Origin of the sequence: Selenomonas sp. AE3005, assembly GCF_000686945.1 — a bacterium.
GTDB lineage: Bacteria > Bacillota > Negativicutes > Selenomonadales > Selenomonadaceae > Selenomonas_A.
In genome coordinates this window covers 1-230,686 of sequence record NZ_JMME01000002.1, presented here as the reverse complement: position 1 = coordinate 230,686, position 230,686 = coordinate 1, and the positions used below count along the sequence as shown (strand labels likewise).

224 protein-coding genes, 3 pseudogenes and 1 other annotated feature (1 of these 228 cut by a window edge) are annotated in these 230,686 nt (G+C 48.8%); of the genes and pseudogenes, 33 read left to right on the top strand and 194 right to left on the bottom strand.

Going from position 1 to position 230,686, the window contains the following annotated elements; all coding sequences use genetic code 11:
* The 6 genes in view from DL94_RS14110 to DL94_RS0103480 are tightly spaced (at most 17 nt apart) and all read right to left on the bottom strand, a layout consistent with a single transcriptional unit that may run on beyond the window.
* Window positions 1–245, bottom strand: partial view of an Hsp70 family protein gene (locus DL94_RS14110; protein WP_051586281.1) — the beginning only. 1,849 nt of this gene lie to the left of the window's left edge; the window shows 245 of its 2,094 coding nt (coding positions 1–245); it begins with the start codon at window positions 243–245; the stop codon falls past the left edge of the window.
* A 13-nt stretch (window positions 246–258) separates the two neighbouring features.
* Window positions 259–2,040: an Hsp70 family protein gene (locus DL94_RS0103500; RefSeq protein WP_028128956.1), complete on the bottom strand. Its 1,782-nt coding sequence runs from the start codon at window positions 2,038–2,040 to the stop codon at window positions 259–261.
* On the bottom strand, window positions 2,033–2,755 hold the full coding sequence (gene grpE / locus DL94_RS0103495) for a nucleotide exchange factor GrpE (RefSeq protein WP_197020703.1): 723 nt from the start codon (window positions 2,753–2,755) through the stop codon (window positions 2,033–2,035). The genes DL94_RS0103500 and grpE overlap by 8 nt, the downstream gene beginning before the upstream one ends.
* Window positions 2,752–4,278 (bottom strand): TRAFAC clade GTPase domain-containing protein, encoded by a 1,527-nt coding sequence (locus DL94_RS0103490; protein ID WP_028128954.1) that lies wholly within the window; start codon window positions 4,276–4,278, stop codon window positions 2,752–2,754. Before DL94_RS0103490 ends, grpE begins: the two co-directional genes overlap by 4 nt.
* Window positions 4,256–4,507, bottom strand: coding sequence for a hypothetical protein (locus DL94_RS0103485; RefSeq protein ID WP_028128953.1), 252 nt, complete (start codon window positions 4,505–4,507; stop codon window positions 4,256–4,258). Before DL94_RS0103485 ends, DL94_RS0103490 begins: the two co-directional genes overlap by 23 nt.
* A 17-nt stretch (window positions 4,508–4,524) precedes the next feature.
* The gene (locus DL94_RS0103480) at window positions 4,525–5,856 is read right to left on the bottom strand and encodes a helix-turn-helix transcriptional regulator (protein ID WP_028128952.1); all 1,332 of its coding nucleotides are present in this window, start codon (window positions 5,854–5,856) and stop codon (window positions 4,525–4,527) included.
* A gap of 376 nt (window positions 5,857–6,232) precedes the next feature.
* Between DL94_RS0103480 and DL94_RS0103475 the strand changes: the two genes are divergently transcribed.
* On the top strand, window positions 6,233–6,892 hold the full coding sequence (locus DL94_RS0103475; RefSeq protein ID WP_028128951.1) for a metallophosphoesterase family protein: 660 nt from the start codon (window positions 6,233–6,235) through the stop codon (window positions 6,890–6,892).
* Between the two features lie 837 nt (window positions 6,893–7,729).
* On the opposite strand, the gene DL94_RS15160 is transcribed toward DL94_RS0103475, so the two are convergent.
* Window positions 7,730–9,832: an AAA family ATPase gene (locus DL94_RS15160; RefSeq protein WP_051586280.1), complete on the bottom strand. Its 2,103-nt coding sequence runs from the start codon at window positions 9,830–9,832 to the stop codon at window positions 7,730–7,732.
* Between the two features lie 270 nt (window positions 9,833–10,102).
* Complete coding sequence (locus DL94_RS0103460) at window positions 10,103–12,208, bottom strand: tetratricopeptide repeat protein (protein ID WP_028128950.1); 2,106 nt, start codon at window positions 12,206–12,208, stop codon at window positions 10,103–10,105.
* A gap of 469 nt (window positions 12,209–12,677) precedes the next feature.
* Here DL94_RS0103460 and DL94_RS14100 point away from each other — a divergent pair, with 469 nt between their 5' ends.
* Window positions 12,678–12,983 carry a hypothetical protein gene (locus DL94_RS14100; protein ID WP_051586279.1) on the top strand — a complete coding sequence of 102 codons (306 nt, stop codon included), beginning with the start codon at window positions 12,678–12,680 and terminating at the stop codon, window positions 12,981–12,983.
* 126 nt (window positions 12,984–13,109) lie between these two features.
* Here the strand turns inward: DL94_RS14100 and DL94_RS0103450 are convergent, their stop codons facing one another.
* The 4 genes from DL94_RS0103450 to DL94_RS0103435 all read right to left on the bottom strand — a co-directional run bounded on the left by DL94_RS0103450 (window position 13,110) and on the right by DL94_RS0103435 (window position 14,743).
* Window positions 13,110–13,328, bottom strand: a complete 219-nt coding sequence (locus tag DL94_RS0103450; protein ID WP_028128949.1) for a hypothetical protein — start codon at window positions 13,326–13,328, stop codon at window positions 13,110–13,112.
* 59 nt (window positions 13,329–13,387) lie between these two features.
* Complete coding sequence (locus tag DL94_RS15155; protein WP_051586278.1) at window positions 13,388–13,711, bottom strand: helix-turn-helix domain-containing protein; 324 nt, start codon at window positions 13,709–13,711, stop codon at window positions 13,388–13,390.
* Window positions 13,701–14,138, bottom strand: coding sequence for a hypothetical protein (locus DL94_RS0103440; protein ID WP_028128948.1), 438 nt, complete (start codon window positions 14,136–14,138; stop codon window positions 13,701–13,703). The genes DL94_RS15155 and DL94_RS0103440 overlap by 11 nt, the downstream gene beginning before the upstream one ends.
* A gap of 92 nt (window positions 14,139–14,230) precedes the next feature.
* Entirely contained in the window at window positions 14,231–14,743 is a 513-nt protein-coding gene (locus DL94_RS0103435; protein WP_028128947.1) for an AAA family ATPase, read from the bottom strand.
* A 148-nt stretch (window positions 14,744–14,891) separates the two neighbouring features.
* Between DL94_RS0103435 and DL94_RS0103430 the strand changes: the two genes are divergently transcribed.
* Entirely contained in the window at window positions 14,892–15,806 is a 915-nt protein-coding gene (locus tag DL94_RS0103430) for an Rpn family recombination-promoting nuclease/putative transposase (RefSeq protein WP_028128946.1), read from the top strand.
* A 116-nt stretch (window positions 15,807–15,922) separates the two neighbouring features.
* Here the strand turns inward: DL94_RS0103430 and DL94_RS0103425 are convergent, their stop codons facing one another.
* Window positions 15,923–17,242: a DUF6602 domain-containing protein gene (locus DL94_RS0103425; RefSeq protein ID WP_028128945.1), complete on the bottom strand. Its 1,320-nt coding sequence runs from the start codon at window positions 17,240–17,242 to the stop codon at window positions 15,923–15,925.
* A 519-nt stretch (window positions 17,243–17,761) separates the two neighbouring features.
* A pseudogene (locus DL94_RS16570) lies at window positions 17,762–17,920 on the bottom strand (1-deoxy-D-xylulose-5-phosphate synthase N-terminal domain-containing protein); the annotation flags it as partial.
* Window positions 17,921–18,170: 250 nt separating this feature from the next.
* Between DL94_RS16570 and DL94_RS0103415 the strand changes: the two are divergent.
* On the top strand, window positions 18,171–19,058 hold the full coding sequence (locus DL94_RS0103415; protein ID WP_028128943.1) for a LysR family transcriptional regulator: 888 nt from the start codon (window positions 18,171–18,173) through the stop codon (window positions 19,056–19,058).
* A gap of 30 nt (window positions 19,059–19,088) precedes the next feature.
* On the opposite strand, the gene DL94_RS0103410 is transcribed toward DL94_RS0103415, so the two are convergent.
* Genes DL94_RS0103410 through DL94_RS0103400 form a run of 3 tightly spaced genes read right to left on the bottom strand, consistent with a single transcriptional unit; the run spans window position 19,089 to window position 20,784 of the window.
* On the bottom strand, window positions 19,089–20,249 hold the full coding sequence (locus DL94_RS0103410) for a UxaA family hydrolase (RefSeq protein ID WP_028128942.1): 1,161 nt from the start codon (window positions 20,247–20,249) through the stop codon (window positions 19,089–19,091).
* Window position 20,250: 1 nt separating this feature from the next.
* Entirely contained in the window at window positions 20,251–20,562 is a 312-nt protein-coding gene (locus DL94_RS0103405; RefSeq protein ID WP_028128941.1) for a UxaA family hydrolase, read from the bottom strand.
* 15 nt (window positions 20,563–20,577) lie between these two features.
* On the bottom strand, window positions 20,578–20,784 hold the full coding sequence (locus DL94_RS0103400) for a hypothetical protein (RefSeq protein ID WP_028128940.1): 207 nt from the start codon (window positions 20,782–20,784) through the stop codon (window positions 20,578–20,580).
* Window positions 20,785–20,886: 102 nt separating this feature from the next.
* On the opposite strand from DL94_RS0103400, the gene DL94_RS0103395 reads away from it, so the two are divergent.
* Window positions 20,887–21,783, top strand: coding sequence for a LysR family transcriptional regulator (locus DL94_RS0103395; protein WP_051586277.1), 897 nt, complete (start codon window positions 20,887–20,889; stop codon window positions 21,781–21,783).
* A 14-nt stretch (window positions 21,784–21,797) separates the two neighbouring features.
* Here DL94_RS0103395 and DL94_RS0103390 read toward each other — a convergent pair whose 3' ends face one another.
* Window positions 21,798–22,715, bottom strand: a complete 918-nt coding sequence (locus tag DL94_RS0103390) for a LysR family transcriptional regulator (RefSeq protein ID WP_028128938.1) — start codon at window positions 22,713–22,715, stop codon at window positions 21,798–21,800.
* 146 nt (window positions 22,716–22,861) lie between these two features.
* On the opposite strand from DL94_RS0103390, the gene DL94_RS14090 reads away from it, so the two are divergent.
* Both DL94_RS14090 and DL94_RS16425 read left to right on the top strand, forming a co-directional pair.
* Window positions 22,862–23,377 carry an MBL fold metallo-hydrolase gene (locus DL94_RS14090; RefSeq protein ID WP_231464502.1) on the top strand — a complete coding sequence of 172 codons (516 nt, stop codon included), beginning with the start codon at window positions 22,862–22,864 and terminating at the stop codon, window positions 23,375–23,377.
* A gap of 21 nt (window positions 23,378–23,398) precedes the next feature.
* Window positions 23,399–23,653, top strand: a complete 255-nt coding sequence (locus tag DL94_RS16425) for a hypothetical protein (protein WP_231464499.1) — start codon at window positions 23,399–23,401, stop codon at window positions 23,651–23,653.
* A 76-nt stretch (window positions 23,654–23,729) separates the two neighbouring features.
* On the opposite strand, the gene DL94_RS0103380 is transcribed toward DL94_RS16425, so the two are convergent.
* From DL94_RS0103380 to DL94_RS14085, 9 genes are all read right to left on the bottom strand, one after another.
* Window positions 23,730–26,243 (bottom strand): excinuclease ABC subunit UvrA, encoded by a 2,514-nt coding sequence (locus DL94_RS0103380; protein WP_028128937.1) that lies wholly within the window; start codon window positions 26,241–26,243, stop codon window positions 23,730–23,732.
* Window positions 26,244–26,276: 33 nt separating this feature from the next.
* Window positions 26,277–27,149, bottom strand: a complete 873-nt coding sequence (locus DL94_RS0103375; RefSeq protein ID WP_028128936.1) for a DUF5131 family protein — start codon at window positions 27,147–27,149, stop codon at window positions 26,277–26,279.
* Window positions 27,150–27,163: 14 nt separating this feature from the next.
* A complete protein-coding gene (locus DL94_RS0103370) occupies window positions 27,164–27,640 on the bottom strand; it encodes a pyridoxamine 5'-phosphate oxidase family protein (RefSeq protein WP_028128935.1) in 477 nt (158 codons plus the stop codon).
* A gap of 161 nt (window positions 27,641–27,801) precedes the next feature.
* Entirely contained in the window at window positions 27,802–28,653 is an 852-nt protein-coding gene (locus DL94_RS0103365; protein ID WP_028128934.1) for a DUF3737 family protein, read from the bottom strand.
* A gap of 35 nt (window positions 28,654–28,688) precedes the next feature.
* Window positions 28,689–29,186, bottom strand: a complete 498-nt coding sequence (locus tag DL94_RS0103360; RefSeq protein ID WP_051586276.1) for a cyclophilin-like fold protein — start codon at window positions 29,184–29,186, stop codon at window positions 28,689–28,691.
* Between the two features lie 50 nt (window positions 29,187–29,236).
* Entirely contained in the window at window positions 29,237–29,791 is a 555-nt protein-coding gene (locus DL94_RS0103355) for a flavodoxin family protein (RefSeq protein WP_231464497.1), read from the bottom strand.
* Between the two features lie 103 nt (window positions 29,792–29,894).
* The gene (locus DL94_RS0103350; RefSeq protein WP_197020702.1) at window positions 29,895–31,061 is read right to left on the bottom strand and encodes an alpha/beta hydrolase; all 1,167 of its coding nucleotides are present in this window, start codon (window positions 31,059–31,061) and stop codon (window positions 29,895–29,897) included.
* A gap of 88 nt (window positions 31,062–31,149) precedes the next feature.
* Window positions 31,150–32,289: an alpha/beta hydrolase gene (locus tag DL94_RS0103345; protein WP_037371230.1), complete on the bottom strand. Its 1,140-nt coding sequence runs from the start codon at window positions 32,287–32,289 to the stop codon at window positions 31,150–31,152.
* A gap of 130 nt (window positions 32,290–32,419) precedes the next feature.
* Window positions 32,420–33,607 carry an MFS transporter gene (locus DL94_RS14085; protein ID WP_037371268.1) on the bottom strand — a complete coding sequence of 396 codons (1,188 nt, stop codon included), beginning with the start codon at window positions 33,605–33,607 and terminating at the stop codon, window positions 32,420–32,422.
* A 133-nt stretch (window positions 33,608–33,740) separates the two neighbouring features.
* Between DL94_RS14085 and DL94_RS16515 the strand changes: the two genes are divergently transcribed.
* Window positions 33,741–34,634, top strand: a complete 894-nt coding sequence (locus tag DL94_RS16515; protein WP_028128929.1) for a LysR family transcriptional regulator — start codon at window positions 33,741–33,743, stop codon at window positions 34,632–34,634.
* A gap of 228 nt (window positions 34,635–34,862) precedes the next feature.
* On the opposite strand, the gene DL94_RS0103330 is transcribed toward DL94_RS16515, so the two are convergent.
* The 10 genes and pseudogenes from DL94_RS0103330 to DL94_RS0103285 form a co-directional block, all read right to left on the bottom strand.
* Window positions 34,863–35,990: a DUF362 domain-containing protein gene (locus DL94_RS0103330; protein ID WP_028128928.1), complete on the bottom strand. Its 1,128-nt coding sequence runs from the start codon at window positions 35,988–35,990 to the stop codon at window positions 34,863–34,865.
* 104 nt (window positions 35,991–36,094) lie between these two features.
* Window positions 36,095–37,255, bottom strand: coding sequence for an MFS transporter (locus tag DL94_RS0103325; RefSeq protein WP_028128927.1), 1,161 nt, complete (start codon window positions 37,253–37,255; stop codon window positions 36,095–36,097).
* A complete protein-coding gene (locus DL94_RS14080) occupies window positions 37,252–37,680 on the bottom strand; it encodes a MarR family winged helix-turn-helix transcriptional regulator (RefSeq protein WP_081798750.1) in 429 nt (142 codons plus the stop codon). The genes DL94_RS0103325 and DL94_RS14080 overlap by 4 nt, the downstream gene beginning before the upstream one ends.
* A 77-nt stretch (window positions 37,681–37,757) precedes the next feature.
* A complete protein-coding gene (locus tag DL94_RS0103315; protein WP_028128926.1) occupies window positions 37,758–38,429 on the bottom strand; it encodes a hypothetical protein in 672 nt (223 codons plus the stop codon).
* Window positions 38,426–39,052 carry a flavodoxin gene (locus DL94_RS14075; protein ID WP_051586298.1) on the bottom strand — a complete coding sequence of 209 codons (627 nt, stop codon included), beginning with the start codon at window positions 39,050–39,052 and terminating at the stop codon, window positions 38,426–38,428. The genes DL94_RS0103315 and DL94_RS14075 overlap by 4 nt, the downstream gene beginning before the upstream one ends.
* A gap of 79 nt (window positions 39,053–39,131) precedes the next feature.
* Window positions 39,132–39,341 (bottom strand): hypothetical protein, encoded by a 210-nt coding sequence (locus DL94_RS16410; RefSeq protein WP_231464492.1) that lies wholly within the window; start codon window positions 39,339–39,341, stop codon window positions 39,132–39,134.
* Window positions 39,342–39,514: 173 nt separating this feature from the next.
* Entirely contained in the window at window positions 39,515–39,817 is a 303-nt protein-coding gene (locus tag DL94_RS0103300) for a YciI family protein (protein ID WP_028128925.1), read from the bottom strand.
* Between the two features lie 22 nt (window positions 39,818–39,839).
* The gene (locus DL94_RS0103295) at window positions 39,840–40,388 is read right to left on the bottom strand and encodes a flavodoxin family protein (protein WP_028128924.1); all 549 of its coding nucleotides are present in this window, start codon (window positions 40,386–40,388) and stop codon (window positions 39,840–39,842) included.
* Window positions 40,389–40,416: 28 nt separating this feature from the next.
* Window positions 40,417–41,154, bottom strand: a pseudogene (locus DL94_RS14065) (amidohydrolase family protein); the annotation flags it as partial.
* 79 nt (window positions 41,155–41,233) lie between these two features.
* A complete protein-coding gene (locus DL94_RS0103285) occupies window positions 41,234–41,860 on the bottom strand; it encodes a TetR/AcrR family transcriptional regulator (protein ID WP_028128923.1) in 627 nt (208 codons plus the stop codon).
* Window positions 41,861–42,080: 220 nt separating this feature from the next.
* Here DL94_RS0103285 and DL94_RS15970 point away from each other — a divergent pair, with 220 nt between their 5' ends.
* Window positions 42,081–42,245: a hypothetical protein gene (locus DL94_RS15970; RefSeq protein ID WP_156031656.1), complete on the top strand. Its 165-nt coding sequence runs from the start codon at window positions 42,081–42,083 to the stop codon at window positions 42,243–42,245.
* Window positions 42,246–42,417: 172 nt separating this feature from the next.
* Here DL94_RS15970 and DL94_RS16405 read toward each other — a convergent pair whose 3' ends face one another.
* On the bottom strand, window positions 42,418–42,576 hold the full coding sequence (locus tag DL94_RS16405) for an acetolactate decarboxylase (RefSeq protein ID WP_231464489.1): 159 nt from the start codon (window positions 42,574–42,576) through the stop codon (window positions 42,418–42,420).
* On the bottom strand, window positions 42,573–43,055 hold the full coding sequence (locus DL94_RS14055; protein ID WP_037371227.1) for a CYTH domain-containing protein: 483 nt from the start codon (window positions 43,053–43,055) through the stop codon (window positions 42,573–42,575). The genes DL94_RS16405 and DL94_RS14055 overlap by 4 nt, the downstream gene beginning before the upstream one ends.
* A 187-nt stretch (window positions 43,056–43,242) precedes the next feature.
* Here DL94_RS14055 and DL94_RS0103260 point away from each other — a divergent pair, with 187 nt between their 5' ends.
* Window positions 43,243–43,617, top strand: a complete 375-nt coding sequence (locus DL94_RS0103260; protein WP_028128922.1) for a MerR family transcriptional regulator — start codon at window positions 43,243–43,245, stop codon at window positions 43,615–43,617.
* A 60-nt stretch (window positions 43,618–43,677) separates the two neighbouring features.
* Here DL94_RS0103260 and DL94_RS0103255 read toward each other — a convergent pair whose 3' ends face one another.
* The 4 genes from DL94_RS0103255 to DL94_RS0103240 form a co-directional block, all read right to left on the bottom strand.
* Complete coding sequence (locus DL94_RS0103255; protein WP_028128921.1) at window positions 43,678–44,061, bottom strand: VOC family protein; 384 nt, start codon at window positions 44,059–44,061, stop codon at window positions 43,678–43,680.
* 98 nt (window positions 44,062–44,159) lie between these two features.
* Window positions 44,160–44,804, bottom strand: coding sequence for a dihydroxyacetone kinase subunit DhaL (gene dhaL, locus DL94_RS0103250; RefSeq protein WP_028128920.1), 645 nt, complete (start codon window positions 44,802–44,804; stop codon window positions 44,160–44,162).
* A 17-nt stretch (window positions 44,805–44,821) separates the two neighbouring features.
* Complete coding sequence (locus DL94_RS0103245) at window positions 44,822–45,808, bottom strand: dihydroxyacetone kinase subunit DhaK (RefSeq protein WP_028128919.1); 987 nt, start codon at window positions 45,806–45,808, stop codon at window positions 44,822–44,824.
* A gap of 119 nt (window positions 45,809–45,927) precedes the next feature.
* Window positions 45,928–46,938 carry a Gfo/Idh/MocA family protein gene (locus DL94_RS0103240; RefSeq protein ID WP_028128918.1) on the bottom strand — a complete coding sequence of 337 codons (1,011 nt, stop codon included), beginning with the start codon at window positions 46,936–46,938 and terminating at the stop codon, window positions 45,928–45,930.
* Window positions 46,939–47,093: 155 nt separating this feature from the next.
* Between DL94_RS0103240 and DL94_RS14050 the strand changes: the two genes are divergently transcribed.
* Complete coding sequence (locus DL94_RS14050; protein ID WP_051586272.1) at window positions 47,094–47,579, top strand: lecithin retinol acyltransferase family protein; 486 nt, start codon at window positions 47,094–47,096, stop codon at window positions 47,577–47,579.
* A 50-nt stretch (window positions 47,580–47,629) separates the two neighbouring features.
* Here the strand turns inward: DL94_RS14050 and DL94_RS0103230 are convergent, their stop codons facing one another.
* The 14 genes from DL94_RS0103230 to efp form a co-directional block, all read right to left on the bottom strand.
* Window positions 47,630–48,082, bottom strand: a complete 453-nt coding sequence (locus tag DL94_RS0103230) for a hypothetical protein (RefSeq protein WP_156031654.1) — start codon at window positions 48,080–48,082, stop codon at window positions 47,630–47,632.
* 320 nt (window positions 48,083–48,402) lie between these two features.
* Window positions 48,403–50,115, bottom strand: a complete 1,713-nt coding sequence (recN, locus tag DL94_RS0103225) for a DNA repair protein RecN (RefSeq protein WP_028128916.1) — start codon at window positions 50,113–50,115, stop codon at window positions 48,403–48,405.
* 16 nt (window positions 50,116–50,131) lie between these two features.
* Window positions 50,132–50,584: an arginine repressor gene (argR, locus tag DL94_RS0103220; protein WP_028128915.1), complete on the bottom strand. Its 453-nt coding sequence runs from the start codon at window positions 50,582–50,584 to the stop codon at window positions 50,132–50,134.
* A gap of 24 nt (window positions 50,585–50,608) precedes the next feature.
* A complete protein-coding gene (locus tag DL94_RS0103215; RefSeq protein WP_028128914.1) occupies window positions 50,609–51,466 on the bottom strand; it encodes an NAD(+)/NADH kinase in 858 nt (285 codons plus the stop codon).
* A 12-nt stretch (window positions 51,467–51,478) separates the two neighbouring features.
* Window positions 51,479–52,300, bottom strand: a complete 822-nt coding sequence (locus tag DL94_RS0103210) for a TlyA family RNA methyltransferase (protein WP_028128913.1) — start codon at window positions 52,298–52,300, stop codon at window positions 51,479–51,481.
* A complete protein-coding gene (gene dxs / locus DL94_RS0103205; protein ID WP_028128912.1) occupies window positions 52,300–54,162 on the bottom strand; it encodes a 1-deoxy-D-xylulose-5-phosphate synthase in 1,863 nt (620 codons plus the stop codon). The genes DL94_RS0103210 and dxs overlap by 1 nt, the downstream gene beginning before the upstream one ends.
* A 14-nt stretch (window positions 54,163–54,176) precedes the next feature.
* Window positions 54,177–55,058, bottom strand: coding sequence for a polyprenyl synthetase family protein (locus DL94_RS0103200; protein WP_028128911.1), 882 nt, complete (start codon window positions 55,056–55,058; stop codon window positions 54,177–54,179).
* 2 nt (window positions 55,059–55,060) lie between these two features.
* Window positions 55,061–55,300: an exodeoxyribonuclease VII small subunit gene (xseB, locus tag DL94_RS0103195; protein ID WP_028128910.1), complete on the bottom strand. Its 240-nt coding sequence runs from the start codon at window positions 55,298–55,300 to the stop codon at window positions 55,061–55,063.
* A 17-nt stretch (window positions 55,301–55,317) separates the two neighbouring features.
* Window positions 55,318–56,508, bottom strand: coding sequence for an exodeoxyribonuclease VII large subunit (gene xseA / locus DL94_RS0103190; protein WP_028128909.1), 1,191 nt, complete (start codon window positions 56,506–56,508; stop codon window positions 55,318–55,320).
* Between the two features lie 65 nt (window positions 56,509–56,573).
* Window positions 56,574–57,002: a transcription antitermination factor NusB gene (nusB, locus tag DL94_RS0103185; protein WP_028128908.1), complete on the bottom strand. Its 429-nt coding sequence runs from the start codon at window positions 57,000–57,002 to the stop codon at window positions 56,574–56,576.
* Window positions 57,003–57,040: 38 nt separating this feature from the next.
* Entirely contained in the window at window positions 57,041–57,286 is a 246-nt protein-coding gene (locus DL94_RS0103180) for a DUF2273 domain-containing protein (protein WP_028128907.1), read from the bottom strand.
* A 15-nt stretch (window positions 57,287–57,301) separates the two neighbouring features.
* Complete coding sequence (amaP, locus tag DL94_RS0103175) at window positions 57,302–57,877, bottom strand: alkaline shock response membrane anchor protein AmaP (RefSeq protein WP_028128906.1); 576 nt, start codon at window positions 57,875–57,877, stop codon at window positions 57,302–57,304.
* A gap of 18 nt (window positions 57,878–57,895) precedes the next feature.
* Window positions 57,896–58,312, bottom strand: coding sequence for an Asp23/Gls24 family envelope stress response protein (locus DL94_RS0103170; protein ID WP_028128905.1), 417 nt, complete (start codon window positions 58,310–58,312; stop codon window positions 57,896–57,898).
* A 152-nt stretch (window positions 58,313–58,464) separates the two neighbouring features.
* Complete coding sequence (gene efp, locus DL94_RS0103165; RefSeq protein WP_028128904.1) at window positions 58,465–59,022, bottom strand: elongation factor P; 558 nt, start codon at window positions 59,020–59,022, stop codon at window positions 58,465–58,467.
* Between the two features lie 644 nt (window positions 59,023–59,666).
* On the opposite strand from efp, the gene hypF reads away from it, so the two are divergent.
* The 4 genes from hypF (at window position 59,667) to DL94_RS0103145 (ending at window position 63,515) form a co-directional block, all read left to right on the top strand.
* Window positions 59,667–61,958 carry a carbamoyltransferase HypF gene (hypF, locus tag DL94_RS0103160; protein WP_028128903.1) on the top strand — a complete coding sequence of 764 codons (2,292 nt, stop codon included), beginning with the start codon at window positions 59,667–59,669 and terminating at the stop codon, window positions 61,956–61,958.
* Window positions 61,952–62,227: a hypothetical protein gene (locus DL94_RS0103155; protein WP_028128902.1), complete on the top strand. Its 276-nt coding sequence runs from the start codon at window positions 61,952–61,954 to the stop codon at window positions 62,225–62,227. Before hypF ends, DL94_RS0103155 begins: the two co-directional genes overlap by 7 nt.
* Window positions 62,228–62,310: 83 nt before the next feature.
* On the top strand, window positions 62,311–62,589 hold the full coding sequence (locus DL94_RS0103150) for a hypothetical protein (protein ID WP_028128901.1): 279 nt from the start codon (window positions 62,311–62,313) through the stop codon (window positions 62,587–62,589).
* A 128-nt stretch (window positions 62,590–62,717) separates the two neighbouring features.
* On the top strand, window positions 62,718–63,515 hold the full coding sequence (locus tag DL94_RS0103145; RefSeq protein ID WP_028128900.1) for a PP-loop family protein: 798 nt from the start codon (window positions 62,718–62,720) through the stop codon (window positions 63,513–63,515).
* A gap of 18 nt (window positions 63,516–63,533) precedes the next feature.
* On the opposite strand, the gene DL94_RS0103140 is transcribed toward DL94_RS0103145, so the two are convergent.
* The 13 genes from DL94_RS0103140 to DL94_RS0103080 all read right to left on the bottom strand — a co-directional run bounded on the left by DL94_RS0103140 (window position 63,534) and on the right by DL94_RS0103080 (window position 76,981).
* The gene (locus tag DL94_RS0103140; protein WP_028128899.1) at window positions 63,534–64,388 is read right to left on the bottom strand and encodes a tetratricopeptide repeat protein; all 855 of its coding nucleotides are present in this window, start codon (window positions 64,386–64,388) and stop codon (window positions 63,534–63,536) included.
* Window positions 64,389–64,462: 74 nt separating this feature from the next.
* Window positions 64,463–65,674 (bottom strand): tyrosine--tRNA ligase, encoded by a 1,212-nt coding sequence (tyrS, locus tag DL94_RS0103135; RefSeq protein WP_028128898.1) that lies wholly within the window; start codon window positions 65,672–65,674, stop codon window positions 64,463–64,465.
* Window positions 65,675–65,695: 21 nt separating this feature from the next.
* On the bottom strand, window positions 65,696–67,807 hold the full coding sequence (locus DL94_RS0103130) for a transglycosylase domain-containing protein (protein ID WP_028128897.1): 2,112 nt from the start codon (window positions 67,805–67,807) through the stop codon (window positions 65,696–65,698).
* Window positions 67,808–67,934: 127 nt separating this feature from the next.
* A complete protein-coding gene (locus tag DL94_RS0103125; RefSeq protein ID WP_028128896.1) occupies window positions 67,935–69,152 on the bottom strand; it encodes a dicarboxylate/amino acid:cation symporter in 1,218 nt (405 codons plus the stop codon).
* Window positions 69,153–69,282: 130 nt separating this feature from the next.
* The gene (locus DL94_RS0103120) at window positions 69,283–69,732 is read right to left on the bottom strand and encodes an RrF2 family transcriptional regulator (protein ID WP_028128895.1); all 450 of its coding nucleotides are present in this window, start codon (window positions 69,730–69,732) and stop codon (window positions 69,283–69,285) included.
* A gap of 116 nt (window positions 69,733–69,848) precedes the next feature.
* Window positions 69,849–70,919, bottom strand: coding sequence for a DUF871 domain-containing protein (locus DL94_RS0103115; RefSeq protein ID WP_028128894.1), 1,071 nt, complete (start codon window positions 70,917–70,919; stop codon window positions 69,849–69,851).
* Complete coding sequence (gene murQ / locus DL94_RS0103110) at window positions 70,919–71,827, bottom strand: N-acetylmuramic acid 6-phosphate etherase (protein ID WP_028128893.1); 909 nt, start codon at window positions 71,825–71,827, stop codon at window positions 70,919–70,921. The genes DL94_RS0103115 and murQ overlap by 1 nt, the downstream gene beginning before the upstream one ends.
* A gap of 7 nt (window positions 71,828–71,834) precedes the next feature.
* Window positions 71,835–73,187 (bottom strand): PTS transporter subunit EIIC, encoded by a 1,353-nt coding sequence (locus tag DL94_RS0103105; protein WP_028128892.1) that lies wholly within the window; start codon window positions 73,185–73,187, stop codon window positions 71,835–71,837.
* Window positions 73,188–73,207: 20 nt separating this feature from the next.
* On the bottom strand, window positions 73,208–74,554 hold the full coding sequence (locus DL94_RS0103100; protein WP_028128891.1) for a replication-associated recombination protein A: 1,347 nt from the start codon (window positions 74,552–74,554) through the stop codon (window positions 73,208–73,210).
* 1 nt (window position 74,555) lies between these two features.
* A complete protein-coding gene (dut, locus tag DL94_RS0103095) occupies window positions 74,556–75,014 on the bottom strand; it encodes a dUTP diphosphatase (protein WP_028128890.1) in 459 nt (152 codons plus the stop codon).
* 67 nt (window positions 75,015–75,081) lie between these two features.
* Window positions 75,082–75,321, bottom strand: a complete 240-nt coding sequence (gene hfq, locus DL94_RS0103090; RefSeq protein ID WP_028128889.1) for an RNA chaperone Hfq — start codon at window positions 75,319–75,321, stop codon at window positions 75,082–75,084.
* Between the two features lie 44 nt (window positions 75,322–75,365).
* Window positions 75,366–76,304 carry a tRNA (adenosine(37)-N6)-dimethylallyltransferase MiaA gene (gene miaA / locus DL94_RS0103085; protein WP_028128888.1) on the bottom strand — a complete coding sequence of 313 codons (939 nt, stop codon included), beginning with the start codon at window positions 76,302–76,304 and terminating at the stop codon, window positions 75,366–75,368.
* Window positions 76,305–76,306: 2 nt separating this feature from the next.
* Window positions 76,307–76,981 carry a metal-dependent hydrolase gene (locus tag DL94_RS0103080; protein ID WP_028128887.1) on the bottom strand — a complete coding sequence of 225 codons (675 nt, stop codon included), beginning with the start codon at window positions 76,979–76,981 and terminating at the stop codon, window positions 76,307–76,309.
* Window positions 76,982–77,077: 96 nt separating this feature from the next.
* On the opposite strand from DL94_RS0103080, the gene DL94_RS14045 reads away from it, so the two are divergent.
* Window positions 77,078–77,779, top strand: coding sequence for a thiamine diphosphokinase (locus tag DL94_RS14045; protein ID WP_051586271.1), 702 nt, complete (start codon window positions 77,078–77,080; stop codon window positions 77,777–77,779).
* Here DL94_RS14045 and DL94_RS0103070 read toward each other — a convergent pair.
* The 10 genes from DL94_RS0103070 to DL94_RS0103025 all read right to left on the bottom strand — a co-directional run bounded on the left by DL94_RS0103070 (window position 77,776) and on the right by DL94_RS0103025 (window position 83,881).
* Window positions 77,776–78,585 carry a TrmH family RNA methyltransferase gene (locus DL94_RS0103070; RefSeq protein ID WP_051586270.1) on the bottom strand — a complete coding sequence of 270 codons (810 nt, stop codon included), beginning with the start codon at window positions 78,583–78,585 and terminating at the stop codon, window positions 77,776–77,778. The genes DL94_RS14045 and DL94_RS0103070 overlap by 4 nt on opposite strands.
* 82 nt (window positions 78,586–78,667) lie before the next feature.
* The gene (gene rplT, locus DL94_RS0103065) at window positions 78,668–79,021 is read right to left on the bottom strand and encodes a 50S ribosomal protein L20 (RefSeq protein WP_014424100.1); all 354 of its coding nucleotides are present in this window, start codon (window positions 79,019–79,021) and stop codon (window positions 78,668–78,670) included.
* A 49-nt stretch (window positions 79,022–79,070) separates the two neighbouring features.
* Complete coding sequence (rpmI, locus tag DL94_RS0103060; RefSeq protein ID WP_014424099.1) at window positions 79,071–79,271, bottom strand: 50S ribosomal protein L35; 201 nt, start codon at window positions 79,269–79,271, stop codon at window positions 79,071–79,073.
* Window positions 79,272–79,302: 31 nt separating this feature from the next.
* Window positions 79,303–79,854, bottom strand: a complete 552-nt coding sequence (gene infC / locus DL94_RS0103055; protein WP_037371222.1) for a translation initiation factor IF-3 — start codon at window positions 79,852–79,854, stop codon at window positions 79,303–79,305.
* Window positions 79,855–79,892: 38 nt separating this feature from the next.
* Window positions 79,893–79,994, bottom strand: a sequence feature (ribosomal protein L20 leader region).
* A 75-nt stretch (window positions 79,995–80,069) separates the two neighbouring features.
* The gene (locus DL94_RS0103050) at window positions 80,070–80,690 is read right to left on the bottom strand and encodes a LysE family translocator (protein ID WP_028128884.1); all 621 of its coding nucleotides are present in this window, start codon (window positions 80,688–80,690) and stop codon (window positions 80,070–80,072) included.
* A gap of 16 nt (window positions 80,691–80,706) precedes the next feature.
* Window positions 80,707–81,258 carry a hypothetical protein gene (locus tag DL94_RS0103045; protein WP_028128883.1) on the bottom strand — a complete coding sequence of 184 codons (552 nt, stop codon included), beginning with the start codon at window positions 81,256–81,258 and terminating at the stop codon, window positions 80,707–80,709.
* Between the two features lie 129 nt (window positions 81,259–81,387).
* Window positions 81,388–81,702 carry a TIGR04076 family protein gene (locus DL94_RS0103040; RefSeq protein WP_028128882.1) on the bottom strand — a complete coding sequence of 105 codons (315 nt, stop codon included), beginning with the start codon at window positions 81,700–81,702 and terminating at the stop codon, window positions 81,388–81,390.
* A gap of 158 nt (window positions 81,703–81,860) precedes the next feature.
* Window positions 81,861–82,136, bottom strand: a complete 276-nt coding sequence (locus tag DL94_RS0103035; RefSeq protein ID WP_081798748.1) for a DUF1294 domain-containing protein — start codon at window positions 82,134–82,136, stop codon at window positions 81,861–81,863.
* Window positions 82,137–82,461: 325 nt separating this feature from the next.
* Window positions 82,462–83,124, bottom strand: coding sequence for an alpha/beta hydrolase (locus DL94_RS14040; RefSeq protein WP_051586269.1), 663 nt, complete (start codon window positions 83,122–83,124; stop codon window positions 82,462–82,464).
* A gap of 13 nt (window positions 83,125–83,137) precedes the next feature.
* Entirely contained in the window at window positions 83,138–83,881 is a 744-nt protein-coding gene (locus DL94_RS0103025) for a class I SAM-dependent methyltransferase (RefSeq protein ID WP_028128880.1), read from the bottom strand.
* Between the two features lie 353 nt (window positions 83,882–84,234).
* On the opposite strand from DL94_RS0103025, the gene DL94_RS0103020 reads away from it, so the two are divergent.
* Window positions 84,235–84,531, top strand: a complete 297-nt coding sequence (locus DL94_RS0103020; RefSeq protein ID WP_037371220.1) for a hypothetical protein — start codon at window positions 84,235–84,237, stop codon at window positions 84,529–84,531.
* Between the two features lie 203 nt (window positions 84,532–84,734).
* Here DL94_RS0103020 and DL94_RS0103015 read toward each other — a convergent pair whose 3' ends face one another.
* From DL94_RS0103015 to priA, 18 genes and pseudogenes are all read right to left on the bottom strand, one after another.
* The gene (locus tag DL94_RS0103015; RefSeq protein WP_037371218.1) at window positions 84,735–85,613 is read right to left on the bottom strand and encodes an aldose 1-epimerase family protein; all 879 of its coding nucleotides are present in this window, start codon (window positions 85,611–85,613) and stop codon (window positions 84,735–84,737) included.
* Window positions 85,614–85,842: 229 nt separating this feature from the next.
* Entirely contained in the window at window positions 85,843–86,238 is a 396-nt protein-coding gene (locus DL94_RS15150) for an FAD-dependent oxidoreductase (RefSeq protein ID WP_197020700.1), read from the bottom strand.
* 351 nt (window positions 86,239–86,589) lie between these two features.
* Window positions 86,590–88,254: pseudogene (locus DL94_RS16400) on the bottom strand (DUF3987 domain-containing protein).
* A 774-nt stretch (window positions 88,255–89,028) separates the two neighbouring features.
* A complete protein-coding gene (locus DL94_RS0103000; protein WP_028128876.1) occupies window positions 89,029–89,475 on the bottom strand; it encodes a sigma-70 family RNA polymerase sigma factor in 447 nt (148 codons plus the stop codon).
* 273 nt (window positions 89,476–89,748) lie between these two features.
* Window positions 89,749–90,672: a DUF6339 family protein gene (locus tag DL94_RS0102995; RefSeq protein ID WP_028128875.1), complete on the bottom strand. Its 924-nt coding sequence runs from the start codon at window positions 90,670–90,672 to the stop codon at window positions 89,749–89,751.
* 12 nt (window positions 90,673–90,684) lie between these two features.
* Complete coding sequence (locus tag DL94_RS0102990; RefSeq protein WP_028128874.1) at window positions 90,685–91,533, bottom strand: hypothetical protein; 849 nt, start codon at window positions 91,531–91,533, stop codon at window positions 90,685–90,687.
* On the bottom strand, window positions 91,520–93,436 hold the full coding sequence (locus DL94_RS15135; protein WP_051586266.1) for a hypothetical protein: 1,917 nt from the start codon (window positions 93,434–93,436) through the stop codon (window positions 91,520–91,522). The genes DL94_RS0102990 and DL94_RS15135 overlap by 14 nt, the downstream gene beginning before the upstream one ends.
* A 10-nt stretch (window positions 93,437–93,446) precedes the next feature.
* A complete protein-coding gene (locus DL94_RS0102980) occupies window positions 93,447–93,677 on the bottom strand; it encodes a hypothetical protein (RefSeq protein ID WP_028128873.1) in 231 nt (76 codons plus the stop codon).
* A 188-nt stretch (window positions 93,678–93,865) separates the two neighbouring features.
* Window positions 93,866–94,315: a very short patch repair endonuclease gene (locus DL94_RS0102975; RefSeq protein ID WP_028128872.1), complete on the bottom strand. Its 450-nt coding sequence runs from the start codon at window positions 94,313–94,315 to the stop codon at window positions 93,866–93,868.
* 2 nt (window positions 94,316–94,317) lie between these two features.
* Window positions 94,318–95,565: a type II restriction endonuclease gene (locus tag DL94_RS14015; RefSeq protein ID WP_197020699.1), complete on the bottom strand. Its 1,248-nt coding sequence runs from the start codon at window positions 95,563–95,565 to the stop codon at window positions 94,318–94,320.
* A complete protein-coding gene (gene dcm / locus DL94_RS0102965; protein ID WP_028128871.1) occupies window positions 95,555–96,685 on the bottom strand; it encodes a DNA (cytosine-5-)-methyltransferase in 1,131 nt (376 codons plus the stop codon). The genes DL94_RS14015 and dcm overlap by 11 nt, the downstream gene beginning before the upstream one ends.
* A gap of 218 nt (window positions 96,686–96,903) precedes the next feature.
* Window positions 96,904–97,179: a hypothetical protein gene (locus tag DL94_RS14010; RefSeq protein ID WP_037371211.1), complete on the bottom strand. Its 276-nt coding sequence runs from the start codon at window positions 97,177–97,179 to the stop codon at window positions 96,904–96,906.
* A 15-nt stretch (window positions 97,180–97,194) separates the two neighbouring features.
* Window positions 97,195–98,562 (bottom strand): 23S rRNA (uracil(1939)-C(5))-methyltransferase RlmD, encoded by a 1,368-nt coding sequence (gene rlmD, locus DL94_RS0102955; RefSeq protein WP_028128870.1) that lies wholly within the window; start codon window positions 98,560–98,562, stop codon window positions 97,195–97,197.
* Between the two features lie 13 nt (window positions 98,563–98,575).
* Window positions 98,576–99,235: an HAD family hydrolase gene (locus DL94_RS0102950; protein WP_028128869.1), complete on the bottom strand. Its 660-nt coding sequence runs from the start codon at window positions 99,233–99,235 to the stop codon at window positions 98,576–98,578.
* 65 nt (window positions 99,236–99,300) lie between these two features.
* Window positions 99,301–100,740, bottom strand: a complete 1,440-nt coding sequence (gatB, locus tag DL94_RS0102945) for an Asp-tRNA(Asn)/Glu-tRNA(Gln) amidotransferase subunit GatB (RefSeq protein ID WP_028128868.1) — start codon at window positions 100,738–100,740, stop codon at window positions 99,301–99,303.
* Complete coding sequence (gene gatA, locus DL94_RS0102940) at window positions 100,740–102,209, bottom strand: Asp-tRNA(Asn)/Glu-tRNA(Gln) amidotransferase subunit GatA (protein WP_028128867.1); 1,470 nt, start codon at window positions 102,207–102,209, stop codon at window positions 100,740–100,742. The genes gatB and gatA overlap by 1 nt, the downstream gene beginning before the upstream one ends.
* Window positions 102,210–102,225: 16 nt before the next feature.
* Entirely contained in the window at window positions 102,226–102,516 is a 291-nt protein-coding gene (gene gatC / locus DL94_RS0102935; RefSeq protein WP_028128866.1) for an Asp-tRNA(Asn)/Glu-tRNA(Gln) amidotransferase subunit GatC, read from the bottom strand.
* 70 nt (window positions 102,517–102,586) lie between these two features.
* Window positions 102,587–105,013 carry a primosomal protein N' gene (priA, locus tag DL94_RS0102930; RefSeq protein WP_028128865.1) on the bottom strand — a complete coding sequence of 809 codons (2,427 nt, stop codon included), beginning with the start codon at window positions 105,011–105,013 and terminating at the stop codon, window positions 102,587–102,589.
* Between the two features lie 122 nt (window positions 105,014–105,135).
* On the opposite strand from priA, the gene DL94_RS14005 reads away from it, so the two are divergent.
* Window positions 105,136–106,287, top strand: a complete 1,152-nt coding sequence (locus tag DL94_RS14005; RefSeq protein ID WP_051586265.1) for an SLC13 family permease — start codon at window positions 105,136–105,138, stop codon at window positions 106,285–106,287.
* A gap of 60 nt (window positions 106,288–106,347) precedes the next feature.
* Here the strand turns inward: DL94_RS14005 and DL94_RS0102920 are convergent, their stop codons facing one another.
* Window positions 106,348–106,902 (bottom strand): zeta toxin family protein, encoded by a 555-nt coding sequence (locus DL94_RS0102920; RefSeq protein ID WP_028128864.1) that lies wholly within the window; start codon window positions 106,900–106,902, stop codon window positions 106,348–106,350.
* A complete protein-coding gene (locus DL94_RS0102915; protein ID WP_028128863.1) occupies window positions 106,892–107,134 on the bottom strand; it encodes a hypothetical protein in 243 nt (80 codons plus the stop codon). The genes DL94_RS0102920 and DL94_RS0102915 overlap by 11 nt, the downstream gene beginning before the upstream one ends.
* Window positions 107,135–107,394: 260 nt before the next feature.
* On the opposite strand from DL94_RS0102915, the gene DL94_RS0102910 reads away from it, so the two are divergent.
* Complete coding sequence (locus tag DL94_RS0102910; protein ID WP_028128862.1) at window positions 107,395–107,631, top strand: hypothetical protein; 237 nt, start codon at window positions 107,395–107,397, stop codon at window positions 107,629–107,631.
* A gap of 54 nt (window positions 107,632–107,685) precedes the next feature.
* On the opposite strand, the gene DL94_RS15965 is transcribed toward DL94_RS0102910, so the two are convergent.
* From DL94_RS15965 to DL94_RS0102880, 6 genes are all read right to left on the bottom strand, one after another.
* On the bottom strand, window positions 107,686–107,835 hold the full coding sequence (locus tag DL94_RS15965; RefSeq protein WP_156031652.1) for a YvrJ family protein: 150 nt from the start codon (window positions 107,833–107,835) through the stop codon (window positions 107,686–107,688).
* Window positions 107,836–107,896: 61 nt separating this feature from the next.
* Window positions 107,897–108,109 (bottom strand): DUF2922 domain-containing protein, encoded by a 213-nt coding sequence (locus tag DL94_RS0102900; RefSeq protein ID WP_028128861.1) that lies wholly within the window; start codon window positions 108,107–108,109, stop codon window positions 107,897–107,899.
* A 14-nt stretch (window positions 108,110–108,123) separates the two neighbouring features.
* A complete protein-coding gene (locus DL94_RS14000; RefSeq protein ID WP_037371209.1) occupies window positions 108,124–108,336 on the bottom strand; it encodes a DUF1659 domain-containing protein in 213 nt (70 codons plus the stop codon).
* 438 nt (window positions 108,337–108,774) lie between these two features.
* Window positions 108,775–109,305, bottom strand: a complete 531-nt coding sequence (locus DL94_RS0102890) for a hypothetical protein (protein ID WP_028128860.1) — start codon at window positions 109,303–109,305, stop codon at window positions 108,775–108,777.
* 123 nt (window positions 109,306–109,428) lie between these two features.
* Entirely contained in the window at window positions 109,429–109,947 is a 519-nt protein-coding gene (locus DL94_RS0102885) for a hypothetical protein (RefSeq protein ID WP_028128859.1), read from the bottom strand.
* 535 nt (window positions 109,948–110,482) lie between these two features.
* Window positions 110,483–111,196, bottom strand: a complete 714-nt coding sequence (locus DL94_RS0102880; protein ID WP_028128858.1) for an HI0074 family nucleotidyltransferase substrate-binding subunit — start codon at window positions 111,194–111,196, stop codon at window positions 110,483–110,485.
* A 140-nt stretch (window positions 111,197–111,336) separates the two neighbouring features.
* Between DL94_RS0102880 and DL94_RS0102875 the strand changes: the two genes are divergently transcribed.
* Together DL94_RS0102875 and DL94_RS0102870 are read left to right on the top strand one after the other, a co-directional pair.
* Window positions 111,337–113,097 (top strand): Rqc2 family fibronectin-binding protein, encoded by a 1,761-nt coding sequence (locus DL94_RS0102875; RefSeq protein WP_028128857.1) that lies wholly within the window; start codon window positions 111,337–111,339, stop codon window positions 113,095–113,097.
* Window positions 113,098–113,115: 18 nt separating this feature from the next.
* On the top strand, window positions 113,116–114,282 hold the full coding sequence (locus tag DL94_RS0102870) for an MFS transporter (protein WP_028128856.1): 1,167 nt from the start codon (window positions 113,116–113,118) through the stop codon (window positions 114,280–114,282).
* Between the two features lie 76 nt (window positions 114,283–114,358).
* On the opposite strand, the gene DL94_RS13995 is transcribed toward DL94_RS0102870, so the two are convergent.
* Window positions 114,359–115,882, bottom strand: coding sequence for a sensor histidine kinase (locus tag DL94_RS13995; RefSeq protein WP_028128855.1), 1,524 nt, complete (start codon window positions 115,880–115,882; stop codon window positions 114,359–114,361).
* Complete coding sequence (locus tag DL94_RS0102860; protein ID WP_028128854.1) at window positions 115,879–116,568, bottom strand: response regulator transcription factor; 690 nt, start codon at window positions 116,566–116,568, stop codon at window positions 115,879–115,881. The genes DL94_RS13995 and DL94_RS0102860 overlap by 4 nt, the downstream gene beginning before the upstream one ends.
* A gap of 133 nt (window positions 116,569–116,701) precedes the next feature.
* Here DL94_RS0102860 and DL94_RS0102855 point away from each other — a divergent pair, with 133 nt between their 5' ends.
* Window positions 116,702–116,902 (top strand): hypothetical protein, encoded by a 201-nt coding sequence (locus tag DL94_RS0102855; protein WP_028128853.1) that lies wholly within the window; start codon window positions 116,702–116,704, stop codon window positions 116,900–116,902.
* 103 nt (window positions 116,903–117,005) lie between these two features.
* Here the strand turns inward: DL94_RS0102855 and DL94_RS0102850 are convergent, their stop codons facing one another.
* The 7 genes from DL94_RS0102850 to surE form a co-directional block, all read right to left on the bottom strand.
* Window positions 117,006–118,619 (bottom strand): MBL fold metallo-hydrolase RNA specificity domain-containing protein, encoded by a 1,614-nt coding sequence (locus tag DL94_RS0102850; protein ID WP_028128852.1) that lies wholly within the window; start codon window positions 118,617–118,619, stop codon window positions 117,006–117,008.
* 63 nt (window positions 118,620–118,682) lie between these two features.
* Window positions 118,683–119,594: a UDP-N-acetylmuramate dehydrogenase gene (murB, locus tag DL94_RS0102845; protein ID WP_028128851.1), complete on the bottom strand. Its 912-nt coding sequence runs from the start codon at window positions 119,592–119,594 to the stop codon at window positions 118,683–118,685.
* Between the two features lie 22 nt (window positions 119,595–119,616).
* Window positions 119,617–120,108 carry a tRNA (uridine(34)/cytosine(34)/5-carboxymethylaminomethyluridine(34)-2'-O)-methyltransferase TrmL gene (gene trmL, locus DL94_RS0102840; protein WP_028128850.1) on the bottom strand — a complete coding sequence of 164 codons (492 nt, stop codon included), beginning with the start codon at window positions 120,106–120,108 and terminating at the stop codon, window positions 119,617–119,619.
* A gap of 11 nt (window positions 120,109–120,119) precedes the next feature.
* Window positions 120,120–122,693, bottom strand: a complete 2,574-nt coding sequence (locus DL94_RS0102835; RefSeq protein ID WP_028128849.1) for a DNA translocase FtsK — start codon at window positions 122,691–122,693, stop codon at window positions 120,120–120,122.
* Between the two features lie 15 nt (window positions 122,694–122,708).
* Window positions 122,709–123,992 (bottom strand): amidohydrolase, encoded by a 1,284-nt coding sequence (locus tag DL94_RS0102830; RefSeq protein ID WP_028128848.1) that lies wholly within the window; start codon window positions 123,990–123,992, stop codon window positions 122,709–122,711.
* 24 nt (window positions 123,993–124,016) lie between these two features.
* The gene (locus tag DL94_RS0102825; RefSeq protein WP_028128847.1) at window positions 124,017–125,258 is read right to left on the bottom strand and encodes an adenosylhomocysteinase; all 1,242 of its coding nucleotides are present in this window, start codon (window positions 125,256–125,258) and stop codon (window positions 124,017–124,019) included.
* Between the two features lie 71 nt (window positions 125,259–125,329).
* Window positions 125,330–126,079: a 5'/3'-nucleotidase SurE gene (surE, locus tag DL94_RS0102820; RefSeq protein WP_028128846.1), complete on the bottom strand. Its 750-nt coding sequence runs from the start codon at window positions 126,077–126,079 to the stop codon at window positions 125,330–125,332.
* A 133-nt stretch (window positions 126,080–126,212) separates the two neighbouring features.
* Here surE and DL94_RS0102815 point away from each other — a divergent pair, with 133 nt between their 5' ends.
* Window positions 126,213–126,764, top strand: coding sequence for a phosphoribosyltransferase family protein (locus DL94_RS0102815; protein WP_028128845.1), 552 nt, complete (start codon window positions 126,213–126,215; stop codon window positions 126,762–126,764).
* Between the two features lie 50 nt (window positions 126,765–126,814).
* Here DL94_RS0102815 and pyrR read toward each other — a convergent pair whose 3' ends face one another.
* From pyrR to DL94_RS0102745, 13 genes are all read right to left on the bottom strand, one after another.
* On the bottom strand, window positions 126,815–127,366 hold the full coding sequence (gene pyrR / locus DL94_RS0102810; protein ID WP_028128844.1) for a bifunctional pyr operon transcriptional regulator/uracil phosphoribosyltransferase PyrR: 552 nt from the start codon (window positions 127,364–127,366) through the stop codon (window positions 126,815–126,817).
* Between the two features lie 24 nt (window positions 127,367–127,390).
* Entirely contained in the window at window positions 127,391–128,320 is a 930-nt protein-coding gene (locus tag DL94_RS0102805) for an RluA family pseudouridine synthase (RefSeq protein ID WP_028128843.1), read from the bottom strand.
* A complete protein-coding gene (lspA, locus tag DL94_RS0102800; RefSeq protein WP_369793695.1) occupies window positions 128,320–128,694 on the bottom strand; it encodes a signal peptidase II in 375 nt (124 codons plus the stop codon). The genes DL94_RS0102805 and lspA overlap by 1 nt, the downstream gene beginning before the upstream one ends.
* Before the next feature lie 79 nt (window positions 128,695–128,773).
* Window positions 128,774–129,385 (bottom strand): DivIVA domain-containing protein, encoded by a 612-nt coding sequence (locus tag DL94_RS13990; protein ID WP_037371207.1) that lies wholly within the window; start codon window positions 129,383–129,385, stop codon window positions 128,774–128,776.
* Window positions 129,386–129,514: 129 nt separating this feature from the next.
* On the bottom strand, window positions 129,515–131,326 hold the full coding sequence (locus DL94_RS13985) for a bifunctional metallophosphatase/5'-nucleotidase (RefSeq protein WP_051586264.1): 1,812 nt from the start codon (window positions 131,324–131,326) through the stop codon (window positions 129,515–129,517).
* A 165-nt stretch (window positions 131,327–131,491) separates the two neighbouring features.
* The gene (locus tag DL94_RS0102780; protein WP_028128841.1) at window positions 131,492–132,286 is read right to left on the bottom strand and encodes a YlmH family RNA-binding protein; all 795 of its coding nucleotides are present in this window, start codon (window positions 132,284–132,286) and stop codon (window positions 131,492–131,494) included.
* Window positions 132,287–132,304: 18 nt separating this feature from the next.
* The gene (locus DL94_RS0102775; RefSeq protein WP_028128840.1) at window positions 132,305–132,826 is read right to left on the bottom strand and encodes a cell division protein SepF; all 522 of its coding nucleotides are present in this window, start codon (window positions 132,824–132,826) and stop codon (window positions 132,305–132,307) included.
* 14 nt (window positions 132,827–132,840) lie between these two features.
* Window positions 132,841–133,542, bottom strand: a complete 702-nt coding sequence (locus DL94_RS0102770) for a YggS family pyridoxal phosphate-dependent enzyme (protein WP_028128839.1) — start codon at window positions 133,540–133,542, stop codon at window positions 132,841–132,843.
* Between the two features lie 2 nt (window positions 133,543–133,544).
* Window positions 133,545–134,366 (bottom strand): peptidoglycan editing factor PgeF, encoded by an 822-nt coding sequence (gene pgeF, locus DL94_RS0102765; protein WP_028128838.1) that lies wholly within the window; start codon window positions 134,364–134,366, stop codon window positions 133,545–133,547.
* Between the two features lie 93 nt (window positions 134,367–134,459).
* A complete protein-coding gene (locus DL94_RS0102760) occupies window positions 134,460–136,181 on the bottom strand; it encodes a TIGR03960 family B12-binding radical SAM protein (RefSeq protein WP_028128837.1) in 1,722 nt (573 codons plus the stop codon).
* Window positions 136,182–136,207: 26 nt separating this feature from the next.
* Window positions 136,208–136,684: a transcriptional regulator NrdR gene (gene nrdR, locus DL94_RS0102755; protein WP_028128836.1), complete on the bottom strand. Its 477-nt coding sequence runs from the start codon at window positions 136,682–136,684 to the stop codon at window positions 136,208–136,210.
* Complete coding sequence (locus DL94_RS0102750; RefSeq protein ID WP_028128835.1) at window positions 136,681–138,546, bottom strand: YgiQ family radical SAM protein; 1,866 nt, start codon at window positions 138,544–138,546, stop codon at window positions 136,681–136,683. The genes nrdR and DL94_RS0102750 overlap by 4 nt, the downstream gene beginning before the upstream one ends.
* Window positions 138,546–139,379, bottom strand: a complete 834-nt coding sequence (locus DL94_RS0102745) for a helix-turn-helix domain-containing protein (RefSeq protein WP_028128834.1) — start codon at window positions 139,377–139,379, stop codon at window positions 138,546–138,548. The genes DL94_RS0102750 and DL94_RS0102745 overlap by 1 nt, the downstream gene beginning before the upstream one ends.
* Before the next feature lie 152 nt (window positions 139,380–139,531).
* On the opposite strand from DL94_RS0102745, the gene DL94_RS0102740 reads away from it, so the two are divergent.
* Complete coding sequence (locus DL94_RS0102740) at window positions 139,532–140,749, top strand: HAD family hydrolase (RefSeq protein ID WP_028128833.1); 1,218 nt, start codon at window positions 139,532–139,534, stop codon at window positions 140,747–140,749.
* 39 nt (window positions 140,750–140,788) lie between these two features.
* Here DL94_RS0102740 and DL94_RS0102735 read toward each other — a convergent pair whose 3' ends face one another.
* The 6 genes from DL94_RS0102735 to rny form a co-directional block, all read right to left on the bottom strand.
* Complete coding sequence (locus tag DL94_RS0102735; protein WP_028128832.1) at window positions 140,789–141,622, bottom strand: Asp23/Gls24 family envelope stress response protein; 834 nt, start codon at window positions 141,620–141,622, stop codon at window positions 140,789–140,791.
* A 37-nt stretch (window positions 141,623–141,659) separates the two neighbouring features.
* Window positions 141,660–142,493, bottom strand: coding sequence for a PHP domain-containing protein (locus DL94_RS0102730; RefSeq protein ID WP_028128831.1), 834 nt, complete (start codon window positions 142,491–142,493; stop codon window positions 141,660–141,662).
* Window positions 142,494–142,515: 22 nt separating this feature from the next.
* On the bottom strand, window positions 142,516–142,776 hold the full coding sequence (locus DL94_RS0102725) for a stage V sporulation protein S (protein ID WP_014423788.1): 261 nt from the start codon (window positions 142,774–142,776) through the stop codon (window positions 142,516–142,518).
* A 142-nt stretch (window positions 142,777–142,918) separates the two neighbouring features.
* Window positions 142,919–143,698 carry a TIGR00282 family metallophosphoesterase gene (locus DL94_RS0102720; protein WP_028128830.1) on the bottom strand — a complete coding sequence of 260 codons (780 nt, stop codon included), beginning with the start codon at window positions 143,696–143,698 and terminating at the stop codon, window positions 142,919–142,921.
* Between the two features lie 12 nt (window positions 143,699–143,710).
* Window positions 143,711–144,256, bottom strand: coding sequence for a hypothetical protein (locus tag DL94_RS0102715; RefSeq protein WP_028128829.1), 546 nt, complete (start codon window positions 144,254–144,256; stop codon window positions 143,711–143,713).
* Between the two features lie 76 nt (window positions 144,257–144,332).
* Window positions 144,333–145,880: a ribonuclease Y gene (gene rny / locus DL94_RS0102710; RefSeq protein WP_028128828.1), complete on the bottom strand. Its 1,548-nt coding sequence runs from the start codon at window positions 145,878–145,880 to the stop codon at window positions 144,333–144,335.
* Between the two features lie 173 nt (window positions 145,881–146,053).
* Here rny and DL94_RS0102705 point away from each other — a divergent pair, with 173 nt between their 5' ends.
* A complete protein-coding gene (locus DL94_RS0102705) occupies window positions 146,054–146,344 on the top strand; it encodes a hypothetical protein (RefSeq protein WP_028128827.1) in 291 nt (96 codons plus the stop codon).
* Window positions 146,345–146,390: 46 nt separating this feature from the next.
* Here DL94_RS0102705 and DL94_RS13980 read toward each other — a convergent pair whose 3' ends face one another.
* Complete coding sequence (locus tag DL94_RS13980; protein ID WP_051586263.1) at window positions 146,391–147,413, bottom strand: nucleoside/nucleotide kinase family protein; 1,023 nt, start codon at window positions 147,411–147,413, stop codon at window positions 146,391–146,393.
* Window positions 147,414–147,554: 141 nt separating this feature from the next.
* Here DL94_RS13980 and DL94_RS0102695 point away from each other — a divergent pair, with 141 nt between their 5' ends.
* Window positions 147,555–148,628, top strand: a complete 1,074-nt coding sequence (locus DL94_RS0102695; RefSeq protein ID WP_028128826.1) for a M48 family metallopeptidase — start codon at window positions 147,555–147,557, stop codon at window positions 148,626–148,628.
* 9 nt (window positions 148,629–148,637) lie between these two features.
* Window positions 148,638–149,690: an AI-2E family transporter gene (locus DL94_RS0102690; protein ID WP_028128825.1), complete on the top strand. Its 1,053-nt coding sequence runs from the start codon at window positions 148,638–148,640 to the stop codon at window positions 149,688–149,690.
* A 292-nt stretch (window positions 149,691–149,982) separates the two neighbouring features.
* On the opposite strand, the gene DL94_RS0102680 is transcribed toward DL94_RS0102690, so the two are convergent.
* From DL94_RS0102680 to DL94_RS16510, 10 genes are all read right to left on the bottom strand, one after another.
* Entirely contained in the window at window positions 149,983–150,717 is a 735-nt protein-coding gene (locus DL94_RS0102680; protein ID WP_028128824.1) for a DUF6994 family protein, read from the bottom strand.
* A gap of 46 nt (window positions 150,718–150,763) precedes the next feature.
* The gene (locus tag DL94_RS0102675) at window positions 150,764–150,958 is read right to left on the bottom strand and encodes a hypothetical protein (RefSeq protein WP_028128823.1); all 195 of its coding nucleotides are present in this window, start codon (window positions 150,956–150,958) and stop codon (window positions 150,764–150,766) included.
* An 18-nt stretch (window positions 150,959–150,976) separates the two neighbouring features.
* Entirely contained in the window at window positions 150,977–151,582 is a 606-nt protein-coding gene (locus DL94_RS0102670) for a radical SAM protein (protein ID WP_028128822.1), read from the bottom strand.
* On the bottom strand, window positions 151,579–152,757 hold the full coding sequence (locus DL94_RS0102665) for an FtsZ/tubulin family protein (protein ID WP_197020698.1): 1,179 nt from the start codon (window positions 152,755–152,757) through the stop codon (window positions 151,579–151,581). Before DL94_RS0102665 ends, DL94_RS0102670 begins: the two co-directional genes overlap by 4 nt.
* A gap of 367 nt (window positions 152,758–153,124) precedes the next feature.
* A complete protein-coding gene (gene htpG / locus DL94_RS0102660; RefSeq protein ID WP_028128820.1) occupies window positions 153,125–155,089 on the bottom strand; it encodes a molecular chaperone HtpG in 1,965 nt (654 codons plus the stop codon).
* Between the two features lie 151 nt (window positions 155,090–155,240).
* Window positions 155,241–156,845, bottom strand: coding sequence for a dicarboxylate/amino acid:cation symporter (locus tag DL94_RS0102655; protein WP_028128819.1), 1,605 nt, complete (start codon window positions 156,843–156,845; stop codon window positions 155,241–155,243).
* 41 nt (window positions 156,846–156,886) lie between these two features.
* A complete protein-coding gene (locus DL94_RS15130; protein ID WP_051586262.1) occupies window positions 156,887–157,219 on the bottom strand; it encodes an STAS domain-containing protein in 333 nt (110 codons plus the stop codon).
* Window positions 157,220–157,668: 449 nt separating this feature from the next.
* Window positions 157,669–159,240, bottom strand: coding sequence for a DUF4127 family protein (locus DL94_RS0102645; RefSeq protein ID WP_037371248.1), 1,572 nt, complete (start codon window positions 159,238–159,240; stop codon window positions 157,669–157,671).
* 108 nt (window positions 159,241–159,348) lie between these two features.
* Window positions 159,349–160,314 (bottom strand): alpha/beta fold hydrolase, encoded by a 966-nt coding sequence (locus DL94_RS0102640; protein WP_028128817.1) that lies wholly within the window; start codon window positions 160,312–160,314, stop codon window positions 159,349–159,351.
* Window positions 160,311–160,436: a hypothetical protein gene (locus DL94_RS16510; RefSeq protein WP_255326873.1), complete on the bottom strand. Its 126-nt coding sequence runs from the start codon at window positions 160,434–160,436 to the stop codon at window positions 160,311–160,313. The genes DL94_RS0102640 and DL94_RS16510 overlap by 4 nt, the downstream gene beginning before the upstream one ends.
* A gap of 244 nt (window positions 160,437–160,680) precedes the next feature.
* Here DL94_RS16510 and DL94_RS0102630 point away from each other — a divergent pair, with 244 nt between their 5' ends.
* On the top strand, window positions 160,681–162,060 hold the full coding sequence (locus DL94_RS0102630; protein ID WP_028128816.1) for a serine hydrolase domain-containing protein: 1,380 nt from the start codon (window positions 160,681–160,683) through the stop codon (window positions 162,058–162,060).
* A gap of 226 nt (window positions 162,061–162,286) precedes the next feature.
* On the opposite strand, the gene DL94_RS13970 is transcribed toward DL94_RS0102630, so the two are convergent.
* From DL94_RS13970 to DL94_RS16565, 9 genes are all read right to left on the bottom strand, one after another.
* The gene (locus DL94_RS13970; RefSeq protein ID WP_051586260.1) at window positions 162,287–163,813 is read right to left on the bottom strand and encodes an FAD-dependent oxidoreductase; all 1,527 of its coding nucleotides are present in this window, start codon (window positions 163,811–163,813) and stop codon (window positions 162,287–162,289) included.
* Between the two features lie 64 nt (window positions 163,814–163,877).
* Window positions 163,878–167,216, bottom strand: a complete 3,339-nt coding sequence (locus DL94_RS0102620) for a S8 family serine peptidase (RefSeq protein ID WP_028128815.1) — start codon at window positions 167,214–167,216, stop codon at window positions 163,878–163,880.
* Window positions 167,217–167,393: 177 nt separating this feature from the next.
* The gene (locus DL94_RS0102615) at window positions 167,394–168,059 is read right to left on the bottom strand and encodes a hypothetical protein (protein WP_028128814.1); all 666 of its coding nucleotides are present in this window, start codon (window positions 168,057–168,059) and stop codon (window positions 167,394–167,396) included.
* A 253-nt stretch (window positions 168,060–168,312) separates the two neighbouring features.
* On the bottom strand, window positions 168,313–169,545 hold the full coding sequence (locus DL94_RS0102610; protein ID WP_028128813.1) for an exo-beta-N-acetylmuramidase NamZ family protein: 1,233 nt from the start codon (window positions 169,543–169,545) through the stop codon (window positions 168,313–168,315).
* A 391-nt stretch (window positions 169,546–169,936) separates the two neighbouring features.
* Window positions 169,937–171,205, bottom strand: a complete 1,269-nt coding sequence (locus DL94_RS13965) for a copper amine oxidase (RefSeq protein ID WP_156031650.1) — start codon at window positions 171,203–171,205, stop codon at window positions 169,937–169,939.
* Window positions 171,206–171,293: 88 nt separating this feature from the next.
* Window positions 171,294–172,991 (bottom strand): dicarboxylate/amino acid:cation symporter, encoded by a 1,698-nt coding sequence (locus DL94_RS0102595; RefSeq protein WP_081798745.1) that lies wholly within the window; start codon window positions 172,989–172,991, stop codon window positions 171,294–171,296.
* Between the two features lie 26 nt (window positions 172,992–173,017).
* Window positions 173,018–175,237, bottom strand: a complete 2,220-nt coding sequence (locus DL94_RS0102590; RefSeq protein WP_028128811.1) for a SpoIIE family protein phosphatase — start codon at window positions 175,235–175,237, stop codon at window positions 173,018–173,020.
* 534 nt (window positions 175,238–175,771) lie between these two features.
* A complete protein-coding gene (locus DL94_RS0102580; protein WP_028128809.1) occupies window positions 175,772–176,566 on the bottom strand; it encodes a transporter substrate-binding domain-containing protein in 795 nt (264 codons plus the stop codon).
* A 56-nt stretch (window positions 176,567–176,622) separates the two neighbouring features.
* A complete protein-coding gene (locus DL94_RS16565; protein ID WP_072023086.1) occupies window positions 176,623–176,802 on the bottom strand; it encodes a M15 family metallopeptidase in 180 nt (59 codons plus the stop codon).
* A gap of 126 nt (window positions 176,803–176,928) precedes the next feature.
* On the opposite strand from DL94_RS16565, the gene DL94_RS0102575 reads away from it, so the two are divergent.
* A complete protein-coding gene (locus DL94_RS0102575; protein WP_028128808.1) occupies window positions 176,929–178,248 on the top strand; it encodes a hemolysin family protein in 1,320 nt (439 codons plus the stop codon).
* Window positions 178,249–178,295: 47 nt separating this feature from the next.
* Here the strand turns inward: DL94_RS0102575 and DL94_RS0102570 are convergent, their stop codons facing one another.
* The 25 genes from DL94_RS0102570 to putP form a co-directional block, all read right to left on the bottom strand.
* Window positions 178,296–179,450, bottom strand: a complete 1,155-nt coding sequence (locus DL94_RS0102570; RefSeq protein WP_028128807.1) for a D-alanyl-D-alanine carboxypeptidase family protein — start codon at window positions 179,448–179,450, stop codon at window positions 178,296–178,298.
* Window positions 179,451–179,624: 174 nt separating this feature from the next.
* Entirely contained in the window at window positions 179,625–180,446 is an 822-nt protein-coding gene (amrS, locus tag DL94_RS0102565) for an AmmeMemoRadiSam system radical SAM enzyme (RefSeq protein ID WP_037371202.1), read from the bottom strand.
* A 16-nt stretch (window positions 180,447–180,462) separates the two neighbouring features.
* Window positions 180,463–181,989 (bottom strand): bifunctional metallophosphatase/5'-nucleotidase, encoded by a 1,527-nt coding sequence (locus DL94_RS13960; protein ID WP_051586258.1) that lies wholly within the window; start codon window positions 181,987–181,989, stop codon window positions 180,463–180,465.
* 194 nt (window positions 181,990–182,183) lie between these two features.
* Window positions 182,184–183,305: a M20/M25/M40 family metallo-hydrolase gene (locus DL94_RS0102555; protein WP_028128805.1), complete on the bottom strand. Its 1,122-nt coding sequence runs from the start codon at window positions 183,303–183,305 to the stop codon at window positions 182,184–182,186.
* A gap of 30 nt (window positions 183,306–183,335) precedes the next feature.
* Complete coding sequence (gene dcuC, locus DL94_RS0102550) at window positions 183,336–184,610, bottom strand: C4-dicarboxylate transporter DcuC (RefSeq protein ID WP_028128804.1); 1,275 nt, start codon at window positions 184,608–184,610, stop codon at window positions 183,336–183,338.
* Window positions 184,611–184,803: 193 nt separating this feature from the next.
* Window positions 184,804–186,822, bottom strand: a complete 2,019-nt coding sequence (gene ftsH / locus DL94_RS0102545) for an ATP-dependent zinc metalloprotease FtsH (protein WP_028128803.1) — start codon at window positions 186,820–186,822, stop codon at window positions 184,804–184,806.
* A 49-nt stretch (window positions 186,823–186,871) separates the two neighbouring features.
* Window positions 186,872–187,417: a hypoxanthine phosphoribosyltransferase gene (hpt, locus tag DL94_RS0102540; protein ID WP_028128802.1), complete on the bottom strand. Its 546-nt coding sequence runs from the start codon at window positions 187,415–187,417 to the stop codon at window positions 186,872–186,874.
* Window positions 187,407–188,807, bottom strand: a complete 1,401-nt coding sequence (tilS, locus tag DL94_RS0102535) for a tRNA lysidine(34) synthetase TilS (RefSeq protein ID WP_028128801.1) — start codon at window positions 188,805–188,807, stop codon at window positions 187,407–187,409. Before tilS ends, hpt begins: the two co-directional genes overlap by 11 nt.
* Before the next feature lie 53 nt (window positions 188,808–188,860).
* Window positions 188,861–189,328, bottom strand: a complete 468-nt coding sequence (locus DL94_RS0102530; protein ID WP_028128800.1) for a S1 domain-containing RNA-binding protein — start codon at window positions 189,326–189,328, stop codon at window positions 188,861–188,863.
* An 82-nt stretch (window positions 189,329–189,410) separates the two neighbouring features.
* Window positions 189,411–189,698: an FtsB family cell division protein gene (locus DL94_RS0102525; protein WP_028128799.1), complete on the bottom strand. Its 288-nt coding sequence runs from the start codon at window positions 189,696–189,698 to the stop codon at window positions 189,411–189,413.
* 80 nt (window positions 189,699–189,778) lie between these two features.
* Window positions 189,779–190,255, bottom strand: a complete 477-nt coding sequence (locus tag DL94_RS0102520) for a hypothetical protein (protein WP_028128798.1) — start codon at window positions 190,253–190,255, stop codon at window positions 189,779–189,781.
* A 105-nt stretch (window positions 190,256–190,360) separates the two neighbouring features.
* On the bottom strand, window positions 190,361–191,473 hold the full coding sequence (locus tag DL94_RS0102515; RefSeq protein ID WP_028128797.1) for an MGDG synthase family glycosyltransferase: 1,113 nt from the start codon (window positions 191,471–191,473) through the stop codon (window positions 190,361–190,363).
* A 66-nt stretch (window positions 191,474–191,539) separates the two neighbouring features.
* A complete protein-coding gene (locus DL94_RS0102510) occupies window positions 191,540–192,286 on the bottom strand; it encodes an SDR family NAD(P)-dependent oxidoreductase (protein ID WP_028128796.1) in 747 nt (248 codons plus the stop codon).
* A gap of 65 nt (window positions 192,287–192,351) precedes the next feature.
* Entirely contained in the window at window positions 192,352–192,627 is a 276-nt protein-coding gene (locus DL94_RS0102505; protein WP_028128795.1) for an HU family DNA-binding protein, read from the bottom strand.
* A gap of 174 nt (window positions 192,628–192,801) precedes the next feature.
* Window positions 192,802–193,479: an SAM-dependent methyltransferase gene (locus DL94_RS0102500; RefSeq protein WP_028128794.1), complete on the bottom strand. Its 678-nt coding sequence runs from the start codon at window positions 193,477–193,479 to the stop codon at window positions 192,802–192,804.
* Between the two features lie 7 nt (window positions 193,480–193,486).
* Window positions 193,487–196,834, bottom strand: a complete 3,348-nt coding sequence (gene mfd / locus DL94_RS0102495; protein ID WP_028128793.1) for a transcription-repair coupling factor — start codon at window positions 196,832–196,834, stop codon at window positions 193,487–193,489.
* A gap of 119 nt (window positions 196,835–196,953) precedes the next feature.
* Window positions 196,954–197,589: a hypothetical protein gene (locus DL94_RS0102490; RefSeq protein WP_028128792.1), complete on the bottom strand. Its 636-nt coding sequence runs from the start codon at window positions 197,587–197,589 to the stop codon at window positions 196,954–196,956.
* A 697-nt stretch (window positions 197,590–198,286) separates the two neighbouring features.
* Window positions 198,287–199,891: a CTP synthase gene (locus DL94_RS0102485; RefSeq protein ID WP_028128791.1), complete on the bottom strand. Its 1,605-nt coding sequence runs from the start codon at window positions 199,889–199,891 to the stop codon at window positions 198,287–198,289.
* A gap of 15 nt (window positions 199,892–199,906) precedes the next feature.
* Complete coding sequence (rpoE, locus tag DL94_RS0102480) at window positions 199,907–200,236, bottom strand: DNA-directed RNA polymerase subunit delta (RefSeq protein ID WP_028128790.1); 330 nt, start codon at window positions 200,234–200,236, stop codon at window positions 199,907–199,909.
* Between the two features lie 30 nt (window positions 200,237–200,266).
* On the bottom strand, window positions 200,267–201,922 hold the full coding sequence (gene argS / locus DL94_RS0102475; RefSeq protein WP_028128789.1) for an arginine--tRNA ligase: 1,656 nt from the start codon (window positions 201,920–201,922) through the stop codon (window positions 200,267–200,269).
* 51 nt (window positions 201,923–201,973) lie between these two features.
* The gene (locus DL94_RS0102470) at window positions 201,974–202,405 is read right to left on the bottom strand and encodes a YwiB family protein (RefSeq protein ID WP_028128788.1); all 432 of its coding nucleotides are present in this window, start codon (window positions 202,403–202,405) and stop codon (window positions 201,974–201,976) included.
* A 293-nt stretch (window positions 202,406–202,698) separates the two neighbouring features.
* The gene (locus tag DL94_RS0102465) at window positions 202,699–204,705 is read right to left on the bottom strand and encodes a methyl-accepting chemotaxis protein (protein WP_028128787.1); all 2,007 of its coding nucleotides are present in this window, start codon (window positions 204,703–204,705) and stop codon (window positions 202,699–202,701) included.
* 102 nt (window positions 204,706–204,807) lie between these two features.
* The gene (locus DL94_RS0102460) at window positions 204,808–205,272 is read right to left on the bottom strand and encodes a chemotaxis protein CheX (protein WP_028128786.1); all 465 of its coding nucleotides are present in this window, start codon (window positions 205,270–205,272) and stop codon (window positions 204,808–204,810) included.
* 4 nt (window positions 205,273–205,276) lie between these two features.
* On the bottom strand, window positions 205,277–206,140 hold the full coding sequence (locus DL94_RS0102455) for a response regulator (RefSeq protein WP_028128785.1): 864 nt from the start codon (window positions 206,138–206,140) through the stop codon (window positions 205,277–205,279).
* Window positions 206,141–206,263: 123 nt separating this feature from the next.
* Complete coding sequence (putP, locus tag DL94_RS0102450; RefSeq protein WP_028128784.1) at window positions 206,264–207,742, bottom strand: sodium/proline symporter PutP; 1,479 nt, start codon at window positions 207,740–207,742, stop codon at window positions 206,264–206,266.
* A 327-nt stretch (window positions 207,743–208,069) separates the two neighbouring features.
* On the opposite strand from putP, the gene DL94_RS0102445 reads away from it, so the two are divergent.
* Window positions 208,070–209,452, top strand: coding sequence for an NAD(P)/FAD-dependent oxidoreductase (locus tag DL94_RS0102445; protein ID WP_028128783.1), 1,383 nt, complete (start codon window positions 208,070–208,072; stop codon window positions 209,450–209,452).
* 141 nt (window positions 209,453–209,593) lie between these two features.
* Here DL94_RS0102445 and DL94_RS0102440 read toward each other — a convergent pair whose 3' ends face one another.
* The 5 genes from DL94_RS0102440 to DL94_RS0102420 form a co-directional block, all read right to left on the bottom strand.
* Window positions 209,594–209,914, bottom strand: coding sequence for a hypothetical protein (locus tag DL94_RS0102440; RefSeq protein WP_028128782.1), 321 nt, complete (start codon window positions 209,912–209,914; stop codon window positions 209,594–209,596).
* Between the two features lie 152 nt (window positions 209,915–210,066).
* On the bottom strand, window positions 210,067–210,543 hold the full coding sequence (locus DL94_RS13955; RefSeq protein ID WP_231464481.1) for a regulatory protein RecX: 477 nt from the start codon (window positions 210,541–210,543) through the stop codon (window positions 210,067–210,069).
* Entirely contained in the window at window positions 210,533–211,621 is a 1,089-nt protein-coding gene (gene recA, locus DL94_RS13950; RefSeq protein WP_037371242.1) for a recombinase RecA, read from the bottom strand. The genes DL94_RS13955 and recA overlap by 11 nt, the downstream gene beginning before the upstream one ends.
* Window positions 211,622–211,749: 128 nt before the next feature.
* Window positions 211,750–214,011 carry an anaerobic ribonucleoside triphosphate reductase gene (locus DL94_RS0102425; protein WP_028128781.1) on the bottom strand — a complete coding sequence of 754 codons (2,262 nt, stop codon included), beginning with the start codon at window positions 214,009–214,011 and terminating at the stop codon, window positions 211,750–211,752.
* A 197-nt stretch (window positions 214,012–214,208) separates the two neighbouring features.
* Window positions 214,209–214,679, bottom strand: a complete 471-nt coding sequence (locus DL94_RS0102420; RefSeq protein WP_028128780.1) for a MarR family winged helix-turn-helix transcriptional regulator — start codon at window positions 214,677–214,679, stop codon at window positions 214,209–214,211.
* Window positions 214,680–214,900: 221 nt separating this feature from the next.
* Here DL94_RS0102420 and DL94_RS0102415 point away from each other — a divergent pair, with 221 nt between their 5' ends.
* On the top strand, window positions 214,901–216,736 hold the full coding sequence (locus tag DL94_RS0102415) for a phosphoethanolamine transferase (RefSeq protein ID WP_028128779.1): 1,836 nt from the start codon (window positions 214,901–214,903) through the stop codon (window positions 216,734–216,736).
* A 43-nt stretch (window positions 216,737–216,779) separates the two neighbouring features.
* Here DL94_RS0102415 and DL94_RS0102410 read toward each other — a convergent pair whose 3' ends face one another.
* On the bottom strand, window positions 216,780–217,436 hold the full coding sequence (locus DL94_RS0102410) for a trimeric intracellular cation channel family protein (RefSeq protein ID WP_037371194.1): 657 nt from the start codon (window positions 217,434–217,436) through the stop codon (window positions 216,780–216,782).
* 12 nt (window positions 217,437–217,448) lie between these two features.
* Window positions 217,449–217,799, bottom strand: coding sequence for a hypothetical protein (locus tag DL94_RS0102405; RefSeq protein ID WP_028128777.1), 351 nt, complete (start codon window positions 217,797–217,799; stop codon window positions 217,449–217,451).
* 190 nt (window positions 217,800–217,989) lie between these two features.
* On the opposite strand from DL94_RS0102405, the gene DL94_RS0102400 reads away from it, so the two are divergent.
* The gene (locus DL94_RS0102400; RefSeq protein ID WP_028128776.1) at window positions 217,990–219,216 is read left to right on the top strand and encodes a nucleotidyltransferase; all 1,227 of its coding nucleotides are present in this window, start codon (window positions 217,990–217,992) and stop codon (window positions 219,214–219,216) included.
* A gap of 79 nt (window positions 219,217–219,295) precedes the next feature.
* Here DL94_RS0102400 and ald read toward each other — a convergent pair whose 3' ends face one another.
* The 7 genes from ald to DL94_RS0102365 form a co-directional block, all read right to left on the bottom strand.
* Window positions 219,296–220,414, bottom strand: a complete 1,119-nt coding sequence (gene ald / locus DL94_RS0102395; RefSeq protein ID WP_028128775.1) for an alanine dehydrogenase — start codon at window positions 220,412–220,414, stop codon at window positions 219,296–219,298.
* A gap of 788 nt (window positions 220,415–221,202) precedes the next feature.
* On the bottom strand, window positions 221,203–225,459 hold the full coding sequence (locus DL94_RS13945) for a 2-hydroxyacyl-CoA dehydratase (protein WP_037371191.1): 4,257 nt from the start codon (window positions 225,457–225,459) through the stop codon (window positions 221,203–221,205).
* Window positions 225,460–225,578: 119 nt separating this feature from the next.
* The gene (gene truA, locus DL94_RS0102385; RefSeq protein ID WP_028128774.1) at window positions 225,579–226,355 is read right to left on the bottom strand and encodes a tRNA pseudouridine(38-40) synthase TruA; all 777 of its coding nucleotides are present in this window, start codon (window positions 226,353–226,355) and stop codon (window positions 225,579–225,581) included.
* Complete coding sequence (locus tag DL94_RS0102380) at window positions 226,352–227,149, bottom strand: energy-coupling factor transporter transmembrane component T family protein (RefSeq protein ID WP_028128773.1); 798 nt, start codon at window positions 227,147–227,149, stop codon at window positions 226,352–226,354. The genes truA and DL94_RS0102380 overlap by 4 nt, the downstream gene beginning before the upstream one ends.
* Window positions 227,139–228,005: an energy-coupling factor transporter ATPase gene (locus DL94_RS0102375; protein WP_028128772.1), complete on the bottom strand. Its 867-nt coding sequence runs from the start codon at window positions 228,003–228,005 to the stop codon at window positions 227,139–227,141. The genes DL94_RS0102380 and DL94_RS0102375 overlap by 11 nt, the downstream gene beginning before the upstream one ends.
* The gene (locus tag DL94_RS0102370) at window positions 227,995–228,837 is read right to left on the bottom strand and encodes an energy-coupling factor transporter ATPase (RefSeq protein ID WP_028128771.1); all 843 of its coding nucleotides are present in this window, start codon (window positions 228,835–228,837) and stop codon (window positions 227,995–227,997) included. Before DL94_RS0102370 ends, DL94_RS0102375 begins: the two co-directional genes overlap by 11 nt.
* Window positions 228,838–229,063: 226 nt before the next feature.
* Window positions 229,064–229,453 carry a desulfoferrodoxin family protein gene (locus DL94_RS0102365; RefSeq protein ID WP_028128770.1) on the bottom strand — a complete coding sequence of 130 codons (390 nt, stop codon included), beginning with the start codon at window positions 229,451–229,453 and terminating at the stop codon, window positions 229,064–229,066.
* Window positions 229,454–229,613: 160 nt separating this feature from the next.
* Here DL94_RS0102365 and DL94_RS0102360 point away from each other — a divergent pair, with 160 nt between their 5' ends.
* Window positions 229,614–230,150 (top strand): DNA-deoxyinosine glycosylase, encoded by a 537-nt coding sequence (locus tag DL94_RS0102360; RefSeq protein WP_028128769.1) that lies wholly within the window; start codon window positions 229,614–229,616, stop codon window positions 230,148–230,150.
* Here the strand turns inward: DL94_RS0102360 and DL94_RS0102355 are convergent.
* Entirely contained in the window at window positions 230,113–230,475 is a 363-nt protein-coding gene (locus DL94_RS0102355; protein WP_037371189.1) for an arsenate reductase family protein, read from the bottom strand. The genes DL94_RS0102360 and DL94_RS0102355 overlap by 38 nt on opposite strands.
* Between the last annotated feature and the right edge of the window lie 211 nt (window positions 230,476–230,686).

Sequence of the window (230,686 nt, the reverse complement as noted above, 5' to 3'; positions counted from 1 at the left end):
AAGCCAAAAAGTTCCACCCCCATGCTGCGTTTAAAGAAAGATGCCGTATTCTCATCACCAGCCTCTTGTTCATTCTTCGCATCCTGGCCAAATAATATCTGACCATCTGGCTTAAAGCACAAAACTGAGGGCGTAAGAACCTCACCATAACTATTGGGAATCAGGCAGGACTTACCCGATTGTTCATTTACATAGGCTACTGCACTATATGTGGTTCCCAAATCAATACCTACCCGAATCCCCATTCTGTACCACTCCTTAAACTACTGCTATGCGCTGGGATTTTTCCTTCAATTTTTTAACTTCTTCTGCTGAAAGCATGGAACCAGCAGTTGCCTGCATGGTGACAAAAAGTTCCCCACCATTGGTAACATCCTTAGCCGTTACTTCCAAGATTCCTTCCTTGGTTAGCTTGAATGTCACATCCAACGGAGAATCTGCCGGCAGATTCCCCGGCAATTCCAAAGTTACTGTTCCAAGCTCATCCGCGTTGCCATTCTCTATCTCATTCACATCATAATACTCGACAGACATATCGCTTTCATATACCATTATCTGCGCATTCATCTGATTGGCTTCATCCGTACCAAATCTTTGCGTTACGACTATCTCACCATTCTTCATCTTAGCATTCTTGATGATGAGATTCTGACACTTTTCTTCCTCATGATTCACTACCACCTTCAAGGCATAACTCTTGGTGGACGCCATGGTAACAGCCTGACGGATGCTTACCTTATTATTTTTGAACCCTGGAATAGAAGTTGTCTTTACCGTAGCAGCTGTCTGGTACTTGGCTGCTTCTTCTTTTATTTCTTCATCCTGCATATCGAACGTGCCATTTTTCTGCTGTTCCTGCCAATGTTCCACCCGGCCTTCATACTCAGCCAAAGCCGAAATTGCGGCTCCCTTGGCTACTGCTTCATCCGGATCAAGAATCTGCTGAGGAATATCATACCGTTCAGTCAGAGCAGTTGCCACCTGTGGCATACGGGTAGAACCGCCTACCAGCAGAATTTCATCAATAACAGTCTTGGCGGCAGTTTTACTGTCATTTCGTACCTGTTCCAAAGTCCGATTGAATACAGCATCTTCTACGCCCTCATTTGCACCAGTCCCCTGCTTTTTGGCCATAGCCATAGCAATGGCTCTATCTGTACAATCAATGGATCTGTTCAGCAAACTTTGCGTAAGACTGTCAAAGATTTCTCTGGTAAGTTCAATCTGAGCCCTTCTGCCAGCCACATTCAACGTCACCTTGGTCTGCCCACGACCAGACAATTCTTTTTTTGCCTTTTCCGCCTTGTTACGCAGTTCCTGCAAATCTTCCGGCAGCCAATCATCTTCCTGCATATCGCTATGCTGCTCTTGGAACTCATCTTTCAGATAATCTACCACGGCCTTATCCCAATGCTGGCCGCCCAGCGCCTGATCCCCTTCATAGCAGACAATTTCTGCCCGTCCATCGCTAGCAATTTTCATTACCGTTACATCAAAGGTGCCACCGCCCAAGTCATAGACCAGAACAGTCTTATCACTTCCCTGCTGACGAGTCAAATAAGACAGTGCCGCGGCCGCTGGCTCACGAATGATGGCCAGGACATTAAGTCCGGCAATCTCTCCAGCATGCTTGGTTGCCAGGCATTCTGCAGTGCCAAAATATGCCGGGCAGGTAATCACCACATCTTTTACTTCCGTTCCCAGCTGCTCAGCAGCATCTTTGGTGACCTTGCGCAATATATGAGAAGATACTTCTTCTGGCGATATTTTCTGTCCATATGGAGCAAAATCAAAGTCATCTTTCCCCATATGTTCCTTCACAAAAGAAACCGTTTTTTGAGGTTCGATAACAGCATTTTCCTTGGCGACTTGCCCTACAGTCACATTGTTTTCATCCTCAAAGAACACCACGGAAGGAGTCGTATTGTCTCCTTCCATATTCTTTACCACAGTAGGCATTCCATTTTCATCCACATAAGCAATGCAGGAATAAGTAGTACCCAAATCAATACCAAAGACAAATTTATTCTGTTCACTCATTGTTATTCTCCTCCGTTTCAGCAGCATTGGGTTCTTCGTATACATAGCGGACCACCCGCTCCGTATATATCACACGATCATTATATTTATATCCATTGGACAGGGAAAAAGCTATTTTACCATGTTCGTCTTTCTTGTCCGTGGCCAAGGTTTTTACAGCTTTATGTCTATGTGCTGAAAATTCACTACCAGCCTCACTTTGATAGCTGTTTACATCATATTTTTCCAACAGCCACGAAAGCTCTCCCTTGGGATACTCCGCAAAATCTTCCAAGGAGACAATTCTCTCCTCAGGGGATTTTTTTTCAAGCCAGCTTACAGTCTTCAGCATATCCTCCCGCAGTGCTATAATGTCCATAAGCAAAGGTTGCATAATCCTGCCATACATACCTTCCTTGTATTGCTGCAATTCCTTATGCATATTTACGCGAGATTGCTCTTCAAAGGTTGTATGGGCAATCCTCTCCTCGAATAATTTTTCTAGCTCCATCAATTTCTGCGCGACTTCCTGCCATCCGGACTCTATCGTCTCCTCAGTATTGGATTCTATTGTTTTAGCATCCTCGTCTACTTGTTCAACCGACTCAGCAGGTGACTCTGTCTCCATTTCTGGGAGTTGCTCATCAGGTTCACTCACCACAGCCTTTTCTTCTGCTTTTGTTTCATGATTTTCAGCCTTCGTTTCTTCTTCAGTCAACACCTGTTCCATCATCATTCCTCCCCACATATTGCAGCATCATATTCTGTCCATGGCTTCACGGGATCATGAAAAGTATGTTCCTTCCATATATTTCCAATCCCTCGCCTATCTGCCTGACCAATAATCCATTCCATAGGAGCCATAACGCCCTCAGGCGTAAACGATGTAGTTCCTGCGGTATGCCCCATGGCACTACAAGCAAAAAATCTTATATTCTTAAAATTGTATTCAATGCTATTCAGAAACGCCCGCCCCCCATTAACGTGAAGAAATTTTCGACATAAATAATCTTCTGCCTCCATAGGTGTCAAGAATGTTTGCGGATATCGCTGGTACAACTTTTCTACTGCCAATCCTCCTAACTGTTGAGAGAAATCCGCCAAATCAATTTTACTTATCACCACTGCCAAAGGAGCCTTGGCTAAATCACGCTCACTGAGTCCACTAACAGCTCTTATCTTCTGTATAAAATTTTCAAATACTTGCTGAATTTCCCCTTGACTAGCGCTATTTCGATCTATATCCGATAAACTATTCACGTACTTGTCCCTAATTTTCGGCAGGGATAGAGGATCCAAAACAAATACAAATCCATTACAGTATTCATATTGCTTTTGCCTCTGTACGTTTTCATCAGCTGTCGTGAAAACTTCCCCGGCAATATCATAAATATGAATGATTCTCGGGAGCTCAAAACTTTCATGTTTGATATAAAAACTAAACGATATAGCCCCTGATGAAACCGATGTTTTCTCTGTACTACCATGCTGGTAATTTTGTTTCAGATCATCAGACAATCTTTGACTTTCACTATCAAATGGCCTATATTCCACTTTGTTATCCTTCATAAAGTTATCTTTAAATTTTACGAAAAAAGCTGTCAAAAATGCTGTTTTTCCTGCAGATGTTCCGCCTATTATAGGAATACATATCGTCTGATATTCACGATCATGTCCCATAAGTCTATCTGTGCAATATGGATTAGAACAAACAGCCTGCAATGTATTACGACCATTAAAAAAATTCGTTGGCAGCTTTTCTCCGCACTCACAAGTTCGTTTCCATAAACCAAATTTTCCTGGTTTTAATTGTGTATGCCATTTATGGCAGTTGGGACATTCATACCATGGGAGTTCTTGCCGTGTATGACAACTAGTACAAGGTACACCATAGATTTTATTGTATTTTCTATAAGCACAGTCTATCCCCCATAAAACTACAGCAGCAATATAAACAACTGAAGCTATGCCTGCCATTAGAATAACATGAATTATAGAAATTACAGCTGTAAATAAAGAGCCAAATATTATAAGCATAGCCATTGCTACCGTAAAACCTATCTTTGATACCAGTGCAATCCACCAAGGTCTATTTTCATACTTTTTCATCTCCAGATAAAAGACCTTCAAATACCCATAATTCGCAGCCCAGGCACCATTTACAATATTTAGGCAATCTTCATATCCAGGTCCAAAGAAATAGCTTGTTCGTGGTTTGGCAATTTTGGTATCTTGTTCATTCGTCAGCATTTGTCCCATCAATAGCTCCTCCATGATTTCGTTTGTGCATAACATCCTTAAATGAAGCAACATAATTCGCTATAGCAAAATAAGCTCCTATTATGGCTCCAATAAAAACTGTTCCAGCTATAATAATGGCAACCATATTCAATACAGTAGGCCCTATCGCAGCAACAACTCCGATGATAAACATCACTATTTTGCATATAAGCCATATAACAATTAATGCGCCAATAAGTTGTGGCATTTCCGAATCACCTCCCCCTATTTCTTTCGTTTATCATTCGATTCCGCGGGAATTATAAGCATATCACGCCACATTTCAGTTAAATAATCCCCTTTCTTTTTCATTTGTAGTGCATCGTAATCGATAGGGTCTTTTTCCTCCGCCTTTTCATATTGCTCTATAGCTGTCAATGCTCTATTCAATCTCTGTTTCAAACGGCTTCTAATAATCTCCGGCTCTACCACCATAACATAATTACTATTTCCCATCAGCCACTTATAAAACCCTTCATTAGGTTGCACAGTTATAACAGCCGAATAGATACGTTGATTGCCTACTATTCTAGTAGTTGGCTTAGCTGCTAGTGTTCTATCATCTAAGTTAAATCTAGCCAAAATATCACCAATAAACTCTGCCCTGAAATGCAATTTCACATCCACAACAGGCTTATTATCATGAACCATAAATAAATTTTCCCGCATGTATCTATCTAAAGAAAATTTCACTATATCCTTCACACTTGCTAGGCTATTACTCCCTTCTTTCTCCTTTCTATATATTGCCATTGATTCCGGCAATGTCCTTTTCATACTATAGCGAGGATATTCTTGCATTTCACACAAAGGTGTGCAATCTTTAGTGATACTATGAACTGAACTTGTAATACATGAAATCTTAAAATGTGTGAGATGGTGTTTTTTAACTGGCTTATCTTCTTCAACATATCCAATTAAATAACATTCATCTGTTTCCCATACCAAATAGTAAGGTGATACAAAGAAGGTTTTCGTTCCACCATCATCTTCACTTTTTAACGGACCTTTCATCTTTTGATGCTTGGCATCCCAACTAAAATATTTAAAAGCAATCTGCCTGCCTTCCAAAATTGCTTTCATAATAACATGAATAATTGGCAAATTATCACGTGCACTTTTTCGTCGTGGGGCAGTACGTCGTATTTGCTTATCCATAATATCCAAATAACCTTCACCCAGATCATCTGTATTACTTAGAAACTTTCTAAGAATTTTCTCCGTTTCCGAAACGGATAATGTTGTTGAACGATACAAAGACTGAGCAATAATGGAAAACTCTGCCGCATCAAACAAAAAATTATCATTATAGTAACCTTTTCGCATATCCTTGCAGGTAACTATTTTATACAAGCCTGATTCATTCATCGCCTTAATGTGGCGATTGATAGTTGAGGCTGATATAGGTACAATCTTCTTATCTGGAAATATTTCTCTCAAGGCATTTTCTATATCCTGCCTTAGGTCATTCACATTTTTAGGATCTGTTTTCGTTGCCCGCCGCAGGGCATCCACCAACAAGAGCAACTGCAATGATTTTTGCTGATCTTCTGCCATAAATAAACTCCTTTTTATATCATATTTCGTTATAAAACATTTCCAATCTTTTTAAGATACAGAGCAATCTCTCAATTATTAACAGTCTTTTATAATTCAGTCAATAATTTAAACAAGAACCTTCTATTATTGGGGGACAGAAATTTCCTGCCTTTACCTACTGATCCCAATCATATATCTTTTCCAACACTATAATGTTCTACCATCTTGCGTACTTATAACATTATAGCCTATTTGTAATATCGTTACAGAAGTCAATTTCAGTTACTAATTCATATTTGACATAGCTATATAAAAAAACTGCCTATCAACCATTTTTTAATCCTATACTAGCAGTAGTATATAGTAAATATAAACAACACTGGAGGTAAATGCTATGTATACGAGAATTTTAGCTATTGGAGATATCCATGGAGAATGGGATAAATTTCTCTCACTTTACAGACAATTGGATTTTAATCCAAAACATGATTTATTAATTTTTCTCGGTGATTATATTGATCGAGGTGACAAATCACTAGAAACTCTAATCTGGATGTATGAACACCGTCACGAGAAAAATATCATCATGCTTAGAGGAAATCATGAACAGATGATGCTTGATTACTATGATTCAGCCTGCAAAGATACCATATGGCTGCAGAACGGTGGTGATATCACAGCCAAGGCCTTAACTTCAAAAAGTGCGAAAATACAGGCTAAATACATTGATTTTCTCAGAAATCTCCCTCTGACATTTCGTCTAAGTGTCAACGGAAACGATTATTTCTTTTGCCATGCTGGTGTCGACCCAGCCATTCCTCTTGATGAGCAACCCTCTGAAACACTATTATGGATTCGGGAAGAATTCTTTGACTATTACGAAGGGAAAACAATCATTGTCACAGGGCACACAAACACCGCCTACATAGAGCCTACAACATCATTGCCCATTATCAGAAAAAATATGCTTCTGCTAGATACTGGATCCTATTGGAGCAATGGTCACATATCCTGCATAGATATATTAAGCAACAAAATATGGCAAAGTCGTTGACCTTCCACACTATCTAGTAATAATCCCCCATTCTTTTTAGATAGTATTTCTCTACCAATGGCATAAATCCTTCCTATTTACCTCAAAAATGTCGCTATATTATGAGAATTCATTAAAAATATGCATGAAACTCCAAGCCCGCTAGGCAGGCTCGTACTTTCATGGAACCCCAACATCAATATCTGCGCAACGAAACAATACTATATAAAATCGCATTGTATATGATACAAAAACCATACATCGTTGCAAATAGCATCGTAATGGTGACGTATAATCCTCTAAAGCCATTCCCGCATATCATTGCTGTTCCGTAGCTACCTTTTGCGGGCAGTCCTCACTATGAAGTTTTCTGCCTTTAGAATTCTGCTTTGTTACATTCATTTACAGACATCTCCTAAGGTTCGGTCCTTCCGAGATGGTCTATAGCCCACCTCATAGTATGATCTCGGCTGACTTCTCACGATAAATCTTATTTCAACCATGACCGCCAATATTCTATGGCCTTGGTCATGTCCGTGAGACCTCCCCGGGTACCACACGTTTCTTTCCCTCCATCTACCTGCCGCATTTACTACCATTGATTCCGTGTAGCTGTCGGACTTCAACCTGTTGGACAGTCTTATCCCCAATAGTAGCCTCTATGCGATTCCTATTCGTCAGGCCAGAGTTTTGCCACCGGCTTCCTTCAGATTCCGCCTCACGACGGCCCCCCTTGCCATTGGCTATATCTTTCCCGCTACCGGGCAGATTCCGGACTTTCGCTGGTTAGAAACGTGCGCCGTCGGGTGCACCCATAAAATTCAGCCGCCTCAAAATGAAGCGGCTGAATTTTGTTATTTAGTTATAAACAAAACCAATTACTTTATCTCTGTTCAAATCATAATCGACAAATGTTTCGTCAATGTCCTCAAAGTCAGCTGCGGTGAGTGTCATCATCATCTCTTTATTGATGACACCATTCGCACTTTCCGCATAAATACGATCTGCTTGATTGAGAATGGCCTTCTGTAACAGATTTCTTGCATAACGACCATTACCAAAATCCTTCATGCGCACAGCCTGTCTAAATATCTGGTGACAAACAGCCCTTGCATCATCATTCAGTACGTAGCAGCGTTCTTCCGCCATCCTTAACAGGATTTCATCAAGCTGATTTGGTGTGTAGTCGTTAAAGGTTAATTGGAACCCGATGCGACTACGCAAGCCTTCATTTTTCTTGAGGAATTTCATCATCTTATCTGGGTAGCCAGCGAAGATAACAATGGTATCGTCACGATGATTCTCCATTTGCTGTACGATTGTATTGATGGCTTCGTCACCAAAGCTGCCACCGCGATCATCTACCAGCGAATATGCTTCATCGATGAAAAGTATACCGCCTTTTGCTTCGCGGAACTTTTTCTCAACGATTTTTGCTGTCCAGCCAACATACTGACCAACCAAATCATTTCGCCCACATTCGACAAATATATCTCCTTGAAGGATCTGTTCATCGCTGAGAATACGTGCGAGCAATCGCGCTACGGTGGTCTTGGCAGAACCAGGATTGCCGAAAAATACCAAGTGTGGAATATTCCCCCCGGATGGCAAACCTGCCTTTTTGCGCTGCTTTTGCATTTTTGATGAGGCAAGAATGCTGTTTATCAGTGATTTAACATTATCCAGCCCAACCAATCGATTCAATTCTTCATAAGCAGAACTGCGGCTTTTTAGCTGACTATTGATTTTGATAACATCAGCCGTTTTATAAGCGCAATAAATCTTCTCCGACAAGGTCTTTTTACAATATTCGTTATAGGCAGTCTGTACTTCAGACATTCGATACATATCTTTTTTTAAGGTCTTGCGGAAGGCTTTTCTATCCCAGGCGGGGAATTTTCGCTCTTTCTGCAGTTCCTGAGCAAAGTTCATGGCATCCTCGACCGTCCCCACACCTTCACGAATGGGTACGAAGGATACATCGGGAACCAGCTGCTCAATAACCTTCTTGGAAAGAGTAGCCTGTTGACCAATATCCACTAACATAAATAGTATGTTCTGCTGATTTTTTCGTATAAGCTGTTCAAAAAAGTCCACCAAGACATGATTAGCATTTGCATATTGACCACTGTCTTCTGCCTGGCCGTTAAGAAAAAATAGTATTACACCACCATTAGAATCTTTACAAATCTTATGTATAGTTTTATCATCATTACAGCGCTTGCCAATATGGTCAATTATATTCTTGCGAAAACTTGATATACGGCCATTCTTGTAAAGTGCTTGCATCAACAGGTTTATCATACGATGGGCAGAAGTAAGGCTTTCGGCATGAATATGGTAATGGACAGGATGCCCCCAAAAACCTTTCTTATTATTTTTGTAGTAAATCCTATATATCTCATCCGTTAATGATTCGTCAGGAATCAATTTCTTCATTTTTTCTTGACAGCTTCGATAAGTTGGTTGCTCTGCCGGACATAGTTCTTCGCTATAACAGTAAAAACCACGGTTATTGTTATGGCTATATTCTTCGATATTCAAAACCTGCAACACATTCCGATGATACCGGGTATTGATGAAATTTTCAAAGGAACCACGCTCTGTACAATTGGCAAATTCATCCTGAGAGATTTCTTCCAATTCATGAAGTGTAACGTTTTCCATACCAAGGTTTTGTTTCATTGTAGAAAGCTTCTTATTGATATATGCAAGTAAATCTGCTGATTTCTTGATTCCATTATTATTCGACACTATTGCGATGGACATTTTTCCCGAATCAGCATCATAGACAAAAACATTATATGCTTCATCACGCACCTGCAGTCCAGCTACTGAACTAATCTTACTCACATACTCAGCCCATTCATTTGCTACATCTGGGTCTGTACCATCATCTTTTCTCTGTAGTACAGAATTTTCCTTTAGTGTATAACGAAGAATCGCCTTGTAGTAAATCATATGCGATCTCATCTCCTTTTCCAATAACCTAAAATGTTTTTGTTTATCCTTATTATAACAGTAAAAATAAGTACTTCTGTACAAAGATATTCTTCTCTATCAAATTTGACATAGATGATATTTCTGTCAATAATGAGGAATACCATTACTGAATCATGGTATTCCTCATTCGCATATTCTAGTTATCCACTCTCTTTACTTTTCATCATTATGATTGATGTAGAAAATTATTATTATCCCTTCGACTTTGCCCTCTCTATCATTTCTAGTTCAATATGCCCATGCCCCTTGCCATCCATCGCCCAAATTATTCAAAGCATACAATATTGCAAGAGCTCTCTCAGTTTCCAGTTGCTTGATTAGACATTTCAATCTCTCCAATTCTAGCTTTGCTTCCTTACTGCCTAAATCAGCTGCCTTCAGGAACCACTGCATTGCTTTGTCACAATCACGTTTCAATCCTTTTCCCCTGTAATACATAAATCCCAACGCCCGCATAGCTTCTGTATTCCCGGCAAAAGCTGCTTCATATATACGCTGTCCATCAGGTATAACATAAGATAATTTACTCTTTTCATTCGTAAATTCCATCCAATATGTTGCCGACAAATTCTGCTTATTGGATTTACTTATCATTTCCTCCAATCTCAGATAATATCCATCTACTATTCTGCTATCATCCAAGGCTAGTAACTCATTTAAATTCATCTCATCCACTTCTTTAATATAAGGAATTTTCTCTACCTCAATATTAGCCAGATCAATCAGCTCCTCATCAGATAAAGGCTTTAGCTTTCCTGGTTCTATCACTAACTTGTGATGATTAGCCCAAAAGCAGCATATTCGATTTATATCATTTGGCAATCTACGATTATACTTGCCCAAGGCTTGTACTATATGACATTCACGCTGTATTTCTATACATGCCTGATATCCAGATTTATTCAACAGATAAACAATGACAGATTTTTTATTTATCACTCTGTCTCGATATGTTGCCACACAATTATTGAAAATAGCCCCAAGTTTCGGTAGCATTCTCGTGTTATGCACCAGTCTAAACTCATATTCCCCCACTCTGCATTCATATGCCAGAATTTTCTCATCATACCTCACCCTAGTATGTTTCCAATCTTCAGACAAAGAAGTTACTTCCATGCTGATTGCATCATGCACATATCCTGTTAATCCGTCTTTCAGCAACCGAGATTTTACTTCTTCTGATAGATTGTTATGATACCGATAAAAAGACAGTATAATATCCCACTGCATTTCCGATATCTGTTTTTCAGCAGATACACAATATAGCCATTTCAGCATATTTTTTTCGCCTTTTCGCTTCATCAACCAGCGGCAATAAAAAACCAATGCTTTCCAACGATTCAGTGTCTCTTGTTCGGTGCTAGTTACAATTTTCTCAGACGGATTATAATATAACTTATCTAGATATATATTAGCAATGCACTCGTCAAGACAAAAGAATTTTTGCATATAATTTATATCCTTAATTTCCCATTGCTTAAATAGCATATACCACACAATCGAATAAGGATTATATGTATATACTTTTCTTAAACACTTCGGCGGCTTTATATCTAATAATTTACAAATTATTTTATAATTATCTTTCTCTTCATAGGAAAAAACTTTATCAAAACCATCCCCACCATTATCACGAGTAAATCTTTTGAAGAAATTCTTCAAAAAAACAATATTTATATCAAAGGGCCGTTCTATGTATGCTTTTATCTTATTTTTACCCTTAATCTGACTTAATACACTAGGTTTAATTCCATAAACCATTTTTACACTTTCCCCCATGGCATTTAACGCATTATCTACCACAACATCAGGGATATCAACCTCCTTCAATTCTGTCCATTCTTTTCTATTGCCATGGAAATATCCATATTGAGAAATAACACATTTTCTCTTTATTACATCTATAGAAAATGCAAAATTATACCAACGATATTTTCTTCTTCTATTTAAGCATTGAGCATCCAAAACATCTGCCGCGATATTAATACTCGAGTATATATCTCGTTGAAAAAGTCTCCATCGATACGGAATCAGACTACTGTAATGATGTTCTCTACGCGATTTTTCTATACACTTTTTTACTCCCAGTAATCCTTCGAAGATACATCCATCAGCAGAAATCACTCTGTTGTCATTCATTATTTTTATCTCTTCCTCTTGATCGTGTTTATAGCAATAAACTTTCAATCCATTTACGTTATTATCCTCATAACCCTCCCATTCCACCAACGGCACAATTGGCAATCTTTCTATATCTTTCTTTATATAATCAGTGTTAGTACATTTTATCCATCCCTTTTTCTCATAACTATATTGAAAAGCCATATCCAACATACTAACGCCCCCCTCTTACCACTATGTATCATCTAAGTTTGCAAATATAAAACCAAAACCATTTTATAATGAGTGTATATAACCGCGCTCTTTATGGCAAGCAATTAAATGTCATACTCTATCAAATTTGACCGAGTTGCAATTATTTATCATCCATTTACGCCACAACTCTGATATGATAGAACAAACTAAAGTTATGAATAAATCAGAAGGACTTAATATTAGAACGAATAATACAAATTATAATTAGTCCTCTTATAATCTATGGACTGATTTACGATCATATCAATATAAACATTCAATAATTTATTATATTCTTACGTTTATAAAGGATGGTGTATATCATGGAGGCAATTGTAATTAATGATTTACTCAAATTATCAGATTCTGAAAAAACACAAGAGTAAAGTTTAATACGTGGAATGGAACTGTCCATCCGATTGATGAATATCTAAAAGAGCATAACATCGTGAATACACAATGGCTGTTTTGGAGAAACAAAATCAACTATTTATCTGTTGGTCAAATAGTTATATGCCTTGTTCAACTTTCTTTGGATAAATGGTTATTGACAACCATCAAAAAAGTTATCAAATATTTTGCTATTTATGAAGGTATTAATTATGAAGGGGACGAATTAACTAAGTATAAGAAATATTTTGGTAGAGTGATTATTAGTTATCATAAAGAACATCAACCTACATGTATGTATTATGAAACAATAGCTGATAAGTTAGTAATCGAACAATTATTACCATCAATTTATGATGGATAAACTCAAACATATTAGACAAATGACGGACGGCCTGACTTGTCAAATTGACATATCAAGCCGCCCGCCTTTCATCTAAGGGATTTTCTCTACAATGCAGATAACTGCTCCAAACCCTTCTGAAGATTGTTATTTAATATTTGCTTTTCCCGTCAACAAATCAATCAGTAACTCATTATTGAACTGTTCGCTCTGTATATCCAGCAATCCATTTTCTTCAAAGGACAGCTTATAGGTTACCGTCTCAGAAGTTGGAAAAGGTTTTGATACATTTACCTCAAACACATTTCCCAGTTCTTTTCCAAATATCTCGGCTACCTGATTCATTTTGCTGTTCGTTTCCATCATTACAATATCTTCCCCTTCTACACGTTAGCCCCTTTATAAAGCACCTACTCCAGCAGAATTCACTTCTGCCCGTCCGTCATGGCATCTACCACAATTTTCCGAGCCTCGGGGGAAAGCTTTTCGGCATCTTCTATGAGCTTCTGCTTAATAGCTTCACTTTCTTCTTTCGTGAGCCCCAAAAACTCATCTACGCTCATTCCATAAAAACCGGCCAGTCGGGCAATATCTTCTGACTTTGGCAGAACTTTCCCAGCCTCCCACTTGTCATATTTCCCCAAAGTGATACCTACGCCCTTGGCTATCTCTTTTCTCGTGATGCCCTTACTCCTTCGGATTTCCAGCAAGCGACGTACAAAAAAGTTTGTTAATATTTTATTGACCACTTTGTCCTCCCGTTTCCTTGTCCTGTTCAAATGGAGTGCCTTCCAGATTAATTATGCTCACGCTTTCCTCCACGACAGCTGAGCATATCTCCCTTAAACGCTTTTGAATGCAAAACAGTTCTTCATTGCTGGCAACATTTTCAATAGCGCCAATGTCACGCTGCGCACTCTGTGCCAGATGGAGAACTTTTCCCAGCCGCTCTTTTCCGGTGGCCATAGCTACCAGCGGCCTTTCCGAATGTTCCCCCAACATATCGGCCAAAGGCCGGAACATATCCTCAGTCAACACGGCAGCAAATTCCTGTACCTTTTTCTTATTGACCTTCACTGAGGTCTTGCAAAAAACCTCCAACTCCGTAAAGCGTGGCTTATTCCAGTCATTAACAGCCTTAACCACCCGTTTTGCGTTCTTCTTGCTCCTAGCCAAAGGTATCCCTCCATTTTGCCTTTGATTTCCTGCCCAGACTGATTTTCTTGAAGTTTTCAGGCTTAGTATCCGTTTTCATCTACCTAATATCCTTATTTCATCTTCAAATCCAGCAATACCTTATCAGTTTCCCAAGGGGAGATAACCGTGTAGCTAATACCAGACCCATCCAAAACTGCCTTGATTTCCTCATCCTTAACCTTGGCACGTTCCAGATTGGTTTCCTTACGACCATCAATACTAATGAACTCGTCATTCCGACGGAGTAAGTACTCCACGTTATCAAACTTGGCATGCTCGTGCATCACCAGCTGATCAAAGATCTCATCCGGGGCGTTGTTGTAGATAATGTTCAACGGCAGTGGCGAATCGCAGACCGCATACTCCACGCCATAACGCTCCAGTGTCTTTAGCCGATGCACCTGCTCGGCAAACAAGTACAGCTGATCCTGCACAATATCCGTGGCATTCTGATACCAGAGCCACTTGGCATATTCCCCCACTAGTTCTGTCTTGTTCCCTTTACGCTTCAGCTTCGAAAAAATATCTGCAGCGATAGTGCTCTTGCCAATGCCAGCACCGCCATAAAAATTAATTACCTTCAAAGACTCACCTCGTAATATTCTCTTTCCATTATATCATTTATTAATAACTGGCAAAACGACCATTCTTCAGTTGCCAATCATAAATTTGCTGAAAATTATCCTGTTTCATGGTATAATCCAATTAGAAACCCAAAGGAGCGCGTTTACCATGACATACCCAAAAGACCTAATAAAACAGGCTATCGAGAACGATATTGCCAACAAGAAATACAATCCCATGAACGATGTCCTGTTCAAGTTCATCTTTGGCAAGGATGAGCGGAAACAGGTCACCATCGACTTTCTCAACGCTGTCCTTGACCGTCACGGGGCCAAGGCCATAAAGGACATTCAGTTCCAAAACAGCGAAATTGTCCCGCTCTATGATGACGATAAGCTCACCCGTCTGGACATTTTCTGCGTCACTGAGGACGGCACGCAGATTGATGTGGAAGTCCAGATTGTGGACAAGAAAAACATGGAACGCCGCACCCTTTACTACTGGTCGCAGATGTACCTGATGAACCTTGCCAAGGGCGGAAAATATCAGAACCTGAAACCGTCCATCACCATCAACATCCTGCGTTATACGATTTTCCCCGGCGAGCCGGCGCACTCCATGTACAGCATTTACAACAAGGAGACCGGCCGCCGCTTGAACGAAGACATGGAACTGCATTTCCTCGAAGTCCCCAAGTTCCAGAAAAAGCCCGTCAGCGAAATGTCCAGTGTGGAGCGCTGGCTGGCTTACTTCTCCAACAAACTGGATGCCAAAGAAATGGAGGAACTGGCTATGAATGAAGTTGCAATTCAGACTGCGCTGGACGCAGCCGCTATATTTATGCAGAACAGGCAGGAACGCCTCGACTACCTGAACCGCGAAATGGCCATCATGGACTATGAGTCCGATAAAGATGCCTGGATTGAAGAAGGTAAGGTAGAAGGCAAGGCGGAGGGACGTATTGACAGTCTTTTAGATAGCGTACGTTCTCTTATGACTAAAAAAGGATGGTCCAGCGATGAAGCTATGGATGCCCTCAGTATTTCACCTGAAGAACGTACCATAATTTCAGCTAGATTGTAACACGATAATAGGCATCGCATTGAGTTTATGGACTCTTTTGCAATGCCTCATTTTTGTCTCCCAATGCCCCGCTCAAAAGTCTCTCTAAATTTCGCAAAGTGCTTGACAATCCATTATCATCTATATTGTGTCATAATTTTCTTTATCCATGTCGTCAACCGTCCATCAGAATCATCAGCAGCATAAAAATTTCCATCTGGCATAATGACAGTTTTACACTCAAGAGTAAGGTATCTGATTTGACCATTATCTACATATATAATACCCTCATTGATTAGATGCTTCAATATTTCATTTGGATTATCGTTTGTACCAACCAGATTATTTTTAAAATAATCAACCTCAACAAACTCCTTACTTCCTAGCACATTTAATAATATCCACTCTGCTCGAGAAATTTTTATTGGCATCCATTCATCATCACTTTTTAAATATATTGGATCTATACTTTCCATTGGAATAGCATCGTACATCCAACCATTTTCTGTCACTTTGGCTACGATAAGCGGGGCAAGAGCTTCCATTTGCAAATCTTCAGCAAAGTTATAAGGCGATATATTATATAATAATTCAAGCTTCGTCCACAACAACTCTACTAACAAAATCAAAGGATTTCTTCGATAGGAAGCCACCCAACAAAACTTATCCGTTCCTTCTATTCTTATGGCATAAGGAAAAGCATTAGTCTTTACTAGAGATGCATTTTCAGCTATAACGAGATTAGGAAATGATGAACCGCCGTATCCCTTTGTTCCTTTATCTTTTCGTGATATTTTCTTCTGTAAATACTCAATAAATTTTTTCCGTAAGCTATTTTCATCTTTAAAGCCGTAGTAGCCAAAAATTACTCGCAATGGTGCCCATGCCTCTGTTACCATTGTGTGGTACAGTAGCTGTTCCTCTGCGGACATTGTGTTAATATCCGTAGCTAATGGTTTATTTGCCAAATCCCTAAATGCAACATCGATAACACTTAATTGTAATTTTTTCTTTAAAACAGTTCCATTAGTATCGTCCTTCAAATCACCATCGGTATTCTTGAAGGAGTCCCCCATCACATTCATAACACTTATAAGATTATCATAACCACTAGATAATTCACTGCTAAACAAGTCTTTTTTTACCTCAACCACCATAACAACCTGCTCGATATCATATAAATACTCTTTTGAGTATGGTAGTTTCTTTCCCTCGCCTACAACGAGCATACAATCTATCTGATTGCTCATCATGCCGTTCTGATTAGTTATCTTTCCCGATACCACATGGAGATCTATATTTTTAAATATACTCTTTTCAATGATTTCCTTCGTTAACCCCTCATACATACCACCTATCATTGGTCCATGATTTACCAAAAGGAATTTATCTATATCCTTTAATCCTTTTTTCTTAAATTCTTCAAGAAGATTAGCAATTGATAATATAGTGCTCATAACATTCATCGCCTCTACTTACAATCTTGATTAACTAAGCAATACGAATATTCTTTATAAAATATTTAAAATAGCCGTTTTCACTTATTTCTATTGAACGGCTATCATTTAGTTATATTTGCATATTTTTCCTGATCGCTAGTTGGAAATTTTAAAGCCTCCATAGTCTGTCGCTCATCCCAACCTAATGTTTCTATTATATTTCTTAGATTATTGACCATATCTTGCTATGCTTTTCTTGCTAATAGCATAATCCAAATTTATAAGAATGTAAATACACTACTACGACCAGCCTAACCTTTTTCTGTTTGCATACCCTACAAACGAATACCCTATAACATACAAACGATTGATTTTTCCCTTATGCACCCCCTTGATTCAAAAAATGCTCCCCTATTCCCTTTCAAGGACTAATCTACAGTTTTTATATATCCCCCAAAATGCACCAAAGACCTCGAAGCCCCTTATTTCATAGGGTTTCAAGGTCTTTATATTTTCGTATGATTGTATCAAATAGACGATAATTTTGTCCACAATACCAAAGTCAGGACCGAAATGACCTCCGTGAATGCTGGCCCGTTTCAGCATGGCCGTCCGCATTTCCTGCGCCAGTACCTTGCGCTGCTCCGCAGAAAAACCTTTGATATCCTGAGGACTATTGACTTTCTCTAAATACATGAAATTACTCCTTACTTTATCTTACAAAAATTTTTTCAGCTGATGTTTGTAAGTCTATACCCTTGAGTGAACTTCAAGTCAATGGTTTTTAGAGGATTTACGAAAAAAATTTTTCCTTTGCAGCAATAAGCGTTATATCAAACTATCCAATTATAAATCTATATTATCAATCTGATTATTTTATTAAAATCATTGCCTTTTGGAAAACCAGCCGCTATACTGCAAGTAAAGAACAAAGGAGGATGCATGCATGAACACCAAGCAGATGGAATATATACTGGAATTAGCGCAGGTGCTGAATTTCAACCGCGCTGCCGAAAATCTTTTTATCTCTCAGCCCACACTGACCTATCAGATAAAGATAGTGGAGAACGAAATTGGTTTTGCTCTCTTTGAACGTTCCGGCAAAGGAGCTATGCTTACACCGGCAGGGGCTCAGTTTGTCGGCACCTTGCGCACGCTTTACGGACAGCTGAAGGAGGCCATTGAACAGGGGCAGAATTTCAGTGCCAAATATGCCGAAAGCATCCGCATAACGCTGCCAATCCGTTCCGCCATCTACTTTCTGCCACAGGTCATTGCACAATTCAGCCGCAGTTTTCCCTCGATCAATGTCATTCCCAGTTTTGACTGGCAGCATGGGCAGGAATCCTTCCTGCAAGGTGAACAGGACGTTACCTTTGCCATGGAATACACTATGAAACGCGTACCGGACGTAACCTGTCACCATCTTTTTGACAGCCGCATCTACCTGATTACCGAAAAAAATGACGCCCTGACAAAAAAGCCGCTGGTTACTCCCAGCGACTTAAAAGGCCGTACACTTATGGTAGGCGGCGGCTCTCCGCCCATGCTGCGTGCCCTGCAGCAGCGCATAATCAGCGAAATTCATGTGGATTATTTCAACAGCCCCGACCATGACAACACCCTGACAAACGTGGCTGCCCACAAAGGAGTATGTCTGGCACCGGGTTTCTTAAACGACCATAACGGCGAATTTGCCTGGCTTGACTTTGACAGCAATGTCGTCATCCCCTGCGGCGTTTACACGCATAAAAACGATAAGCGCCAATCCCTGCACGCCTTTATTGAGCTTTTGCAGCATTTCTACCGTGACCAGCCGGATTTCAAGGTCTGATATTTTCTATCTTCTTCGCCCCTACACTAATTATACATATCTGCACACATGGTCAACCGCAATATCCGAAAACCCATAGGCCTCTGCTTTGGTGAGTTTGCCATTTGCAATATCATGGAGTTTTTCCAGCAGCATTCCGCCGCTTGCCTCAATGGTCTGCTCCCCACGGATAATGCCTGATAAATCCACGTCCATATTATCTTCCATCCAGCTATAAGTATGTTCATTGGCAGTCACTTTCAGCACTGGCACAATGGCATTGCCCGTAGGCGTCCCTCTGCCCGTGGTGAAGATAATGACCTGACAGCCGGCAGCCGCCATGGACGTTACAGAAGAAATATCGTATCCTGCCGTATCCATGACAATCGCCCCGTGCTTCGTGGGCGGCTGCGCCTGTTCCAGCACCTCCACGATGGGACGGGTGCCGCCTTTACGGATACAGCCCAGGCTCTTTTCGTCAATCGTGGACAAACCGCCCGCTTTGTTGCCCGGTGTCGGCTGCCCGGCCCGGCAATCCTGCCCTGCGGCCAGCAAATGTTTTTCATAATCCTCGCACACCCGGATAATCTGGTCATGGAGTTCCGGCGTAGCGCCCCGGCGGGCCAGCACATGTTCGCCGCCAATCCACTCAATGGACTCACTCATCATGGCGGACGCGCCCAAATCTACGAGCCTGTCACTAAGATTGCCTACCGCAGGATTCGAGGCAATCCCGGAGGTAGCATCACTGCCGCCACATTCTATCCCCAGCAGCAATTCGCTGATGGGGAATTTTTCTTTTTGCTGCAGCCCGGCTGCAGCTGCCATTTCCCGGGCAGCCCGCACAGCTTTTTCAATGGTCTTTAAGGTGCCGCCTTCTTCCTGTATACCAAAGGAAACTACCGGCTTGGAACATCTTGCCTGTATCTTTTCCCGCAGTTTGGCATGCGGTACAGTTTCACAGCCCAGGCCAATTATGACTACGCCATAGACATTAGGATTCAGTGCAAAGCCTGTGAGCACCTTCTGGCTCATTTCCGTATTGGCCGCCACATCACTGCAGCCGGTGTTAAAGACAATATTCACCGCGCCCCGTACCTGACTGGCCACAATTCGGCAGGACTCACTGCCACAGGCACAAGTGGGCAGAATCAGAATATGATTGCGGATGCCGGGGCGGCCTTCTTTGCGTCTGTAACCGTAAAATTCCATGTCATTTGCCCTCCTTGCCCATTACATACTCACTGGCGTAATCACGGGGAATGCTGCGGATATTCTCATGTGATACCCAGCCGCCCTGCGGAATATCCTGCAAGGTTTCCCCGATGATCTCCCCGTACTTATAGACCATTTCGCCCTTGGCGATAGGCCTTAAGGCAATCTTGTGCCAAATGGGAATCGTTTCGACAGCCTTTACCTGGGCACTGCCGCCACCATGACAAATAACCATGTCCTCAGGTTGTGCCTCGCTGGTGCAGGTGGCCACATTGTCCTTTTCGTCCAGCAGAATCGCTTTCTTTTCCATAACGCTCTCCTTTCGTCAAATGGCCTCGTCCATATCCAATAAGTATTTCCCATAGAGCATATTCCACCGCGCCGGAGTCATGTCCTGCTTTTTTCGCGATTCCAGTTGATAAATTTTTACCGCTCTATGCGTTCTTGCCATCATCTTTTCAGCAAAAATCTTCATTGCCTTTTTCATCGTCATTACCTCCCGCTGCACACTGTTTTTTTCTGTCTTCATCATAGCGTATTCAACCCCAAATAAAAAACACTTATAATCGATTTATCTATTGAAAAAAACGATTGATTTCACTATGATGGAACTATCAGAAAGGAAGGTGCTGCCATGAATATCCAGCAAATGCAATATTTCGCCGAAGTTTGCCGTCAGGAAAATGTTACCAAAGCGGCCGCCAGTCTGCATATGTCCCAATCCACCTTGAGCCTGTCCATGAAGAATCTTGAGGTGGAAACCGGCCTGAACTTGTTCCGCCATGTAGGGCGCAATATTCAGCTTACCGCTGACGGGCAGGCTTTGTTTCAGGAAGTAGAAAAGATGCTGAAGCACGTCAAACGCTTTGAGGCCAGTGTCAAAGATATTGCCAAACGGCATAACCGCCTGCAGCTGGCCGTGCCTTCGCAGATTGCCACCATTATCCTGCCGCTGCTTCTGGGCGAATTTTTCCAGCTGTACCCGGAAATTCAGCTGGAAATCACAGAACCTGCCGGCGGCGCAGCGCTGGATATGGTAGAGCGGGAAGAAGTTGACCTGGCCTTTGTCCACGATGCCGAAGGACGGCCCAATCTCACCCTGCGCAAATTATCGTCCTGGCCCATCTGCCTCTGTGTCCCACATAGCCATCCGCTGGCCGATAAACCAAGCGTCACCTTGGCCGAGGCGGCAGCCTATCCCCTGGTGCTGCTCAGTCGTAAATTTATCCTGACCAAACGTATAATGGCTGAATTTGACCGGCAAAAGCTCCAGCCACAGATTATCCATTATTCCCCCAACCTTTCGAGCGTCTGGAATATCGTCCAGCAAGGCATTGCCCTGTCGATTCTGACCGGCAATGGCATTTTGCAGGACAGCAATCTTATCGCCATTCCCATTGAAGGTCTTGCCCAAAAAGGGTTTATCGTCACCAAAAAAGGCCGGCAAATCTACGCGGACGAACGCTGTCTTATCGACTTCGTCCGGAGTAAATTTGCCGACGCTCCTGAACATATGAACCGTACACCTTAATTTATCGCATAATATTATAGTGGCCAGACAACTTTATCCTTCCCATTTTTGGGCAACCAGTCGAGCAGAAAGGCACGAAATTTTTGGCTTGCCTTGGTTAGGACTGTTGTTTTGTCCCAGATAAGATATACATTCTGCCCCAGGTCATCGCCCGTACCTAATGGTTTTACCACGATATCCGGATGTGGATTCAGCACGGCAGCGTAGTCATAGCCTAAGTTTATCGCCTGATGCCGGAGAATCAGGTCAGTGATAAGCATTTCATCGGCCGTTTCAGCTAGCAGTTCTACATGTAGTCCCGGCAACAGGATATACTTATCGATATTATGCCGAAAACATTGATAACCCCGCCCCTTGCTGACAATGCGCGCACCTTCCAAATCTGCATAGGCAATGTTTTCTTTACCGGCCAGCGGATGCTGGCGATGCAGCCGCGCACAGTATCGGGAAAAGAACAATGATTCAGCTGCGAAACGATTTTGGTCAACTTCTCCTGTTACGATGGCAAAGTTGCATTGCTTTTCCAAAACGCCCTTCAAAGCTGCATCATCTGTCGTATCCACGGTGCTAAGAATAATATCCGGACATGCCTGGTGAAAATCCCAAAGGAACTCTGCCCCCAAGTAAGCCATGATATGGTCAAGTGCGTAGATAGTCACCACGCTTTTGGATTGGGACGCCAATGTACTCATGTTCGCAATGCTCCGATATTCTGCCAGCAGCCGCTGCACATGCGGTAAAAGTGCATTGGCATAGTCAGTCGGCACAAGGCCATGCGGATTGCGGATAAAGAGCAGCTGCCCCAGTTCCTCCTCCAACGTCTTGAGCATCTTGCTGACGCCCTGCCGCGACACATAGAGCTTATCGGCGGCACTTTGCATATTGCCCTGCCGATATACTTCGAGGAAATATTCCATTTGCTTCTGATTCATCCAATCCCCCCTCCTATTTATTTTATAGCAACCTTTTAGTTGCGTCAAAAGAGAATCTCTTTGCTTGTTGTGCCTCGGTATGGTCATTATACTAGAAGCATAACATAGATGACGCAATTTAGAAGCTACGAAAAGGAGACATGACCATGAAACTGACGCAAATCCGCAATGCCACTAACCGCCTTGAATATGCCGACAAAACGTTCCTGATTGACCCGTGGCTGATGCCCAAGCACCAGTTTTCCTTTGTCGATGTTCCCGGCAGACCTTATCATGTGCCGGATGAAATGAAGGAGCATTTGCCCATGCCCTTCTATGACCTGCCCATGCCGATGGAAAAAATCCTCGCTGGCGTCGATTATTATCTGGTAACGCATATCCATCCCGACCACATCGATATGTCCATGGATAGTACTGTGGGCGCACCTTTGGACAAGAATGTGCCAGTAATCTGCCAAAATGAAGCAGATGCCGCCCTCTTCCAAAAATCCGGTTTCCACAATGTGACCGTACTGTCCGAAACCGGCATGCTGTTTGGTCCGGCAAAGCTGACCAAAGTACCGGCCCTCCATGGCACGGTAAATCCCTGTGGTGATGCCATGGGTGTGATGTTTGAAAGCGCCGCTGAAAAAATCTTTTATTTGGCTGGTGATACGGTCTAGTATCCCGCGGTAGCCGACACATTGAAACGCTGGCAGCCGGAAATCGTGGCACTTAACTGCTGTGCCGCCGAGACGGTGGAAAATGGGCGCCTCATCATGGATGCTGAAGATGTCCACTGCGTTGCCAAGACTATGCCTAACGCCAGACTGTATCTGACACATCTGGATAATGTGGCCCATGCCGCACTTACCCGCCATACGCTCAAAGGCAGACTGGCCGAACGTAATGTAACCAATTATGATATGCCAAAGGACGGACAGTCTGTAATGTATTAATGACTCTAACTCCAACAAAGCAAAATAATCCCCCATCCTGCATTTTTCATGCGGATGGGGGATTATTTATTTCATGCTAATTTTTCATTTCTCGTGCGATATATTTTCCCGTAATGCTATCCTTGCTTACAGCTGCCATTTCCGGCGTGCCGCAGACTACGATACGTCCGCCCTTGGCACCACCTTCCGGCCCCATATCGATAATGTAATCCGCATTGACGATTACATCCAAATCATGCTCGATGACAATCACCGTTGCACCGGCTGCCACCAAGCGGTCAAAGACCTGCAGGAGCACCTGCACATCCAAGGGATGCAGGCCAATGGTCGGTTCGTCAAAGATAAATACTGAATCGGCCTGTGTCTTTCCCATCTCACTGGCTAGTTTCAAGCGTTGGGCCTCGCCGCCGGAGAGGGCGGGCGTATCTTCCCCCAGTGTCAGATACCCCAGGCCTAAGTCGTTCAAAGTCGAAAGTTTCCCATAAATCTTTTTCTGCTTGGCAAAGAGCGGCAGCGCCTCCTTTACAGTCAGGGAGAGTATTTCCGGCAAAGTATAACCATGCTCTGCACCTTCTGCCTGCCAAAGGATTTCTTTGACCGCCTCACTATAACGTTGCCCGTTACAATCCGGGCAGGTGATTGTCACATCGGGCAGGAACTGCACATCAAGCGAAATCTGCCCCGTGCCATCACAGGTTGGGCAGCGCAGCTTGCCCGTATTATAGGAAAAAGCGCCGGCCTTCCATTTTTTCTCTTTTGCCAAAGCTGTGCCCGCGTAGAGCTTGCGCAATTCATCGAGTACTCCGCTATATGTCGCTACCGTGGAACGGATGTTAATGCCGATGGGCGAGGCGTCAATCAGATTGGCACGGCGTATGCCGTCAGCGCTTATAGCCTTGACCTGCGGCGGCAGTTTGCGTTCTTCAGCGTTGGCCGAAAGCGCCGGCAGCAGACATTCGAGCACCATGGTTGTCTTGCCCGAACCGGATACGCCAGTAACCACCGTCAGCCGCCCCTTGGGAATATCTGCCTGCAAGGGCTTTACGGTGTGCAGCGGATTCGTTTCCAAATGAATTGTCCCCAAGGCAAACATCTCTTCCCAGGGCGCACGTTTCCGCAAGCTGCCATTTGCCCCGCCGCGCATAAAGGGGGCAATCTTGGAGACTTTGCTTTTCGCAGCCGCCTGCATATCCCCGGCAAACAGCAGATTACCGCCCTCGCTGCCAGCCAAAGGCCCCAGTTCAATCATATAATCGGCATGCTGGAGCACATGCACATCATGGTCCACCAAAACTACGGAGTTGCCATCGCGCAGCAAGCTGTCAATCACGTCCAAGAGCCCTTCAATATTGGCCGGGTGCAGGCCGATACTCGGCTCATCGAGTACGTAAAGTACCCCTGTGGTTTCATTGCGCACAGCTCTGGCCAGCTGCACGCGCTGACGCTCACCGGTTGACAAGGTGCTGCTGGCACGGTCAAGGGATAAATACCCCAGACCGAGTTCCTTCAGCCTGCGGGCGTTATCCAAAAACGATTCAATGATACTTTCAGCCATGGGGCGCATTTCCTGCGGCAGTGTATTCGGCACAGCCCTAACCCAGGGAATCAGTTCATCCAAAGTCATGGCCGTGGCCTCAGCCAAATTTTTCCCGGCCAGTCTGGTCGAGCGCACCTTCGCCGAGAGCCGCGTTCCCTGACATTCCGGGCAGGCGGCCTCATGCAGGAATTTTTCCACCCGTTTCATGCCTTTTTCATCCTTGACCTTCGCCAACGCATTTTCTACCGTATAAACCGCATTGTAATAAGTAAAGTCCATTTCCGCAGCTACATTGGTCTTTTCATTGACATAGAGGATATGCTTTTTCTCTGCAGGACCATGAAAGACGATTTCTTTTTCTTCCGGTGTTAACTCACAAAAGGGCACGTCAATTCGCACGCCCATTTCCTTGGCGATATCCTTCATCAACGACCACATAAGCGTCTGCCACGGTGCCACCGCGCCCTCCGCAATGGACAGGCTTTCGTCCGGCACGAGGCTGGCCTCATCAACCGTCCGCACAACTCCTGTCCCGGAGCAATGCGGACAGGCGCCTTCTGAGTTAAACGCCATGGCCTCCGCTCCGGGCCCGTAAAACTCCTCGCCACAGACCGGGCATTTCGTAGGCAGCATCAGTGCCACATCCATATTGGGCGGGCATAGATGTCCATTGGGACAGGTATGGCTGCCCAGACGGGAAAACAGCAGACGCAAGCTGTTCAAAAGTTCCGAGGCCGTACCAAAGGTACTGCGCACCCCGGGAATGCCCGGACGCTGATGGAGCGCGAGCGCCGCCGGCACATGACGGATTTCCTCCACATCGGCTTTGCCGGCCTGCGTGATACGGCGGCGTGTATAGGTAGACAGCGCCTCCAGATAACGGCGTGAACCTTCCGCGTACAAGGTTCCCAAGGCCAACGACGATTTTCCCGAACCGGACACACCGGCAATGGCCACGAGTTTGCCCAAGGGGATATCCACATCGATATTTTTCAGATTATGCACGCGGGCGCCCCTGACGATAATATTTTTAGGGCGTTCCTTATTGTCCATTTCTCAATCCTCCACTATTTCTTTTTGGAGATATTACAAACATTTACCGCAATGACTGCAACCATTGCAAATCAACCTGCTGCCGCAGGCCTGGCAATGCGGCCCATCATATGCGGGCCTATAGCGGTCCTTCGCTGGAACAGACAGGCCAATATTGTAACGCAGGTCAAATTCCATTGGCTTGCCCACAAAATTCAGACCTGCCTTAAAGGCTTGCTCCGCCTGCTTCTGCTTGCTTCGCAAACGATAGTGCCTGCCATCTTTGATGAAATGCGAACCAATTTCTATAAAGGAAAAGGATACATTAGCAGACTGGCACTCCTGATGCAAAGCCAGCACCCAATCATAATTACAGGGACGTGCCCCCTCATAATTTTCGCCGCCACAGACAACCTGTTCGATAAAGCCTTCCTCCAGATACGGTTTCAGGCTTACGGCGCCGACCAACGGCGCACACATCACGCCTTTATGCCGGAAGGGCAGCGCCTTAAGCAACGGCAGCCGGATATCAGCCATTGCCTGATTTTCACAGGTGACATTGAACCAAATATTCTCCCAACCGCTGCAAAAATCCTGCGGCAGGCAATCAGCCACCCGTTCCGGACGCTTGGTCAGCAGATAAAAAATAACATCCGGCCGCTGACGCATGATTTCCCACGCCTCGGCCCGCCATTTATCTGCTTCTGCCAGAAAGAAATCCGAGGTCATACATACCCGGATGAGTTCGCCGCTTTTTATTTTATAGCTGCCATGACGGTCTTTTTGCAAGGGATAGGTAAAATTTTCTGTCCGGTAAATGTCCGCACCATTTTTTCCCCGTTGCTTATCCAGCGTATACATATAGCAATTTGCGCAGCCGGGACTGATTTTTTTGCAGCCATGCCACGGATTCCATATATCATGCATCTTTAACGTTCCATTTACGATTCATTGACCAATTTTCCCGTCATATGCTCCGGCATCAGCACCAGACATTGTACTCTGGGCAGGGCGTGTTTTAATTCCTGTTCCAGATACGCCTCATCATCGGTAAATTTGCGCACCAGCGAGCTGCAAACTTTACGAATCTTTTCCTCATCCGTCACCAGCTGCATACGTCCAAAGACGACCACACTCCGGATATTGAGCGCCCATTCACCGGGCTTTTGCCAGCCTTCATCATAAGCACAATAGCTTACCTTGTCATAGGCCCGGATAGCGTCCATCCGGTGTCCCTCCTTGGCACTATGGAAATAAAGGATACCGTCCTCCTCTGAGTACCAATGATTCATGGGAATACCATAGGGATAACCGTCGTCACCCAGCATGGAGAGCACGCCCCGTTTCGTATTTTTTAACACTTCCCTACATTCTGCCTCCGGCAGCTGCTGCTTAAATCTTCGCATCTTCCGAAACATAATTTTCCTCCTACAAAAACAGCGCCACCTTCTTATCTGCCAAGACCTAACGATAAGAAAATGACGCTTTTCCCATTACCCGGCGGCAACAGGTGTCAACCTATATTCTGCTTAATAGCATAGAACAAAAAAACAACCTTGTCAATCTTCGTCAGCAATTATCAAGCACAGTTACTTTCTTCGAACACAATAATGCGCCCCTGGGCAGATGAATCATCCATAATGATTTCCTTAACGCCTGCCACCTTGATTGTGCCGGATTTCGGATTTTTAATGCTGTCCACTACGGTCGTAACCTCTGCTTCGACCTCGGATTTTTCAAAGGCCAAATCCGTATCCACCATGCGGCAATTGATGAGTTTCAGCCCCTTGCAATAGCAGAAGGGCTGTGTGCCAATGATGGTGCAGTTCTCCAACGTCAGATTTTCCGAATACCAGGCCAGATACTCGCCGCGAATCACACTGTTGCGGACTATCACATTTTTGGCATGCCAAAAGGCGTCTTTGGTGTTCAGCTCACAATCGGTAAATTCTGCGTTCTCAATATACTGGAACGAATATTTCCCCTGCAGTGTTACATGGTCAAAATACAGCTCCTCACTGCGCAGCATAAAGTATTCGCTTTGCACACTGGTATTCTTCATGCGGATATTTTTGACCGACCAGCCAAATTCCGGCGAAATCACATCCGAGTTTTCTATGGTCACATCGGCACATTCCCGCAGGGCCTTAATGCCATGCAGTTTCGTATCGGCAATATGAATATCCGTTGCATACCACAAGGCCGCGCGGCAAAGCTCCGTGAGTTCGGATTTTTTTATCTGCACAGATTCATCATGCCAGAAGGGATAACGCAGATTGAAAAAACAATCCTCCGCCTCAATATCGCGGCTTTCTTTCAGCGCACTTTCCCCGTCTGCAGGGCCATCAAAGCGGCAATTAAGGAGTTTCACCCCGTTCTTACCATACAGTGCCCGTTCTTCATCAAATGCTTGTTCTCTATATTCTTCCATTTTCCGTACCTTTCTGCTAAAAATCCTATTCTTTTTCACTGGGCCACGAGCTGCACCGTTACGCCTTCGCGGTTTAATAAAGCCGTCAATTCCTGTTTTGACATGTCAATATGTCCCAGCCGCGTATAAGCCCAGGAATTGGAACCATAAAAGATAACCAGCTTATTTCCCGCATAGAGGACAATATCACCGTATTGAGTCGTTATCTGCTTATCCGCGCTGGTAATATTTTGACCGATATCGCCCACCTGTTCAAAACCACCATAAGGTGACATTTTTATGGTCAACGGCAAAAGATTCTGCAACGCCGCCGTGGAAGCATTCTGTTCCCAGGTAACGGGAACAACTTTATCATCAATGATGAGTTTCATCGCCTGCTCCTTCTTTGGTTCTGCCACAGATTTATTTTCCTGTGGGACAGCCTCCTGCACCTTACTGCCAGTATCCGCTACAGTCTCCTGCGCACCCGTACATCCGGATAGCAGCAGCATCACCGACAGCATGACCACACTTATGATTTTTCGGTTTGGCATTGTCATCTCTCCTTATGCCCATACAGCTGCAAGGCATTATTTTGCAAACTTCAAATATTCTTGCCAGCCTGCCGGGCTTTTTCCAGTGCGGCATTGCCGGCAATATCGCCTGTGTCCGTCACACCGCCACAGAAAAGCGTCTCTTTTAGTTCTGCCTTGTCAAAGCAGTCTACCCAGCCCTGCACGCCGACGCGGGTTCCGGCTACGGTATCTGCTTCATCCTCTGACGCCGTAGCCAGCAGATAAACTTCACGGAAACGATAATCCGAGGGGAACAACGGATTTGCCCGGTCCAGCAAGGTCTTTAACTGGCCACACATACCATAATAATAGACCGGCGTTGCCAGAACGACCACATCCGCCTGACCGATTTTATCCGTGATTGCATTGGCATCGTCGTTTATCACACACTGCATGGTCTTTTGGCAGGCCAGACAGCCTTTGCAGAAATTTATAGTCTTATCCCGCAGGGTAATCTGCTCCACCACATGTCCGGCCTCCCTGGCCCCTGCGGCAAAAGCCGTGGCCAAAGCCTCGGAATTGCTGTTTTTTCTAAGACTTGTAGATATGATTATTACGTTTTTGCTCATCATTCTCTCCTCCATACACATGTTCCTCCTTTACTCTAACACTTGAAGTGTACTCCAAGTCAAGTACTAAGATGCAGCCCTGCAAAGGTCTTACCATTCGCAGGGCTGCATCTTAGTATTACTTCAGATTTTTATCAAAGAAGGCAAACAGTTTATCAAAGGGAATCTTGTCCATCTGGTCATAGAGGTCTACATGGGTAGCACCAGGAACAACGATTTCTTCTTTCGCGCCTTTGAGGGCCGCATAGACATTATCGGAGAAATATTTGGAATGTGCCTTATCGCCGGTAATCAGCATAACCGGCGTCTTGCCCAGTTCATCGATATTGCTCATGAGTTTAAAATCGAAGAAACCGTACGGCGTCACCGAATCCCAGGCCAGCTTGTTGGAGTTGATGGCCCGCGGATGGAACGCGCGGCCTACATAGTAGCCGAAGAAATCCTTGATGACGGGATTGGCATCAGCAGGCAGTTTATCCGGGAACATGGTATCGAATGTTTCCACATTACCCTTGGAATCTACGCCCAGTTCATGGGCACCACGAATATCCTTGCCCGTCCTGGCTTCTTCATTGCGCATCTTGGCCAGATGCTGTTTCACGATTTCCCGCTGTTCCGGCGTGTAGTAAGCGCCATTATAATGGTCGCTGATGCTTTCACTCATATCATACATAGCTGAGGTTGCTACGGCCTTGATGCGGCTGTCGCTGCCAGCGGCAGTGATGGCCATGCCGGACAATCCACAGATGCCCATGGCACCGACCTGATCCGGGTTCACGAATTTCAGATTGGAAACGAAATCCACAGCGGCATGGTAGTCTTCCGTGAAGATTTCCGGGGAGCCCATATTGCGGCGGCTGCCACTGCTCTCACCGGTGGTGGAGGGATCAAAGGCTACGGCCACATAACCATGCTTAGCAAACTCCTGCGCATACAGGCCGGAGGACTGCTCCTTCACCGCACCAAAAGGCCCGGTAATCACTACAGCCTTGTACTGCTTGCTGGCATCAAAATTCTTCGGCAGATACAGATGACCAGCCACTTCAAAACCAAAGCGGTTTTCAAATTTCACGTTCTTGGCTTCAATTGACTTGTCAATCTTGAATACACGGGTGTCATTGTTAAGCTCGCTGATGGATGAACGCTGCATCTGCGAAGCTGTTGCTAAAGTTTTAGCCGGCGTTGCTGCTAGCGTCACATCACTCCCCATAATGCCAAAGGACATCACGCCTGCCACCAGAGCAGCCAAAACCATCTTCTTGTTTTTGCCAATTTTCTTCAACATTTCTATTCTCCTTTACTTCACTTACATCTCTATGTCATGTTATCGTGACTTTACCTTATCACTTGAAGCAGGCTCCAACTCAAGCATTTTATTTTAAGTTCTGCTGAAAGAATGCCTCCATTCTCGCAAAAGGAATCTTGGCTTTGTTATCGTAGAGGTCAACATGAGACGCACCGGGAACAATCACCAGTTCCTTGTTATCGCCCTTGAGCTTTTTGAAGGCATCTTCGCCAAAGTAACGGGAATGGGCTTTCTCACCATGCAAAACCATAACGGCATTCTTGATTTCATCGGCATAGGACAGAATCGGCATATTCATAAATGAAAGGGCCGAAGTCTGATTCCAGCCGCCGTTAGAATTCAGTGAACGGGAATGATAGCCGCGTTCCGTCTTATAGTAGGCATAATAATCCTTCACAAACTGCGGCGCATCAGCTGGCAGCGGGTCAACTACACCACCGGAATTTTTATAATAACCGGCCTTATAATCCGCCGTACGCTGGGCATTCAGGGCCTCACGGTTAGCATAGCGTTCTTTTTGCAGCGTTTCCTTGTCTTTTTCATAGTCAAAGTAACCATTGGCGGTAACTCTCGTCATATCATACATGGTCGAAGCCACCGTGGCTTTGATACGCGTATCGCTGGCCGCTGCATTGAGTGCCATACCGCCCCAACCGCAAATGCCAATAATGCCAATCCGATTCGCGTCTACATTATCCTGCGTGGACAGGAAATCCACGGCTGCTGAAAAATCTTCCGTGTTGATATCCGGCGAAGCGACATAACGAGGCTGACCGCCGCTTTCCCCAGTGAATGACGGGTCAAAGGCAATAGTCAAAAAGCCGCGCTCAGCCATTTCCTGCGCATAGAGGCCGGAGGACTGCTCCTTTACGGCACCAAACGGGCCGCTTACCGCAATTGCAGGGAGTTTTCCCTTAGCATTTTTCGGCACATACATATCTGCAGCCAAGGTGATGCCATAGCGGTTGACAAAAGTAACCTTACGATGGTCTACCTTATCGCTTTTAGCAAATACTTTGTCCCATTTCTGGGTAAGCTGCAATTTTTCGGCTTTAATCATTCTATCGCTTTTAACTTCTGCAGTCTTCATGCCTGCCACTCCCTTATCTGCTGCCTGTGCACCATTTCCCATAAGACCAAAAGACATCACGCCTGCCACCAGAGCAGCCAAAACCATCTTCTTGTTTTTGCCAATTTTCTTCAACATTCCTATTCTCCTCACTTCACTTACACCGTTTATCCTCTTGCTTGATTTTATTATAGCGATTCTGTTTTGTAATTACCAATACTTATAAAAAATATATTGCTATGCTTACCAAGCATAAAAATCAACATCTTCAATGTTCAGATTGAATCATCAAGGGCGTATGAACCTGCATGCGATAACATTGTACCCAAAACATCAGCGCCGCCAACAGACAGAACAACAGACCACCCAGCACGACATATTGCGTGCCCCAAACATCAATAAACTGACCGCTGACCGTAGTTCCGAGTACACAGCCCATATTGGCCGCCGTCAAGAACAGGCCATTGGCAAAGTCCGGTGCTTCCGGAGCGGCACTTGCCATCCAATACTGATTGATATTGGCATTGATACCGCCCAAGATGCCCCAAATGACCACAATAAGCCCCATCAACGGCCAAACGCTGCCGCCGCCCAACAGGGCAATATAGATTACGGCGACCGCCAGCGGAAAGATTTTGACCACAGTCAACGGACGCACGGTCAGCAGATTTCCCGCCAGCATACTGCCCAAGATATTGCAGAGGCCATACACAAACAGCAAGATACTGACTAAGGCTGGTGCTACGCCGGAAACAACACCCAGATACTCTGCCAAATAATTAAATACGCCGAAAATCGAACCATTGAGGAAAATCACCGCCACGATAGATGCCCAGACCATCGGCTTTTTGAGTACAGCGAGCTGACTGCCGTAGCTCAGCCGTGCCTTTACCGGCATTGAGGGAATAAACCATAATGTCGCCAGCATAACCAGCAAAGTAGCTAAGGCAAAGAACGCCATAGATGCAGAAAGGCTGAACTGCTCGGCCAAAAAGTTGCTGATGGGCACGCCTGCAACCATACCGGCGGCCACGCCCATATTGATTTTCGCCACCATCTTCGGTTCCTCGCCTGTCCGCGCTAATCCTGCCGCCACGGTAAAGGCCATCGCGCAATAGACCGGATGGAAAAACGCCGGCAGCACCCGCACCGCCAAAAGCACATAGAAATTTTCGGCAAAGACGGCAATCGTGCTGCAAACGGTAAACAGCCCCAAAATAAAGACCATCACCCACTTGCGATTAAATCGGGACATAAAGAGCGGCATGGTCGGCCCTGCCACCGCTACCCCCAAGGCAAACAAGCTGATAAGCCAACCGGCCTGCACCACACTGACCTGATAGTATTCCGCGATATAGGGCAAAATTCCGATAAAGCCCATTTCGGTATTGAGAATGCCAAATACACCCGTGGTTAGGATAAGCAGCATTACGCTTTTATTTCCATTCTGTTCCATTTCCACACCTTCCTTTTCTTCCATTATAAATTTATCTTCATGTAAATACCAATACTTATAGAAAATGCCTATCTATGCTTTACAGTAATAGATTTACAATCTATAATAAAGGAAAAACAAGGAGCTGATTGTGATGGAATTGCGTGTTCTCAACTACTTTCTAACCGTTGCCCGTGAGGAAAGTTTTTCACGGGCGGCAGAAAAACTGCACCTCTCCCAGCCGACTCTTTCCCGACAGTTAAAAGATTTGGAAGAAGAATTCGGCAAACAGCTGCTTATCCGTGAACCACGCCGTATTCTGCTTACAGAAGATGGCCAACTATTACGCCGCCGGGCAGAGGAAATTCTGTCACTCGTGGATAAAACTGCCGGTGAACTTTTAAGCAGCAACGAAGATATCAGCGGCGATATCCGCATTGGTGCCGGAGAATCGGTACATTTCGGTCTGATTATGGCCGCCGCCCGGCAGCTGCAGAAACAGCATCCCCGCATCCGCTTTCATATCGCTACCGGCGATGGCAGCACCACCCTCACCCGTCTGGACCGGGGCCTTATCGACTTCGCCTTTGTCTATGGCCGGCTTGACCCGGCCAAATATCAGGAACTCCCCCTGCCGGTCCGTGACCAATGGGTACTGTTCCTGCGCAAAGATGACGAACTGGCTAAGCAGGAAACTATTCAGGCCGCCGACCTTTGGCAGCGCCCCCTGCTTTTTTCCCGGCAATCACTATCCCCCAGTACTCACGGTGATGAACTGCTCAACTGGCTGCAAAAGCCTGTTAACGAACTGCATATTGCCGGTTCCTACACCCTGCTTTATAATGCCACCCTGATGGTCAAAGAGGGCTTAGGCTATGCCATCTCCTTTGATAAGCTCATAAATACCACCGGCACCGACCTTTGCACCCGCCCATTGGAACCGCCTGTCTACACGGAACCATCTCTGGCCTGGAAAAAAAATCAGGTATTCTCCAAAGCCTCCCAGCTTTTCCTGCAAACTCTGCAGGAAAAATTTGCCATAAAATAAGGAGGGCTTGACAGCCCTCCCAGTAAAACAGCAGTGATATAAAACTTTACTCGCTTAACGAAAATCATATTATAACGCCGTTGTTCCAGTTTTGCCGTAGGCAAAACTTCCTCTTGGCGTTTCAACGAGGCGGGAGATATGTGCTCACCGCCTGTTATGATATTCGCCCCCCACCTGCAGAGGTGGGGGACATCTTCTTCCGAGTTATAGTGCTTTGACGCTGCAGCCTTAATTGCCGTCAGGCACCCAGGTTCCCTTAATGCCCTTAACCGCCTCTTGGGCATTGATGACCTTATCACCATTATCAATATCAATCAACTGATAGCGGTCACAGCCCATTCCCATTTCCTTCATATAGGAAAGCTGGCGCAGGCTGTGGCGTGATTCCATGCGCTCAACCAAATCTTTTTTGCTTTCTGCCGGCAAGGCATAAACACAGTCCACACAAGCCTGGTCTGCCGCCAGAATATCAACTGACGCTACAATACCGATATTCGGAGTAACCACAGGCTTGGCCGAAGTGCCGGCACAGTCACAGTCCACGCTCATATTGCGCATGACATTGATAAAGGCAATTTTGTCTTTGAAATGGCTGACCACAGCCTGCGTGGATTCGGTCATGCGCTCCATAAATTCTTCCTGATTTACGCCCCACTGGCTGCCAGAATCCCCGGCGTGAATCATTTTTTTACCAATTTGCCCATCAGCACAGCCAATGCCGATGTTTTTGTTGGAGCCGCCGAAACCGCCCATGGCATGACCTTTGAAATGTGTCAAAGCGAGGAAGGAATCATAATTCAGCGTATCCTTGCCCACACTCATTTCCGTGAACCACTTGCCATGGGGCACCGGCAGCATGGCCGTGCCATGTTCATCGGTAATATCCACCGTGGTAAAATCTGCCCAGCCATTGGTCTTTAGCGTTTCGCGATGTTTTTCCGTGGTATCCCGGCCACCGCCGTAATAAGTATTTGTCTCGATAATCTTCGCCCCGGGCAGTTTATCGGCCATGAGTTTCTTAACCCACGGACGCGGAATAATATTAGGGCCATGCGGCTCACCGGTATGCAGTTTAATGGCCACTTTACCGCCTAAGTTTGCCTTCACCCGGTCATATATTTTGAGCAGGCCTGCCGCTGACAGGTCACGGGTAAAATACACCACCGCCTCAGCACCACTGCGCTCATTATACGGTACGTAATGCTCACCGCCCGTGCCGGCAATTTTTTCTTTTGTTTTTGCCGGCTGTTTAGCATTTTCATCAGCAGCCAAAGCGCCGCAGCCCGGCAAAGCCGCTAAAGCAATAGCTGTACCTGCCAATTTTACGAACCGGCGTCGTGAAATCCCCTTATTCATGCAAAAACCTCCTTATATAGCACCTTTTTAAGTATTTTAGCACCTGGAGTAAACTCTAAGTCAACAAAGAATTTTCTACCTGACCAGGGGATATCTTTTGACTGTCACCCCTGCCTAAACCTATGGGCAAAGTAACAGACAGCAGCCACTGCAATGACGCCGGTACAAATCACGCTGTACATAAACGTATAGCCATAAGCAGCCGCAGCCAGCCCCAACAGGCCAGCTGCCAGCCCGACACTAATATCCAGCGACCAAAAATACGTTGCGGTAGCCACACCACTGCGCGACAGCGGTGCGCTCTGAATAGCGAGCGTCTGGAACGCCGGACTCAATGCGCCAAAACCGGTACCGAGAACTGCCGCCGACACCAGCAGCCCCGTCATAGTCGAAATCTGACCGAAAAGTATCATTCCCAAAGCAAAACACAGGAACCCCGGATATATCGTATAATCCGGCCCTTTAGTATCAAATATCCGCCCCACAATAGGCCGCGACAGTACAATCACAGCGGCAAATACGGCAAAGAACAGACTCGTTTCCTGTTGCAAACCCAAAGATTTAGCATAAAGGGGAATAAAGGTAAGAACACCGCCGTACGCGAAGAATACAAGACCACCAATAGACGACATAATCACGGACTTGCGTTCAATAAAATCATGGATACTGATACCCTGCCGCTGCTTTTTAGCAGGCATAATAACTCTATCCGGCAAGCGCCGATGATTTGCTGCCCAAAACGTAAATACAGCCAGCAGCACCATAAAGGGGAAAAATAATGCAGCGCCCCAGCTGCCGATAATCACCAGTCCCAGCAAGGGACCAACCACCATAGCCAGATTGGTGGTCAAGGCAAAATAGCCAATTCCTTCACCTTTACGTTCCGCCGGCAGAACCATAGCCGCCATCGCTGCAGCCGCCGTAGTCGCCAACGCAAAAATCATGCCGTGCAGCAACCGCAAACTATAAATCCCTGTAAGTGACTGGAAAAAATTAAATCCCAGCATTATAAGACCTAAACAAAGCGTAGCCACAAACATCAGCGAGCGTTTGTTCACACTGTCGATAAGTCTGCCAGCCAACGGGCGGCAGACCACAGTGCCAATCTGGAAAAACGTCATCGCCATACCGGCTTCCAGTTCGCCGCCCTGTAAATCATCCATAATAAAAATCGGTAAAGCTGCAATCATAATATACTGGCTCATAAATACCAGAAAATTGCAGCCTCCCATACTTATAAATTCCGGTGTCCAAAGTCTGTTCATTCGCGAATCATTTCCTCTATCTGTAATAACATCTTCTTCATACTAACCGTATCAGCCTCTCCTAGTTTCTCCTCCAGCTGCCGGTTTTCCTGTTCATCAGCTGCTGCCAGTTTATCCACCAGCAGCTGTCCAGCTTTCGTCAGCTGCAGTAAAAAAGCCCTCCGGTCAGATGGATTTAGTTCCCTTCTTACATAATCTTTCTTTATCAGCCGGTCCACAATAGCCTTGACTGTATTGGCGTCTCTTTTCATCTGCGCGGACAATTCTTTTTGGCTGATATCCGGAGTCTCGGCTAATATCTTCATCGCCACCCACTGCTCCAGTGTCAGCCCATAGGGGCTGAATATTTTTTCGATATGGCGGTGAACCTTTCTGGCCGTTCGGCATATTAGATAACCCAGTGTATCATCTATCTGCATTGTCATTTACCTGCTCCTTTGGCAATAAAATAATACGTTAACGTACTTAATATTAGTACGCTAACGTATTATTGTCAATAACGCTATTTTTTCTCCGGCCGTAATTGTAACATTTTAAGCAGCAATGCCCCCAGTATCACATACATGCCCCATATCGCCAACAACAGGCCAACGTATACTATGGCCGGCTCGCCTGTGGCTGGTGTGGCAAAGATATGTTTCATCAGCAGCCGGTCCCCCACGCGGTCAAGGAAGGAACCATATATTCCGCCTGCGGTTGCCAGCAGGGCCAGCAACACTTTTAATGACCGTGATACCGGCCAGGGCAAATGCCATTTTTCCCACCAGCCCTTAAAGTGCAGCCCCCAATGCAGGCCCATTAAAATTAGCAGGGCATACGGCAGGGACACATGCAGCTGATGAATCAGAATACTGCGTTGAATAGTGAGCGGCATGATTTCCTTAAACAAATGATTGGAAATCCCGGAACCAGCCCCGACCATTACCAACAGCACTATAAACAGCAAAATATCCACCGCTGTCCCGATAGTACGCAGTATTGTCCAGCGCCCCCGTTTAAGGGTCGTAAACCATTGACGGTTCTGGCCGACATGAATCAGCACCAATACCAGCCACATAATCCCCAGCACTTCATGCAGCACCTTGGGAACATAGTGAAAACACATAATGGGCAAAAACAGCAACGGCAAAAATGCCGTTACTGTCATGCGTGATGTTATCTTAAACTTGCTCATAAGCCCAGACCATCAAACCAGCTTTTGATATCGGCCGGCTTTGTCTGCGGTGAAAACAACTTGCCCGGTTTCCATTCAGCCTTGCCCTTGGTAAGTTTTTGCAGGTAGTCAGCACTCGTGCCAATATCACTGCCGCCGGAAGTGCAGACAGCCGTCATTTTCTTGCCCGTGAAATCATAGCTCTCCACAAAGGTATCCATGATACGCGGTGCCTGTCCCCACCAGATAGGATATGCCAATACGATGGTATCATAATCAGCTACCGGTGCATTCTTGTCCGCCAGTTTCGGCCGGGCACTGTCATTTTTCTGCTCCACCGTGGCCCGGGTGCTTTCGTCATTGTAGTTTAGGTCCTCTTTGCTATAAGGAACTTCCGGGCGGATTTCATAAAGGTCAGCATTTAACGCCTTGGCCGTATTCTCTGCCAAAGTACGGGTATTACCCGTTGCCGAAAAATACGCCACCAAAATTTTTCCTTTAGCCGCCGGGGCCTTACTTTCTGCCTGTGCCGTCTGCGCTGGTGCCGGCGCTGCCTTCTCTGCCGTTTTGCCGGATTCTGTGCCGCAGCCCATCAGACCTAAAATCATCAACACACCCAAGCAGGCAATCCATAGTTTTCGCATAATGTTATCCCCTTTCATCGCCAATGTCATCTGCTATCACTCTAGCACTTGTAGTAAACTCCAAGTCAAGTATTTTATCTTACAAATTAGCCCCTATTTTATAGGCCATATCAGCAAAGGACGACTTTTCCACCAGACTGCGCGCCCCGCAGCCTGTCGCCCAAACCTGCCCCACATCCTGCCATTCCATATAGCGCACCAAAGTTTCGTAATGATTGGCCAGAGCCTCCATCGTCCAGTCTGCACTGTTATAGGCCGTAGCCATCGTAATGGATTTCTTGCCGTGCAATTTCCCCGTACGGGAATAGAATCTGAATTCTTTTGTTTCCTTACGGCCCTTTTCGCCGGTCAGAGCCCCCCAGACCACAGCCGGAAAGGAACAAGGTCATGGCCCCCGTGCTGGCAAGCTGAATAAATTCCCGTCTGTTCATAAGGAATGCCTCCGTCAATTTACCAGCGTTGTCATTTGCCTGCGAAAGATGGCAGGCTGGCCGAAATCATCGGCGCTTTAAACGAACGCACTTCATATTCCGCAATACCGTCAGCATAGTATACATCTTCCTTAAGGATTTCTTCCACGGCCTCACGGCTGTCCGTGCCAGCAATCATAATCCCGGCCATCTCTTTGTCTGTATAGGGCCCCACCAACAGGAAATCACCCTGCTCAAAATGTTTTGTAAACCAGGCAATATGCCGCTTAAAGAGCTCCTCACCCTTGCCTGCCGGAATCTTGTCGGCCTTTAACGTCTGATTGATGATAAACATATTTATGCCCCCTTATAAACTCTTATAAATTCCTGCCCGTTTCATAGGCCTCCTGCATGGCTGCTGACTCGCGAATGGCACCGGGTGCCAAAGCCGAAGTGCCGATGACCGCCCCCGCATTGCGCACGCCCACTTGATTGAATTCCTTGAAACAGCCTACATACATATTGAAATCTGACAGTATATTATCCATGAACTTCTTATCCGGCACGCCGCCCAGCGTAAGCAGGTAAAAATCCTTGTCCTGCAAAATGGGCAGCAAGGGATAGGTACGGTCGAGGAATCTCTTCATCAGGCCCGTCCAGGTAAAGTAATACAACGGCGAGGCCAGTACAATAACATCCGCAGCCTTCACTTTTTCCAGAACTTCTGCCATATCGTCCTTCTGCACGCAGCTGCCGCCATTATTATGGCAGGCCCGGCAGCCAAAGCAATCACCAAATTTTTTGTCGCGCAGTTCCACTTTCTCTGTTTCATGCCCGGCCGCCTGCGCGCCGCGGATAAATTCATCAGCCAGTATTCCCGTATTGCCATTCTTTCTCATGCTGCCATGAATAACCAAAACTTTCATTTTCACATCTCCTTACACATTTCCGCCGTTATGAAAATATTAACTCTTGCGAATTTTGGCAATATATTTTCGCCAGCCAATGACGTTTAGCCAGTTCATCGTCCAGGCCGTTCTTCTTCGCCAGCAAGGCTTTGGCCGGAACATAGGGGAAATCGCTGCCATACAGCAAATGGCTTTCATCTGTAATCTTAAGCAGCATATCCATTGCCTCCGGCATGGGGTCACCAGCCAGGTCATAATAAAGCTGTTTCATGCCTGCCTCCATATCAACCGGTTTCATCATCTGCATACCGGCCAGCATGGCAAACATCGCTTTAGCCCGCTGCTTCATATATGGCAGGAACGAACCACAATGCGGCACTACCAGACGAACCTGGGGATAACGTTCCAGCATACCGCTGGCCAGCAGATTGACCACAGCTCTCGTGGTATCGGCAGGATATTCAAACAAGGCCATAACCTGCCCCGTCACCGTCCCTTGGCGCGGCAGTTCCCGTGCAGGGCTGGGGTGCATGATTATCAGCGCCCTGCGGCGGTTTAATTCCGCAAAAATCCGTTCCCAGCGTGCGTCACCTAAGTAAATACCACTGGCATTGCTCGGAACCTTTACCCCTAATGCCCCCAGCTTATCCATCGCATAGGTTATTTCCGCGATACTGCCGTCAATACTCGGGAACGGCAGGGCTGCCACAAAACCGAACTTATCCGGATACTTACGGCAAAGCGCGGCCGTTTCTTCGTTAATTTCCCGCGCCACCTCACAGGAAAGTTTTTCATCACCATTATAATAAAGGCTCCCCCAATCCCAGCTTTCAAAAAGTCTCGCCGTTTCACGCTATCCCCCCTTAGTCAACACCTAACAGTTTCCGCAGGCAATTATTGGAGATTTCATAAATAGACAGGTACTTGTAATCCACTCCGGCCTCCGCCATTGCCTTTTTCTGCATATCCGTTACCACTGCATAAGGATAAATCCCATAGATAAAGGGAAAATACGCATAAATAAAACTCTGTTTGGCCGCCTCATTCATTTCCGGACAAAACTTGTCCAAACACTTGCGCACCGTCTGCATAGACCGGCCATACGAGCGCTTGAACTCCACCAGATTTTCATAACGGCTGTTCCCCTCCATATCAAAATGATTCATGGACAGGAGTTTCAACAACCTTGAACGTTTCTCCAAAGTATGCGACAGCGCCGACGCCAGTTCATCTCGTTTCAGGCTGTCATGGTCATTGAGCAATTCTTCCAGATCGGCTACCCACAAATCATACTCACGCTGCATAAGCGCCAGAAAGATTTCTTCCTTAGTATTGAAATAATTATAAATGGCCGTACGGTTAAAGGTCGTCACCTTGCCAATCTCTTTGAGCGTAATATCTTTAAAATTCATTGTCTCATACAACTGGGCACAAGCGTCAATTATCTCCTCACGCCGCGCCAGCAGCACTTCTTCTGAAACCTTTGGCATAATGAGCCTCCTGTAAAGTCTTTTAAAAATGACATCGTGTAACTTATGTTAATTGCATTATACGGTTAAAATGACACTATGTCAATATAAACAGTAAAAATTTTCCATAGTTTTTTCTTATGGCTGTGAGTTTTATTATAAAAAGTGTTGACAGTGAATCAAATATAAGCTATAGTATCAATCTGTTAATGGGATATTGAAAGAAAAGATGGAGGAACAAATGTTAGAAAGAGAATTGATTATTAAGGCTATGGTTTGGAAGTATATGATTAGCGAAAACGCTGCCAGACGTATGTACGATGAAACCGACGACAGCAACAGGGACAACCTGCGTAAATTAGCTGAGAACTACAAAGCCTCTGCCAGAATGTCTTTCTTCTGCTAAAACAGCATAAACATCTACATATCATAAAAACAGGGAGCACCGCCCTTTTCGAGCGGTGCTCCTTTTTGCTGTAGTTTCGCCTTATTCTTGACATTACTGAGTTTCACCGAAATGTCATTGTCAAAATATGTTACCGTAGCATACGGAACAACTGTCTTATCCTGCGCCACTACTACCCGGCCATCGCCAGGGCCTGATAAACCGTGCCATCAAGCACAATCATTTCACCATTAACACCCTCAAACGTGCCTATGCCCGTATCCCCCAGACTGCGCACATCCCTGACCGTGACCGTGCCGCCCAAATATCCCTGTGCAAAAACGACTGTCACATTTTCACCATTTCCTTAACCAGTTCCATGCCATTAACTTGTGCCAGCGTCCCATAGGAAAATCTTTCGTCCTCTGTTACTTCCCTGCCGAACCAGTCCGGCGGTACAAACGCCCGGGCTGCCTCTATGCTCGGGAATTCAATCTCAACATAGTTAAAACCTGTCAAATGCCCGTCATGCATGTGCAGTTCTGCCTGATTACCGTCAGCTAAGGCTATAATATAACGGCGTTTTTCAATCATAAGCGTAGCCGGCCATAAGTGTTGCGACAGATTAGCAAATTCCTGCGGCGTTATTTCTGTTTCCCATTCTTCCCGTACCAAGCCAGCCCCCCGTTTTACCGTCAGCACAAAGTGTTTTTCGCCGATTTGGCGAATACGGATTTCCGGCTCTAATGACACATACCCCTGCCGCAATACCTCATATTCTGCCGGTAACCCCGGTACTGTATCTACCAAAAATTGACGTTCTATCTCCATTATTACACCTTCTATTCGCCTGCCATTACCTGCCGCATCTTCCAGCCCCGCAGCATCGTATCTGTCACCCGTGCCACTCCACCACCTGCCGGCCGCAGCACAGCTTGCAAGTTTTTCTTGACTTGAAGTACACTCCAAGTGCTAAACTAAAGCATAAAGATAAAGTCTGAATTAACGAGGTGATTTTATGACAATCAAGGAAGTCAGCGAAAAATACGATTTATCCGCCGATACTATCCGCTACTATGAACGTATCGGCCTTATCCCTCACGTACCGCGCAAGGAAAACGGCATTCGTGATTTTGATGAGGCCGCCTGTGGCTGGGTAGAGTTTTCCAAATGCATGCGCAGTGCCGGTGTGCAGGTTGAGGCACTCATCGAGTACGTGGATTTATTCTTCAAAGAAGGCACTGAGGCTGCCCGCAAGGAAATCCTCATCGAACAGCGCGCCCGTCTGCAGGAACAGTATGAGCAGCTAAAAGCTACCATGGACAGACTTGACTACAAAATTGCCCACTATGAAGAAATCATGGCCAAAAACTGTCCCCATTTAAAAGACTGATACGTATCCCCCTGAAATTGCAACAGCCATGCAGGAATATGAACCTTGCATGGCTGTTTTTTATTTAACTTCCACGGCCAATACCTTCGCAATGGCTCCCGGCTTTTCCTGAAAGAGTTCCAGTACCAGACCATCAGGCAGCTGCACCCATTTTTCCGGCTTGCCTTCCATGGCATGTACACCATCATACGCCAGCATTTCCTGCAGGGTAGCAGCAAAATCCTGTACCACAATTCCCAAGTGATGTCCCCTGCCGGCAGCCGGATTATCCGGCGCAGCGACCAGCTGCAGGCCGCCTTTCAGCCACAAATGCTGCAATTTGCCGTCTTTTTCCTTGCGCCGTGTTTCCGTCATGCCCAGAACCTCGGCAAAGAACTTTTGGCTCCATTCAATATCTGCTACCGTCACTGCAGCGTGTTCCAAATAAGATTGTTTTTCCGCCATTTTCAGCTACCTCCATGCGTTAAATACGCGCCGGCAAATGATAAGCCTGTTTTACTTACTGATAAAAACGCACAGCCGCCTGGCTGTGCGTAAATAATTTACTCTGCCTGCATTTCTACGGCCAGCCTATGCATAGCCTGCAGCATCAGCATAATCGTGGTGGCGCCGGGGTCCTGATGACCTATGCTGCGCATTCCCAGATACGCAGCCCGCCCCTTGCTGGCTTGAATTGTTTTTGTGTACTCCACACCTTTTTGGGCAGCCTCGGCACCTGCCAGAAGAATATCCTGAAAGCTCCGGCCTTCCTCCAACGCCTCCTGCATAGCTCTATCCGCCGGAAACAGCGCGTCGAGCATGGTTTTTTCGCCCTCCACACTTCTACCGATTTGCGAAACCCCCATAGTGCCTTCTTCGAAGGACACCACCCAGTTTGCCACTTCCATACAGCTATTGCCCATATTGGCCATTGCGGCCTGCAGATAAAATTTACCAAACAACGGCCCCGCAGAACCACCAATTTCTGTAATACAACGCATGCCCACATGCTGAAGAATCTTGCCCATATCTTCCTGCTCAGCCAGTTCAGGCAAATCCTGCAATATTATTCGGCAGAACCGGGCCATATTGGTACCATGGTCGCCATCACCAATGGCATTGTCCAAACGGTTCAGTTCCTCCTCATGCGCTATGATTTCCTGACTAATGGCCTTAAGCGAGGCAAGCATGAATTCTTTTCCTGTCATTCAGCCCGCATCCTCCTTCAACGTTTAAAGACTGATGTATCCGCTGCTGCATCATAAAGGGCTTTCAAATGCGGGTCTAGCCGCATAAGGCTTATGGAAAAACCGCCCATTTCCATGGAAGTCATGAAATTGCCAACCATCGTATCATAAACACGTATGCCATGCTCAGCCAAATAGTCATGGATAAACTCGTTGAGCACATAGAGTTCCATTATAGGCGTTCCACCTAAACCATTTATCAGAACCACCACTTCACTTTTTTCATAGTTGCAGTCCAGTAAAATGAGGTCCAGCATTTCCTTGGCTGTATCTTTGGCACTCATCATGCCGCACCGCAGAACGCCCGGTTCGCCGTGCAGCCCCATGCCGATTTCCATTTCCTGTTCCCCGAGTTCAAAGCTGGGAGAACCATCAGCAGGAATAATGCAGGGCCGGCAGGCTACACCTACCGTGCGCAGTCCGGCAGCCGCCCATTCAGCGACTTTTTTTACCCCATAAAGGTCCGTGCCCATTTCCGCCTCAGCCCCGGCTATCTTCATTATCAGCACTACACCAGCCAGACCGCGACGTCCGACAGACTTGTTCTTTTGAGTAGCCACATCATCAGCAATAAGCACGGATTCCAGGGCAATGCCCTCCATCTGTGCCATTTCCATAGCCATGCGGAAATTTAAAACATCACCGGTATAATTTACTATGAGGCACAATACGCCAGCCTCATTCTGAACCTCTTTGATCCCCTTGAGAATCATATCCGGCGTTGGTGAAGAAAATATTTTCCCTGGAATAGCTGCATCAAGCATGCCATAGCCAACAAAACCGTTAGGTGCCGGCTCATGGCCACTGCCACAGCCAAACACCAAAGCTACCCTGTCCTTTTTTAAATTGCGTCTGACCATGATATTCGTGCCCGGCAACTGGCGAATAAGTCCCGGTTTGGCCAAAGCCATTCCCCGTGCGACCTCCACTTCCAAATCTTCCGGTCTATTGATAAATTTCTTCACAATATCACCTCTTTGCTCCCTGCGTGACAAAAAATTATTTTATGTCCTTATTCGTGATACAGTCTGCTATTTCCTGCTTATGGGGACTTTTATTTTTACAACGCCTTGCGCTATTACGTTTAACCTTCCGCCACATTCTTGTCGCAGCCAAATACTATGCCGGCGTCTTTACGCGCTCTTTCTGCGGTTTCCATAACAGCCAGCGAAATATCCAGACCTTTTTGTACACTTTTATAATCGCCGGCCTCATAAATGCGTGCAAACTCCTTAAGCTCATGTACCATGCGATGAGGATAACGATTTAACTCATACCGCGTAGTCTCGTGTGAACCATGCAGCGATACCTCAACAGCCGCCAGCGCATTAGGGGCACCCACAGCACGCAGCCACCCCTTTTCACCCTGTACGGTAATAAAGCAGGGACTCTCCGAATCCTTGGCGCCTAACGCTACAGCTGTAAACGTCGGATATTTCATCACGAGCACCCCGGAGGTATCAATCCCGTTAAAGCCGATATTCGGCAGATATGACGCCTCTGCCGGGGCACCGAACAAGCCGACAATAAAATTCAAATTGTAGATATTTATATCATACAAGGCGCCGCCGGACAATTCCGGGTTAAATGCCGGCTGCACATCACCGGCCAGATATTTATCATAACGGCTGGAATACTGGGAATAATTGGCTTGTACGGCCGTGATTTTCCCGAGTTTGGGCAGCTGTTCTTTAATCACCTGATAATTGGGCAGGTGCAGCAAGGTTACGGCCTCAAACATGTACAGATTTTTAGCCAGTGCCAGCTCACAAAGTTCCCTGACCTCCGCGGCCGTGGACGCAAAAGGTTTCTCCATAATCACATGCTTGCCGGCCAGCAGGGCCTTTTTGCCATATTCATAATGCACGCTGTTGGTCAGACCAATATAAACAAAATCAATTTCCTGGTCAGCCAACAGTTCCTCATAGTCCGTATATACCCGGGGAATTTTATATTGTCTGGCCAGTTCCTCCGCTTTTGCCTGACTGCGCGGCCGGGCAAAAATTGCTGCTGCCTCTATCTCCGGCACATTTTGCAAAGCTGGTAAAATCCCTTCTTTTACGATAAAGCCCGTTCCCAAAACAGCTAATTTCATGTCACTCATCTCCAAAAACAATATATAAAATCTAATTTCGCTACACAATCATAATCTCCTGCCTGCTTAATTATTTATTTACTTGTGTACAAGGAGTTTACCGTGCAATAGCGAATATATAAAATAATAGAATGTGCGAGCAAGGAGGAAGTTTTATGTTCAAGGCCCATAAGGGGGACATCGTCTATGTCAAGCGCAAAGGCTATCGCCACTTTGGCATCTACGCCGGCAATGACCATGTAATTCATTATCACAAAGAACGTCATCCCCTGCTATGTGATGGCATTGTAACGGAAACCAGCGTGTCAGAGTTTATGTCTGACAGCGATACCCTGTATGTACTTAACGGCATGGATTCAAAGGCCAAATACAGCGCCTTCGACTGGATTATCAAACGGCTTTGGGACGGTGAGATTACAACTTTCCCTCCGGGAGAAACCGTCGAACGCGCCCGCAGCAAAATCGGTGAACACGGCTACAATTTATTACTGAACAACTGCGAGCATTTTTCTTTTTGGTGCAAGACCGGCATAGCCAAATCCAGTCAGATTGATGAAATCCTCGCCTATCTGCAGCCCTTCATCCCCCATCCACCGGCAGAGACAGCCAAGACAGAATCGCCTGCCGCCGTAAAAGCATAAAGACATAAAAAATTCCCCTGCACAATTCCACATACTGCAGGGGAATTTTTTTACGCCATAACTGCCAAATAACGAGTCATCACCTGGTCCATCATATATTCATAGCACCAGAACAGATTATCCAGTACCGAATGACTTTCCTTAAGGCGTTTCTGATGGAAATACTGATTTATCGTCTGCCGCGCAGCGATATCATCTTCATCATAGATATCCATCAATAAATTTTTGCTGATAACGTGGTTACGACTTTTTTCCTCGGACATTGGCGCTAATAACAACTGATACAGCCTGGTCAATCGCTGCGAAAAATCCTTGACATCCTTAGCCGGGTACTTCTTGAAGTGAATGGATATAATCTGGCCTACCAGCATTTTCATATCTTCCCACTTGTCATCATTCATTACCCAGCGTTTTTGATGCCGCAAATCCTTCTCGATGTACGCATAGGCTCTCAAACGCTCTGCCCAAGACGTTGACAACAGCCATCGATAAAAATTATCCAATGTAATCCCTCACTTTCTCAGTGACTACTATTTGGCCGAATCTTATCGATTCCAGATCCACCTGAAACCGCTGTTGTCAAAACGGTCTCAACTATTATTTAATTCCTATTAACAACTCTTAGTTCTATAGTCCTATTTTAACCCATAATGCAAATTTTCGCAATACTTAATCTATGTATACTTTTTTACGTACACAAAGCCCGATGACTGATGATGCTTTCCCGTCGCATTAGGCAAACTTGCATAAGCAGAGGGAAAGTATTATCAGCCACCGGGCGTCTTAATACTACATTATTAACTTAAAACTTTTGTTTTTCAATTCATTTGCCTGCAGCAAATTTCTGTTTTACTAATTTCGCATGGCTGACCATTTCCTTGGCATTATCCAAAGAGGCCGTCGTCACATCGACACCGGAGGCCATTCTGGCAATTTCGCTGATTTGCTCACGCTCCGTCAGCGGGCGCACCTGCGTTACGGTGGACTCGCCGGCACTGGATTTGGCAATGTAGAGATGATTGTCTGCCATGCAGGCAATCTGTGGCAAATGCGTGATACACAGGACCTGCTTGTACTGCGCGACTAAGGCAATGCGTTCCGCCACCATCTGTGCCGTACGGCCGCCGATACCTGTATCAATTTCATCAAAAACCATGCTGGACACAGCGTCATCCCGGGCAGCAGCCACGGTTTTAATCGCGAGCGCAATACGAGACAACTCACCACCCGAGGCCACTTTAGCCAGCGGCTTTTCCGTTTCGCCGGGATTAGCCGAAAAATACATCATCACATCATCGTGGCCATTAGGCAGGTACTTGCCGGCAGGCTCTATTCTGATATGAAACACCGCCTGCGGCATACCCAAAGCCGTCAACTGTTCGCCAATGGCAGCTCCCAGGGTGGCTGCCCCTTTCTGTCGCAATTTGGTCAGCTGCGCGGCACTGGCAGCCAGGTCTTTTTCCAGCCGCTTTATCTCCTCAGCCAATCTGGCCATATCGTCATCGTAGTTTTCGATATCCGCCAGTTCCGCCTGCACCTTTTGCTGATGGGCCAGTACGTCCGCGATAGTGGCGCCATATTTGCGGCACAGCCTGTCAATAACATCCATGCGGTTTTGCAGTTTATCCAGCAGCGCTGGTTCAAACTCCAGGGACTCCCCGTAATCACGCAGCTCGGCAGCGGCCTCCTGCAGGGAAATATAGGCCTCTTCCACCATGTTGCGCGAGTTTTCCAGGGAATCATCGTAACGTGACATGTCCTCAAGGTTGCGTCTGACCTTGGCCAGAGCTGCCAGAACGCCGCCGTTATCCTGATGGCCTACTTCCAGCAGGCTGTAGGATTCTTCTACATAGCCGGATATTTTTTCCGCATGGGACAGCTTGCGGATTCTGGCCTCGAGTTCCTCGTCCTCATGTTCTTTTAGTTCCGCCTCGCTGATTTCCTTGTCCTGCCAGCGCAGCATATCCAGCCGCTGAGCGTATTCCCGGGAGGCCTGTTCTTTTTCGGCCTGCTCCTGACACTTGGTACGCCAGCTTTCGTAAATGTTTTTATAATTGCCCAGAGCCTCGGCCAAAGCATTGTCATAGCTGTCGAGCAGGGCAAACTGGCTTTCTTCTTTCAACAGGGCCAGATTTTCATTCTGGCCGTGTATGTCTACCAAAAAGGCGCCTATCTGTTTTAATACGGTCAGGGTAATATGACAGCCATTTACCAGTACCATACTCCGGCCGCCGCGGGTGACCTGTCTGGTGATAATCAGCAGGCCGTCAGCGTCATCAATGGCCTGACTGGTCAAAAATTCGTGCAGGCCGGCCTGTTTTTCTTCCAGGGAAAAAACTGCCTCCACGCGCAGCCAGTCACAGCCGGTGCGGATAGCGTCCGTCGATACACGCTGACCTAAGATGGCTCCCAGGGCATCGATGAGAATCGATTTACCAGCGCCTGTTTCACCGGTTAGAATATTAAGGCCTGCACCAAACTCCACCTGAACGTGTTCCAGCAAAGCAAAATTCCAGACTGTTAGTGTTTTTAACATCGCCTGTCCGTCTCCTTTACATCATGTAGGATTTGAGCCGCTCCACGATTTGAGGCGCCGCAGACTTAGGCTTTACAATTACGAAAATATTGTCATCGCCGGCCACTGTCCCCAGCACTTCCGGCCAGTTGGCATAATCAATGGCAGACGCTACGGTATTAGCCCCCCCGGGCAGTGTCTTTACCACTACGATGTTTTCACTGTAGTCACAGCCCGTCACCGTATCGTGCAGCAGCCGCTGCATACGCTCCTCCGAAAAAATTACCGTATTCTGCAAGGGATAGGCATAGCGATAACGGCCGTCGCCGGTAGGTACCTTTATGAGCATCATTTCTTTGATATCCCGGGATACTGTAGCCTGTGTCACCTTGATACGGCTGGCTCGCAAAGCCTCTGCCAAATCTTCCTGAGTTTCAATTATCTGCTCTTCGATTATTCTTTTTATCAAACCTTGGCGTGTACCTTTCACGCTATCACCTTCTCTTTTCATTATTCATGCACCACTATTCTTCCAGAGTTTCGTCCGCAAAATCTGATAATAGTCCTTGTCCTCAAACTTAATTATGCCGGCCTGCACATTGGATTTCATCACCGTTATTTCATCACCGGGCAGCAGGCGGAAACTCTCCTGTCCGTCAAAGGTCACAATGATATCCTGATGAATGGCGGCGATTTTTATGTGTACCACATCATCTTCACCAACCACTAACGGCCGCATATTAAAGGTATGAGCACAGATAGGCGTCACCAGCAACGCCTGAATCGAAGGACTCATAATGGGGCCGCCTGCTGACAACGAATAGGCCGTCGAGCCTGTAGGTGATGATACAATCACGCCGTCAGCCTTGTAGTCCATCAGGTGTGAATCATTGATAGACAGCCCCAAATGCAGCATACGGGCTACGCCGCCCTTCGTGACCACCACATCATTGATGGCATGCCCCAGGAACCGTTCTTCACCATCGCTTTTCACGAACCCGGCCAGCAGCAAACGGTGCTCAATGCGGTAATCCCGGTTGAGAATTTTCTGCAGCTTGTTTTCCAGTTCGCCCAGTTCGATATCAGCCATAAAGCCCAGGGTGCCGATATTTATACCGCACACCGGCACAGCGTAAGCCCCATAGCGCCGGCAGACACCGAGCAGGGTGCCATCGCCGCCAATGCTCAGCGCCAGGTCAGCCGGTACGTGTTCGATATCCTCTACCCCGTAGGCCTCCAGGTCAAAATACCGGGACTCGTCCACAGGCATAATCAGACGGACGTCTTTATCCTGATAGAATTTTAATATGCGCCGCAAAACATCAGGTGCCTGCGGCTTGCTCACATTGGGAAAAATAGCAATGGTGCGCATATTGTCAGCTCCTTATTTGTCGCTGGGTTTGTCCAAAGCCCCATGGGCTGCGGCCACCACCGCGCTAATCTGTTCAGCGGTCACTGTATCTTCGCCGTCCTTCCGCTTGGTCAGACGTATGAGATACTCAATATTGCCTTCCGGGCCCTTCACCGGGGAATATGTCAGCGCTAACGGACAAAAACCCAGTTCCCGGGCAAATTCCGTCACCTTGGTGATAACAGCGGCATGCACCTGCGGGTCTCTGACCACGCCTTTTTTACCCACATTTTCCCGGCCAGCCTCAAACTGCGGTTTAATCAGGGCCACCACTTCACCATTATCCGTAAGCAGCGTATAGGTTACCGGCAAAACTTTCGTCAGTGAGATAAAGGCCACATCGATGGAGGCAAAATCCAGCAGGCTGCCGATATCGTCCGGCGTCACATTGCGGATATTGGTGCGCTCCATATTCACCACGCGTTCATCGGTGCGGAGTTTCCAGGCCAGCTGGCCATAACCGACATCGATGGCAAAGACCTGTACAGCGCCATTTTGCAGCATGCAATCAGTAAAGCCGCCGGTGGAGGCGCCGATATCCGCGCAGCGTTTGCCGGCGATTTCCACGCCGAATTCCTGCATGGCTTTTTCGAGTTTCAAGCCGCCGCGGCTGACATAGGGAATGTCACTACCCAGCAGGCGGATTTCCGCCTCAGCCTTTACCGTGGCACCGGCCTTATCCACCTTTTGATTGTCCACGAGGACTTCCCCGGCCATTATCATGCGTTTGGCCCGCTCGCGGCTGCCAGCCAGGCCCTTTTCCACTAAGAGTATATCCAAGCGTTGTTTTGCCATTATTTCAATCGTTCCTTTATCTTTTCTGCCATCTGTTCCGGCTGCAAGCCGCACAGGGCCAGCAATTCGTCCTGTGTGCCCTGCTCGACAAATTTATCGGGCAGGCCAATGCGCAGCAGGTTCATAGTCCGGCCATTGTCAGCCAGATATTCCGCTACAGCACTGCCAAAGCCGCCCAGCAGGGAGTTTTCTTCCATTGTAACCAGCAGGCGTGCGCTAAGGTGCTGCTTAAGCATATCCTCGTCCAATGGTTTTACAAAGCGCATATTGACCACAGCAGCGGCTATGCCGGCCTGTGCCAGAATCTCCGCTGTCTGCTGTGCCTTGGACACCATTGTCCCCACGGCCAAAATCGCCACGTCCTGCCCGTCCTGCAGACATTCGGCCCGGCCAATCTCCAGCTTGTGAAAATCTTCGCTGACTGCCACGCCGAGGCCGCAGCCACGGGGATAGCGTATAGCTGACGGCGTGTCCATCTGCACCGCCGTGTAGAGCATATCTCGCAATTCGCTTTCATCTTTAGGGACAAAAATCGTCATATTCGGCATGTGCCGCAGATATGACAAGTCAAACGCACCATGATGGGTAGCGCCATCAGCCCCCACCAGGCCGGCCCGGTCAAGGCACAAGGTCACCGGCAGATTTTGCAGGCAGACGTCGTGCATGAGCTGGTCATAGCCACGCTGGGCAAAGGTGGAGTAGAGCGCCACTACAGGGTGCTTGCCATCAGCAGCCAGACCGGCAGCCAGGGTAACAGCATGTTCCTCAGCAATGCCAACGTCATAGAACCGCTGGGGGAATTTGTCCCCAAAGGCCTTCAGGCCTGTGCCGCTGGGCATAGCAGCCGTAATGGCCACAAGTTCACTGTTGCTGCCGGCAAGGTCAATAAGGGCCTGGCCAAACACAGCGGTATATGTCGGCGGACACTCTTTAGACGGGCATTTGCCCGTTGACTTGTCAAATTTGCCAATGCCATGGAATTTATCCGGCTCAGTTTCCGCCGGCAGGTAGCCTTTGCCCTTGGTCGTATGAACATGAATCAGAATCGGGCCATCAAGTTCCCGGGCACGTTCAAAAATCTCCTGCAGCAGACTGATATTATGTCCGTCCACAGGGCCAATATAGTGGAATCCCAGTTCCTCAAAAAGGCCGCCGGGCACGAGCGCCGCCCGTACACTATCCTTTACCACCCGGGCTGTTTTCAGTGCCTTGTCCCCGATGTGGGGAATGCTCATAATAAGGCTGCCCACATCTTTTTTGGCGCGGTTATACTGGGGGGCAATACGGATTCTGGACAGATAGTCGCTAAGGCCGCCCACGTTCTTGTCTATGGACATCTCATTGTCATTCAGAATGACAATGAGTTTTTTCCCTAAATCGCCGGCTTGATTTAAAGCCTCGAAAGCCTCGCCGCCTGTAAGGGCACCATCGCCGATAACGGCGATAACCTCATTATTCCGGCCGCTTAAATCACGGGAAATCGCCATGCCGAGCGCCGCGGAAATTGACGTGCTGGCATGACCGACACCAAAAGCGTCATACGGAGATTCACTGCGGTTCGGAAAACCGGTTATGCCGTCTTTTTGCCGCAGGGTATGAAAACTGTCCCGGCGGCCCGTAATAATCTTATGGGTATATGCCTGATGGCCCACGTCCCAAATCAGCTTATCCTGGGGAAAATTAAACACACTGTACAAAGCCAGTGTCAGTTCTACCGTCCCCAGGCTGGGAGCCAAATGCCCACCGTTTTGCGCCACGGTATCCACGATAAACTGACGCAATTCCCGCGCCAGTTCCTCCAGTTCGCTGACGCTGAGGCGTTTAATAACCTCCGGGCCATTTATTTTCTCCAACAATGACATTATGCCACATCCCATCATTTATTGCGTTTTACCAAATAAGCCACCAGTTCCCGCAGGAAGTCAGCCTCAGCGCCAAAAACAGCCAAAGCCCCTACCGCGGTGTCCACGGCCTCCTGTGCCAGTTTCTGGGCCTCGGTCAGCGAGGTCATGGTCACATAGGTGGACTTATGATTCTTTTCATCACTGCCCACCGGTTTGCCGATAACCTGTTCGTCCCCAATAACATCCAGTATATCATCAGTTATCTGGAAAGCCAGGCCAAAGTTATCCGCATAGGTGGTCAGAGCTGCCAGGGCCTTATCATCAGCACCGCCCAAAATCGCACCGCTGCGCAGGGCTGCCCGGAAGAGCGCCCCCGTCTTGCCCAGATGAATTTTTTTCATGGTATCCATAGAAACCTGCTTGTCTTCAGATTCCATATCCAGGGCCTGACCGCCGACCATACCATCAGGGCCGGCAGCTATGCTTATCTCGCGTACTACCTGCACGAGCTTATCAGCGCTGACGCCCTGCTGGCGCAGCATGACTTCAAAGGCCAGTGTCAGCAGCGCGTCGCCGGCCAAAGTGGCCATGCCTGCACCATAAACCTTATGATTTGTCAGTTTGCCGCGGCGGTAGTCATCATCGTCCATTGCCGGCAGGTCATCATGAATCAGCGAATAAGTGTGTATCATTTCCAGCGCACAGGCCGTGGTCAGATACTGCTCACCTTCAGCCCCCACGGCGTCAGCTGCCGCCATGAGCAGAACCGGACGCAGGCGCTTGCCGCCAGCCATCAGGCTATACTTCATGGACTCGCATAACGTCTTGTCCAAAGGGTTTGCCTCGTTTAATTGCTGCACCAGTGCTTTTTCCACCAAAGCACTTCTCTCTTGCCAGATTTTCTTTAATTCCATTGTTATTCTCCCTTTATATCCAGCGGGGTTTCCGTTACTCTACCATCTTCCACACTGACCACTGTATCCAGCGCCGCCTCTGCTTTGGCTAATTCCTTGAGGCAGGTTTCCCCCAGCTTTATGCCTTCCGTATAGTTTTCCATGAGTTCTTTCAGGCTGCTGTCGCCACTTTCCATCGTTTTGACAATGGTCTCCAGCTTTTCCAGCGATTCCTCAAAGGACAGTTCCTTTTTTCTCGGCATTAACGGTCACCCTTCCCTCATGACTTATCCAGCGTCCGTACCTTTAAGGTACCATCAGCCAAAGTCAGCATCAATTCATCATCAAGCGCCACATCGTGAACGCTGCTTACTATTTTATCACCCTTTACGGCCAAGGCAAAGCCTCGGCGTAAAACTGCGGTCGGATTGATAGCCGACAAACGGTTCAGCAATATATCCAACCGGTGTTTTTTCCCTTGCAGTCCCAGGCTTAACTGCGCCTGCAGATTTTCCAGCAAATAGTCCAGACGCTGCCGCTTTTCTGCCAGCAGCTGCTGCGGATTACGCAGGGCCCTGCTCGCCAGCAGATTTTCCAGCCGCCAGCGGCGGTCAGCAATTTCCTTCTGCATCTGACGTGTCAGCTGCGCCTTAAGCGCCAACACCTGACGTCTTACCTCGGCCTGGTCCGGCACGGCCAGTTCCGCCGCCTGTGAGGGTGTTGCCGCCCGTACATCAGCGGCAAAATCCGCCAGCGTATAATCAGTCTCATGACCTACAGCAGAGATTAGCGGCACCTGTGCGGCTGCAATAGCCCGCACTACTACTTCCTCGTTAAAGGCCCACAAATCCTCCATCGAACCACCGCCGCGCCCGGCAATGATTACGTCTACAGGATACGTACGGGAAAAGAACTCTATGCCCCGGGCAATCTGTCCGGCAGCCTCCGTGCCCTGCACCTGTACCGGATACAAGACCAGCTGTACGGCCGGCCAGCGCCGCTTGGATACACGATATATATCCCGCAGCACGGCCCCGGCCGAGCTGGTGACCACACCAATTTTTTTTGGAAACGCCGGCAGCGGCCGTTTTCGTTCCTCAGCAAACAGCCCTTCGGCACTGAGTTTTTTCTTCAGCTGCTCAAAGGCAACAGCCAAATCGCCAGTCCCTTCCGGCATCAGGCTGTCTACATACAGCTGGTACACACCGTCACGCTCATAGACGGAAAGCGAGCCGCCGGCTACGACCTGCATACCGTTTTCCGGCTTAAACCGCAGGTATTGTGCCCGGCTGCGGAACATCACACACTTAAGTGCCGAGCTCGCGTCCTTAAGGGTAAAATAGCAGTGACCGGAGGGGTATTGCTTGTAGTTGGAAATCTCCCCTCTTACCTGCATGCCGCTCAGGACAGGCTCCCGGGCCAGCAGTTCCTTTATATAGCGATTTACTTCACTGACAGAATGGACAGCCACTAAAATTCCCCCATACACACACAAAACTGCCAGAGCCCTCATTACGGGTCTGGCAGCCTGTTTCCTCAACGAAGATTATTCATCATTGCGCCGAGTATGCCATTGACATAACGGCTGGAATTATCCGTACCATATTTTTTCGCCAGTTCCACAGCTTCATTGATGGCAATATTCGGAGTTATCTTTTCCTCAGAAAAGCCAATCTCATAAGCAGCCAGCCGCGTGATATTGCGGTCCACGGCAGCCATACGCTCCACTTTCCAGTCTTTGGAGCTGGCAGCAATCAAGCTGTCTATGGCAGCGAGATTTTCCCGGGTGCCACGCACCAACGTACTAACATATTCACGGTCACGGGCGGGCATTTTTTCTGCCTCGCCTAAGGCCGTATCAATAGCCAGAGTTTCATACTGCTCCTGCTGCCCTTCTTCACCATGATTTAAATCCAACTGAAAAAGCGCCTGCAAAGCTGCTTCTCTTGCTTGTCTGCGACTCATTACTTACCTTTTACCTTCCTAAATATCTTACACTCTTTTTACCGCTGAAAGCGTTCAAAAAACGTCCACGCCTTCTCACGCACACTATCGATAACATTATCATCATTGTCCAGCTGGGTGCCGATAAACAAACCTATCAAGCCGCAACAAAGAACAAAGAACGTATGCCAAAAGCCAAAACACAAAATAGCTGTCCCTAAGGCCATGCCCAACAGCACACCACAGGTCTTGCCGCGATGAGTCTGCCACAGATTTTCTGCCACCTGCCGCAATTCTTCCTTCATTTATCCGTCACCGCCTTAGACCACACGATGTTTCTTTTCCGGCTGCAGGTCTGATACCTCAGACACCACCACATTGATGGGTACATCGGTCAGTCCCATAGTCCGGGCCAAATGGCTTTGCAATCTTTCCGTAAGGGTAGCGGCCACCTGGCTGACATCAGCCTCCCGGCCAACAGTGAGGTCCATATCCATAGAAAGACTGGCCTCGCCTTCTGCCTTGTTTCTGGCTTTGATTTTCACCCGGGCGTCGCGGACGCCATGCACCTCACGGGCCATACGGTCAGCCAGGCTGCGAATGGCCTCCAGTGCGACACGCACCTCACCTTTCGGGCCGGCGTCGATTACATACTCCCCTTTGCTGCTGTACTTCTCTTTTGGTGTCCGTTTAAACACCGCCAGCAGCAGTTTCAGGGAAATGAGGAACATTACGGCAGCCACGCCCAAAGTCTCCGGGCGTGGCAAAAAGTAATGCACCTGTTTCAGCCAGACATTTTCCGGCAGCACCTGTGTGGCTGCGGCCACAACCACACCAGCCACAGCCAGGCCTGTCAGGGATAAAATCAGCAGTAAAAAACGATTGATTATACTCATAGACTCCGCCCCTTGCCCTTAACGAACGCGGACCTCATCTACCTTTCCCTCTTCATCGGGGAAACCTACACCCTGCACATGGATATTTACTTCAACCACAGACAGACCGGTCATGTTTTCAATGGCCTGCTTAACATTTTCCTGAGCAGCCAGAGCCACGTCCGGAATACGCACACCATATTTTACAATGATATAGAGGTCCACAGCAGCCTCTTTTTCACCGACTTCAACTTTAACACCTTTGGCAAAGTTTTTACGGCCGAGCATTTCCGCAATACCACCAGCGATACCGCCGCTCATACCGGCAATACCTTCTACTTCCGTAGCAGCCAGACCAGCAATAATGCTGACCACTTCATCTGCAATACGAATCGAACCTAGGGAGTTATCTTTTTTTACCATTTCTTTTGCTTGTTCCATTACCCATACCTCCATACTTCAGCACACAAAATTCGTTATTGTATAGTTTTCGTGCTGGATACGCTAGATTCCTGCCAGTTTTTAAAATTCCCGGAAAATATAGATGGAAAAACTGCCGCACCATGATAATGCGGCAGTCCCAGGTGCATTATATTTATCTTTATCGATTATGCACGCTCGATGTAGTTACCCGTACGGGTATCGATACGCAGTACATCGCCTTCGTTGATGAAGAGCGGTACGCGAACTTCGTAACCGGTTTCCAGTTTAGCCATCTTGGTTGCACCAGTAGCCGTGTTGCCCTTAACGCTGGGTTCACATTCCGTAACAGCCAGGTTTACAGAGTTCGGCAGGCTGATACCGATGATACGGCCCTTGAAGGTCTGGAGATTTACTTCCATGTTTTCCTTCAGGTAGTTCAGGGCGTCACCCAGAGTTTCCTGATTGAGTTCGCTCTGCTCATAGGTTTCCGTATCCATGAACGTATACATGCCATCAGCTTCATAGAGATACTGCATATTGCGCGTTTCGAGATGTGCAGCCGGCATTTTTTCGTTAGGGTTGAAAGTACGTTCAACCACTGCGCCCGTTTCTACGTTTTTGATTTTCGTGCGCACGAAGGCAGCGCCCTTACCCGGCTTTACATGCTGGAAATCCACAATCTGCCATACGTTGCCATCAATCTCAATAGTGAGACCCGTGCGAAAATCAGTACTATTAATCATTAACTTACGCCCTCCAATGAATGCTTTCTAAGCTTCTAATTTCAAAATAACAGACACATTATAGCATATCTGTCCCGTGTTTTACAAGATTTTACCTGTAAGTTTTCCTGCAAGTTTTTTGCTCCCGTTATTTTACAACGAAAAAGAACCGGTATCACTCCACTGACTCCGGTTCTTTTCTAAAAAGATGTAAGGAAATGGGATACTGGAAACTGGGATATGTTTCCAGAGAAGAGACCGATAGGTTCTAAATAAAAACTGGTGGGATATCCAGTTAATCTCCTATCGACACTCATAGTTTAGCATATTTACCAGTAAAAAAAAACCCTTTTAGAAAAAAGTTTTGATTTTTAATAAGTTTTCTGTATTTTTACGAATTTAATAAAACCGTAATTATTTTTACCAGCCCGCCACTTCTGCTGCCATTTTCTATCGAATTATAACGCCGTTGTTCCAGTTTTGCCGCAGGCAAAACTTCCTCTTGGCGTTTCAACGAGGCGGGAGATATATGCTCACCGCCTGTTAGTAAATTAGGAACTCGCCACCTATAGAGGTGGGAGACATCTTCTTCCGAGTTATAGTAAATCAACTGCAAAAACTGTATAATAGAAACAGACTTTTTTTCGGGAAGGGGATTTACCAACATGGCAATCTATCAAGCAAAAATATTCGGCATTGTTCAAGGAGTAGGCTTTCGTCCGTTCGTGGCCCGGCTGGCTGACCGGTTCAATATTTACGGCAGCGTCTGCAACAAAGGCCCCTATGTGGAAGTTTTCGCCCAGGGAACAGAATCTGCCGTGCAGGATTTTTTGCAGGCCATTGCCAATGAACCGCCGGAACGGGCCAGTATTTTAAAAATCGACAGCCAACCTCTCACCCTGCCCGAGAAATACCGGGATTTTCAGATTATCGAAAGCGCCAAGGAACGGGGAGCCATCTTTGTGTCCCCGGATATTGCCACCTGCGACAAATGCCGGCAGGAACTTTTTAACCCCGAGGATAAACGTTACCTGCACCCCTTCATCAACTGCACGGCCTGCGGCCCCAGGCTGACCATACTTGACTCCATGCCCTATGACCGGGAACGTACCAGCATGGGTGAATTCCCCCTGTGCCCTTCCTGTCAGGCTGAATATACCAGTCCGGCCACGCGCCGCTATGACGCCCAGCCTGTATGCTGCAATCACTGCGGCCCGGAAGTTTACCTTATCGGTGATGAACAGATACGCGGGGCGGCAGCCATCACCAAAACGCGGCAGGTCATAATAAATGGCGGCATTGCCGCCATAAAAGGCATTGGCGGTTTTCATTTATGCTGCGACGCCGCCAACGAAAAAGCCGTGGCCAGACTGAGAAAATTAAAGCACCGCCCCGTCAAGCCGTTTGCCCTGATGGCTAAAGATATGGCCGTCATCGAACGCGAATGCTGTGTTGAACCCGGCCAGCGCGAAATGCTGACCGGTCATCAAAAACCCATACTGCTGTTAAAACGCAGACTGACAGGTCAAATTGCTGACATTGTGGCACCGGGAAATCCCAAAGTTGGTATTATGCTGCCTTATGCACCGCTGCACATGCTGCTCTTTGACTATCCCGACGGACTTAATATGCCCGATACGCTGATTATGACGAGCGGCAATCCGGCCGGCGCACCTATCTGCCGTGATGACGAAGGGGCGCTGGCTGCCCTCAGCGCCTTCTGCGACCTCATGCTCTCCCACAACCGCAAAATCCGCATTCGGGCTGACGATACGGTTATGGACTGGCTGGACGGACGGCCTTATATGATTCGCCGCAGCCGCGGCTTTGCCCCCCTGCCGTTTATGCTGGATATGGACTTCCAGGGCGCAGTGCTCGGCATTGGCGGCGAACTGAAAAACACCTTCTGTGTCGCCAGCGATAATATCTTTTATCCCTCTCCCTATGTCGGTGACATGAGCGATTTACGCACCATGCAGGCACTGCGGGAAACCATCACACGGCTGACGACACTGCTCGAAACGCAGCCCGAGCTCGTGGCCTGTGATATGCACCCCCGTTACAACACCGTGACTGTTGCCCGTGAGCTGGGCCTGCCGCTATTCCCGGTTCAGCACCATTACGCCCATATTCTGGCCTGCATGGCCGAAAACAATTATACCAGGCCTGTTATCGGCGTTTCCTTTGACGGTACAGGTTATGGTACTGATGGCACCATCTGGGGCGGCGAATTTTTGCTGGCAGACCTGGCCGGCTTTAAAAGACTTGGCTCCATATCACCTTTCCGGCAGGCCGGCGGGGACAAAGCCAGCCGAGAGGGCTGGCGCATCGCCCTGTCACTGCTCTACGATATGTATAAGGACAAGGAAAAAACAGCTGCCCTGGCCGCAAAGCTCCAGCTTTGTACGCCGCAGGACATGGACACGCTGTTCTTTATGCTCGATAACAACATCAACACCATTATAAGTACCAGTGCCGGGCGGCTTTTTGACGCTGTCAGTGCCCTGCTCGGCATTCGCACAAGCTCGTCCTTTGAAGGTGAGGCCAGCATGTATCTGGAATTTGCCGCGCAAAGCTGGCAGGATAACCACGCCTCTCAGCTTACACCTCCACCGCCGCAGACTTCCACCGCCCAGCTCTTTGCCTATCTGGTGACAGCACGGCTGGCAGGTACAAATACCGCCAAACTTGCCTGGGAATTTCATTTCGGTCTGGCCCGCATAATCAAAGATTTCTGCATAACCGCGCGCCATGAAACCGGCCTGAATGTTGCCGCCCTCTCCGGCGGCGTGTTCCAAAATCATTTACTCACGGAGCTCGTCAGCCAGCAGCTGCAGCAACATGACTTTACCGTCCTGCGCCACAGTCTTATCCCTCCCAATGACGGCGGCATTTGCCTGGGGCAGGCGCTGGCTGCCATGTATCACTTAAACCATAAAGGAGACTTTGCATGCTGATTAGTATTGGCCAACTCCTGGCCTACACCCTGGTACAGACTTTTGGGGTGTCCATCTTTACCCTGTCCCTCTACCGTCTGCAAAAAATCGCCGGTGTTTACCGCCTGCGCGCCTTTTTCTATCTGCTGCTGGTCAATACCGCCGGCGCGCTGACCTTTGGCCTGGCTCCCTGGCTGCAAACCAGCAAACCTGTGGCTGCCGGCCTCTATATTTTAGGTATTCCCTTCATGCTGCTGAGCCATCTGTGGTTGTTTTGTAGGCGGCGTTAAAAAACAATTGTACACTGTGACATTTCATGATATAATTTTAATAGAGATACTATCCTGCTTGCGAATGCAAGGGAGGGATTGTTATGAGTGGTGCGAGTGGCATCGGCGGTTTCGCCTATCACTGGGATCTGGTCGCGTCAGGCATTGCGTCTGTAAATGCAACTTCTATGACTTCAGATTCCACACACCAAGACTCTAACAAACCAGACTCCTCTGCAAAACGTAATACTGTGGAAAGTGCTACGATTACCAAGAGGATGTCTGACGGTGATATGATTATTATGCGATATGATAGACGCGCTAAAGTTTCCGCCTATTCTACGGCAAATTACAGCGGTAAACAGGTTAATTTAACGGCTTAATTAGTTGGCGTATATTCAAGGATGGATTTAGCAGGCAGGAAAGTATCTCAGTGAACTGTACAGCAAGTAAAAAAACCGGCTGAATGCCGGTTTTTATATTTATTTAAGAAACTAAAAAGGAGAACGCAATGACTTTAAATATGCCGCAATTATATTACAGCAAGCTCATGCGGGCTATTGTGGAATTTGATATGATACAGGACGGCGACCATATTCTGCTGGGCATTTCCGGGGGCAAGGACAGCATCTTCCTGGCCTATGCCATGACTATCCTCAAACAGCGGTTAAACAAGGATTTCCAGCTGTCCGCCCTGACCATCAATCCCCAGTTCAAAGATGAGCAGGGCCGTCCTGCCCTCTTTGATATCGAACGGGCACGCGAATTCATGGCGCAGCTCGAAATACCCTACGATATAATTGACGTAGATATCGCCGGCACCATCGCCGCCACTCCGGACAAAAATCCCTGCTATACCTGCGCTTTTTTCCGCCGGGGGGCTATCAACCGCTATGCCATGGAACACGGCGTAAATAAAATCGCCTATGCCCATCATCACGATGACGCGGTGGAAACCTTTCTGATGGGGCTGCTATACTCCGGTCAGCTCCACACCTTCACACCTGTAACCTATTTGGACAGAACCCAGCTGACCGTTATCCGGCCACTGGTTTATTTCCGGGAAAAGGAAATCCGCAAGGCCATAAAAATTCATGGCTTTGACCCGGTAAAATCCCCGTGCCCCCATGATGGGCACACGGTCCGCCAGGAAATCAAGGAGCTTATCGCCAAATTGGAGCCCCAAATTCCTGACCTCTACGAGCATTTAGGCTCGGCCATGCGCCAGGGGGCGTTAAAGGAACTTTGGCCGGCAGCCAAAAGCCGGGAAGAAATGCGCCAGACCTACTTTGCTTATAAAAACAAATAACTCACAGCCCAAGTCACGTCAGGCTTTATGCAGTGCCGTGATTTGGGCATTTATTTTGTCCAGCAGGTCCTTTAGTTCTTTATTCTCCGTAAGTTTATAGGCAATATCGAGGAAATACACGCTATGCTCGTATTTCTTGTTGGCCAGCATGGTTTTACCATACTGCATGGCGGTTTCAATAATCCCGGCATCCGGGCCGATGGGAAAGCCGTACTTTTTGCCATAGGACGCCATGGCGCCGATTGACGGCCGCTGGGCTGTTCCTTCAGTTTCCTCATGGATATATTTCAGTTCTGCCTCGGCCTGATAGCGCCCTTCCGCATCGGCAAAGCTCATACTCAGCAGATAGCAGCCAACCGCCTCGTCCCACATCTGCTTTTCTACAAAGTAATAGCCCAGATTGCGATAGCCGTGAGCTATCTCGCGGCGCTTGTAGGCAATCGGGAAAATCGCAATTGTCAGCTCCTTGAACTTTTCCCAGTCCTTGCGCTGCTTGAAAATCTCGGCATGCTCAAAGGCAATATCAGCGCTCATGGGATTCCAGTCCATCGCCACAGCCAGGGCCTCTTCGGCCGCGTCGAGTTTTCCGAGCTCGAGCAGCACAGAACCATACATCGCATAAAGCCGGTTCAGGGGCTCTTCAATATCCGAGGCTTTGACCTGCGGATTCCGGCTTTGGAACATCACCATTTCCATCAGCGTGTTAAAATCATAGTAATCCGCCCGGCCATCATTATAGAGATTAAGCGCCTCGAGCTTTTCAATTTCTGCCTTGAGAATAGCCGCTGCCTGTTCGGCCTGTTCATGCTGGCACAAATCAACAGCCTGTGTCAGTTTTTCATTTATTTCTTTTGTCAGTGCACTGCTTTGCAATCTTCCTGCGCCTCCTGTACTATGCTGATTAAATCAAGAAAAAGCCATGCCGTATGCGGCATGGCCTTGTTTTTTTAGGCTTTAACCAGTTTGTAGTATTTCTTTTTGCCCTTCTTGACAATGGCCTCGCCATCTTTGAAGTCAGATTCTGTCAGGACATAATCCGGGTCGCTGACTTTCTCGTCATTGAGGGACAAGCCATTCTGCTGAATCAGACGACGGCCTTCACCCTTGGAGGCAAATACCTTGCCAGCCACCAGCGTGTCAAGCAGCTTTGCGTCCACCGCAGCCGTCATTTCCGGAATATCGGCACCGGCACCACTGCCACCGAACATAGCCTCTGCGGTTGCCTTGGCTTTTTCAGCCGCCTCTTCCCCATGCACGATTTTCGTAACTTCATAAGCCAGGACCTTCTTGGCCTCATTGATGGCCGCGTCTTTAAGCGCACCCAAACGGCGCACTTCGTCCATCGGCAGGAAGGTCAGCAGGGCCAGACAGTTTTCCACATCAGCGTCATCAACATTACGCCAGTACTGATAGAACTCATACGGGCTGGTCTTTTCCGCATCCAGCCACAGAGCACCACCGGCGGTCTTGCCCATCTTCTTGCCGTCACTCTTGGTGAGCAGCTTGTTGGTCAGGCCGTACACGGCCGTGTTGTTCTTGCGGCGGTTGAGTTCCACACCGGCAATAATATTCGACCACTGGTCATCACCGCCCATTTCCAGCTTACAACCATAACGGCGGTTGAGTTCCAGGAAGTCATATCCCTGCATGACCATGTAGTTGAATTCCAGGAAAGTCAGACCTTTTTCCCAGCGCTGCTTATAGCAGTCAGCAGCCAGCATGCGGTTGACCGTAAAGCAGGCACCTACTTCCCGCAGCAGGTCAATGTAGTTGAGCTTGCGCAGCCAGTCACCGTTGTTGACCATAATGGCCTTATCATCGCTGAAATCGATAAAGCGGGCAATCTGCTTTTTAAAGCACTCACAGTTATGCTCAATATCTTCATCGGTAAGCATACGGCGCATATCGGTGCGGCCGGAAGGGTCACCCACCGTACCTGTACCGCCGCCCACCAGGCAGATGGGACGGTGGCCGGCACGCTGCATGTGTGCCATAGCCATCAAGGCAATAAAATGACCAGCATGGAGGCTGTCCGCCGTGGGGTCAAAGCCGATATAGAAAGTAACGCGTTCCTTATCAAATAACTCTCTCAGTTCTTCCTCATTGGTGCACTGGGCAATAAAGCCGCGTTCCTGTAAAATGTCAAATACGTTTGCCAACAAACTCGCTCCTTTTATATATTAGTTCCTGCCCTTGCCTACACTGGCCCCCGGTTCGGGTGCTGCCACAGGCGGTGCTGCCGGAACATTGTTTGGTTTACTGTCATTGCCAGGCTGGTTACTCTTGGCTTTGTCTGCCGCATTGTTTTTATTATCCTTTGCGTCAGCAGGCTTTTTATCAGTCTTTTTCTTGTCGTCCTTCTTCTTGAGTTCCTGTTTCTTATCGTCCTCAAGTTCACCGACGCCGCCATAATTGCTCGACCTTGACCCGTCAAAGTTCTTGGCCGGTGTCTGCGCCGTAGCCTTTTTCATGAAAGCCTGCCAGATTTCGGCCGGCAGCATACCACCCATAATGCCCCGGGTAGGCGTGTTATCATCATTGCCAACCCAGACGCCAGCCACCAGGTCAGGTGTATAGCCTACGAACCAGGCATCGTTGTAGTTACTGGTGGTACCCGTCTTGCCGGCAGCCGGACGGCCAATATTAGCCCGCGTACCGGTGCCCTTTTTGATAACATCTTCCAGCATATCCGTAAGGTCGGCCGCACTGGCCTCACTTACAACACTACGCTGTTTGGGTTCATTCTGTTCCAGAACCTTGCCATTGCGGTCCAGCACCTTGACGATAACCACGGGTTCCACATGAATGCCCTTATTGGCAAAAGTACCATAAGCACTGGTAATCTCCAAGGGCGTTACGCCTTTGGTCATGCCGCCCAGGGAAGTAGCCAGTTGTCTGTCATTAGCAGGGCCTTCCAATACAAATGTAGAAATCCCCATTTCCTGAGCGTAATAGATGGGCTTATCAATGCCCAGTTTCTGGGCAATCTTAACCGTGGGCACGTTCATGGAATGACGGGCCACTTCCCGCAGCGTTACCTTGCCGCTGAAATTACCGCTGCTGTTCTGCGGACGCCAACCATTGATATCAATGGGGCTGTCGTTAATAACCGTATTAGGCGTGAATTTGTTCTCCAATGCCGCAATAAAAACGAACGGCTTAAAGGCGGAACCAGGCTGGCGCACAGCCATCGTTGCCCGGTTGAACTGGTCATTGCCACGGCCGCCCACCATGGCCTTTACATAGCCGTTATGGGGGTCAATAGCCACCAAAGCCATCTGCGGCTGAGCCAGACCGTTGCCATCTGTCTTGTAAGTAGGCAGCTTATTCACTGTTTCCTCGGCAGCCTTCTGCATATCTATATCAAGCGTGGTATAGATTTTGAGGCCTTCCTTATAAACAGCGTCAGCCCCGTATTTATCAATCAGTTTCTGCGTTACATAATCAATAAAATAGGACGCTGTCGTCTTGTCCGTGCTCTGGGACTGCTTAACCAGTTTCATATTCTCTTTTTTGGCCTTCTCTGCCGTTTCCCGGTTGATGTATCCATACTTTTCCATCTGGTCCAGAACGACAGCCTTGCGTTCCTGCGCCGCCTGTAAATTATTCATCGGGGAATAATAGTTCGGGCTTTTGGGAATCCCGGCCAGCATAGCACACTCGCTGAGGTCAAGCTGTTCCACATCCTTGCCAAAGTAAGTCTGCGCCGCAGCCTGCACGCCATAAGCGCCCTGACCAAAATAAATCTGATTGAGATACATCTCCAGAATTTCCTTTTTGGTATACTGACGCTCCAGCTGCAGGGCTAAGAACACTTCCTGTATCTTACGGGTAAGGGTTCGTTCCTGCGTGAGATATGCATTTTTGGCCAGCTGCTGGGTGATAGTTGAACCACCTTCGCTTACCCCATGACCGCGAATATTGGTATAGAGGGCACGGGCAATGCCCCGCGGGTCTACACCGGAATGTTCGTAAAAACGATTATCCTCTACGGCCACGAATGCATCCTGCAGCTGCCGGGGAACCTGGGCTATTTTTATCGGACGCCGGTTCTCTGCGGCATGCACATTGGCAATCTCGTTACCATTGATATCATATATCTGTGACGATGCCGGCGGTAGTATGTCATTAGCCAAATCGGGCTTAGTATTCATACTGGCTGTCAGAAAACCACAGCCAATGCCTGTCAACATTACCAGGACCATCAGTCCAAAGCCTAAAACAACACGCTTAACAGTCCCACCAGATTTTGCAGGACGTGTCTGACGGCTCGTATTAGAACGTTTATCCATGAGCTGCCTCCTTAAATTTATACCTATTCATTGTAGCACAACCCATCGCTCATGTCACGCCATAAAGCAAAAAGACACCTGCCTCATAACTACTTTTGAGGCAGGTGCCTTAAACTATACGATTACATTATGCTGATACCGTATTGTTGCCGTATTTCTTTTCTTCCTGGTCCATTACAATGGTTACAGCACCATCACCAGTAATATTGAGGCAGGTACGGAACATATCCAGTACACGGTCAATACCAGCTACGAGTGCCAGGCCTTCCAAAGGCAGACCGGCCGTCTGCAGTACCATGGCCAGCATGATAAGACCTGCGCCAGGAACGCCTGCCGTACCGATGGAGGCGAGCGTACCCGTGAGGATAATCATGAGAATCTGTCCCATAGTCAAATCAACACCAAACACATTGGCAATGAAGAGCGAGCAGACGCCCATGTAGAGCGCCGTACCATCCATGTTGATGGTAGCCCCCAGGGGCAGAACGAAGGACGAAACCTCGCGGGATACCCCCAGTTTTTCCTGGCAGTTCTTCATATTGATAGGCAGAGCTGCCGCACTGGAACAGGTCGTGAACGCAATCATCATTGCCTCACTCATGCCCCGGAAAAATTCCATGGGGGTATGACCGCCCCAAACACGTGCCAAGGTGGAGTATACAGCCACAGCATGGATAACACAGCCTACAGCTACGCAGGCAATAACAGACATCAACGGCAGCAGCACTGCCGGACCATTTTTAGCTACTACCGGCAAAAGCAGGGCAAATACACCAATCGGTGCAAACTTCATAACGATACCGATAATCTTGTAGGTAACTTCTGCTGCCGCATCAAAGAACTTAATCAGCAGCTGTGCGCGTTCGCCGCCAACCTGGACAATACCAATGCCCACAAAGAGGGAGAACACGATAACCGGGAGAATCTGCGCTTTTGCCATGGCATCAATCGGATTGGAAGGAACCATCGCTACCAATACCTGCATAACACTGGGCGCCTCTTTGACCTTTACTGCTGCATCACTTGCAATGGAGAGTCCAATCCCCGGATGTACAAGACCAGCAATGCCAAAACCAATCAAAATAGCCACGGCCGTAGTTAAAAGATATATCACTACAGTCTTTGCTCCGATACGGCCCAGCTTTTTGGTATCCCCCAAGCTGGTCATACCAACTACCAAGGAGAAGAACACCACCGGTACAATCATCATCTTGATAAGATTGATGAACAGCGTACCAACCGGTGCAATCCACCAGTTAATGAAGGGTAATGCCGATTCGCCGGCAATCAGGCCGACTACTACCGAAAGTACCAGAGCGATAAAAATTTTGATGGAAAGGTTCATAATATCACTCCCTTTACAAAATAACACCAATAAATGCACTTCCATCTGCTTTTATTATAAAAGATTATTGTAAAGGGTGTCTATATATATAGTCCATGTGTATTGTATACTTAATGGTATTGTTTACGTCTCAGCGCGCACAGCCGATTTTGTCCTTGCCTTTGTCGTTATTAAGCAGGGTTTGCAGCGTGATACTTTCCAATACTTCGCTGATACTGTCGCAGACCTTCTCCCAAATGCCGCGCGTAACACAGGCACAGGCCCTGTCACAAAACTGTTCTGCCGATTCAGCATCAGCCAGCAGGCAGTCCACCACGGCAATCGGACCTTCCACCGTCGTGATTATGGCCCCAATGGTGATTTCTGCCGGACTCTTGGCCAGCATATAGCCCCCCTGGGCGCCCCGAATGCTTTTGACAATGCCGGCCCGCCGCAAGGGCACCATGAGCTGCTCCAGATAATTTTCCGACAGTCCCTGTCCCTGAGCCACACTCTTTAAAGAAACCGGCCCCTCCCCGTAATGAAGTGCCAACTCATAAAGCGCCGTCACACTATATCTGCCCTTGGTTGAGATTTTCATAAGCCACCTCTGAAATTCCGAGTAAATTACTAAGATTTGTCTTTCAATATAACAAAAAAAATAACGGCTGTCAAAGAAGAATACTCACACTTGTCGACAGCCGTAATATATAAAAACTAACATGTAATGAAAGAAAACTTTCTCCCCGGGGTGATGTATTTTAACATAAATAATTCTTCGTCCAGCACCTGGGCCGCTACGTTTACGCGGTTGTCAGCCGGCTGGGGATTTTTGATGATTTCCAGTTCCCCCATGTAGCGGAGGTAGTCCTTGTTATCAATGGTGACGGCCCCCAGTTTGCGTTCGTAATTATTTTCCGGCAGGACGGTGCCTTGAATGAGGCTCCGGCTTTCCTGGGCGCGAATGGCGTCCCTGGCCTCGTCCTCTCTGGCCGTAAACGTATGCCGCAACAGTTCCTGCTGCACACTATCCTGCGTCAGCATTTTAGCCGCAAGTAAGACTTCATCCTGCTTTAAAGCCGCAACCGCCTGCAGTTCTGCCGGCAGTGGCAGGCTGTCGCTGATAAATACAGAATCAATGCCCAGCGCCGCCAGGTGTCTGGCCGCTTTGTCCGTTTGCCAGCCGCGATGGTCTTCCAAGGTGGGCAGTCCCTCAAAGAGTGGCGCGCGCTGTTTGCCCGAGCTGGGCACAAAAGCCCCGACCTTTATGCCCAGCTTTTGCAGCATTGCGTTTTTCCGCTGCAAAGTTTCCTCGCTGATACCTGTTCCCCGGCGCGGATAGAAGTTATGCAGGGCGTCAATATGGGAAAAATCTGTGCCTGCCGCCTGTAACTCCGCCAGGATTTTCTCTGTAATCGTACTGGCATTTAATTGCAGGCGTATGCCCTGCTGGTTATGGCTGAGCTCCGCAATCTGCGCCGCGTCATAGCCGTAATCAAGCCGCAGGGTGGTAATGCCCAGCTGCTTAAAGGCTGACATGTCAAATTCTGTCATATCCAGCATTTCCAAAGTCCGGGGTGACACGTCAGAAATAATCTCCATATCGTAGCGCCGCGCCGCCGCCAAAAGCTGCGCCAGTTCTTTTTTCAGCACCGCCACATTGGTTTCAGGAATATGCAGGGACGTAAACACGCGGCGAATACCATATTTAGCAGCTGCGTCAAGCAGCTGTAAGTTTTCTTCTAAGGTATTATCCAGTCCTGGATACAGGGATATGCCATTTTCCATCAGACTGTCCCCTCCTGCCTCAGTGCCTGTGCCAGATGGCCGTCAGCCCTGGCCAGCGCCGCCTGTCCTGCTGCAAAATCCGCTCCGGTGAGATGAATAAATATCGCCAGCTTGGCATTGCCCCGCGCCTCACTCAGGGCCGCAATACTTTCCTCGCGGCTGCAGCCTGTGGCCTCCATAACGATGTTTTTGGCCCGCTCCTCCAGCTTGGCATTAGAGGTTTTCACATCCACCATCAGATTGCCATAAACCTTGCCCAGCTTTATCATCGTGACAGTAGACAGCATATTGAGCACCAGTTTTTGTGCGGTCCCGGCCTTCATGCGCGTGGAACCTGTCACCACCTCTGCCCCCGTCACCGGCAGCAGGGCGATATCCGCATATTCTTCAATAGCCGCATTCGCTGAACAAGCCAGGGCTATCGTGGCCGCCCCGAGCTTTCTGGCATATTGCAGGCCGCCGATAACATAGGGCGTACGTCCTGAGGCAGCAATGCCCACCAGTACATCACCCTTGCCAAAGCCACGCTCAGCCAGGTCCTGTGCTGCCAGCTCCGGATTATCTTCTGCCCCCTCCTGCGCCTTGAAGATGGCCGGTATGCCGCCGGCGATAACGCCCTGCACCAGTTCCGGCTCTACACCATAGGTAGGCGGACACTCCGACGCGTCCAAAATTCCCAGCCGCCCCGAAGTCCCGGCTCCCAGGTAAAAGAGACGTCCGCCCCGGGCCAGCCTGTCGGTGATGATATCCACAGCCCGGGCTATTTCCGGCAGGATTTTTTCGACCGCCAGCGCTACCTTCTGATCCTCACCGTTAACGATTTTAACCATCTCCAGCGTCGGCAGTTCATCGATATGGGCGCTCAGCGGATTGCGCCGTTCAGTACTAATTTTTTGCAAGTCCAGCATGAAAAATTTACGACTCCTTTTCTTCTACCGGGTCATCAAAGCCCAGGATATAAGCGGCAATGAAACCTACAATATAGGCCACAAGTACACCTAAAAGATAAACGGGAATATTATTGGTAGTCCCAGCCAGAGGCAGTCCGGAAATCCCCATCGCTGACGCGCCGACCATAAAATGTGCCTGCACCGCGCCGCCAAAAGCACCGCCGATACAAGCCCCGATAAAGGGACGCCCCAGGGGCAGTGTCACGCCGTAAATCAAGGGTTCACCTATGCCCATAATACCTACGGGCAGGGCCGAGGCTATTGTTTTCTTTAAAAACTTATTCCTGCTCTTTATATAGACAGCCGCTGCTGCTCCCACCTGTCCGGCACCAGCCATGGCCAAAATTGGCAGAAGAATGGTCACACCATACTGGGCGATTAAGTCCGCATGAATCGGTGTCAGTGCCTGATGAATGCCCATCATGACCATAGGCAGCCACATGCCGGCCAGCACAAAGCCTACCGCTGCGCCGCCAGAACCCACAGCCCCGGTAGCGGCTGCGCCGATAGCCGCCGAAATCACACCGCCCAGCGGCTGCAGGACAAAAATCGCGGCCACGCCGGCCAGCAAAAATGTCAGCAGCGGCGTCAGGAACAAATCAAGCACCGTAGGTACCAGCCGGTGCAGACGTTTTTCCAGCCAGGCACCGATAAAGGCTACCAAAATTACGGCGATAACGCCGCCCCGGCCTGGTACGAGTTTAGTCCCATCAATCACTACATTAGCCAGTCCTGGGTGACTTATAAGCGCCGCCAGCGCACCGCCTAAAATCGGCGTGCCGCCAAATACCTTGGCCGCATTATAACCGACAAAAAGATTCATGCCCCAGAACACCGCATTACCGGCTACCGCCAGCAGCTGCCAGGTCGGTGAGGTTGTTATTGTGGGCCATATTTTAGCCGATACGCCCAATATCCCCGTCAACAGACCACAGGCAATAAAACCGGGAATCAACGGAATAAAAATGCTGGCAATTTTTTTCAGCAGCAGCTTACCCGGCGTCGCATTTTTCTCCCGGATTTGCTGGTGTAATTCCTTGCCATCACCGATTTTAGGCTTATCTTCCGCAGGCCCCAGCAATTCATTAACCACCGTGGCCACCTGTGTGGCTGTACCAGGTCCTAAAATAATCTGCAGTTCTTCCTCGGTATCGTTAATTCCCATGACACCAGGTACCTGCTTGATATTATTCAGCAGTGTATCATTCTTCTGCCGTAGCTGCACACGCAGTCTGGTCATGCAGTTGTAAGCAGAGATAATATTCCGCTTGGCCCCTAATATTTCATAGAGCTGTTTGCCCAATTCCTCACTCTTCATAATAAATCCCCCTCATATTCCTAAAATCTTTCCGGCCAGCAGCGGTGTAAATAATCCCCCAGCCGCTTTTCCTGACCATTTTCACTGGGCTGATAGTAATGCGCATTTTTGAGCTCCTGCGGCAGATAAGCCTGCTGCGTGAAATGCCCCGGGTAATCATGCGGATAAATATACTCCGTGCCATGCCCCAGTTTTTCTGCCCCCTTGTAATGAGAATCACGCAGATGTATAGGCACCGCACCGCAGTTTTTATGTTTCACATCGCGCATGGCCGCAAAAATACCTTCACAGGCCGCGTTGCTCTTAGGCGCTGACGCAATGTACGTAACAGCCTGTCCCAAGGTAATCTGGGCCTCCGGCATGCCGACAAACTGCACGGCATTGGCGGCATTCATCGCTACCACCAGCGCCATGGGATCCGCATTGCCCACATCTTCCGAGGCACATATCACAATACGCCGGGCGATGAATTTCACATCTTCGCCGGCTGCCAGCATGCGCGCCAGATAATGCAGGGCCGCGTCCGGATCACTGCCGCGCATGCTCTTAATAAAGGCTGACACCGTATCATAATGATTGTCACCCTTCTTATCATAACGCTGCACACGCTGGCCTAGGATTTCCTGCACCATGTCCAGGGTAATCTCGCCACCGGTCAGGGGCAGCATACTGGCCGTTCCCTCCAGAATGTTCAGTGCCATACGCGCATCACCGCCCGCCATCTGCGCCATACCCAAAATGACCTCGTCACTTACGGTTATCGGCTGATTTCCCAGTCCTCTTTCCTTGTCCGTAAGAGCCTGCCGCAGAATTTTCACGAGCTGCCCATCGGTCAGCTGATAGAGCCGCACAATCCGCACCCGCGAGAGCAAGGCATGATTGACCTCAAAAAAGGGATTTTCCGTAGTCGCACCGATGAGAATCAGCCGTCCGTCCTCCACATAAGGCAGGAGCACGTCCTGCTGACTCTTGTTAAAACGGTGTATTTCGTCAATGAATACAATCGTGCGTTTTTGATAAAACTTCCGGGCGTCATCTGCCTCTTTGACAATCTGGCGTATATCCGCAATGCCTGCTGCCACGGCATTGAGCTTTTTAAACTCACTGCCCGTCATGCCGGCTATCATCTGGGCCAACGTTGTTTTACCCGTGCCGGGCGGCCCATAGAAAATCATCGACGATATCTGGTCTTTTTCAATCATCTGCCGCAGAAAACGGCCGCCGCCCACGGCCTCCTGCTGACCGATAAACTCCTGAAAATTCCGCGGCCGCATTCTTTGTGCCAAGGGGGCAAAACTCTTCCCGACACCGCTGGCGCCCTGCCCCTGACTGGCAGCCGCCGCAAATAAATCCAATTCCTGTTCCATATCAAGCACCTGTTCCCGTGGAACCAAAACCGCCCTGCCGGACAGCCCCTTCCCCAGCCGCATCATCATCGCTGGTCAGATAAGACAAAAATATGCCCTGAGCAATGCGGTCACCTTTATTTATCACAAAATCTGTCTGACCTAAATTGGTCAGCGCTACCATAATATGCCCCTCGTTATCCGGGTTATTATAATAGTCCGCATCGATTATCCCCACACTGTTGGACAGCAGCAGCCCATGTTTCACAGCCATACTCGAACGAATGTTTAGCGTCAGCACCTCGTCCGGCTGCATATAGGCCTTCAGCCCCGTAGGCACGAGCACCGCCGCGCCTTTCTTTACCACCATGTCCGCAGCCGCCTCGATATCATAACCGGCACTGGCCGCCGTTCTGCGCCGGGGAAGATTTATGCCCTGCCCCTGCCAGTCCGACACTACCTCAAAACCACGCAACCCCATAAACTGCTCCTTTTCTTTCCTGGAAATAAAAAGCCCTCCCCTTAGGGGAAGGCTCTAGTACATATCTTTAAGCATCTTCCTTGTCGTCACCGAATTTTACAGCCTTAGCCGGTGTAATGGTAGATATAGCATGTTTATATACCATCTGCTGTTTACCCAGCACATCAAGAACTACCGTAAAATTGTCAAAGCCCTTTACATTTCCCTTGATTTGGAAACCATTGACCAAATGAATTGTCACCGGCACATTTTCCTTACGCACCTGATTGAGAAATGTATCCTGCAAATTTATAACTTTATTTGGCATAAAATCCCCTCCATACGTCTTGCATACTTTAAAATATTCACCATTTAAGCAAAAAATCCTGCCAAATCTTCTAAAACATTTCGCTGCAGCTCTGCCTCAGTCATTTCGTCAGCCATATACCAGTGTATATACGGCATCTTCCGATACCAGGTAAGCTGCCGCTTGGCAAAATGGCGCGTGCTTTTCTGTATAAGCTCTACCGCCGCCTCCCGGCTCATTTCCCCGGCAAGATAGGCCGCCGTTTCCTTGTAGCCTATCCCCTGCATGGCCTGCATTTCCCGGGTTATCCCCTGCTTTAGCAGGCGCTGCACTTCCTGCTCAAGACCAGCCGCAAACATCAGTTCCACGCGCTTATTTATCCGTTCATAAAGCCCCTGACGTTCCCGGTTCAGGCCGGCAACATACACATTATAGCACAAATCCCCGGCGCCATATTCCTTCTGCCGGGAAATCTGTTCACCGCCAAAATGTGCAACCTCCAGTGCACGAATCACGCGGCGCAGATTATGGGCATGAATCTGCTCTGCCGCCTCGGGGTCAGCTGCTTGCAGCAGGCCGTGAATATAATCACGCCCCTTTTCCTCGGCCAGCGCCGTAAGTTGCTGCCGGTAGTCACTGTGGTCAGCCGTTTCATTAAACTCATAGCCTTCCAGCAGCGCCTTGATATACAAACCTGTACCGCCCGCGATAATAGGTATTTTTCCCTGCGCATTCAATTCGTGAATAAGCAGTTTTGCCTCCCGGACAAAATCCGTGACATTAAAGTTCTCCCACGGCTCCAGATTGTCCACCAGATGATGGACAATCCCCTGCCGTTCCACCAGCGCAGGCTTGGCCGAGCCAATGTCAAAGCCCCGGTAAAAGAGCATGGAATCCCCGGAAATAATCTCTGTCTGCAGTTCCTTGGCCAGCTCGATGGATAAATCCGTCTTTCCCACCGCCGTCGGCCCTAGTATCACAATTAGTTTTTCCTTGTTGGTCATATTTACATTTTAAGAGTTGCCCCCGGCTCCACAATATGAACCTCAGCCGGTGTCAGCGCCTCCGTAATCTCCTTGTAATGCCGTACATCCTGGTTGATAACCGGCCAGGTGTTGTAATGCACAGGAATGACATGACGGGCATTTAACAGCTGTGCCGCCAGTGCCGCATCCTCCAGTCCCATGGTATAGTTATCGCCTACGGGCAAAATCGCATAATCCAGGTCATCTTTCTTGCCGATTAGCTGCATGTCCGTAAATAGTGCCGTATCACCGGCAAAATAGATTTTCAGGCCGCCAATATAAATGACATAGCCGCAGGCTACGCCTCCTGGTACGCCGCTGCTATGCTGAGCCAATGTCATACGCACCTTGCCAAAAGGCAGCGTCAGCGAGCCCCCGAGATTCATCGGAAACTGCTTAAGCCCCGGCACGCGCTCTTCGCACAGTCCCAGTACTTCCGGTATCCCCACCAGTGCAGCACCAGTTCTGGCAGCAATCTCCGGCGCGTCCCCTAAGTGGTCGCCGTGAGCATGGGAGATTAAAATATAATCAGCCTCCACGTCTTCCATCTTCACAGCCGCCTTCGGATTGCCTGTCAAAAACGGGTCACAGATGACTTTATGCTGTCCATCATCCAACAAAAAACAAGCGTGACCATAGTAAGTAAAACTAACCATCGCATTGCCACCCCTCTCGGAATCTTCATTTGCCCGTTGTTATCTCTCATGTTATGCTATACTTGTAATTATAGCACAAATTCGAGGTAATTGTTTATGAACATAGCAAATCCGGGACTCTCCCTGCCCCAGCTGACAATCTACGGAGAAAAATACCACCAGGCCCCCTGGCTGCTATTCACCGGCGGGCGCGCTCCGACGACTGACTGGATAAAAAAACTGCCGCCGGCTGTAAAAGTTTTCGCCGCTGACCACGGCCTTGACTGCTGCCGGGAAAGCAATATCATTCCCGATTATATTCTGGGCGATGGGGACAGTGCCGCCCCTGACACCTGGAACTGGGGCAAAAGTCTGGGCGTTCCCGTCGAGGAATTTCCCGTGGCTAAGGATTTGACCGACACACAGCTGGCACTGACCAAAATGAAAAAGGCACCGCTTATCCTCATAACCGGTGCCTTTGGCGGCCGCTTTGACCACCTGTACAGTCTGATATTTTCCTGCGCCAGGGAAAATATCCCCTGCGTACTCTGTGACGAACAGGAGTTCGTCTGTTTTGTTAAAGACAGAGAACAGCTTACCTGCAGCTTTAACCAGCGTCCACAGGCCATCTCCCTGCTGCCCTGCAGCCAAAACTGCACTGGTGTCACGATAAATAACGTGCGCTGGCCGCTGACTGAGGCCAGACTTACGCAAATGTCGCCCACTGCCATTAGCAATGAGCTCCTGCCTGACAAGTCAAATCTGACCTTAACCGTTGGGCAAGGCATTTTAGGCCTGTACTGTCACTGGGGAGATTAACGTACATTAAATTTTCTCTGCCGCAGGGCCTCGTAAAGTACAATCGCCGCCGACATACCGACGTTCAGCGATTCGGCCTGACCGTACATGGGGATATAGGTCTTTTGTGCACCGGCGAGAATCTCTTGGGAAACGCCATGACCTTCATTGCCCAGCACAATGGCCGTTCCGGTGCGATAATCCCGGGCAAAGTGCGGTGCTGCTGACTCGTCAAGTGCCGTGGCCAGCAGTTGCAGGCCGCTGGCCTGACAGAAATCCAACAGCGCCGCCGGCGTAACACCTGTGTATAAAGGCACATGGAACAGACTGCCCATGGTGGAACGCACCACCTTGTCAGAGAACACATCCACGGAGCCTTTAAGCATAATAACGCCCTGTGCCCCTACTGCGTCAGCCGTACGGATGATGGTCCCGGCATTGCCCGGGTCCTGCACACCATCCATAACCACATACAAAGGACATTCACCCTCTGCCCTGGCCGGCAGGGGGCTGTTTTTTGCCGCCATCACCAGCATAATGCCCTGCGGTGTTTCCGTGGCCGCAGCCTTGGCAAACAGTGCCTCCGGCACCTCATACAGCGGACAGCCCTGCTCTGCCAGACGTTCTGCCAACGCCCGTCCCCGTTCCTGACATGTCAACTGACGGGTCAACAGGCCATAACTGATTTGCCAGTCAGACTCTGCAGCCATTTCGCAAAGCCGCAGACCTTCTGCTACAAACATGCCGTTCTTTTCCCGTTGTTTCCGCTGTTTTAAAGCTATGGCTAATTTGATTTTCTTATTTGCAGGACTGTCGATATGTTCCATTTCCCCATCACCTCTTATAATATTGCCTTATACGTAAAAGAAGCCCTCCCTTGCGGGAAGACTTCTCACTAAACCATCTTAATTAGAGGTTTTCTTTTGCCACAGCAACGAGCTGAGCGAATGCTTTCTCATCAGAGATAGCCAGGTCAGCCAGCATCTTGCGGTTTACTTCAACACCAGCTTTGGTGAGGCCGCAAACGAGACGGCTGTAGGAAATGCCGTTTACACGTGCAGCAGCGTTGATACGAGCAATCCAGAGACGACGGAAGTTGCCCTTCTTCGCACGACGGTCACGACGAGCGTAGTAGAGAGCCTTCATTACGGTCTCGTTAGCTTTCTTAAACTGTTTGCTCTTGGAACCTTTGTAACCCTTAGCGAGCTTCAGAATTTTCTTATGACGTCTATGTGCAGTCACGCCTACTTTTACTCTTGGCATGGTTTCATCCTCCTAAAAAATCAAAATAAACGAGTCAATTACGATAAAATTATGCGTACGGGAGCATTCTCTTTACGCGGCCGAAATCAGCGGCAGTAACCATAGCTGCTTTACGCAGGTTACGTTTACGCTTCGGAGACTTCTTCTCCAGAATGTGGCTCTTGAAAGCCTTGTTGCGTTTGAAGTTTTCACCGCTACCAGTCATGGTGAAGCGTTTAGCTGCTGCTCTGCGAGTCTTAATCTTTGGCATTACATTTTCCTCCTTAAATTAGCCTTTGCACTCAGGATTCCTGTGCAGGCTGTTTGGGCTTCGATGCTTTCTGCACCTTCGGTGCAACAATCATCGTCATATTTTTTCCTTCAAGTTTGGCATTGCGTTCAATGGAAACTCGGTCGCCCAGAGCTTCTGCTACACGGCCCAGGACTTCCTTGCCCAGTTCCGGATGCGAAAGCTCACGGCCGCGGAACATGATGGTCACTTTGACCTTGTTCCCTTCCTCTACAAAACGAAGTGCATTCTTCAACTTGACGTCAAAATCATGTTGTTCAATGTTGGGGCGAAGCTTAACCTCTTTGATGTTAATGACCTTCTGCTTCTTCTTCGCTTCCTTTTCGCGCTTCTGCTGCTCATAGCGGTACTTACCGAAATCCATGATACGGCAGACAGGCGGCTTGGCCTTCGGGGCAATTTCCACGAGGTCAAGATGCTGTTCTTCAGCCAGGCGCAGTGCGTCACGCGTGGCCATGATACCCAGCTGCTCACCTTCGGCGCTGGTCACACGCACTTCGCGGATGCGAATTTCCTCATTGATGCGTAAGGTTTCTCTGCTAATAGTAAAACACCTCCTGCTTAAAGTCTACGTCTCTTATCTAAACAAGAAAGAGGCGGCATAAAGCCACCTCTAAAAACTCAATGCTATAAACCCGACTGACCTAATCAGCAGGTGAGAAGCGGTGGCTTCTTCTTGTTCACGACTTTGATAGTTTAGCATAGATTTATAAGCCTGTCAAATATTTTTTCCACGTGCTCCAATATTTTCATCTGTTTTCAACCAGCCGCCAGAATTGCCCCGGCAATAGCCACCAGCACCACTCCCTGCACGACTCCCAGTATGCGGTTGAGATTACGTGTTTTGCTTATAAACGCGCGCACCCTGCCGGCACAAATGGCAATGAACGCAAAGATGACAAACGCCTGCAGGGCAAACACCGCTCCCAGCAAAGCAATTTGCAGCGCCAGCTGCTCGCTGCCCGTATCGACAAACTGCGGCAGAAATGCCAGGAAAAACAGCAGCACCTTGGGATTGAGGATATTCATCAATACCCCCCGGCGGTACAAAGCACCATAAGCCAAGGTGTCACTATTTTGGCCCAGTTCCAAATCCCCCTGCTCATGAAAGGCCTGCCAGGCCAGATATAAAAGATACCCGGCCCCGACAAACTTCAAAGCCATAAAAGCAAACGGCGAGGCCTTGATAAGGGCCGCTGCTCCCAGCATTACCAGCCCCGTATGAAAGACGATACCACTGGCCAGACCGCCGCTGAGCGCTACACCGCTTTTCGCCCCACTGGCCAGACTTTTGGCCAGCAGGTACATATTATCCGGCCCCGGTGCCAAAGTCAGCAGCACGGAGGCCGTCAAAAAGTAAATAACCGTATTTAGTTCCATATCTTTCCTTTATCAGTTATGTCTTTGGCTTGCCGGCAGCATTAACTTCCTTAAGCCCATAGACAGCCCCGGCAAAAGCTGCGCCCATAATCCTGGTTTCATTATCCGGCTGCTTGCTGAGTTCCAGCATATGTGCACGGAAAGTATCTTCCATGCTGATCATATTGATATAAATAGCCAGGCTTAGTTTATCCTGCAGGTTATCCGACGACAGGAATCCGGCCACGAGTTTGCCGCGCATCTTCGGCTTTTCCGCCGCCATCAAGGCGTTGGAAATTGCTTTGATGATGGTGTCATGAAACTTATCCGCTACTTTCCACGCCGACATGCAGGCCTTCTTGACACTGACACCATCCCTGACCAGGAAAAAGATAATCAGCGAGGTCATCGCCAATACGCCTTTATCAGCCGTGGTCCGCTTAATGCAGGACTCATAAATGCTTTCCGGTTCTTCATCCGTCCGCAGCCCGAGTTCTATCGCCTGTGAAATATCTTCAGCCCCCGGTTTAAAAAACAGCCCCGCCGCCGTCATACAGCCCCGGGCGCGCTCCATTGCATTTCTATCCATGGTAAAATCACCTCATGGAATATTTCGCCATCAACTACGCGCTTTCCTTTTTACAATTTCATCAACTGCTCTGCCATACGCCGGCCGTAGGTCACAAACAGCTCATGAAAACTCTCAATATATTATATGTCAGTCAGCCTTGTCCTCTAATGTTTCCAACAGAAAGCTCACCGGACGAAAGCCATCGTTGCAGGAAATCATCGCTGAACGCGGATTCTTCATCCAGCCATCATAAAAACCCTCTGCTCCATGCGCTAAGCCCATGACAAAAGGTGACATAGACTCCCAGGCACTTTCACATAACCCCTCTGGTCTTTGCCACCCATTGGCTATAAACACAGCGCCTTCCTCAATATCACAGGCGTGCTCGATGGGATTCTCGTACTTTTCCATCAAATCCGGATAGCAAGCCTTCCGCACCACAGTTATCCGTACCTTATTCACACCAGCACCTCCCCTTGTCAATTAAAGATAATTTTATCACAAAATAAGTAAAACGGCACGAGCTTTTAGCCCATGCCGCTTTACTATCAACCCAATCCGAGAAAAGCTGCCCCTGTTTGAAAATCTTTCCTGCAACCCTGGATATTCCTGGGCCGGCATTATAAATTTACATGCAGGTACACAATTCCTGCTATCTGCAACAGCAATATCACTGGAACACCATAGCGAAATTTAAGGTGGCGTGTCTTGTGGCGGAACAGTTGCATAGCCAGCAAAGCCCCCACGCTGCCGCCAAACACTGCAAACAACAGCAAAACTTTCTCCGGCACACGCCAGGTGTCCAGTTTGGCAAAGAGCTTATCACCGCCATAAATAACCAGCACCACGATATTGATTATGGCCAGATACCAGTAAATAACTTCATGCATTGTCATCTAAATCACCTCAACGTTTCATTTTTTACCAGCTGCGCTACTGATTATAGCTCCTGCTCTTAACCGAATGTGTATTTATACTGTCAGTCAGCTGAAACTTTGTAAATAATTACAGTATCGTGTGCATTGTTATGTCTTATAATAACACACATAGCATTAATGGTGCTGCTCTTCCCCTAATCCCCATTGAGCAGTACCATTAGCGAGCTTCCCCAGTTCGCATAATTTCATTAAGCTCTGACTGTCACTTCCCCAAGTAACAACAGTCAGGGCCTTTTTTGTATCAATAATCCTTTATATAATAAGCCCCAAAGCCTTCCACCTTCTAAGCTCCAGCCGTCCCGGCACTATGCCGCACTGCCATGCTGGAGTTCAACAGCCACGCAAAAGCTTTTGCCGTTCGAATCTCCGGCTCTTTAAAGTGTCCACCCTCATTCCATTCCAATGTACAGTGGATGTCCTGCTCCTTCAGCCATGCGTATCCATTCCGAATGCAATCGCCCACGCTGGCCATAACCGCATTTTTTGTCTTTTCCTCCCTATCGCCAAGGCTGAGGTATATGTTTGAGCATTGAATCCTACTGCCTTTCATGTAATCAACGAATCCCGGAAACCACATGGAAGGTGAGGCAGCAGCAATACCTGCAAATCTATTGGTCTGATAAGCCGCCCAAAGGGAGAACAACGCTGCCAGCGAATAGCCGCCAAGGTAATAAACCTTACTCTCATCCTGACACAAGTTCAGTATTTCGGCCAGCATTTCTCCTGCCCCGGCACCAAAATCATCACAACCGAAAACTGCAGGAGCAGTCCACGGCGATAAATCACGGTTCCAGCTTTCCACCTTGACCGCCAACAAGTGAGTTTCTTGGCCGGACAGCCTCTGAATTTCCGTCACTTCCGCCTCAATGCCTGCCATATCATGGTCATCCACTGGTTGAATAAGCGTTATGGCCGCATGAGGATTACCATATTCATAAGTAACCATCAGCCGTGTCCTCCTAGAATTTCGTGGCAAAAACACCGAACATTGGCGTTTCACCATAGAGCAGGCGTTCTTTATCATCCCAAAGTCTGTCCGTCACATCAAATTCTGTATGCACATCGCCAAAACCCATGTTACGCAACAGCTCCACATCCCAATAAGGGCGTTTTATCCCACTGAGGGGCAGCTGCAACGGGTCAAAAGGCTCGGTTATATCTGCTGCAGAATCCAAAGCATCTCCATACTGCCGCAAGCATTCTTTCCGCCGAGTTTCGGCCCGTTTGGCCATAGATTCGTCATAAAGCGGCATATTCCAATTAGCGTCGAATAGAAGGAGTCGTCCACCTGTCCGCAGTATTCGCCGGCATTCCTCATATACCTGCCACGGATTAGATAAAGTCCAGGTAACATTGCGGCTCACAATGGCATCAAAGGCAGCATGCGAAAAATCCAAATGATTGATATCCATCTGCTTTATCGTTATTTTGCTGCCTGCGCTTTCAACCAACTGCCGCGCCTGAGCCAGCATCCCCTCAGAACAATCCACCGCCGTTACCTCATACCCCATTTTAGCCAGGATAATGGAAAAGAATCCGGGACCGCAGCCCAAGTCAAGCACCTTACGGGTATGTGCAGGCATTTTTTCCTGCAAATATTTCTGCCAGGCCTCTACACGAAAACTGGCCAGTTCTTTCCGTATTATGTCGCCATAATTCTCTGCATCCTGCGACCAATATCTGGCCATGCTTTCAATATCCAATAACTTTGCCCCCCAAATGCACATTCTAAACTCAGCAAAAATTCCTGTATTCAAGCTCTAACCAACTGACTTACTCCCCCCTCTCGGCAGCCACGCAAGCCATGCTCCTCATTAGCGTTGCTGCCTCAATTTCTTCTTCCTCTTTTAACAATTCCGTGTCGATGACCAATCTCCTTCTTACTGGCAGCTGAATATTCCGCTACATCAGCCCCACATTGCTGCATAAAAAATATTTCTGACAAAAAATATTGACATTGAAAAACTAGCAGGAATATGATGTTCCTAGATAGAATAATCTATCTCATAGTAATCATACTTATTTTATTATTGGGTTAGCCCAGGAGGGTAAGAAGATGAGGAAAGTGGTTATCGCATTGATGGCGGCTTTGTTTGTCTGTGTAGGGAGCGTTAGCGAGGCCGCCGAAGTGGATCATCGCTCTTGGACGGTAGTCCATGTTTCCTACGAAGTTCAAGAAGGCGACACTCTTCAGAGTGTTGCTGAAACCTACTTACAGAAGAATACCTACGGGAAACGTGATATTAACGAATTCCGTGAGGGTATCAGGGAGCTCAATGACTGGCTCTTGACCAGGGATATGAAGAAGGGCGATGTTCTTCGCATTAACTACTGGGAAAAGGTCAGTAAGTAACGAATCGGGGCCGCTTGCAGAGATTGCAGGCGGCTCTATTATTTTGCCTCATTTAAGGCCTACCTCATTTCTTTCATAAGAAAAGCACCCTGCTACGGCATAGGTGCTTGATTGTGGCTTAGCCAACAGATTTGTTTATCAGCTTGTACAAAGAAACGTACAAAACATAACAGTTGTTGCCAGCAAGCTCTATTTTAATAACCTCAGCCTATCCTGATGGTGTAATGGAACTTCTGCGTTTCACCTGAGGCAAGTTTCAGGCTGCCTTCGCGTTCTGCAAACTCGCCATCATATCCTTCATAATCTGCATGCCCCTGCCATGGTTCCAAGCAAAGAAATGGGGCCCCACCTTGCGCCGGAGTCCAGAATCCCCAGAAGGGATAATCCTTGGCCTCCATCGAAACCTTCTTGTCACTCTTATGCGAGCAGATTGACACGACATCTGACTTCAGTCCCTTATAAGCTAAAGCGTCTCCTGCAAACATCTTGTAATTTAAGTCTAACTGCTGCCCCTGCAAGTGTGTCTCACCGTGCGCTTTGAGGAACTGTCCTTTGCTGTTAAGCGGCATATTGAGGTTATCTTCTTCCTGATTGAATTTCAGATAGTAATCACTGAATTCTTCCCCCTGCACCAAGGGACAACGAAAAGCTGTATGGGCGCCTATGGAATAGACCATTTCCTTGTCATCCAAATTCTGCACCTTCCAGATTACTTCAACCGTTTTATCCTTCAAGGCATACGCCACATTCAACTGAAACTTCCACGGATAGCTGGCCAGAGATTCTTCTGACCACTTCAGTGCAAATTCTATATAGTCCTGGCGGCGCTCTACCAGCTGATACTCAGAGATACGCCCAAATCCATGGCCAGGCAGTTCAAATTCTTTGCCGTTCACACGATACTTTCCATCCTGCAATTTACCGACAATGGGAAAAAGCACTGGAGAACTATACTTCCACCACTGCGGATTGCCATCCCACAGATACTCCGTTTCATCTGCACGTTCCTTAATGGAACGTAATTCGGCACCATAACTGCGCACCTGCACACATAATTTGTCATTTTCCAAACTATACAGCATGATTTTTCACCTCCATATTATAGTATCATATATGCAGGTTACGTGCAGCCTACAAGATGACAAAAAATGCTACTAATTCGTTTACCATAAACATGTTTTATATAGGGTTTGTAACGTGTATTGATATCGACAGCAAGCCCCAGGCTATGCTTTTCCAAAAGTCACAGCGAGATAAACTATGCTTAAACATATAGGGACCTCCGCTTACTTAGCCTATCGCCTTTTTCATTTATTTGCTTACATAACTGCGTTTTTCAGCAGGTATATCTTCCCATTTAATTTCATTTACGGGAATGTTGCGGGAAAGCCCCCAAGCTGCCGCAATGCCGGCTGCCTCTCCCATGCTCATGCAGGTGGGCTGTATACGGAAGGAGGCCTGGGCAGTAAAACTGCCGCTGGCGCAGCGTCCTGCCACCAGCAGGTTGGACATCTCATTGGTCACCAGGGCACGATAGGGGATTTCGTAATACTGTCCCTTTTTCAGCTTCTTAAATACATCCAGCTTCACATCATGAATATCTATGGGATATGCCGTTCGACAGACGGCATCGGGAAAATGACGTGCCTTCAAATAATCATCAGCTTCCAGGTAGTACTTCCCACGAATCCGCCAAGACTCGCGCACGCCTACCATGCTGGCTTCGCGGCTGATATAGGCTTTTTAAAAGCCGGGAATATTCCGCTTGAAATAAGCTGCCAAACGGCGCATCATCTTTCGCCCATAAGATACTGCCTTACTGCGTGAAACAGCATCTGTAGCTGAAAACATCAATGCAGGCATTTCCGGACAGTTCATGGACTGGTGTATGGCTTACCTGGTATGGAAAAGGCCTGAATATATATAAATATCTTTTTCATGCTGTAGTTATAGACTTAGGGACATTCGGGACAAAGGACAAAAAGGACATAATTCCATTTTTTGCCGTATTTACTGGCTTTCACGCTTCATCAGCGAACGGGACAAAATAGGACATAATCATTTTCTGTCCAAGGCACCTGTGTTCACCAGATAGACAGGCAATGGATTCCTTCCGCTGCCCGTCTGCCGTTCCGGTTTCTTCTCAGCCAGGTACCCATAATCGGCAAGCTGGTCTATCACAGGCTGCACTTCTTCCGCTGTCTTGAACGTCCTGCACAGCCGCATAATGTCCCTCCGGCTGACTTCCGTAAGCCCTGCCCTCTGGATTGCAGACAGGACATATTTGCAGTTCTGTATCCTTTCATCCGCCCCCAGGAGTGAAAATGCCGCTTTCGCATGTTCGATGAAATACCTTCCGATGCGGATGGCATCAGCCATAACCGTGCCGCTTATGATGAGCGGTTCGCTGACATCAAGGAAGTCACGGGTAACAGGCGTTCCAGCCCTGCACAGGAGTGCTGCGATCCGAGCAGTGTTTCCCACTATTTTCCCGGCCCAGTGGCCTATATCGGCATACTCAGCCTTCAGCTTCGGCTCCAGTTCCTCCGAAAAGGCTTCAAGCATTTTGTCCGCTTCCGGTGACAGCGTGATGGCTTCCGGCTGCATATCCGGCTAATCTGCATGGATATTCCTGATGTAGCGCTCATACTTACGGTACGTTTCCTCCGGTATCGGCTCAGAGCGGTATTTCCTCTTTCCGACATATGACTCCGGGATGCAGTAAAGGAACCCTGCGGTCAACCCTCTGCCTCTGAAATTCCCATTCTCCATTACCCCGGCAAGGACGCTGGGCTGTGCCATCAGCATGACGGTAAGCACGGGGGTATAGATGACCTCGCTCTCCCGGCCTATCCTGTCCACACGGATCGGGTACCCGGAGTACCCTTTAAGGAAGACATCGATATTCACATACCTTGTGTACATCCCCTTCAGAAGGTCGAAGATGCCGCCCTCCGGGGAGAAGATGGCTGCCCTGCCGCCGTTCTCGGAGATCATGCTGACGAGCTTCTCCGTGGTCACATCGTCCCCGTAATAGCGAAGGGGCTTCCGCTCCCGGAAAGCTGACAGTTCCTCTGACGCCCTTCGGACATCCTCCATTTCCGCCTTGCCCTTCGCAGCCTGATCTTCCAGCGCCTTCAGCCTCCTTTCCAGGATGCTCTTCTGCGACTTGCTGAAATCGATCTCCGCCGCATGCTCCCTGTTCCATTCCTTCTCATACTCGTTCATCGGCTTCCCCATTGCGGAGCAGACAGCCGACTTACGCTCAGAAGGGGGCATGAACACAGCGATGAAGGTATTCACCGGGTCCGTCCAGTCTGGCTTCGGCCTGACCACATATTTCCCCTGCATCCCGATGGAGATGACAGACAGGGCAGCGCATGCAGCCACATCCACAGGCGTCTGGGTGCTTTCCGCGACAGCAAGGACATAGTCCCTGATATCCTCCGGCAGTGCATCGACCGGGAAAGACGGTACAGTCATCTCCTCAAGCGGTATCGGCTCTTCACAGGCCTTCTGGGCATCGTTCAGGGCTTCAAAATCCTCATCCGCTGACGAGGTTTCCGGCGGCATATAGAAATCTGCTGTCCCGTTCACGGCCTTGCTGAGTGTATGCTCCCGGTAATCGGCCCGTTCCCATTTCGCCCGGTACAGGCCGCTGCCGCGGTAGATCCTGTCCATCTGATCCGCGTCCCCGCCGCACCAGAATGCCAGCATCGTCATGAAAGCAAGTTCCGCCTCGCTCTGTGATGGGTAGCCGCTGATATCCCCGTTATAGAGGTCAGCGAACTTTTTACCGTTCACAGCCGCTGCCGCCTTCTCCGTCACTTCCTCATCCGTCAGGAAGCTTCCGGGAGCATCTGCGCGGCCCTCTGTCTGCTGCGGTTCCGGCCTCCGCATATAAGCCTCAAGGATTTCCGGCAGAACGTCCGTTATATCCCGCATGGGATAATCCCTGACTGCATTGCCGGTCACCGTGACGAAACGGCTTTTCCCGCCAGGTGCATATACCTCAAGCCCCAGCTTCCGGTTGTTGATGTAATACCGCTCCCTGTCATAGGTGAAGCCGCTTACCTTCCCTATGATGCGGATGCCTTCGCCGGAAGGGCTTATCTCCATATAACTCCGCACCTTCTCCACGATCCCCGCTGCCAGATCCGTGAGGCTTCCATCCACGATGCTGTGGTCGATGTCTATGGCTGCAAGGTCATCCCTGACAGCGATGCCTATACCATCGTAGTTACCGGCCTTCTTCAGGATCTCTTCAAACCCGCAGAAGTCGGAAGGGTTACTGATATCGGCATTCCTTCCAGTGACGGTCTTCGGTACCTTGGTCTTCCTGCCGTCACGCTGTTCATACTTCCATCCGCAGAAACCGGCATGGGCCTTCAGTTCCTGCGGTAATCTCTCATACATTGGTTTTTCCTCCTTCCCTGCAGATTTGAGAGAGGCCGCTCACTATACGGAGAAAAACAGGCCGTTTTGTACAGTGTGGTTTCAGAATTCATCCCTGTATTTCTCAAGTTTTTTCCTTACCTGCAAAAGGGAATCCCTGACAGCGTTCACATTTGTACCTTCTGCTTCCGCAATCTGCCGCAGCGTCATGCCCTCCGCCTTCATGGTCAGCCTTTGGAACTGCGTATCCGTGAGGCATGACAGCATGTCATCCAGATGCTCTTTCTCTTCCTTCCGGATCAGGATGTCTTCCGGTGTTTCATGAACTGCATAATCCTCGCCTTCATACTCCAGGGCATCAATATGGTAAGGCGTGTGGTATCGCTCTCTGCGGTCTGCATTCGCAATCTCCCGGTCATTCATGAGAATAAATTCTGCAGTCTCCGGTGTGACTTCCACAAGTACCACGGAACCGTCAGCCAGCTTATAAGGTATATAAATATCCGTTCCTTTCCGCCCGAAGACGACCGAGGGCCGGAACGTACACATGGAAAAGAGCCTGATTACGAATAAAAGGCACAGTTATCCAAGGGTACTGATATCTTTCCTCCGCTGATGTGGAGAATGAGGTATCTGTATCCCGGCCCTTATACGTAATCAGGCTCTTGTTATTTTCGGAGGCGGTGTGGCCTCCTATCTGACAGCCACGGGAAGGAGCGAAATATGACGTTTTTTGAAAACAAAATAACAAAGCCCTTAACCGCTTCCGATTAGGGCTTTGTTATTATAGGTATTTATGATTCTATCAGTTGCATTATCTGGTTACTTAATATCAGTAATCCTGTATTTTTTCTTTCCCAATTCCATTTCGTTTCCCACAGTCAGTCTATAGAGGTTATCTGGCTTGGTTTTAAATAATGATTTACCCCTATATGCTTTCCCATTTCGAACAATAATGACCAGACTGATGTCAGAATCTACCGCCTGTAGATATACTTTACTTCCATTCTTTATCTGCTTAATTTCTAGGACTCGTTCCAAGGTACTCTTGCACAAATCATCAAGTACATCCATCGGCAAAGCATCAAGTACTTTTACTCCGCCTCGTTTGCATATGCCCTCGAAAAATAGTCTTTTTTGACGTTCAGTGAGATCTCCTGCATTTTTTAGTGTTTTAAGACATGAGTGTAAGATGTTTTTATTTCTACATAAAGATCTGCCGTCAACCTGATTAATTAGATCTTGATATCCAATCAAAAACCGAGTGTACTCATACGGATCTTCCAGTGATTCGTCATAAGTCGATTCCGCAATCCAATATAACCGAGATATGCCGTTTCTAAACAACCCGCGGCTTACAAAATATCTGTCTGTAACAGTTCCATTCGTTCCTCTGTCATTTAAGGTATTTTCAACATTCCACCTGCTTCGCATGTACCCATAGAATTCATTATGTGTTAACTGAACCCATAGCCTGCGATCCATTGCCTGGACAGGATAAATGCGGTTTTTGAAAGCCTCATATAACCGAACGGCATTTTCAGCATCATTTTTGGAATCAGCTCCATATATCAGTTCTATGTCTGGTATGTCAATTTCGGACATAAAACTAGGAACCTTTATCTCATGCTTGACGAAAAAGTCGTTTATCCAAGGGGATTCCTGATCCGCATACAGTTCAATATTTTCCGGAATACTTCGGGATAAGACATCGAGTGCTTCTTGCCGTAAAAATTGCAAATTCATTCTTATCCTCCTTTATGCCAGTGTTTCCAAGGCTTTTAATGCAATCCCAGAATTATTTTCTAAAAGAATATGCGCCGTCCTTGTTGGATAATCATAAAGATTATCCAGAGGCTCATTAAGTTTCTGAGAAAGCTTGTTTAGTTCCTGTTCGAGCGTAATAAACCAAGGGCGATGCGCCATATCGCCTTCTGGTTCAGTTGTTTGCATTGTACTAATAGCCTCAACCAAAGCAGGAACAACAAAAATAGAATGAAGTAAAGGATACTTTGATTTTTCATTTTTAAAGCCCTTATACTTTGTTACCTGCTCTGTGGGGAGGACAACCTTTATTTGCGGGCTGTCCAAAATTATTCTCATATACTTTTCTTCATCACTGCCAGAAATACTTACTATAGAAGCAGCATCATGAATAATATCTTTGTCATACAATGCACGAAACTGTCTTTCAGATCCAATTGCAAAGATGGATCCGCGACCTAATCTGTAATGATTTTCCTTGTAGTCTTCCTCAAAATCCTCATTCCAGTATGAATCTATATCCTGCAGCACAACCATAAAAGCTGTATAGTTTACTTGATAATGAACATCTTTCGCCGCTATATTAATAATCGGATTATCATTATCAATATAAAACATTTTTCTGAGCAAGGTAGAACGGCAGGTGACAAACACTGCGTATGAAAGAATTCCTCCCTCAATCATTTGAGCAATATTCTCATTATTTACAGAAAAATTCGTTATAAGCTTATACCCTGTAGCTGTGTTTTCCACATGAATCTGATCTGAAAACACTGTATTTGCAAAATCAACAGCCATTGGCCTCAATACTGGATAGGGATAGCTTACATCAGCTCTTAACATATGCTTTAACCTCCAATGCACATTCTTCGCTTTCAGCAATCACTATCTCAAGGGCTGTTTTTTCATTCCTTTTCACATTCGGGACATGTATAAACCCGTCCTTGATTTGAAGTCTTTTCCCCTTGGAAGACGCACTTGTGGCACTCGATTCAAATGTTGTTGAATCATCTCCGCTAACATTAATTTTAAGAAGTAGATCATCCGCATCTGTTGGAGAGATAAACGATACTTTATACGCTTTTTTTTCATCCAGATATGGTGTCCTAACTTTCTGAAGCCTTATCTGTTTCGCAACCACCTTTCCCTTTGGATGATTGTTACGATGATTGTTAGGATGCTTAATCTTCCTATCGGGATCAGGGTCCGGGTCTGGTTTTCCTCTGCCGTTAACTATAATCTCCCTAGCAGGACGTTCTTTAGACCCTTCTTTAGTCTCGACCGGGAGCGGGACAAAATTAAACACTGCAGCTTCCTCTATCTTGCTATCACCGGAACCTGTAACATCTGGAAGTATTTTATTTAATCCAAAAGCGTCTATAGGGGTCCCATCATCTTTTGGCATTTGGTCTACTACAGTACTTCTTATCCAAGTGTGTAATGACTCTATTACCTTTTTCGCTTCGCCCACTATCTCCGGCTTTTTAATGTCTTCTAACTCCCATGAATTATGGGCCGGGCTTTCCATTTCACGTAAAAACTTGCTGATATTGTTTTTGTAGTCTTCAGTCTCTTTTCCCGCACCAGTCGCAATTAGAACCCCATTGAAGGGAGGTAGTCGCTTAAAATTATCAACAATTCGTATCTTCATGCCAGAATTACGCATCTGTAATACAAATCGGCCTTCAACATCCTCACCCATTAAAATATAAAGAAGAACCTCTCCTTTTTTTCTGAAATCATGATCTGAGACAAAAACAGTTCTTGGATCATTTAAAACTCTCCAGAAAATCGGAGCAGTAAATTCAAAGCATCTATATTCCTCGTATCTTTTCGCCTTTTCCTCATATTCTGTTATTACGGTGTCCAAAGTATCGCTATTTATTTCAATCTGTTCGTTGCCTTCCTTAATAACGATTTCAAGCTTATCCTTCCAGATAGCATAGAAGAAGTTTTCCAAGGCACTAAAAACAGCTTGATCTTTCCAATCATCTGAACGATCAAAACCTAAAATATATAAATCCGTTCCCGGTTCATCACGTCTAAATGCAGCTGGGACATCCTGAGGATTATCTATAGGAAGAATTCTTCTCCCGTCTTCACTAACATATCCAAAAAGACTGGTTCCCTGTTTACGATCTCCGTCTTCTTCAAATGTTGAAAGCAAAGCTCTACCTTGAAATAGATATTTACCATCGCTTGTTTTCGAAGAGTATAAAACCGTGTTTACTGGTGATAATAAATACGGGGCAAATTTTCCGAAGCCAAAAGACCCTCCTCGATCCTCATTTCCATCATACGTAATCCCTTCATTATTCATCAGAGATTCATAATTCATAGATGAAAGGCCCTTGGTTTTATAATCACTGATTTTCAAAACAGGTACTTTTGTTGATGCCTTCAGATATTTTTGGTTTGCTTTTTCAAGTATCTCTATGTCATCCATTTTAACCTTGGGTTTCCCCTTCATATATGAATAACATTTTTCTATGACAGAACTAAGACGATCCACTCCTGGAATATCTTCACGATCCAGTAATAAATACTCGAATGTCATACGTACTGGTATTTCTGTGGGTAATTCTGGATTTTTTTGATCTTGCCCATTTTGAGTTGTTTCTCGAATGACATTTTTAAAGTGGCCTCCACGAAACATCTTTGTACCAGTAATGGCAGGCCCTTTATCTGGTGCGGAACGGCCTTCATCAGAGAAATCCCAATAATACTTATCTTGCCATATAAACATTTTTTACTCCTTAATCCTTAAAGGAAAACTTTCTCTTCTCTTTGATTTCACTTTTATCAAACTTTTTACGGGTATCTGTCATAGCCTCTTCAATTGCCTTAAACATTTGATCCACATCTTTTTTAGAGTACTCATAAGCTCCCGTATTGGAAAGATTGCCCAGAAGCTGCAGCGTGTCTATGATTTTATTAGTTCTTCCTTCTGCCAATCTCACAAATTTTTCTCTTTTCGTCTCACTCATCTTGAGCTCCTTTCAGAATATGTCCGTTATATTTTGATTTCCTGTTAATAACTATACCACCGCATCCGGTTTACGTCAAGATATGTGTATAATATTTTTAAATTATTATAAACATTCTTCGTATATTACAAAAGGACGTCATTGTTATAGACGTCCTTTTGTAATAATGATTGATATATTATTTTCGCTTAGATCTCGAGATGTTGATCATCGTTCGACAAAAACAGCTCTATTTTGCTTAACATTTCACATCTGTCGTCAACATTCTTTGACATTTTCTTTATTGTGCATTCCCAAATTATAAGCTGCTTTATTTCCTGCTCTTCAAGCAGCTTTTTCACCTCATCGTCACGTCTGATATTGCTTTCAAACTTCTTGAGCCAGAACTCTATATTGCTTTTGGGCGTGTAAGCATATTTACAGTTATTATGACGATGCCAGAAACATCCATTCACAAAAATAGCTGTATTATATTTGCTTAGATATAAATCCGGGTGTCCAGGGATATATTTCACATGAAGCCTATATCGATATCCTTTCGCAAATAACCACTGTCGTATCAGCTGCTCAGGCTTGGTATTTTGGCCTCTGATGGCCGACATGTTTTTGCTTCTCTCTGCAATGCTTATTTTATCCATCACTATTTAAGCATGGAAGCATAGGCTGTCAACCTTTGGTTCAATCTTACTTCATGCAAGAAATCTTCAACAGAAAACAGCCAAGCCTGCTGCTTCTCTGTATATGTCTTATGAATTGACTGCGGAATAACCAGTTGAAGTTTTTTGTCAGCCATCTCATCTGTCTGAAAAGTACTGATTGCCGCCTCAAGGGTCAATAGATGCTTTTTTTCTATTCTGTCTGCCTCGGCCAGAACTTGCCGCCATCTATCCTTACAAGTACTCTTGGCACCAAGCATCATCAATCTGCTGGCAGGAAATTCATTATTTCGATAGCACACAATGTCAGGGAAAAGGAAATCTGGCTTAGATCTGTTCTCCGTAACTGGAGTGTGTGAATATGCTATCCCATTTGCATCCAGCAATGCGCAGATATGATTTTCTAATGAAAGGCCGGCCCTGCTTTTTCTTCGATTTTGAACTGATAGCGAGAATTTAACAAAGCCATCAACATCTACATCCTCGCCATCATAAAATCCTTCCTTTAGTCTTTCGCGAATGGTATGTTGTTCTAAAAGGAAGAACAGTTTCTCTTCCATATCAAACCACTTAGTCAGCGTTCGATCCGGATCACTTATTGGATCAACATCTGAGACAAGAGACCGCGCATACTTAGAAAATACTTCGGTCTTTGGAAAAGTCCCTCCAAACCTTTCAAGAAGCTGAGAGAGAAGCCCTTGGTTGTCGGGTTCAATATATTCAATTCCAATCTGAGTCAGTATAGTTCGAGCAACAAATTCTAGCTGTCCGCTGTCTGTCTGAAGATCCGCATTCTGAGTAAATTTGCCAGTATCATTCGATTCAATATCAAATAACCAGTATAACTGTCTCGTAATCGTGGCATCTTTACATGATATAATGCATAAAATTGTTTCATCCTGCTTTACACATATAAAAAGCGAATCTCCAACGGATGCTGCTTCAGAAACTGTAGTAGAAGGATAATACAGTCGGTACTCTGTCCTCGTAGGATGATTTCTTCTTGCATCGTACCATGTCAAAAAATCACTTGCACCAAAGCTTTGCTCATCATCGATATAAAGAAAATCCGCTTTGAATTTCCGATCGTCAAGCCCAAAAATTTCCTTCATCTTTGATGCCGCATTGAATTCATGTTGATTACTGGTTTTTGGTGTGGTTTCTACAGCAGACAGCTTTTTTGCAATAATACCCTTAAAGTACTGTTTCAAGTATCCGCTTTCAAGACTCACAGCTTTCACCATCCATTTCATCGAGTTTCGAAACAATAAGACCTGCAACATCTGTCATTAAAGGAACTACAACCGAATTTCCAAATTGTTTATATGCTTGGGTATCGGATACAACAATTTTAAAACTATCAGGAAAACCCTGAAGTCTTGCACATTCTCTGGGAGTCAATCTTCTGGGATTACCACCTTCCTGTGCAATAAGAATTTCTGATCCATCCTTGTAGTATCTTGCACTTAAAGTTCTGGCAATACCATTTGGATCTGCTATACCATAGCCAAATCCGTTCCCAGCAGCTCTATGTTTTTCAGCGTAGTTTTGAAGATAAATCCATAACTTGTCCGAGAGGGTATATCTAGAGTCAGGTGTTTCTTCAAGGATGTCTTTCATCAATGGTTTGGGTTCTGCAGGTGTTATATCAAACTTAAAATCAAAATCATTTCCATATCGTTTCCGGTCAAAGCCAACTATCAGGATTCTTTCTCTATGCTGCGGCACATAATTCTGACCATCAAGTATTGCATGGAAAACCTCATAATCAAGTTCATCTAAAGACTCCATTATGACTTTGAACGTGTTGCCTTTATCATGGCTTTTCAGGTTCTTTACATTTTCAAGCATAAACGCCTTAGGCCGTTTTGCCTTAATGATACGGCATACATCAAAAAAGAGTGTTCCTTGTGTTTTATCTTCAAAACCTGTTGCACGCCCCAAACTCTGTTTCTTGGATACACCGGCTATACTAAATGGTTGACAGGGAAATCCCGCTACCAGAATATCGTGATCTGGAATTATCCTCGCATCGACTTTTGTTATATCACCGTCCGGTTGCTCTCCAAAATTAGCAAAATATGTCTGTTGGCAGTATTTATTCCATTCATTTGAATAAACACAGTCGCCACCTTGGCGTTCAAATGCGATTCGCATTCCTCCGATTCCGGCAAATAAGTCTATAAATGTAAACCTTGCCTCTTTGCTTTCCGCCGCCTGCATTTGATTACTTAACATCTGCATTATAGAACTTGAAATAACGTCCTGAACAGACTGGCCTGATGTATCTGTATATTCAGAAAGAGCCTCAAACAGAGAATCCTCTAATCGAATATGAATTTGTTTAGCCATTCCTCTCACCTCTGGGGATTATTTGGTATATAACCAGCCCCCATTCTAGCACTACAAACCATTTTAGTCAAGGATTCTGGGATTTATCAGGTATGTGTTTTTTCCCTTCGATTAATAAAAAGAACTGCCCTACAAAAGGGAGCAGTTCTTTATAAAAAAACACTTTCAGAATAAATGTAGGTTCAACGTATTTGCGATTTCTTTAGCCAACGCCTAAATCAGATCAAACCAAAATGCTTGAAGGCCTCCATGATTGCCTTTTCCTTCTCAGGCAGGCAGACAGGAACCTTTCCCTCACCTGATCCCGGGTTATAGTTCTTCCGCTTCTCCAGCCCGACCTTGTCCTTTACCTGGGCGATATACAGTGTGGATACATTGAAGCCGTACTTATCGAAAATCCACTGTTTGATGTTCTTATAGGTCGGCTTTGTCGGAGGAACATATCTGCCCTGATCAAGTGCGATACCATCCAAATCAACCTTAATGGATACCATTTCATCGTCAGATATCTACTCCCTAACGAGTAGGACGCACGTCTCGACGTGCGAAGTACACGGGAACATATCAACAGGCTGTACTTTTACAGCTTTGTAGCCTAATTCATCAAGAATAGCAATATCCCTGGCCAGGCTGGCGGGGTTGCAGGATACGTAGACAATGCGTTCCGGCTGCATACTGGCGAAGGTTTCCAGGACAGTCGGCGTACAGCCGGCGCGCGGCGGGTCTACGACTACTACATCCGCCCGGACGCCCTGCTTATAGAGACGTGGCATAACCTTGGTAGCATCGCCTACGATAAACTCAGCATTGCGCACATTGTTATCGCGGGCGTTTTTCTGCGCGTCAAGAATAGCCGGTTTAACGATTTCTATGCCGATAACGCTATGGGCTTTCTGCGCGAGGAACAGGGTGATTGTCCCCGTACCGCAGTAAGCGTCAATAACGGTTTCCTGACCGGTCAGATTAGCATATTCCAGGGCTTTGTTGTAGAGAACCTCTGCCTGACTGGTATTGACCTGGAAGAAGGAACGCGGGGAAATATGGAAATTCAGGCGGCCAATGCTGTCCTGAATGGTCGGCCGTCCCCAGAGAAGTTTGGTATCACGCCCCATGATAACGTTGTTGTGATAGGTCTGGATATTCTGGTGAACGCTGACCACCTTGGGCAGCTTGCTCCGCAGCATTTTGACAAATTCCTTTTCCTTGGGCATGGTCTTGGTGGCGGTAACGATGACAACCATAATATCGCCATTCTTGCCCACGCGCCCTACCACATGACGCAGGACGCCGGTATGTTTATCCTCGTTATAGACGGGAATATTCAGCTTGGTGACAATTTCCCGTACGGCGTTGACGACTTCGTTGTTGCCTTCCTTTTGGATATGACAGTCAGTGGTGTCAATGATGGCATGACTCCCCTGGGCAAAACAGCCGATAATGGTCTTGCCCTTTTCCCTACCGATGGGAAACTGCATTTTATTGCGATAATTCCACGGCGTAGCAGCGCCAATGGTGGGTTCAACATACAAGTCCGGCTGTTTGCCGATACGCGTCACCGCGTCGATAACCTGCTGACGCTTGGCTTTTAATTGCGCCATATAGTCTAAATGCTGCAACTGACAGCCGCCGCATTTATCATAAATGCCGCAAACCGGCTCCACTCTGTCCGCACTTTGCTTGATGATTTTTTTGACATGCCCCTTGGCATAGGTCTTTTTCACTTCATCAATGACGGTTTCCACCGTTTCGCCCGGCAGGGCATAGGGCACAAATACCGTAAACTCTTCATAGCGTCCTACGCCTTCACCGCTGGTGCCCAGCGTATTGATTACGATTTCATAAGCTTTTCCTTTTTCGACGGGAACTTTTTTGCTCATAACTTCCTCTTTCTTAAAACTCTACCTTGCTGAATAATTCCATGGGGGTATCTAAGAGTATCTTCGCCCCATGCTCCACTAATTCCTCTTTTGGGCGGAATCCCCAGGTTACACCAACAGAAAGCATTCCGGCATTCTTTGCCGTATCCATATCCACGCTGGTATCACCAAAATAGGCAACTTCTTCCGGCTTTACGCCCATCTTCTCGGCAATCAGCAAAACCTTTTGCGGATCAGGCTTGCGCGGCAGGTCCTTACAGTCACCAATCACTGACACAAACATATCCTGCGGAAACAGCTTTGCCACAATGATATCCGCAGCCGACTGATGCTTATTGGTGCAGATGCCCAAGGGGATATTCTTGGCCTGCAAAGTCTGCAGCATGTCCATTATGCCGGCATAGCAAGCGGTCTTATGGGTAAGATTGCGGTCATAGCACACTTTATATTTCGCCAATGCCTCATCCACAAAGGCCGAATCTGCGGCTTTATCAGCAGGCAGGCAGCGCTCAATCAGTTTACGGGAACCATTGCCGACAAAATAGCGGTATTTGTCGAGACCATGAGTCGGATAGCCGTAGCCTGTGAGCATTTCATTGGCACTGTCGGCCAGGTCGGCCAAAGAGTCAATCAATGTGCCGTCCAAATCAAAGATGGCTGCTTTGTATTGCATGATTTCTCCTTTCAAAAAAGAAAATAAACCTTCCCCTCAAGGGGAAGGCTATTTTACTGATTTTATCAATTCAGCTTTTCAGCCAATAACTTGTTGACCATCTGCGGGTTGGCTTTACCCTTGGAGGCCTTCATAACCTGGCCTACGAGAGCGCCGATAGCTTTCTTGTTGCCGCCCTTGTAGTCGTCAACAGCTTTCTGATTGTTGGCGATAACTTCGTCCACAATGCCTTCGATGGCTTTGGTATCGGTAATTTGTACAAGGCCTTTGTCCTTGACGATTTTTTCCGGGCTGTCGGTATTCGTCCACATTTCCTGGAAAACCTTCTTGGCAATCTTACCGGAAATGGTATCCTTCATGATGAGCTGAATCATTTCGCCCAGGCGCTGTGCGTCCACCGGTGATTTGCTGATGTCGAGGCCTTCCTCGTTGAGGTTCTTGGCCAGGTCGCCCATCATCCAGTTGGCAGCCAGCTTGGCGTCAGCGCCCGTAGCCACTACGGCATCAAAATACTCAGCCATAGCGCGGGAGCTCGTGATGATACCGGCATCGTAATCAGACAGGCCGAAATCCTTTTCCAGACGTGCACGGCGGGCATCGGGCAGTTCCGGCAGTTCGCTACGGTACTTTTCGATGGTTTCTTCGCTGGTCACGATAGGCGGCAGATCCGGTTCCGGCATGTAGCGGTAGTCATGGGCATTTTCCTTGCTGCGCATGGACAGCGTAATGCCACGGGCCGGGTCATAGGTACGGGTTTCCTGCACGATATGGCCGCCGTCCTCGAGGACCTCCGTCTGACGCTCAATTTCGTAGTTAATGGCATCTTCGAGGTTCTTGAAGGAGTTGATGTTCTTCATCTCGGTACGGGTGCCAAGTTCCTTCGTGCCCACGGGGCGCAGGGATACGTTGATATCAGCACGCAGGTTGCCTTCTTCCATACGGCAGTTGGACACATCGATGTATTCCATGATGGCCTTGATTTTTTCCATATAGGCGCGGGCCTCTTCGGCCGAGCTCATATCCGGTTCGGATACGATTTCGAGGAGGGGTACGCCGGTACGGTTGTAATCAACGTTACTGGACGCGGAATCCTTGATGGTCGTGCCGGAGTGCACGAGCTTGCCGGCATCTTCTTCCATATGGATACGCGTCAGGCGAATGCGTTTCTTTTCGCCGTCCACGTCAATATCTACCCAGCCATGTTCAGCAATCGGCAGGTCGTACTGGGACGTCTGCCAGTTTTTCGGCAGGTCAGGATAGTAATAGTTCTTGCGGTCGAACTTGCTGTACTTGTTGATTTCGCAGTTCGTGGCCAGACCAGCCTTGATACCGAACTCCACCACACGCTGATTTACCGTGGGCAGTACACCAGGCATACCCAGACAAACCGGGCATACATGAGTGTTCTGGTCAGCACCAAATTCCGTGGCACAACCGCAGAAAATCTTGGTTTTCGTCTTTAATTCGCAATGTATTTCCAGGCCAATGACGGCTTCGTACTTCATTAGTTGTTACCTCCCAGCTGCGGCATTTTCGTGTGATACTCCTGGCTCTGTTCATAGGTGTAAGCCGCACGGATAATGGTTTCTTCATCCAGCGCCTTGCCGATAAGCTGCATGCCGATAGGCATTCCCTTGCTGCTCATGCCGCAGGGAATAGAGATACCCGGCAGGCCAGCCAGATTCAAAGGTACGGTGCAGGCATCCTGCAGGTACATCTGCAGCGGGTCGCCAGCCATTTCACCAATCTTGAAGGCCGTCGTCGGGGCAACCGGGGCCAGAATTACGTCCACCTGTTCAAAGGCCTTGGCATAGTCCTCTGCAACAAGCGTACGCACTTTCATGGCCTTGAGGTAGTAAGCATCATAGTAACCGGCAGACAGAGCGTAGTTGCCGATAACGATACGGCGTTTTACTTCCTCACCGAATTTTTCCGTACGGGTGTTGGTCATCATGGCAACGAGGTCTTCACCCTCAACACGCTCGCCATAGCTTACGCCGTCATAACGCTGCAGGTTGGTTGCTGCCTCAGCCGGTGCAATGAGGTAGTAGGCGGAAATCGCATAATCCGTATGCGGCAGCGAAATCTCGACGATTTCCGCGCCCATTTCCTTGTACTTTTCAATAGCCGTGCGGATAGCCTTTTCCACTTCGGGGTCCATGCCCTTGACGAAGTATTCCTTCGGCAGGCCGATTTTAAGGCCCTTCACATCTTCCACCAAAGCCTTGGTGAAATCCGGTACTTCCGCGGCACTGGAAGTGGAGTCCATATCATCATGGCCAGCGATGATGTTGAGAATATTGGCGCAGTCCGTCACATCGCGCGTCACAGGGCCAATCTGGTCCAAAGAAGAACCGTAAGCCACGAGACCATAACGTGAAACACGGCCGTAGGTCGGCTTTAAGCCTACCACGCCGCAGAAGGAGGCCGGCTGACGGATGGAGCCGCCCGTATCGGAGCCCAAAGACCAAATTGCCGTACCAGCAGCTACAGATGCGGCGCTGCCGCCCGATGAACCGCCCGGTACGCATTCCGTATTCCAGGGGTTGCAGGTCGGATGGTATGCGGAATTTTCCGTGGAACCGCCCATAGCGAACTCGTCCATGTTAAGCTTGCCCAGGATAACCGGATTTTCGGCTTTGAGCTTGGTCATTACCGTAGCATCATAAGGCGGTACGAAGTTTTCCAGAATCTTGGAGGCGCAGGTCGTCTTTACGCCCTTGGTGCAGATATTGTCCTTGATGGCGCCCGGGATACCTTCGAGGAAGGAAATCTCCTCGCCGCGGGCAATCTTTTCGTCCACGGCCTTGGCCTGAGCCAGAGCCTCGTCACGGGTTACGGTCAAATATGCTTTAACGTCGCCTTCCACCTCGTCAATGCGCGCCAGCACATCTTCGGTGAGCTCTACACTTGTAATCTCTTTATTCACCAGCATGTCATGGAGTACATGAGCCGGTTTTTCATATAATCTCACGTTCAATCCTCCTGCCTTAGTCTTCCAGAACCTTCGGTACTTTGAAGTAGCCGTCTTCCTTGAGCGGCGCGTTAGCGAGCGCTGCCTCACGGTCAAGGGACTCTTTCACTTCGTCCTTGCGGAACACATTCTGCATGGGCAGGGCGTAAGTGGTCGGCTTAACATTTTCCGTATCCAGCTCGGACAGATTGTCCATATAGGTCAGGATTTTATCCATCTGGTCAATGTACTTGTCTTCCTGGTCGGCAGAGATTGCCAGACGGGAAAGAACAGCTACATTTTGCAAATCTTCTTTAGTAACTTTCATTTTCTCACCATCCATAGATGTTAATTGCTAAAAAACATACCTAGTCATTATAGCACAAAAACCGCCATACTTAAAGCATGGTAATCGGGTCAATATCAATGGCCACGTCGGTACGCAAATGCAAGCCTGCCGTACGCAGGAAAGCCTGCACCGCTGCTATATCCGTGGTCTTTATCAGCACCACATAACGGTAAATCCCCCGGAGTCTGGCAATCACCGCCGGCGACGGGCCGATAATCAGCCGGCCCTGCTGCCCGCTAAAATGGCTGTTGAAGTCATTTATTAGCTGCCGGGCACTGCCCTTGGCCGCCGCCTCGTCCTCATGTTGAAAAAGCAGTTTCACAATCCGGCTGTACGGCGGATAAAAAAGTCCTTGCCGCATGGCCAGTTCCTGCTCATAAAAGCCTTCGTAATCCTGGGCCATACCACAGGTAACGGCATAATGTTCGGGATTATAAGTCTGAATGATAACCTTGCCCTGGGTGCCATGACGCCCGGCCCGGCCTGCCGTCTGCGTAATCAGCATAAAACAGCGTTCCGCCGCCCGGAAGTCCGGCAGGTTCAGACTGGAGTCAGCGCTTATTATCCCGACCGCCGTCACATTGGGAATGTCATGCCCCTTAGCCACCATCTGCGTCCCCAGCAAAATATCATACTCATGCCGGCGGAACTTTTCCAAGATTTCCTGATGGGCAAATTTCGTATTAGTCGTATCCCTGTCCATGCGGATAACACGCGCCGAAGGTACAAGCTGGTGCAGCTCCTGCTCCAGCTTTTCCGTCCCGGAACCAAAATATTTGATATAACGGCTGCTGCATTTAGGGCACACGTCAGGCACCTGCTCTGTCACATCGCAGTGATGGCAGGCGAGTTTACCGCTTTGGTGATAGACGAGCGGCAGGCCGCAGAGTTTGCACTTGATGACCTCGCCGCAGGAACGGCACATGACAAAGGTCGAAAAACCCCGGCGGTTCAGCATGATGATAATCTGCTGGCCCTTGCCCATGGTTTCTTCGATAAGCTGACGCAATGCCTGGGAAAGAATATGGCGGTTGCCCATACGCAATTCCTGGCGCATATCCACACACTGCACCACAGGCAGCGGCATATTGCCAATGCGCTTGGGCATGGTCAGCAGGGTAAGCTCACCTTGTATAGCGCGGTAATAACTTTCCATGGCCGGCGTCGCACTGCCCAGCAATAAAATACCCTGATGGATTTTAGCCAGTTCCTCGGCCACCACTCTGGCATGATAACGCGGCGATTCGTCCTGTTTATAGGAAGAATCCTGCTCCTCGTCCATAATTATCAGCCCGATATTATCAAGCGGCGTAAACAGCGCCGACCGCGCACCGATTACGATACCAGCCTCGCCCCGGCGCACCCGGACCACCGCATCATTGCGCTCCGCTAGCGACAGGCGGCTGTGCATGACCACAATATCATCAGGGAAATAACCTTTAAAGGCCATCACCACCTGACCTGTCAACGCGATTTCCGGCACCAATACGATGACCTGCCGTCCTGCCGCCCTAACCTTGGCCGCCATTTCCATATAAACCTGCGTCTTGCCGCTGCCCGTTACCCCTTTGAGCAAAAAGCCATGATACTCCCGGGCTGACAGATAAGGCTCCATCGCCTCTAACGCTTTTTGCTGGTCAATTGTCAGTTCTACTTCCTGCCGCTGGCTGTGACTGGCAGCATAACTGTCACGCAGAACGCGTTTTTGCCCGATTTCCACCAGGCCGGCTGCCGTGAGATTATTGACCGTCGCCGTGGACACCTGCAAGGCCTTAAGTTCCTTAAAGTCAAGCGTGCCCTCTGCCGCTGCGGCTAATAGTTCCAGCAGGTGCAGCTGGGCTTTTTTACGCTTATACGCCGCCGTTAGGTCCGGCGTAACAGCCGTCTTTAAACGGACATATTTTTCATATCGCAGCTTTTCCCGGCTCTGTGCCAAATATTCCTTGCGGATAACGCCATACTGACATAGTTTTGCTAAAGCCTGTGCCAGGTCAACACCAGCTAATGGCACGGCCTTGGCAATTTCATTTTTGCTGCTGCCGGGATTACTTGTCAGACAGCTATAAATTTCCCTATAGCCAGGCATATGCAAGAGCACATGTTCTTCCTGGCCGGCCACCGCCTGATAGCAGACATTTATCTTTATACCGCTTTTCCCCGGCATAAACAGCCGCATCATTTCCGCAAACGAACACAGGTAAAAATCTGCCAGCCATTTGGCCGCCTGCAGCATCAAGGGCGAAAACCAGGCCTCTTCGTCCACTGCCGCCTCGATGGGCTTTAACTTAATATCCCCCAGTTCCTCTGGCGATTTTTCCGCCACCGCCACAATAAAGCCTTCGACCTTGCGCCCGCCAAAAGGCACAAAAACACGCCAGCCTGCCTCCAAATAGGAAAGCTCGGCTGGCACGCTGTAGGTATAAGCCTTGGCTATGCTTTTTACGGGAATATTAACAAAGACGCTGGCTGTCAGCATGTATTTTTAACCACCATTCATTAAGTCTTTCAAGATATATAAATTCTAGCATTCCCCCTGTGAATACGCAACCAATTATGTTATACTTTGTCTTTGATTAGAAACGACAAAGGAGTTTACCTATGTATATATACCAAAAGCTGCGCCAGAATCCTGACCTGACCGCAGCCTTGTTACTGGCGATGGTCACGAGCCTAATCGCGCCTCCCGGCTTAAATGAAATCATACCGCGCATCAACCTGCCCCTGCTGGGCCTACTGCTCTTTCTTATGTGCATTGTGGCCGGCCTCAGACTCAGCGGCTTTTTTGCTGCCATCTTTCAGCAGGTGTTTCATGGCAGCGCCTCCGGCCGTCCCTTGGGAAGATTTTTTATCTTCAGCTGCTATTTCAGCTCCATGTTCATCACCAATGACGTCGCCCTGATTATCTTTGTCCCCCTGGCCATTATGGTCTTTACCGAGGCCCGGCGAATACGCCTCATCGTCCCCACTGTCTGCTGGCAGACTATCGCGGCCAACCTCGGCAGTATGCTGACTCCCATCGGCAATCCGCAAAACCTGTTCATCTATTCCCACTACGGCCTTGAACCATCAGAATTTCTTGCCATCACCGCCCCCATTGTGCTTATAAGCGGTGCTGCCATTTATCTGGCTGCCTTCAGCCTCCCCGATTGCGATGTCACCCTGCCACAGCAGCCAGGCACCACCCTGCCATGGAGAAAAATCCTCCCTTTGCTGCTGCTCTTTGGCCTCTGCCTTCTTCATGTGGTACATCTCCTTGACTTCACCCTGCTGGCCATTATCGTAATTCCAGCCATTGCCCTGCTTAACCACCGTTTATACAAGGAGGCCGACTATAAACTACTGCTGCTCTTTGCCCTGCTGTTCATCGGCGTCGGCAATCTCAGCCACATCGAGTTTTTCCAAAGCTGGCCGGCAAAAATGCTCAGCGGCCACGAGTTTTGGGTATCACTTCTTTTAAGCCAGCTGCTCAGCAACGTACCGGCCACCGTCCTGCTGGCCAACTACACCACCGCTTACACGCCGCTATTGCTCGGCGTAAACATCGGCGGCCTCGGCACCATCATCGCCTCCATGGCCAGTGTCATTTCCTTCAAAGCCTACCTGCAAACACGTTTCAGCAAACCCGGCTACTACCTGCTGACCTTCACCGCCAGCAACCTCGCCGTACTGATACTGCTGCTGCTCTACTATCATTTCTATATGACCTACGGCGGAATACTGACACAACACCTGTATACGGCAATTCCATAGCAAACAAAAAGTGGCTGACAGTCAAATTGACATGTCAGCCCTTCGTTTTCCCTATCTACTTTATTCCATTAAGTCTAATATCTGATCTTCGCTCCATAAAGCATTAGCAAATATCGAAACATCATCCTTATGCTTCCTAATTATTCTGCAAGGCTCTTCGGTATTATCATAAACATGCATGATGTCACATATTTCCAATAACTTTTTTATATTAGCCAAAGACTTCTTATATCTTGTCACAATCTTGTCTTTCTCGACATCATGTCCGCCTTGAGCCACTCTAGTCTTTACTCTTGCAACATTGATATAAGGGTTTACTGTCAACACAAAAATACATTTTATAAAATATCCTTCAGCTTTAGCTTTTCTCAATATATTCAATTTATATTCTGATGACAACACCGTTTCAAAGGTAAAATCCCTTCTAGCGGCAATAGCATCATATCTTTTTTGGTCAACCAAACGGGCAGCTTCTCCATTATCCATCCCCGTAGCTGCTACAACATCATCCGCATTGGTATATTCCCCGATTTTTTCAAAATATTGTGTAAAAGTGCTTTTTCCTGAACCATTAGGTCCAGCTATTACCAATATCATCGGTTTCCTAATTGACATATTGTATGCTCCCGTCAGCATATTCTAAAAAAGCTTTCTGAGTCTTAATATCATAACGAGCTATAGGTTTATTACATATTTGGGCTTTATGAATGGCAGAACGCACAGCAGCCACAGCACGCTTATCCATTTCAGCATCGTTGGTGCTTATAAGCCCATCATGAAGAGTTAAATCACTATTAGAAATAATTTTAACAGACATTTTACCTATTTGTTTTACTTTATTAGCCATTCATCTCACCTTCCTCACACAACTGATTCTTTATTACGATTTTATCACCAACACAACTAATAAGCAAGACAAGCTCTTAATAACAATGACTGTGGCACATTTTTTATTTCATAGTCCCATCTTCTATTTCATACAATAGATTATTTGTTCATCAATTCTAACTACGCCCCCTAGAGTATCTCGCTATCACCGCTCCCGCTATGCTCGTAAGCGGCCGCCATTTATCTAGCAACCTTAAGCCCCCCGAAAGTGATGTAACCATGCCACAACAGTCAGACACAACCCTGCATGAAAAAATTGTTCTACTACTACTGAATTTTATCGGCGGTCTCGGCACCATAATCGCCTCCATGGCCAGCGTGATTTCCTTCAAAGCCTACCTGCTGACCTTCACCGCCAGCAACCTCGCCGTGCTGATACTGCTGCTGCTCTACTACCATTTCTATATGACCTACGGCGTAATGCTGACACAACACCTGTATACGGCAATACAATAGCCAAACCACAAGGGGCTGACAGTCAAAATGACATGTCAGTGGCGTCCGCTGCTTCTACTTTTCACACCGATTTAACTCCTGGATAAATTCTCCCAACTTGTCAGTGAATTTATCCATGGACTCCTTGAAGCTGGTCAGCAGATATAATGTCACCACTATAGGGAAGCCCACAGCACAAACTGCGTTAAAAATCATCTGTTCCATATGACGCTCCTTATAGTGTAAAAGCCCCAGCTTACGCCGGGGCTCTGCAGTAAACTGCCCCTTACGGAAGTTTCGTTTCTTCGACCTTGCGGACAAAGACCTTATCGAGTGAGGCCAGGCTGCTTTCACCGATTGTCAGGAAATTCTTGGCAATCATCGTGTCAGCTACCTTCTTGACTTCCGCCTCCGTCAAATCCTCACGGGGATAAGTCAGAGAAAGAGTCGTAGCCTTGCCGTTGGTCAGCTTGAAATTCATAATCAGTGTGGTTTTCATGATTTACCTCCTCCTTACTCTGCCAGGTCACTGCTGTCAATGCGCCCTACAGCGTGCAGGGGCAGGCTCTGCAAATCACCTAAAGCCTGGCCGATAGCCAGCATGTCGGCGTCCGCGACTTCCGGTTTCACGCTCGTGATGTTCACGTAATTCAGCACCTCATGGCCGGAGGCGTTGGTGGACAGCACCCGAGAGAGTTTCAAGGTGGTCTTTTCGTTAATACGCATGATATTTCCCTCCTGTCTAGAAAAAGCAAAAAGGCCGCCGGATTGTCACCCTGCGGCCTTTTTGCGGAATGACAACCCAAATATATATCTAACGCATGGCTGCGTAGATACCAAAACAAAATTGTCATTTCCGAGACGTATTCAGTTAGGGATTATTATGGGAAAGCTCCTTACAGTTCTTATATTACCGAGTTGACATGTCAAAAGCAAGGCCATTATCTAAATTCCACATATCTTTAAACCGCTGGAAGCTCATCTGGCATATGGAATTGCTCATTGTTCCCTAATGCTTCTTATTTTTCACGCGGTAGTGCCTCAAATATTATTATTCCTTTGCTAGTATATTCAAGAATTTTCTCTTGGCCAATAAGTTAGAATAGATTCGCCACCTATTTACTCAAAGGCACTATCTGTATCAATAGCATCTTTTGCAGCATTTTAATCAAGGTATTTACTGAGTTCCGTTACACCGGCAATTCTCCAAAAAAGCCCCAAAAGGAATCCATTGTCATATTTATATTCTTTAGCTGAAATATTCTCCCCTGTTCTACCAACGACACAACTTAAAAAACGAATAACTCGTCCATTAGACGTCTTATATGTAGAAAATCTATAGGTATTAGGACTTACCTTGGCAGGATTTCCATTCTTATCTGCACCACCGCCACCAGCATAAACAATACAGCTCAAATAGGCCACCCCATTGTCAATATAGTAAGTACAACTTTTTACATCCATAAAATATACCGTAGCAGTATCTACACCACATACTGGGAAATTTTTATCAGCATATAAATAATTATCTCGTTCCCGCCTATCTTTCATCGGATAAGAAGGTACTATTCCCCACATATTATGTATGTCCTCTTTTTTATTGGTAATATCTATACCATCTGCTATTCCATTCGCAAAAACCATAGGCATACCAATAATTATCACAAATAATACTAGAGAAATTACTTTACGCATGATATTTTCTCCCCTTTTATTATGAATTTTACATTTCATAATTTAACTAAGTGGCCGGATGCAGAATCAGCACTGCTCTATTTTTTACTCGCTCAAGCAGTTCCGATTTTGTGCTAGGATTTACTATCTTGCCTTATCCACCAACGTATACAATGAATCGCTCCAATTAGGATACTGCAAGCGACCAGTCTCCTCGTCGTACCACTCTCTACCACCATAGAATTTCATTTTATACGCTATATAAAAAGCCATTTCACCCACAAAGTAATGACCAGTTTTCGCCATAGGCCCTACCGGATAAATATATCTCCATTTCCCATCGTGGCCTAGCTCATACATTTTTCGTTCGTTCCAATCGTAGAACATATGGCATACATACGTATCAGACGGCGTTACATTCCCCCGGTCAGCATCAGGAACATTCACCACTCTGACCGCAAGTTTATACACTGGCGGATTATACTCTTCTACAACTAATGAGCTTTTATCAACATAGCAAGCATATCCCCTGTGCGCGCCACACAAGATAAAGTTCTTATTTCCCCATAAATAATCCGGGTATCCCTCTGCTCTGGCGTTACTTACAAAACATACGGACATAAATGTAATTAGCAACATAGCCATGTAAATCAATGTTCGCATGATTATACTCCTCCTAATTATTATAGTGTTCTTCATCATCACCTATATTATTTTACATTATTCAGTATAATCCTTCAGCAAACGAAAAAACAGGCGACTAACTTTTGACTTGTCAGCCGCCATTTTTATCTGAAAACAACAAAAGCCCTAAGCAGGTTCCTACACTTGCCGGGGCTTTTTTGTTCGGTGCTGTCCGTAATGGAGCACTTTCATATCATTCTGTTTATCTCATTTTAGCACAATGGAGCATAAACAGCAATAAATAAATTTCCCCGTGTCGGTGCTGACGTGGACAGCTTGCTGTCTACCCAAAGCAACGGACACGCGAACTTGTGACCGGCTGTGCTGGGCGGCGGTCTGTGGGGCGGAATGCCTGAGTGCTTTAGGTGTGTCACTCCCCCTGCACTACCCTCACGAATTAATTTCGCGTTACAGTTCTATATGATTCTGACCATCAATAAGAACGCCAAAAAGGGCTGACAGTCAAAATGACATATCAGCCCCCTCATTGACAAGTCAATCCCTATCCATTTGCTTAAATTTCCTGCAAGCGCCTTAAAACTTCCTCATCCCATGCCAGCAGCAGGTCTGCGTACTTTTCTTTTATAAGACGGTAAACCTCCAAAGCCGTTGACTCATTGTAGGTATGTGCTGATAAATTACGCTTTTCCTGCATATCCAGCCAACCTTCAGCATCTGCTATCATCCCCTGTTTCCATCCTTCACGGATACTGGAACGAGGACTGCTGACTGTAATCCCTTCATATTCCAACACAACCTTCATCAGTTTCCATGCGAGCTCAAAACAAAACTCAAATCGCTGAATTGTAGCATCCAAATACATATCATCAGCATCAGGTTCTTTTCCTAACGCTGACTGTAACCGTTCCAAAGCATGGTGATAATCATCATGTTTCATTTCTATCTTCATTCTTGTCATAATTGTTTCGCCTCCTGAGCTGCTAAAAATAAATACCCCATCATTATCTATTGCCTGTCTCAACTTATCATTTGTTTGACGCTTGTAGTCAATAATGTCAAAAGTATAAGGCAATAAGCTTTCTTCATAGGCTAAAGATAATTTTGTTATCACATCTGAGCTAGCAGAAACGGCTAAATCAATATCCGATGTCACCTTAGCATCGCCCCTGGCCCTGGAACCAAACAGTTTTACCCATTCTACTTTATCTGAATATCGAGAAATCACCTCGATTATTTTTCGCCAATGATTAAATTCAATAGTATACATTCATCGTTCCTCTTATCTTTACTATACTTACTGCCATTATATCATGAATCGACCATCACTGACATGTCAATTTGACCGGTCAACTCCGTGTGGGGTATAATTGAGGATAGTCTATTATTCGGAAATTAAGGAGATACATCATGAGTCTTGACGGCTTTTCCATGCGCCCGTTGGTGCGTGAATTGAATGACGCTCTCGCCGGGGGGCGCATAGATAAGATAACCCAGCCTAATAAGCAGTCCATCGTTTTGTCCATCAGACAGCCAGGGCAGAATCATCAGCTGCATATCAGTATAAATTCCCAGAATCCCACGGCCCATCTGCTGACGAAAAACTTAGAGAATCCGCCCGAGCCGCCGGTCTTTTGTATGGTACTGCGCAAGCAGCTGGAAAACAGCCGTATTGCTGCCATCCGCCAGCATGGGCTGGACCGTCTTATTCTCATTGACATGGACAGCATTGCCGCCGGCGGTATAATCGTCACGAAAACGCTGGTGCTCGAGCTGATGGGCAAGTACAGCAATATCATTCTGATTCAGGACGGCGTTATCATCGACGCCCTGCGTAAAATCGGCACCAACAGCAGCCGTGTCCGCACCGTACTCCCGGGCGATGCCTACGAACTACCCCCGGGGCAGGACAAGCTCGACCTTTTTACGGTACCTATGACAGAGGTTATGGCGCGTCTTCAGGCAAACTCACCGGAGGAACGTCTGGACAAGGCACTGCTGGGCACCTGCATGGGCTTTGGCCCGGTATCAGCAAAAGAAGTTTGTTTTCTCGGCGGTTTTGCGCCCAGCACTCGCCTTAGTGCTTTAGAGGACGTTGACTTCCAGGCTGTAAGTGCCGCACTGTCCGAAATCCGTGAGGCTGCCAGCGGCGAGACACCTCAGCCGGTAATTCTCATCGACGGTCAGCAAAAAGTTTTGGCCATGGCTGCCTTTCCCCTGCATTATCTAAGTGACGCTGTTACGCTCTCGTTCCCGAACATCAGTGCCATGCTGGAAAAGGCCAGCGCTTTGGCCGGCAGCTATGTTCTGCCCGATAAGGACAGGTTTAAAAAGCTCGTGAAGAACGAACTGCACCGGGCCGAAAACAAATTGGTGAAGTTAGACGAGGAAATCGCGGCCGCCGAAAACGCGGAGGAATATAAAATTCGCGGCGACAATCTGATGACTTACCAATATCAGTACAATGACCATGAAGATGCCGCCATCACCGTAGTTAATATATACAGTGAGACCGGCGAGGAAATCACCATTCCCCTCGACCAGCGTTATACCATCATTCAGAATATGCAGCTGTGCTACAAGAAGTACGACAAGCTGAAACGGGCGCAGGAGCTGTTACAGGTACAACGTCAGGAATGCGAGGCCTCTATTACTTATCTGGAAAGTATCGAGGCCTCCCTGCTGGCCTCTGCCAGTATCGGGGAAATCGCAGAGATTCACAACGAACTGGTGGAAGGCGGCTATCTGCGTGAAAAGCTCAAACGCAAAAACAATGACAAGCCCTCCCATCCCTTCCGCTTTACTGCCCCCGATGGCACGCAGATTCTCGTAGGCAAAAACAACTACCAAAACGATAAACTGACCTGCAAAACAGCCAGTTTTAATGACACCTGGTTTCATACGCAGAATATTCCCGGCTCGCATGTCATTCTGCGCAACGGTGGCGAGGAAATCAGCGAGGAAACACTTCTGCTGGCCGCCCAGCTGGCCGCGCATTTCAGCAAGGCGCAGGGTTCCTCCAAAGTACCGGTAGATTACACGGAAATCCGCTGCGTAAAAAAGCCCTCCGGCAGCAAACCGGGTTTTGTCATTTTTACCAATCAAAAGACACTTTACATCACGCCTGACGAGCAGGAATTAGCGCCGATTCTGGCGCAGGACCCACAGTAACCCTGAAAGGACTTCCCCATGAATAAAAAATATCTCTATATGCTGTCAGCCGGCCATTTGAGCGTCGATATCAACAGCGGTTCCCTGCCAGCCCTGCTGCCGTTCTTCGTCAGTGAATATGGAATGGACTACACCTCCATCGCCGGTCTGATGTTTGCCTCGTCCTTCCTCTCTTCCATTATCCAGCCCCTCTTTGGCTGGCTGGCGGACAAGGGCTCCCGGCAGTGGTTCATGGTACTCGGCGTATTGATGGCCGGTCTTTCCCTGGCCTTGACCGGTTTTGTCACCGATTACTGGGGCATCTTTGCCGCTGTCACGCTCATGGGCATTGGCAGCTCCATCTTTCACCCCGAGGCCGCCCGTAATGTCAATGCCATTGCCGGCGCCAAAAAAGGACAGGGCATGAGTATTTTCAGCGTTGGCGGTAATGGCGGCTTTGGCTTAGGCCCACTGTTAGCCGTTTTCCTGGTCACGACCTTTGGCATGCATGGCACGGCTTTCTATGGCATTGCCTCCCTCTTTACAGCCGCCATGATTGCCCTGGCCTCGCCGGCCATTCGCCGGGAATCGCAGCGCCTCTTGTCCTCCCCGGCCAGCAAGCAGCAGGCCCAATCAGCACCACAGGAAAACGACTGGCACGGCTTTTCCCGTTTGTTTCTCGTCATCGTTTTCCGTTCCACTCTCTTTACAGCTATCAGCAGTTTTCTGCCGCTGTTCTGTATTCAGGTACTCGGTGCCAGTCACGCGGTCGGCAGTGCCACACTGTCGATTATTTCCATCACCGGCGTTGCCGCCACATTAGTCGGCGGCTGGCTGGCTGACCGTCAGGGCTATGTAAACACTTTGCGCTATGGCTGCTGTCTGCTCGTGCCCTGTCTGGCCATCGTTGTTCTTACGCAAAATATCTGGGCCGTTTACGCCATGCTGATTCCTATGAGTTTTGCCATGCAGGGGCCCTACGCGGCGTTCGTGGTCTTAGGGCAAAGTTACCTGGCCAAGAGCCTGGGCTTTGCCTCAGGCGTCACACTGGGGCTGTCGTTCAGTATTGGCGGTATCATCGTTCCCTCGCTGGGCTGGTACGCCGACAGCTACGGCATTGTGGCGGTCATGCTGGTCATTCTCGGCATTTCAGTCTGCTGTGCTGCCGCTACCTTTCTCCTGCCTGAGCCTAAGAAAACATCCTAAAATAAAAACCCGAAGGATACTGCCATACAGTTCCTTCGGTTTTTTTATGACAAAAGGCAGGGCTATCTTCTTACCTTTATGACTGCGAAATTATAAATTTACTGCCTTTTCCCAGCTGGCTTACACAGGACAGACGCCAGCCATGACGCTGGGCAATTTCCCAGGCAATGGCCAGCCCCAGGCCCGTTCCCTGCTTATTATTCCCGTCATGACTGCGATGAAATTTCGTAAATATATGTTCTATCTCGGCTGGCGCAATACCACAGCCATGGTCTGCCACCACAAATTTCCAGCCTTTTCCCTGCCGCAATTGGCTGACTGTCACCGTCTCACCTGCCGGGGAGAACTTCACCGCATTGTCCAGTAAAATCAGCAATAGCTGACGGCAGCGACCGTAGTCGCCTGTCACCACGAGTGGTTCTGTAAACTCAGCCCTTAATTCAATGCCTTTCCTGTCTGCCAGCACCTGCGCCTGCTGTACGGCCTCACGAAAAGCCTCTGTCACGTCCAGCTGTTCCTCTGTCAGTTTAAAGCCGGGATTTTGCAGGCGCGTCAATTCCAGTAAATCACGCACCAACACTTCCATGCCTGCCAGGCTCGACATAGCCTGCTGCTGACAACTGGCTGTTTGTTCCGGCGTTTTTACCATTCCCTGCCAGAGTACTTCCAGTGTACCGCGCAGAATTGTCAAAGGCGTGCGCAGTTCATGGGATATTTCTGCCAGGAATTCCTGCCGCTGCTGCTGCATGGCCTGGCGCTCGTGTCTGGCCTGTTCCAATTCTGCGCCCAGCGCGTCAATGTCCGCAGCCAGCAGTCCCAGCTCGTCCTGCTGTACTATGCCCGTCCTGGCCGTAAAGTCGCCGGCAGCATAGGCCCGGGCTGTTTTTTGCATTTGCAGCAATGGCCGTAAAAACCTTCTGGTCAGGACAAAGGCGATTATTCCCGTAAGCACCAGGGCGAGCAGCAAGGACAATCCCAGCGTCCGCAGCCCCTGCCACAGGTTCTGCTCCATATTTTTTAAGGAATGGTGCAAGAGTACCACGCCTTTTATCCTGCCATCAAAGTATATGGGCGCAGCAGTTGTCAGGGCAGGCGTCCCCAGCAGCGAAGAAAAGGCCTGACTCTGCACACGTTCACCACGCATAGCCGCGGTGATGAGGTTCTCGGCCTCCCGTGGCAGTTCTGTCATGGTATCACCATTTTGACTGCCATAGGAGCAAATCATTTGACTGTCAGCAGCTACGAGCCAAACATCGCCGTCCCCCAGCTCATTGAGCTGATGAAAGAAGGAACTGTCACCGCTGATTTGCCGCCGGCACCAGCCGCCATTATTCATCATGCCGTGCCGGCCATGACCATGGCCGTGACGCATCATTGGTTCCGCCATACCGTCATTTGCCTGCAGCCATTCACCGGCCTCGCGCATGGCCGGAATCACGGCAGCCAGCGCCACCGCTCTTTTTTGCATTTCCTCCTGATGGATTACCTGACTATGCCGGGCAAATAACACCGTAAAGGCTATGCCCATCAGCAGCGAAAATAAGACCAGTACGACGGAAAAGTACAACAGCATGCGCTGCCATAATGACATATTCCTCATTGCCCTTCCTCACAATCCCAGCGATACCCACGTCCCCATACGGTAGCAATAACGCCGCCCTGACACCCGGCTTTTTCCAGTTTGGCACGCAGCCGGCGGATATGCGTATCAACCGTGCGTGTATCACCACTGTAATCATAGCCCCAGAGTAAGTCCAGTAATTGCTCCCGGGAAAAAATCTGCTGTTTATGGCTGATAAATAAATAGAGCAGGTCATATTCCTTATGCGTAAGGGGCAGTGCGTTTCCTGCCACTTCCACCCGGCCTGTCCCTTCCAGTATACGCAGATTGCCACAGGCCAGAGCCCCTGCACTTTGTTCATTTTTCTGCCAGCGTCTGAGCACAGCCTTAACCCTGGCCATTACCTCGGCCGTGGAAAACGGCTTTACCACATAATCATCGGCCCCTATATCAAGGCCCATAATGCGGTCATAATCATCTCCCCGGGCTGTTATCATGATTATCGGCACATCTGACTCCCTGCGAATCCGCTGGCAGAGGGCAAAACCATCAAGTCCGGGCATCATCACGTCGAGCAAAAGCAAATCAATGCCGCCCTCTGTAAATATCTGCCAGGCCTCCTCCCCATCACTGGCCAGCAAGGCAGTAAAACCGGCAGCGTCAGCGGCAATTTGCAAAATCTCCCGTATGGCCGCATTATCATCAGCGATTAGCAGCTTTGCCATCATAAATCCTCCTTAAAATATAGCCAGTCATAAAGAAAATTTTATTTTCGTCACCAATCGTAACACTTTCGTCACATATACCTGTAATAATAATAACATCAAACAATCTATTTTGCATTTAGGAGGTATTACCATGAAAAAAATATTTGCTGCCTGTGCCGCCGGACTCATTCTTGCCAGTGCCGTTCCCGTAATGGCTGCCGCTAATCCTGACCGTCCCGGATATTGCTGGCAGGAATCTGACCAGTCAACTGACGGCTGGCACTGCCGTGGCCGTGGCCCGCATGGTCATGGTGGCTATTGCTGGGATAACAATCAGTCCCCCCGTCAGTAAACATCCCTAGTAAAAACTGCCCTCCCCTGTAAATAACCCTTGCCGCTGCCGGCGTCAAGTTTAGCTGTTATTCACAGAGGAGGGCTTTTATTATGCGTTATCCTTAAATATTAAACGGGGCACAAAGTTTCTTTAGATAGTTAAAACCTTTGGTAATCGCTTTAAGCAGCGGTTCCATCGTCTTGGGCTGGCGTACCACAAGCTGCATGATTTTATGCCGCAAATTGCGGTATTCCGCGTCGAAGATACGCAGCTGTTCTTCCATCTCCATTTCCACCGATACTTCGGGAATATTGGACGGCTGTACCTCACAGGCCCGGCCATGAATGACCACGGCATCGCCGCGGAACGGGATATAGACCTCGCCCTTGTATTCCTTTTGAATCCTGCTCTTCAGGAATTCCTGCCCTTGGGCCTCACCATGTACGATGAAAACTTTCGCCGGTTTGGGATTTTGGAAATTGCTAATCCATTCCATCAGCTGATTGGTGTCGGCATGAGCGGAAAAGCCATTGAGTACCTGAATCTGCGCTTTGACCGCCACTTCCTCGCCCATTATCCGGACGCGTTTGATACCTTCGACCAGCCGGCGCCCCAGGCTGCCTTCAGCCTGGTAACCCACAAAGAGAATCGTGGACTCCGGACGCCAAAGGTTATGTTTCAGATGATGGAGGATACGCCCGGCGTCAGCCATGCCTGATGCGGAAATGATGATAGCCGAACCTTCCGAGCTGTTGAGCGCCCGTGATTCCTCCGGCGTCTTACAGATACGCAGCTGGGGGAATTCGACCAGTTTCTCATTATCCCCGAACATTTTAATGGCCTCTTCATCAAAGTCCTGAAAGTTCTTCAGGAAAATACGAGTGGCATTGATGGCCAGCGGACTGTCCAAAATAATCGGAATGTCACCGTCAAGCCGCCCCTGTTTCCAAAGATTGTAGAAATAATACAGCAATGTCTGGGTACGGCCTACCGCAAAGGACGGAATGATGACATTGCCGCCCCTGTCCATCGTATCGTTGATGACCTCGAGCAGCCGGGTTTCCTTGTCATAAAGCGGGTGCTGCCGGTCGCCATAAGTGGACTCGACCACCAGAAAGTCCGCGCCGTTCAGTATCGTGGGGTCTTTGATAATGGGCTGATTCGGCTGGCCCAGGTCACCGGAGAATACCATTTTACTCTCCTTGTCACCTTCCTTAACCAACAGCTCCACAATCGCTGAGCCAATGATATGACCGGCATCGTAATACTTAATGGCCAGGTGTTCTCCTAAGGTAAATTCCTGCTCATAGGGCACAGGGACAAAGTGTTTCAGCGCCTCATAAGCATCGTCAATGGTGTAAATGGGTTCAACGGGTTCTTCACCGCGGCGTTGATTTTTACGGTTGAAGGATTCGGCATCAGACTGCTGAATAAACGCTGAATCCGGCAGCATAATCTGCACCAGGTCGCAGGTGGCCTGAGTAGCATAGATACTGCCTTTAAAGCCGTCCTTAACCAATTTGGGAATCAGTCCGCAGTGGTCAACATGCGCATGCGTCAGGAATACTGCATCGATACTGGCAGGATTGAAGGGAAAAGGCTGATAGTTCAGTTCCCGAATCCGCCGCGCCCCCTGAAACATACCACAGTCGATGAGGTACTTATGGTCCTGAGCCTCCAGCAGATAGCAGGAGCCCGTCACCGTATGGGCTGCGCCTAAAAATTCCAACCGCATAAAAATCACTCCTCTCGGAATCTTACTTGTAATATTCTGAGAGGAGTGTTCTTTTTCCTGCTATTAAATTTCACCAATCATGCGAACTTCTGGCTGAAGTTCAACACCATGTGCCTCTTTTACCCGTTTCTGCACTTCCTTTATGAGGTTCAGCACATCTTCGGCAGTAGCACCGCCGGCATTGACCACGAAACCGGCATGTTTGGTTGACACCTGGGCACCGCCCACCTGCAGGCCCTTGAGACCGGTCTGGTCGATAAGCGTGCCGGCAAAATAGCCTTCCGGCCGTTTAAAGGTGCTGCCAGCACTGGGCATTTCCAATGGCTGCTTGCTTTCGCGCCGGGCTGTAAAATCGGCAATGGCGGCACGGATAGCCGATTCCTCACCAGAGGTAAGTTCCAGCTCTACTTCCACAATGGCCTCACCATTGCTCTGGAAAATACTGTGACGGTAGCCCAGTTCCAGTTCGTCCTTGGCATAGGTTTTCACCTCGCCGCTGCGCGTGACAGCTTTAACGCTTTTCACCACGTTTTTCATTTCACCGCCATAAGCGCCGGCGTTCATGAAGACCGCACCGCCGATGCTGCCCGGAATGCCACAGGCATATTCCAGACCAGCCAGGCTATGGTCAGCCGCCGCATCAGATACATCTTTTAAGAGGGCACCGGCCCCCACTACCATACGGCTGCCGTCCACCCGGATAGCAGACATATTCCGGGCAAATTTAATGACTACGCCACGAATGCCTTTATCCCGCACCAGCATGTTAGAACCATTGCCGATGATGGTCAGGGGCAGTTCGTATTCCTGTACCAGCGTCAGCAGGCGCTGGGTTTCTTCCAGACTTTTGGGCAGCAGCAGGCAGTCTGCCGGGCCGCCGATTTTAAATGTGGTATGCTCACGCATGGAGGCATCGAGCAATATTTGGTCCTGCGTCAGGATTTTTCCACAAGCTGCTAAAAAATTTTCATTTATCCGCAATTTATGATTCCCTTTCTCATTTATTCCACATTCTGAGCCCAGGGCCCTTTTCCGCCAGCGAGGCAAAATTCTGCTGACGCAGGGCCTCATAAGCCACAACAGCCACGGCATTGGAGAGGTTTAACGACCGCGCGTCCTCAATCATGGGGATACGCACACATGATTCCCAGTGAGCATTTAAAATCTCCTCGGGAATGCCGGCTGACTCCTTGCCAAAGACCAGCATGTCATCATGCCCGTAGTTCACTTCCGTATGGGCGTGGGGGGCCTTCGTGGAACAATAGTAAAACTTATGGTCAGGATACTCTTGCAGCACCTGGTCAAAATTATCATGATAATGCACTTTGACTAAATGCCAGTAATCAAGTCCTGCCCGTTTCAAATGCTTGTCATCGGTGGAAAAGCCCAAAGGGCGCACCAAATGCAGCTCTATGCCCGTAGCGGCACACAACCGGGCAATATTACCGGTGTTGCCGGGTATCTCGGGTTCGATAAGTACGATATGCAAAATAAAACTCCTTACACATTGGCCAGCGTATCCAGCGCTTGCTCACTGCTCATTAAAATTTCCCGGGGTTTGCTGCCCAGGTTCGGGCCGACAATGTTCAGCTCCTCCATGGTGTCAATCAGCCGGGCCGCCCGGGTATAACCGATATGGAACCTTCGCTGAATACTGGAGGCCGAGGCCTGACCGGTACTCATGACGAGATTGACTGCGTCCATAAGAAGTTCATCTGTTTTGGGAGCCTTGCGGCCGCCGCCCTTACTGCTCTCCTCATCGTTATTTTCCGCCAGTTCACGTTCCGTAAAGGCCTCTATTTCCTCGTTGGGCTCCATTTCCTGTCCCTGGGAACGAATGAAGTCCAGCAGTTTTTCCACCTCTTCGTCGCTGATGAAAGCCCCCTGCACACGGCGCGGTTTGGACGCCCCGATGGGGAAGAAGAGCATATCACCGCGTCCCAGCAGTTTTTCCGCACCGCTGCGGTCCAGAATGGTACGGGAGTCAATCTGGCTGGAAACGGCAAAGGATATACGGGAAGGCACATTGGCCTTGATAATACCGGTAATAACGTCCACCGAGGGGCGCTGCGTTGCCAGTACCATATGAATACCGGCCGCACGGGCTTTCTGTGCCAGACGGCAAATCGCGTCCTCCACATCGTGGGGAGCTACCATCATGAGGTCAGCCAGCTCGTCGATGATGATGACGATGGCCGGCATTTTGTCCTCAGGGAAACTGTCGTTATATCCCTGCATATTGCGGACGCCGTTCTGCGCGAACTTGGCATAACGCTTTTCCATTTCCTGCACGGACCAGTTCAGCACGGAGGCTGCTTTCTTGGCGTCGGTAACCACCGGCACCATCAGATGGGGAATGCCGTTGTAATTGGACAATTCCACCATCTTGGGGTCCACCAGGATAAATTTAACTTCGTCAGGTTTGGCCTTAAACAGGACACTGGTAATCAAAGTGTTAATACACACGGATTTACCGGAGCCTGTAGCACCAGCTACCAGCAGATGGGGCATTTTGCCGAGGTCAGCAAAAATTCCCTGACCGCCGATATCCATGCCCAGCCCTACCGTGAGTTTGGATTTGGCTTTATCAAATTTGGGATTTTCCAGCACTTCGCGGAGCTGTACGCCTTCCAGTTCTTTGTTGGGAACTTCAATACCGATAGCTGATTTGCCGGGTATCTGTTCTATACGCACGGAGCTGGCCGCCAGCCGCAGGGCAATATCATCAGCCAGATTGGTAATCTTGCTGACTTTGACACCGGGTGCCGGTTCAAGTTCATAACGGGTTACAGCCGGGCCGTGGCAGGCATTGATAATCGTGGCCTTCACCTTGAAGTCCGCCAATGTCTGCTGCAAGGTCCGGGCATTTTCCTCGATTTCCATTTCCAAAGCCACATTCTGCTTTTTACTGTGTTTGCTGAGAATCTCCGTAACCTTGGGCAGTTCATAAGGCTTTACGGGTTTCGGCGTTTCCGTTACCGTCTGCTCGGAGCCATCTAAAATGGCAGCTGCCGGGCGGATAGGAGCTATTTCCCCATAGGACGGCATTGCTGTCCGCTTGCTCTCTTCCTTCAGCGGCTTTTTCGAGGGCGCAACCGGTTTCGGCTGAGCCACGTTGATAACCGGCTCTGCTGCCGGTTCTTCCACCGCCTGCTCGGCCTCAGCCAGCAGTTCGTCCATATCCGCCTCGACGAGCGGTTCACTGTCCTCACTGCGGCCATACTCAATGGTAAACTTGGGCAATGGTTCAGGTTCCGGTTCTGCCGGGGCCGCCGGTGTTTCTTGCACCACTGGTGCAACGGGAGCAGTTTCTTCCACGGCCGCAGCCACTGCCGGCTCCTCCACCTTATCGTCTAAAGGCTGGGCGGAAAAATGGTCATCCTGTTCCTGGTTGTAGAAGGAATTTTTTACCTTCTCCACTACTTTTTCCTCGACGCGTTCACTGACGTCGGCGACTTTTTCATAAGCCACAGCCACGGCTTTGCCGGTGGCGTTGGCCCCCCGTACAGCGGTGCGCTGCGTGCGCAGGACACCATTGGCCAGGGACCAGGTAGTGGACAACAGAATGGAGCCGATTACACCGGCTCCGAGCAGGATAATCGTACCGTCAACACCAAAGAACCGCCGCAGCATGAGCAGCAGGCCGCCGGCCAGAAGGCCGCCGCCCCGGGGCAGGCTGTCCGGCAGAATCTCCTCGCCGGGCGGCACCACAAAGTGGTGCCAGATGGCCAGTGTGGACCAGAAGAGCAGGGCCAGGCCAAAGAAACGGGGCGAATACACGAGGCCATGGTGTTTGACAATATATTGATAACCGATTAACAGTATCAGCAGGGATATGACGATGGCGCCAATGCCAAACATATAATGCAGGCACTTGGCAAAATACACCCCAACAAAGCCGACGTTGAGGCCAAACAAACCACAGATGGAAATCAGGCTGACGGCTGCCAGTGACAAGCCCAGCAGCTCGTATTTCCGCTCGGGATTGGCACGGCTGGCCTCAGGACGTTTTTTTACAGCTGTCCTGCGGCTGCGCCGGGTGGTTGTTTTCCCCTCGCTTGTCTTCTTTTTCAAGGTATCACCTCAACATTATTTCTTTAACAGGCGTTCAGCACAACGCTGGGCCTCATAGCAGATACGTTCTTCATCCACAGTCTTGATTTCATTATTTTCCATAATGACCTTACCATTACAGATAACCGTATCCACCGAACCGCTGTTAGCGGCATAAACGAGCAGGGACACCAGATTGTTGCGAGGGAACCAGGCCGGGCTGTTCATGTTAAAGAGCGTGATATCAGCCTTGCAGCCAGCCTCCAGACGGCCCAGTTTATCGATACCCACAGCCTTGGCACCGTATTCCGTACCCATCTTCAGGGCCTCAAACGCCGGTACAGCCAGCGGGTCATACTCATTGACCTTATGGAGCATAGCGGCCAGATTTACTTCTTCCAGCATATCCAGATTGTTGTTGGAAGATGCGCCGTCCGTGCCCAGAGCCATTACAATGCCTTCTTTGAGCAGACGCGGTACCGGGCATACGCCGCTGGCCAGTTTCATGTTGCTGCCGGGATTATGCGCCGCATTTATCTTGTATTTCTTCATAATGGCGATATCATTATCATCAAGATGCACGCAATGTGCAGCCAAAACATGGTCACAGTCAAAGAGCCCTGTTTCCGCTACCCAGGCGAAAGGACGTTTGCCGTACTGCCTCAGCGAATCCTCGACTTCCGTGCGCGTTTCATGCATATGAATGTGAATGCCGGCACCTAAGGACTGCGCCGTCTTAGCCACCTGCTGCAGGAACTCCGGCGGACAGGTATAAGGAGCATGAGGGCCAAACATTACCGTAAGGCGGCCGTCCCCGCTGCCGTGGAATTCTTTGTAGAGGTCTACGTTTTCCTGCAGCTTTTTATCGCCATCAGGAGCTACACCGATGATACCACGGGAGAGAACGCCACGGATACCAGTATCCAGCGTGGCCTCAGCTACCCGGTTCATATACGGGCCATACATATCGGCAAAGGTCGTGGTACCGGAGCGTACCATTTCCACCAGCGCCAGCATAGCACCCCAGTAAATATCTTCCTCATTCATCTTGGCCTCTGCCGGCCAAACCATGTCGTTAAGCCAGTCCATCAGCGCCATATCATCAGCATAACTGCGCAGCAGCGTCATTGATGTATGTGTATGCGCATTGACAAAGCCGGGTACGGCCAGATGATTCTTACCGTCGATGACCTTGCCGGGACGGAACGTATCGGGAACATCGCCAATAGCGGCAATGTTCTGCCCGTCCAGCATGATATTGGTAACCGGTGTCGTGCCATCCGGCATAACAACATAAACATTCTTTATTAAAGTTTTCAAATTCTTACACTCCCTGTTTACTGCTTAGTTAAGGTTCAAATAAGCCTTTTGTTCCGGAGTAAGCTCGTCAATAGCCACTCCCAATGATTTAAGTTTGAGTTCTGCCAGTTTTACATTGACTTCTTCCGGCATTAAATGCACTTCCTTCGTCAGCTCCTTACCATGTTCGAGCAGGTGCATCATGGAGAAGAACTGCACGCCAAAGGACAGGTCCATGATTTCGGCCGGATGACCGTCACCAGCAGCCAGGTTCACCAGACGGCCTTCCGCCAGCAGGTAAATCTTTCTGCCGTCCGGCAGCAGGAATTCTTCGATATTATTGCGCACACGGCGGCGGGACTTGGCCAGGCTCTCCAGCTCAGGAATGTTGATTTCGCAATCGAAATGGCCGGAGTTAGCCAGCATAACACCGTCCTTCATGGATTCGAAGTGACGTTTTACGATAACGTCCTTATCGCCGGTCAATGTCAGGAAGATATCACCGATTTTAGCGGCCTCGTCCATGGGCATAACCCGGAAACCGTCAAAAATAGCCTCAATGGCTTTAATCGGGTCAACTTCCGTGATGACTACGTTGGCACCGAGGCCGCGGGCACGCATAGCACCGCCCTTGCCGCACCAGCCATAACCGGCGATAACCACGGTCTTGCCGGCAATAACAAGATTCGTGGTCCGCATGATGCCGTCCCATGTGGACTGGCCCGTACCATAACGGTTATCAAACAGGAACTTCATGTAGGCATCGTTGGCGGCAATCATCGGAAATTCCAGTTTGCCCTCCTGGGCGAGACCGCGCAGGCGGTGTACACCTGTCGTCGTTTCCTCGGAACCGCCCACAATCTTCGGCAGCAAATCGCGGCGCGTCGTATGCAGCGTATGCACCAAATCACCGCCGTCATCGATGATAAAGTCCGGTTCAATCTTTAAGGCCTCGTCGATGAACTTAAAATATTCTTCTTCCGTGCAGTCATGCCAGGCAAAGACATTCACGCCATCTTCGACCAGCGCTGCGGCCACATCGTCCTGCGTAGACAACGGATTGCTGCCCGTGATAGCCACCTCGGCGCCGGCATGTTTAAAGACCTCGGCCATATAAGCCGTCTTTGCCTCCAAGTGCAGTGTAATAACCATTTTCTTGCCGGCAAAGGGTTTCGTCCGGGAAAATTCCTCATCAATGGCACGCATAACGGGCATAAAGTTCTTAACCCATTCGATTTTATCGTGTCCGGCCGGTGCAAGTTTAATATCGCGAATCATGGATTCCATGGTAACATCCTCCCTACACTTCAAAAAAACTTCAACCTTTATTCTATCACGAAACCAGTCTCACCGTCACCCTATTTTTCCAGACGCCGGTCCAGCTCCACATAGTCAGTCAAATCAGTGACCAGCGGCGTCACAGAAATATAGCCCTGCTCCGTGGCGTAAATATCCGTAGCACTGCCCTTATCCGAGTCGTAGACTTCGCCGGCCATGGTGTAAAACACCCGGCCGTCCCGTTCTTCGCGGCTGAAAGCATTGATATAATCACGCTTGCCCTGACGGCCAAAGACATACTGAGCCTCACCGTCCTTCAGGAATACAGGATAATTCACATTGTAGAGAAACACCTTATCCGTGTCTGGCAGCAGTTTTTCGAGGTCACGGGCAAAAATCGCTGCCGCGTCATCATAACTGAGTTCGCTATGCACGTCCAAAGACAAGGCAAAGGACGGAATATCATGGAAATAACCTTCCATGGCTGCGCCAACTGTCCCCGAATAAATCACGTCCGTGGCCAGATTAGCCCCGTGATTGATACCGGATACGACCAAATCCGGTGCCGTCCCGGCCAGCGCCTCTATATAGAGTTTGGCACTATCAGCCGGCGTACCGCCAATGGCCCAGGCCTCAATTCCGTAACGTGACTCCATTTCCGTATCCCTGGCCACCTCAATGGGGGGACCAATAGTCAGGGCGTTGCTCATGCCGCTTTGCTGTACCATAGGCGCCGCGACGATAATTTCATGTTCTTTATGCAAAGCCCGTACCAGGGCCTCAATCCCCGGGGCTTTTATGCCATCATCGTTAGTTAGTAAGATACGCAACCAAACAGCCTCCTTTGTTCGTTAAATCACAATATTATATTTTACACAATTCCGGCAGGATAGTACAATAAAATTTGCACTCCATCGGAAAAGAGCGTATAATAGTTCCGTAAAAATGAAGAAGAGGTGTACTATGGCCAATAGATTTTATGATTTAACAGTGGCTGGCTGCAAGCGTTCCTTGCCCATTTTAAACGTCACTGACAAGCTGGCAATTGCCGGGTTCATCATGCTGGGTGACCCTGACCTGACTCTGGCTTGTGCTAAGGAATTAGCCAAAAAGATTCCTGCTGATACTGATGTTATCCTGACAGCAGAAACCAAAGGTATCCCCCTGGCTGCCGACCTGGCCCGTGAACTGGGTATGGAACGTTATGTGGTAGCCCGTAAATCCGTCAAGGCATACATGGAAAATGCCCTGTGGGTAGAAGATATCTCCATCACGACTAAGGGCGTGCAGAAACTGTGCCTCGATGGTGTTGATGTAGACCGTCTCAAAGGCAAGAATGTTCTGCTGCTCGATGACGTTATCAGCACCGGCGGTTCCATGAAAGCTCTCACCGAGCTGACGGAAAAAGCCGGCGGCAAGGTTATCGGTGAGGCCTGTGTTCTGGCTGAAGGCGATGCCGCTAAGCGCACGGACATAATCTTCCTCGAGGCTCTGCCCCTGTTTGACGCAGAATAAATAACCGCATAAGTTAAAAGCAGTGAGTCACATGGCTCACTGCTTTTTTGTCATTCTTTGATTTCGCGAATAACGACTTTTTCATCATTATCCGTATTTTGCAGCTGGACACTGACTACTTCCCGGGAGGAAGTCGGCACGTTCTTGCCGACAAAGTCAGCCCTGATGGGCAGTTCCCGGTGACCTCTGTCCACTAGTACCGCCAGCTGGATGGTTTTCGGACGGCCGTTGTCGATGATGGCATCGAGCGCTGCCCGGATAGTGCGCCCCGTGTAAAGCACGTCGTCCACGAGCACCACGGTTTTGCCCGTGATATCCACCGGCAATTCCGTCGGCCGGACAATGGGCTGATAAGCCAAAGTTGACAAGTCATCACGATAGAGTGTAATGTCAAGGACACCTACCGGCGGCTGCTGGCCTTCAATTTTAGCAATATTTTCCGCCAGCCGTTCAGCAATGGGTACGCCCCGGGTGCGAATGCCCACCAGAACGATGTTTTCTACCCCTTTGTTCTTTTCCACGATTTCATGGGAAATACGGGTCAGTGCCCGGCGAATGCCCTCTGAATCCATGAGCACTGCCTTATCGATAAATTCCGGCATAAGGTCCCTCCTCAACAAAAACAATTATTTTATCTTGGCCATTTTATTGCGCAGCCCCGTCAGGATTTTTTCCATATCCTGCGGCAACGGCGCCGTAAAGGTCATTTCCTCTTTCGTGACAGGATGATTAAGTGTCAGACTCAGCGAGTGCAGGGCCTGCCCCTTAATGGCAAAAGGTGAGCTTTTCTTCGGCCCGTACTTGGGGTCATTGACCAGGGGATGGCCAATGCTGGTCATATGCACCCTGATTTGATGGGTACGGCCTGTTTCCAGCCGGCATTCCACCAGTGTGTACTCCCCAAAACGCTCCAGTACCTTGAAATGCGTCACCGCCGGCTTGCCGTTTTCCCGGACAATCGCCATCTTCTTCCTGTCTGTGGGATGGCGGCCGATATCGCCTTTGATTATCCCGGCCTCCTCTTTGATGTTGCCGTGGACTATGGCCCGGTAAATGCGATGGGCAGTTTTCGTGCTGATTTGTTCTGCCAGGTCCAGATGGGCCACGTCATTTTTGGCACAGACCAGCACGCCGGAGGTATCCTTGTCCAAACGGTGGACAATCCCGGGACGAATCTCCCCATTTATCCCCGAAAGGTCATGGCAATGATACAGCAGGGCGTTGACCAGTGTCCCCGTATGCACGCCAGCCGCAGGATGTACCACCATGCCCCGGGGCTTATTGATAACGATGATATCTTTATCTTCATAGAGCACGTCCAGCGGAATATTTTCCGGCTCCACACTGACAGGCTCCGCCTCGGGAATGACCAGACTCACCGTTTCACCGCCGCGCAGCTTATAATTGGCCTTGCGCACCTGCCCGTCCACCAGGACTGCCCCCTGGTCAATAAGCTTTTGTATATGCGAGCGCGACAGCTCCGGCTGATATGTCACCAGAAACACATCCAGCCGCTTGCCTGCCTCTTCTGCTTTATATGAAACCTCTTTAGCCATTATTCGTCCGTTTCCTTTATCTTGAAAAGTATTGCATAAATCATACTGGCCACACCCAGAACAATCGCCACATCAGCGATATTAAACACCGGCCAGATACGGAAGTCAAAAAAGTCTATCACGAGTCCGTTGCGGATACGATCGATAAGATTGCCCACCGCTCCGGCCAGCAAGGCTACACAGCCATAATGAAAATAACCGCACTGACGCTGCAGCCAGGAGTAGTAATGGAAAAACGCAGCAATCATTGCTGCGCCGGCCAATATAAAGAACCAACTCTGGTGAGGAAAAATACCAAAGGCCGCGCCGGGATTCAGCACATAGGTAATGTGAAAAATCCCATCAATCAAAGGGATACTCTCCCCCGGCAACATCGTTGCCTCTACAAAAAATTTTACTGCCTGGTCTATTACCAGCAGTAGCAAAAACAAACCCAAAGCCATTTACGCGCCCTTAATCCTCCTCTTTTTCTTCCCCTGTTTCGTCATTTTGCACTTGTTCCTGATGGTCAGCCAAGGCTTTCTGCAAGGCCTCGGCCTGCGTTCCCTGCGTACGGGTCTGCTGCTCGTCCCGTTCAGGATTGGGAATCTCCGCCAGCGTTTCATTGAGAATCGTCAGTTCAGATTCCATGGTTATCTTGATTTTGCGCAGGAAATGATTTTTCTCGCGCACCAGTCTGTCATACTCACTCACGATGGCCCGAACTTTGTTTCTGGCCTCCTCGATAATGCGGTCAGCCTCCATCTCAGCTTCCTGGATTTTATTCTGACACTCCTTCGTGGTGTTTTCGCGCATTTCTTCCGCGTTGTTCCGGGCATTGCTCGTAACTTCTTCAGCGGTTCTCTGTGCCACCAGCAGCGTGTCCTTCAAGTTCTTTTCCAGCTGCTGATACTGCTCGATATCCTTCTGGGAGCGGGCCAGGTCAGCCTTCAGCTTGTCATTTTCACGGAACAGTTTTTCATAGTCATTAACAACCTTATCAAGGAAATCATCTATTTCATCCTCGTTATAGCCACGGAAACTCCGCTTGAAATCCTTGTTATGTATGTCCATTGGTGTAAGCAAAATTATTATCCCCTATCTGTATGCTGCGATTTCTCGCCTTATTTTCCAATCTCATTTATCTTATCATATTTTTTCCCAAAACGCCACAATACAAATGGCGGCCAGTTAAGGCCGCCACCGTTCATCATATTATTTTATATCCTTCTCATTAAGGGAAACAATATTGGTGTATTTGCCATCGGCAGAGTTGTGAAGTTTGATTTTCCCGGCACGCAGCAGCTCAGCTGCCTTTCTGTAGCTGGCCGACTGCCTGTCAAAGCCTTCGATATGCCAGTCGTTTACCGGCTTGACTTCGATGACACCCTTCTTCACTTCCCGGATGTACCTGATAGACATATTGCGGATAGTACCTTCTGTTTCCCCCATGGCCTCGATACTTGTCCAGAGCTGCTTGAACTGCCGGCCGGCAAAAATACCGTTCTTGGCCGTAAGCTGGTGCATACGATAGGCATTCATGCCCAGTTTTATCGTATCGTTATCCTCGATAAGCCTGCCCGTACGTTTCAGCCGCAGGTCTTTAATACGTTTGCCGGCCGGAGCGGTCAGGTCTATGATGTAGGTCACGCCGCCAAAGATATCATTGGTGCTGTACTTGGAGGCCCGGCGTACCGGATTATAACTCGGGGCAATATCGCCCGGCTGTTTCTGATTGAAATACTCTGCCGACCATTCCATATAAGCGCGCAGGTCCTTGCCGCTGACTTCAAAGATGGTCGTTTCCCCGCCGGTGTACTGGTAGTTAAAGGCAATATCCTTGCGCCGTACCGGGCCTACAGCCATCTGCGCATTATCACGGCTGATGATGACAGACGTTACATCAGCGCCACTGTAATAAAGCTGAACTTCATTGAAGAAATTGGTCAGCGGTGTATCATTTACCTGTACTTCGCTGATACCCGGCATAGAATCCGGCGGCACCATATTCATTCCCTTAACCACGCCAATTTCTTCATTAGCGGTCTTTCTGGCAGCAGCATGGAACGGTGCCAGCAGTTTAACGAGTTTCTTGTCGCTGGCATAGTTCTTAACTGGAATGGTTTTGGCGGTCTTTTCACTGACGCTCCAGCTGTCACCACTGCGTTTTAAGGTCAAGTCGATACGGGTGAGCATCTGGCCGTATTTGTACGGCTCGGAAATCAGCACACCATTTACAGTGGCACTGCTGACATTCTTATGCATATGACCGGCGACAATAGCTGTAAGTTCGGGGTTAGCCTTAGCTACGTCCGTAACGCTGGTGTCGGGATTATTGTTTTCATTTTCCAGTCCCATGTGCATAACGCCAATCAGCACATCAGCTTTGCCCTTAAGTTCGGCAATCGCCTTGCGCGTTTCCTGTGTCGGATTTTTAACCGTCACACCCTTTAGGTGGTCAGTATCCTTTTCAAATTCGGTAATCATGGGCGTATTGATACCGATGATGCCCACCTTTATCCCGGCTTTTTCCACCACGGTGCTGGCCGGCAGATAACGGCGGCCGTCACTCCAGTAGACGTTGCCGCACAGGGACCGCCCCTTGAACTGGTCCGTAACATGTTTCAGCACATCAAGGCCAAAGTTAAACTCATGGTTGCCCATTGTCCAGGTATCGTAACCCATTTCATTCATCGCCACCATCATCGGCTGCTGCGGCTTGGTATTAAACTGCTCCACACTGTTATCCTGAATGGCATCTCCACAGTCCACCAGAATAACGTTGGGGGTTTCCTTTCTAATCTCTTTGATAGCTGTATAGAGCTGCACCAGGCTGCCGGACCGGTCCTCCGTATCCGTAGCATAGTCCCAGGGCATAAACCGGCCATGCACGTCGCTTGTACCCAAAATTGTCAGCTTTACCGTATCCCCCGTTGCCGCAAAGGCCTGCACACAGGACAGCCCATCAAAAGCTACCGTCACGCCACCAGCCATCAACAGCTGCAAAAATTTTCTTCTGCTTAACATAAATGCTCATACCTCCTGCTATTTTCTGCCACGCTTAAAAAAGGCCATGACAAAACCACATTATGTACTATTCGCTTTATTTTCGCTAATTCCTTTACCAAATTTTTTAATAAAACGCAAAAAAAATTTCCTGCGGCTCATTCTCCGCAGGAAACTTCTATGTAATCATAAATATCTTTTTAAGACCACCACAGTGCGGCCCTTTTTCGTCGTGCCTCTGACCTCAGCCACTTCCAGACGGCCGCGGCCGCGCATGGAGAGGATATCCCCCTCTTTGACGTTTTGCGAGGCACTTTTGACCGGCTGCCAGTTTATTTTGAGTTTGTCGGCAGCAATATCCGAGGCGGCCTTGCTGCGTGACGAACCAAAACCAGCGGCCGCAATGGAATCGACGCGCAGGGAGGCCACGGTAGCGCGAATCTCCTTGCACCGTTCTTCCTTGGGGGCGATTTCTGCCAGATCCGCCCGGGTGCATTCCACACCCACAGCACCGATTTTCGTCAGATTCAGCAGCAGAAACTCCGCCATCTTCGTCTGGCACAAAATGCGTACACTGTCATTGGTCACGAGCAGGTCACCGATACAGTCACGCTCAATACCCAGCCCCATCAAAGCCCCTAAGACATCACGATGGCTGAGCCGGGCAAACTGGCCATTCCACTGGGCTTTGATACAGTCAATGTCAAAGCCAGCCGGCGTGCCGCCAAAATCCTCGTGTATAAATACAGCCCGGGCGCGTTCAGCCCCCTGATAGCCGCCGGCAAAATCCACACGGATATTGCCGTAGTTGGCAGCTACGGTTTCCGCAATTTCCTGACCATAGGGGTCAAGAAACCCCGACAGGCGGAATTTTTGCGTACGCTGAACATTTTCAGCTAGGTCCACTAATTTAATTACGGTTTCTTCACCTTCGGTGCCTTTATAAAACCGGATTAACTTTTCTTTTTGTTCACTACCCATGAGTATTACCGCCGTCTCTTACTTATTCAGCCACGGCATTTCCGTAGATACCTTGCGTTCTTCTTCCGTGTAGCTGACATTGACATTGCTCGGCGCACACAGGAATACATTATGCCCTACCTTCTTGATTTCACCGTTCAAGGCATAGGTCGTACCGCTGATAAAGTCGATAATGCGCTTGGCGTCTTCGGCCTCAGTCTTTTCAAAATTGATGACAACAGGTTTCTTCTCACGCAGATTGTTGGCTACCTGCTGGGCATCATCAAAGGTCTTGGGCTCGATGACAATAACCTTCATCTTCATATTAGTGACAGTTCCGTTCTCCCGGGCAGATGCTGCCGACTGAAAATCTACCACATTCCGGGCACTATCATTGCGTTCATGACTCATATCAAATCTCTCTTCCTCTTCTTCCCGCAGATCTGATTCTTCTGTGCCTAAATCTTCTTCATATTTATCATATTTGTCATACTTATCCAGTTTATCATCAACAGGGTCCATCAGCCCCATTTTTCCACAGACTTTATCGATAATACTCATGATTCGTCCCCTTTTTAATACTGACGCGGCCCAAATATCGCTGTGCCTACACGAACGATATTAGCCCCCTCTTCTACAGCAATTTGATAATCATTGGTCATTCCCATTGACAAATAGTTAATATTCGCCCTTTGATAGTCAAACTCCTGTATCTTTTTGTAAATTTTATACATATTTTTGAACAACGGGCGGCACAGTTCTGCGTCCTCATAGTGAGGCGCCATGCACATAAGCCCCCTGAGCCGCAGGTTAGGCAGGCTGTCAACCTTAAAAAGCAAATCCTCCAGGTCTTCGGCGTAGACACCGGATTTACTATCTTCCTTAGCCAGATTAACCTGCACCAGCACGTCCTGCACCTTGCCGATACGGGCAGCCTCACTGTCGATGGTTTCTGCCAAATGCAGGGTATCAACCGAATGGATTAAATCAGCAAACTTCACGGCCTGCCGGACTTTGTTTGTCTGCAAATGGCCGATTATATGCCACTTGACAGCAGCACCGATTTCCGCGTACTTCTTCGCTGCCTCCTGCACACGGTTTTCCCCCACGTGAACAGCACCGGCAGCAATGGCTGTCTGCATAGCCGCAACATCGTGATTTTTGGTCACAGCCACCAGCGTTACCTCTGCCTCCCGGGGCACTTCGGTACGCCTGGCCTTGGCTGCTGCGATTTCCGCCAGCACATCCTGATAGGCTTTGGCAATATCATGACTCATGGTCAGTCCCCCTTCAAAGCGATAATGGCGGCCATTCTCCCCGTCCGGCCGCCGTCAGCCCGATAGGAAAAATACCATTGATGTTCACAGGCCGTACAGGTATCAGCCATTTCGATATTATCACGCTTTAAGCCTGCCTGCAACAGCTGGCGGCGATTGGCCTCCCAAAGATTCACATGCAGCCTGCCATTATCAGACTTGATAACAGCCTCACTGTCCTCAGGAAAAGCCTCCCGGAATTTAGCGGCGACCTCTGCCCCGACCTCATAACAGCAGGGTCCGATGGCCGGACCAATACCAGCAATTATATCCGCAGGCTTGCAGCCGAACTCCGCCGTCATCCGCGCCACAGTCTTGGCGGCAATACCAGCCACCGTCCCCTTCCAGCCGGCATGAGCTATCCCGATAGCCCGCTTTTCCGGGTCCAGGAAAACCACCGGCGTACAATCGGCAAAGCAGAGGAACAAGGGCAGGTTCGGCACATCTGTGATAAGTGCATCTGTACCGGCGATGGCATCAGCATATTCCTTTGCCCCCCGGCCGGCATCTTCTTCCGTGACACGGACAATCCTGTCACCGTGAATCTGCTCCGGCGTAACCAGCCTGGCGGCCGGCAGGCCGAGTGACTGGCAGTATATCTGCCTGTTCTGCCAGACATCTTCGGGATTATCCCCGACGTGCAGTCCGAGGTTCAGCGATTTATAAGGTTCGCTGCTTACGCCCCCCAGTCTGCCGGCAAAGCCATGCTGACAAATTTTTTCGTCAAAGGACGTAAAACGCCCCCGCCATAGATTATTACCTAAGTGTTCCAGTACATAACTCACATTATCACCTACTATTATAAAATAACACAGGTGTAACCCAGCGTCCATATATAAACTAAAAAAACGTCTAAATCAGTGTATAGATATGCTGTACTAACATACACCGCAACGATGGCAGCCCGCAAAGCATTGCAAGGTTGGCTGCAGGGCCTCAGCCTTGCCGAGCTCCCGGTAAATATAATCCCTGGTAAAGCCCATATCCAGCACCTCCCAGGGGAACACTTCATGTTCTTCCCGGCGCCGGTACAGATAATCTGCGGCCTGCAGGCCGCATTCCTTCAACGCGCGTTTAAAGGCTTTGCTGCCTCCCAGTTCACAGGCCTTCAGCAGCGCCTTCCCTACCCGGCGGTCACCCCTGGCCAGTACGCCCTGAATGTAGGCCTCCTTGGGAGATTCCACGCCCACGATAATATTTTTACGCTTACGCAGCCCCTGCGTCAAGTTTTTAAAGGCCCGTTCCACATATTTCTTATCGGCCATAGGCAGCCATTGGAACGGCGTAAACGGCTTGGGGATAAAAGGATTGACACTGAGGGTAAGCGTGCCCTTGCTGCCCTGCTCCTCCATGTAGTCTTTAAGCCGGCCGGCCAGGTCAACAATGGCGTCCACATCTTCATCGGTTTCAAAAGGCAGACCGACCATAATATAGAGGCGGAAGTGACGTATCCCGGCCTGCAGTCCCATATCCATGGCCCGGAAGAGATGTTCTTCCTCAATGCCCTTGTTGATAATGGCACGCATACGGGAGCTGCCAGCCTCCGGCGCCATCGTCAGGGTTTTCAGACCGCTTTGTGCCAGCGAGTCCACCAATTCCCGGGTGACAGAATCGGCCCGGAAAGAGGCTACCGACATGGATAAACCTTCACCCAGAATATCCTTGCACAGTTCATTGATTTCCGGATAATCGGAAATCGCTGCCCCCATCAGGCCAATGCGCTTTTTATACTGCAGCGCCTCTTTGACCTCCCTGGTCACCACGTCCAAGGAACGGTTACGGGGACGGCGGAAACAGTAGCCGGCCATACAAAAACGGCAATGGCGGCCGCAGCCCCGGGCGGTTTCGATAAGATAGAAGTTGAACTCCGTATTTTCCGTCCGCACCACAGTATGGGCCGGATACTCGTCAAGATTACGTACCCATTGCCGGGAAACACTGGCCGGCGCACCGTCCTGCGGAATTACCGCCATCAGCCGGTCATCTTCATAACGGTGTTCATATAACGCTGGCACGTAAACGCCAGGCACCTGCGCCAGCCGCTGCAGGAGCTGCTGACGGCTGACGCCTTCCTGCCGGGCCTTATAGAACGTATCCATAAAAGCCGGCATAATTACTTCCCCTTCACCGATGATGAAAGCGTCAATAACCTCTGCCAAAGGCTCGGGATTAAAAGTTGCACACGGGCCGCCGGCGATGACCACGGGGTCCATATCACCGCGTTCCTCGGCCCGTACCTTTACCTTGCCCAGCGTCAGCATTTTTACGACATTGAAGTAATCCATTTCAAAGGACAGCACAAACGCCAGCAAGGGGAACTGCAGCAAAGGCAGCTGATTTTCAATGCTCATCAGCGGCGTTCTGGTGTTTTCATAGCGTTCCAAACTCTTGCGTTCCGGCAGGAACACTCGTTCACAAGCCGTATCACTGCGTTTATTCAGCAGTTCGTAGATTATATGCAGCCCCAGGTTAGACATGCCCACAAAATATGAATTAGGATACACCAGCGCTACGGGCAGACGGGTGCCCAAAGGATAGCGGTAATAACCTTCCTCTGCCGCCAAAGTTTCCTTTAACTCCTGTTTTAACTGCCAAGCCAACTGCTGTACTCCTCCACAATCATTCCTTACTCATGACCATTGCCACTGGTCTTATGGGCCTGCAACTCACGCAGTTCCTCCATAAAGCTGCTGATATCGGCAAACTTCCGATACACGGACGCAAAACGGATATATGCCACTTCATCAAAATCCTTCAGACGGTTCATCACCAATTTGCCGATATCGCTGGTGGACACTTCCTGTTCCATCGTATTGCGGATATCGCGCTCGATTTCGTTGGTCAGATTGGTAATACTCTCGAGGGAAATATCACGTTTATCACAGGCACGGATAATACCGTTTAATATTTTTTCCCGTTTGAACACTTCCCGTCGCCCGTCCTGTTTCACTACCATCAGCGGCTGCTTTTCCACCACTTCATAAGTGGTGAACCGCCGTCCGCAGGCAGTACATTCACGGCGGCGGCGGATAGTTGCCCCTTCTTCTGCCGACCGGGAATCAATAACACGACTGTCATTATTTTTACAATATGGGCATCTCATCGCCGCACCTTCTTTTTCACATTGTTTTTGGGCCTGCCAGCTTTTTGACCTGTCATTTTTGACTTGTCATTTTTGCTCTCCGGGCGCACCAGGCATTTTTTCTCATAGCCGATTAAATCCAACCGCCCGGCCTTGGTCAGGGCCTTACGCACAATAGCCTGATTTTTAGGCAGCCAATACTGCATCAAAGCTCTTTGCATCAATTTTTCTTCATGGGACTTGGCAGAATACACCGCCTCTCCCGTCAACGGGTCTATCCCCGTATACCACATACAGGTGGACAGGGTTCCCGGCGTCGGAATGAAGTCCTGCACCTGCTGGGGATGATAGCCCCGGTCCCGGATAAATTCGGCCAGTTCAATGGCATCTTCGAGTTTGGAACCGGGATGGCTGGACATGAAATAGGGCACCAGATACTGTTTCATGCCCAATTTCTTATTCATCGCCGTAAATTTATCGACAAAGCGCTCATAAACTTTACGATTGCTCTTGCCCATCATCCGCGTCACCCTGTCAGTGATATGTTCGGGCGCTATCTTCAACTGACCGCTGATATGATACTTGCACAATTCTTCCAGAAATTCGTCCTTGGCCAGCAGCAGGTAGTCAAACCGCACCCCGGAACGGACAAAGACCTTCTTCACCCCGGGAATTGCGCGCAGCTCACGTAACAGCTTTATATAATCGCTATGGTCAGCTATCAGATTCTTACAGGGCACCGGTGAGAGGCACGGCTTGCCACGGCAGGTTCCCCGCTCCAGCTGTCCGTCACAGCTCGTGCGCCGGAAATTTGCCGTAGGGCCGCCCACATCATGGATATAGCCCTTAAAGCCCGGCTGCCGGGTAAGTATCCGGGCCTCACGCAGCAGGGAGGCATGACTGCGCCGTTGAATAATCCGCCCCTCATGGGAGATTATCGCACAGAAATTACAGCCGCCAAAACAACCGCGCTGGCTCAGCAGGCTGAACTGTACCTCCGCAATAGCCGGTACACCGCCGTCCTTGTCATAAATGGGGTGCCAGGTCCGCTGATAGGGCAAATCATAGATTTCGTCCATTTCCGTTTCGGACAATGGTTTGGCCGGCGGATTCTGCACCACACACCATTCATCATTCTGCTGGGCCAGCTTGCGGCCGCGGAAGGCGTCCTGTTCCAGATACTCCAGCTTAAAGGCAGCGGCAAACTGCATTTTATCCGCCGCCACCTCGGCAAACGAGGGCAGCGGCAGATAATCCCAGACATAATCCATATTGGGCACCTTGTAACAGGTTCCCGGCACATCCTGAATATTGCCGATTTCCACGCCCTGCTGCAAATCAGCTGCCACCTGCAGTAAAGCCCGTTCACCCATGCCAAATATGAGCAGGTCAGCACCGCTGTCCACAAGCATGGAACGGCGGACCTTATCAGACCAGTAATCATAATGAGCCAGCCGCCGCAGGCTGGCCTCAATGCCGCCGATAATGATGGGCACATCAGGATACAGCTCCCGCAGGCGGTTGCAATAGACAATAGTCGCCCGTTCGGGGCGATAACCAGAGCGTCCCCCCGGTGAATAAGCGTCCTGATGACGCATTTTCTTGGCTGCCGTAAACTTATTGAGCAGGGAATCCATATTCCCCGCAGACACAAGAAACCCCAGCCGTGGTTTTCCCAGGCGGTTAAAATCCCTGGTAGAATGCCAGTCCGGCTGGGGAATAATCCCTACCTTATAACCATGCTTTTCCAGCAGCCGGCACAGAATAGCCGGGCCAAAGCTGGGGTGGTCCACATAGGCATCACCGGAGACAAAGACGAAGTCCAATTCGTCCCAGCCCCGGTCAGCCATATCTATTTTGCTGATTGGCAAAAAATCTTTCATTACTTCTTGCTATCCTTTTTGTCTGCCTTGCTGCTAGCAGCATCAGCCTGGCCATCAGGCGTAAAGCTCTTTTCCACAACCTGGCCTACATCACCGGCCTTGCCCATAGACTTGCCGTTGACACTCAGTTCAACAGCACCGGCATTACCGGCCGTGATAACGACCTTGCTTTTGCCCTTCCAGGTTTCGGACTTGCCAGCCTCCATCGTGCCTTCGTAAACGGTCTTGCCGTCAGCTACGACCTGCGTCCAGCAGCGGTCAGTAAACTTGGCCATCAGCTCTACGCCGTCTACATTAACAGCCGGCTCTTCCTGTTTCTTTTCCACCGGTTTGCTGCTGGTAGTTTTCTTGGCCGATTGCGTTACCTGTTTAGCCGGAGCCTTGCTGGCCGTATTGCCATCGTCCATGGCGAACAGGAAATAAGCACCGCCTGCCACCAGTAAAACAATCACGGCAATCAGCCAGGCATTCTGACGGTTGTTGCTTTCTGATACGTGTTCACGGAAGTCGCTGCCCGTAGCCAGTTTATTCCGCACTTCGTTACGGGTACGTTCTTCTGCTGCCTGCAGGCGTTCTTCCGTTTCGACGGCAGCTGCTACATCTTCCGGATGGTTCTCCTCGGAAAACTGATGTACAGCCGCATCGGCATCCATCCGCAGGAATGAGGCGTAATTACGGACAAACCCCTTGGCATAAACCTTGCCCGGCAGTTTATCGTATTCACCTTTTTCAATGGCGTCTATATACACGGAACGAATACTCGTTCCTTTGGCGATATCTTGAATAGTTAATTTTTGACGTTCGCGTTCGTTGCGTAACTTGTCACCAATCATACTAAAAATAACCTCCCCGTTATACATGATACTCCTATTTAAAGCATCACTATACCTCATTATACATAAATCACCATGGTAATACAAATATTTTTTAAAAGGGAAACGCCTGCTCCATGCCGAATATGCTATAAGAGAAACGAGGGATAAATATGAAAAAATATCTAAGCTGTATTCTTTATATAATTATGCCGCTGCTGACAGCTGCTCTCACGAGCTATTACTGGTTCAGCAACGGCCAGTCCATTCCCATTATCACTTATATAGCGGTCACTACCTTTATCGCCGCCCTGCCCATTCCCTGGCTGCTGAGTTCTTATCTCCCCTTTATTAAGGGACGCCGCCTGGCTGACCAGGCGGATATCGACATTCCTTCCCAAAAACAATTTCTCGCAGCCAGCACCATTGACACCTTGGTACTGAGCCGGCATGGCGTCATCACGGAAGGACGTCCCTATGTCGCCTCACTCTGCCCGGCCGGCGTCAGTCAGAACACCCTGCTGGCCCTCGCGGCCTCCGCCGAAAAGCAGGCCGTCCATCCTGTTGGCCAGGCCATTTATGAGACAGCCCATCAGCGCAATATAAATCTTTTGGACGCCACGACCTTCAACGAAATTCCCGGCTGCGGCGTCGAGGCCATCGTCGGCCGCAACTCCCTGCGCGTCGGCAGCCTGCCCTGGCTCAAACACGAAAAAATCAGCGTACCGGCGGACCTGGTCACCAAAAACGACCAGCTGGCACAACGCGGCCACATCACGGTCTTTGTCGCCAACGGGCAATACTGCCGCGGCATTATTGCCATCGATGACGGCATTGCCGATGATACCATGCGCACCCTGCGCAAGTTAAAACGCCGCCACTTGCGCCTTATCATGCTGACCAGTGAGAACAAGCGCACAGCTGAGGCTTTGGGGCGCAAGGCCGGCTTAGATGATGTACACAGTCAGCTGAGCCCTGAGGGCAAGGTCCGGGAACTGCAGCTGCTCAAAGCACGCGGCACGGGCGTAGCCATTGTGGAACGCGGCATTATCCCCCCCGAACTGCAGACTGTCGCTGACACAGCCATCGAGCTTGCTCCGGCAGCTGACGAGCACACACCTGCCGAAACTCCCCCCGAGCCCCAGACTCCGGGTGCCATCTTTATCAAAAGCGGTCAATTATGGGATTTGAATACCCTGATTGATATCAGTCAGAACACCTTAAAACGCGTTTCCCAAAACAAAACCATCGCCGTTGCGGCCTGGCTTATAACCATCCCGGCAGCCGCCGGCCTCCTCTTCCCTCTGGGCGTTCCTTTCCTGCCCCCTTGGGGAGCGTTGTGCGGACAGCTGCTGACGCTGCTCCTGATTATCATCAATTCCCTGCGTTAAGGGCGTAAAAAATCCGGTCAACAAAAGTTGACCGGATTTTTATGCTTTCACATATAAGGTTTTTACACGAATATTGACCTCATGGACTATCATGCCCGTCATATACTCCACAGCCTCCCGCACTTCCTGCTGCGCTTTGGCCAGCAAAGTGGGAATATGGTTGCCATAGGTCAGCACCACATCGCAGACAATCATCAGGCCCTGGTCCTCATCACCGTGCATAAGATGTTCCACTTTCAGGCCATCCACTTTGGTGACAACTTCCATCTTCTTCATTGTGGCTTTCACAATGGATTTTATGGCCATGTCATCGATGCTGAGCTTGCCGAAGTAACTGAATACCGGCCGCACAATGGATTTTTCACCCAAACGGCGGCGCTTGGTTGATGACCGCTTAAACAATGTCTGCAGGGGGTCCACCAGATAACCGGAAAAATGCGGTTTCAATTCAATGGTGGGCACCGGAATGATATGCTTGCCTTCCTTTAGACGATGAAATTGCGCCATAGCCATTTCCTGCTTGGTCGCCACGTCTTCAATATGAATAATTTTGGCAATCTGAGGCAAATGCAAGGCCTTGGCAATCTTAAAGACCATGTTTTCCGAAGTCCCCAGAATGAGAATCCGGTGCGGTTTAGCCTCCTTAATGGCGGCCTGTACTTCTTCAGCATGACCGGGCAGCACAAAAATAGCCCGGCGCACAGCCATAATCTTGCTGGGCTCCTTCTTAGCCGAATGGCCTCCCACTATCTTGCCGTCCTTAATCAGGATTCCGTCATCAATAATAGCATCTGCCTTATTTTGATGCGCCACAATCAGCGCGTGGTGACTTTTGCCGGTGCCGCTGGGCCCGACTAAAGCTATCACATCCATATACTGCTCTCCTGACTAAATTCCTACTTACTAAATCTTAACTAAATTTTCCCAGCTTACGATAAAAAGCCTCTGCCCATTTATCCTCAAGCGTAAACAGGCCAATCTCCGCCGGATATCTGGTGGGATAACCGTGGTAGTCTGACCCTCCCGAGGGCAGCAGATTAAATTCCTTCGCCATCATATAATAGCGCGCCGTATCTTCCGCATCGTGCTGGGGATAGAATACTTCCAAACCTTCAATGCCACGCTGGCACAAATCCCGCACCAGTTCATCATCACCGACCAGTTTGGGGTGGGCGAGTACCGGCGTACCACCAGCAGCCTTGATAAGGGCGATGATTTCCTCGACTTCCAGATGGTAATGCGGCACATACGCCGCCTTCCCCTTTTGCAGCACTGCACTAAAAGCCTCACGTACCGTGGCAAAGCATTTCTTCCTCACCAGTACCCGGGCAATATGGGAGCGGCTGATGGATTTGCTGCTGCCTGCCAGTGTCAGCACCTCACCTTCGGTGATGGGATACCCCAGCTGCTGCAGCTTTTCCACCATCTCACTAAAACGTGTCCAGCGCGCCTCCGTCACATCATTTAATTTATCGATAAGCTCTGGATAATAAATATCCACGTTGTATCCCAAAATATGGATTTCCCGCACCGGATGATGAGCACTGAATTCAATCCCCGGTATCAGGTGTATCCCCTTGGTGGGATAACTTCCGTTCTCATAAAGATAACTGACACCTTCCACGGTATCGTGGTCAGTGATGGCTATGTATTTGAGACCGGCAGCTTTTGCCGCTGCCACGAGTTCTTCCGGTGTCAGTTTGCCATCGGAAAACGTCGTGTGCATGTGCAAATCACTTGCCATTTATGTCACTCCTGTACCCTGCTCAGCGCGGTTCGACAATCAATTTAATCGCCGTCCGTTCCTCCCCTTCGATATTGATATCGGTAAAGGCCGGAATGCAGATAAGGTCAATGCCATGCGGAGCCACAAATCCCCGGGCAATGGCCACAGCCTTTACTGCCTGATTGAGCGCTCCGGCACCAATTGCCTGCATTTCCGCACTGGAATGCTCTCGGAGCACGCCAGCCAGCGCCCCTGCCACGGAATTAGGGTTAGATTTAGCAGATACTTTCAAGATTTCCATGATTAGCACACGTCCTCTCTTGCAACAAAACTGCAACATTGTCTACGATTTTCCTATAACAACACCTATTTGATACTAACTTATTATTCTGCGTACAAGGAAAAATTCCTGCCTCATGAAAAAATCTTTATGGTTATTTGCTTTATTCTGTTATCATAATGCGTTCCACACCCGTTGTGCGATTCGTCGCATCGTCAATATCGACAATCAGCGCCGAATAGACCATGGGGCCGCTTTCTTCCAGGTCAAAACGGCAGGGCATAGCTGTCGTGAATTTCTGCAGAATGATTTCCGTCTTGACGCCCAAAATAGAATTCCACGGGCCGACCATGCCCAAGTCCGTGATATACGCCGTACCCTGCGGCAAAACACGTTCATCAGCCGTCTGAATATGGGTATGCGTGCCCACGACACCATTTACCCGGCCGTCAAGATACCAGCCCATCGCCATTTTTTCCGATGTGGTTTCTGCATGAAAATCCAGGAAGATAATATCGCATTCCTGTTTAATCTCGTGCAGAATGTCCTCAATCTTTTGGAAGGGACAATCCAGCGCCGGCATAAAAGCCCGGCCGGAAAGATTTATCACGCCGATGTTTTTCGCCTTAAAGGGATAGATACAATAGCCCTTCCCCGGCGTTCCTTCGGGATAGTTGGCCGGACGAATGAGAAAAGGTTCGCTATCGATAAATTCCAGCACATCCTTCTTATCCCAGACGTGATTTCCCGAAGTGATGATATCAGCGCCGCCATGATACAGACCATCCAAAGACTTGCGCGTATAGCCCTTGCCGCCGGCAGAATTTTCCCCATTGACAATGACCACGTCGATGTTTTTTTCCTGGCGCAGCCGTGGCGTATATTGGGCAAAAGCCTTGCGCCCCGGTTTGCCTACCACATCACCAGTCAGCATTATCCGCATATCGTTCTCCTCTCAGCGATTATAAACCAGTACCTTATCCTTATCACGCATACCTATCATGCGTTCCTTAATGCGCTGTTCCTGCGCTGTGTCCAGCATTTGGTCCAGCAGATTGCTCTGCAGGGAGGAAAACTCCGGCTCCAGCACGTCCACATTATGCCCATCAGCCTGCAGGTTATCCCCGAACTTATCGCGGAACAACTGTGTCAGCAAATCAAGTTCGCCACGCAGCATAGTGCTCAGCTGCCGCTTGACATGCACCACCATCCGCTGACCTTGTACGTCGGCATCAATCGCCAGCCAAACAGGTTCACCGCCATGTAAAGCGTGATAGGTCTGCACACTCTCATCCAGCAGCCTGGCAAATTCTTCCATTTCCTCATGGCTGGCAGGGCTCCCCTTTACGACAAAGTCCAGTATTATTTCCGTATCCTTGGGCTCGTAAGTCACCGTATATATTTCCGGATAGCAGACAAGCAGGGAGGCTATCAGCTGCACACCGATACTGGCCTGATTACGGCCATTATCAGCTTTGCCATTTTGTTTAAACCCAAACATCATTTTTCCTCTCAATAGATTAAGAGGGCGCAAGGCTCACGCCCTACACCCTCCTAACTGTCATGCGTAAATTGCTTTATTTTGCATAATCGACGACGCGGGTTTCGCGAATAACCGTGGCCTTAATCTGACCGGGATATTCCAGCTCGTCCTCGATTTTCTTGACAATGTCATGTGCCAAAGCCACAGCCTCAGCATCGTCCACCTTGTCCGGTTTAACCATCACGCGGATTTCACGGCCTGCCTGAATGGCAAAGCAGCGTTCCACGCCTTCGTAGGACTCGGCGATTTCTTCCAAGCGCTTAAGACGCTTGAGATAGGATTCCAGGCTTTCGCGGCGGGCCCCAGGTCTGGCTGCCGATACGGCATCAGCTGCGGCCACCAGGACAGCTTCCACACTGGTTGCTTCCACATCACCATGATGTGAGGCAATACAGTTGATAACGTCCTTGGACTCCCGGAATTTACGGGCAATATCTGCACCGATAGTGGTATGGGAACCTTCCACTTCATGGTCGATGGACTTACCGATATCGTGGAGCAGACCTCCGCGCTTGGCCAGAGTCACATCACAGCCCAGCTCCGATGCCATAACACCGGCCAGATGAGCTACCTCGATGGAATGATTGAGGACATTCTGTCCGTAACTAGTACGGTAACGCAGACGTCCGAGCAGTTTAATCAGTTCAGGATGGATACCATGTACACCGGTATCGAAGGTTGCCTGTTCGCCGGCCTCCTTGATACGCATATCCACTTCCCGCTTGGCCTTTTCGACCATTTCCTCAATACGGGCCGGATGAATACGGCCGTCCTGAATCAGCTTTTCGAGCGCAATTCTAGCCGTTTCCCGGCGTACCGGGTCAAAGCCGGACAGAATAACTGCCTCTGGTGTATCATCGATGATGAGGTCAATGCCGGTCATGGTTTCAAGCGTGCGGATATTACGGCCTTCACGGCCAATGATACGGCCCTTCATTTCATCGTTGGGCAGAGCCACTACAGAAACCGTGGTTTCTGCCACATGGTCAGCTGCGCAGCGCTGAATAGCCTGGCTTAAGATATCCCGGGCCTTTTTGTCGGACTCGTCCTTAATCTGCTGCTCGTATTCCTTGATTTTCATGGCCTTTTCGTGCTTAAGTTCTTCCTCAGCCTCGGCCATGAGCATTGTCCGAGCCTCTTCCGTCGTCAGACTGGAAATTCGTTCTAACTCGGCTTTCTGCTGCTCGTGAATCTCATCTATCGCCTGCTGCGTCTTATCGAGGCGCGATTCCTTACGGGAAAGGCTTTCCTCTTTCTTTTCCAGAGAATCCAGCTTGCGGTCAAGATTTTCTTCTTTTTGCACTACCCGGCGTTCTTGACGCTGAAGTTCGCTGCGGCGCTCCTTCGTCTCCCGTTCGATTTCCTGACGCTGACGATGGATTTCCTCCTTCGCCTCTAAGAGTGCCTCTTTCTTCTTCGTCTCGCCTTTTTCTTGTGCATCCGCTACAATGCGTTTTGCTTCTTCTTCAGCGGAGCCTATCTGTACTTCAGCCGTGCGTTTCCGCATGGTGTAACCCACACCAGCACCGATGATTGCTGCAACTATTACCGCTACTACTATTTCGATAACGATAATACTCACCCCCTTGTTTCTTATTTGCTGTTATGCATTATTTTTTCCTTGATAGTTCATTAACTATACCTTACTATTTTAATGTTTTTCCCTATGAGTGTCAAGAAAACCTAGCCAAAACCAACCAAATGAAGTAAAATGGATAAGGTATTTATTTTGGACATTATTTTGGGGGTAATTATATGTTAAAATGCTCTGAGTGCCAGCGTGATTTGCCGGAGAAAGAGGCACTCGTAAATAAAACGGAAGATGGCGGCCAGCGGATTATCTGCCCCGAATGCTTTCAAAAGCTCACCGGCGTGGACTACAAAACCTTCGCCTTCCGCAAAGAAAATGCCAAGCAGACCTTCTGGGCCGTGCTGTTCTGCCTTGCCGCGACCGGCTATGCCTTTATGGAAAAAGGTGTTGAATGGGGTATTGGCGGTATCGTACTGACGATTTTAGTCTATCTCTTCTCCAGCAAAGTTAAGTAAAAACACTACAGGCAGGTGCCGCTGCATCACGGCTCCTGCCTGTTTTTTATTTCATTATCTCCCGAAACTCTTCGGCACTTAACTGGAATGTATCCAATATCGCCTTGCTGCTCATCGTCCCACTCTCGTAAAGTTTTCTCAGAATGGCTTTACGGGCCATCGACAGGCCATGGGAATAGCCCTCATCATACAGGGGCTGGACGACACCGCCTTCACCATTGCGCTGATTGAGGCCGCCCAAAATGGGATTTTTCACCCGTACATCCGGCTTTTGCCAGAGGGCCTCCCTGTCCACTATCCTGGTGGGCATTACCTTATTTTTCAGCTGGTAATCACCATCTGCCAGCATCTGCCATGTTTCCTCGGCCGGCCAGGATTTTTTCAGGCAGCGCTCCACATTTATCTTATCAGTCTGCTGATAAAATCGTTTTGCTGCCTCCAGCGTGCTGCCGCCGGCTATTTTCCGCTGTATCAGCCTATTTTTCAGGTCAACAGGGTCAGCCGTCACAAATAAGGTGTAATCGGCAAAACTGCGGACATTTTGCCATTGCTCCTCCCCTAAGAGCAGCCATTTCCCCTCCAGTATAACAATAGGACGTCTCACCGTCACCATATTATCTATGACATCATGAATGGTCCTGTCATAAACCGGCCAGCGGATATCGCCCTGCCGTACATCCGTCAGCTTGCCGATAAGTTTATCCACCGCAAACGTTTCGGGACTGCCTTTAATGGAACTCAGCGGAATATTTTTCCCGTCGCGGTTAAGGCTATGCGTGGTCAGATAACTGTTGGGATAGTGAAACCCGTCCAGTCCCAAGGCCTGCACCGGTACGATTTCCTCATCGGTATTGGACAGCCTTTCCAAAAACAGCGCGAGAGTTGACTTGCCTACGCCCGGCGGTGCCGCCATAAATATTATCATGCGCCGCCCCAGCTTTTTCTGTGTCTTGCTCATCCGCCGCAAAAAAGGAATAAACAGATTGTCTATCGTTGCCTGATTGAATTGTACCTTATGCGCCAGGCCATTTATCATCAGCCGGCAGGTACGCCATACTTTTTCCTTCATCGTCATGCCTCCTTGCTATTCACGTCCCTCTTAGTACATCGATTAAAATCTCATTAAAGTTAAGAAAAAATCACCACATTTCTGCTTTTTTTCGCTATAATATTTATAGAAAATATTCACAACACAGGAGGAATCGTTATCATGGATAGTAAAAAACTCACTCGCAAAGTCATCACTGGTCTTACCGCGGTCTGCCTGTCACTACCGCTGGCTTATATTCCCAGCGCAGCTCCGACTGCCGAGGCCAGTACCGCCAGCATTATCGGCGCTATCATCTCCGGGGCTGCCGCCCACTCCCAGCTGGACAGCACCATCAAAAGATACAACAACGACCCACAGGGACGTCAGCAGCTGTTCCAGCAGATGCAGGCCGAGTACGGTGTCAACAACGACGCCTATCTGAATGAACAGCTCGACAGAATCATGTCCAACCTGACCTCCGCCATTGGTGCTGTGGACCCCTCCATTTACGATAAACCGTACAACTACTTCATCAACAATCAGGGCAGCTTCAACGCATTCTGCACCCTGGGGCACAACCTCAGCGTCAATACCGGCCTTTACAAAATGCTGACCAATGAAGACGAAATCGCCGTGGTGCTGGGCCACGAAATGGGCCACGGCCAGAAAGACCACCCGGCCAAAGGTGCCCGTCAGTCGCTGAATATGCAGATTCTCGGTGCCGCTACCGGTTCCCAGCTCGGCGTCATCATGGCCAATGTCGTCAACAACCGCCACATCACTAAGCCCATGGAACGCGAAGCCGACAAACTGGCCTTCAGCTACATTACCCACACCAATTACAATCCGGGGGCCTGTGCCGCCGTTTGGCAGCGCGTTATGGACAAGTCCAAAAGCCGTCCCTCCGATTTCCAGCAGTTCCTGTCCGACCATCCGGCCAACGATGACCGCCGTGATGCCTACGCCAAACTACTGAACCAGTACAGCGGCGGTCATGTCACCAACAAGGACGGCCTTATCAAAGTCAACACCAAGGACTTCTGCACCCCGGCCGCTCACGGTGATATGAGTGCCAAGGAACGGGCCTACTTCGTCATGGGCAATCTGGCTGCCGCTTACCATAACGGCCACAACAAAGCTGACGCCTATGCCGATGGCAACACTGTAATGCTCGGCCAGCAGCCTATCATCACCTGCAACAACAATGATGAAAGCGCCAGTGTTCTGGCCGAACGCCTCAACAAAATCAAGTAAGGAGCAGTTATGGTTTTAAAAAAATACCGTACCTCCATTCTTCTTGGCCTGACCTTTACCATCCTGCTGTCAACCTTTTGGTCCATGCCGCAGCTGGCTTTTATTATCTTTATCTCCCTGCTCCTCCAGCTGCTCCTGCTCCCCCTGGTTGACAGACTCGCCGCCAAAATCCCCCGGGCCTTGGCGGCCGGTCTTGTTTTACTGTTATTCATCAGCCTGACGCTCCTGCTCCTGGCCCTCGTGTCCAAGAGCTTTATCCCAACTTTCAGCCGCTTTGTCACAGACTTCCCCCAAATAACGGAACAAATCCAAAACATCCCGTTATTACAGGATTCTGACTTCCTGCAGGGAGAAATCGACAACATCTGGGCAGAAATGAAAACCGCCAGCATGGCAGCGCTGAAATCCTCCCTGACTTTGCTTATTTCCTTATTCAGCAAAGTCATCGACCTGGTTATCATCATCTTCGTCACCTTCTACCTGCTAAAAGATGGCGAAGAAATCAAGCGCTATCTGGCCGGACTTTTTCCTAAGCGCGATAACCGCCGGGTGCTTAACCTTTTCAATTTGATTCTCAGCTCCCTGAGGATTTACGTTTGCAGCCAGCTCGTAATATGCTGTATCACCGCAGTCGTTGTCTTTCTGTATTTTACAATACGCGACCTGCCTTACGCCTCGGTGTTTGCCGTAGTATCCGGCATTTGCGAATTTATTCCCGTACTGGGGCCTACGGTAGCCTCGGCTTTCGGTACACTGCTGACCGCCACGGTTAATCCCCTTATGGCCTTGCAGACAGCAGGCTTTTATCTGATTCTCACCCAGATAAATCACAATTTTGTCTATCCAACCCTGATTGGCAAATCCCTGCACCTGCACCCCATCGCGATAATCCTGGGCATTATCCTGGGCGGTGAACTACTCGACGCCGCCGGCATGTTCCTCGCCGTCCCCTTCATCGTCATCTGCAAACTGGTGATTGAAGATATCTATCAGGACAGGATACTGACCAAGAAAAAGGAACTAGACTCACGCTGGCTGGCCAAAAAAGAAGAACGTATATAAACTAATTGTTATACACAAGGGTAATAACAATAATAATAAAGGCAACGGCCGTAGCACATAACCTTTCTTTATGCGCTACGGCCGTTGCCTTTAACATTTTATCCAAGATGGGCTCAAAGAACACTTATTGGATTAGGCCATCTTCACAGCTATACTCCATGACCACTTAAGTTTGACATGTCAACCTTAGCTAAAAATGAGTTTTCATGGTACTATTGCATTTTTATAATAAACAGAATAAAACATTCTCATATATTACACGCCTAAAGTTAGAATATACTTTTTTCATATTTTAAGATAGCGCTGCCTTTATTCTGGCGTTGCGTTTATCAAGGAAATCCAGTTCCGCTGCTATCCATCCCAAATATTCATCAACAGTACGCGGTAACGGAGTGGTGGTAAAGGTACCATCCCCCAACCAAAAATAAACTTGCTTATAATCTTTGGTCACACAATCTTGAAGATAGAAGAAATCCACATATCCCTTAAAATCGTTAAATAAAGCATAAAAGTCGCGGTCTTCATACATAACATCTGACAACGGGCTTGGCTCTCCATTGTAATATCTTCGGATACATTCTAGTGTCAAATCCCATCTGTCACGAATTTGCTTGTCCGTCCCTCTGCGTTGATTCATGCTATTAGCATGCTTAGGGAAGATTATCATTCCTCCGATAGTATACGCTTTATGCAAGAAATTCTCCATGAATGATTTGTAATCAGACATATGATGCTTTACAGCATCAATCACATCTCTATTATCTCTGTAACGAAAACTAGCTAATATAGAGTCACTACCAAAACGCATATTACGCCAGCTCAAATATGTCCCGCTAGTCCCAAGAGATAAATCAAACAATTCTCCGTTTGGCAAGGGCTTACTCCAAATTAGCTGATGATATTTTTGTAGAGTAGGACTACAAGCATCAGGGTCACATGCACCTGCTCCGAGGCCATCGTTTCGTGTCCAAAAGCCATCCCAGTAACCTGGAGAATCCATTGTAAAATCATAATCTACATTGAACATAACTTCCCGCCTCGACTATTCTATAATTATAAACCTAATCGTGCTTTCACTTGTCAATGGTATTTAAAATCTGTGCCTTTGATTGTCTTTCCTTTTCTTTTGTGATTTTATCAATAAGCCATTTTTTCCATTCTATAACACTATTCCACTCATCGTAGTTAAAACCAACGCCTTCACCAGGAAACAATTTCTTTCCTTCTTTTATTAACTGGCTTTCCTCTTCGGTGAAATATATTGACATAACTCCCACTCCCGTTCATTATAATATATAATCAAACGTATTTATTCTTGTATATCCCATTTCTTTGATAGTTTGTAACGATTTCTTTACATCATTAGATGTATTATATCCAAAGATTGATGGTATTCGAATCAAAACCTTATCTCTTGGAACATAATAAAGTAAACGTCTTAAATTTGAAAGAACAATGTCGTTTTCTTTTTTCGTATAATTCTTATAGATTAACGGATTGACATCTTTGATATCAATAATCCATTCATCAATAAAACCTAGTAAGAATTCTATCTTCTCCCAACTTGCATATAATGATGTTTCGACACGCTTTTTCCATAGACAATCGGTAATCTGACATACTTCAAAAATGAACTCAGCCTGTAGTAATGGCTCTCCACCGCCAAAGACTATCCCCCCACCTGTCATCTTAAAGTAAATATCATCGCAACTAAGTAGTTCAGCAAGTTCTTTAGACGTATAGGATTCTCTGTAAGTGCTTTCCTGGTAGCAGTACCAGTTAGCACAATATTTGCAGCGTAAAGGGCAACCATAGAACAAAATTAAAGTAGATATGCCCGAGCCATCTATTCCCATTCTATGCCTATGCAATCTTACTATATCCCCCTTCATAGAACATCATCCACCTTGCCTATAATATGATGGGGGTATATGCGCTCATGCTCAGAGAGTTCATTTAACTTTTCACGTAAGTATGCTGATTCTTGTTCGCATTTCTCGCATGTCCCTGCACATGGCCCATCATAAGTACATTCTTCACTTAGAAACGGTATATTGTTTACTCTGGCTAATTCTACGCGCATAGTACGTAACTTTTGACATATAACCTTACCGTCAGGCCGAGGTTCAAGAGATTGATATAGCGGCTTTTTCATCCACTTAGGTATGTCTATAAAATCCATACCATGATCTACACCGCCACTGTTTATATCAGGAATTTCACCATAATTAGGTAAACCTGCTTTATCAAACATGAATCTATCTTCAGAATAACACTCTATCCTATCTTTCTCTTTTATAGAAACAGACGCGGCCTTATTGTTATCAGTATCTACAGAGATTAAGCCTTCACGCGGAAGTATTCCTGTGATTGTTTCAAAATGATAACACCTGGAATATTCTTCTTTTAATTTTTCATAAATATGACAGACTGTTTTGCATAAAATTTTATCAATTAGGCTAAAAGCTTGTTTTGTCGGTAGCTTTTTATTCACGTCCGTATAAATTTCATCAGAATTTAACATTATTATATTATCCGCATATTCTCTTATTTCATTTAGGCTATCGCTAGCTTTTTTACGACGTTTTATACCTTCAGATTCAAAAGGCAGCACACCAACGAATATAGTTATTGGGCACAGATTTATACAAAGCGACGAGAGTACCGGTGCTATCCCTGCCCCAGTATTGCCGCCAAGTCCTGCAATTATGATTGCAGCATCGGCATTTTTCAACTGTTTTTGTATTATTTTTTGTTCAGCCCTTACCGCCTTGCGACAGTTTTCAGGAGTAGTATTAACTCCTAACCCTTTAGGTAAATGATTCTCCAAGCTAATGCGAACCAAAACTTTAGATTTTCCTAGCGTACAACCATTAGAATCAATAACAACATAATTCAAGCCTACATAATTATTCTCCACTAGTTCGTTAATAGTATCAACCCCATGCTGGCCTAAACCAAATACCACTATTTTAGGCTTACTAGATAACGGATTCATAATATTATTCCTCGTTAGTATATACTTACCGTTCATAAAATGAACTTCAATCGACTCTGTTTCAAACACTGTATTTACATCTTGGCTATGTTGCTTGTAAAGCCTCATCACTTTTACTTATTTCTTATTAAATATCCTCTACAGTTTTTCCTAGTATATAATTCCATATATAATATATTATTTATGACAGCCACCACATTTTCTACCGAACCCATTCAATGATATTTCACCAATAGTTTTCTTTGTTTTATATGTCTTTTGAACCTTATCGACAAGTGTAATATAATTTTTAGATTTTAATTCCCTCATTTAAGCTCCTACTTATTACAGATATAATTTCTCCATCTCATTTCGTTATCCTGCCTTTGTTAAAAAAATGCACGCCCCTATACTGTCAGTTTGTCATGACAATATAGGGGCGTTATCTTTATATGACTTATTTAGCCATGAGCTTAGCCACTTTGTTGGCAAACTCTACGGGGTTCTCCGGCAGAATGCCTTCGATAAGGAGGGCCTGCGTGTAGAGCAGGTCGCAGTAATCCTTGAAGTCGGCACTATCCTTGCCGGCCTCATGGAGGCCCTGCAGGCGCGTAAAGAGGTCATGGTGCGGATTGATTTCGAGGATACGCTTAGCCTTGAACATCGGATTGTTCATTTCGGCAAAAGTCTGTTCCATGGACAGGGACGGACCGGCCTCATCAGCCACCAGGCAGACAGCACTGGATTTTAAGCGGGCAGAAACCTTTACATCGGCTACCTTCTCACCCAGCGCCTCTTTGATATCCTTCAACAGGTCATCATTCTTCTTCTGAATGTCTTCCGTTTCCTTCTTGACTTCCTGGCTTTCGGCGTCATCGAGGTCGAGGTCGCCGCGGCTGATGGAATGGAAACTCTTACCCTCGTATTCGCGCAGGGTTTCAATGCAGAATTCATCTACCGGGTCGAGCAGGTAAAGCACTTCGAGGCCCTTGTCGCGCAGCGTTTCCATCTGCGGCAGCTGCTCAATGGTTTCCTTATCTTTAGCCGTAGCATAGTAGATTTTCTTCTGGCTTTCCGGCATGCGTTCTACATATTCCTTCAGCGTCACCAGCTTGCCTTCTTTGGAGCTCATAAAGAGCAGCAGGTCTTTGAGCTTATCGATGGTGTCGCTGCCGGCATACATGCTGTTGTAAACACCGATTTTGAGGGATTTGCCGAATTCATTCCAAAATTTCTCGTAATCCTCACGTTTGTTCTTCAGCTTGCGTGCCAGGGATTTCAAGATATTCTTTTCCAGTGCCTTACCGATTACTTTAAGTTCACGGCTCTGCTGGAGAAGTTCACGGGAGATATTGAGTGACAGGTCAGGCGAATCAACGAGCCCCTTCATAAAGCGCAGGTAATCCGGCAGCAGGTCCTTGCACTTGTCCATGATAAATACATGACGGGAATAAAGCTGTACGCCCGGTTCATAGTCTGTATGATAGAGGTTGAACGGTGCGCGGGAAGGAATGGCGAGCAGGGCCGTGTATTCTACAGAACCCTCAGCCTTGGTATGGAACACTTCCATCGGCTTTTCCCATTCATGGAACTGATTCTTAAAGAACTCGTCGTATTCTTCGTCTTTGATATCAGACTTGTTCTTCGTCCACAGCGGTTGCATGGAGTTCAGCGTGCGGCATTCGATGGTCTTAACCTTCTCAGCACCTTCGATTTCCTTGCCTTCATCGTCCTTCGGCGTTTCTTCATGCTCGAAGTTCATCTTGATGGGGTAACGCACATAGTCGCTGTACTTCTTGACCAGACGTTCGAGCGTGTAGTTTTCCGTGAAGTCGCTTTCGGCGTCGTCGCCGAAGAATTCCTTGCCCAGCGTAATCGTAATGCTCGTGCCACGCTTGTCACGGTCACATTCTTCAATGCTGTAAGAGCCATCGCCCGTGGATTCCCAGCGCGTGCCTTCCGTCTCGCCGGCCTTACGGGTTTCGATAACCACTTTTTCGGCTACCATGAAGGCAGAATAGAAACCAACACCGAACTGGCCGATGAGTTCCTTATCCGTATTGCCCTCGCCGCCTTCGCTGGCCTCTTTGGCTTTTTTGAGCTGCTCCATAAAAGCCTTGGTGCCGGACTTGGCGATAGTACCAATGTTCTCGATAACTTCCTGACGGCTCATACCGATACCGTTATCACGGATAGTCAGGGTATGGTTGTCCTTATCGGGTTCGAGGAAGATTTCGTAGCTGTCGTCACCTTCGAGAATATCACGGTTGGTCAGACTGGCAAAATGTACCTTGTCAATTGCGTCAGACGCATTGGAAATGAGCTCACGCAGGAAAATCTCGTGATTCGTGTAGATGGAATGAATCATCAAATCCAACAGTTGTTTGGTTTCCGCTTGAAATTCATGGGTTTCTTTAGCCATTGTATCGCTGCCTCTCTGTATATGATTTGCTTATTAGCCATTTATTTAGCACTCCATAAGGCTGAGTGCTAACATCCATTGCCTAGTATACGACATAAATGACAAAAAGTCAAATCACACATCCCCAAAAGGCTATTACCAAAGTCATGAACTACTCCTTTAACGACGCCCCGCGTTTTCCTATCTCGCTAGCAATGTCCATGAGTTCACAATCCCTGATTAACATCGACATAACCGAGGATACATTCAACACAAAAACGGCTGAGACCATCAGCATACCAATGGAATCAAAAGGCAGTCCCAGCTGCTTAAATATAATGGCATAAATAGCCATGATACCGCCGGGAACCGGCGGTGTCGCAATACTAAGCTGCAAGGCCAAAATAATGGTTACAAACAGCGAAAATAAAGATAACGGCAGCTGTGCCTCATAAGCCGTATAAAAAACACCTGCCACCAGCGCCGCGGCTGCGGATGGGGAAAACATGGCATGGGATAATGGCAGCCAAAAATCACAGAATTTACCTTCGATTTTTAAACGCTCTTTGGCAAAGGCCATATTTATCGACATAGCTGCCGTATTGCTTGCAGTTGAAAAAGATACCAGAAACACCTTCGCCCCCTGACGCAGGAAATCCGCCACATTTATCCGGTACTTATAAACAATATGCATGAGCATAAGCATCCCAAAACCGATGCAAAATGCATAATTGGAGGCCACAATCCGCCATACAGCCAAAATTGTTTCCATACTGTTACCAGCAATCGACTTGAAAACATTCAGAAATATCGCCGCATATATAACTTTGGAAACAATGTCCATCATCTTGACAACCAGCTTATTCAACTCACCCACAATGACCTTCAGGTTAGGAATCACATTTGTCAAGGTTAAAATACTGATACCTGTCAGTATCGCAATGAAGACTATCTGCAGGATATTCCCCTCGACAAAGGGGGCAAAAAAATTACGGGGGAAAATGCCCAAAAATAATTGGAACAATTCAGACAGTGCTAGCTTGCTTTCCCCATTTATAACCACCACAGGAAAAAAGAACTGACATACTCCCGCCGCAAACAGTGACATGCACAGCATGACGATAAAAAAGCGGCGTATCACCCTAAGCCCCACATTACTAAAAGTGGCTACATCCTCCATAAGACAAATCCCATTAACGATGGAGATAAAAACAAACGGCCCGGTAACCGCAACGATGAGTCCCATCAACGTCTTTAAAAGAGGCTCTGCCACATCGTGTATGACCGCCTCATGTAATTCCGGGGGCAGCATATCACTGGCACAAGCACACACTACCGCCAGCAGTGCCGCTATAGTAATCGAACCGCCAGGTATTTTTATAGGTTTCCAGGCTTTTCTGGCATAGGTACTAATCTCATTATAGCCATTCTTATAGGTATAAACTGTCTCGGCCTGCTCGTAATTCAAAAGTCCTTTTAAAACTTGTGCCGGCAATATATCATCATCATCAAAGTCACCATCACTAAGCGGGTTATAGGCCTCACCTTTGATGCGAATGATGACTTTTGGTACCCCAAACCACTTTTGAATCTGCAGGCTAAATTGATAATCCTGACCAAAATGCTGCTGGCAACGCAGCAGCGCCTCTTCCAGCAGAAGACATATCTTTATGCAATCATCTTCCGAAACCGGGGATTTTTCAAAAACCTCGCGAACATCCTCAATTGTTATTTCCAAATCATCATTACTAAAGCTCAGACGTTTGCTGACTGACATCACTCCACCCCCTTTATCCCCTCACCCCCAGTCTGCGAAACTCAAAGGTCTTCCAGGGAGGAGCGCATGTTTAAATACGAGTTCATATTACTATCGATTAGAATCTTCTTCACCATACCAGCAGCCCCTGCTACCGCAAACTCCTTACCTTCCCTGTTGGCTTTCTTATACAGGCGCAAAAGTATACGGAGTCCTGCGCTGGAAATATACGACACAGCCTCCATATCCAGAACAGTCTTATCCTCACGCTCAACAATTTTTTCGCCACTTAAATAAATAGACTCGGCATTAGAAATATCTATCCGACCCTCGACACGCCAAGCCAACCAGCCATTAGCCAACTTTGTTTCTTTCTGTACAACCTCACTAGCCATATCAGCTGCCTCCTCTATACATGAATCATACGCCTTATTCCCTCAATGACATAAAGCATATGTAAAATTTATATATTTCCTTAAAAAAAATTCGACAAACATCGTGAACCTCCTGCCTGCGATGGCTAATCATGACAGAACGCCTGCGTCCTTATCGCAGGCGTTTTCCATGTTGCTTAACGATGGTAACTACAAGGGCAAGCAGGTTCTCTCCCCGGCATAGGTTAAGACCATGCTGGGCCGCGAATGGATTTATGACGACAAAATTCAGCAACAACTACATCTGGGAAGAACCCCTGGGCGATGCTATTTGCCGCAATGTGTTTGTCCGCTGATAAAACTTAATATCTGCTTTTGTGAACCCCAACCAAAAGGTTCACAAGGACATAGAAAAGCCGCTGAACCGGGCACACAGTCCGTCAATTCAGCGGCTTTTTATTTATTTGCTTTTAGCGAAAGACCACATCACATTCGAACATCCTAAGCCAGGGGTTCTTAACGGTAAAATCTGTAGAAATATTGGGCATATGTTTTCTGGCAAAATCCCGCATAAGCTCCGTGTTGCGCTTTTCCGCAAAAGCGAGCTTGTCATCCAGATTGTAGTAATACTTGTAACTGCCAAAGTTCCGCACCAGTTCCGTGCCCACATGTGAGCGCACATTGGCCTGATAAGCCCAGTCATCCAGATAGCGCACCGCCAGCAGGTAATCCTTGGCAGCATTGGTCATTTTTCCCGTCAGCATCCCCGTGCCCAGAGCAAAGCCCGTTGAATTGGTGGCAGTATTCCAGCCGGAATACGTCTTAAGCTTGAACAGCAGGTTCTTTTGTTCCAAAATATTCAGCAGGGCATTGTCTGCGCCATTGGCATACTTTATGTCCGCCACTCCCACAGGATAGCCGGCATTTACAGCCTCTTCAACCATTTTAGCAAAGGCTTTTGTACCTTTATCAGCCTTCAAATCCGGCACAAAATCCGTTTCCGTAGGCATGGCATTTAGGGTTTCGATTGTCCTGCCTTTTTGCTCCGTATTGACCAGCAGCAGCAGGTCTGCCCGCGTGGGGGTTCTCACTTGCAGCCCCCCGGCAATCTTCAAAGCTGCTTCAACAGATTCGGAAATCTTCTCATCGGAATAATCCGGAACGGTGTCCCCGCCTTTGCCCGGAGCGTAGCGAACACAAACAAAGGGAATATTCCACGTCATATCATTGATGGCCCGATTCAAAAGCAATATGTTGAATTCATCAATCCCCGGCATGGATTGAAATTTGCTCTTGGGCAAATTCTTCTGCTCTGCATAAGCCAAAATTTCCCGGTTTTCCCGATGTGTCTGGCACAAGGGGGCATTGTCATCTCTTCCCAAGATAAGATAGTCGATGGTGCCTGTTGCCGTCATATCCATCAACGCTTTGGTGGCAGCCAGATTTTTGGCCCGCCTGCCAAACCAATCCTTCTGGAACTCCTGCGGAATCGCTTTTTCGTATGCCTGCAAATCCCGTTTTTCTGCAGCGGAAAGCTTACCTGTTTCTCCCTTGTCCAACAGTTTGGTGTACTGGAAAATATCCGCGCCATACTGCTCATAATAGGCAGGCTCCTCGATATTGCCCGCCCACCCCTGATACGGTGTGCGCATCAGGGAATCAAAGACGTAGATATGCAGACGGGGATTATCCTGCCGCAGCCGTTTGAAATTTTCCAAGCGTTCCGCAATCTCTGCCTGACTAACCTCGTGCTTTCGCGAAGGTATCAGTCCCCCATAAAGCATAGAATCCGACGCTATAATAGCCGATTTTGCCTTGGGTGCATTTTCCCGCAGCCACTGCCATAGTTCCTGCGGATGCCCCATGTTGGTCGCATTGCTTAAAAGCTCCTTAGGAGGCAGCACCAGCTCATAGCCGGCGGCCTCCACCACTTCTACTGTCTGATGATAGGAAATCGGCCTGTCATCATGGGGAATAAACAGTATCCTGCCTCCCGCCTGAGCAGAGCACCAGGGCAATAAAAGCACAGTCAATAAGAACATAAATATTATTTTCAACAATTCAACGCACCCCGTTTCATACACTTTTCTATAATCATTTCGCATTCTCCTTATTCTGTTGCTTTCTGACATTTGCTTTCATATCGCACATCAGCCTTTATTCAAAAAACTTAATACCCTTTCCCGAAACAGCTTGTAATACGGACGCTCCATCAGCATTGCGTGGGCAGCTCCGTCCACAATCAAAATCTTCGAATCTTTTTTATTGGGAAGTGTCCTATACGCTTCGTCGCATAAGTCAGGCGACACATACTGATCTTTGGACCCGGCTATTATCAGCACAGGAGCTTTTATGCTCTCTGTCGGAATAAGTCGCGCACTCCTACCGACAAGCAAATCCCGTCTACCACCATTGGGACTTGTATCCTTATCGTAGTGCCAGACATTATCAATATAGGTGCTTGCCACAGGCTTTTCCACGATGTCAAAATCTATGCTTCCGTCAGCTTTCCTCTGAAAATCCGAGGCTGCACCTTCCCAGGTATTTTTATTAAAAGGCTCCTTCACCTCTTGCTCACCAAGCCCGGCTACTATAGGCGCATAAAGCACAAGGCGATGCACCATCTCCGGATGCTTGGCGGCAAAGCGACCACTGGTCACAGTCCCCCAGCTCCAGCCCAAAATATCCAGGGACGCAAGATTATTTCGTTCCAATATGAGCTTCACAGCAGCTGCGATATCTTCCGAAGCATAATCCGAATCCGGCATAAAGCCATCCTTGACGCTGCCAGAATTTCCAAAGCCTGCAATATCCAGCAGCCAAACCTCAAATCCGTGCTTGGCAAAATATCGCGCCAAACTGTAATCCTTGTAATCAACATCAAATTCATGGGAAGAAAAGGTCACGCCGTGCACAAACAAGAGGGGACGCTTTGTCTTGCCGTCCTGCTCTATATAACGCTCCAAATGCAGCGGCACTTCATTTCGCGCCAAAGGGATGGTTTCCCTAAGGATTTCTGCCGCTTGAGCCGGGGACAAACACAAAAGATTCAAGAGCAGGCAGATAAATAGACCGAGCCAGGCCAAATTTTTCCTTGCTGACAAAAGACCTTTCATCTTTTTATTTCCCCCTTGATTTCATCGATACCACTGATAATACCGGCAAACACACTCATGTTAAGCGTCGCATCAATGGCCGTAAGTGCCGTGGTCAGGATGAGATAGCCGATGCGCTGCAAAAATCCTTAAATTGCGTTTTTTGTCGATATGCATTTAACTATTCTATAAAATCAGCTAAAATCCTGCCCTTATTCCTTGCCATTCCTTTTGTGAACTGAAAAATTGTTCGTGATTACATCGTAAAAACTTCTTTAGGTGGCTGCGCAGTTTGTATTGACTTTTCAGAAAAAAACATCTATTATAAAAGAATCCTGTTAAGGCATAAGGCCATTTGCATGAAAATCGTAAAAGGAGTTGGATTGTATGAAGAAAAGAATCACCGCGATTATACTGGCGATGTTCTGCCTGCTCATGAGCAGTTGTCTGGCTATGAGTAAGGAAAGCAAGGCCGATTTGGACAACGAGCTTGCCCAAATGGTTGGGGATACCGGCACGAAAGTGCCAGGGCTAGGGGTAATCGCCTTTAAGGATGGCAAAGAAATTTACAGCAGCTTTCAAGGTTCAGCTATTATCGACAGCCAGAATCCACAAAAAAATCACCCCTTTACCCGCGAAAGCCGTTTTCGCGTAGCTTCCGTTTCAAAGATGTTTACCGTGTTCACGATTATGCAGCTGGTCGAACAAGGAAAACTTAATCTGGACGACGATGTGAGCAAATATTTGGGCTTTACGCTCAGAAACCCCAATTATCCGAATACGCCCATTACCGTGAGAATGTTGGCCTCTCACCAATCCTCTTTGCGTGATGGTAAGATTTACAGCATTCCGCCACAGATGGGGCTGCAAGAATTCTTCCGCAAAGATGGCAAGTTCTACGAAGATGGTGCGCACTTTGCACCTGCCGGCCAGGAACCAGGCAAATACTTTGCCTACAGCAATCTCAATTATGGCCTTTTAGGAACCATTATCGAAAAAGTTACAGGCGAACGCTTTGACAAGTATCAAAAGAACCATATCTTAAAACAGCTGGATATAAAAGCTGACTATCTGCCCAGCAATTTCAGCCAGAAGGAATTTAAGAAACTCGGCGCAGTTTACCAGAAAAAAGATAGCGCCGGCGTCTGGAATGAAAAAGGACCATGGCGCGCTACACAGGATGGATATCCACAGGGGCAGCCGGCCAAAGATACTGTTGCCCTGCAAAATCCTTATGCCGAAAACTTCCAGGATACCTACAGCCTAAAAGATTATGTTCCCGGCACCAATGCTACGGTATTTTCCCCAGCAGGCGGCCTGCGGATTTCCTGTGAGGAACTTTCCCATGCGCTTTCCATGCTGCTTAACGATGGTAGCTACAAGGGCAAACAGGTTCTCTCCCCGGCATCGGTTAAGACCATGCTGGGCCGCGAATGGGTTTATGACGACAAAACCAAGAACGGCAACAACTATGGCGGCACGATTCTCTCCTACGGTTTGGGCATTTACCAGATGGACGGCAAGAGTACAGCCCGTTTCTGCAAAGATACGGAAATCGACCTGGTGGGACACACCGGTGAGGCTTTCGGTCTGCTCTCCATGCTGGCCATCCGTCCGAACACCAAAGATGGCTTTGTCTACATCATGAACGGCGAGGCCATTGAAGAAGACGAAGATGCACGCAGCGCTGGTAAATTCAGCAACAACTACATCTGGGAAGAAACCATGGGCGATGCTATTTGCCGCAATGTGTTTGTTCGCAAATAAAACTTAATATCTTCTTGTGTGAACCCCAACCAAAAGGTTCACAAGGACATAGAAAAGCCGCTGAACCGGGCATATAGCCCGTTAATTCAGCGGCTTGTTTGCTTATTTGGCTTGTGCTGCCATTTCCTTCATCAGCCAATCATCAGCGGATAGCTTTTGCCGGAATCATACCAGCGCGGCAGGCAAATCTGATAGTCAAGTTTTGACTGATATCGCCTTTTTACATTTATTGGCTTACATAACTGCGTTTTTCAGCAGGTATATCCTCCCATTTAACTTCATTTACAGGAATGTTCCGCGATAGTCCCCAAGCTGCCGCAATACCGGCTGCCTCTCCCATACTCATACAGGTGGGCTGTATACGGAAGGAAGCCTGCGCAGCGAAACTGCCGCTGGCACAGCGTCCTGACACCAACAGGTTGGACAGCTCATTGGTCACCAGCGCGCGATAGGGGATTTCGTAATACTGCCCCTTTTTCAGCTTTTCAAAAAAATCCAGCTTCACATCATGAATATCAATGGGGTATGCCGTCCGGCAGACTGCATCGGGGAAATGACGTGCCTGCAGATAATCATCAGCTTCCATATAGTACTTCCCACGAATCCGCCAAGACTCGCGCACGCCTACCATACTGGCTTCACGGCTGATATAGGCTTTTTCGAAGCCGGGAATATTGCCCTTGAAGTAAACGGCCAAACGGCGCATCATCTTCCGCCCAAAAGATACTGCCTTGCTGCGTGAAACAGCATCTGTGGCCGAAAACATCAACGGCGGCATTTCCGGGCAGTTCATGGACATGGTATGTGGCTTGCCTGGTACGGAAAAGGCCTGGATATACAGAACATCATCTTCCGTGAGCTCGCCTTTCTTAACGCCTTCCCGAAAGACATTCTCGGTTTTCTTCCATTTGGCAAATTCCCAAAACGGATCGCGGCCTTTTTTCACATCTTCCTTAAATTTTTTAGACCAGTTTTCTTCTAACCAGGTGTCCTTCAGTTTATCATGAAAGAAATGATAAACTTTCGGTACATCTATGCCTCCCATTTCAAACCGCAGGCTCATGGGCTGGTTTCGCCCGTTTTTTTCCGAACCTTTTTCCGTGGGGACTCCGGCAAATCGCGACAGCAGGGCATCGCCTGTGGCATCAATAAACGTCTTGGCTTGGATTTTCCCCAGCCCCTCTACGGTCTGCACCACACAAGCAGTGATGGTTCCGGCATCTACAACCGCTCCCACAAGAGCAGCATCATATAAAATCGTCGCTCCCGTTTCCTCACACCATTCATCATAGACTTCTGTCAGCAATTCCGGTACATAAGCTCCCATCCCCTCACCATAATGTGTGTCCGTTTCCGGGAGATTTGGCACAGGCGCAAAGCCAGCCTTGGTCTCTATGCGTTTGTTAAGTTCTTTTATATAAGGAGTATCGCTTTCAAATGCATAAGTAGGCATACAAGGAAAAACGCACCCTTGGGTTGCCAGGCCGCCAAGAGAAATCCCCCGCTCGACCAGTACAACCTTTACGCCTGCGCGTGCGGCACTGATGGCCGCCGCCGTCCCTGCCGCACCGCCGCCAACCACACAGACATCAGCGGTCAGCAGCGTTGGCAGACCTTCGCCATTCACTCCTGCCGGGGCTGCTGCGGCTTTGCCGCTCGGCATGGCTGTTTCCGCGAGCATCCCTACGGTTCCCATCCCCACCAGTTTCATAAATGCCCGCCGAGAAATCGGAATTGAAAATGATTTTTCCATGTTCATTCCCTCCAAACTACATTACAAACACGTCGAAACATCCTCCTGCTAATGACCAATTTGATTACCAAACACGGCGCAACATAATGCTGGCGGTCAAATCTTTATCATGCGCACCCTTTTGCAGCATGATATCGCCGCCGGCCTGCCAGCCTTTGGTAAATTCGGTTTCGCCAGATATCCCCATAATTACATGGGTCTTATCCTGACTATTATTAAGTGTATAGCTGTGCCCATTGTCGCCTTCGTAGTTGAATTTCAGATGCGGGTCGGCACCACTAAGAGCGTGTTTTATTCCCAACCGCATAGCGTAACTGCCCACGCCCAAATAGCGTTTCCACTCGACACCCATCCCCAGGGCAAAATAAGTATTGTTTTTCGAGGCAACCTGCTGATTGAATACACCTGCCCCCTGTTCATTGTAACCATCCTGCCGCATATACGAAAGCTGCATATTGACGTAGGGACTGACGTGCCAAATTTTGCCATCTTCGGCATGCAGGTCATATTTATATTCGCCGCCGATTTCAGCAATATAGCTGCGATAATCGGCCATCGTCTCTATTCCCAAATGGGACAGTCCACGGCACAGGCTGTTCCGCTGCCAGCCGTAATCAGCATACCAGTAAGCATCTCTTGCTCCCTTGTGATAACCGCCATAAATACCAATACGGGTGTCGTAGATATTTGAAGCTGATGTATCTTTGCCCAGATTCAGCGTATTGTACGCCACAAACAAACCGCCACGCGTATTTTTCCCAAAGGCTTTGTCGTAACCGCCGGAGATGGCACTGCCATGGTAATGGGCGCCGCCTTTGAGGCCGCCCCAGTTTTTGGTGAATTTTACCCAGGCCCCATTTTCGGCGGCAACAGGCAGGTTCACCGGTATATCTATGCCATTGTCACTGCCAGCATCAGCAAGGTTATTGCTGCTGATACGCACGTTGACCGGCTCCATGGAAAAAGCCGTGTTCAGCCTGTCAGAAATGACATGAGAAACCAGTGTATTCGTCTGCACAACACTGAGGGATTCACCTGCTCTTGATGAACTGATATCCGTCAGGGCCGCTTTAGCGCTGTCAGGCTCTAAATTATAAAGCGTGCGCATTTCTTCGCGACGGTCATCAGTCAATTTATGATACATGCGGTTCATGGCCTGATAGGTTTCTGACAGCTGTCCGTCAACATTTCCAAGATTATTGGCGGCAATCGCCGTTGCCGTCAGTGTGTTGCCCACCGTTTGGGCGTAAGTACTAAGCATCCCCGTAGTTGCCTGCGGTTTATCAGCCGAGTTTGCAGCATGTCCCTGCACCGTTCCCGCCGTCAGTACCTCGCGGCTCTCGCCGGGGAGCACGTTATTTAGCAGCACCTTGCTGTCCGTTATGTCTGCCGTTTCCTGCACGATAAAGCGAGGGCTTTCGCCAACCGTCACATGAGAAACGAGCGTTCCCGTGCTGACGAGATTTTTCATGGTGAGATTACCAGTGCCCGCAGCGTCCCCAGCTACGGCGATATTACGGTTGTACAGCGTGCCGCCGATAGTGCCGCGCCCGGCAATGGTGCCGTTATCTACACTGTAAGCATCACCTGCCACCGAGCCGTCAATGGAAAGTATTCCCCCTTTGGCCACGCTCGCCCCTGCGTAAGTGTTGTTCCCGGTCAGAGACAAACGCCCCGCGCCGCTTTTAATAAGACCGACATTCAGTCCCTCCATACCGCCATTTTCCACATTGGTGTTATACGCTTTCACATACAATTGGGTTAACAGCGCGGCTCCCGTGGCGGCGCTATTGCTTAGATTCCAGTTGGTATTATAGTAATTGTACCGTTCCCTCAAGTCTGCCTCCGTGCTGTCGGCGGCAATCTTGCCCACCTTGATTTCTTTGATGTCATTTGACCAGGTGGAATCATAACCTTTCGTATCAATGGGGTACATAACAGTGCGGCTGTTGTCGGCAGAATAAGCATCCGTAACATCCGCAGGCGCAAGCCGCCGGGCATTGAGCGCCCCAGGACCGTTTACCGCTTTGCCTGCATCTACCACGCCCTGACCAATAAAGGCCTGTAACGGCACGTTGTAATAAGCAATCGGCGCATAGTCAGGCTGGGTATATCCATAGGGCAAGTCATCAGCATAATAGGCGTTAATATCGCTTTGAATCTGTTCGGCGGTGCGAGGGTTGCCGTCAAAGTAAAATACATTGTAGTTTAACCTACCGTTATCATTCTGACGCGTCACGAAATAACCTTTATTCACCGTAATATTATTGTTGGCAGTGGACAGCAGCGTATCGGCAATTTCCTTTCCACTCATGTAGGGAAAGGCTTCCTGCACCAGGCCTGCAGTTCCCGTTACAAAGGGTGCCGCCATACTGGTGCCCGAATCATATATGTATTTTACTGGCTCGGCGGCAAAGTTGGCATTGGTGGACAAAATATTACTGCCCGGTGCCGCTAAGGTATATTCTTCCGCATATTTCGCGCCGTCAGAGAAAAAGGTCATCAGCCAATTGCCGCTTATGGTACCATCAGCATGACGCGTCATGCCTTTTTTGTAAAAAATCCCATCACTATAGTTGTCAAAATTATTGTTGAGCGCCGTGACATTGATTAAGTTCGTTTGCGCAGCATCATAAAACCAGCCAGACATTGACTGAATTGACGGTGTGGGATGGCCTGCATTGCCCGCGGCAAAAACGAGCAGCTTGCCACGTGCAGTAGCATCCCCCAAAGCCGCTACCTGCTTACTATGACTCGTGTCAAACTCCGCTAAATAGGCCATGAATTTTTCTGAAAAATCATCTAAACTGTTGGCGTTATTTAGCATTTCGGGTACACTCCCGCTAAGGACTTCATCAAAATACACCGGATCTGTCCAGGAATTGTTGATGACTTTGACATTATCTCTTGCGTAGAAGGGCGCAAAAGGATCGCTGAAGTCTGTGGACCCTCTTTCCGTCAGGTCATATCCTACAGGCACACCGACCAGGTCGGCATTATAAGCTACGCCATGCATGCTAATACCGTTCTTGCTCGCTCCCACAATGCCCGCTACATGGGTGCCATGTCTTAAGACGTCCCAATCATATACGCCCGGCTTTCCCCCGACCATCCAGGAATCCCGAATCATCCGGGCAAGATTTTTCGAAGAAAATTCCGGATGGGCAAAATTTGTCGGTGAATCGCATACGCCAAGAGTAATTCCCTTGCCGCTATAACCCTTGTTGTACACCGTGGCGGCGTTGATAAGCTCCAGCCCATTGCTGGCTTTATACTCATCTGTCTGAAAATCAGCCTCGGCCGCATAAGCAGGCGCATTTACCCCCAAGCATACCGACGTAAGCAAAGCAGCGACTATATAATATGCCAGTTTCCCCTCTGGCTTGAAATTTTTCCTTTTCATCTTTTTACTCCCTGTTCACCCAATATCCCAATATGTTCACTATAAAAAAGTGTATATTTATATAAATTCGATATGTTTAATACATTTCCTTTTGTAAACCGGAAAAATCCCCTGATGGCAAAGTAAAACCGCTGAACTAACCGGACATACAGCCCGTTAATTCAGCGGCTTATCTGCTTATTTGGCTTGTGCTGCCATTTCTTTCATCAACCAATCATGAATAGCCTTGTTATCTGCCTTCCCGTCGGCGGTCTTCTCATCGAGATAGGTTGCCTTAAAATAGCCGGGCAGCTCCTCGCTAATAAGCTGTATGGCCCAGGCCCCTCTATTCTCGCCAATGCCATAAATGGCATTCTTGTTGACCGCATAGTTCTGACGCACATCCTGCAGCAATGAGCGCAGAATATTCATGCCCTCAGTATTGGAAAGACGACCGACACGCGTCTCAAAGTCTTTCGTTGATTGAACCGTCAGAACGATAGCATACTGCTGCTTATTTTCCAGTTCATCCACCCAGGCGCTGACACCATCCGGCTGTTTCAGTAAAGCCTTGCCGTCGGTTTCCCCATTCACATCATTGATGACAATAATCAGCGGATAGCTTTTGCCGGAATCATACCAGCGCGGCAGGCAAATCTGATAGTCAAGTTTTGACTGAATGAGTTCTGAGCTGACAAAACGCTGCGAAGCCAGCTTTTTATCTTCGCTTGAATCCTCGCCGGGTCCCGCTGTTTGCACAGCTCTCTGCGGAGCCTGACTGACCTCCGCCTGCGCCATACCACCAAAGCCAAAGCTAAAGCCCAAAGCTGCAATAGTTGCCGCCATCATAATCTTCTTTTGCATGCCAATATCCTCCTTGCCTTTTAACGTCTTGTTATATAAATCGCCTGTTGGTATATTTCGCTATTTATGACTTTAATCCTGCCTTTTTATGTTAGCAGGATTTTTCTCGCAGCTCTTATGGGCAACTTCTTCTAAAAAAGCCTCGTCTGCTTTTTCCCATCCGGCTTGGTCAGCAGAGCGAAGGCTGGAAAGGCTGTATTTCTGGGTGTTGTTGAAGATAAAGGTCGAACCACATAAAAAAGTGGGGATGATTTTATTCGGCGTACAATAGATAGGGACGCCGCTGTTCCTTGAAACGCTTTACATCGTCCTGCCACATAGCACTGATTTCCTGGGCACTCTTTCCGGCCAGAATAGCCTCCCGTACATAGGTTTGGCCCATGAGCAAATCAAAATACACCATCTCTCTGCCAAACCTCTTGGAATTAAATTTCATAAAAAACTTTTCTCCCGCTCCCTGCCTGTGGAAGATTTTATATGCCTCCACCACATAGGATAGATCCATCCCTTTCGCCCGCAATTTCAGCTCGTTTTCCTGACTGAAATCTACACCGTAACAGACTTCTCCCTCCCGTAAGGGAGAATGTGCTGCTTTAATGCTGGTGGGCGTAAAGCTATAGCCGTATTTCCCCTGCAGTTCCGGAGCGCCGAAACACTGGAAGGGATGCTCCGTCCCCCGCCCGACACTTACCGTCGTGCCCTCGAAGGGACAAAGTGAGGCGTAGAGATAGATGGACTTCATATTGGGAAGGTTCGGGGAGGGCGGCACCGGCAGCGTGTAAGCTGTCCGGTGATTATAGTTCAGGCAGGGAATCACAGTAAATTTTGGCTTATTGCTAAGGTTCAGCCAACCTTCGCCGATAGCCATGTTCATAAGTTCTCCCAAAGTCAGGCCATGCACCGTCGGGATAGGGAGCCGTCCGACATGACTTCTCAGGCTCATATCCAAAATCGGTCCATCTACATAATGTCCGTTAGGGTTAGGCCTGTCCAGCAAAATGACCGCCTTGTCATAAAGCGAGCAAGCCTCGATGAGATCGCATACGGTGATATAATAGGTGTAATATCTCAGCCCCACATCCTGGATGTCAATGACCAGCACATCGAATTTGGCCATGTCGTTCTCAGCTGGCATAACAGTGTCCCCATCGTAAAGGGACAGGATAGGAATCCCTGTTTTTGCATCCGTACCGCTATCTACAGAATCCCCCGCCGGAGCGTCGCCCCTGATGCCATGCTCCGGAGAGAAGATGGCTGTCACCTGCTGGCCATTTTTCAAGAGCACATCCAAAAGATGTTCTTCGCCTATTCTGGCTGTATGGTTGCAAAAAAGAGCCACCCGCTTCCCGGAGAGCATGGGCAAATATTCCTCCGTTCGGGCATCCCCGGGAATAACAGAAGCGCCGACAGCCAAGGCATTATGGCCTATCAAGAAACATACGATAGTAAGCAACAGAAACAAGCAATGTTTTTTTTGAATGAACATATTCCCTCCTCATAGCATCCAAATGGATGTTTTTCATCTAGACCCACCGTAACCATTTCACCAATGCTCCAGCATGAACTGTACCAGACTGGCGGAATTTTTTGCTGCTTGCTTTGCAAATTCCTCAAAACTGATGGGCGAATTCCATTCCGGCCTTGGTCTCCCGGCGCGTGACCTGCATGTTTTCCTGCAAAGTATCCACTTCCGGCTTCATGGCTCCGATAATCCCAATCTTCATTTCTCTCTGCTCCTTTTCTGCTGCCATTGCAGGCAACGGTAAAAACACAAATCACAAGTAATAATGCGACAATCGTCTTTATCCTATTCATATTACCTTGCTTTCTACTATGAATGGCATTGTTATTAATCTGCCCATGCAACAGGCCCTTGCTCATTCACCGGCCGGCATGAGTATCAGGCAGGCAGGAAGATTCGAAGCCCCCGGTGGGGAGAATTCGAAGTAGTTGGGTACAGAGTTGTCATAACAGCCTAAATCAGCCAGCTCCATGTTGTTGCCAAAAAGGGCTGTCCCCTCTTCACGAGCTTTGGATACACTCTCCGGTTCCGGGGCAGTCTGATCCCCAAAATAGCCGGGGCCTTCTGGCGTCTCAATCAGTTTCGTATGTTGACTGCGCCCCCGGCGCACAGTCATAATGCCGGCATAGACGCCACCTAAAGGTGACAAGTAGTACTGTACCTTGGGAGCCCCTTTTTTGACAGGTATAGCAATCTTATAGAGCACACCATAATTGCCACAATTCATCGTCTGGCTCCCATCGGTGGCATCCACCCCTGCCTTGTATTTGTCTAATTTATTATCCGCCAGCATGATGTAGACAATGCCATCCCGTTCCGGGTCATATTCCCGCTCAGAGGTAATCACCCTGTCCATGCCCTTATAAGTACCACGAAGGGCCACGGAGTCCCTGGGCAGCACTTTGGCCTTTTCAATGAACTCCACAGGGTCCGCCTTGGCAGGATACATGATGACGGAGGTCTTCACAGGATGATCCACTTTGAAATCGTAGACTCCATACACCAGTTCTCCAGGCTGCAGGATAATTTCATCCATGCCGGACTGCAGCAGGCGCTTCCTATTCTTCAACAACAAAACGAGATCTAGCTCTTTTTCACCAAAATACTGGCGCTGTGTATTCTTGCCCACCCAAAGATAGTATTCGCTGGGCTTGGCTGTACCGCCACGGGTCACTTGTACTATGTTGTACTGCTCCTCGGAGTTGGCATTTTCCAGCACCACTGCCACTTTCTGGGGCACCTTGGTGTTGTTCAGATGATAGAAAAGCACCCTCACCTCGCCATTCACGGTGTCCTGATAAAGGATCCCCGGTCTGTCCACATACTCCGGGCTATCGGAAAACAGCAGGGTGCCGCCTGTGTCCTTGGAAGTCACTTCCCACCGGTGCATAGTATCCGATTTTGGGGCAGTTTCCGCCACCATAGGCATGCAAGCCAGCGCGCAAAACACACCGGCTGCCAGTTTCATCTTCAATGTCATTCTACTCCCCAACCTTCCTAACTCCAAGCTTATTGCTTGTTCCAACCTAATTTTGCCCAGGAATCTCACCCCCAGCATGGTAAGGTCATCGGATTGCTCTGCACCTTCTGCATGAACATCTATATCTTTTTCGCTCTTCTGCAAGAATTTCCTCCACGAAGGATTGAATAAATCCGTAACCACGGTGATTATTCGCTAGGGATATTCAACGCATTATTTCACAGTTACATTATTATTCATAATAAATATGTTTATCCAGCTTTCCTTCCAATCGTGCCAAAAGAAATGATGAGGATAAATTTCCGACCATATTACTTACTGTTCTAATGCCATCTACCAAAGGGTCAATGCCAAAAAATAAGGTAACTGCTGCTGTTGGCACTCCAGCCATACCAAAAATTGAAGTCATAACAATAACCGTTGCACCTGGTACGCTAGGAAAAGTAAACGACATCATAAGCGCTGCAAAGAAGAAGGTGATTAAAAATTCAAAATCAAATGGCAACCCTATTGTTACCCGTAATAAAATAGCAATAGCTGTTACATAAGCACAGCCTCCTAGCATATTAAATTGAATGCCGATAGGAACAGAAAAAAGTGCTAATTTTTCATCAATACCCAGCTTATCGGAACAATATTCCAGCGTAGCAGGCAAACATACATTCGAACTGCGGACAGAAAATGGTAAAACACTAAAGCTAAGAAATTTTTTTACAAACGGCAACGGCGAAACCCTACCAATAATTGCCAAAAAAACGGCTTCGCTCAAAATGATTATTAAAAATTCGATAAACGCAGAAATGACAATTTTGCTAAACGGCCAAAAGACCGAAATATCGACAATTATCATCATTTTTGCCATAGAAGCTGCAACTACAATAGGCATAGCCGGCATAATTGCCCTCACAGCATCCATAGCAAAGCGCTTACCAAATACGATTACCTCGCGAACAGGCAGCCCTCTGTCACCTGACTTAGCTAAAATAAAGCCCAAAAAGCAAGCTAGGAACAGTACTTGTAGAAGATTATTGTTAAAAAAAGGAGCAATAATATTGGGTGGAACAATGCTTATCATTACGTCCTTTAAAGACATGATTACCGCGGAATTGCTTTCCTCATTCAGCATTGAAATAAGGTCCGGCATAGCGCCTAACCAAAAGCCTAATCCCATTGACATGACCAGAATTACAGATAATTTAACAATAGATAAAAGTATAAGTTTTCCACCCATACGCCCGATATCTGCTGCATCCGACATACTCGTTATGCCCTCGATAACCGAGAAAAAAACCAATGGTGCTATGACCATCATCAACGCACTCATGAACAATTTTTCAATCGTATCAAATATGTTGTCAACCAACCATATAAGTATATCCGGAGCAAGTACACTTTTAGCTCCTATCCCTACAACGAGGCCCACCACAAGGCCAATAAGTGTATAAATGGCAATTTTATTGCCTGAACGATGTACACGGATAGAAATAATATTTACATCATTTTTTCGTGCATAACTTATGTCATCCTTATGCGCTTTTAATATACCCAAGCTGTATTGTTTTTGCTCATCGTCTGGAATTTCCTCTATGTCGTTGAGTGGATTATAGGCTTTTCCTGGGGCAATCAGTCGAAGGCTGACCTCACCAAAGTGCTTTGTAACCTCTACTTTTGCTTGAAATTTATTTTCATCACCAGAAGCTGTGGCAAAGTGAAAGAAATTCTCCTCTAGCAATAATTCGCCATTATATATTTCTTCTCGGGATAGTCCCAGTTCGGAAAAAGTTTTTTCTAGCCACTCTACTATTTGGTGATAATTTTCTTCAGAAACAGTATATATTGGTGTTCGCATATATTTATCTTCTCCATATATTGTAGGCTGCATATTCACGCTGAGATTTGAAGGGTGATGTCCATAACGGTGGCACTCCATGCATGGAACTCTTTTACTAAGCAGTTCTACACATCAGCCAAGCTGCCACAAAATTTCAGCCCCAGCATGGTTATGTCATCGGATTGCTCCGCGTCCCCCGCATAGGTATTAACATCCTGACGAACAGCTGCGAGTATTTCCTTTACATCTTTTGACGTCTGCCTATTTAATGTTGCCTGCAAACGCTCTTCGGAATATAGTTCTTCGGCCTCATTCATAGCCTCTGTCACGCCATCTGTATACAGGAAAATAATATCCCCCGGCTGCATAACCAAACTATGCGCCTCATATATTTCGTCCTCGTTTATGCCCAGCATCATATGTTTTCTGGCCTGCTGCAAATAACAGAACTTGCCATCCGCATGCACCAGCGGTGGATTATGACCGCCATTTACATAAACCAATTCTCCTGTTGTTAAATCCAGCCTGGCCATAAACGCCGTCACAAACATCATTTCTTCATTTTCCCGGCAAAGTTCTCGATTCGCCATCTTCATACAATCGGCAAAATCAGCAGCATTTTTCGCCCTTAAGACCATATTCTTTAACGTAGTTTTGGCGCGCATCATATAAAGGGCTGCCGGAATCCCTTTCCCTGACACGTCAGCAATCGTTATAACCAGATGATTTTCATCCGTCATATAAAAATCATAAAAATCTCCGCCTACCCCTTTGGCTGCATCCATGGCCGCATTTATTTGAAATTCCTGGTAAGCGGTCAAAAAATCCTGCGGCAATGCGCCCAGCTGAATATTACGGGCCACCGAAAGCTCCGCTGCCGCCTTTTCCCTCTCAGCTGTTGCCTTAGACAAGTTATCAATATAGGCTTTCAGCTCATCAGTCATAGAATTAAAGCATATGGCTAAATGTTCGATTTCGTCGCCGGTAGTTATATCAAGTTTCTTGTCAAGATTGCCACTGGCAATTTCACGCACGCCATCAGCCATTTGCTTTATCGGCTTTACAAACCGGTCAGAAAGCGCCTTCGACGTAAATATCATAATAACCACCATGATAAAAAACGCCAACACAGCCATCTGCAATAATAAAATCGACTCACGCTGCAAATTATCACTGAATGATTCCATCTGCCCCATGAAATAGTTATGGCTTTCCTGCAGGGAAGATGAAAGTTCGTCCTGTGACACCAGAATCCCCAGACTCCATTTCATCGTAGGGAGTGGCGCAAACGCCAGCATGTATTTTTCGCCATACAGCTCAACAGGCAATACACCACTTTCGCCGTTAGTCATATAATAAGCTGCCCTGGCAAACTCCGCCGACTCACTTTTCCGTAAATCCTGCTGTTTATCTGTCTCGGCCAGCACGCCCTCGTGTACCGGTGAAAAAATGACCTTGCCATCATTGTTCATGATAAAGTTAATGCCCTTATCACCAATGGCCGTATTCGTAATATATTGACGCAGCTCTTTAGTCGCTATATCAAGACTTGCTACGCCGGCAATTCCCTCAGCGTCATAATATGGCGCTGAGCAGCTTATAACTTCAACGTCACTATGTTCCGCCGTCAAAATTGTGAGATAAGGCAAAGAAAATACCGCCCTATTGGCCTTGATGGCATTTTGATACCACGGGCGGACACAAGGGTCATAACTAAAAGCCGGGTCATCAGATATCGGACTGTACTTATCCCCAACAAAGACGCTGCTGCAAATTAAAAACCCGGATTTACTACCAAAATAGGTTGCGGAATAACTAAAATAATCATAGTTTTTTTCCATCGGCACCATCGTACCCGTTATATTGGCAGCCAGCTCAACTTCTTGCCGTACCGTTTCAATCCCACGTTTTCGCACCTCAGGACTATAAATAATACAGGGCGCAGCCGGCGGAACTTTCCCATTATACGGGTCAAGAACAGCAGCTGGCAAATAATTGGACGGGTGCTTATGTATCCAAGTCAAAGCATCTGCTAAAATGGTCACATCATGCTCCATATGTGCCAACTCATAGTCAATAAAGTTAGCTTTCGACCTGGCTAAGTCTGCTATCGTCTCCTTACTGGTTTTATTTATATATTCCTGGGTGTATGCAGCTCCCTCCTGCGAAAGCTGCCCCCCAAAATCTGCTATATCTTTTTGCACGAAAGTAACGCCATAAAAGGACAAGCCTGCAAACACCAGGGCCGACAACAAGCTGCTTATAAGCAGGAGCAGCAGTAACCGGCCCCTGATGCTCAGCCGTCTGCGCAATATTTTCCGTACCATCCGCCAGTAATCGCCCATACCTTAAACTACTCCTTTAACGATGTCCCTCGTTTCCCTATCTCGCTTGCAATGTCAATGAGTTCACAATCCCTGATGTCCATCATCTTAACAATCAGCTTATTTAACTCACCGACAATGCCTTTAAGTACTCCAAACCACTTTTGAATCTGGAAAGTAAATTGATAATCCTGACCAAAATGCTGTTGGCAACGAAGCAGAGCCTCCTCCCCCCCTTTTGTCCCCACACTCCCAGTCTGTTGAACTCAAAGTTCATCGAGTGATTGGTGCATGGTTATGTACAACCTCACTTGCCATATCATCTGCCCCTTCTATAAAGGAATATGCTAAATTTATCTATTTCTTTACAAATTCGACAAACATCGTGAACATCCTGCCTGCAACGGCTAATCATGACAGAACGCCTGCGTCTCCAAGTACGCAGGCGTTTTCCCTGACACAGCAGAATATATCTTAGCGAGCCGTGTTCATAAGTTAGACAAAGAAATCTAACTTATGGGGGTCTCTACATTTCGTTAATTCAGCGGCTTATTTCTATTTCAGATACTTTTTTTCCAATTTCCCCAGAGTGCCGTCCATCTTCAGTTCTGCCAGTACAAAATTGATGTAATTCAGCCATTCCTGATCGCCTTTTTTCATCAGAATGCCACAGGAATGACGGGTAAATGGACTATCCTTTAGAGGTGCGGCCAGCCGCTTGTCCATGCGAACATAGTGAGCAGCCTCTACCGTTTCTGTAATCATGATATCTGCCTTACCCTCTGCAATTTGACGAGGGATATCCGCATTGTCATTATAGACGATAATCTTAGCTTGTTTGAGATTTGCCCGGGCAAACTTTTCATTTGTACCGCCCGGATTTATCATCACACGCACTTCCGGTCTGTCAATATCTGCCAGGCTTTGGAAACGTTTTGCATCCTTGGCACGGCAGAGTATGGTCTTGCCAAAAAGTCCTTCCCCATAGGCATCCGACATAGCCATGGTTCTTGCCCGGTTATAATTGCGCGAAATGCCGCAAAGGGCAATGTCAAATTTCCCGGCCTGCATATCAGCGGCAAGCGTCGGCCATGTAGTTGGCACATACTGGATTTTTACCCCCAGGGAATCGGCAATAAGCTGTGACAGCTCAGCATCAATTCCTTCGTATTCTCCGGTTTGCGGGTTTAAGTATGACATGGGAATGTAATCTCCGGTGGTACCAATCCGAATCACACCTCTGGCAGAAATATCCTCAAGATGCCCAGCCTCCGCACGTATCACAGGCAGCATCAGCACTGCCATCAGCAGCAGACCTATCAGGCCAACTGGTAAAATCTTTCTTTGCATAACTATACTCCCCCTTCACGTTTTTATGGCTCCACTATCCGAATGCGCGGACAACTTTATTTATTATTCGGATATAGAATTTCCGTTATGGCTGTCGATATTTCAAAATGCTGATAGTCCTTACGGTCTGGCCAATCCCCGCCCCATTCATATAGTGACCTCCGTTTACTTATGCTTGATTTATCTATTTCCTTACAAGTTCGACAAACATCATGAACCTCCTGCCTGCTGCCCATAGCGTATAGGCAATTGACAAGTCATCCTGCTTTGCAGTACCCTCCCATCCAGGCAATTGTTTTTTCTTCTTTAATATAGTAGAATGGAACTAATTAAACTATTTTAAAAAAGGATGTGACTTTTCGTTGGATAGTTCTGACGTGGGTTTATTACTTATTTTACTAATCGCCTTTCTGATTACCAGCGGCTTTTTCTCGTTGGTGGAAACGGCTTTGGGCGAAAGTCATCGCAGTAAACTGGAAAAGATGGCCGAAGATGGTCATAAGGACGCGGCAGGCGCTTTGGCACTATTGGAGCAAAGCGACAGAATCCTGACGCTTGCCCAGAGCGGCATTACCCTCAGCAGTATTCTCACAGGCGTATGCACGGGTGTGCTGCTGGCACCGTTATTGGCCGGGTTGTTGCAGGACATGCCACAGGCTGTCCCTGTATCCATGGTTATCAGTATCCTGCTCGTTACTTACCTCTCCCTGCTGCTCGGAGAATTCATTCCCAAAAAAACAGCCGTACATAATCCAGAAAAGATTCTCATGCGCTATCATGGCATAATAAAGGCCCTGGCCCGGCTGACCAGACCTTTTATCTCCCTGCTGTCCGGCTCCGCCAATGTCATTCTGCTCATCTTCGGTATCAATCCCTATGCTGCTGATACTGTCACCGAGGACGAAGTCAAGGACCTCATCGAGCAGGGCACAGAAGATGGCACTTTTGAAAAAACAGAGCAAGCCATGGTTGACAGGATTTTCCATCTCAGCGACCAAACAGCTTATGCCCTGATGACACCCCGGACGCAGATGTTATGGCTGGATTTATCAGACTCCCTGTGGGAAAATATGCGCCTGATTCGGGAAACACCGCAGGATATTTTCCCGGTGGGCCGGGACAGTCTGGACGATTTCTGCGGCGTGCTCTACGCCAAGGATTTACTCAATGCCACGTTGGCCCATGAAGTACAGGATTTATCCCAGTTCATACGTAAGCCCCTCTTTATCCCCCGCTCCATGGAAACTTTCCGGGTGCTGAAACAATTCCGCACTACGGGGATTCACGAGGCCATGGTGCTTGACGAATACGGCGGCGTTATCGGCTTTTTGACCATGGACGATATTCTGCAGGAAATCGTCGGTGAGTCATTCACGCCCCACGAGGAAGATACCGCCCAGCTTACCGCCCGGGACGAAAACAGCTGGCTGGTGGACGGCCTCTATGACATTGACGACTTTAAAGCCCGATTCTCCATTGATGAGCTGCCGGACGAGGACCACGATCACTATCAGACCATGGGCGGATTCCTCACTTCCTATTTCGGTTATATTCCCAAAGCCGGTGAAAGAATTGACTGGCAGGATTTGACCTTTGAAGTTGTGGATATGGACGGTGCCCGTATCGATAAAATTATGATTACGAAAAAGGACAGCCCCGCCAAAGCCGTGGCTGCCAACTGACACTAAAAAAGCATTCCAGGTTCAGTAAAGACTTGGAATGCTTTTTCTTATATATGTTTTAATACGCCTTCAAAGACACCTACCAGCCAGGAGCCGACGCTAAAGCCGCCCGGCACTTTATCCGATATCATAGGCACTTCTTCAACAGCCTGGCCGTCATAGCGCAGAACAAGCTGTCCTACCGGCTCGCCTGCCTGCAGGGGTGCATCCACTACGTTGGGCACATCGTAGGTCAGGGTGTACTTGCCTGTATCTTCACCGTTAATCAAGGGATAATCAATATCCTGGGACGGATATACATAGGCAGTAGCCTGTTCGCCGCCTTTTACCCATACCTTATGGCGTACCTTTTCCTTGGCCGGCCCTTTGGCCATCTTCACGTGTTCAAATCCATAATCCAGCAGTTTAGCCCCGTCCGTGAATCTGTCATCGGGCGTATCAGCTTTCATCAGCACCACGATAAGCTCCACGCCGTCACGCTTGGCTGACACGGCCAGACAGCCGCCGGCAGCCCTTGTCCAGCCGGTTTTAATACCTGTTATGCCGTCATACTTGCCCAACAGTTTGTTGGTATTCTCAGCCCTGTACATTTTTCCCACCGGATTGCGCCAGTAAATGTCACGGGCAGAGGTGCCGACAATCTTGCGGAAGTCATTGTTTTTCATCACATATCTGGCCAGCTTTGCCATATCACGGGCCGTGGAATAATGATCTTTATCGGTCAGGCCGTTGGGATTGACAAAGTTAGTATCATGCATACCCAGCTGCTGGGCTTTGCTGTTCATCTCCGCCGCAAAGCTCGTTACATCACCGGCCATTTTCTCGGCCAGGGCAATGGCGGCACCGTTATCCGATTCGAGCAGCAGGCCGGTCACCAAATCCTTGGCCACCAGCGACTCACCTGGCCGGGCCCCCAAGGGACTGGACTCAGTATATGCCGCGTACTGCGAATAGGTAACCGCAGACTTCATATCCATTTTTTCCAGGGCCAGAATCCCTGTCATCATTTTGGTCATACTGGCCGGGTACAAATGCGCATCAGCATTTTTTTCCCATATCACCCGTCCGGTGGTGCTCTCTATTATAATGGCTGCCTCAGCAGTTACCTCTGGCTCGCCGCCCTCACCGGCTGCTACCGGCAAATGTATGGTCAGCATACACAGCACTACAAAAACCGCAGAAAACTTTTGCCAGAACTTCAATTTCCATATCTCCTTTTTAATTTACCAATAGTAAAAGGCTTTTCCCCTGGAAAAGCCTTTTTAGTATAACACGTTCTTAAGTTTTCTGCATGATTTTTTTACCAGAAAAATTCTGCCTCAAATATCCGGTGCCAGGGTAGTTTTTCCTGTATTACAAAAATCCTCCTTGCCTGGCTATACATTTCCTAAATACACATGGTGCAAATGCTGTATGGCAATGGCCTGTAAATCTATAAGTGTTTGCCGGGGCGTGCTTGCCGCTGTCCATTTATACCGCGGAAAATAACGTGACAGGTGCAGCGGAATCTCAGGGCTGAGTCCTGCCAGCCACTGTACCTCTGCCGTAAATATTTCCCGGTCATCGTTTTTCCCGGGAATCACCAGTGTTGTCACCTCGGTATGTACACCTGCAGCCACAGCCATGGCAATAGTCTGTTTGGCTGTTTCCAGGTCGCCGCCCATCCATGTGTATACGTCTGATGCAAAAGCCTTCAGGTCAATATTAACAGCATCGACCCAGGTAAGTAAATTTTTCCAGGGCCGGGCACTAATCTGACCATTGCTGACCAGTACCACCTTTTGGCCGGCCGCCCGTAAGAGCGGCGCTGTATCCATAATATACTCATAGCTGAGCAGAGGTTCATTATAAGTGAACGCCACACCGATACTCCCCTGCTTTTGATACTTAACTGCCAGTTCCACCAGCTTTTCCGGCGCCAGATACCCCTGCACTTCTTCGGCGCCATGCTGAGAGATAGTATAATTTTGGCAGAAGGGGCAGCGCATATTACAGCCAAAACTGCCCACAGACAAAATATAACTGCCGGGGAAAAAATGATACAGGGGCTTTTTTTCGACAGGGTCAAGGGCCAGGGACGTCACCTGCCCATAGTTTAGGCTGACCAGCGTCCCCCCGTCATTGCGCCTGGTCCGGCAAAAGCCTGTCTGTCCTTCCGCCAGCTGGCAGTGATGCGGACAAAAGTCACATACAACCATAGCCGACACTCCCTACTTATTTCACCACGTTAATGCGGCCTGTCTCTATCCCCTCCAGACCATTATGCTGCAGATATTCGATAAAAATATTTTCCAGGCTGCCATAATCGCCTGCAATTTGGGCACCTTTCAGCATATCGTATCCATCACCGCCGGCGGCCGTGAAGTCATTAAGCGCCAGCGTATATTTTTTGCTGTTGTCCAAGGGTTCGCCATTGACCAGCACATTGCTGACGCGCTGACCAACTGCTGCTTTTTCGTGCAAGTCGAAAATCAGGCCACTGACATTTAAGAAACCGCCGAAAGCGTCCGGCAAATGCTCCACGGAATGCTCCAAAACAGCTTTTACTTCAGCCCCGGTAACTTCCAGCTTTATTGCCCGGTTGTTGAACGGTAAGATATTCAGCACAGCTGACTTGGTGATACTGCCCTGCGGCAGGCCGGCCCTTATACTGCCGCCGTTTACCATGCCAATATCAGCGCCGGTCACATTACGCAGAGCATCGGCCAGGAGATTGCCCAGTTCAGATTCCTGCGTACGCACGATTTCCTTCTGAGCGGTGAGTCCCCGAGGAGATTCGGCCACGACTACACCCAGCTCATTATTCACCTGCGTGTCAATTTCCTGTATCGCAGCCGCCACACCTTCATCAGGCGTCTTGGCAGCTTTTTCCACAGCTTTGCGGTCGAGCAGCGAGGCCTTGACTTTACGCAGTTTATGGTCTTTTACTACCAGCTCTACCTTGCCCAGATTATGGCCATAATGACCAGTCTGACATATAAGCGTTTTCCCTACTTTCTTACCATGAGGCAGAGTTGTATGACTATGGCCGTCAATTATAATGTCAAACCCCGGCACAGCTTTGGCAACCGACTCCGAAGTTACCGCCGAACTTTTATCCAGGCCCATGTGCATAAGGCCGATTACCACATCATGGGTAGCACGTAATTTGGGCACTAAGTCTTTGGCGGCAGCCACCGGGTCAGCAAAGACAAGGTCCGTCACATTTAATGGATTTGTCTTTATTGGCACTTCCGGCGTAGTCAGCCCCACGACAGCCACCTTCACGCCGTTGTACGCAAAACTCTTATACGGGAGAAAAATATACTGTTTCTGTTCCTTATCCAAAATGTTGGCACTGAGCAGGGGGAAATTAAGCATTTTAGCCAGTTCCAGCAGCCGTCTGGTGCCATAGCTAAAATCATGATTACCCGGTGTCATGGCATCATAACCGGCCAGATTCATAAACATAGCCATATTGCTGCCCTGGCTTACATTCACGAGCGTAACCCCGTGTAAGGTATCGCCGGCATCTAAGGCCAGGGTGTCCTCATCAGCTGCTTTTTGCTGCCATATAGCCCCGGCAATCCAGTCCAGTCCAATTGTCTTGCCCTCATCATCAGTACTTTTTACCCGGGCATGCATATCGTTGGTATGCATGATTGTGATATGCACACCATCTTTTTGTACAGAGGCATACGCCGGCAGCGGCAAAACCAGACTCAAACTCAAAACCGCCGCTGCAATCTTCTTTTTCCACATAACAAAAACTCCTCTTAATCTACATACATTCATCATATTTTAATGTTCGGTGCCGGCGGCGAAAATCCTTTTGCCGGTAAATAAACACGCTGCTCAGCATACAATTACATAGATATTGCAAAAAGCCCGTTGACACCCAAAAGCGTCAACGGACTCATTATAACTGTGCGAGCAATCCCTTTAAGTTTTCCTGCTTACTTCCCGGCAGCCGTTTCCTGCACGATAGCCAATGCCCAGCGTGCGGAATCATACAGGTCTTTTTCCTCAATGTATTCCTCTTTCGTATGGGCTTTTTCCATGCCGACGGCCAGCACAACCGTAGGCACGCCATAGGTATTGAAATGGTTGGCATCTGAGCCGCCGCCGGACTCTTCGAGTTCCACGGGCAGCCCCAATTTTTCAGCAGCTTTGATAGCTGTCTGAATAGCCGGGGATTCCTTAGAGAGCAGATACGGCCCATAGTCCGGGCTGACCTCTGCCGTAATCTTGCAGCCCGTTTTCTCAGCCCCCTTGGTGAAATGGTCACAGATTTCCTGCGTAATCTTATCCAGCTTGGCCTTATCACGGCTGCGGCTTTCATAGAATACATCACAGCTCTCTGCTACCACATTAGTGGCCGAACCGCCACAGATTTTCCCCAGATTACAGGTGGTTTCTTCGTCAATACGTCCCTGCGGTGCATCAGCAATGAGCAGCCCGGCCGCACAGATGGCGTTGATACCGGCCTCCGGCGCTACACCGGCATGACTGGCCTTGCCCTCAATATGAATCTTTATCTGATTCTTGCCGGGAGCCATGAACGTAACATGACCGGGATGATTATGCGTATCGAGCGTAAAGCCGAAATCTGCATGCAGCAGACTCTTATCCAGATTTTGCGAGCCGTGTACGCCGTTTTCCTCAGCTACAGTGAACACCACCTGCAGGGGGCCATGCGGAATATTCTTTTCCTTCAGCTGACGCAGGGTTTCTAAAATAGCCACTACACCGGCTTTATCATCACCGCCCAAAATGGTAGTCCCATCGGAACGAATGATACCGTCCTTGACAATGGGCTTTACACCGCCGCAGGGTTCCACGCAGTCCATGTGCGCCGTCAGCATAACCGTAGGCGCGTCCACTGTGCCGGCAAAATCAGCTACCAGATTTCCGGTATTGCCGCCGAGTTTTTCCCCGGCGTTATCCTCGTGAACGGTTCCTCCCAGGGCTTGCAGCCGCTTGGTCAGCAAATCTGCGACTTCGCGTTCATCATGTGTGGAGCAGCGAATCTGTACCAGCTCCAGAAATTCTGCCAATACGCGTTTTTCATCAATCATTGTTCAAGACTTCCTTTCATCATAAAAATCTTATAGGAACAACATCAATACCAATGCGGCTGCCAGACAGGGCAAAGCATTGCGCTTGGACACTTCCATGGGGTTGACCTTGGCCAGGCCGGCACAGATAATAGCTGCACCAGCCACCGGCGACATGGAACGACCCATGGCTCCGGCAATCTGCGCCAGGGAACCCAAATCCATAATGGACAGACCAAACTGTTCAGCAAAGGGCGTTACTGCGCCATTAAAGGCAAAGGCTGCGGCATCGCCGGAACCGGAAATCACAGCGATAAAGAACGGACCAAAAGTACCGGCAGCCGCTGCGGCCGACTGTGAACCCTTCATCACTTCCGTCAGGGCACCGGTAAGGCCTACAGCTGCCATACCCGTGGTGAACACGCTGGCACAGACAATCAGGCCGATAACGTTGGCATAAGCACTGCCCATACCATCAAAGAAATTCCTGCAGACTTCCTGCGCGTTAGACCAGGTAACCAGGAACCCCAAAACAACACCGATAATCATAGAGAGCGCCACGCTCATTTCCGGCAGGACAGCTACCTGCTTGGAACCAAGAATCAGCAGCACCAGCGGCACGAGCGGTACAATGGCCTTCAACGGGTTTACCGTGAAGTTATGCATATCGTGATGCTGTTCGTTTGCGATATTAGCCAGATATGCCTCGCGGCGTTCTTCCGACGCCCCTTCCTTGAATAAAACGGCATAAATGGTCATTACCACGACACAGGCTACCGAGGCGATAACCGAGGCCGGCGTTTCATTGATGATTACCGTCATCATATCCGTACCAGCCAGGTCAGCCACAAAGGGATTGTGCGCATTGCCCGGGCTGATGGCACTGCCCCAGGTACCAGCCAGTACCGTTGCTGCCGCCATAGCTGGATGGACACCGGCGGCAATCAGTGTCGGAATCAGAATACTGCCTACGGCAGCCGAGCAGCCAGCAGCAGACGGAATGGCCAGACTAATCCACCAGGTCAAAAAGAAAGACAAGGGAATTAAAACCATACGGCCTTTTTTCAACACGCCGGAAATTGACTGCACCAGGTGCTGGTCACATTCCGTCAGTTTCATGACATAGGAAAAACCCATTACCGTACAAATTGTCGGTACCAAAGAGTTGTTGGTCATGGCCTTCATAAAGGCCTTCATGATATCTCCCGGCAGGCCGCCAATCAGACACATGATGACACCGGCCAGGAACAGGACCAGACGCGCCTCAATCTTCTTGATAATCAGCGCAAAGGTAAGGACCACAATCAATCCTCCAGCAAGTAACATAAACTCTACCTCCAATGTTTATTGCTTATTATTTATACATCCATAATTATATATTATTTTATACGACGTGACAATTATCACCAGTAATATTTAAGTTCCCGTACCGCATACAAACGCCTTAGCATGTTTGTTATATTGTATACGAACAGACAAAAAAAATAAGTGGCCTGTTAAAGCCACTTATTAAATATGTTTACTTATCGTAATGCGTCACATTGAACTTAGGTTCACGTGAATTTTCCGCTACTCCGCCTACGGGCACGGTTTCTTTTTCCTTGGCTGCCTCAGCATCCAAAGCATCATTCTGTGCCTGCTGCGTCAAAGTCGTGGGAGGAATCAGGGCCGGATCGCCGTCTTTCGGACCGTCGTTGTCGTCTTTCGGCGGTTCCTGATTTTCATCATCGGCAATTTTACCCGTTTCCAGCAACTCTTCCAACTGCTTGGCCGTGAGGGTTTCACGTTCCATCAGCGCCTGAGCGATAAGCTCCAGCTTATCCCGGTTGTCAGTGATAATCTGACGGCAGGCCTCGTAGGCAGCCTCCAGATACTTGCGGACTTCCTTATCGATTTCGCTGGCCACTTCTTCGGAGTAGTTGCGTTCCTGATGGAAGTCACGTCCAAGGAACACCTGATGGTTCTGGCTTTCACCATAAGCTACGGGGCCCAGCACATCGCTCATGCCGTACTGCATAATCATGCCGCGGACCATGCGCGTTGCCTGCTGAATATCCTGCGAGGCCCCCGTGCTGATTTCCTTAAGGACGATTTCTTCAGCCACGCGGCCGCCCATAGCCACTTTCAGCTTATCAAGCAGTTCTGACTTGGTAGCGTAATTACGGTCTTCCTTGGGCAGCATCAGCGTATAACCGCCGGCGCGGCCACGCGGAATAATCGTAACCTTATGTACCGGGTCAGCATGCTTAAGCATCATGCCCACGAGCGTATGACCACCTTCGTGGTAAGCCGTCAGGCGTTTTTCTTCATCATTCATGATATGAGACTTACGCTCAGGGCCGGCCATAACACGTTCAATGGCCTCTTCCAGTTCCTGCATGTAAATCTTTTTCTTGTCACGACGGGCAGCCAGCAGGGCAGCCTCGTTGACCAGATTGCTGAGGTCAGCACCGGTAAAGCCCGGCGTTCTGCGTGCCAGGATATCCAGGTCAGCCTTTTCATCCACCGGCTTGCCGGAGGTATGAACCTTAAGAATGGCCAGACGGCCGCGTACATCCGGTTTGTCAACCACAATCTGACGGTCAAAACGGCCGGGACGCAGGAGCGCCGGGTCAAGGATATCAGGGCGGTTGGTAGCGGCGATGATGATAATACCTTCATTAGCCGCAAAGCCGTCCATCTCAACAAGCAGCTGGTTAAGCGTCTGTTCGCGTTCATCATGACCGCCGCCTACACCAGCACCACGCTGGCGACCCACGGCGTCAATTTCATCGATAAAGACAATACAGGGAGCATTTTTCTTGGCCTGGTCGAACAGGTCACGCACACGGGAGGCACCGACACCGACAAACATCTCCACAAAGTCCGAACCAGAAATGGAGAAGAACGGTACACCGGCCTCACCGGCCACAGCACGGGCCAACAGGGTTTTACCTGTACCCGGAGGGCCAAAGAGCAGTACACCTTTCGGAATACGTGCCCCCAGGTCATTGTACTTCTTCGGATGTTTCAGGAATTCTACAACTTCCTCGAGTTCCTGCTTGGCCTCATCAGCACCAGCCACGTCCTTAAAGTTGACCTTGATTTTGTCAGCACCGCTCATACGGGCCCGGCTCTTGCCAAAGGACATTACCCGGCCGCCGCCGCCCTGTGTCTGCTGCATGATGAAGAACCATACACCCACCAGCAGGAGAATCGGCAACAGGGACGAGAACATCGTCGACCACCAGGGCGGTTCCGGCGGATTTTCCGCATTTATCTCCACACCTTTAGCCGACAACTTGTCAAAGAGTTTCGGGTCACGGTTGGGATTGTCCGGGGTGATGGTCGTAAACTCCGTACCATCGGACAACGTACCGCGAATGGTGTTTTGAATGAGGACAACCTTAGCTACTTTGCCTTCATCCACCTGCTGCAGGAACTGCGTATACCCCACTTCCTGCTTTGTTGTGTTCCTTGTCGAAAAGTAGTCAATTATGGAAATGGCCACCAATATTATCAACAAGTAAAAACCTACATTGCGTAGAAACTTATTCAATCCATTGCCCTCCTTCCGAGAGGTTCCCCCCTCAGGATTTTATCTGTTATCAGGCGTAAATTTCAGGTTTAAGTACGCCGATATAAGGCAGGTTACGATAAATCTCGGCATAGTCAAGACCATAACCTACCAGGAACTCATCAGGAACCGTGAACCCACAGTAGTCGATGTTCACATCAACCAAACGGCGCGACGGCTTAGACAACAGGGAGCAGAGCTTTACCGACTTGGGTTTGCGCTCCTTGAAATACTTGGAAAGGTAATTCATCGTCGTCCCCGTATCAATAATATCTTCGATAACGATAAGATGTTTTCCTTCTATATCGTAGTCCAAATCCTTCAAAATCTTTACCGAACCCGTGGTGGAAGTACCATTACCATAGCTGGAGGCAATCATGAAATCCATGCGTACCGGCAGTTCCAGCTTGCGGAGCAGGTCCGTGTAAAACATCACAGCACCCTTTAAAATGCCTACACAGTAAATATCTTCCTTGGCGTCTTTGTAGTCGTTAGTGATTTCTTTGGCCAATTCAGCAATACGGGTCTGAATCTGTTCCTCGGTAAACACTACTTTTTCGATATCTTCATGTAACATGATAAAATCCTCTCTTCTCTAGCTTTATGTATAATATTTTTTGGCTTTCTTTATAAGCATAATCATCCGGCAGACATTTTGCACTGCGCCGCCGGCCAACCACCCATACTACTTCCTTACCTGCTGCCAGTAACAGCAGGTTGTCGCGCTCGTGCTGCGGCACTTTGTCGTCAATGAGCAGTTTCTTAAGTTTTTTATGCCCCTGTGGCAGTTCCATAAAGTCCCCGGGCATACGGGAACGCCATACGAGCTGCCCGGAGAAAACCTCCGGGGCCAGATATAATTCTCCCGGCCCTGTGCTTTTATTAACAGCCTCAGGCTCTACCCATCGGGCATGAACAGTATAACCGCCCACCTCAGCACTGCCGGGGCAAAGCAGCGGCAGCACAGGCCTTGCCACAGCCGGCTCAGCCGCACCCCGCTGCAGCAGTAAAAAACCATACTGCAAACGCGCCACATACCCGTGACTTAGTTCCTGCTGACTGCCGGTAGTGCCAGCCTGCAATAAGTCACGCAAAAGTTCCGTCTGCCGATAACTGAGGTCAAGGCTGCTGCCTGTGACCTGCTCCCACCAACGGCGAATAATGCCGCGCACCAGTGCCGGGTGCAGATTCTGCAGCGCCTCCTGCCGCAGGGCATAATCATGAGGACGTACAATACTGCTGTCGGCCCAAAGGCGCGCCACTTCACCGCTGATAAAATCATCGGCCTCAGCCGCCACGGCTGCCAGCTGACAAAGCCCCCGTTCCACTTCCGGATTATATCCCTGCCTTAGCAGGGGAATGAGCTCCAGCCGGAGCCGGTTACGGGTACAATCAGCCACAAAATTTGTGGCGTCCAGCCGGAAGGGCAGCCCCTCCTGCTGGCAAAAGCTCAGAATTTGCTCCTTGGTAACGCCCAGTAACGGACGCACCAGCTGGCCGCTGACCGGCCGCATAGCCGCCAGTCCTGTTATCCCCGTTCCGCGCAGGATACGCATCAGCACTGTTTCCGCCTGGTCATCAGCATGATGTCCCAGGGCTATAACTTCCAGCCCCTGCTCCTTGCAGATACGCTGCAAAAACTCATAGCGCTTTATCCGGGCCGCCTGTTCCAGACTATACCCCTGTTCACGTGCAAAGGCCGGTACGTCACCGTTCTCCACAAAACAGGGTATCTGCCACCGGGCACATAACTCCCTGACAAAGGCCGCATCTTCCTCCGACTGCCGCCCCCTTATACCATGCTCATAATGAGCGGCCGCCACCTGCCAGCCGTACCGGGAGCGCAGTCGCCACAGGATATACAGCAGGGCCACAGAATCGGCCCCGCCGGAACAAGCAACCAGTATCCTGGCCCCTGGCGGCAATATGCGGTTTTTCCGGCAAAATTGTTCGACTATTTCCAGCATTTTCTGTCTGTCATAAAGTACAAAAGCACCCTTTTTCAGAGTGCTTTTTTTAATTAGTCAAAACGACGCGAACCACGGCCGCCACGTTTAGAATCAGTCTTACGACGCAAGTCCGTCAGACGCTCATCGCTGTCCTTGAGGAACTTGGAAAGTTTATCCTCAAAGGATGCAGAAGATGCTCCATAACGACCGGGCTTACGAAAATCACGGCCGCCAAAATTAGACCGCGGTGCACGGAAGGAAGGACGGCTTTCACGCTCGGCTGCTGCCGGCTCGTCTGCCTTTTTCTCCTGAAGCTGTTTGATGGAGAGACCGATTTTGCCCTTTTCATCAATTGCTACAACCTTTACCTTGACCTTGTCTTTTTCTGTCAGGAAGTCATGCACATCCTTGACATACTCATCTGCGACTTCTGAAATATGGATAAGACCTGTTTTACCTTCGGGCAATTCGATAAATGCACCAAAATTGGTGATACCTGATACTACACCCTCAACCACGCTGCCAACTTCAATGGACAAATTAATACTTCCTCCTTAGGTATTTGAAAATACAGGATTTATTATACCCTTGACAACTAATTAGTGTCAAGGAGCACAAGGCTTATTTATGACCAGTACTATAGGGCAGTTCGCCGGCTCTGGTCATACCCAGATCCTCTCTGGCAACCTTTTCAATATAGCCCAGTTCATTAAGCTGCTGCTGCTCTGCTTTCAGAGCCTCATTTTCCTTTTCCGCAGCGGCCAGACGTGACTTGGCTGCAGCATAATCATCGGCCGCCTGGCTCAGATAAATCTGCTGCGATACCAGGATAGAAGCAAAGTACATGATGATGACAACCATGACCACAGCAAACCAGTTGATATTCCTTTGTCTACCTCTCGATTCCATCATCATACCTCCTTCCCTTTACACAAAAATTAAGTCCAAACCTTATAATAAACTTAAATCAACTATCTGGCAAGATTTTTCTATTTTTCCGACCATTGATAATACTGGGTAGAGGCAATGGGACGAAAATACGAAGAACAGCTCTTACAGCGAAAATGCCCCTTTACATTTTCCATATCCGGACGGCCATCCACCAGCTGCACAGCCCGGCCTTCGATGTAATCCATCATTTCGCCGCAACGGGGACAGACACATTGATTATTGGCATCACGCTGCAAAATCATCGGCGGCAGGTCACCGGTATTTACGACTTTTTTCGCTTTCTGCGGCGGACAGGCTGTCTTGGGCAAATCATGCTCATCATAAAAGCCGGAACCCAGCAGTTCCTGAAAATATATTCCGCAATCATAACACTCGTACTTGGGCAGCACCGCAGACATATCAGCCCGGCCCTGTACTATCTGCACCGCCTGGCCGTCAACAAAGTGCAGCGGCTTTCCGCATTTCGGGCATATAAAGTTATTGGTCGTATCTTTCTGTAATTGAAATACAGCCATATTTTCTCACCAATCTTCCCCACAATTTACGAGTTATAGAGAATCTGCATTTTATATTATTCCCCGTTCAACGGTCAAAAACCTGCTGCCGGAAAAATAATTTTATCACATACGTAATAACGCTGCTGCTATCTGGCTGCTGGCCTGTGGTTTGGCACAAGCCAGTGCCTGGCTGCCCATACGGGCCAGCGTGTCATCATTAAGCATTTCGAGCACGGCCGGTGCCAGCTTTTCCCCGGGATGCAGCCACAAGGCCGCGCCATTCTTGGTAGCGTACACCGCATTTTCCGTTTCCGGCCCTGGAATGGGGTCATGCAGCAGCATGGGCAGTCCCAGAACAAAAGCCTCGCTGATGGTAAGTGCTCCCGGCTTGGTGATAAGCATATCCGCCACGCGCATGAGTTTATGCGCCTCATCCGTATAGCCCCAGATATGCAGGCGGTGATGGGAAGTTTCGGCAAACGCTGACGCCCGATTCAGCAGGTCGGCATTGCGCCCGGTAATGACCAGGAGCGTCAGCGTTTCTTCGATGGTTTCCAGCGCCTCCAATGTATGCTCAATTCCGCCCAGCCCCAGGCCGCCGCCCATCAACAGAATAACTTTATCTTTTAGGTTTATTCCCAGCTCCTGCCGCATACTTTCCTTATCCGGCAGTTGCTGCAGCTGGCTGCTGACTGGAATGCCCGTAACCTGCAGTTCCTTATCCGCAAAGCCCTGCCGCTCCATCGCCTGCCGCATGCTGTCCGTAGCCATAAAATAACTGTCAACGCGAGGGCAGAGCCACACCTGATGCAGGGAATAATCAGTCATCACCACCGCCAACGGCAGGGAACTGTTGTTCTGCTCCTTCCACAGGGACGCAGCCGCTGCCGGAAACGGATGGGTGCAAATGACGATATCCGGCGTATACTTTTTATACAACCGGGCAAACACCGGCAGCATGAAACAAGCCACACTCTTTTGTGCCAGGCTGCCGCCAGCCTCACCGCCGGATACCTTGTAAAACACGTCGTAGAGGTTAGGGACAAAGCGCAGCATTTCCAGATAGACACGTTTTATCAGCCAGTGTCCCCAGGCCGTCGAACGGGCCATAAAGTCCACGGCCGCAATTTGGGCCTCCGGGTCCTGACTGGCCAGTTCCCGGGCTACAGCCTCCGCAGCCTTTATATGCCCCGAACCGATAGACGCCGTCAATATCAGGATTTTTTTTGCGCTCATGCCTGCACCTCCTCTCCTACACACTTGCCTATTGTATCACAAAACAACCTGCCGCGGAAAATAAAATTACGCACACAGGCCTCCGTCGACGTTTAAAATCGTTCCGGTGATAAAAGCCGCTGCCGGCGAGGCCAAAAATTTTATAGCAGCAGCCGCCTCCTCCGGGGTACCAATACGCCGCAGCGGATAGACAGAGGCCATGTCGGCCAAAGCCTGTTCGCGGTCTGCTGTTGCCTGCAGCTGTTTTTCGGTCAGCGGTGTCAGGATATCACCGGGGGCGATGGCATTCACCCGTACGCCAAAGCCGGCCAGTTCCAAAGCCAGTGCCCTCGTAAACATCACCACTGCCCCCTTGCTCGCACAATAGGCAGTACAGTAGTAATTGCCATGCACACCGGCATCAGAGGCCACATTAACAATATTGCCCCGTGATTCTTTGAGCGCCGGCACGGCTGCCTGCGTAAGATAATACGTCCCCTTGACGTTTATATCCCATACCGCCTCCAGCTGTTCCGGCTGCATATCTTCTATGGCACCCTCCACGTAAATTCCGGCGGAGTTTACCAGCACATCCAGTGAGCCATAGGCCTGTACTGTTTCGGCCACGGCCTGCCGGCATTCCGCTGCCTTTGACACGTCACAGCGAACATAGCGCAGGTTTGCACCGCCGCCCAGCGCCGCGACAGCCGCCTGTCCCCGTTCTGCACTGCGGCCTAAAATGACCACACGCGCACCGGCCACGAGAAATTGTCGGGCAGCAGCCAGGCCAATGCCTGACGTGCCGCCGGATATTAAGACACTCTTCCCTTGCATATCATTCTCCTTATTTCAAAAAAGACCGTGCCCCCTAGGGGACACGGTCCTGTATATTGCTTATATCAGCCGTTGACAGCGTCTTTCAAAGCCTTGCCAGCCTTGAATACCGGTGCCTTGGAGGCAGGAATTTCCATATCCTTGCCCGTCTGGGGATTACGGCCCATGCGTGCTGCCCGTGCTTTAACCTCGAAAGTGCCAAAGCCGATAAGCTGTACACGGTCGCCCTCGATAAGTGCCTGCTGTACGCTTTCCAGTACAGCGGTCAGAGCTTTTTCAGCGTCTTTTTTCGTCAGACCTGCTTTTTCTGCAACATTAGCTACCAATTCAGTTTTATTCATGTATCGTAGCCTCCTTAAAGAAGATTAAACTGGCTGCCGGCCATGGTCGGCAGCCCACGGAATAATCCGCTATAAGAGAATTTAACAGAAACATCCCGAAAAATCAAGGGTTTTCCGGGAAAAACACCGCCTGCCCCCTTAAAACAACGCATTTTTCCTGTTTTTGGGGAGGATTCAGCCCTTAAGTGGGCGGATGTATAAGCTGGTCAGATGGTCTAAATCCGGCTGTCTGTCCAACTCATACAGCGGAATCTGCCTAATGCTTTCATCTGTCATTGCCAGGTTGTGAATATAGGTTATCTCATATTCATCGGGATAAAGTTCCATAAGCATGAGCTTAGCGTCCGAGGCAATAGGCTGACTGTACACCTGCGTGATAATCAGGGACTGGGCCGGGGCCTCCTTGAGCGTTTCAATATCCAAGGCGTCAAGAATGGTCAGTCCTTCCACCGGGTCAATGCCCAGCCGCGTATACATGACTTCCACAAAGCTCATGCCGGGACGGATATCTACTTCCACCGCCGTTGCTTTTGACAAGTCACGCAGCAGTACCACTGTGCGCTCTGCCACCAACGGACTGCCCGGTACTACATAGACCAGCTCACCCAAGTCCGCAGCTTTTTGCAGCAGATCCTCGGCAATGCTGCGATAGAGGGTTTCAAAATCCGTGGCCTCTTCATAATAGCCGTCATAAGTCGTATATTTTATGCCGGCCTCATCCAAAGCCGCCACCGTCGGATGGATTTTCGTGCGCAGGATAAGATGTTCTGCCGCCTCCATAAGCCGCCAGCTCTCCCGGGTGATAAGCCCCTCATGGCCGGGTCCCAAACCTAATACCGTTATCTTTGCCATATCTTCCTCAGTTCCTCGTTGTTATCTTTGCTTTAGCCTTTTGTCCTGCTGTCTGCAGCGCCGCGTCTTCCTCACCGGCAGCCAGGAGCAGCAGCCGCAGGACAAAATTCGTTATGTTCTTCTTTTGACTGTCATGCAGGGTGAAACGATAACCGTTTTTCCCTGGCAGGGAGCGCATACTGCGCCCCAAAACCTTGCTGATGGCCAGCATACCCTTGGCCGGCAGGCGGTGCCCCGGCAGCAGGTAAATATCCAAAGCCTTGGGCAGTTCGCTGATGGTGCGCAGTTTCAAGCTGCGGGCGTAATTTTTTATCCGCGCCACTTCCAGCAATTTCATTACCGCCGGTGTCGGTTCACCGAAACGGTCAATGAGTTCATCGAGCAGGCTGCGGATTTCCTCGTTATTACGAATCCCGGCAATGCGCTGGTAAATCTCGATTTTATGCATGGCGTCGCTGACATAGCCGCCATCGATATAGGCCTCCACCTGCAAATCGATAATGGGGTCCGGCTGTACTTCAGCCACTTCCTTTTCCCCATGCTGCAGTTTATCCACAGCCTCTTCGAGCAGTTTGCAGTACATTTCAAAACCGACGCTGGCAATGTGCCCATGCTGCTGCGAGCCCAGCAGATTGCCGGCACCGCGGATTTCCAGGTCGCGCATGGCGATTTTAAAGCCGGCTCCCAGCTCGGCAAATTCCTTCATCGCCTGCAGGCGTTTTTCCGCTGTTTCCGTGAGAATCTTGTCGGCCTGATAGACGAAATAAGCAAAGGCCATGTGATGAGAGCGTCCGACACGGCCACGCATCTGATAAAGCTGTGACAGGCCAAAATGGTCGGCATTGTAGACGATAATCGTGTTGGCATTAGCAACATCAAGGCCGTTTTCCACGATACTGGTCGCCAGCAGAATATCGTACTCGCCTTCGTAGAAGTCCATCATCACCCGTTCGAGCATTTCCTCGGGCATTTGCCCGTGGGCTGTCTGAATCCGCGCGTCCGGCACCATAGCCTCGAGTTTTTCGCGCATGCGGTCAATGGTATCCACACGGTTGTAGACAAAGTAGACCTGGCCGCCGCGTTTGAGCTCACGCTTAATGGCCCCGGCAATGACCGCATCGTTGTTTTCCACCACATAAGTCTGTACGGGAAAACGGTCTGCCGGAGGTGTTTCAATAATACTCATGTCCCGGGCACCCACCAGTGACATATGCAGGGTACGGGGTATCGGCGTAGCCGATAGTGTCAGCACGTCAATCCCGGCGGCCAGCTTGCGGATTTTGTCCTTTTGCTTGACGCCGAACCGCTGCTCCTCATCGACGATAAGCAGGCCTAAGTTTTTAAACTGCACCTTGTTTTGATTGAGGATAGCATGTGTGCCGATAAGGATATCAACCTTGCCTTCCCTGACTCGTTCAATGGTGTGTTTTTGTTCCTTGGCCGTACGGAACCGGCAGATAACGTCCACTTCCGGACCAAAATCCATAAACCGGGCATTAAAGGTCTGGAAATGCTGCTGAGCCAGTACCGTCGTCGGCACCAGCACCGCGACCTGCTTGCCGTCCATAGCTGCCTTATAAGCCGCCCGAATGGCCACCTCTGTCTTGCCAAAGCCCACGTCGCCGCACAAAAGTCTGTCCATGGGCTTGGCGCGTTCCATATCCGTCTTGATTTCTTCGATGGCCTTTAACTGGTCGTCCGTTTCCTGATAGGGGAAAGCGTCCTCAAAGTCATGCTGGCTGCTGTCGTCAGGCGAAAAAGCAAAGCCCTTGGCCTGCCGTCTTTTGGCGTAAATTTCAATCAGCTGCTTGGCAATATCCTCAACGGATTTTTTCGCTCGCGCCTTGGCCTTGGCCCATTCCGTACCGCCCATGCGGTGCAGGCGCGGCACTTCGCCTTCGGCGCCAATGTATTTCTGCAGCAGGTTAACCTGTTCCGTAGGCACATAGAGCTTGTCATCACCGCCGTATTTGATATGAAGATAGTCCTTATGTATCCCGGCCACTTCCAAAGTGACTACACCAACATATTTACCGATACCATGTGCGGCATGCACGACATAATCACCGGGCTTGATATCCCGGAAATGCGCGAGTTTTTCACCATTGCTCTGACGGCGGACTGCCCGGCGCTTGGCATGGCCAAAAATATCCTTCTCCGTCACCACCACAAGGCTGGCACTGGCCATTTCAAAGCCGTTTATCAGCATGCCCACCTGAATGTTGACGCAATCAGACCTAAGCTCTGCGCCATCCTCCATCACGAGCGCGGGATAACGGTTACGGGCCAGCATTTCGCGCAGGGAATCTGCCTTGCTTTTATCCCCGAGCAGAATCAGTATTTTTTGTTTCTGTCCGAGCCAGCGGCCGATTTCATTTTGCAGCAAATCCATCTGCCGATGGAAGGTCGCCACGTTGGGAGCCGTAAAGCTGATGGTCTTAGCAGCCTCAGCCCCATGAACCTGCTGCAGGAGCATAGCGGAATACAGCACACGGTTCTCCCGGGCCGCCTCCTGCAGATTTTCCCAGGAAAATACCTTGCCCTTGATATCGGGGTTCTCCCTGACCATCGTGCGAATCTGCTCACGCAGGCGCATAGGCTCGTCAAAGAGAACCGTCCCCTGTCCTTCCAAAAATGACAGGAATACTTCCGCCTGTCCGGCGCTATCCGTCTGCGCCAGCGGCATAATGGAGGCACTGTTGATATTTCTGATGGAGCGTTTGGTATCAAGCGCATATTCACGCAAAGAATCTATTTCATCGCCAAAAAATTCCACGCGCAGGGGATTTTCGCCATTGATGGGATAAACGTCCACAATACCGCCCCGGGAGCTGAACTGACCAATACGCTCCACCTCGTCGGCGTGTTCATAACCCAGCTGTACGAGGCGCTGCAGGAATTTTTCCAGACTCATTTCTTCGCCCAGACTAACGCTGACACTGAGCCGGGCAAAGTCCTGCCGGCTCATGCCCTTCTGCACGGCCGCCGTGGTTTTGGCCAGCACGATTACCTGGTCCTTGCGCATCAGGCGTACCAATACATCCATGCGCCTGGCCGCCCGTTCCATACTGCGGGCCTCGGCCTGCACTGTCATTATATCCAGTTCCGGCAGTTCCAAAACTTCCGTGTCCGGCAGCAGGGAAAGGAGATTTTCACGCCAGTCCTGCAGGGCCTCACTGCTATGTACAAGAATGACCAGCGGCTGTGGTGCGGCTTTGTAAGCTGCGGCAAAGGCCACATGCTTTTGCGAGTTGGAAAGACCGTAGACCAATGTTTCCTGGGGCTTTCCTGCCAAACTGTCCTGTAGTTTTTTTATGCCGGAATTGCTGTTCAAGACAGCAAACAAAGAATTCATCATCACACCTCAATAACCCGTACCGTTTCCTTACATCCCGGATATATTACGCGAAAATGGGACTGTCGGTTCACGCCGATAGTCCCTCGTAAATATATCGATATTTATTTATAATAATCCTATTTCTCCCTTACGTCAAGCCACGGGCGCATGCGCCAGGTAAATTTTGTCCCCTGGCCAGGCTTAAGTGCCTGTAAATCTGCCGCTGTTTTCGCCGGGAGTTCGCAGTAATTGCCACAAAAGCGGCAATCAAGGCGAACCGAATCACGCTGCAGTGCTGCCTTTATGTCGGCACTGCCACAGGTACATTCCAGCTCACCACTGGCGGCTAAATCGTGAATGCGATTGAGTGCCTCCAGCAGCGTCTGCTGATGTTCGATGAACCCATCGCCATCAGACGGATGCAGGGCATCGTATTCTGCTGTATTAAAATCCAGAAATTCGGCAATATCCTGCCATCTGCCAATGTAGCCTAGTTCAAAATTATCGTGCTGACAGTAAAGTCTGGCAAACCTGAGTCTTTTTAGCTGTCGCCAGGAAATAGTCTGGCGGTTTTTGCCGTTGCACACACCGCATTCCGTTTTCAGTTCCAGTCCTTTGCGCGGCCGCAAGGTAATTTTGCCCATCTCGTGTCCACAGTTCCCACACTCCATAACGAAATGCATCTGCCCGCTAAAGAGTGGTACATCCTGCAGTTGGATTCGGCCGCAGCGCTGGCAGTAGAACGCCAAAGAACAGGCCGTATCGATAAGCATTGAAAATCCTCCTTTCCTTAACAAAATCCCAGTTTGCAGTCATTTCCTTACAACTGACTGTATCACCTTTGATAATACAGTATTTCTACGAGTGCAGTGGCTTATCCTGCCTGTTGCAAAGATTTTTCATTAAAAAAAGACCGTTTAACAGTTGATTATACACATTCCTACAGAACGGCCGTGACTGGGGGAGTATTCACGCTCTGCTACGGTTATGGGCTAAACTTATTTTTTTCTCTTAATCAAGGAAGTGGACAAAGGTTAAACTCGCTGCGCTCAAACAAAACCTTTGTCCACTTCCTTTTGAGAAAAAAATAAGTTCTTTACGCCCATCACCTAACGCGTCGCTTAGAATACTCCCCCATTCCCGGCCTCACTACGTAATATTTGTTAATGTATAATTCTTGCCAATTGCACAGTCCTAATGGTTAAGGCGATTTTTATCGTAGCAATTGCCAGAATAGTAACTTCTGGCGGCTTAGGGAGGTTTGGCAAAGCGCAGCGTTTGCCGGCAGGCGTTAAGAAACTATTTTTTGCCCACTATAAAAAATCCGCGGGAAAAGTCTACTGTCTGAGCGCAGCGAGTTTTGACTTTTCACGCGGATATAAAAGGCAAAAATAGTTTTAGCCTGACGGCTAAGCGGAGCGTGTCAAACCTCCCTAAGCCGCCAGGCTATCTCTATATCAAGTATAAAAATTACTTAACCTGCAAAGCTGCCTTGACGAAATCTCTGAACAGCGGATGCGGATTGTTCGGGCGGGATTTGAGCTCGGGGTGAGCCTGCGTAGCCACGAACCAGGGATGGTCTTTTACCTCCACCATCTCTACGAGGCTGTCATCGGGGAGCGTGCCGGCAATAACCAGACCTTTGTCCGTGAGTTCCTGACGATACTTGTTATTGAACTCATAACGATGACGATGACGTTCAGCAATATTGGCCGTACCATAAGCGGCGAGGGAATGCGTACCCTCACGCAGCGTGCAGGGATAAGAACCAAGACGCATCGTGCCGCCCTTGTCCTCAATCCCCTGCTGGGATTCCATCAGGTCGATAACCGGGTGCTTAGTCTCAGCATCAAATTCGGAGCTGTGTGCGTCCGTCATGCCGCAGACGTGACGGGCAAATTCGATAACGGCGCACTGCATGCCTAAGCACAGGCCGAGGAACGGAATATTGTTCTCACGTGCATACTGGATAGCCTTAATCTTGCCTTCCACACCGCGGTCACCAAAGCCGCCCGGTACCAGAATACCCTTGCAGCCCACAAACACTTCCGACAGGTCCGTTTCCGGATCCTCAATTTTTTCCGCGTTAACCCACTGGATTTTCACAGACGCATCATTATCGATACCACCATGATGGAGCGCCTCCGTCACGGAAATATAAGCGTCCGGCAGTTCTACATACTTACCGACCACGGCCACCTTGACCTTCTTGGACGGATTGTTAATCTTGTAGACCATCTTATCCCAGTCAGACATATCAGCCGGACCGTAGTCCATGTTGAGTTTCTGCAGGGCAATCTTGTCAAGACCTTCACGCTGCATCATCAGCGGCACTTCGTAAATCGTGGACGCCGTGCGGTTCTCGATAACAGCCTCCGGCTGCACGTCGCAGAACATGGCAATCTTTTCCTTCATGTCCTTGGAAATAGTCTTTTCCGTGCGGCATACGAGAATATCCGGCTGAATACCGATAGCACGCAGTTCCTTAACACTGTGCTGCGTCGGCTTGGTTTTGAGCTCACCGGCTGCAGAAATATACGGAAGCAGCGTTACATGAATGTAGAGCGTATCCTTCGGGCCGACTTCCTTCTTGACCTGACGGATAGCCTCGAGGAACGGCTGGCTTTCGATATCACCTACCGTACCGCCGATTTCCGTGATAACCACATCAGCACCATCAGCCTTGGCTACATCGTAAACACGCTGCTTGATTTCATTAGTGATATGGGGAATAACCTGCACCGTGGAGCCTAAGTATTCGCCCCGGCGTTCCTTGTGGAGGACCGACCAGTATACTTTACCAGTGGTGATATTGCTGTTCTTCGACAGGTTAATGTCGATAAAACGCTCATAATGCCCCAAATCGAGGTCAGTTTCCGCACCATCGTCAGTTACGAAAACTTCGCCGTGCTGATAAGGGCTCATCGTTCCCGGGTCAATGTTGATATACGGGTCAAACTTCTGAATCGTAACCTTCAGACCGCGGCTTTTCAGCAGTCTGCCCAAAGACGCTGCCGTGATACCTTTGCCCAGGGACGATACCACACCACCAGTAACGAAAATATACTTTGCCATGGTTTTGCCTCCTTATTATTCCTGAATGCTTTCCAGCTTTTTCTGGCGATTATTGCTCTCTTTGTTAGCTGCCTTGGAACGGGTGGCGCTGGAACGGCTGGAATGACGCTTAACTTCAGGCGGATTCCATTCCGTCAGGCCCCACTGGCCGTCCCCCTCATACTGGAAACGGCTGTCCATGTTGATGAGAGTGTACACTTCTGAAATGGCCGCAGACAGCGACTGCACCGGTTTATGCTTTTTCTCGATAACATCGAGAACCAAATCCTTATAATACATCGTCTGTGCTTTTTCCGTCAGCACATGATAAGCAATATCCACTTCCGAGCTATTGATAAAATCCATAATCTAAGGGTCTCCTTCCAAATCCAAAAATTACATCTGTTCCGGTGCCGATACACCGAGGATACCAAGGGAATGACGAATAACATGCGCCGTCACCTGCACCAGAGCCAAACGGGCCTCAGCCAGCTTGGGCTCTACCCCTACGATGCGGCAGCGGTTATAAAAGCTATGGAAGGCACTGGCCAGGTCATAGCTGTAACGGGCAATACGCTGGGGGGCGTAATCACGGGCCGCCCGTTCGATTTCCTCCGGATACTCCTCAATCTTCTTGATGAGGTCCAGCTCCGATTCATCAGTGAGCAGGGACAGTTCCGGCTGTGCGCCGACTGCCAACTTATTTTCCTCAGCCTGACGGAAAATGCTGCAGATACGCGCATGCGCATACTGAATGTAATATACCGGGTTATCATTGGATTTTTTCTTGGCCAAATCCAAATCAAAATCCAGCTGGCTGTCCAGCGAACGCATCAGGAAGAAATAACGGGCAGCGTCGGTGCCAACTTCTTCCATCAGTTCATTCAGCGTAACACTCTGGCCGGTACGCTTGCTCATCTTCACGAGCTCGCCGCCACGATAAAGGGCTACCATCTGCAGGAGCAGTACCGTGAGTTTTTCGGAATCATGGCCGAGAGCGTCCATAGCAGCCTTTACACGGCACACATAACCATGATGGTCAGCGCCCCAGATATTGATAAGCCGGTCAAAACCGCGTTCGTACTTGTTGTGATGGTACGCAATATCGGCTGCCAGATAGGTAGGCACACCATTGTCGCGAATAACCACACGGTCCTTATCATCGCCATAAGCCGTGGATTTCAGCCACAGGGCGCCGTCCTGCTCATAAATATTGCCATTGTCCTGCAGGATTTTTACTGCCGCTTTAACAGCCTCCGGGTGGAGCGTGCGTTCACTGAACCAGTTGTCAAACGTTACATTAAAGGATTCCAGGTCCTCTTTGAGGGTAGCCAGCTTTTCCACATAGGCCAGGTCCTTAAAGATTTCCAGACGCTCCTCATCGCTCATGGACAGGTATTTGTCCCCTTCCTTGTCGATGATACGCTGCGCGGTGTCAATGATATCCTGACCATGATAGCCATCTTCGGGGAACTCTACGTCCTGGCCCAGGAGTTCCAGATAACGGGCATTAACGGAACGGGCCAGATTGTTCATCTGATTGCCGGCATCATTGATGTAATACTCGCTTTCCACGGGGTAACCAGCCGCCCGCAGCAGATTCACAAGCGCAGAACCGGCAGCAGCACCACGGCCATGACCTACATGCAGCAGGCCTGTGGGATTAGCGCTGACGTATTCCACCTGAATTTTCGGCGCGTCCTTTTTCGGCAGCTGACCATAGCTTTCCCCGGCGGCCAGGATTTTCTGGAAGGAATCATAGAGCACATTGCCCTTTAAATAGAAGTTCAGGAAACCGGGGCCGGCAATCTGCGCATGGTCCAGCCAATCGCCCTCTATGCGTTTTACCAGTTCCTCCGCAATCTGCCGGGGAGCCTTGTGGAACACGCGTGCCGACTGCATGGCAAAGTTAGTGGCAAAATCACCGAATTCCTTCTGGGGCGGTACTTCGAGCACTACCTTAGGCAGTTCGCCTTCCGGAAACACGCCATCAGCAATGGCACTTTTCGCAGCCGCAACAATGGCTTCTGTCAGTGTGTCTTTAATATCCAATCCAAAATCCTCCTAATTTATTTATCCTCTGCCGGCTTTCCCCCAAGGGTATCAGTCCGGCAAAGCATTTACAACTACATTCAGGGTGTTATGTCCCTGCAGGGCATCGTTGAGAAATAAATCATATTCCGCCACGATTCTGCCCTGTCCGCCGTCAAATATAATATCCAGCTTTTTCGTATCAACCAGTAAATCAAAATTACCGTAGGGCGTTCTATACACACTACGGGTTCTGTTGCCCAGCCGAAACTCCAGCTGCATATCCACTGCTCCACGACGGATAAGCGTCACACCCTCAGCGGAAAATTTCAGCACCGTGGGCACCACCGTATCGTGAAGAGAGGCGTCCTCATAACGCACATAATGTTTGCCTGCGCGGGCTGTATACTTACCTTGTGCAGCGGTTTTCAACACGGTCTTTTCCCCCGTTGTATCTACCTGCACACCTTCCACAGTCACCTCGACTGCCAGCGTGTCCGTCATATAGCCACCTCTTTAAAACATACTGTACACCATTATAAACCAAACTCCAAACCTTGCCAACAGTTTTTTTCTTTTTTTACACTCCCCGTAAAGCAAGCCACTGCCCTCTCCGAAAAAGCTGCCTCCTGCGCCCTGACCTCACAGCGTTTTTCCCCACCAGCGTACAGTAATAAATTTTCCCAACATAAAAAATTAGCGTGAAAAGCCTTTTGCCTGGGCAAAGCGATTCTATGGCTTTTCACGCTAAATAATATGTCAAATTTTTCCTGCGTCAGCACACACTGACTTATGAATCAAACTTTAAATCTTTCAATCTCATGTGCCAGTTCTTCAGCCTGCTCGGCCATACTGCGGGTGGCCGCTGCAATTTCCTCAGCCGAGGCTGACTGTTCCTCAGTAGCTGCCGATACGGACTCCGTATGAGCGGCGTTGACGTTGCTGACCTCGGCAATCTCCTTGACGGCCTCCTTCATGGACTTCGTGCCGCTGGCTACACTCTTGATATTGCCGGAAACTTCTCTGATGCCGCCAGCCAGTGCGTCAATAGCAATCTTAATTGACTCAAACACAGCATCGGCATCTCTAACAAAATCCATACTGTTGGCCACGCTGGCTGCGCTCTGTTCACTGGCAGCCACGGCTTTTTTCATATCCAGCTGAATCTGATTTACCAAATCGCCAATCTGCTTGGTGGAGCTGGCGGATTCTTCAGCCAGCTTACGCACTTCGTCAGCCACTACGGCAAATCCGCGCCCTGCCTCACCAGCCCGGGCAGCCTCAATTGCCGCATTCAGCGCCAGCAGATTGGTCTGCTCGGCAATCCCGGAAATCAGCTCGACAATCTTGCTGATTTCTTCCGAACGGGTGGCCAGCTCACTAATGGAGGCTTTAACCGTGGTAGCACTGGCATTGATACTATCCATAGCCTTCACTACGTTATTGATAGAATCGCGGCCGGAAGTTACGCTGTTTACAGTCAATTCCGTAACAGCCGTTATAGCGTCGGCATTTTGTGCCACAGATTCCGTACGCTCTGCAATATCCTCTGCCGTATTGTCTGCGCCAGCAGCCAGGTCAGACTGGTGGGCGATACCAGATGCAATATCAGCAATCTGCTGTGCGGCCTGCGTGGCTGACTCAGCCGACTGATGGGAGGCAGCCGTCAGTTCCTGCGCCGACGCCGACACCTTCTCTGCATTTCTCTGCAGGTGACCGATAAGTTCCCTGATGGTTTCGCGCATCTGCTTAAATCCCCGGGCCAAATCCCCCAGTTCATCATTCGTATCTACAGCCAGCGGACGGGAACGCAGGTCACCGTCATTGATGGCAATACATTCCCCGCGCAGGGCCACGATGGGTTCGCACATCTTTTTCGATGCCACCCAGATAACAGCGCTGATAGCCAGCACCATTAACACAGCCACCAGTCCCATAATCTTTATCAGATTATACGCATCGGCCCGTACTTCAGAAATGGGAGCTACCGATACGGCAATCCAGGTACGATACCCGAGGTGCACCGGCGTAAATACAGCCTGTGACGGCACGCCCTGGGACGTTGTATATTCTGTAGAAATCTGCTTATCCTGCTGCACAGCGCTGGTAAAGCCGTTCACAAGCGCGATATCGATTTTCTTGCTGGAGACTTCCTTGGACAAGTCCATCTTGCCCACTTCTTCCGGCAGCTGGGCATAGGCAATGCAAAGACCGTCCTGGTCCGCGATATAAACGCGGCCATGTTCCATGTACTTAATCTCACCGACAATCTTAGTGATATCATCGAGCTCAATAGTACCGTAAACAATACCAGTCAGCACGCCGTTATCAAGTACCGGATAGGCCATAATGGTAATGAGCTTGCCGCTGGTCCCCGACACGGACGGCCCCGTCATCACCGGTTTTTTCGTCTCACGCACCTGCTTGATATAAGCCCGTGTCGTGCGGTCCATATCCTTGTTCTTATCGCTTACAGCATGACCTTCAACATCAGAATACGCCAGCATGGTGAAATTTTTCCGCTTGGCCAACGTATCAGCCAGCACCTTGACACGTTCTTCCCGCGTGCCCCTCATTATGATGGGATTCGTGGTCAGTGACTCCACCGTGAGTTCCCGTTCCTGATAGATTTTTTCGAGCTGCTTGGCGGTCCCGCTGCCAATTTCCTGGGCAATTAAATCTGCATTACGCGTCAATGCCGAACTGGACATATAGTAACTTATAGCAAAGAACACCGCAAAACTGCCCACAAACAGGGGAATAAACCCAGCCAGAAATTTGAACCGCAAACTGTTAAATTTCATGTTGTCCTCCTTGTAAAAATATTCCCATAAATAAAGCACGTCTGAAAAAAGCATTGTACGCATAGGTCTTGCATACAATGCTTTTTTCAACTTAGTGTGTCTTTACTGCTGTTCAACTGCAATATCAAGTTCTACCATATGACCAGCCAAATCCATTTCCACCGTAAGATAGTTGTCATCGCTTATCTTCACCTGGAAATTTTCCCCAATCGACAGGGACGGCGTGGAAATATCAACTTCCAGCCCCATACCCGTGAGATTGGTTGCGGCATTGGCGGTGAGCATATTGCTCATTTCCGAAATAGCACTTTGCGCCATGGCATCAAATTCTGCCACAGGCATTCCCATCATCATAGTCGATGCGATAAATTTCGCCGTATCCTCAGACATATTATAAACAACATTACCACGAATCTGCTTGGTGAACCCTACAATAACGGATACGCCCAGGCTCACCGCATTCTTCGTTTTTACCCCCATCTTTGCCCGCTTAGGCTCAGCGAACCCCAGCTGCGGCATTACGGTTGTGAATGCATCGACGAACGGATTAACTAATTTTGCATCCATCTTATCATTCTCCTTCCGCAAATCCTACACTCATGTTAATCTCACCAACGCGTGTTTTGGCGCTTATACGGAAGGTTGTCAGTTTCGGACTGGCTATACGTATCTTGCTGCCCACAATAGTGCCCGGCGGCGTAATACGCATTTCCTTATCTTTGAACACATCATTGATATTGGACACCCCACGTCCCACGATGATATTCACAGCCTCTTCTACAGATTCGCTGGCCTCATCTTCCGTAATATCTTCTACACTTTCCTTGTCCAGCATAATCATCGAGAACTTATGCATGGTATCTGAATCCATATAAACGATTGCCCGTCCATTGGGCAAGCCTGTAAGACCGACAATAACGGCAATACCGCTTACCTCCAGGAATGCACGGCTGTCCTCCTCCAGCTCAACCTCACTGTGAATCCCGGTCATGCTGAAAATGCCCTGCTGCAAAGCACGGACAAACGGTTTGGCATAGGACTCACGCAGGACAGCTACCTTGCCAACCTTATTCTGGCAAAGAATCATCAGCGTATCGATAAGCTCATTTACACTGACAGGTTTCTGCAAAAAGGCACTGATTCCTACTTCACGCCCCTTGGCTACCAGGCTGGCGTCTTTCATGGCGCTGATCATAACGATCTTAGCGTCAGGATCAATAGCACGAATTCTCCGGCTACACTCTATGCCGTCGGCATCGGGAAGGTTCATGTCCATGGTTACCACAGCCGGCTTTGTCTGCTCGTAAAGCTCCACCGCCTCAGCAGCATTTTTGGCTTGCGCACATACCTCGAAGTTGGTTTTGGCCAAATTTCCTTCGAGCATTGCACGGCTGACCTTCGAATCATCGACGATCAATACTTTGACTTTCTCCACAAATGCTCACCTGCTTCTCTAGTTTTTTCCTTACATTATCTTACCATCTAAGTGATACATGAATCTCAATAACTAGTTTTTCGCTATGCTGTGATAAAATCCCTGCTAATTATAAAAATTATTTTAAATTTTGCTGTTTCCTACTGCGTCAAAAGTTTTGGTAATCGACTCTGCCGGTTCCTTATCCATTTTGCTCACGATGTAAACAGCCAGCAGGGACAGGACAAAACCGGGCACGATTTCGTACAGTCCGAGCCAGTCAATCTGTTTCCAGACCAAAACCGTGACACCGCCGACAATAATGCCGGCCAGAACACCATTGCGCGTCGTCCGGCGCCAGAACAGCGAACAGAGCAGTGCCGGACCAAACGCTGCGCCAAAACCTGCCCAGGCGTAGGCCACCATATCCAAAATGAAACTTGACGGATTAAGACCGATAAAAATAGCCAGCGAGGCAATAATCAGTACCGATGCCCGGCTGATCCAAATGAGTTCTGTCTGTTCAGCCTCTTTACGCAGCAAAGTGCGGTAAAAATCCTGGGCAAAGGCTGACGCTGCCACCAAAAGCTGCGCGGACGCGGTACTCATAATAGCCGCCAGTACGGCGGAAAGAATCAGGCCGGCGATAATCGGCGGGAAGAGCTGGTTCGTCATTACCAAAAAGACGGTTTCTGCCTCCGTTCCCATCAAGGAGTCAGTCAGATACACACGTCCCACCATGCCGACAGCTACAGCCGCAGCCAGTGACAACACCACCCAGGTCATGGCAATACGAGTGGCCTGCTTGATTTCCTTGGAACTGGAAATTGCCATAAAGCGTACCAAAATATGCGGCTGGCCAAAGTAGCCGATACCCCAGGCCAGCAGGGAGAGCAGTTCAATCGCGCCCAAAGTCGTGCCGTCCGGCTTGGTGAACGGCTCCAGCATCGAATGGCTGACACCGTCAATGGCCGTAACCACAGCCGTATAGCCGCCCATTTCCATACCGGCAGTTATCGGCACGATCAGAATGGCAAAGAACATCATTACACCCTGGATAAAATCCGTACGGGACACCGCCAAAAAACCGCCCACCAAGGTATAGAACACCACGGAACCGGCACCGATGAAAATAGCATACTCATAAGGAAGGCCAAAGACCGTTTCAAACAAACGCCCCGAGGACACAAATCCTGAAGAAGTATATATAGTAAAGAAAATCAAAATAAATACGGCTGGAATAGTGCGCAGCAGGCCGCTGTTATCCTCAAAGCGGTTTTCCAGAAACTGCGGCACCGTCAGGGAATTTTTCGCCAGCTCAGTGTACTTGCGCAGCCGGGCCGCCACAAAGTGCCAGTTGGCCCAGGTGCCCAGGGCAATGCCCACTGCAATCCAGCCGGCATTAAGACCGGCCAGGTAAGCAAAGCCCGGCACCCCCATGAGCATCCAGCCGCTCATGTCCGACGCCTCGGCGCTCATGGACGTCACCCAGGCCCCCAGCTTGCGGTTGCCCAAAAAGTAATCACTCATGTTTCTTGTACGGCGGTAATAATAAACGCCAATAGCCATCATCAGGCCAATATAAAGAATAAACGTATTGATAATCGCTAACTGATGTGTCAAAAAAAGTCCTCCTCTTTTATTTACATATTTACAACAACAGATTAAATTATACTGTGATTATCCCTCGTTTGGCAACTTTATTTTTATAGTAACTATATCTTTATTGTCATAGCGGACACTTTTTCGCGTATTTTCGCGGAAAAAATTCGCTTAAGCAGGAAAAAACACTTGCATTCTCGAAAACCTTCCCGTATAATAGCTAAGGTTTTTCGAAAAGCTCCAAATTTAAACGCAGATGGCCTTAGTCTATCCCGGTACAGGCATAATCTGCGCTCTTTTCGTGCGTGCAAAAATAAAATTGTACGATATTTTAGGAGGAAAGTATCCATGAATAAGTATGATGTTGTAATTGTCGGCGGCGGCCCTGCAGGTGTTTTCGCAGCCTATGAACTGGCAGAAAAAAGCCCTGCTTTAAAAGTACTGCTGCTTGAAAGCGGCAAGGATATCTATACCCGTGTCTGCCCCATTTCTGCCGGCAAGGTAAAAAATTGTATCGGCTGCAAGCCATGCAGCATCATGCGCGGGTTCGGCGGCGCCGGTGCCTTCTCCGACGGCAAATACAACTTCACCACCCAGTTCGGCGGCTGGCTCAACGAGTACCTGTCCGACGAAGAAGTTATGGACTTAATATATTATGTAGATAAAATCAACATGAAACACGGTGCTCCGGCGCAGGTATTCAGCACCGAAAACAGTGATATCGGCTACCGTGCCCTGCAGCATGACCTGCACCTGCTTTCCGCCAGTGTCCGCCATCTCGGCACGGAAAACAATCTGGAAATGCTTAAAGCTACCTATGAATATCTGAAGGACAAAGTCGAATTCCGTTTCGAATGCCCCGTGGCTCACATTCATTCTGATGGTAAGGGCAGCAATGAGGTGGAGTTATCTGACGGTCAGCGCCTCACCGCTGAATACCTGATTGTAGCGCCGGGCCGTGCCGGTGCCGAATGGTTCTCCAACGAATGCGACACTTTGGGCCTCCAGCAGGAAAACAACCGCGTTGACGTTGGCGTCCGCGTGGAAGTTCCTGATGAAATCTGGAACCCCATCACCAGTCAGGTTTATGAGGCCAAGCTGGTTTACCGCACGAAACGCTACGGCGACCAGGTGCGTACCTTCTGCATGAACCCCCACGGCCATGTGGTCATGGAAAACACCGATGGCATTATGACGGTAAACGGCCACTCCTACAGCGACCCGAAACTCCAGAGCAAAAACACCAACTTTGCCCTGCTTGTCAGCAACCGTTTCACCGAACCTTTCCACTCCCCCCACCAGTACGGCAAGCGCATTGCCTCCTTCTCGAACCTGCTGGGCGGCGGTATCATCGTACAGCGTTTCGGAGATTTGATGAAAGGCCGCCGCAGTAATGCCCACCGCATGAGCAAGAGCTTTACCCGGCCGACGCTGCAGGCTACTCCCGGTGACCTCTCCCTGGTTCTGCCAAAACGTCATGTGGACAACCTCATCGAAATGATTCAGGCCCTCGACAACGTTGCGCCCGGCATGACCAATGACGACACCCTGCTCTATGGTGTCGAAGTCAAGTTCTACAGCTCCCGCGTAAAACTCACCAACCAGCTGGAAACGGAACTCAAAAACGTCTTTGCCATTGGTGACGGTGCCGGCGTAACCCGTGGCCTCTCTCAGGCTGGTGCCAGCGGCGTATACGTAGCACGCCAGATTATCGAACGCTGCCAGAAATAAATATCTTATGCATAGCAAAAGCTGACAAGTCAATTATTTGACCTGTCAGCTTTTGTCTATGTATGAACACTATTTATATAAATCAGCCCCCTCAGGCGGCTGCCACTTCAATCAGGCCTTTATGCACATCTTCGGCGACAATCACATGGCCGATGCTTTAATCATATCACAGAACTCTGCCAGCTTAATATCCATACAGCAGCCTATCTCATTTATGACAAAGTATTCCTTGCCGTCCTTAGCCACTGCGGCCGGCGATACATGGACATAGCCCACCACTTCATCGGTACCCTTGCGGCGCTTGCAGGTCACCCAGCTGTTATGCTCCTGCCCCCGCCCCTGCGCCTCAGCAGCCACCGCCGTCAAGGACGCTTTATCGGCTTTGATGATAATACTTATAGTCGGGCTGATATAATAACCCTTCCGTTCCATTACCATTTTAACAGCTCGTTCTAATAACATAATAATCAGCCCTCCTTTTACATAGATACATACGTCCCAGAAGAAAATGTATTACAACTTAATATAAAAAAATTTATATTAAAAAAAGCCCTCACCTAGGATGGTTTTCCCAGCGTCAAAACGCAGGAAAGCATCCCCGGTGAGGGCTTTTTTTAATATTCTTCTTCGTCGTCCGTTAAGAAATCATTTACGGCCTGATAAACGGAGCTGCTGGGAAAGCCGCGGCGGAACATGGCGGCCAGGAGTTTTTGCTTGTCCTGGCTGCGCCGGTATTTGCTTTCAAGCACACGCAGGGCGGCAGTGTACTCGCGCTGGCTGACCTCTTCCCTGTCCTCGGGAATACAGCTTTTCACCAGCCGTGAGGCATAGCCGCGCTCCATGAGCTTAACGCAAATCTGGCGCACGGAGTAGCTGCTTTCCGTATACAAGTAACGGAAACGGCGGCCACAGGATTCTTCATCATTTAAGTAATGCTTTTCCTGCAGGCGCAGAACAGCCGCCTCGATTTCCTCGTCCTCATAGCCTTTGGCCGTCAGCTTTTCGCGCAGGCGGTTTTCACTGTAGTCCTGCCGGGCCAGCAGGTCCACGGCATAGACCAGCGCCGGCTTTAAAGGGCGCTTAGACTTCATCATCGTCCTCATAAGCGTCTACAGGTGTGGCGGCAGCGGCAGCGTCTTCATCGCTCATGAGCTTGGCCCGTACCTTGGCCTCGATTTCCTCAGCCAGCTGCGGCTGCTCTTCCAGGGCCTGCTTGGCTTTTTCCTTGCCCTGGCCTAAGCGCGTGCCTTCGTAGGAGAACCAGGCACCGCTCTTTTCCACGATGTCGAGCGACACGCCGATATCAATAAGCGTGCCCAGGCGCGATACACCTTCGCCGAACATGATATCAAATTCTGCGGTCTTGAACGGCGGCGCGATTTTATTCTTGACAATCTTCACCTTCGTGCGGTTGCCGACGAGGTCAGAACCCTGGGTAATCTTTTCGCCCTTGCGGACTTCCATGCGTACCGAGGAGTAGAACTTCAGTGCCCGGCCGCCGGTGGTCACTTCGGGGTTGCCATAGGTTACGCCGACCTTTTCACGAATCTGGTTGATAAAGATGGCCACAGTCTGGGATTTGTTGATAACACCGGTCAGTTTGCGCATGGCCTGGCTCATCAGACGGGCATGCAGGCCGACATGGCTGTCGCCCATTTCACCGTCGATTTCGGCTTTCGGCACGAGCGCAGCTACGGAGTCAACGACGATGATATCCACAGCGCCGCTGTGTACCAGGGCGTCGACGATGTCCAGGGCCTGTTCACCGGTATCCGGCTGGGAAACAAGCAGCTCGTCAATGTCTACGCCAAGTTTTTTGGCGTAAACCGGGTCCAAAGCATGCTCGGCGTCGATGAAGGCGGCAATACCGCCGTTCTTCTGAGCCTCCGCAATCATGTGCAGGGTAACGGTGGTTTTACCGGAAGATTCCGGGCCGTAGATTTCGATAATACGGCCACGCGGAACACCGCCAATGCCTAAGGCGATATCCAGCGGCAGAATGCCCGTGGGGATAACTTCCACATTCATCCGGGCCTGGGCGTCTCCGAGCCGCATAATAGAGCCCTTGCCAAAGTCCTTTTCAATTTTCTTCAGGGCACTGGCCAGAGCTTCTTTTTTGCTGTCCAGCTCTGTTTTGCGCTCTACTTTGTCTTTCTTGTCTGCTGCCATTTTATCCGCTTCCTTTCTGTCTGTATCAATCAATTATATTATAACTCTTATACTAAAGTTTTGACAATAGTCCTCTGTAAAAGAACAGGGACTGCCTGACACAGCCCCTGCTATCTCACCTTATTAACTTACTTCATGCGGTTGATGGTGAAACGGCCGCTCTCTACTTCCTTGCGGTGACAGTGAGGGCATTCATTTTCAATGAGGCCCGTATAGCCGCAGACCGGGTCACGGTCTACAGGGTGGTTGATGGAGAAGTAGCCCATATCGGCATCATGCATGGCCCGTACCAGACGTTCAAAGGCCTTGACGTTCTTCGTGGGGTCGCCATCCATTTCGATATAAGCGATATGGCCGGCATTTTCCAGCGCATGGTACGGCGCCTCAATGCGAATCTTGTCGATGGCCTTAATCTTGTAATAGACCGGCACATGGGAGCTGTTGGTCATATAGCCTCTGTCGGTTACACCTTCGATAACACCGTACTTCTTGCGGTTGGAGCGCTGGAACTGACCGGCCGTAGACTCAGCCGGCGTACCAAAGCAGGACCAGTTCATATGCTCTTCCTCGGTGTATTTATCCGTAGCCTCACGCAGATGGCCGACAATCTTAAGTCCGAGCTGCTGGGCCTCTTCGCTTTCGCCGTGGTGCTTGCCGATAAGGGCTTTAAGGCACTCGGCCAGGCCGCAGAAACCAATGGAGAAGGATGCATGTTTCAGCACGTCCTTAATGCTGTCATCAGCACGCAGCTTTTCGCTGTCCATCCACACACCCTGTCCCATGAGGAACGGATAGTTGTATACGTGCTTTTCCTGAATAACGGCCAGGCGTGCCAGAATATAGTCATGGCTGATTTTGATGTACTTGTCAAACAGCTGCCAGAACTTGTCCATATCGCCCTTGGCCTCTAACGCCAGCTTGGGCAGGTTGATGGTCGTAAAGGCAAAGTTGCCGCGGCTGCCGGATTCTTCCGGGCCGTTGATGTTGCCCATAACGCGCGTACGGCAGCCCATCGTAGCCACAGTGGAGTTGTAATCACCCGGCTTGTAGTACTGCAGGTTGTACGGTGCGTCGATGTTCACAAAGTTCGGGAACAGACGCTTAGCACTGACTCTGCAGGCCTTCTGGAACAGGTCGTAGTTGGGGTCCTCGGGGTTGTAGTTGACGCCGGCCTTTAACTGGAACACGGAAATCGGGAAAATCGGCGTTTCGCCGTTGCCCAGACCAGACCAGATGGCGTTAAGCACCTCACGGGTGGCCAGACGGCCTTCCGGCGAAGTATCCATACCGTAGTTCAGCGAGCTGAACGGTACCTGCGCACCAGCACGGCTATGGAGAGTATTGAAGTTATGAATCATCGCCTCCATGGCCTGATGGGTTTCCTCAACCACGTCAGCGCAGGACAAGCGGTAAACATTGCGGGCCAGACGGCCGGCCTCCGTGGTGGGCAGCTGATAGGTGTCCGTCAGCACCTTTTCCAAAGCCGTCTTAATCGCAGCTGTGGATTCTACAGCCCGGGTGTCATCACTGTTTTCCGTATAACTGCAGGCGTCAAAGTCCATAACCGGCTTGAATACAGCCTTGAATTCCTGCTCCGTCCCGAAGTCATGGTCATCAAACTGATACATCAAAGCCTTGTGCGCCTCGGAAATAACAGCCTTATGGAAGGATTTGCGCACGCCGTCAGCCATGGCATAGTCAAAAGCGTTGATGGACTGGCCGCCAAACATATCGTTCTGATTGGACTGAATGGCAATAGCCGCCAGGGACGCATAGGAACGAATGGAATTAGGTTCACGCAGGAAACCATGCCCCGTGGAAAAACCGCCCCTAAAGAGTTTTAAGAGGTCAATCTGACAGCAGTTGAAAGTGATAAGGGAAAAATCCTTATCATGGATATGAATCCAGTTTTCCTTGTCAGCCTCACGGAATTCGTCGGTAAGCACATAGTTATCCACGAAGTGCTTGGCCCCTTCGGCACCGAGTTTCAGCATGATACCCATGGAGGCGTCGGTATTGATATTGGCATTGTCGCGCTTGGAGTCCACATCCACAGCGTCAGCAAAGAAAATATCCCGATAGGACGACATGAGATGTTTCTGTGCCGTACGGCGTTCGGCGTGTTTCTGACGATAAGTGATGTATTTCTTGGCAATATCGTAGAAATCATATTTCATGAGTTCCTGTTCTACGACGTCCTGTATTTCTTCTACACTGACATTTTCCCGGTCCTGAATATCCCATTCCACCTGACTGGTGACTTCGTCGATATCCTTCGGTGTCATTTTTTTGCCGCTGTCATTGTTGGCACCGACAATGGCGTTGTAAATCTTTTCACGGTTATATGGCACAGTATGGCCAGAGCGCTTTGTCACAGTTTTTAAATTCATGCTGCTTATGGATATCACCATATATGTGATATCTCCTCACGCCTCCCTCTATATGTAGTATGTGTTAATTCCCATAACGGTATATATTGTAGCAAATAACGCCCTCTTGCGCAATGACCAAAATCATCACTGGTCTTATTTTCTCACCCAAAAAACGGCAGAATCCCTTTGATTCTGCCGTTTCTGCTATCAGTAAATTATTTTTTGCCCGTCAGTTCCTGTTTGTCATTGCATTCCTGCAATATGTCCATCAGCTTGTAGAGCAGTCTGTACAGCTCTTTGGCCTCGTCCTCCGGGAATGCCGAAAGCTCACTGGCCATAGCCTGCGGAATCTTGGCTGCCGCCCGTTTTAACTTGCGGCCCTCATCGGTAATACAGGCAATAACCACGCGTTCATCCTGCGTAGAACGTTCACGCTTTAAATAGCCACGGCTTTCCAGTTTTTTGAGCAGCGGCGTGAGCGTGCCCGAATCCAAATGGAGTTTCTTACCTAAATCACGTACACTGACACGTCCTTCTTCCCAAAGGACCATCATGGAAATGTACTGTGTGTAGGTCAATCCCAAAACTTCCAAATGCGGACGATATGCCTTCACTACATCCCTAGCGCAGGCATACAAGGGAAAACAGAGTTGATTTTCCAGACGCAATGAATCTTTCTTGTCCATAAAATAACCCCCACTTCTAAAATTTTTCACAATTATATCTTACGCCTCTATTGCCTTAAAAGTCAAGGACTCAGGCCGTTTGTGACAAATTTTTGTCAACATATTCATAATTTTTTGTTTACCTAGTATTTTACTTCCTGTCCGCCGTACAATTGACGTGACCGCTTATTTCGTGTAGAATTGTCGGTGTGTTTTTCAATATATATAAAGGAAGAATGTTTATGCTTATGAATACCGCACAGCAGGACGCTTTGATTCGTCGTTTAGCAGCTGCCGCCAGCTACTTTTGCTGTCTGATTGCCTTTTATATCGACATTGGCCAGGATATGGGTGCCAAGTACTTTATGCCCATACTGCTGCCCGTCATCATCGCCCTGGTGCTTATGCAGTATGCCACCCGGCTGTCCATCTTCTGCCGAGCGGCCCTGCCGAATCTCATCACCAGTCTGGGCTGGAGCATGACCTTTCCTTTGCTCTATACGTGGACCTATAACACCGGCTGGTATCAGTCCAAAATCTGTTTTGATTTCGTGGTGGGTGTCGCCGCGTTCATTCTCATGATGAGTCTGGAAAGCGTGCTGGCCCGTCTGGGACATATAAAAATCAGTTCCCTGTTTATGGCTCTCCTGAATTTTGCCGGGCTGGCCATTCCGTTTATCCAGTGGGTTTATTACTGCCTCTTTTGGCACTGCCTGACACCGGCCTCCTTGATGGCTCTGTATCTGACCAATTACAACGAAAGCATTGACTTTATCCAGTCCAATCTGGGACTTGTCCCGGCACTGCTCATCTTTGCCAGCTTTGGCCTCTTTATCTACCTGTGCTATCGGGCCCATCTCCACTTTGCGCGGCTCACCATTGATGAAGACGCCAGTGCAGCCCGGCTTACCACACTCGGCCTGCTGGTATTCTGCTCACTTTGGGCGCACAGCTTTTACCTGCCCCAGACCTCTTTTGCCGAGCTCTGGAATGATGTGACCACCTATGTGGAGCAGACGCAGGAATACAGCACCGGCCATGACGAGCGCTTTGACAGTCTGATAATCGACGACCGCAACACTCTGGCGGCCAAAGCCCCGGGTACGGTCATCGTCATCATCGGTGAGTCGGCCTCCCGTAACTACATGCAGGCCTATACGCCGTCTTTCCCTTATGCTGATACGCCCTGGCTCAGCGAAAAGCTCAACAGCGGCGAACCTGGCTTTATCAATTTTACCAACGCCTATGCGTCCTGGTCCCAGACCGTGCCGGTGCTGCAGCGGGCCTTGACCGAGCAGAGCCAGTATAACGGCAAGGAATTCTTTGAGTCCGCCTCCATTGTGGACGTCGCCAAGAAATCCGGCTATGAAACCTGGTGGTTCAGCAATCAGGGCCGTTACGGCCAGTATGACAGCGCCATCACGCTCGTGGCCAAGACAGCCGACCACGCAACCTGGACCGATGATTCCTACACGTTCTCGGACAAATATGACGAGTCACTGCTCCCCTATCTTTCCCAGCTTGACCCGTCAAAAAACAATTTTGTCGTGCTGCATATCATGGGCAGCCATATCTACTACAACAACCGCTATCCTGGTACGTTCAACAAGTTCCAGACCACAGAGGAAGATTCTTCTGCTACTTCTACACCTTCCTATGCCAACAGTATCCTCTACACAGATTATGTTGTCAGCCAGATTTTTGACTACGCCCAGAAACATTTGAACCTGCAGGCAATGGTCTACTTCTCCGACCACGGGGAAAATCTGGAGATTTCCCATAATCCCGATGTGTTCAGCTTTGACATGGTGCGTATCCCGTTTTGGATGTACCTGTCACCTGCGTACCACGAGGCCATGCCGCGCCATACACAGGCGCTCTACGACCATCAGCACCGCTACTTCACCAACGATATGCTCTACGATACCATCTGCGGTCTGCTGAATGCTCCCTCCAGCCGTTACAATCCTGAGCAGGACTTTGCCAGTTTCACCTACAGTTTCACGCGCAATGACCTGACCACTATGCTGGGGCAGCGCAAGCTCACCGAGGACGCCGACGGCGGCCCGGAAGAATAATTGCACAAAAATAGGAACGACCGCCAAAAGTCGTTCCTATTTTTTAATTATCGTATTTTCGTTCACTGCTCCGGGGATGGAATAAATGCCAGCCATAATGCAGGGCCCCAAACCGCAGGCCGATGACCAGCACAAAACACACCCAGGCCATGGTAACTGTATCAGCCACAGTCTGCAGCAGGCAGGCAAAAACCGCTCCCACCAGCGAGGCCGTCGCATAGATATCCTTGTAGAGCACCGCCGGCATGCGGTTGGCCATCAGGTCACGCAGAATACCGCCGCCCACCGCGGTAATCACGCCCAGCAGCACTGGCAGCACGTAGGGATTGCCGGCATGGCAGGCCAGTCCGGTCAGCATGCCCGTAATGGTAAAAGCGGCCAGCCCCACCGTATCAAACATATTATACAGCCACAGCATAAACGCTTTATTCGGCGCAGCATAGGGCCAAAAGCTATACGCCAGCGACACAATAATGGCGGTGACTATCGCCAGCATGAAATCCGTGACATTGCATAACGCTACCGGCGGTGTAATGCCTGCCAGCACGTCACGCACCATGCCGCCGCCCACAGCTGTCAGCGAGGCCAGCACGATAATGCCAAAGATATCCATGCGCCGGTGTATGGCCACCATGGCTCCCGATATCGCAAAGGCAATCGTCCCCATGATATCAAAGATAACCCAAGTCAAACTATCCATAAAAATATAAACTCATTTCTCCTTGCCAAACCACAGCCAGAACAGCACCGGGAAAATCAAAAATTCCAGGGCAAAAATCAAGGCAAACAGGCCATTGATAAATTCCCAGCTCAGGAGGTTTCCTTCCCATCTGACAGCCGGCGGTCCATGATATTTTTCCGGCACAAAACCGCCCACCACCCGGGGGCCGCTGCCACTGTCAGCCGCAGCTACCACAGCGACAGGTTGTTCTTCCTGATAACTGCTGTCCTGCGCCCACATAGTCCATATCAAGCAGCTTACCGTCAGCAACAGCACAAATACCGCCAGTAATGTCAGTTTTTTATCACTATGCCTGGACATATTATCTTTGTGTTGTGCCATGGCTATCCCTCTTCACCAAGAAATACAAATTTGCAATAATTCTAATCTACATCTAATATTACTTTAACCTTTATAAGGAAGTTTGTCAATTCTAACGCACACCATCTTCTTTCGCCAGGCAAGCCCAAGGTTGAAATCCCGTGGGCTTTCTGCTAAATTGAAAGCATGACATTTTCAGGGAGGCCTAATTATGCAGGTTACGGGAATTATCGCTGAGTACAATCCATTTCATAACGGACATCTTTACCAGATAAATAAAATACGCACGCAAAGTGACGCACGGATTATCGCCGTCATGAGCGGCAGTTTTACCCAGCGCGGCGAGGCCACACTGCTCGATAAGTGGGAAAGGGCCCGGCTGGCTGTGCTCTGTGGCTGTGACCTTGTCTTGGAACTGCCCTTTGTCTTTGCCTGCCGCAGTGCGCAGGATTTCGCCCGTGGCGGTGTCGCCCTGCTTTCCCGGCTGGGCATTGTAGACACGCTGGCCTTCGGTGCCGAACATGATGATATAACAGCTTTGACCGAGCTGGCCGCAGAGCTTGACAAACCAGCCGTACAGGCCAGGCTCCATCAGACTGTCGGCCAGGGGCGTTCCTATGCCCAGGCCATTACGGATATATTGGGAACTGACAATGATACCACCTGCATTCTCCACCAGCCCAACAATATTTTGGCTTTGGAATACCTGCGCAGCCTGCAGCTGCTGTCCTCGCCCCTAAAGCCCCTGCTCATTGCCCGTCAGGGCGCAGGCTACCATGAGCCAAAACTGGCAGGAACTCTTGCCAGTGCCACGGCAATCCGCCGTCACCTCTACAACAGCGGCGCCGTGGAAGAATTACAGCCTTCCCTGCCGCCAGCTGTCTACGAACGCCTACGTAATATAACTGCTACCGAGCTGCCGCAAATGAACCGTCTGCTGCTCCCGCTAAAAACAAAACTATTGACCAGTCAAATAGCTGACCTGCAGGCCTGCTATGGTGTCAACGAAGGATTGGAAAACCGCATTTGCGACTGTGCCCGGCAGGCTGCTGACTGGACCAGCCTGATAAAGGCTGTCACCACCAAGCGCTATCCCTCCAGCCGCATTGCCCGGACGCTTATGTACCTGCTGCTGGGCCTGAGCTCTGCCGAAATGGCCGCATTTTCCGGCCAAGGCCCCTTATACGCCCGTCTGCTGGCCGCCAGCCCCCGGGGGAAGGAAATGCTGCACAGTATCAAAATACATAGCAGTATTCCCCTGCTGACAAAAACCAGCCAGTACCTGACAAGTCAAAAACGCTGTCAAAATCCAGCTGACCTCCCGCCACTGGCCGCCATGCTGCGCTATGACACCCTCGCCACCGACCTGCGCGCCCTCACCTGCCCGGCCGGTACTGCGCGCAATGACTTCCAACAGTCACCACTATTTCTCGCATAAACAAACAGCAAAGGCCCTGAGCAGTCAGCAAAATATTGACTGCTCAGGGCCTTTAAGTTAGCAAAAATATTGTCACTGCTTAAATAAATTCTGCCTTGTCGGTATATTCCAGTCCCAGGGCGTCTGCCACCGGGCGGTTTACCAGTTTCCCAGCAACGGTATTAAGGCCCTCTGCCAGGCCAGCATCTTCCTGGCAGGCGGTTTTCCAGCCCTTGCCGGCAATGCGCAGGGCATAGGGCAAAGTCGCATTTGTCAGAGCCAGGGTAGATGTTCTGGAAACAGCGCCGGGGATATTGGCTACGGAATAATGAACGACACCATGTTTGGTAAAGGTCGGATTATCATGCGTCGTCACCCGGTCACAGGTGGCAATACTGCCGCCCTGGTCTATAGCCACATCGACGATAACAGAACCCTTGCGCATGGTCTTGACCATATCCTCCGTCACGAGCTGCGGCGTCTTGGCGCCAGGCACCAGCACAGCGCCAATGAGCAGGTCTGCTTTCGCTACCCATTCCGCAATGTTATAGCTGTTCGACATCACGGTGGACACACGTCCACCAAAGACATCGTCCAAATAGCGCAGGCGGTCAATGGACAGGTCAATCATCGTCACTCTGGCCCCGAGCCCCACAGCCACCTTAGCCGCATTGGTGCCAACGACACCACCGCCGATGATTACCACCTGCCCCGGTGCTACACCGCTGACACCGCCTAAGAGGACGCCAGCACCGCCATAACGGCTCTCCAGGAACTGGGCACCAATTTGTACAGACATACGTCCGGCAATTTCACTCATAGGTGCCAGCAGGGGAAGAGACCTGCCGTCCCTGCCCACGACCGTTTCATAGGCAATACCCGTCACTTTATGCTTAAGCAGAGCTGCCGTAAGTTCCGGCTCCGGTGCCAAATGCAGGTAGGTAAACAGAATCTGTCCTTCATGGAAGAGGTCATATTCCTCTGCCAAAGGTTCCTTAACCTTGATAATCATATCGGAGTCAGCAAACAGCTTTGCTTTATCGGCTACGATAGCAGCTCCGACAGCAGTATAATCGTCATCAGTAAAACCGCTGCCCAGACCGCCGCCCTGTTCAATGAAAACCTTATGTCCGGCTTTCACCAGCGCCTCCGCCCCCGCAGGCGTAAGTCCAATACGGTTCTCATTGTTTTTGATTTCCTTGGGTACACCAATCAGCATGATATCGCCTCCATAAAGTGACAACATTAAATCGATATTGGTTTTCCTAAATAATTCTTCGCTGCATATTTGTTTTCCTTCCCCAATCATTTAATATCTGCAAATTAAATGCTATTACTGCTTTATAAATTACAGTTTGACGGTTAGTTCGTGCTAAAAAGTATCCCGTTCATACGTGCACGGGGTTCACGGGGGAGTAATTTTTCTGCCCCCGCTAAACGACACACCTCGTAAAAAATCATTGTCCAGTTACCTGCGCCGGGCAGGCCAACGGCGCTCCTTTCAGCGTATTTGCTTAGTTGCGTACTATAGTGTGCCGGCCTTCGCTGTGCTCAGGCGGTCGCTCCTCGCATAAAAATCACTCCCCCGTTCGCCCCCAGCAACGATATTTACAATTGTTACGAACCCGTTGCTCCCGTAACAGGAACATCGATGTGCTTGTTCCCTGTCACAGCGAAATACTCATTTTAAACGGACATCGCTTAGGGCGGAGGTGGTGATGCTTTTCGCAGTGGAACGACTGTCCGAACACAGTGAGGACTGGCCCACAAACAACAGTCCCTGGATACTGAGATGAACAATCGCGCCGCTGGCCTGCCCGGCGCAAGGCCGCTAAAAAGCCCAGTCGTCTGCTGGTGGGACATTTAGTGAAACAGCGAAAAGTATTACCACCTCCACCCAACTGAGCTGTAACAAATAAAAGTAAGCACGCACTGACAATCAAACTGTAATTTACAAAAAAGTTCCGTTGACAAGAAAATGTCAACGGAACTTTTATCTGCATTTATTCAGCGATTTATCGCCAAATCCTTATCTTCTTTTTTCTCCTGCTGCGGGCCGCGTTCTTTGGCTACGGCGAGCATGAGTTTCAGGCGGTTCAGCTGATTAACTTCACTCGAACCGGCATCGCAGTCAATGGCTGTGATGTTTGCCCCCTTGTAGGCATTTCTGAGTTCATGCATAACACCCTTGCCGGTAATATGGTTTGGCAGACAGCCAAAGGGCTGCAGACATACCACATTGGGCACACCAGAGTCGATGAGTTTCACCATTTCACCGGTGAGGAACCAGCCTTCGCCAGCCATATTCCCCAGGCTCACATGCCGGGACGCCAGCTGTGCTGTCTGGTAAATAGAATGCGGTGGCTGGAAGTGACGGCTGTCCGCCAATGCTTTTTTCATCGGCCGGCGGAAGAACTCAATCATCTTGATAAACATCTTGCCGAAGAACTCATCCCGATAAGACCCGGCCAGCAAATCATGTCTGGCAATGGGGTCATAGGCCGAGTACAGGAAGAAATCCACAAAGTCCGGCATAACCACTTCGGCGCCTTCGTCCATCAGTACCTTTTCGATATGATTGTTGGCCACCGGGTGATATTTAACGAGAATTTCCCCGACAATACCCACCTTGGGTTTCCACAGATTTTCATCCACCGGCAAGTTGTCAAAGTCCTTGACCATCGCTTTGATATTACGCTGGAAACGGAAGTAATTCCCCTTGACCAGTTCCTCCTTGGCCCGTTCCATCCACTTGTTAAAGAGCGCTTTGGTCGAACCTTTGGTGATTTCATAAGGCATGGTACGGTTGCGGACATTCATCAGCGTATCACCATAAACCGCAGCCTTGATGGCATCAACCAGCATGTTTCTTCCCATGTGGAAGGAATCTGTTTCCTCCTTCAGACCATGTACCGCAAAGACCGGCACCTGAGGGAATCCGGCGTGTTTCAGCGCCTGACGCAGCACGCTCAGATAGTTGGTGGCGCGGCAGGCACCACAGGTCTGGAACAGCATAATGCTGGTATGGTCGGGGTCGCACAGACCGTCCTTTAAAGCGGAAATAAGCTGGCCGATAACCACAATGGCCGGATAGCACATATCATTATGTACATACCGCAAGCCGGTATCAATGGCCTTCTTGTCCGGCATAGGCGGAATTACGGCACGCAGGCCGTGCTTGTTAAGTACTGTCTTAAAGAGCTCAAAATGTATGGGCGCCATCTGCGGTGCCAGTACCGTATGCGTCTTTTTGCATTCCTCCGTAAAGTGCGGCCGCTCGATTTCCGCAACTTCCCGATACGGGAAGGGCTTTTTGCGGGCCAGCGCTGCCATCAGCGAGCGCAGGCGGATTCTGGCCGCGCCGAGATTGGACACTTCGTCCAGCTTAATCATGGTGTAAATACGCTGGTGACGTTCCAGAATGTCCTTGACCTGCTCGGTGGTCAGGGCGTCCAGACCGCAGCCGAAGGAGCTGAACTGAATCAGGGTGAGATTCGGATGTTCGGCCACAAACTGCGCGGCATGATACAACCGGGCATGATAGCTCCACTGGTTGACCACTTTGAGTTTCCGTGACTTAACCGGCATATGATAAACCGCGTCCTCGGAAAGAATCGGCAGTTTGTAGGACTGAATCATCTCAGGAATACCATGATTGATTTCCGGGTCCACATGATATGGTCTGCCGACCAGCATGATGGCCTGCTCCCCTGTCGTTTCTATACGCTCCAGGATTCTCTGGCCGTAAGCACGCACATCTTCACGATAATGCTCGATTTCAATATAGGCCGCTTCCACGGCAGCAGAGATTTCCTGTCTGCTAATGCCTTCCTTCTTCCCCATTTCCTCAAACAGGCGCTGTGTCAGGCCTTTTTTGTCATGAATAGGCAGGAAGGGCTGAATAAAGTCGATATCCTGTTCACGCAGAACGTCCATATTGCCACGAATATTTTCCGCATAGGACGCCACAATGGGGCAGTTGAAATGGTTATCCGACTCATGAACCGTGTCCTCCATATTGTAAGGAGCGCAGGGGTAGAAAATCTTTTTTACGCCCTTTTCCACCAGGTCCATGATATGACCATGCGTAATCTTGGCCGGATAGCACAAGGAGTCCGAGGGCACGGTAGCCATGCCCTTATAGTACATCTTAGCGCTGGATTTGCCCGACAGCTCCACCCGATAGCCTAAGAAGGTCAGGAAGGTAAACCAGAAGGGATAATCCTCGTACATATTCAGTACCCGGGGGATACCGATAGTGCCACGGCTGGGATGTTCCAGGGGCCGGTAATATTTAAACACACGCTTGTATTTATAAGCGTAGATATTCGGTGTTTCCTCTTCCGTCTGCCTGCTGCCGCCAATGCCCCGTTCGCAGCGGTTGCCGGTGAAGTACTTGCCGCCATCGGGGAATTTCTGCATGGTAATAAGGCAGCTGTTGCCACAGCCCTTGCAGCGGTAGGAACTGGTCTCCACCTTGAAGTCTGCGAGTTTGTCTGCCGGCAGCAGCTCAGATTTCTCCTGACCGCTTTCCAGCGCCAGAATGGCCGCACCGTAAGCGCCCATCAGGCCGGCGATATCGGGCCGTATAACCTCCCGGTCGAGCAGCTTTTCCAGGCAGCGCAGCACAGCGTCATTATAGAATGTACCGCCCTGTACGACAATATGGCCGCCCAGCTCACGTACGTCTTTGAGCTGCATAACCTTGAACAGGGCGTTCTTGATGACCGAGAACGCGATACCGGCGGAAATATCCGCTACTTCAGCGCCTTCTTTTTGCGCCTGTTTGACCTTGGAATTCATGAACACCGTACAACGTGTGCCCAAATCCACGGGTGCCTTGGAGGTCAGTGCTTTCTGCGCAAATTCTGCCGGCGTCATCGACAGGCCTTCGGCAAAGTTCTGGATAAAGGAGCCGCAGCCGGCCGAGCAGGCCTCATTCAAAGTGATATTGCCGATACTGCCGTCTTTGACAAAGAAACACTTCATGTCCTGACCGCCGATATCCAGCACAAAAGTCACTTCCGGGCAAAATTCCTGCGCTGCCCGCAAATGCGCAAAGGTTTCTACCTCACCGCCATCGGCATGCAGAGCCGCCTTGACAATGGCCTCACCATAACCCGTGGTCATGGTGCTGGCCACATAGGCCTGCGCCGGCATAGCCGCATACAGAGCCTGAATCTCCTTTACCACCGTGGCCAGAGGTGAGCCCTGATTGCTGCCGTAGGAAGTGTAGAGTATTTCCTTATCCCGGCCGATAGCCGTTATCTTTGTGGTGGTGGAACCGGCATCAATACCCACGTACACCGGCCCCTCATATGTGCTGAGTTCACCGCGTTTTACCTTATCCCGGTCATGCCGTTCCTTAAATTCCCGATATTCTGCCTCATCGGCAAAAAGCGTAAAGTCCGCTTTACGCGTTTCGCTGGCTGCGGCTGATTTAGCCTCAGCAATCCCCTGTTCGAGTCTGGCCACATCGATGACTTGCGCCTCTTCCGACAACGCCGCCCCCATGGCCACAAAGTAATTGCCGTAATCGACATTTACCACATGTTCTGCGTCGAGGTTCAACGTCTTGATGAACCGCTGGCGCAGTTCCGGCAGGAAGTGCAGTGGGCCGCCCAAAAAGGCTACATGTCCATCAATGGGACGCCCCTGTGCCAGGTTGCCAATGGTCTGATTGACGACTGCCTGGAAAATTGACAGCGCGATATCAGCTTTTGCGGCCCCGTCATTCATCAGAGCCTGAATGTCCGTTTTGGCAAACACACCACACCGGGAGGCAATAGTATAAATCTGCTGGCCCTTTTCTGCCAGAGCATTAAGGCCGGCAGCGTCCGTGGACAGCAAGGAGGCCATGTGGTCGATAAAAGAGCCCGTACCGCCGGCACAAACGCCATTCATGCGCTGCTCCGGCGCCTCACCAAAATATGTGATTTTGGCGTCCTCGCCGCCTAGTTCCACTACCGTATCAGTCTGCGGAATGAGATTCTTCACAGCCGCTGCACAGGCGATAACCTCCTGCACAAAAGGCAGGCCAATACGCTGGGCAATACCCATACCAGCCGACCCCGTCAAGGCAAAAGTGAATTTGCGCTCACCCACAATAGATTTTAACTGGGTTAGATTCTCCTGCAGGGCACTGCCGATTTCCGAGAAATGGCGCGCGTAGTTTTTATACAGGATGTTCTTTTCATGGTCCAGAACAACCAGCTTGATGGTCGTAGAGCCCACATCTATACCCACATTTAAAAGGGACTTCATTGTTTCACCACCTGAAATGTTTCCAAATAAACCTTTTACAGGTTCCTTACATATTTTACTCGATTCAAAGATTAGACGCAAGTTAAATTGTCACAATTGTCCCCTTTCGGCATTGCCAGTCAGTACTCAACCTTATACAAATAAAGGCCGCAGGCCGGCGCCGTCGCACTGGCCTGCTGTCTGTCCAGGCTGGCCAGAATCTGCCCAAAGCGCTCCACACTTATGCGCCCCAGGCCCACATTAGCCACGGTGCCGATAATATTACGCACCATGTGATAGAGAAAGCCATTGCCGTACAGGGTAAACTCCAGTATATCCCCGGGGCATTCTTCGACTTTAGCCTCATAAATGGTGCGTATGGGGCTCATCGGTGCGCCCCCGGCCGCCCGAAACGCGCTAAAATCATGCTCCCCTTCGAGCAGGTGCAAAGCCGCCTGCATTTGGGCTATGTCCAAAGGCCGGCGTTCATACCAGGCATAACGGGCCGTCAGGGGATTAGGCGTCTCTCCCTGCTGAATGCGGTAAATATAGGTTTTGGCCTTGGCACTGTGCCGGGCACTGAAGTCCCCAGCCGCCTCCCAGGCCTCCTTCACCGTAATATCCGGCGGCAGCAGGCTGTTGACTGCCCGGGCAACTCTCTCTATGGGAATACGCCCATTGGTAAAGAAATTCACCACCTGCCCGTAGGCATGCACCCCGGCGTCTGTGCGGCCCGAGGCGGCCAGTTCAATGCTGTCGCCAAACACCATGGCCAGTTTTTCCTCCAGCACGTTTTGCACAGCTGTAATCGGCGGCGACTGCCGCTGAAAGCCATGATAGGCCGTGCCATCATAAGCTACCGTCAGGGCAACATTACGCCGCCGTGCTTTCATTTCTGCTTTATGCTCTGGTTTCATATATAAAGGCTGACTCCCATCACCATACTAAATACCACAAAGGCCGCCATGGCCCAGTAATCCACACGTCTGATCCGCAATTCCTTCATCCTGGTACGTCCCTGACCGCCACGATAACACCGGGCCTCCATGGCCAGGGCCAGTTCATCAGCCCGGCGGAAAGCCGACAAAAACAGGGGCACGAGAATCGGCACCATGTTTTTCAACCGTTTCAGAATATTACCGGTCGTAAAGTCAGCACCCCGTGATTGCTGCGCTTTCATGATTTTGTCCGTTTCGCTGATAAGCGTAGGGATAAACCGCAGGGCGATGGTCATCATCATCGCCAGCTCATGCGCCGGCATGCCGACACATTTACCGGGAGCCAGCAGGCTCTCCAGGGCGTCTGTCAGCTGCAGGGGACTGGTCGTAAAGGTCAGCAGGGTGGACAGCAGTATCAGCAGCAGCAGGCGCAGGCTGATCAGCGTCCCCTGCACCACACCTTCCTGCGTAATAGCAAAATGCCACACACGTGCCAGTTCCTGTCCGGGATGACTGAATAAATGAATGACAAACGTAAATATGACAATCCACCACAGCGGCTTTAAAGAACGCAGTACGAGCCGCACCGGCACGCCGGACAGAAAAATAAGCAGCCCTGTCACCACGGTTATAAAACCATAGGCCGGGCCACTGGTGAAAACAAAGACTTCTATAAGCATTAACAATAGCAGTACCAGCTTAACCCGGGCGTCAAGCCTGTGCAGGACGGAATCCCCCGGGAAATACTGGCCCAGCATAATATTATTTAACATGAAAAACCTCCAACAGGGACTGCAGCCCCTCTTCCGGTGTCAGTACATGAGCATTGACGGGCAGGCCGGCAGCAGACAGCCGCTGCATCATGACAGCAATCTGCGGCGGCCGCAGTCCAGCCTGTCTTAATAAGTTGTCCTGGGCAAAAACTTCCCGGGGCGTTCCCTGTGCAGCCACTTTCCCCTGCGCCATAATAATGACATTATCCGCCAATTTTGCAATATCCTCCATGCTATGGGAAACCATCACTATGGTCATGTTCTGTTCCTTGTGCAGCCGTTTAATCTGCTGCAGCAGTTCCTCCCGGCCGGACGGATCCAGACCGGCCGCCGGTTCATCGAGTACCAGATACTTAGGCCTCATGGCCAGCACGCCGGCAATGGCTGCCCGGCGCATTTGGCCGCCGCTGAGTGAAAACGGCGAGCGGTCATGATATGTATCATAATCAAGACCGACAATGCCCATAGCCTCCCGGACGCGCTGGTCTATTTCTTCTGCGGATAATTCCTGATTAGCCGGACCAAAGGCGATATCCGCTGCAATGCTTTCCTCAAACAGCTGATGTTCTGCATACTGAAAGACCATGCCCACCTGCTGCCGGGCTGTTTGCGCCTGCTGACGTCCCGTCTTGCTCTTATCGCCGATATTCACGCCATCCACAAGCACCGCCCCACTGGTCGGCGTAAGCAGGCCGTTCAAATGCTGTACCAGCGTAGACTTGCCCGAACCGGTATGACCGGCAATAGCCGTAAAACTCCCCTCCGGAATGGTAAGGCTTACATCGGCCAGCGCCACCCGTTCAAAGGGTGTTTTGGGCATATATATATAAGTTACGTTTTTTACTTCAATGGACATAAGCTGCCTCCAGCGCTGTTACCAAATCATCTTCCGTCAGTATATCCTGCGGCAAATTAAGGCCATGCTGCCGCAGTTTCCAGGTAAGTTCTACAGCCAGGGGCACAGCTAGTCCCAATTTGCGCAAGGGTTCGGCCTTGGCAAACACCTGTTGCGGCGTCCCCGTCTGTACTATATGCCCGGCCTGCATGACAAATACATTATCTGCCTGGGCCGCCTCATCCATGAAATGAGTGATACAAATAACCGTCAGTCCCTTTTCCTCATGCAGGCGCTGCACGGCCGCCATGACCTCCTGACGGCCTTCAGGGTCCAGCATCGCGGTAGCCTCGTCCAAAATCAGGCATTTCGTATTCATGGCCAAAGCCCCGGCAATGGCCACCCGCTGTTTTTGACCGCCTGAGAGCAAATGCGGGGCAAACTGGCGGAAATCCTCCATGCCTACAGCAGCCAAAGCGCGGCTCACCCGGCGGCGGATTTCCGCCGGTTTCATACCCAGATTTTCCGGCCCAAAAGCCACATCGTCCTCGACCAGCCCGGCAATGAGCTGATTATCCGGATTTTGAAAGACCATACCCACCTGCTGACGAATCTGCCATAATTCCTCAGCATTGGTTGTATTCAGCCCGGCCACCAGACATTGCCCCTTATCGGGCAGCAGGAGGCCGTTGATATGCCGGGCCAGCGTTGATTTCCCGGAACCATTGGCCCCGAGCACAGCAACAAACTCGCCTTCCTCCACCGTCAGGTTAACGTTATCAAGGGCGCATAATTCCTGCTCCGTCCCCCGGTGATATATATGTGAAAGATTTTTTATCTCAATAAATGCCATTCCAAAACCTCTTATATTATTAAATGCAAACAATCACATTATAACGCCGTTGCCCCAGTTTTGCCATAGGCAAAACTTCCTCTTGGCGTTGCAGCGAGTCAGCAGCCATGCTCGCCGCCTGTTTTGATATTTGTCCCCCGCCTATGCGGCGTGGGACATTTTGATTCCATAACTTAGAATAATAAACCCCTGACAGACTGCTTGCTTACAGCTGTCAGGGGTTCTTTCAGCACATATCTTTTTTCCACAAACCGTGCAGATTGCAATACTCAAATACAGCCACGGGTTCATCACCTTCGGCTAGTCTGAACACCGCCATCGGTTTATCCTCCGGTGTCAGATGCCGCATCAAGCCTCCCTGTTTCGTCTGCACATGAATCCACTCAATAAAATGCTCCTGTGTCATGGGATGCTCCACTGAACCTACCGTAACTTTCAGTACGCCGGCTGCCTGGTCGTATGCCACCACCGGTACGTGTTTTTCCTGAGCGGCGTCAGTAGTATTAGCTGTCAATTCCTGCATACCCTGGCCACAACACACGAGCTCGCCTTTGCCATCATGAATCAGGCCTATAAGGTTGCCACAAACATTACAACGATAAAATCTGCTTGCCATACCTTTCCCTCCATATTCATAATACACAAAACATTTCACAGCTTTATTGTACAGATTAAAGGTGAAAAAAACAAGGAATCCGCTCTCTTGGCAAGAAAAGTCCTATAACTTTTACGCCGGGCGTGATATGATAAAAACAAACATTTAAGGCGGTGATAAATTGTCTACAGTCAGCTCCTATTGTACAGGCTTTGCTCCGAGTATTGACGAAAACTGCACACATATTATCCTTGGTTCCATGCCCAGCGTGGCGTCCCTTGGGGCAAATCAATACTATGCCCATCCCCAAAACCGTTTTTGGCCCCTGTTGGCGCACATTCTGGAAAATACGGCCGCCCCTGTCAGCTATACCGAACGCCTGCAAATGCTGCTGCGTCATCATATTGCCCTATGGGATTCCATAGCCGTCTGCGAACGAGAAGGCAGTCTGGATTCAGCTATAAAAAATGATCAGGGCAACGACTTTGCTGCCCTGCTCGAAAAATATCCTCATCTGCATACCATCTGCTTTAACGGCGGTAAATCATTCCAATGTTTCAAGAAGTATAATAAGCAGCTGCTCGGGCGCACAGACATTCAATTCTATCAGCTGCCTTCCACCAGCCCGGCCAATGCCCGCTGGACGATGGCTATGTTAGAAGATGCCTGGAAAAAAGCCTTCAGCCCTGAAAACAATCCTGCCATTCCTGCTCCTTGAATCCCACCAGGACTTTATCTTCCATAACCAGTAACGGCCGTTTGACCAGCATGCCGTCCGTGCTGAGCAGCTCATACTGTTCATCAGCACTCATGCCTGCCAGCTTGTCCTTCAAACCCAGTTCCTTGTACTTAAGGCCACTGGTATTAAAGAATCTTTTCAACGGCAGACCGCTTTTCTCATGCCATAAACGCAATTCAGCGCAGCTCGGATTATCCTCCTTGATATCCCGTACCTTCACGGCGATATCCTTATCCGCCAGCCATTTCTCCGCCTTCTTGCACGTCGTACAGCGCGGATAGCAGACAAAAGTAATTTCTCTCATGTGTGAACGCTCCTTTCGCAGCTTACAGCTTTTGTCTTATTCTATCATACCCTCATATACAAAAAAAGCCCTGGCCATCCGGCCAGGACTTTTAAATTGCCGTAATATGAAATTACACGAGCTCTATCATAACAATTTACTTCCTTATATAATATAGTGCATTTTCGTCTACACAGTCTACGAAATCTACACAAAATTAACTGCCTCCAAT

What these genes read in the sequence shown, in the direction of transcription:
- DL94_RS0103500 (WP_028128956.1), bottom strand. Translation starts at nt 2,040, where the DNA reads ATGAGTGAACAGAATAAATTTGTCTTTGGTATTGATTTGGGTACTACT.
- grpE (WP_197020703.1), bottom strand. Translation starts at nt 2,755, where the DNA reads ATGATGATGGAACAGGTGTTGACTGAAGAAGAAACGAAGGCTGAAAAT.
- DL94_RS0103490 (WP_028128954.1), bottom strand. Translation starts at nt 4,278, where the DNA reads ATGGGACAAATGCTGACGAATGAACAAGATACCAAAATTGCCAAACCA.
- DL94_RS0103485 (WP_028128953.1), bottom strand. Translation starts at nt 4,507, where the DNA reads ATGCCACAACTTATTGGCGCATTAATTGTTATATGGCTTATATGCAAA.
- DL94_RS0103480 (WP_028128952.1), bottom strand. Translation starts at nt 5,856, where the DNA reads ATGGCAGAAGATCAGCAAAAATCATTGCAGTTGCTCTTGTTGGTGGAT.
- DL94_RS0103475 (WP_028128951.1), top strand. Translation starts at nt 6,233, where the DNA reads ATGTATACGAGAATTTTAGCTATTGGAGATATCCATGGAGAATGGGAT.
- DL94_RS15160 (WP_051586280.1), bottom strand. Translation starts at nt 9,832, where the DNA reads ATGATTTACTACAAGGCGATTCTTCGTTATACACTAAAGGAAAATTCT.
- DL94_RS0103460 (WP_028128950.1), bottom strand. Translation starts at nt 12,208, where the DNA reads ATGTTGGATATGGCTTTTCAATATAGTTATGAGAAAAAGGGATGGATA.
- DL94_RS0103450 (WP_028128949.1), bottom strand. Translation starts at nt 13,328, where the DNA reads ATGATGGAAACGAACAGCAAAATGAATCAGGTAGCCGAGATATTTGGA.
- DL94_RS0103430 (WP_028128946.1), top strand. Translation starts at nt 14,892, where the DNA reads ATGACATACCCAAAAGACCTAATAAAACAGGCTATCGAGAACGATATT.
- DL94_RS0103425 (WP_028128945.1), bottom strand. Translation starts at nt 17,242, where the DNA reads ATGAGCACTATATTATCAATTGCTAATCTTCTTGAAGAATTTAAGAAA.
- DL94_RS0103415 (WP_028128943.1), top strand. Translation starts at nt 18,171, where the DNA reads ATGAACACCAAGCAGATGGAATATATACTGGAATTAGCGCAGGTGCTG.
- DL94_RS0103410 (WP_028128942.1), bottom strand. Translation starts at nt 20,249, where the DNA reads ATGGAATTTTACGGTTACAGACGCAAAGAAGGCCGCCCCGGCATCCGC.
- DL94_RS0103405 (WP_028128941.1), bottom strand. Translation starts at nt 20,562, where the DNA reads ATGGAAAAGAAAGCGATTCTGCTGGACGAAAAGGACAATGTGGCCACC.
- DL94_RS0103400 (WP_028128940.1), bottom strand. Translation starts at nt 20,784, where the DNA reads ATGATGAAGACAGAAAAAAACAGTGTGCAGCGGGAGGTAATGACGATG.
- DL94_RS0103395 (WP_051586277.1), top strand. Translation starts at nt 20,887, where the DNA reads ATGAATATCCAGCAAATGCAATATTTCGCCGAAGTTTGCCGTCAGGAA.
- DL94_RS0103390 (WP_028128938.1), bottom strand. Translation starts at nt 22,715, where the DNA reads ATGAATCAGAAGCAAATGGAATATTTCCTCGAAGTATATCGGCAGGGC.
- DL94_RS14090 (WP_231464502.1), top strand. Translation starts at nt 22,862, where the DNA reads ATGAAACTGACGCAAATCCGCAATGCCACTAACCGCCTTGAATATGCC.
- DL94_RS0103380 (WP_028128937.1), bottom strand. Translation starts at nt 26,243, where the DNA reads ATGGACAATAAGGAACGCCCTAAAAATATTATCGTCAGGGGCGCCCGC.
- DL94_RS0103375 (WP_028128936.1), bottom strand. Translation starts at nt 27,149, where the DNA reads ATGCATGATATATGGAATCCGTGGCATGGCTGCAAAAAAATCAGTCCC.
- DL94_RS0103370 (WP_028128935.1), bottom strand. Translation starts at nt 27,640, where the DNA reads ATGTTTCGGAAGATGCGAAGATTTAAGCAGCAGCTGCCGGAGGCAGAA.
- DL94_RS0103365 (WP_028128934.1), bottom strand. Translation starts at nt 28,653, where the DNA reads ATGGAAGAATATAGAGAACAAGCATTTGATGAAGAACGGGCACTGTAT.
- DL94_RS0103360 (WP_051586276.1), bottom strand. Translation starts at nt 29,186, where the DNA reads ATGCCAAACCGAAAAATCATAAGTGTGGTCATGCTGTCGGTGATGCTG.
- DL94_RS0103355 (WP_231464497.1), bottom strand. Translation starts at nt 29,791, where the DNA reads ATGGAGGAGAGAATGATGAGCAAAAACGTAATAATCATATCTACAAGT.
- DL94_RS0103350 (WP_197020702.1), bottom strand. Translation starts at nt 31,061, where the DNA reads ATGTTGAAGAAAATTGGCAAAAACAAGAAGATGGTTTTGGCTGCTCTG.
- DL94_RS0103345 (WP_037371230.1), bottom strand. Translation starts at nt 32,289, where the DNA reads ATGTTGAAGAAAATTGGCAAAAACAAGAAGATGGTTTTGGCTGCTCTG.
- DL94_RS14085 (WP_037371268.1), bottom strand. Translation starts at nt 33,607, where the DNA reads ATGGAACAGAATGGAAATAAAAGCGTAATGCTGCTTATCCTAACCACG.
- DL94_RS16515 (WP_028128929.1), top strand. Translation starts at nt 33,741, where the DNA reads ATGGAATTGCGTGTTCTCAACTACTTTCTAACCGTTGCCCGTGAGGAA.
- DL94_RS0103330 (WP_028128928.1), bottom strand. Translation starts at nt 35,990, where the DNA reads ATGAATAAGGGGATTTCACGACGCCGGTTCGTAAAATTGGCAGGTACA.
- DL94_RS0103325 (WP_028128927.1), bottom strand. Translation starts at nt 37,255, where the DNA reads ATGAACAGACTTTGGACACCGGAATTTATAAGTATGGGAGGCTGCAAT.
- DL94_RS14080 (WP_081798750.1), bottom strand. Translation starts at nt 37,680, where the DNA reads ATGACAATGCAGATAGATGATACACTGGGTTATCTAATATGCCGAACG.
- DL94_RS0103315 (WP_028128926.1), bottom strand. Translation starts at nt 38,429, where the DNA reads ATGAGCAAGTTTAAGATAACATCACGCATGACAGTAACGGCATTTTTG.
- DL94_RS14075 (WP_051586298.1), bottom strand. Translation starts at nt 39,052, where the DNA reads ATGCGAAAACTATGGATTGCCTGCTTGGGTGTGTTGATGATTTTAGGT.
- DL94_RS0103300 (WP_028128925.1), bottom strand. Translation starts at nt 39,817, where the DNA reads ATGTTTATCATCAATCAGACGTTAAAGGCCGACAAGATTCCGGCAGGC.
- DL94_RS0103295 (WP_028128924.1), bottom strand. Translation starts at nt 40,388, where the DNA reads ATGAAAGTTTTGGTTATTCATGGCAGCATGAGAAAGAATGGCAATACG.
- DL94_RS0103285 (WP_028128923.1), bottom strand. Translation starts at nt 41,860, where the DNA reads ATGCCAAAGGTTTCAGAAGAAGTGCTGCTGGCGCGGCGTGAGGAGATA.
- DL94_RS15970 (WP_156031656.1), top strand. Translation starts at nt 42,081, where the DNA reads ATGTTAGAAAGAGAATTGATTATTAAGGCTATGGTTTGGAAGTATATG.
- DL94_RS14055 (WP_037371227.1), bottom strand. Translation starts at nt 43,055, where the DNA reads ATGGAGATAGAACGTCAATTTTTGGTAGATACAGTACCGGGGTTACCG.
- DL94_RS0103260 (WP_028128922.1), top strand. Translation starts at nt 43,243, where the DNA reads ATGACAATCAAGGAAGTCAGCGAAAAATACGATTTATCCGCCGATACT.
- DL94_RS0103255 (WP_028128921.1), bottom strand. Translation starts at nt 44,061, where the DNA reads ATGGCGGAAAAACAATCTTATTTGGAACACGCTGCAGTGACGGTAGCA.
- dhaL (WP_028128920.1), bottom strand. Translation starts at nt 44,804, where the DNA reads ATGACAGGAAAAGAATTCATGCTTGCCTCGCTTAAGGCCATTAGTCAG.
- DL94_RS0103240 (WP_028128918.1), bottom strand. Translation starts at nt 46,938, where the DNA reads ATGAAATTAGCTGTTTTGGGAACGGGCTTTATCGTAAAAGAAGGGATT.
- DL94_RS14050 (WP_051586272.1), top strand. Translation starts at nt 47,094, where the DNA reads ATGTTCAAGGCCCATAAGGGGGACATCGTCTATGTCAAGCGCAAAGGC.
- recN (WP_028128916.1), bottom strand. Translation starts at nt 50,115, where the DNA reads ATGTTAAAAACACTAACAGTCTGGAATTTTGCTTTGCTGGAACACGTT.
- DL94_RS0103215 (WP_028128914.1), bottom strand. Translation starts at nt 51,466, where the DNA reads ATGCGCACCATTGCTATTTTTCCCAATGTGAGCAAGCCGCAGGCACCT.
- DL94_RS0103210 (WP_028128913.1), bottom strand. Translation starts at nt 52,300, where the DNA reads ATGGCAAAACAACGCTTGGATATACTCTTAGTGGAAAAGGGCCTGGCT.
- dxs (WP_028128912.1), bottom strand. Translation starts at nt 54,162, where the DNA reads ATGTCATTGTTGGAGAAAATAAATGGCCCGGAGGTTATTAAACGCCTC.
- DL94_RS0103200 (WP_028128911.1), bottom strand. Translation starts at nt 55,058, where the DNA reads ATGGAATTAAAGAAAATCTGGCAAGAGAGAAGTGCTTTGGTGGAAAAA.
- xseB (WP_028128910.1), bottom strand. Translation starts at nt 55,300, where the DNA reads ATGCCGAGAAAAAAGGAACTGTCCTTTGAGGAATCGCTGGAAAAGCTG.
- nusB (WP_028128908.1), bottom strand. Translation starts at nt 57,002, where the DNA reads ATGAGTCGCAGACAAGCAAGAGAAGCAGCTTTGCAGGCGCTTTTTCAG.
- DL94_RS0103180 (WP_028128907.1), bottom strand. Translation starts at nt 57,286, where the DNA reads ATGAAGGAAGAATTGCGGCAGGTGGCAGAAAATCTGTGGCAGACTCAT.
- amaP (WP_028128906.1), bottom strand. Translation starts at nt 57,877, where the DNA reads ATGAGTATAATCAATCGTTTTTTACTGCTGATTTTATCCCTGACAGGC.
- DL94_RS0103170 (WP_028128905.1), bottom strand. Translation starts at nt 58,312, where the DNA reads ATGGAGGTATGGGTAATGGAACAAGCAAAAGAAATGGTAAAAAAAGAT.
- efp (WP_028128904.1), bottom strand. Translation starts at nt 59,022, where the DNA reads ATGATTAATAGTACTGATTTTCGCACGGGTCTCACTATTGAGATTGAT.
- hypF (WP_028128903.1), top strand. Translation starts at nt 59,667, where the DNA reads ATGGCAATCTATCAAGCAAAAATATTCGGCATTGTTCAAGGAGTAGGC.
- DL94_RS0103155 (WP_028128902.1), top strand. Translation starts at nt 61,952, where the DNA reads ATGCTGATTAGTATTGGCCAACTCCTGGCCTACACCCTGGTACAGACT.
- DL94_RS0103150 (WP_028128901.1), top strand. Translation starts at nt 62,311, where the DNA reads ATGAGTGGTGCGAGTGGCATCGGCGGTTTCGCCTATCACTGGGATCTG.
- DL94_RS0103145 (WP_028128900.1), top strand. Translation starts at nt 62,718, where the DNA reads ATGACTTTAAATATGCCGCAATTATATTACAGCAAGCTCATGCGGGCT.
- DL94_RS0103130 (WP_028128897.1), bottom strand. Translation starts at nt 67,807, where the DNA reads ATGGATAAACGTTCTAATACGAGCCGTCAGACACGTCCTGCAAAATCT.
- DL94_RS0103125 (WP_028128896.1), bottom strand. Translation starts at nt 69,152, where the DNA reads ATGAACCTTTCCATCAAAATTTTTATCGCTCTGGTACTTTCGGTAGTA.
- DL94_RS0103120 (WP_028128895.1), bottom strand. Translation starts at nt 69,732, where the DNA reads ATGAAAATCTCAACCAAGGGCAGATATAGTGTGACGGCGCTTTATGAG.
- DL94_RS0103115 (WP_028128894.1), bottom strand. Translation starts at nt 70,919, where the DNA reads ATGGAAAATGGCATATCCCTGTATCCAGGACTGGATAATACCTTAGAA.
- murQ (WP_028128893.1), bottom strand. Translation starts at nt 71,827, where the DNA reads ATGCTGGACTTGCAAAAAATTAGTACTGAACGGCGCAATCCGCTGAGC.
- DL94_RS0103105 (WP_028128892.1), bottom strand. Translation starts at nt 73,187, where the DNA reads ATGAAGAGTGAGGAATTGGGCAAACAGCTCTATGAAATATTAGGGGCC.
- DL94_RS0103100 (WP_028128891.1), bottom strand. Translation starts at nt 74,554, where the DNA reads ATGGAACAGGAATTGGATTTATTTGCGGCGGCTGCCAGTCAGGGGCAG.
- dut (WP_028128890.1), bottom strand. Translation starts at nt 75,014, where the DNA reads ATGGGGTTGCGTGGTTTTGAGGTAGTGTCGGACTGGCAGGGGCAGGGC.
- hfq (WP_028128889.1), bottom strand. Translation starts at nt 75,321, where the DNA reads ATGCCAAATAAAGTTATAAATTTGCAGGATACATTTCTCAATCAGGTG.
- miaA (WP_028128888.1), bottom strand. Translation starts at nt 76,304, where the DNA reads ATGACCAACAAGGAAAAACTAATTGTGATACTAGGGCCGACGGCGGTG.
- DL94_RS0103080 (WP_028128887.1), bottom strand. Translation starts at nt 76,981, where the DNA reads ATGGTTAGTTTTACTTACTATGGTCACGCTTGTTTTTTGTTGGATGAT.
- DL94_RS14045 (WP_051586271.1), top strand. Translation starts at nt 77,078, where the DNA reads ATGAACATAGCAAATCCGGGACTCTCCCTGCCCCAGCTGACAATCTAC.
- DL94_RS0103070 (WP_051586270.1), bottom strand. Translation starts at nt 78,585, where the DNA reads ATGGAACATATCGACAGTCCTGCAAATAAGAAAATCAAATTAGCCATA.
- rplT (WP_014424100.1), bottom strand. Translation starts at nt 79,021, where the DNA reads ATGCCAAGAGTAAAAGTAGGCGTGACTGCACATAGACGTCATAAGAAA.
- rpmI (WP_014424099.1), bottom strand. Translation starts at nt 79,271, where the DNA reads ATGCCAAAGATTAAGACTCGCAGAGCAGCAGCTAAACGCTTCACCATG.
- DL94_RS0103050 (WP_028128884.1), bottom strand. Translation starts at nt 80,690, where the DNA reads ATGGAACTAAATACGGTTATTTACTTTTTGACGGCCTCCGTGCTGCTG.
- DL94_RS0103045 (WP_028128883.1), bottom strand. Translation starts at nt 81,258, where the DNA reads ATGGATAGAAATGCAATGGAGCGCGCCCGGGGCTGTATGACGGCGGCG.
- DL94_RS0103035 (WP_081798748.1), bottom strand. Translation starts at nt 82,136, where the DNA reads ATGACAATGCATGAAGTTATTTACTGGTATCTGGCCATAATCAATATC.
- DL94_RS14040 (WP_051586269.1), bottom strand. Translation starts at nt 83,124, where the DNA reads ATGGTTACTTATGAATATGGTAATCCTCATGCGGCCATAACGCTTATT.
- DL94_RS0103020 (WP_037371220.1), top strand. Translation starts at nt 84,235, where the DNA reads ATGAGGAAAGTGGTTATCGCATTGATGGCGGCTTTGTTTGTCTGTGTA.
- DL94_RS0103015 (WP_037371218.1), bottom strand. Translation starts at nt 85,613, where the DNA reads ATGCTGTATAGTTTGGAAAATGACAAATTATGTGTGCAGGTGCGCAGT.
- DL94_RS0103000 (WP_028128876.1), bottom strand. Translation starts at nt 89,475, where the DNA reads ATGTGTACGTTCCGGCCCTCGGTCGTCTTCGGGCGGAAAGGAACGGAT.
- DL94_RS0102995 (WP_028128875.1), bottom strand. Translation starts at nt 90,672, where the DNA reads ATGAATTTGCAATTTTTACGGCAAGAAGCACTCGATGTCTTATCCCGA.
- DL94_RS0102990 (WP_028128874.1), bottom strand. Translation starts at nt 91,533, where the DNA reads ATGTTAAGAGCTGATGTAAGCTATCCCTATCCAGTATTGAGGCCAATG.
- DL94_RS15135 (WP_051586266.1), bottom strand. Translation starts at nt 93,436, where the DNA reads ATGTTTATATGGCAAGATAAGTATTATTGGGATTTCTCTGATGAAGGC.
- DL94_RS0102980 (WP_028128873.1), bottom strand. Translation starts at nt 93,677, where the DNA reads ATGAGTGAGACGAAAAGAGAAAAATTTGTGAGATTGGCAGAAGGAAGA.
- DL94_RS0102975 (WP_028128872.1), bottom strand. Translation starts at nt 94,315, where the DNA reads ATGGATAAAATAAGCATTGCAGAGAGAAGCAAAAACATGTCGGCCATC.
- dcm (WP_028128871.1), bottom strand. Translation starts at nt 96,685, where the DNA reads ATGGCTAAACAAATTCATATTCGATTAGAGGATTCTCTGTTTGAGGCT.
- DL94_RS14010 (WP_037371211.1), bottom strand. Translation starts at nt 97,179, where the DNA reads ATGGTATCCATTAAGGTTGATTTGGATGGTATCGCACTTGATCAGGGC.
- rlmD (WP_028128870.1), bottom strand. Translation starts at nt 98,562, where the DNA reads ATGAGCAAAAAAGTTCCCGTCGAAAAAGGAAAAGCTTATGAAATCGTA.
- DL94_RS0102950 (WP_028128869.1), bottom strand. Translation starts at nt 99,235, where the DNA reads ATGCAATACAAAGCAGCCATCTTTGATTTGGACGGCACATTGATTGAC.
- gatB (WP_028128868.1), bottom strand. Translation starts at nt 100,740, where the DNA reads ATGAAGTACGAAGCCGTCATTGGCCTGGAAATACATTGCGAATTAAAG.
- gatC (WP_028128866.1), bottom strand. Translation starts at nt 102,516, where the DNA reads ATGAAAGTTACTAAAGAAGATTTGCAAAATGTAGCTGTTCTTTCCCGT.
- priA (WP_028128865.1), bottom strand. Translation starts at nt 105,013, where the DNA reads ATGCTGACAGCCAGCGTCTTTGTTAATATTCCCGTAAAAAGCATAGCC.
- DL94_RS14005 (WP_051586265.1), top strand. Translation starts at nt 105,136, where the DNA reads ATGTATATATACCAAAAGCTGCGCCAGAATCCTGACCTGACCGCAGCC.
- DL94_RS0102920 (WP_028128864.1), bottom strand. Translation starts at nt 106,902, where the DNA reads ATGTCAATTAGGAAACCGATGATATTGGTAATAGCTGGACCTAATGGT.
- DL94_RS0102915 (WP_028128863.1), bottom strand. Translation starts at nt 107,134, where the DNA reads ATGGCTAATAAAGTAAAACAAATAGGTAAAATGTCTGTTAAAATTATT.
- DL94_RS0102910 (WP_028128862.1), top strand. Translation starts at nt 107,395, where the DNA reads ATGCCACAACAGTCAGACACAACCCTGCATGAAAAAATTGTTCTACTA.
- DL94_RS15965 (WP_156031652.1), bottom strand. Translation starts at nt 107,835, where the DNA reads ATGGAACAGATGATTTTTAACGCAGTTTGTGCTGTGGGCTTCCCTATA.
- DL94_RS0102900 (WP_028128861.1), bottom strand. Translation starts at nt 108,109, where the DNA reads ATGAAAACCACACTGATTATGAATTTCAAGCTGACCAACGGCAAGGCT.
- DL94_RS14000 (WP_037371209.1), bottom strand. Translation starts at nt 108,336, where the DNA reads ATGCGTATTAACGAAAAGACCACCTTGAAACTCTCTCGGGTGCTGTCC.
- DL94_RS0102890 (WP_028128860.1), bottom strand. Translation starts at nt 109,305, where the DNA reads ATGCGTAAAGTAATTTCTCTAGTATTATTTGTGATAATTATTGGTATG.
- DL94_RS0102885 (WP_028128859.1), bottom strand. Translation starts at nt 109,947, where the DNA reads ATGCGAACATTGATTTACATGGCTATGTTGCTAATTACATTTATGTCC.
- DL94_RS0102880 (WP_028128858.1), bottom strand. Translation starts at nt 111,196, where the DNA reads ATGTATACTATTGAATTTAATCATTGGCGAAAAATAATCGAGGTGATT.
- DL94_RS0102875 (WP_028128857.1), top strand. Translation starts at nt 111,337, where the DNA reads ATGAGTCTTGACGGCTTTTCCATGCGCCCGTTGGTGCGTGAATTGAAT.
- DL94_RS0102870 (WP_028128856.1), top strand. Translation starts at nt 113,116, where the DNA reads ATGAATAAAAAATATCTCTATATGCTGTCAGCCGGCCATTTGAGCGTC.
- DL94_RS13995 (WP_028128855.1), bottom strand. Translation starts at nt 115,882, where the DNA reads ATGAGGAATATGTCATTATGGCAGCGCATGCTGTTGTACTTTTCCGTC.
- DL94_RS0102860 (WP_028128854.1), bottom strand. Translation starts at nt 116,568, where the DNA reads ATGGCAAAGCTGCTAATCGCTGATGATAATGCGGCCATACGGGAGATT.
- DL94_RS0102855 (WP_028128853.1), top strand. Translation starts at nt 116,702, where the DNA reads ATGAAAAAAATATTTGCTGCCTGTGCCGCCGGACTCATTCTTGCCAGT.
- DL94_RS0102850 (WP_028128852.1), bottom strand. Translation starts at nt 118,619, where the DNA reads ATGCGGTTGGAATTTTTAGGCGCAGCCCATACGGTGACGGGCTCCTGC.
- DL94_RS0102825 (WP_028128847.1), bottom strand. Translation starts at nt 125,258, where the DNA reads ATGGAATCCATGATTCGCGATATTAAACTTGCACCGGCCGGACACGAT.
- DL94_RS0102815 (WP_028128845.1), top strand. Translation starts at nt 126,213, where the DNA reads ATGGCCAATAGATTTTATGATTTAACAGTGGCTGGCTGCAAGCGTTCC.
- pyrR (WP_028128844.1), bottom strand. Translation starts at nt 127,366, where the DNA reads ATGCCGGAATTTATCGATAAGGCAGTGCTCATGGATTCAGAGGGCATT.
- DL94_RS0102805 (WP_028128843.1), bottom strand. Translation starts at nt 128,320, where the DNA reads ATGGCTAAAGAGGTTTCATATAAAGCAGAAGAGGCAGGCAAGCGGCTG.
- lspA (WP_369793695.1), bottom strand. Translation starts at nt 128,694, where the DNA reads ATGTTGCCGGGGGAGAGTATCCCTTTGATTGATGGGATTTTTCACATT.
- DL94_RS13985 (WP_051586264.1), bottom strand. Translation starts at nt 131,326, where the DNA reads ATGTTAAGCAGAAGAAAATTTTTGCAGCTGTTGATGGCTGGTGGCGTG.
- DL94_RS0102780 (WP_028128841.1), bottom strand. Translation starts at nt 132,286, where the DNA reads ATGGGTAGTGAACAAAAAGAAAAGTTAATCCGGTTTTATAAAGGCACC.
- DL94_RS0102775 (WP_028128840.1), bottom strand. Translation starts at nt 132,826, where the DNA reads ATGAGTATTATCGATAAAGTCTGTGGAAAAATGGGGCTGATGGACCCT.
- DL94_RS0102770 (WP_028128839.1), bottom strand. Translation starts at nt 133,542, where the DNA reads ATGAGTCATGATATTGCCAAAGCCTATCAGGATGTGCTGGCGGAAATC.
- nrdR (WP_028128836.1), bottom strand. Translation starts at nt 136,684, where the DNA reads ATGAGATGCCCATATTGTAAAAATAATGACAGTCGTGTTATTGATTCC.
- DL94_RS0102750 (WP_028128835.1), bottom strand. Translation starts at nt 138,546, where the DNA reads ATGAAAGATTTTTTGCCAATCAGCAAAATAGATATGGCTGACCGGGGC.
- DL94_RS0102745 (WP_028128834.1), bottom strand. Translation starts at nt 139,379, where the DNA reads ATGATTGGTGACAAGTTACGCAACGAACGCGAACGTCAAAAATTAACT.
- DL94_RS0102740 (WP_028128833.1), top strand. Translation starts at nt 139,532, where the DNA reads ATGAAAAAATATCTAAGCTGTATTCTTTATATAATTATGCCGCTGCTG.
- DL94_RS0102735 (WP_028128832.1), bottom strand. Translation starts at nt 141,622, where the DNA reads ATGGATGTGATAGCTTTAGTCGGGCCCAGCGGCACCGGCAAAAGTCAC.
- DL94_RS0102730 (WP_028128831.1), bottom strand. Translation starts at nt 142,493, where the DNA reads ATGGCAAGTGATTTGCACATGCACACGACGTTTTCCGATGGCAAACTG.
- DL94_RS0102725 (WP_014423788.1), bottom strand. Translation starts at nt 142,776, where the DNA reads ATGGAAATCTTGAAAGTATCTGCTAAATCTAACCCTAATTCCGTGGCA.
- DL94_RS0102720 (WP_028128830.1), bottom strand. Translation starts at nt 143,698, where the DNA reads ATGCGGATAATGCTGACTGGTGATGTGGTAGGCAAACCGGGGCGCAAG.
- DL94_RS0102715 (WP_028128829.1), bottom strand. Translation starts at nt 144,256, where the DNA reads ATGTTTGGGTTTAAACAAAATGGCAAAGCTGATAATGGCCGTAATCAG.
- DL94_RS0102705 (WP_028128827.1), top strand. Translation starts at nt 146,054, where the DNA reads ATGTTAAAATGCTCTGAGTGCCAGCGTGATTTGCCGGAGAAAGAGGCA.
- DL94_RS13980 (WP_051586263.1), bottom strand. Translation starts at nt 147,413, where the DNA reads ATGAAGGAAAAAGTATGGCGTACCTGCCGGCTGATGATAAATGGCCTG.
- DL94_RS0102695 (WP_028128826.1), top strand. Translation starts at nt 147,555, where the DNA reads ATGGATAGTAAAAAACTCACTCGCAAAGTCATCACTGGTCTTACCGCG.
- DL94_RS0102690 (WP_028128825.1), top strand. Translation starts at nt 148,638, where the DNA reads ATGGTTTTAAAAAAATACCGTACCTCCATTCTTCTTGGCCTGACCTTT.
- DL94_RS0102680 (WP_028128824.1), bottom strand. Translation starts at nt 150,717, where the DNA reads ATGTTCAATGTAGATTATGATTTTACAATGGATTCTCCAGGTTACTGG.
- DL94_RS0102675 (WP_028128823.1), bottom strand. Translation starts at nt 150,958, where the DNA reads ATGTCAATATATTTCACCGAAGAGGAAAGCCAGTTAATAAAAGAAGGA.
- DL94_RS0102670 (WP_028128822.1), bottom strand. Translation starts at nt 151,582, where the DNA reads ATGAAGGGGGATATAGTAAGATTGCATAGGCATAGAATGGGAATAGAT.
- htpG (WP_028128820.1), bottom strand. Translation starts at nt 155,089, where the DNA reads ATGGCTAAAGAAACCCATGAATTTCAAGCGGAAACCAAACAACTGTTG.
- DL94_RS0102655 (WP_028128819.1), bottom strand. Translation starts at nt 156,845, where the DNA reads ATGTCAGTCAGCAAACGTCTGAGCTTTAGTAATGATGATTTGGAAATA.
- DL94_RS15130 (WP_051586262.1), bottom strand. Translation starts at nt 157,219, where the DNA reads ATGGCTAGTGAGGTTGTACAGAAAGAAACAAAGTTGGCTAATGGCTGG.
- DL94_RS0102645 (WP_037371248.1), bottom strand. Translation starts at nt 159,240, where the DNA reads ATGTTCTTATTGACTGTGCTTTTATTGCCCTGGTGCTCTGCTCAGGCG.
- DL94_RS0102640 (WP_028128817.1), bottom strand. Translation starts at nt 160,314, where the DNA reads ATGAAAGGTCTTTTGTCAGCAAGGAAAAATTTGGCCTGGCTCGGTCTA.
- DL94_RS0102630 (WP_028128816.1), top strand. Translation starts at nt 160,681, where the DNA reads ATGAAGAAAAGAATCACCGCGATTATACTGGCGATGTTCTGCCTGCTC.
- DL94_RS13970 (WP_051586260.1), bottom strand. Translation starts at nt 163,813, where the DNA reads ATGGAAAAATCATTTTCAATTCCGATTTCTCGGCGGGCATTTATGAAA.
- DL94_RS0102620 (WP_028128815.1), bottom strand. Translation starts at nt 167,216, where the DNA reads ATGAAAAGGAAAAATTTCAAGCCAGAGGGGAAACTGGCATATTATATA.
- DL94_RS0102615 (WP_028128814.1), bottom strand. Translation starts at nt 168,059, where the DNA reads ATGCAAAAGAAGATTATGATGGCGGCAACTATTGCAGCTTTGGGCTTT.
- DL94_RS0102610 (WP_028128813.1), bottom strand. Translation starts at nt 169,545, where the DNA reads ATGTTCATTCAAAAAAAACATTGCTTGTTTCTGTTGCTTACTATCGTA.
- DL94_RS0102595 (WP_081798745.1), bottom strand. Translation starts at nt 172,991, where the DNA reads ATGGAGTGCCACCGTTATGGACATCACCCTTCAAATCTCAGCGTGAAT.
- DL94_RS0102590 (WP_028128811.1), bottom strand. Translation starts at nt 175,237, where the DNA reads ATGGGCGATTACTGGCGGATGGTACGGAAAATATTGCGCAGACGGCTG.
- DL94_RS0102580 (WP_028128809.1), bottom strand. Translation starts at nt 176,566, where the DNA reads ATGCAAAGAAAGATTTTACCAGTTGGCCTGATAGGTCTGCTGCTGATG.
- DL94_RS16565 (WP_072023086.1), bottom strand. Translation starts at nt 176,802, where the DNA reads ATGGGCAGCAGGCAGGAGGTTCATGATGTTTGTCGAACTTGTAAGGAA.
- amrS (WP_037371202.1), bottom strand. Translation starts at nt 180,446, where the DNA reads ATGGTTGTATGTGACTTTTGTCCGCATCACTGCCAGCTGGCGGAAGGA.
- DL94_RS13960 (WP_051586258.1), bottom strand. Translation starts at nt 181,989, where the DNA reads ATGTGGAAAAAGAAGATTGCAGCGGCGGTTTTGAGTTTGAGTCTGGTT.
- DL94_RS0102555 (WP_028128805.1), bottom strand. Translation starts at nt 183,305, where the DNA reads ATGATTGATGAAAAACGCGTATTGGCAGAATTTCTGGAGCTGGTACAG.
- dcuC (WP_028128804.1), bottom strand. Translation starts at nt 184,610, where the DNA reads ATGTTACTTGCTGGAGGATTGATTGTGGTCCTTACCTTTGCGCTGATT.
- hpt (WP_028128802.1), bottom strand. Translation starts at nt 187,417, where the DNA reads ATGTTACATGAAGATATCGAAAAAGTAGTGTTTACCGAGGAACAGATT.
- tilS (WP_028128801.1), bottom strand. Translation starts at nt 188,807, where the DNA reads ATGCTGGAAATAGTCGAACAATTTTGCCGGAAAAACCGCATATTGCCG.
- DL94_RS0102525 (WP_028128799.1), bottom strand. Translation starts at nt 189,698, where the DNA reads ATGGAATCGAGAGGTAGACAAAGGAATATCAACTGGTTTGCTGTGGTC.
- DL94_RS0102520 (WP_028128798.1), bottom strand. Translation starts at nt 190,255, where the DNA reads ATGGCTGTATTTCAATTACAGAAAGATACGACCAATAACTTTATATGC.
- DL94_RS0102515 (WP_028128797.1), bottom strand. Translation starts at nt 191,473, where the DNA reads ATGAGCGCAAAAAAAATCCTGATATTGACGGCGTCTATCGGTTCGGGG.
- DL94_RS0102510 (WP_028128796.1), bottom strand. Translation starts at nt 192,286, where the DNA reads ATGCAAGGGAAGAGTGTCTTAATATCCGGCGGCACGTCAGGCATTGGC.
- DL94_RS0102505 (WP_028128795.1), bottom strand. Translation starts at nt 192,627, where the DNA reads ATGAATAAAACTGAATTGGTAGCTAATGTTGCAGAAAAAGCAGGTCTG.
- DL94_RS0102500 (WP_028128794.1), bottom strand. Translation starts at nt 193,479, where the DNA reads ATGGCAAAGATAACGGTATTAGGTTTGGGACCCGGCCATGAGGGGCTT.
- mfd (WP_028128793.1), bottom strand. Translation starts at nt 196,834, where the DNA reads ATGAATTCTTTGTTTGCTGTCTTGAACAGCAATTCCGGCATAAAAAAA.
- DL94_RS0102490 (WP_028128792.1), bottom strand. Translation starts at nt 197,589, where the DNA reads ATGCTTATCGATACGGCCTGTTCTTTGGCGTTCTACTGCCAGCGCTGC.
- DL94_RS0102485 (WP_028128791.1), bottom strand. Translation starts at nt 199,891, where the DNA reads ATGGCAAAGTATATTTTCGTTACTGGTGGTGTGGTATCGTCCCTGGGC.
- rpoE (WP_028128790.1), bottom strand. Translation starts at nt 200,236, where the DNA reads ATGGATTTTATCAATAGCTCGGAAGTGGATATTGCTTATCATGTGCTG.
- DL94_RS0102470 (WP_028128788.1), bottom strand. Translation starts at nt 202,405, where the DNA reads ATGACGGACACGCTGGCAGTCGAGGTGACTGTGGAAGGTGTGCAGGTA.
- DL94_RS0102465 (WP_028128787.1), bottom strand. Translation starts at nt 204,705, where the DNA reads ATGAAATTTAACAGTTTGCGGTTCAAATTTCTGGCTGGGTTTATTCCC.
- DL94_RS0102460 (WP_028128786.1), bottom strand. Translation starts at nt 205,272, where the DNA reads ATGGATGCAAAATTAGTTAATCCGTTCGTCGATGCATTCACAACCGTA.
- DL94_RS0102445 (WP_028128783.1), top strand. Translation starts at nt 208,070, where the DNA reads ATGAATAAGTATGATGTTGTAATTGTCGGCGGCGGCCCTGCAGGTGTT.
- DL94_RS0102440 (WP_028128782.1), bottom strand. Translation starts at nt 209,914, where the DNA reads ATGTTATTAGAACGAGCTGTTAAAATGGTAATGGAACGGAAGGGTTAT.
- DL94_RS13955 (WP_231464481.1), bottom strand. Translation starts at nt 210,543, where the DNA reads ATGAAGTCTAAGCGCCCTTTAAAGCCGGCGCTGGTCTATGCCGTGGAC.
- recA (WP_037371242.1), bottom strand. Translation starts at nt 211,621, where the DNA reads ATGGCAGCAGACAAGAAAGACAAAGTAGAGCGCAAAACAGAGCTGGAC.
- DL94_RS0102425 (WP_028128781.1), bottom strand. Translation starts at nt 214,011, where the DNA reads ATGAATTTAAAAACTGTGACAAAGCGCTCTGGCCATACTGTGCCATAT.
- DL94_RS0102420 (WP_028128780.1), bottom strand. Translation starts at nt 214,679, where the DNA reads ATGGACAAGAAAGATTCATTGCGTCTGGAAAATCAACTCTGTTTTCCC.
- DL94_RS0102415 (WP_028128779.1), top strand. Translation starts at nt 214,901, where the DNA reads ATGCTTATGAATACCGCACAGCAGGACGCTTTGATTCGTCGTTTAGCA.
- DL94_RS0102410 (WP_037371194.1), bottom strand. Translation starts at nt 217,436, where the DNA reads ATGGATAGTTTGACTTGGGTTATCTTTGATATCATGGGGACGATTGCC.
- DL94_RS0102405 (WP_028128777.1), bottom strand. Translation starts at nt 217,799, where the DNA reads ATGGCACAACACAAAGATAATATGTCCAGGCATAGTGATAAAAAACTG.
- DL94_RS0102400 (WP_028128776.1), top strand. Translation starts at nt 217,990, where the DNA reads ATGCAGGTTACGGGAATTATCGCTGAGTACAATCCATTTCATAACGGA.
- ald (WP_028128775.1), bottom strand. Translation starts at nt 220,414, where the DNA reads ATGCTGATTGGTGTACCCAAGGAAATCAAAAACAATGAGAACCGTATT.
- DL94_RS13945 (WP_037371191.1), bottom strand. Translation starts at nt 225,459, where the DNA reads ATGAAGTCCCTTTTAAATGTGGGTATAGATGTGGGCTCTACGACCATC.
- truA (WP_028128774.1), bottom strand. Translation starts at nt 226,355, where the DNA reads ATGAAACCAGAGCATAAAGCAGAAATGAAAGCACGGCGGCGTAATGTT.
- DL94_RS0102380 (WP_028128773.1), bottom strand. Translation starts at nt 227,149, where the DNA reads ATGTTAAATAATATTATGCTGGGCCAGTATTTCCCGGGGGATTCCGTC.
- DL94_RS0102375 (WP_028128772.1), bottom strand. Translation starts at nt 228,005, where the DNA reads ATGTCCATTGAAGTAAAAAACGTAACTTATATATATATGCCCAAAACA.
- DL94_RS0102370 (WP_028128771.1), bottom strand. Translation starts at nt 228,837, where the DNA reads ATGGCATTTATTGAGATAAAAAATCTTTCACATATATATCACCGGGGG.
- DL94_RS0102365 (WP_028128770.1), bottom strand. Translation starts at nt 229,453, where the DNA reads ATGGCAAGCAGATTTTATCGTTGTAATGTTTGTGGCAACCTTATAGGC.
- DL94_RS0102355 (WP_037371189.1), bottom strand. Translation starts at nt 230,475, where the DNA reads ATGAGAGAAATTACTTTTGTCTGCTATCCGCGCTGTACGACGTGCAAG.